This window comes from Streptomyces sp. NPDC048514, assembly GCF_043199955.1.
Classification (GTDB): Bacteria; Actinomycetota; Actinomycetes; order Streptomycetales; family Streptomycetaceae; genus Streptomyces.
In genome coordinates, this window is the sequence record NZ_JBICWT010000007.1 from 168,283 (window position 1) to 396,883 (window position 228,601).

Below are 228,601 nucleotides of genomic sequence, written 5' to 3' on the forward strand. Positions count from 1 at the left end.
CGTGGCCGAGTTCCCACCGAAGAGTGGGAACTCGGCCACGGCGCTTCCTTCTTGACACGGCACCAGCCCCACACAACCGCCCCCGCCCCACACCCGGTGACGGCCCGCCGCGCGGCCGCCCAGCCCACACCCCTCGGGCGCCTCGCCTCCCGCCACGCGACCCGCGCTGCCGTGCCGCCCGGGAGAACCCCGGACCCGCTACGCGCGCGTGCCGCCTGCGCGGACCCCGGCCCGTCGTACGCGCGCGCCGCCTGCGCGGACCCCGGCCCGTGGTACGGGCGTGCCGCCTGCGAAATCCCGGACCCCGCCGTTCCCCCGCACTGTGAGGTGTGGCACCATGCTGGCCATTCCCACCGGCACAGCCCTCACAGGAGACACTCCTAGTGCAGCACCCCGCCGTTCCGGAGCTGGCCCACACCCAGACCCGGCCCATCCACTGGGTCGCCACGGCCACCGCCGTCGCCGGCGTCGTGGCCCTCTCCTCCGTCGCGCAGCCCGGATCGGCCACGGCCGCCCAGTCCGCAACCGGAACCCGGACCGAGTCCGCCCCCGCCGCCGTCGCGCCGCCCGGCACGACGGGCGTCGACTTCCCACTGGACTGCGGACCCGTCAAAGCGGTCGTCGTGAAGAAGGCCACCGGTGACCTCGACGGCGACGGCAGGCCGGAAACCGTCGCCGTGGTGCACTGCGACGCCCCCATGGGCACCCCACCGGACGGCGTCTACGTCCTCACCCGCTCCGCCGCCGGCGGCAGCCCGCGACTGGTCGCCACCCTCGTGGACCCCAAGGACCGGCTCACCGTCACCGACTTCGCGATACACGCGCGCGCCGTCGACGCGACCCTGCTCGGCTACTCCACGCCCGACGTGCCCAGTTGCTGCCCCGACCTGAAGACCCCGGCCACCTGGCAGTGGAAGGACGGCGCGTTCGTCCGCTCCGGCCAGGCCGGGGCGCACGGCGTCTGACCGGGACTACTCGGCCCCGGGCCCGTACACCTCGGACCCGTCCGAAACCCGGCGCACATGGATGCACTCGCCGGGACACTCCTTCGCCGAGTCCACCACGTCCGTGAGCAGCGGCAGCGGCACCGGCGCAGTCGCCCCCGGATCCTGCAGCAGCACGTCGTCCGCGCCCTTCACATACGCCAGCCCGTCGATGTCCAGCTCGAACACCTCCGGGGCGTACTGGGCGCAGATCCCGTCGCCGGTACACAGGTCCTGGTCGATCCAGACCTCCAGTGCCTCGCCGCCCGGGGCCTCCTGCTGCACGGTCATCTCTCCTGCCGTCGGTTCGCCGTGCGGTCCCGGCGCCGCGAGGGCCAGCCAGGTCCGCGTCGGCGGCTGTTGAACACACCCGACCCTACCCCCGCGCCCCGCACCGGTTCCGGCCGCCTTCGCCCGGCCCCCGGTTTCGCCCGGACCGCCCCGGGTACGAGGGGGCGACCAGGAGAGGGGGCACCCCGGCCCCGGAGGCGACCACTTCGGGCCGGAACCCGCAATGACACCGCGCACCCGTGACATCGCTCTGCGTGATGATCGCACGAGCGCGGTTCGGGCTGCCCGCATACCGGCCCACCGGCTCGGAACGGACAACTCCGGCCAGGACTGGAGGGTTTTGGCCGCACCGCGCACGGAACAAGCTGCTTCCACATCACGTTGAGTGGGTATTCCCTGGGTGCGAGGAAGAGCGCACCGGGTGACCGACGACACACCTTGACAGTCTTTGTGATCTAGGGGTTTCAATCGACACCCACCCAGGTAGGGTCTGGAAGCGTCCAGCTCCCCTTGGAGGAGGTGAGGACCGTGGCAGCCCACGACGACGACATGAACCGCGGCATCCGCCCGGGACGAGGGTCCGACGACCCGGCCGGGCAGATCGCCTACCTTGAGCAGGAGATCGCCGTCCTGCGACGTAAGCTCGCCGACTCTCCGCGACACACGAGGATTCTCGAAGAGCGGATCGTCGAGCTGCAGACGAACCTGGCCGGCGTGTCCGCCCAGAACGAAAGACTGGCCAACACCCTCCGCGAGGCCCGCGACCAGATCGTGGCCCTCAAGGAAGAAGTCGACCGGCTCGCCCAGCCGCCGGCCGGCTTCGGAGTCTTCCTGCAGGCGATCGAGGACGGCACCGCCGACATCTTCACCGGCGGCCGCAAACTCCGGGTGAACGTGAGCCCCAGCGTCGAGCTCGACGAGCTGCGGCGTGGCCAGGAAGTCATGCTCAACGAAGCGCTCAACGTGGTCGAGGCCATGGAGTACGAGCGCGTCGGCGACATCGTCACCCTCAAGGAGATCCTCGAGGACGGCGAGCGCGCCCTCGTACTGGGGCACACCGACGAGGAACGAGTGGTCCGGCTCGCCGAACCGCTCCTGGACGTCACCATCCGCCCCGGCGACGCCCTCCTCCTCGAACCCCGCTCCGGGTACGTCTACGAGGTCGTCCCCAAGAGCGAGGTCGAAGAACTCGTCCTCGAAGAAGTCCCCGACATCGGCTACGAGCAGATCGGCGGCCTCGGCAACCAGATCGAAGCCATCCGCGACGCGGTCGAGCTGCCCTACCTCTACCCGGACCTGTTCCGGGAGCACGAGCTGCGCCCGCCCAAGGGCGTCCTGCTCTACGGCCCCCCCGGCTGCGGCAAGACACTCATCGCCAAGGCCGTCGCGAACTCGCTGGCCAAGAAGGTCGCCGAGGTCACCGGCCAGGCCGCCGGCAAGAGCTTCTTCCTCAACATCAAGGGCCCCGAGCTGCTCAACAAGTACGTCGGCGAGACCGAGCGGCAGATCCGCCTCGTCTTCCAGCGTGCCCGCGAGAAGGCCAGCGAGGGCACCCCGGTCATCGTCTTCTTCGACGAGATGGAGTCCCTCTTCCGCACCCGCGGCTCCGGCGTCAGCTCGGACGTGGAGAACACCATCGTCCCGCAGCTGCTCGCCGAGATCGACGGCGTGGAAGGCCTGCAGAACGTGGTCGTCATCGGCGCCTCGAACCGCGAGGACATGATCGACCCCGCCATCCTGCGCCCCGGCCGACTCGACGTGAAGATCAAGATCGAGCGTCCCGACGCCGAGGCCGCCAAGGACATCTTCGGCAAGTACCTCACCGAACGCCTCCCGCTGCACACCGACGACCTCGGCGAGCACGGCGGCGACAGGACCACCACCGTCCAGAGCATGATCCAGACGGCGGTCGAGCAGATGTACGCCGAGTCCGAGGAGAACCGCTTCCTGGAGGTCACCTACGCCAACGGCGACAAGGAAGTCCTCTACTTCAAGGACTTCAATTCCGGCGCCATGATCGAGAACATCGTCGGACGCGCCAAAAAGATGGCGATCAAGGACTTCCTGGAAAAGACCCAGAAGGGCCTCCGCGTCTCCCACCTCCTCCAGGCCTGCGTGGACGAGTTCAAGGAGAACGAAGACCTGCCCAACACCACCAACCCCGACGACTGGGCCCGCATCTCCGGAAAGAAGGGCGAACGGATCGTGTACATCCGCACCCTCATCACCGGAAAGCAGGGCGCGGACACCGGACGCTCCATCGACACGGTGGCGAACACCGGTCAGTACCTGTAAAAGCAGGGCGGCTGCGGGTGCCCTCACCGGGTACCCGCAGCCCTTGCGTTTTTCAGGCCACGACCGGAGCAGCCAATGACGCAAATGATCTCCCCACCAGCGCAAAGGCGTTCTAGGCTCGTTCCTACCGCCGAGTCGCGCAGTGCGGGGACGGGCACCGCACACGCACCGGAGCGCCAGCGGTACTTGAGCGGCGCCCACGACCGAGGGTGCCGCCGGGCAAGGAGGGCCGCATGACCGTACGGCGAGTAATGGGCATCGAGACGGAGTACGGGATCTCCGTCCCCGGTCACCCCAACGCCAATGCCATGCTCACCTCGTCCCAGATCGTCAACGCCTACGCGGCGGCGATGCACCGGGCCCGCCGGGCCCGCTGGGACTTCGAGGAGGAGAACCCGCTGCGGGACGCGCGAGGCTTCGACCTCGCCCGGGAGGCCGCCGACTCCAGCCAGCTCACCGACGAGGACATCGGCCTCGCCAACGTCATCCTCACCAACGGTGCACGGCTCTACGTCGACCACGCCCACCCCGAATACAGCGCGCCCGAGGTCACCAACCCGCGTGACGCCGTCCTCTGGGACAAGGCCGGCGAACGGATCATGGCCGAGGCCGCCGAACGGGCCGCCCAGCTGCCCGGCGCCCAGCCCATCCACCTCTACAAGAACAACACCGACAACAAGGGCGCCTCCTACGGCACGCACGAGAACTACCTGATGAAGCGGGAGACCCCCTTCTCGGACATCGTGCGCCACCTGACACCCTTCTTCGTCTCCCGCCAGGTCTTCGCCGGCGCCGGCCGCGTCGGCATCGGCCAGGACGGCCACGAACACGGCTTCCAGCTCAGCCAGCGCGCGGACTACTTCGAGGTCGAGGTCGGCCTGGAGACCACCCTCAAGCGGCCCATCATCAACACCCGCGACGAGCCGCACGCCGACGCCGAGAAGTACCGCCGCCTCCACGTGATCATCGGCGACGCGAACCTCTCCGAGATCTCCACCTACCTCAAGCTGGGCACGACCGCCCTGGTCCTTTCCATGATCGAGGACGGCTTCATCGCGGTCGACCTGGCCGTCGACCAGCCCGTGCGCACGCTCCACCAGGTCTCCCACGACCCCGGACTCAAGCGCCTGGTCACCCTGCGCAGCGGCCGCACACTCACCGCGGTCCAGCTGCAGATGGAGTACTACGAACTGGCCCGCAAATACGTCGAGGAGCGGTACGGCGCCGACGCCGACGACCAGACCAAGGACGTCCTCGGCCGGTGGGAGGACACCCTCACCCGGCTGGAGAACGACCCCATGAGCCTCGCCGGCGAACTGGACTGGGTCGCCAAGCGGGAGCTGATGGAGGGCTACCGCCGCCGGGACGACCTCGACTGGGACGCCGCCCGGCTGCACCTCGTAGACCTCCAGTACGCCGACGTACGGGCCGAGAAGGGCCTCTACAACCGCCTGGCGGCCCGCGGACGCATCAAGCGCCTGCTGGACGAGCAGGAGGTCGAGCGGGCCCGCACGAAGCCCCCGGAGGACACCCGGGCATACTTCCGCGGCCGCTGCCTGGAGCAGTACGCGGACGACGTCGCCGCGGCCAGCTGGGACTCGGTCATCTTCGACCTCCCCGGCCGGGATTCGCTGCAGCGCGTTCCAACCCTGGAACCGCTACGCGGAACGCGAAATCACGTCAAGGAACTGCTGGACCGCTGCCGCACCGCGGAAGACCTGGTCAGGGTCCTGTCCGGCAACTGAACGCGATCGGCGGGCGTACCAGCGGGTACTCGAACCGCCCCGGGCGGACAGGGTGGAAATCCCGCCGCCCGGGAATCATCGAGTTGGTCCCCGCAGGTTCTCCGAAACTGCGGGGCCGATGTCGGACCCGGCTTGTAGGGTCTGATCATCACCGATCGGCAGGCGAACTGAGCGGGGTGAGGGTTATGGCGACCAAGGACACCGGCGGCGGCCAGCAGAAGGCGACGCACTCGACCGAACAGGCCGAGGAGCAGACCCAGGACGCACAGGCCTCGGAGGACCTCAAGGAACGGCACGAGAAGCTGTCGGACGACGTGGATTCCGTCCTGGACGAAATCGATGACGTACTCGAGGAGAACGCCGAGGATTTCGTGAGGTCCTTCGTTCAAAAGGGTGGCGAGTAAAGGCGCAGCGGCGCTTTCTCCTTCACATTGAAGGAGTCGGGGGGCAGGAGTGGCCGGCGAGCCGAACGCGAAGCGCTGCGGGAGGTGCGGACGGGACGTGTCCCTCGCGGCATTCGCGCGGGACAGGAACCGGCGTGACGGCCTCCGGGCGCACCGCCGGGAGTGCGTGGCGGACAACAGCGCCGCGCACCACCGGCGGCGCCGGGAGGCCATGGGCAAGCCGGTTCGGGAGAAACCGGAGGTTCCCCCGGCCACAAGCTCTGTCGCACGTGTGGCCAGGTCGAACCGCACATCGAACGGCATCGCGACGCGACCGCTTCCGACGGCCTCTCCACCCGCTGCAAGGCCTTGCCGCGCCACGTGTGCGCGGCAGGACCGTCCGAAGCGTCGGTACGGCATCACCGAGGCCGAGCGTGAGGGGTCGGTGGCCTCTCAAGGTGGCGTCTGCTGCATGGGTCTTGCGGTCCCGGCCACACATGTGGATCACTGCCATGAGACGGGTAGGGTCCGTGGCGTACTGTGCTTCAGCTGCAACGCTGCACTGGGGCAGTTCAAGGATCAGCCCGAGGCCATAAGGCGGGCTGCTGCATACGTGGAAGGAAACGCGTGGAAGCCAACACTCGTAGCACCGGGCGTCTACCAGCTGCCTTCCTGACGCCAGGATCCTCCTCCTTCATGGACTTCCTCTCCGAGCACCAGCCGGAGATGCTGCCCGGGAACCGGCAGCTGCCGCGCACCCAGGGCGTCATCGAGGCGCCGCACGGGACGACGATCGTCGCCGTCACCTTCCCCGGGGGCGTGGTGCTCGCGGGTGACCGCCGGGCGACCATGGGCAACGTCATCGCCCAGCGGGACATCGAGAAGGTGTTCCCGGCGGACGAGTACTCGGCCGTGGGCATCGCCGGCACGGCCGGTCTCGCGGTGGAGATGGTCAAGCTCTTCCAGCTGGAGCTGGAGCACTTCGAGAAGGTCGAGGGTGCCCAGCTGTCGCTGGAGGGCAAGGCGAACCGGCTGTCGACGATGATCCGGTCCAACCTCGGCATGGCGATGCAGGGTCTGGCCGTCGTCCCGCTCTTCGCGGGGTACGACGTCGACCGGGAGAGGGGGCGCATCTTCTCCTACGACGTCACGGGCGGCCGCTCCGAGGAGCACAACTTCGCGTCCACGGGGTCGGGCTCGGTCTTCGCGCGTGGCGCCATGAAGAAGCTGTTCCGTGACGACCTGTCCGAGGAGCAGGCGGCCACACTGGTGGTGCAGGCCCTCTATGACGCGGCCGACGACGACTCGGCGACCGGTGGTCCCGATGTCGCCCGCCGGATCTACCCGATCATCACCGTGATCACCGAGGACGGTTTCCGCCGGCTCACCGAGGAGGAGACGTCCGAGCTGTCCCGTTCGGTGCTCCAGCGGCGCCTCGAGGAGCCCGACGGTCCGAAGGCCGCTCTGCTCTGAGCGTGCGGTTTCTCGTGCAAGGTGATCCAGTGACCATGACAGAAAGGGACGGATAACCGGTGTCGACGCCGTTCTATGTCTCACCTCAGCAGGCCATGGCCGACCGGGCGGAGTACGCCCGCAAGGGCATCGCCCGGGGCCGCAGCCTGGTCGTGCTGCAGTACGCCGACGGCATCGTGTTCGTCGGTGAGAACCCGTCCCGCGCGCTGCACAAGTTCAGCGAGATCTACGACCGGATCGGCTTCGCGGCCGCCGGTAAGTACAACGAGTACGAGAATCTGCGCATCGGCGGTGTGCGCTACGCCGACCTGCGTGGTTACACCTACGACCGGGATGACGTCACCGCGCGCGGTCTGGCGAACGTCTACGCCCAGACCCTCGGCACGATCTTCTCCTCCGCGGCCGAGAAGCCGTACGAGGTGGAGCTGGTGGTGGCCGAGGTGGGGGAGACCCCGGAGGGCGACCAGATCTACCGGCTGCCGCACGACGGGTCGATCGTGGACGAGCACGGTTCGGTCGCGGTGGGTGGCAACGCCGAGCAGATCAGCAGCTTCCTGGACCAGCAGCACCGGGACGGCATGAGTCTGGCGGAGGCGCTGAAGCTGGCCGTGCAGGCGCTGTCCCGGGACACCAACGGCAGTGAGCGGGAGATCCCCGCCGAGCGGCTGGAGGTGGCGGTGCTGGACCGTACGCGTCCGCAGAAGCGCAAGTTCAAGCGCATCGTCGGCCGTCAGTTGTCCCGTCTGCTGGCGGCGGAGGGTGCGGCGACCGAGGCGGAGAGCTCCGAGGAGGAGGGCTCCGAGGAGGAGTAGTCCGCCCGCTCGTTCCCGTGTGCGTGTGCCCCGGCCGGTGCTTCCGGCCGGGGCACACGCACGTTCGGGTGGGCTGGGGAGGGCGTCATGCGGTCCGTGGTGGCGCCGTGGAGCCTCGGACGACGAGGTGGACGGGGATGTCCGCGCGTTCGGGCCGGCGGTGCTCCAGGACGGCGAGGAGGGCTTGCATGCCGCGTTCGCCGAAGAGTTCGGCGTCGAGTCGCACGGTGGTGAGTTCGGGGTCGAGGGCGGTGGCGAGGGCGAGGTCGTCCAGGCCGGTGACGGAGACGTCGTCGGGGATGCGCAGGCCGAGGCGGCGCAGGGCCTTGTAGGCGCCGGCGGCGAGTTTGTCGTCGTCGCAGATCACGGCGGTCGGGCGGGGGCCGGGGGTGGTGAAGGCGGCTTCGGTGGCGGCGAGGGAGCCGTCGATCGAGATCGGGGCGGGGGCGGTGGTGATCCGGGTGCCCGGTACGGCGGCCATGCGGGCCGCGAGTTCGCGTGCGCGGACTTCGAAGGTCCAGGAGGGTACGTCCGCGGCGAGGTGGAGGACGTGGCGGTGGCCGAGGCCGAGGAGGTGGTCGGCGACCTGGCGGACGCCGTCGGCGATGTCCAGGTTGACGGTGGCGGCGCCGAGGCTGCCGTCGGGGTCGCTGTCGAGCATGACGAGGGGCAGCTGGTCTCCGCGGATGGCGGTGAGGGCGTCGGCGGCCATGGAGGAGGCGATGACGCCGTCCAGGGCGGCTTGTGCGGAGGCGAAGGGGTCGCGGGCGGGGCCGACGCCTTCGGGGGAGGGGTAGAGGACGACGCCGAAGCCGTGTTCGGCGGCCACGCGGGCGGCGCCGGTGTAGACGCCGGCGAAGAACTCCGTGGTCAGGGCGGGGACGACGAGGAGGACGGTGCGGGTGTGGCCGAGGCGGAGGTTGCGGGCGGCGAGGTTGGGGCGGTAGCCGAGGTCGCGGGCGGCTTCGCGGACGCGTTCGGCGGTGGCCGCGGAGACGCGGCCGCGCCATTTGTCGCCCAGGACGAGGGAGACGGCGGCCTGGGAGACTCCGGCCGCCTGGGCGACGTCACGGCTGGTCGGGCGCGTGTTGCTGGGTGCCACCGTGGGCGTGCTCCTCTTCGGTGGTCGTTCGCCTGCGGGGGTGCGGGCCGGTGCCGGGGCCGCGGTCGTGCTCAAGCCGGTGGGGCCTCGGCGCGCTCGCGTCCCGGTGCCGGTTCCGGCGAGCCCTCGGCTCACTCCCGGTCGTCTGGACGTGTGAACAGCGCACATGGTACGTATGGGAGAAGACGTTATACGTAAAACTCCGGGCCGTCGAGACGCCCGGGGCGGGTCGCGGGAGGGCGGCAGATGGCCACGGGATATCTGGAGATCCTGCGGGCGCGGCACGCGACGCGGCTGCTCACCGGCACGCTGGTGGGCCGGCTGCCCAACGCGACCGCGGCGATCGCGCTGGTGCTGTTCGTGCGCGCCGAGGGCGGTACCTACAGCCTGGCGGGCGCGCTGGCGGCCGTCTACGGCGTCGCCAACGCCGTCGGCCAGCCGGTGCTGGGCCGGCTGGTGGACCTGCACGGGCAGCCGCGGGTGCAGCTGCCGGCGGCGGTCCTCGCGGCGCTGGCCATGTCCGTCTTCGCGGTGTCCGGCACCGATCCGCTGCCGCTCGCCTATGCGGCCGTGGCGGCGGCCGGCCTGTTCGCCCCGCCGCTGGAGGGCGGTCTGCGGGCGTTGTGGCCGTCGGTGCTGCGCCGCGAGGAGCAGGTGCACACGGCGTACGCCATGGACGCGGTCGCGCAGGAGATCATGTTCACGGTCGGGCCGCTGCTGGTGACGCTGTGCGCGTCCCTGTGGGACGAGCGTGCCGCCCTGCTGGTGCTGAACCTGCTGGGGGTGCTGGGCGCGCTGTCGGTGGTCCTCTCGCCGCCCTCGCGTGCGTGGCGCTCGGCCCCGCGCGAGGCACACTGGCTGGGTGCCCTGCGTTCGCCGGGCCTGGTGGCGCTGCTCGCGGCCTTCCTGTTCGTCGGGATCGCGCTGGGTTCCATCACGGTCGCCTCGGTGTCGTACGCCGACGGGCACGGCGGTGACGCGGTCTACGGCTGGCTGATGGCCGGGCTGGGGCTGGGTGCGCTGGCCGGTGGCACCGTGTACGGGGCGCGGCGGTGGGCCGGTGTGCCCGAGCGGCGACTGCGTGTGCTGGTGGCACTCCTGGCGGTGTGTTACCTGCCGCTGATGCTGATGCCGGGCGCGGTCACCATGGTGTTGCTGAGTGTGGTCTCCGGGGTGTTCCTGGCGCCGTGCATCGCCTGTGCGTTCATCATCGTGGACCGGCACGCGCCGGTGGGGACGGTCACCGAGGCGTTCTCGTGGCTCGTGACGACGTTCACCGTGGGTGCCTCGGTGGGAACGGGCCTGGCGGGGCCGGTGGTCCAGGCCGGTGGCGCACTGTGGGGTTTCGCGCTGCCGGGTGCGGCGGGGGCCGTGTCCCTGCTGGTCCTGCTGGGTACCGGAAGGGTCCTCGCAGCTCCCGCGCGGGGCGCGGTCGTTGCGGCTTCATCGGAAACTGATCCAAATCGAGCTGCCGAACCCCGTTTCAGCTCAGGGGATCGGGCGTAATGTTCAGTCATGGACCGCCGCATTTTCGGGCTGGAGAACGAGTACGGCGTCACGTGCACGTTCAGGGGACAGCGCCGCCTGTCTCCTGACGAGGTGGCGCGGTACCTCTTCCGCCGTGTCGTGTCATGGGGCCGCAGCAGCAATGTCTTTCTGCGAAACGGCGCCCGGCTCTATCTCGACGTGGGCTCACATCCGGAATACGCGACACCCGAATGTGACAACGTGACCGAGTTGGTCACCCACGACAAGGCCGGCGAGCGCATTCTCGAAGGACTCCTGGTGGACGCGGAACGACGCCTGCACGAGGAGGGAATCGCGGGCGACGTCTACCTCTTCAAGAACAACACCGATTCGGCGGGCAACTCCTACGGCTGCCACGAGAACTATCTGGTGGCGCGGCACGGGGAGTTCTCCCGGCTCGCGGACATCCTCATTCCCTTCCTGGTGACCAGGCAGCTGCTGTGCGGCGCGGGCAAAGTGCTGCAGACGCCGCGCGGGGCGGTGTACTGCGTCAGCCAGCGTGCGGAGCACATCTGGGAGGGCGTCTCCTCGGCGACGACGCGTTCGAGGCCCATCATCAACACCCGGGACGAGCCGCACGCGGACGCCGAGCGCTACCGCCGGCTGCACGTCATCGTCGGCGACTCGAACATGTCGGAGACGACGATGCTGCTGAAGGTCGGTGCCACCGACCTGGTGCTGCGCATGATCGAGGCGGGCACGGTGATGCGTGACCTGACGCTGGAGAACCCGATCCGGGCGATCCGCGAGGTCAGCCACGACATCACGGGCCGGCGCAAGGTGCGTCTGGCCAGTGGCCGGGAGGCGTCGGCGCTGGAGGTGCAGCGCGAGTACTTCGACAAGGCCGTGGACTTCTGCGACCGCCGGGGGATCCGTACGGGGACGGTCGCGCAGGTCCTGGAGCTGTGGGGCCGCACGCTCGAGGCGATCGAGAACGAGGAGCTGGACCGGATCGCCACCGAGATCGACTGGGTCATGAAGTACAAGCTCATCGAGCGGTACCGGGCCAAGCACAACATGACGATGTCGCATCCGCGGGTCGCGCAGATAGACCTCGCCTACCACGACATCCACCGTCGTCGTGGCCTGTACTACCTGCTGGAGAAGAAGGGGCAAGCCGCCCGGATCTGCAACGACTTGAAGATCTTCGAGGGCAAGTCGGTTCCCCCGCAGACCACTCGCGCCCGGCTGCGCGGCGACTTCATCCGGCGGGCCCAGGAGCAGCGCCGGGACTTCACGGTCGACTGGGTGCATCTGAAGCTCAACGACCAGGCGCAGCGCACCGTGTTGTGCAAGGACCCGTTCCGTTCGGTGGACGACCGGGTGGAGAAGCTGATCGCCGGAATGTAGCGACATGTGCCGAGTCAAGCGTTCGGGCACCGAAACGCCGGAACGCCACACGGGCGCCGTACGTTTCCCGTACGGCGCCCGACTCACGCCGTAGAGTTGCGCGCACGCCATCCACAAGATCGACCGATTACGAGGCTCTTCCGTGCGCCGACGCTCACTTCTCCTCGCCGCTCTTCCCGCAGGTCTGGTCACCGTCGCCGGATGCGGCGACGACAAGTCCGCTTCCAGCAAGGCCAGCGCATCGTCGTCGCCGTCGAGTGCGCCGCCGCCGAAGATCGTGGACGGGCCGCTGCCGGCGGTCACGGCGGGTGTGAAGTTCGGTGAGAAGCCGACCATCGCCAAGGGGCCGGGGGAGCCGTCGAAGAACCTCGCGGTGAAGACGCTGATCGCGGGCAGTGGCCGGCCGGTCGCGGAGAACGAGTTCGTCGAGGCGAACTACCTGGGCCAGATCTGGAGCACGGGCAAGGTCTTCGACAACTCCTACGACCGTGGGCGGCCGCTGCTCATGCAGCTCGCGCAGGGCACCATCATCGACGGCTGGCGGTACGCGCTGGCGGGCAAGAAGATCGGCAGCCGGATCGAGATCGCCGTGCCGCCCGCCTACGGCTACGGCAAGTCGGGTCAGCCGCAGGCGGGTATCAAGGGCACCGACACGCTGGTGTTCGTGATCGACCTGGTCGAGTCCTTCAACTCCAAGAGTTCCGCCCAGGGCAAGCCGGTCGCGCAGAACGACGCCGCCCTGCCGAAGGTGGGCACGAACACCGACGGCAAGGTGCCGAAGGTCACCGTGCCGAAGACCTCCCCGCCGTCGAAGCTCGTGTCGGCCTATGTCCTGGAGGGTGACGGCGCGCCGGTGAAGGCCGACCAGACGGTGCTGTGCCAGTTCCAGGGCCTGGTCTGGGACGGCGGCAAGACGTTCCAGCAGACCTATGACTCGGGTCGGCTCAGCCAGTTCTCGGTCGAGCAGATGGAGCAGACGGTCAAGGGTCTGGCGCAGGGCCTGACCGGCAAGAAGGTCGGCAGCCGCGTCCTGATCGTGGTGCCGCCCGAGCTGGGCTACGGCGACAACCCGCCGAGCGGCGGGGTCATCAAGAAGGGCGCGACCCTGGTGTTCACGGTGGACATCCTGGCGGCGATGTAGGGCGCTGGCGCGCCCGTGGCGGGCGGGAGAGCCGCCGGGATGAAAGACTGTGCGCGTTTCGTGTCGTACACAAGCAGGAGCTTTTGACGTGAGCATCGAGAAGCCCGAGATCGACTTCCCGGGCGGCGAGCCCCCGGCTGACCTCGAGATCAAGGACATCTGGGAGGGCGACGGCGAGGAGGCCAAGGCCGGCGACTTCGTCAAGGTCCACTACGTGGGCGTCGCGTTCTCCACCGGCGAGGAGTTCGACGCCTCCTGGAACCGCGGCAGCGCGCTGGACTTCCAGCTCGGTGTCGGCCAGGTCATCGCGGGCTGGGACAAGGGTGTGCAGGGCATGAAGGTCGGCGGCCGCCGCCAGCTGGTCATCCCGGCGCGCCTCGCCTACGGCGACCGTGGCGCCGGTGCCCGTATCGCCCCGGGCGAGACGCTGATCTTCGTCTGTGACCTGGTGGGCGTGACCAAGCGCTGACCGGATCCGGTCGGAAGAGGGCCCGTGCCGTGTGCACGGGCCCTCTTCGCCGTCCTCCGCCGACCGGGCGGGACCGCCTTCCCGGCTCCGGCTTTGTCCCGCCGCTCGGGAGCGGTACGGTCATCGGTCGGAAGCACCATAGGGAAGGCGAAGGGCGTCGATGGCCATTGCCAAGGCCGAGCGGCTGATGAACCTCGCGCTGTGTCTGCTCGGGACGCGGCGGCCGCTCAGCAAGCGCGAGCTGCGCGAGTCCGTCGAGGCCTACCTCGAAGCCGGGAGTGACGACTCCTTCAACCGGATGTTCGAGCGGGACAAGGACGACCTGCGCGAGCTGGGTCTGGTGATCGAGACCGTGGAGAACCTCGACGGTGAGATCGGCTACCTCGCCCGCCGTGACAGCAACCGGCTGCCGGCCATCACCCTGGACGCCGAGGAGGCCGCCGCCCTGGGGCTGGCGGCCAAGGTCTGGCAGCAGGCCCGGCTGGCCGGCGCGGCCAGCGGTGCCCTGCAGAAGCTGCGCGCCGCGGGCCTGCCCGAGGACGTCGACCCGTACGGGGCGCACGGTGCTCTGGAGCCGCGCATCCCGGTGCACGAGGCGGCCTTCGAGCCGCTGATGCTGGCCTGCCGCGACCGCCGGCCGGTCCTCTTCGACTACCGCAAGGCGTCGGCGGCCCGTCCCGAGCCCCGGCACGTCGAGCCGTGGGCGCTGGAGTGCTGGCGCGGTCACTGGTACCTGGCCGGGTTCGACCGCGACCGGGGGGCCGAGCGCGTGTTCCGGCTGTCCCGGATCACCGGCAGGGTCCGTTCCCGGGGTACGGGTTTCACCGCGCCCGTGCCGGATGTCGTCACGGTGCGGGAGACCGTTGCGAGCTGGGCCGGTGAGATCGCCGACCGGTCGGCGCTGATCCGGCTGCGCTCCGGCGCCGGCTACCCCCTTCGGGCGAAGGCCGTCAAGGTCCGGGAACTCGGTGACGGCTGGGACGAGTTGGAGATTCCGTACGGGCACGGTCTGGACGCCTGGCTGGTGGAGTTCGGCCCGGACGTGGTGGTGCTCGAGCCGGCCGAGCTGCGCGCGGACGTGGTGGACCGGCTGCGTGCCGTGGCCAAGGGCTGAGGGGGAGCAGGACTGTGGCAGGCAAACCGGCCAGGCCCGTGAACGCCATCGACCAGACGCGGCGGATGCTGTCGCTGGTGACCTACCTCCGGGAGCGTCCCGGCGCCCGGATCGCGGATGTCGCGCGCGCCTTCGGCATCACCGAGGACGAGCTGGTCGGCGACCTCGATCTGCTGCCCATGTGCGGAACCAGCTTCCGGGGCGGCGATCTGCTGGACATCGACACCGACGGTGAGCGCATCTGGTGGCACAACCCGGCCGCGCTCGGCGAGGACGCGGCCGAACCGCTCCGGCTGGCCGCCGACGAGGCGACCGCGCTGCTGGTGGCGGCCCGCGCGGTGGCCACCCTGCCGGGCCTGCGGGAGGGGGACCGCCAGGCCCTGCTGCGGGCCACCGCCAAGGTGGAGACGGCGGCCGGTGAGGCGGCCGGCGCCAGTGCCCGCCTGTCGGTCACGTTCGAGTCCGAGGGCGGGGTCTTCGCCGACGTCGACCGGGCGATCTCCGAGCGCCGCCGGCTGTGGATCCGGTACTACTCGCCGGCCCGTGACGAGGTCACCGAGCGCGAGATCGACCCGATCCGCCTGGTCAGCGTCGGTCACACCTATGTCGAGGCCTGGTGCCGCCGCAGCGAGGCCCGGCGTACGTTCCGGCTCGACCGGGTCGCGGAGATCAGGATCCTCGACGAGCCGTCCGCGCCGCCCGAGATGGAGCTGCGCGACCTGTCCGAGGCCCTGGTGCAGCCGGCCGCCGAGGATCCCGAGGTCGTCGTCGAGGTGGGGCCCGGCGGCCGCTGGGTCGCCGAGTACTACCCGCACGACAGCGCCGATGAGCTTCCCGGCGGCGGGCTGCGTATCACCCTGCGTACGCCGGATCCGGCCTCGCTGCGCCGGCTGGCGCTGCGGCTCGGCCGTGACGGCAGGATCGTCTCCCCGCCCGAGCTGGCCGACAGCGCCCGCCGGGCGGCCCGCGAGGCCCTGTCGGCGTACGACGCGCCGCCGGGGGCGGAGCGGGCGGTCGCCGTGGGGCCGGGCGAGGGGCACGAAGGGCGCGAGTGAGCCGCGCCGGCTGCGGCGCGGCGAGGGCGGACGTTCGGAAAGCGAGGGGCGAGGGCTTTGAGCGAGTCTTTGGTGTCCGGTGCGGGAGAGATGACGGTGGCGGCCGCCTTCGCGGGGATGCGGAGAGTGGTTCCCGTGGTGTTCCGGGCCGGCTGCCCGGACTGCCGGGGCCGCTTCGAGCTCGGCGCGAGCGCCCTGCGCCTGGCCATCGGCGCCACCAGCCGTACGACGTTCTACTCCTTCACCTGCCCCGAGTGCGGCGCCGCGGTCCGCAAGCCGGCCGGTGAGCGCATCGTCGAGCTGCTCACCGGTGGCGGGGTGCGGACGCTGCGGCTGCACTCCACGGCGTAGCCGGCTGCGGCGCGCGGCGCGGGACGGTCTAGGCTCGGCGCCATGTTCTGGCCGATGTTCGCGGTAGCCGTGGGTTTCCTGGGTCTCGCCGTGCTGGGGGTGCTCGCCGTCCGGGTCTTCCTCGAGGCGCGCCGTCTCGGGCTGCAGGTCGCGGAATCCGGGCGCCGTATCAGCAGGGCGGCCGACGATCTGGAGCGGGCGGCCGTGAGCGCGGCCCGTTCGGCGGACGCCCTCTGAGCGTGGCGCGTACGTCCTGTGCGTACCGGTGCGGGTGCGCCGTCGGTCACTTCGCCCTGTCACCTCACCCACCCGGCCAGGTACGCTGCTGGTCGCGGCCCGGGACGAGGCGCGGTCCGCAGAGCAGGAGTACGCCCAGGGATTGTTCCGCGTTCATCCCCAGGCGTTACGATCGCTGCCAGCATGACGTTCGGACGAATGTCCGACCTGTCGGACGTGCCCGCCTCGATGAGAAGGTGAATTTTATGTTCCGCAATGGACTTGAGCCGTGGCACCTGCTGCTCCTCGTTGTGGTGATCGTCCTCGTGTTCGGCTCCAAGAAGCTTCCGGACATGGCGCGCTCGCTCGGCAAGTCCGCCCGCATCCTGAAGAGCGAGGCGAAGGCGATGAAGGACGACGGCAAGCAGCCCGCAGGCACCGCCCAGTCCACCGAGGAGCCCGCTCCGGCTCAGCGCACGATCCAGGCCTCTCCCGGCGACGTGACCAGCGCTCGTCCGGTCAACGAGCCGACGGACACGACCCAGCGCTGAGGCGAGGGCCGGGGGCATCCGGTCCGCTGCACGAGATGAGGATGTGGGTTGCTCAAGTCTGCCCGCAAGAAGGAGAGTGATCCCGAGGGGCGGATGCCGCTCGCGGATCACTTGCGTGAGCTGCGCAACCGGCTCGCGAAGGGTGTTCTCGCGATCCTGGTCGTCACGATCGTCGCGGCTTTCTTCTACCGAGACATCATCGATTTCATCACCCAGCCGGTGCTCGACGAGATCGGCTGTCACCAGTCCTTCGGGGAGCTGGCCAAGTCCAAGAACGTCCACTGCGCGCATCTCACCGTCAGTGGCCTGCTGGCGCCGTTCACCCTTGCCCTGAAGGTCGCGCTGATGGCCGGCGTGGTGCTCGCGTCGCCGGTCTGGCTCTACCAGCTGTGGGCCTTCGTCGCGCCGGGGCTGCACGGCAACGAGAAGAAGTACGCCTACGCCTTCGTCGCCTTCGGCTTCCCGCTGTTCCTCGGTGGCGGCTACCTCGCGTTCAACGTGCTGCCCACCACGGCGAAGTTCATGATCGACCTGACGCCCAGTGGTGCCGAGAACCTGCTGCCGCTGGACGACCTGCTGGACCTGGTCACCCGCATGGTGGTCGTCTTCGGCCTCGCGTTCGAGATGCCGTTGCTGCTGGTCATGCTGAACCTCACCGGTGTGCTGTCCGGCCGGCGCATGGCGGGCTGGTGGCGCGGCATGGTCGTCGGCATCACCGCCTTCGCGGCCGTGGCGACGCCGAGCCCCGATCCGATGACGATGCTGGCGCTGGCGGCGCCGATCTGGGCGCTCTACTTCATCGCCGTGGCCATCGCCGTGCTCAACGACCGGCGCCGGGCCCGCCGCGAGGCCACGGGCCCCGGTGACGACGAGGCGTCGGAGCTGGACCTCACGCCCGGGGACATCGGCGAGATCGAACCCGTTCCGGCCGCGCGTGCGCTACCGGAGCAGACGCGCACGGACCGGGTCAACGGCTACGACGACGTGACCTGATCCCGCGCCGATCCGCTGCCGCGTGCTGCCCTCGTCCCCCTCGGGACGAGGGCATGCGTGTTCTCTCGCTCCGTCCACGTTCCGTGCACGTTCCGGATAATGATCGTCCTGTTGTCGGTGTGGCCCGGTACGCTCGAAAGCACGATGACAGAGGACCTCTCACCGGCCGAGCGGTACGCGGCGGCCCGCAGGCGGGCAGCCGAGCAGGCCACCGCGCTCGCGTCCTTCCGCGAGATGTACGACTTCGGCCTCGACCCCTTCCAGATCGAGGCCTGCAAGGCACTCGAGGCCGGCAAGGGCGTGCTCGTGGCCGCCCCCACCGGTTCGGGCAAGACGATCGTGGGCGAGTTCGCCGTCCACCTCGCCCTCGCGCAGGGCAAGAAGTGTTTCTACACGACCCCCATCAAGGCGCTGTCGAACCAGAAGTACGCCGACCTGTGCCGCCGCTACGGCGCGGACAAGGTCGGGCTGCTCACCGGCGACAACAGCGTGAACTCGGACGCCCCGGTGGTCGTGATGACCACCGAGGTCCTGCGGAACATGCTGTACGCCGGCTCGCAGACCCTCCTCGGCCTCGGCCATGTGGTCATGGACGAGGTGCACTACCTCTCCGACCGCTTCCGCGGCGCGGTCTGGGAGGAAGTGATCATCCACCTGCCCGAGTCGGTGACGCTGGTGTCGCTGTCGGCGACCGTGTCCAACGCCGAGGAGTTCGGTGACTGGCTGGACACGGTCCGCGGCGACACCGAGGTGATCGTCTCCGAGCACCGGCCCGTGCCGCTGTTCCAGCACGTGCTCGCCGGGCGACGGATGTACGACCTGTTCGAGGAGGGCGAGGGCCACAAGAAGGCCGTCAACCCCGATCTCGCCCGGCTGGCCCGCATGGAGGCCACCCGGCCGTCGTACCAGGACCGGCGGCGCGGCCGGGCGATGCGCGAGGCCGACCGGGAGCGGGAGCGCAGGCAGCGCTCGCGCGTGTGGACGCCGGGCCGGCCGGAGGTCATCGAGCGGCTCGACGCCGAGGGGCTGCTGCCCGCCATCACCTTCATCTTCAGCCGCGCCGGCTGCGAGGCCGCCGTCCAGCAGTGCCTGTACGCGGGCCTGAGGCTCAACGACGAGGAGGCGCGGGAGGAGGTCCGGGCCCTGGTCGAGGAGCGCACCGCCTCCATCCCGACGGAGGATCTGCACGTCCTCGGCTACTACGAGTGGCTGGAGGGCCTGGAGCGGGGCATCGCCGCCCACCACGCCGGCATGCTGCCGACCTTCAAGGAGGTCGTCGAGGAGCTGTTCGTGCGCGGCCTGGTCAAGGCCGTGTTCGCGACCGAGACCCTCGCGCTCGGCATCAACATGCCCGCCCGTTCGGTGGTGCTGGAGAAGCTCGTCAAGTGGAACGGCGAGCAGCACGCCGACATCACGCCGGGCGAGTACACGCAGCTGACGGGCCGGGCCGGCCGGCGGGGCATCGACGTCGAGGGCCACGCCGTCGTGCTGTGGCAGCGCGGTATGAGCCCCGAGCACCTGGCCGGTCTCGCGGGCACGCGCACCTATCCGCTGCGCTCCAGCTTCAAGCCGTCGTACAACATGGCGGTCAACCTGGTCGAGCAGTTCGGCCGGCACCGCTCCCGCGAGCTGCTGGAGACCTCGTTCGCGCAGTTCCAGGCGGACAAGTCGGTCGTCGGGATCTCGCGCCAGGTGCAGCGCAACGAGGAGGGCCTGGAGGGCTACAAGGCCTCCATGACCTGCCACCTCGGCGACTTCGAGGAGTATGCGCGGCTGCGCCGCGAGCTGAAGGACCGCGAGACCGACCTGGCCCGGCAGGGCGCGAACGAGCGGCGAGCCGAGGCCGCCGTAGCGCTGGAGAAGCTGAAGCCGGGGGACGTCATCCACGTGCCGACGGGCAAGTACGCGGGGCTCGCGCTGGTCCTCGACCCCGGCATCCCGGCCGGCCGGTCCAACGGCCACCGCGGCCTCGACCATCACGACGGCCCGCGCCCACTGGTGCTGACCGCCGAACGGCAGGTCAAGCGGCTGGCGTCCATGGACTTCCCGGTGCCGGTGGAGCCGCTGGACCGGATGCGGATCCCGAAGAACTTCAACCCGCGTTCGCCGCAGTCCCGCCGGGACCTCGCCTCGGCGCTGCGCACCAAGGCCGGGCACATTCCTCCGGAGCGGGCGCGCAAGAAGCGGTCGCAGGCCGCGGACGACCGCGAGATCGCCCGGCTGCGCACCGCGATCCGGGCGCATCCGTGCCACGGGTGCGACGACCGTGAGGACCATGCCCGTTGGGCCGAGCGCTATCACCGGCTGCTGCGTGACACCTCCCAGCTGGAGCGCAGGATCGAGGGCCGCACGAACACCATCGCGCGGACGTTCGACCGGATCGTGGCGCTGCTGACCGAGATGGACTACCTGCGCGGTGACGAGGTCACCGAGCACGGCAAGCGGCTCGCCCGGCTCTACGGCGAACTCGACCTGCTGGCCAGCGAATGCCTGCGCGAGGGCGTCTGGGAGGGCCTCACCCCCGCCGAACTGGCCGGCTGCGTCTCGGCCCTGGTGTACGAGTCCCGGGTCGGTGACGACGCCATGGCGCCCAAGCTGCCCTCGGGCAAGGCGAAGGCCGCGCTCGGTGAGATGGTCCGGATCTGGGGCCGGCTCGATGCTCTGGAAGAGGACTTCCGGATCAACCAGACCGAGGGGGTCGGCCAGCGGGAGCCGGATCTCGGGTTCGCCTGGTCCGCGTACATGTGGGCTTCCGGGAAGGGCCTCGACGAGGTGCTGCGCGAGGCGGAGATGCCCGCGGGCGACTTCGTGCGCTGGTGCAAGCAGGTGATCGACGTGCTGGGGCAGATCTCGGCGGCGGCCCCGATCGAGGGGTCGACCGTGGCGAAGACCGCGCGCAAGGCCGTGGATCAGCTGCTGCGGGGTGTCGTCGCCTACTCGTCCGTGGGCTGACCGTCCTCAGGCGGGGCGCGGGCGCGTGGCGGATCCGCGGCGCGCCCCGCAACCCGCGTGTACCGCCGGGGAGTTCACCCGCGTCGTGATCGGCGCGGTGCGCGCGTCATCCGAGTCCGGGTCACTTTTCACCCTTCACGGTGAGTGACTTTCGCATGCCCGTGCATGGTGACCGAACGTGTGCGAATGACAGCCCAGCGTGCAAATGGAGCTGAGAGTACCGCAGTCGTGCGGGGGATTCAGGTGCTTGCCGAATATGACACGGCGATGATCCGGTCGGACTAAGCTCGCCCGCGGCGCACCGAGTTGAGGTGAATTCGTGCGCTTGTTCCCAGACATCCGGAAGATCCCGTCGTTCCATGAACCTTCCCCCCGAAAGCACCCCCGACACCCAGCCGATTCGTCCCAGAAGGCATCCATGGTGAGTGTTCAGAAGCCTCCCGGCGGCCGTGAACGTCCCTATGCGCGCGTGCTGTTGCCGCCGGCCATATTGATGGCCGCCGCCGGCGGAGCCGCCGTGGCCCTGGTACCGGCGGCGGCCCGGCTCGCCGTCGGCCTGTGCGGGGCGCTGGCCGTGCTGCTGGTCCTCGCCACCGGCGCGGAGGCCGCCCGCCGCGGCCGCCTGCTCCGCGAGGCGCGGGCCGAACATGCCCGTCACTGCGCGTACCTGGAGCACCGGCTCGCCGCCCAGGACGAGCTGATCACCCGCTTCGCCGTCGACGTCCTGCCCACCGGTCTGCTCCGGCTGCGCGCCGGGGAACCGCTCCGGGACGTGCTGCGCAACGTCTACGACGTGGACCCCGAGCTGCGCGGGCTGCACGAGTCGTACCGCGAGATGTTCCGGGTCGCGCTGCGCGGCGCCGACCACGAGATCTCGATGCGCGACGCCACCGAGCGCTCCTTCGTGAGCATCGCCCGCCGCGTGCAGGCCATCGTCCACCAGCAGGCCAAGGAGCTGCGGGAGATGGAGGAGGACCACGGCCGCAACCCCGAGGTCTTCGACGACCTGCTCCGGCTCGACCACGGCACCTCGCTGATCGGCCGGCTCGCCGACACCATCTCGGTCCTCGGCGGCGGCCGCCCCGGCCGCCAGTGGCCCCTGCCGGTCTCCCTGTACAGCGTGCTGCGGGGTGCCATGTCCCGCATCCTGGAGTACCGCCGTATCGAGCTGAGCTCCATCGTCAACATCAACATCAAGGGCACCGCCGTCGAGCCGGTCATCCACGCGGCCGCCGAACTCCTCGACAACGCCACCCGCTACTCGCCGCCCTCGAACAAGGTGCACGTCACCGCCTCCGAGGTGCAGGCAGGCATCGCCATCGAGATCGAGGACGCCGGCGTCAGCCTGAGCGAGGAGTCCCGCGCCCGCATCGAGCAGATGATCGAGGACGCGAAGAACGGCGACGACGCGCAGAACCTGGGCGAGAACCCGCGTCTCGGCCTCGCCGTCGTCGGCCGGCTCTGCAAGCACTTCGACATGGAGGTCTCGCTGCGCGCCTCGGCCTACGGCGGCGTCCGCGCGATCCTCATCGTCCCGCGCGTCATGACCACCACCGAGCCCGGCGTGGGCGCCGCGCACGGCATCGGTGCCACCGGCGTACCGCAGCCCGAACTCGGCGCCGTCGAGGGCCCGAAGCGCCCGCCCAAGAAGCGCCGCCCCACCAGCCCCAAGATTCCCGCCGGAATCTCCATGGAGGACGACGTCCCCGAGGTCACCGAGTGGACCGCGGGCGGCCTGCCGCAGCGCCGCAGCAGGGTGAAGACGCCCCTCAGCCAGCGGTACGCCGAACAGGCCGCCATCGAGCGCGCCGAACGTGAGGGCAGGCCGACGATCTGGTCCCAGACCAGGGCCGAGCCGGAATCCGAACCCGAGATCGACCCCGAGCGCAAGAAGCTCCTGGACCGGCCGCCGGGCATGTGGATGGAAGCGTTCTGGGACGGCCTGAGGAAGGGCATGCCCGCGGACGCCACCGCGTCCGAACTGACCGACTTCACGCTCAACCCGACCAAGTACCTGCACCTGCTCAACGATTCGGACGGCCCCGCCGAGGGCGACGACGAGGGGAACCTCCAGTGATCCAGCAGCGAGCGAACCTGGACTGGATGCTCAAGCAGCTGAACGACGGCGTGCCGGGCATCGAGATGATCGTGGTCCTGTCGGCCGACGGGCTGCGCATCGCCCGCTACGGCGGCGACCCCGACGCCGCGGACCGGGTGGCCGCCGCCTGCGCGGGCGTGCAGAGCCTGGCCGGTGCCATCATCCAGGAGATCCCCGGCGCCGGGGAGATGAAGGTCGTCGTCTTCGAGATCGAGGGCGGCTACTTCTACCTCATGAACGCCGGCGCCAACGCCTACCTCGCCGTGCTCGCCGACGTGACCTGCGAGCCGGGCCGGATGAGCGGCATGATGCGCGACCTCGTCGTCCGGATCGGCGCCCACCTCACCAGTCCGCCCCGGCGGAACGGGCAGACCGTATGACTCCTCCACGACGCAAACGGCGCGGCCCACGGCAGGAGCCGGCCCCTCCCGCGCCGCCCCCCAAGGCGGAGAACGGCGAGGCACCGCCCAGGAACCCCGAACGCCTGTACACCATCGCCGGGTCCGCCGAGGGCGGCCGGGCCGAACTCGACCTCGTGACCCTGATCGTGGCGCGCTCCACGCCGCCGCCGGCCGCCTCGCCCGAGCAGGCGGCAGTGCTCCGGCTCTCCACCGCCCCACTGTCCGTGGCCGAGCTGTCGGCCTATCTGCAACTGCCGTTCAGTGCGATGACCGTACTGATCACCGAGCTGATCGCGGCCGAACTGGTGCAGGCGCGCGCCTCGATCGCCCGCCAGGCGCTTCCCGACCGTTCACTCCTCGAAGCGGTGATGCATGGACTTCAACGGCTCTGAAACCCTCCCCGGCCCACGCACCGAGGACCATCTGCCGCTCACGGCCCAGGCGGCGGTGAAGATCGTGATCGTGGGCGGCTTCGGCGTCGGCAAGACCACCATGGTCGGTTCCGTCAGCGACATCCGCCCGCTGACCACCGAGGAGACCATGACCCAGGCCGGTATCGGCGTGGACGACGACTACGGGTCCGACTCCAAGACGGCCACCACCGTGGCCATGGACTTCGGCCGCATCGGCATCACGGACAAGCTGGTGCTCTACCTGTTCGGCACCCCCGGCCAGGAGCGCTTCTGGTTCCTGTGGAACGGCCTCTTCGAGGGCGCCCTCGGCGCGGTCGTCCTGGTCGACACCCGGCGCCTGGAGGTCAGCTTCGACGTCATGGGCCGGCTGGAGGAGCGCGGCGTGCCGTTCGTCGTCGCCGTCAACACCTTTCCCGACGCGCCCCGTTACCCGGTCGAGGAACTGCGCACCGCCCTGGACCTCGCCCCGGACATCCCGATCATGGACTGCGACGTGCGCCGCCGGGCCTCCAGCAAGGACGTGCTGATGACCCTCATGCGCTTCCTGCACTCCATCGCCCTGTCCGGCGCCCTCACCTGACCCCCACCCCACGACCCACCATCCGTTCCGGAGAGATCACCGTGACGCCTGAATCCTCGTCCCTCACCGGCACAGACCCCACCTCCGGCCCGCCGCCGGGCTGCCCGGCGCACGGCCTGGGCCCCGGGGGACTGCACCGGCTCTACGGCTCCGACGCCGAGGACCTCGGCGGCCTCTACGAGCGCCTGCGGGACCAGCACGGCTCAGTGGCCCCCGTCCTGCTGCACGACGACGTACCCATGTGGGTGGTGCTCGGGCACGCCGAGAACCTGCAGCTGGTGCGCAGTCCCTCGCAGTACACCCGCGACAGCCGCATCTGGTCCCCGCTGCTGGACGGCACGGTCAAGCCCGACCACCCGCTCATGCCGCACATCGCCTGGCAGCCCATCTGCTCCCATGCCGAGGGCGACGAGCACCAGCGGCTGCGTGCCGCGGTCACCGCGGCCATGTCGACCATCGACCACCGCAGCGTCCGCCGCCACATCGGCCGCTACACCCAGGGCCTGGTCAACGGCTTCTGCGAGCGGGGCGGGGCCGACCTGGTCTCCCAGTTCGCCGAGCACCTGCCGATGGCCGTCATGTGCGAGATCCTCGGCATGGCGGAGGAGTACAACGACCGGATGGTGCAGGCCGCCCGGGACGCCCTGAAGGGCACCGAGACCGCCATCCAGAGCCACACCTACGTCATGGACGCGCTGAGCCGGCTCACCACCCGGCGCCGCGCCCGGCCCGAGGACGACTTCACCAGTCACCTCATCACCCACCCGGCCGGGCTCTCCGACGACGAGGTCCGTGAACACCTGCGGCTCGTCCTCTTCGCGGCCTACGAGGCCACCGCCAACCTGCTCGCCAACGCGCTGCGCATGGTCCTCACGGAGCCGGGGTTCCGCGCCCAGCTCAACGGCGGCCAGATGACCGTGCCGGAGGCGATCGAGCAGTCCCTGTGGGACGAGCCGCCGTTCAGCACCGTCTTCGGCTACTACGCCAAGCAGGACACCGAACTGGGCGGCCGGCGCATCCGCAAGGGCGACGGGCTGCTGTTCGCCCCGGCGCCGGGCAACCTCGACCCGCGGATCCGCCCGGACCTGTCGGCCGGCATGCAGGGCAACCGCTCCCACCTGGCCTTCGGCGGCGGCCCGCACGAGTGCCCCGGCCAGGACATCGGCCGCGCCATCGCCGACGTCGGTGTCGACGCCCTGCTGACCCGGCTGCCCGACATCCGGCTCGACTGCCCGGAGGAGGAGCTGCGCTGGCGGGCGTCCATCGCCTCCCGGCAGCTGGTGGCCCTGCCGGTGCAGTTCGATCCCAAGCCGCAGCAGGACGTCGATCTGCCGCCCCGCGCCATGCCGTTGCCGCAGCAGCGCGCCAACTGGCAGGTGAGCACGGCGGTCGGCGAGCCGGCAACCGCGGCCGAACCGCGGCCGGTGCCGGCCGCCCCGGCCCCCGGCCCCGTCCTTCCGAGTCCGGAGCCGGCCGGGCCCCGGGGGGTCTGGCAGCGCCTGCTGCGCTGGTGGCGCGGCGAGTGAGCGGTGGCCTCAGTCCCCGCCGGCCCAGGTCTCGTACGACGTCCAGGCCCGCAGCGCGCGCCCGCTGACGAACGCGTGCTCCGCCCCGGTGACCGGATCGGTGAACCCCAGCCTCCGCGCGAGCAGTTGCAGCGGACGCCGGAAGTCACCGGCCGGCACCGGGCCGGTCACCTCCGGATACAGCGGGTCGCCGAGGATGGGCACGCCGAGCGCGTTCAGATGCACGCGCAGCTGATGGGTCTGCCCGGTCGCCGGGACGAGCCGGTAGTGGCCCAGTCCGTCCCGGTGCCCGGCGAGTTCCACGTATGTCTCGGCGTTCGGCTCGCCCTCGACCTCCCGCGCAGCCTGCACCCCGCGCTCCTTCAGGATCCTGCTGCGCACGGTCCGGGGGAGGGCGAGCGAGGGGTCGTACGGCGCGACCGCCTCGTACTCCTTGCGGACCAGCCGGTTGCCGAACAGCGTCTGGTACGCACCGCGTTCCCCGGGCCGCACGGTGAACAGCACGAGTCCCGCCGTCAGCCGGTCCAGCCGGTGCGCCGCCGTCAGAGCCGGGATGCCCAGCTCGCGCCGCAGCCGGGCCAGCGCGGTCTCGGTGACATGCGTGCCGCGCGGGGTCGTGGCCAGGAAGTGCGGTTTGTCGGCCACCACGATGTGCTCGTCCCGGTACACCACCTCGATCGGGAAGGGCACCGGCACCTCGGCCGGCAGTTCCCGGTGGAACCACACGAACATCCCCGGCTCGTACGGCGCGTCCGGCGCCACCGGCCGGCCGTCGGCCCCGACGATCAGGCCCGCGTCGAACATGCCCTCGATCGTCCCGGGACCGGCCCCCGTGAGCCGCCCCACCAGATGCTCCCGCACGGTGGCCCAGGCCTCGCCCATGGGCAGCCGCACCCGCACGGGGTCCACACCGTCGCGCTGGGGGAGCGGGGCGGGCGGGGGCGGGGTGCGGCGTCTCATCGAATCCAGGGTAGAGGCCGTAAACGGGTGGGTGCCGGCCGTGCACGCGGCAGTATGTGGATCATGCCGTTCCTGACCAGCCCGGTGCTGACCCCCGGAGCCCTCGCCCGCACCCCCCAGCCCGCCCTCCCCACCGGTGACGGCCTGCTCCTGCGCCCCTGGCGGGCCGAGGACGCGTCCGCCGTCCACGCCGCCTTCCAGGACCCGGTGCTGAACCAGTGGCACCTCAGGACCTGCGACTCCGAGGAGGAGGCCGCCGGCTGGATCGCGCAGTGGCGGACGGGGTGGGAGGGCGAACGAGAGGCCCAGTGGGCCGTGGTGGACGAGTCGGGCGGCGAACTGCAGGGCAGGGTCGCGCTGCGGCAGATACTGCTCGGCGACGGGGTCGCCGAGGTCGCCTACTGGACCGTGGCGCGGGCGCGCGGGCGGGGCGTCGCGGCCCGGGCCGCCACCAGGCTGAGCCGCTGGGCCTTCGACGAGATCGGCTTCCACCGCCTCGAACTCTTCCACGCCGCCGCCAACGAGGCGTCCTGCCGGGTCGCCGCCAAGGCCGGGTTCGCGATGGAGGGCACCAAGCGCAGCGCCCTCCTCCATCCGGACGGCTGGCACGACATGCACTTCCACGCCCGCGTACGCGGCGACTGAGCGGCACCACCGCGGCGGCCACCGCCACGAACCGGCGCCGCCACAGGCCGGGACCGTCACGAACCGGCACCACCGCGCGCGGCGCCCGTGACATGATGGCGGGCCGATTCCCGCCGTACCGAGGTGCCACCGCATGCCGGCCTTCGAGCTAGCCGACCGACTCGTCGTCGGAGTCGCCTCCAGCGCCCTGTTCGATCTGCGGGAGTCGGACGCGGTCTTCCGGGAACAGGGCGAAGAGGCCTACCGGGCCCACCAGGAGGAGCACGTGGACGACACGCTCCGTCCGGGGGTCGCCTTCGCCTTCCTGCGGCGGCTGCTGTCGCTGAACGAGCTGAGCGATCCGGACGACCCCCTCGTCGAGGTCATCATCCTCTCCCGCAACGACCCCGACACCGGCCTGCGGGTCATGCGGTCGATCCAGACCCACGGCCTGCCGATCAGCCGGGCCATCTTCCGGCAGGGGCGTTCGCCGTACCCGTTCATGACGGCGCTGAACATGTCCCTGTTCCTGTCCGCCGACGAGCGTGACGTGCGTGAGGCCGTCGCCGCCGGGCTGCCGGCCGGGCACGTGCTCGGTTCGGCGTACGCGGACGACCCCGCCGACCCGGAGCTGCGGATCGCCTTCGACTTCGACGGCGTGCTCGCCGGTGACGCCGCGGAACGGGTGTACCAGTCCGGCGGGCTGGAGGCGTTCCGCGCGCACGAGGCCCGGAACGCGGCGACCCCGCACGATCCCGGGCCGCTGCGCGACTTCCTCGCCGGCGTGAACCGCATACAGCGGCGGGAGGAGGAGCGGCGCAGGAGCGATCCCGGCTACGCGACGCGCGTCCACGTGTCCATCGTGACCGCGCGCAACGCGCCCGCGCACGAGCGTGCCGTGCGGAGCCTGAAGGAGTGGGGCGTGCGGGTCGACGACGCCTTCTTCCTCGGCGGCATAGACAAGGGCGCGGTCATGAAGGTGCTCAACCCGCACATCTTCTTCGACGACCAGGTGACCCACCTGGAGAGCACGTCGCGGACCACGCCCAGCGTGCACATCCCGTTCGGCAAGATCAACGAGGCGGCGACCTGAGGGTGGTGGCCCCCTGACGGCGACCTGAGGGTGGTGGCCCTCCGGGTGCTGCGGCCGCGGCGGATGCCGCGGCGGCGGGTTCAGGCCGCCTGCGCGCCGTTCTCCTGCTCGGCCTCGATGCGGGCGTTCCAGTCCCGCTTGGAGGCCTGCCAGCCGTCCTCGTTGTGGCCGAGGCGCCAGTAGCCGGAGATGGACAGGTCCTCGCGCGGGGTCTGCAGTTCGACGCGGAGCAGGCGGCGCAGTTCCTTCACGAAGGTCGCCTCGCCGTGCACGAACGCGTGCAGCCGTCCCTCGGGGAAGTCCAGCGCGTGCACGGCCTCCAGCAGGGCCTCGCCGACCGGCCGGTCCCCGCGGTGCAGCCAGGAGACCTGCACCTCGGAGTCGATCTTCTGCTCCTCCCCGGGACCCGGCACCTCGACGAAGGCGTGCGCACGGGCGCCGGCGGGCAGCGCCTCCAGGGCGCGGGCGATCGCGGGCAGCGCGCTCTCGTCACCGGCGAGCAGATGCCAGTCGGCCTCGGGGTCGGGTGCGTAGGCGCCACCGGGACCCATGAAGTGGATCTCCTCGCCGGGCTGTACGCGGACGGCCCACGGTCCGGCCAGGCCCGCGTCGCCGTGGATGACGAAGTCCAGGGTCAGCTCCCGGTGTTCCGGGTCCCAGGCGCGCACGGTGTAGGTCCGGGTCACCGGCCACTGCTCACGCGGGAACTCGGCCCGGATCCGCTCCAGGTCGAAGGGGACCGGGTAGGTCACGCCCTCGGGGCCGAACAGCAGCTTCACATAGTGGTCGGTGCAGGTGTCCGCCGTGAATCCCTCGAGACCGTCGCCGCCGAGCACCACGCGCTGCATGTGCGGGGTGAGCCGTTCGGTCCGCACCACCCGGGCGGTACGGGCCTTGCGCGGCTTTCGTCCAGGGCGCTCTGCCATCACGGCCTCCTGCAAATTGGTTAGGTTTACCTAAGTTAGCATCCCGCTCCGCTTCGGTACCTCTCTTCCGACTACCCGACGAGTGCCCTTTACCGGAAAATTCCCGTCAGTGCCGCTCGGCGAGCGTGCTCAGCAGCCGCTGCAGCGAGCCGCCCAGTCCCCAGCGCTTCGCCAGCTCCTCCAGGGCCGCGGGATCGCGCGGCCCGCGCGGTACGGCGGTGTCGACGTCCGGCAGCGGCACGTCTTCGGCCACCCGCACCACCTTCGGGGCGACCGCGAGGTACGGCCCGGCCTCGGTGAGCCGCCTCCGCTGCGCCGGCGTGAGTCTGGCCCGCGGATCGGCCGCCGCCGCGACGATCCCGGCCAGGTCGCCGAACTCGGCGAGCAGTTTGGCCGCCGTCTTCTCGCCGACCCCGGCCACGCCCGGCAGGCCGTCGCTCGGGTCGCCGCGCAGCAGCGCGAGATCCGCGTAGCCGCGCCCGCCGACCCCGTACTTCTCGCGCAGCACCGCCTCGTCGGTCAGCTGCAGGGTGCCGACCCCCTTGAGCGGGTACAGCACCCGGATCCCGCGGGCGTCGTCCACCAGCTGGTACAGGTCGCGGTCGCCGGTGACGATGTCCACCGGGCCGTCCGCGCGCGCGGTGAACGTGCCGATCACGTCGTCCGCCTCGTACCCGGCGACCCCTACGCGGGCGATCCCGAGCGCGTCCAGGACGTCCTCGATCACCGGCACCTGCGGGGAGAGCGTGTCCGGCACCTGCTCCTCGTCGGGGGCGCCCGTGTGCTCCTCGGCGACCCGGTGCGCCTTGTAGGTGGGGATGAGGTCCACCCGCCACTGCGGCCGCCAGTCGGCGTCCATGCAGGCCACCAGCTCGTCCGGCCGGTGGTCCTTGACCAGCCGGTCGACGAAGTCCAGCAGCCCGCGCACGGCGTTCACCGGGGTGCCGTCCGGTGCCTTCACGGAGTCCGGCACGCCGAAGTAGGCGCGGAAGTACAGCGAGGCGGTGTCGAGGAGCATCAGTCGTCCGGTCACGTTCGCATCATGCCGCACGGCACCGACAGCGACCCCATATGCCGGAACACGTTGCGCGATGCGCATCGCCGTGAGGCCGGCCACGCCGGGGTTTGCCCCGGCCCGACCTGGGGAGGCGCCGCCTCGGAACGAGGCCCGTCGCCCCGACCTGTCGGCCGGCCCTCGTCCTCTCTCCCTGTCCCCGAGACGTGAGGTACGCGTGCAAGCGAGGCTTGAGGCGGAGCACCTGTACAAGGTGTTCGGCAGACGACCGGACGAAGCAGTGGAACGACTGCGGCGAGGCGCCGACCGGGAGGAACTGCGCGCCGACGGGACCACCGCCGCCGTGATCGACGCCTCCTTCCGCGTCGACGAGGGCGAGATCTTCGTCGTCATGGGGCTCTCGGGCTCCGGCAAGTCCACCCTCCTGCGCACGCTCAACGGGCTGCTGGAGCCCACCGCGGGCACCGTGCGATTCGACGGCGAGGACCTGACCGCCCTCACCCACCGCGGCCTGCGCGAGCTGCGCGCGAAGAAGATCAGCATGGTCTTCCAGCACTTCGCGCTCTTCCCGCACCGCAGCGTCCGCGACAACGCCGCCTACGGTCTGGAAGTGCAGGGCGTGCCCCGCGCCGAGCGCGCACGCCGCGCCGACGAGGCGCTCGCCCTGTGCGGCCTGGCCGGGTGGGAGAAGTCCTGGCCCGACGAGCTCTCCGGCGGCATGCAGCAGCGCGTCGGCCTGGCCCGCGCCCTGGCCACCGACGCCGACCTGCTGCTGATGGACGAGTCCTTCAGCGCCCTGGACCCGCTGATCCGCCGGGACATGCAGGACCAGCTCCTGGAACTGCAGAAGACCCTGAAGAAGACCATCGTCTTCATCACCCACGATCTCAACGAGGCCATGCGGCTCGGCGACCGGATAGCCGTCATGCGCGACGGCCGGATCGTCCAGACCGGCACCGCCGAGGACATCCTGCTGCGCCCCGCGAACGACTACGTCGCCTCCTTCATCCAGGACGTCGACCGCTCCCGCGTGCTGACCGCCGCCGCCGTGATGGACACCGAACTGCGCGGTGACGAGGCGGACTGCGACTGCGAGACCGCGACGCCTGCGACGCCGTTCACCGAGCTGTGCGCGATCAGCGCCCGGCTGTCCCACCCGGTCGCCGTCCTCGACGCCGGCCGCACCCTCGTCGGGGTGGTGCCCCGGCAGCGCCTGGTCGGGTTCCTCGGCGACGAAGAGGACGGGCCCACGGCGTGCGGCACCGGCCCGAAGAAGGTGATCTCCCGTGCCTAGGCTGCCCCTCGGCGACTGGGTCGACTCCGGTGTGAACTGGCTGGTCGACCATCTCTCCTGGCTCTTCGACGCCATCAAGGCGGTCATGGAGGGCATGTACGACGGCATCGACGCCGTGCTCGCCGCCCCCCAGCCCCTGCTCATGGCCGGCATCCTCGCCGTCGTCGCCTGGTGGCTGCGCGGCCTGCTCGCCGGTGTCCTCGCCTTCGCCGGATTCGCGCTCGTCGACTCGCTGGAGCTGTGGGACCGGGCGATGTCCACCCTCGCCCTGGTGCTCGTGGCGACCGTGATCGCCCTGGTGATCTCCCTCCCGCTGGGCGTCTGGGCGGCCCGGTCCAGGGCGGTCAGCGCCGCCGTACGGCCCGTGCTGGACCTGCTGCAGACCATGCCGTCGATGGTCCTGCTGATCCCGGCCATGCTCTTCTTCGGCCTCGGCACGGCCGCCGGTGTGGTCGCCACCCTGATCTTCGCGCTCGCCCCCGGCGTCCGCATGACCGAGCTGGGCATCCGCCAGGTCGACGCCGAACTGGTGGAGGCCGCGGAGGCGTTCGGCACCACGCCGCGCGACGTCCTGTGGCGGGTCCAGCTGCCGCTCGCCCTGCCGACCATCATGGCCGGTGTCAACCAGGTGATCATGCTGGGTCTGTCCATGGTCGTGATCGCCGGCATGGTCGGCACCGGCGGCCTCGGCGGTGCCGTCAACGAGGCCATCGGCCAGCTCGACATCGGCTACGGCTTCGAGGCGGGCGTCGGCATCGTCGTCCTCGCGATCTACCTGGACCGCGTCACCGGCGCCCTCGGCACCCAGCTGTCCCCGCTGGGCCGCAGGGCCGCCGCGAAGGCCCCCACGCGCGCGTGGGCGTACCGTCCGCGCCCCGTGGTCGCCGTGGTGGGTGTGGTCGTCCTCGCCCTGGCCGCGGGCGGACTCGGGATCTTCGGCTCCTCCGCCGGCAGCTCCGAGGCCTCCGGCACGAACGTCGGCAAGGGCAAGGAGGTGAGCATCGGCTACATCCCCTGGGACGAGGGCATCGCCTCCACCTTCCTGTGGAAGGAGCTGCTGGAGCAGCGCGGCTTCAAGGTGACCACCAGCCAGTACGCCGCCGGCCCCCTCTACACCGGCCTCGCCACCGGCCAGCTGGACTTCGAGACCGACTCGTGGCTGCCCACCACGCACGCCGAGTACTGGAAGAAGTACGGCAAGCAGCTCGACGACCTGGGCTCGTGGTTCGGCCCCACGTCGCTGGAGCTGTCCGTGCCGTCCTACGTGAAGGACGTGAACTCCCTGGCGGACCTGAAGGCCCACGCCTCGGAGTTCGGCGGGAAGATCGTCGGCATCGAGCCCAGCGCGGGTGAGATGGGCCTGCTCAAGAGCAAGGTGCTCAAGGCGTACGGCCTCGAGGGCGATTACGACGTGGTCGACGGCTCCACCCCGGCCATGCTGGCCGAGCTCAAGCGCGCCTACGCCAGGAAGCAGCCGGTCGTCGTCACCCTGTGGTCGCCGCACTGGGCGTACAACGACTACGGCCTGAAGAAGCTCGAGGACCCCCAGGGTGCCTGGGGCAAGGGCGACGGGGTGCACACCCTGACCCGTAAGGGCTTCGCCGCCGACAACCCCGAGGTCGGCCGCTGGCTGAAGGACTTCTCCATGACCGAGAAGCAGCTCACCGGCCTGGAGGCGGAGATCCAGAAGGCCGGCAAGGGCAAGGAGCAGGACGCCGTGCGTGCCTGGCTGGGCCGCGACCCGGGGCTGGTCGACAAGTGGGCCCCGGTCGCGGGACAGCGGGCGCAGAGCCGGGCGGCCGGGTGACCTGACGGGCCCGGACGCCCGCCCGGGGGGCGGATCACACCGTACGACGATGGGTGTACGGTGCGGTCCGCCCCTTGTGGCGTGTGGGACACGGGAGCGATCCGGCCAATCACGGTGGGTGATGATCGTTGGCCTGCGGCAGGGCTCCAGGCCCAGCTGGTCGGCATATTCATCCTCTGGAGGGATGGTCCTCCGCGAGACTCCACACCCCCTGCGGACTGGCGTGAACCGTGAGGTGCGGGCCCGTGGCCATGCCGGGGATGCGACAGCCGCATGAAACGGTTTGCCGAACATGCGTAGGGTGCAGACAAGTCATCGGAAGAGGTGTGCCCCCTAGTGGGCACCCGGACAGCGGCACGACGAGCGAGGGAGGGAGCCGGAGCGATGGGCGACCACAAAGAGCAGCAGCCCGTGCGGGTGGGCGCGGCCGTCCGGCGACGCCGCCGTGCGCTGGAGCTGACCCTCGCGGTCGTGGCGGAGCGCACCGGCCTGTCGGTGCCCTTCCTCAGCCAGGTCGAGAACGACCGGGCCCGCCCCAGCAGCAGCTCCCTGGAGAAGCTGGCCGACGCCCTGCGCACGACGGCCGTCGAGCTCCTCGCCGCCGCCGACCCGGCGGCCAGCGTGGACGTCGTCCGCGCCGAGCCCCTCGCCGAAGCCGAAGGGGTCTTCGACCCTCGTACCCGCTCCCTGGTGCGCGGCCACCACCAGCTGCACGCCTCCGAGTTCACCGGCGATCACGACGCGGGCCGCGAGTTCCAGCACCGCAACGACGAGCTGATGTACGTCGCCGACGGTGCCGTGGAGATCGAGGCGGAGGGCCGCGCCTACCGTCTCGGCCGTGGCGACACCCTGTACCTGACCGGTGGCGTCCGGCACCGCTGGCGGGCCACCGTCCCGGACACCCGGGTCGTCGTGGTCGCGGTCGCCGAACACATCGAGGCCGTCCAGGACAGGTCCCGCTAGATGGGTGCCGGGGCGGCCCGACGGCCGTGCGCGGGTTCGCCGGGGCCGCTCGCGCGGTTCCCCGCGCCTCCTGGGGGCGCTGACCCCGCCGGGGCCGCGTAGTGCGGGTCGTCTCCCTGGTCCCGTCCCTCACCGAGGCCGTCGCGGTGACGCTTCCCGGGGCCCTCGCCGGCGCCACCGACTGGTGCTGCCGTCCCGAGGACCTGGACGTCGCCCGTGTAGGCGGTACGAAGAACCCGGCGCTGGACCGGATCGTCGCCCTGGCCCCCGACCTGGTGATCGCCAACGAGGAGGAGAACCGCGCCCCCGACCTCGACGCGCTGCGCGCGGCCGGCCTGCACGTGCTGGTCACGGAGGTGCGGAGCGTGCCACAGGCCTGCACGGAGCTGGACCGGGTGCTGACCGCGTGCGGCGCGCGGGGACGCCCGCGCTGGCTGGACGAGGCGGAGGAGGCCTGGACCGCGCTGCCGGAGCCGGCGGAGCGCAGGACGGCGGTCGTACCGGTCTGGCGCCGCCCCTGGATGGTCCTCGGCCGGGACACCTTCGCCGGTGACCTCCTGGCCCGCCTGGGCGTCGACCACGTCTACGCCGCGCACCCCGAGCGGTACCCCCGGGTACCCCTGGAGGAGCTGCGCGCGAAGGCCCCGGACCTGGTGGTCCTGCCCGACGAGCCCTACCGCTTCACCGCCGGCGACGGTCCGGAGGCCTTCCCCGGCCTGCCCTGCGCACTTGTCAGCGGACGGCACCTGACCTGGTACGGCCCGTCGCTGGCGCGGGCTCCACGGGTGCTGGCCGGGGCCCTTGGAGCAGCCGGCCGCTGAGCAGGCCGCGCAGCGTCCCGCCGGCGGCCGCGAGCCAGGCGGCGAGGAGAACGGCGTACAGCCCTACGGCCAGGGCCTCGTACCCGGCGAGTCCGGTGTGCCGGGCGAGTGCCGCGGCCCCGGTGACACAGGTGCCCACCGGGAAGGTGAACGCCCACCAGGTCATCGCGAACCCCATGCCCCGCCGCCGGGCCCGCACCACGTGCGCCGTCGCCAGTCCCAGCCACAGCAGCGCGAACCCCATGACCGGCACCCCGTACAGCACGGCGAACACCCCGAGGCCGCGGTCGTACGGGGCGGGTACGACACCGGGAGCGGCGTCCGCGATCAGCGCTGTCGCGGTGGTGGACTGCCCGAGCGGGCCCAGGACCAGGAACAGCGTCGGGGTGAGCGCGAGCGGCAGCGGACCCGAGGTGATCAGCCGGCCGAAGACCAGCGGCAGCATCAGCAGCGTGGCGAACAGGCTCAGCCCGAACAGCGCGAAGCAGCCGAGCAGCAGGCTCTCCCGGGGCTGGCCCGGCGGCAGCCGGGGCACCAGCAGGGGGCCGAGCGCGGCCGACACCATGGGCGCGACCAGCGGCAGCAGCCACACCGGGGTGGCCTGGGACGGCTCGACGCGATGGCGTACCGGCATCAGGTAGGGGACGGCGACGGCGGCCGCGAGCCCGATGGCCGTGCCGCTGGTGAACAGCACGGTGTCGAGGGCCACGGCCGGTCCGGTGCCGAGCAGGGGCCGCCCGGCCGTCATGGCGCCGCCGCCCACCGCCAGCAGGGCCATGGCCAGACAGCCGTAGAAGGGGGCCACGGCCGGGTCGAGGAGATGGGCGCGGGCCTGGTCGCCGTGGCGGCCCCAGTGCAGCGCCCGCGCCGCCAGCAGGACGATCAGCATGAGCAGCGACAGCACCCAGAACCCCGCGAAGACACCACGCAGCCCGCTCGGGTGTCCGGGCAGCGCGGCGCCGGCCGAACCGACGACGGCGGTTCCCATGACGGAGGCGTACCAGTTGGGGCCGAGGTGGCGGACCCGGGCGGCACGGGGCAGGACGGGGGCGGGCAGGGGCTGGGCTGCGGTGACCATGGTCCCACCGTCTCCCCGTTGCCCGCCCCTGACCAGGGAGTTCAATCCTATGAGGGCATAAGCTGGTCTTATGAGTGAGGCGGAGGGGCAGCGGGAGCGCACGGAGTCACTGGGCTACCGGGTACCGGATCTGGCCGCACTGGAGCTGTTGCTGGCGGTGGCGCGGCTGGGCAGTCTGGGTGCGGCCGCCCGGGAGGTCGGCATCACCCAGCCGGCCGCCAGCAGCCGGCTGCGCTCCATGGAGCGGCAGCTGGGCGTGGCCCTGGTGGACCGCTCGCCGCGCGGTTCCCGGCTCACCGACGCGGGCGCCCTGGTCACGGACTGGGCCCGCCGGGTGGTGGAGGCGGCGGCGGCCTTCGACGCGGGCGCGCGGGCACTGCGCGACCGGCGGGACTCGCGTCTGCGGGTCGCGGCGAGCATGACCATCGCCGAGTACCTGCTGCCGGGCTGGCTGCTCGCGCTGCACGCCGAGCGTCCCGACACCGCCGTCTCCCTGCTCGCGGGCAACTCGGCGAAGGTCGCGGAGCTGCTGCTGTCCGGCGAGGCGGACCTCGGGTTCGTGGAGGGCCTGTCGGTGCCGACCGGCCTGGACTCCGCCGTGATCGCCCACGACCGGCTGATCGTCGTCACCGCCCCCGGCCATCCGTGGGCCCGGCGCGGGCGGCCCGTGACGGCGGAGGAACTCGCGGCGACCCCGCTCATCCTGCGCGAGCGCGGCTCCGGCACCCGTCAGGTCCTGGACGCGGCCCTCGGCGGACTGGCCCGGCCCCTGATCGAGCTGTCCTCGACCACGGCGGTCAAGGCCTCCGCGGTCAGCGGCGCGGGCCCGTCCGTGCTGAGCGAGTTGGCGGTGGGGGAGGAGCTGGCCCTGCGGCGCCTGGTCGGCATTCCGGTGGAGGGCGTGCCGCTGCGCCGGGACCTGCGCGCGGTGTGGCCGACGGGCCACCGGCCGACCGGCCCGGCCCGGGAACTGCTGTCGCTGACCCGGGGGTGACGCGGGCGGGGGCCGAGGGCTGTGGCCGCCGGGGGATCGCGTCGGGGACGCCGCGCCGACCCACGAGCCCGTTCGGACTGTCGGCGTCGGCTGCGGCTGACGTGGGGTGATGCGGGCCGGGCCGGGAGCGGCTGTCCCCGACGCGCGGCGAAGTGGCCAGGGAGCCGCCGTCGGCGGGGGTGACGCGGCCCGGCGGGCGGCTCGCCCTTTCCCGACCGTGCCTCGTGTGACGCTCATCCTCTGGCCCGCCGCGGCCGTTCCGGTCCGGCTCAGGTGGCGGCTGTGACCAGGGCCCGCATCACCCGGAGGTCCTCGCCCATCTCCGGGTGCCACTGCACCCCGAGCACCCAGCCCCGGTCCGGTGGCAGTTCGACGGCTTCCACGGTCCCGTCCGCCGCGTAGGCCGACGGCAGCAGTCCCTCGCCGAGCCGCTCCACCGCCTGGTGGTGGTACGTCGGCACCGTCAGCTCCTCCGGGACGATCCCGGCGTACAGCGTGCCCGGCACCGGCTTCACCGGGTGCCCGCCGAAGACGCCGACCGCCTCCGCGTGCCCGTCCAGGTGCTGGACGAGGCTGCCGCCGAAAGCCACGTTCAGCATCTGCATGCCCCGGCAGACCCCCAGCAACGGCACGCCCGCGGCCAGGGCCGCGTCGATCAGGGCCAGCTCCCAGGCATCCCGCTCGGGTGCCGGAGGCCCGCAACGGGGGGAGCGTTCGGCGCCGTAGCGCGCGGGGTCGACGTCCGGTCCGCCCGCGATCACCAGCCCGTCGAGCCGGGCGACCGCGGCCGGCGCGTGCTCCGCCGCGTCCGGCGGCAGCATCGCGGCCAGGCCGCCGGCCCGCTGCACCATGCCGGGATACGCGGCCGGCAGCAGCGCCGCCGCCAGCTCCCACACGCCCCAGCGCGCGCCCGTCTCCAGATACGTGCTCACACCGATCAGCGGTCGTACGGTCATGCCGCCCTCCCTGGAAGTCAAAGGTGCACCCGCATACCTTTGCAGAAGCGTGCTACGCCAGGAAGCCCCGCAACAGGGCGGCCGTACCCGCGCAGTGCTCGCGCATCATCTCCCGCGCCCCGTCCGCGTCCCCGTCCAGCACCGCCTCCACCAGCGCGGTGTGCTGCCGCTGGGAGTGCTCCAGGTTGCGCACCAGCAGCGGGATGCAGTCGAGCAGGTCGTTGACCGTGGCCCGGACGGCGGCGTACTGCGCGGTCAGGGACGGCGAACCGCACAGCTCGGCGAGGGTCAGGTGCAGCAGCGTGTCCAGGCGCCGGTAGTCGGCGAGCGGGGCCTCGTGCGTGCGGTCCAGTGCCTGCCGCAGCCGCTCGGACTGCGCCTCGGTCAGCCCGTGTGCCGCGCACAGCCCGGCCGCCCCGACCTCCAGCACCTCCCGGAAGCGCAGCACGTCCTCGATGTCGACCTCGGCGATGCGCCGGCGCAGTTCGTCCTCGCCGCCCGCGTCCGCCCGGGGCCGTACGAAGGTGCCGCCGTACCGCCCGCGCCGCGCCTCCACCAGCCCCTGGTCCTGCAGCACCTTCAGCACCTCGCGCAGGGTCACCCGGCTGATCCCGAGCCGCTCCGCCAGGTCCCGCTCGGCCGGCAGCCGCTCGCCGCCCGGCACCAGACCGAGCCGCACGACCTGCAGGATCTGCTCCAGCGCCTCCTCGAAGCCGTTGCCCGCCCGCACCGGCCGCAGCACCGGTGCGAGCCGGTCGCCGGTCTCCTGGGCACGCGCCCCGTCCCACTCCGTCTCCCGCGACATCCGCCCCACCCCCTTCCCAAGCAATGGTTCAGAGCAATACCTTATGACTCCCGGCCCGGCCGAAGAAGCGCGAAGGCGCCCAAGGAGGCTTTCCCGTGGCACACCGCACCGCCCCGCTCAGCACCGAGGAACTGCATGCCCTCGTCGCGAGCGGTGAGATCGACACTGTCGTCCTGGCCTTCCCCGACATGCAAGGGCGTCTCCAGGGCAAGCGGTTCGCCGCCCGCTTCTTCCTCGACGAGGTCCTGCACCACGGCACCGAGGGCTGCAACTACCTCCTCGCCGTCGACACCGAGATGAACACGGTCGACGGCTACGCGATGTCCTCCTGGGACAGCGGCTACGGCGACTTCGCCATGCACCCCGACCTCACGACCCTGCGCCGCGTCCCCTGGCACCCCGGCACCGCCCTGCTCGTCGCCGACCTCGCCTGGAACGACGACACCCCGGTGGTCGCCGCGCCCCGCCAGATCCTGCGCCGCCAGCTGGACCGGCTCGCCGAACTCGGCTACACCGCCCAGGTCGGCACCGAGCTGGAGTTCATCGTCTTCAAGGACACCTACGAGCAGGCCTGGGACGCGAACTACCGGAACCTGACCCCGGCCAACCAGTACAACATCGACTACTCCGTCCTCGGCACCGGCCGCATCGAGCCCCTGCTGCGCCGCCTGCGCAACGACATGGCCGCCGCCGGCCTCACCGTGGAGTCCGCCAAGGGCGAGTGCAACCCCGGCCAGCACGAGATCGTATTCCGCTACGACGAGGCCCTACGCACCTGCGACCAGCACGCCCTGTACAAGACCGGAGCCAAGGAGATCGCCGCCCAGGAAGGCGTCTCGATCACCTTCATGGCCAAGTACAACGAGCGCGAGGGCAACTCCTGCCACATCCATCTCTCGCTGACGGACGCCGACGGAGCCAACGCGATGGCGGCCCCCGACGGGATGTCCGACGTGATGCGGTACTTCCTCGCCGGGCAACTGGCCGCCCTGCGCGACTTCTCGCTGCTCTACGCCCCGAACATCAACAGCTACAAGCGGTTCCAGCCCGGCTCCTTCGCCCCGACCGCCGTCGCCTGGGGTCACGACAACCGCACCTGCGCCCTGCGCGTGGTCGGCCACGGGCGCTCGATGCGCTTCGAGAACCGCCTGCCCGGCGGCGACGTCAACCCCTACCTGGCCGTGGCCGGGCTGATCGCGGCCGGTCTGCACGGCGTCGAGCACAAGCTCGAACTGCCCGACCCGTGTGCCGGCAACGCCTACACCGCCGGTTTCGACCAGGTGCCGACCACCCTGCGCGAGGCGGCCGAACTCTGGGAGCACAGCCCGATCGCCCGGGCCGCCTTCGGCGACGAGGTCGTGGCCCACTACCGGAACATGGCGCGCGTCGAGCTGGACGCCTACGACGCCGCGGTCACCGACTGGGAGCTGCGCCGCTCCTTCGAACGCCTGTGAGCGCCCCCGCGAACGCTCCCGATCCGCCTCCTGCCGGTCCGCCCTCGACACCCGTGTTCCGACGCCTGTGAAAGGTCACCCCGTGTCCGACCCCCACGAGCTGAAGGTCCTCAACCCCGCCACCGAGGAGGTCGTCGCCACCGTCCCCGCCGCCGGTGCCGAGGACGTGGACGCCGCCGTCGTACGCGCCGCACGCGCCCAGGCCGGCTGGGCCGCCCTCGCACCCGCCGACCGGGCCCGGCTGCTGCGCCGCTTCGCAGACGTCGTCGACGCCCACAACGAGGAACTCGCCCGGCTGGAGGTCAAGGAGGCCGGCCACACCGTCGGCAACGCCCGCTGGGAGGCCGGCAACGCACGCGACCTGCTGCTGTACGCGGCCGGCGGCGCCGAACGCGTCCTCGGCCGGCAGATCCCGGCCCCCGGCGGCTGGAACGTCACCTTCCACGAACCTCTCGGCGTCATCGGCGTGATCGCCCCCTGGAACTTCCCCATGCCGATCGCCGCCTGGGGCTCGTTCCCGGCACTCGCCGCGGGCAACGCGGTCGTCCTGAAGCCGGCCGAGACCACCCCGCTGACCGCGCTCCGCCTCGCCGAACTCGCCCTGGAGGCGGGCCTGCCCGAGCACCTCTTCCAGGTGCTGCCCGGCTACGGCCACACCGCCGGGCGCGCCCTGGTGGACCACCCCGGCGTCGCCAAGATCGTGTTCACCGGCTCCACCACCACCGGCCGCGAGGTCATGGAGCGCTGCGCCCGCCTGGTCAAGCCGGTCACCCTCGAACTCGGCGGCAAGAGCCCCAACGTCGTCTTCGCCGACGCCGACCTCGCCACGGCCCTGGACCCGTCCTCCTTCGTGGACAACTCCGGCCAGGACTGCTGCGCCCGCACCCGCATCCTCGTCCAGGAGTCGGTGTACGACGAGGCCCGCGCCTTCCTCGCCGACGCGCTCGCCGCCGTCGTCGTGGGCGACCCGGCCGACGAGAAGACCCAGATGGGCCCGCTGATCTCCGCCCGGCAGCTGGAGCGGGTCCGGTCGTACGTCCCCGCGGACACCCCGGCCCTGCGCGGCGCAGCCCCCGACGGACCCGGCTTCTGGTTCCCGCCGACCGTGCTCACCGGGGAGCGGCACGACAGCCCGGCGGCCCGTGAGGAGATCTTCGGCCCCGTCGCCGTCCTCCTGCCCTTCACCGACGAGCAGGACGCCGTCCGCCTCGCCAACGACACCCCCTACGGCCTCTCCGGCTCCATCTGGACCCGGGACATCGGCCGCGCCCTGCGCGTCTCCCAGGCCGTCCGCGCCGGCAACCTGTCCGTCAACTCCCACTCCAGCGTCCGCTACTGGACCCCGTTCGGCGGCTTCAAGCAGTCCGGCCTCGGCCGGGAGCTGGGCCCCGACGCCCTGACCGCATTCACCGAAACCAAGAACGTCTTCATCAGCACGGAGGGCCCCGCACAGTGACCGACACCAACGTTTGCCGCCGCCTGGTCGGCCGTACCGCCGTCGTCACCGGAGCCGGCAGCGGCATCGGCCTCGCCACCGCCCGCCGTCTCGCCGCCGAAGGCGCCCAGGTGGTCTGCGCGGACATCGACGAGACGGCGGGCAAGGCCGCCGCCGACGAGGTCGGCGGCCTCTTCGTCCGCGTCGACGTCACCGACCCCGAGCAGGTCGAGGCGCTGTTCAAGACGGCGTACGACACCTACGGCAGCGTCGACGTCGCCTTCAACAACGCCGGCATCTCCCCGCCCGACGACGACTCCATCCTGGAGACCGGCCTGGCGGCCTGGAGGCGGGTCCAGGAGGTCAACCTCACCTCCGTCTACCTGTGCTGCAAGGCCGCCATCCCCTACATGCGCCGCCAGGGCCGGGGCTCCATCATCAACACCGCGTCCTTCGTCGCCCGGATGGGCGCGGCCACCTCCCAGATCTCCTACACCGCGTCCAAGGGCGGCGTCCTCGCCATGTCCCGCGAGCTGGGCGTGCAGTTCGCCCGCGAGGGCATCCGGGTCAACGCCCTGTGCCCCGGCCCGGTCAACACCCCGCTGCTCCAGGAGCTGTTCGCGAAGGATCCGGAGCGGGCGGCCCGCCGACTCGTCCACATCCCGGTCGGCCGGTTCGCCGAGGCAGCGGAGATCGCCGCCGCCGTAGCCTTCCTGGCCAGCGACGACTCCTCCTTCGTCAACGCCACCGACTTCCTGGTGGACGGCGGGATCTCGGGCGCGTACGTCACGCCCCTGTAGGCCCGAGGTGTACGGTCCCCGTCGTATGCGACAGCTTTCCGCGTGGACCCTGGCAGCGGCCGCCGTCCTGGCGGCCGCGCCCACCGCAACCGCCGAAGCCGGCACCTTGTCCGCCAACTGCCCACGACTGCACGGTGATTGGTACGGCCACAACCGTGAGCGGCTGCAGCAGGTGATCGACGCCCGCGGCACCTGCTCCGGACACCGGGGCGCGGTGGCCGCGTTCGACTGGGACAACACGATCACCAAGAACGACGTCACCGACGCCACCCTCTCCTGGGCGCTGCGCCACGACCGGCTGCTGCGTCCCGCCCGCTGGAAGGACACCAGCGCCTGGCTGACGGACACCGCCGACCGGGCCCTCGCCACCGCCTGCGGCACCGGCGCCGGGGAGCCCCTGCGCACCTCCGACCGTCCGCACTGCACCGACGAGATCGTCGAGATCCGCGAGAACGGCACGACCACGAGCGGGGCCGCCGCCTTCGCGGGACGGTGGAACCACCGGCGCACCGTGCCGCAGTACGCCTGGGTGCCCCAGCTCTTCGCCGGCCGCACCCCCGCCGAGGTCGCCGCCTACACCCGCGCCGCCCGCTCCGAGGCCCTGGCCGCACCGATCGGCGCGACCCGCACCCTCGGCACCCACACGGTCCCGGCGTACATCCGCTACTACGACCAGCAGCGCGACCTCGTCCGCACCCTCCAGCGGGCCGGATTCCGCGTCTACGTCGTCTCCGCCGGCTCCGAACCCATCACGGAGGTCTGGTCCCGGGCCATCGGCGTGGACGCGGCCCACACCATCGCCATCCGCTCGGTCCTCGACCACCGGGGACGCATCACCACCCGCAACGAGGGCTGCGGAGACGTGCCCGCTTCCCGGGGCGCGGCCATCCCGTACATCGACGGCAAGCGCTGCTGGATCAACCAGGAGATCTACGGCGTCCGCGGCGTCCGGGCCTGGCAGAAGCAGCCCTGGAAGCGGCGGCCCGCCGTCGCGGGCGGCGACGCCGACACCGACGTCACCTTCGTGGACGACGCCACCGGCGCCCATGTCGTGCTCAACCGGAACAAGGCCGAGCTGATGTGCCGGGCCTACGACGACGCCGACGGCCGCTGGCTGATCAACCCCATGTTCCTCGAACCGCTGCCGCGCAGGCCCGATCCCTACCCCTGCTCCACCACGGCCCGCACGGCCCCCGACGGCACCCGCGGGCCGGTGCTCCGCCCCGACGGCTCGGTGGTGCCGGACCAGGCGGACACCGTCCACTGACGGGCGCCCGCGTGCAACCGGCGGGCGCTCAGAGGAACGTGTGGCCCTCGCCGCGGTAGGTGGGCACGGTCGCCGTCACCGTGTCCCCCTCGATCAGGTGCAGAGCGTCGAACCGCTCGCACAGTTCGCCCGCCTTGGCGTGCCGGAACCACACCTTGTCGCCGATGAGCAGGTCGTCGGCGGGCGCGCCCAGCAGCGGGGTCTGCACCTCGCCCGGCCCTTCCTGCGGGTCGTACGCCAGCCCCTCCGGCAGGTACGGCACCGGCAGCCGGTCGCGTCCGGCGACACCGGAGGCCGGGTAGCCGCCGCCGAGCACCGTGACGACACCGACACCGGGCCGCCGCACCACCGGAAGGGCGAACAGGGCGGCCGGACGGCCCGTGAAGGACGTGTAGTTGTCGAACAGACGCGGCACGTACAGCCCCGAACCGGCCGCTATCTCCGTCACCGCGTCCTCGGCGGCGGTGTACTGCACACTGCCCGTGCCACCGCCGTTGACGAACTCCAGGCCGGGGACGACCGCGCGCACCGCGCGCACCACGGCGGCCCGCCGCTCGGCCAGCTCCCGCCGGGCCGCGGCCTGCATCAGCCGGATCGCCCGGGACCGCAGCCGCCGCCCGGCCACCGCGTCCCCGACCCCGGCGACGTGCCCTTCGTACGCCATGATTCCCACCAGCCGGAAGCCCGGGCGCCGCGCCACCGACCGTGCCAGCTCGGCGAGTTGAGCGGGGGAGCGCAGCGGTGAGCGGCGTGCCCCGACCCGCACCCGGCCGCCGAGCAGCTGCAGCGAGGTGTCCAACTCCAGGCAGACCCGCACCACTTCACGCCCGCCGGCGCGGGCCGCGTCGATCAGGTCGAGCTGGGCCGGATCGTCCACCATGACGGTGACGGCGGCGGCGAGCTTGGGATCGGCGGCCAGCTCGGCGAACCCGGCGCGGTCGGCGGACGGGTAGGCGAGCAGGACGTCGTCGAACCCGGAGCGGGCGAGCCACAGCGACTCGGCCAGGGTGAACGACATGAGGCCCCGGAAGCCGTCTCGGGCCAGGACGCGTTCCAGCAGGGCGCGGCAGCGGACCGACTTGCTCGCGACCCGGACCGGCTTGCCGCCGGCCCGGCGCAGGAGATCGTCCGCGTTGGCGTCGAAGGCGTCCAGGTCCACGATCGCGAGGGGGGCGTCGAGATGGGCGGTGGCCCTGTCGTAACGGGCCCTGTCGGCGGCGAGCGCAGTCATGACGGAAGCCTGCCAGACAGGATTACCGCAGGGTAGGGGGACGTACCGGGCAGATGCCCCGGTGCCGCGCACTGGTTCCCGGTCACCGGCCGGCAACCCGTAGAGTGACGCGCACATACGGCGGAACACGCCCGGCGAAGACGCGCTCGGCGCGCCGGCTGAACCGGGATGCCCGTCCGGCCGTACGGGTATGCGTGCCCGGGAGAGAGCTTCCGCACCGGGCGCGGCCGGGGAGGAGCACGGCCCGCGTAGGCAAGACGGCCCGGGCACGAGGAAACGGGGGGTGCATGAGCTCGGAACCGCGCCACGCCCCCGTGCCGCCACGCCCCTCGACCCCGCCCACGGCCGAACCGCCCCGCCCCGCCCGAACACCCCGCGTCCCCCGCCCGCCCCTGCACCCCCCGAGCGCCCCCCACCGCTCCGGACCGGCCCCGTCGGCGGACGCCCCCGGGCCCTCCGAGCGGGGCGCGGTGTCGGGCGTCTCCGGGCTTTCCGAGCGCGGTCCGGTACCGGCTGCTCCCCAACTTCCCGGGCAGGGACCGGCGTCGGGTGCACCGGCATCGGCCTGGGGTTCGCGCCCGGACTCCCGGTCCGCCCACCCCGGTACCGGGCGCCCGGCCGGAGCGATGACGGACGACGATCCCGACGACGAGCCTTCCGTCTTCACCCCGCGTGATTCCCGGCCGCCCGCCAGCGCGGCCGAGCTGGGTGAACGGCCCCCTGCCGCGCGCTCCGGGCCGGTGACCGCTGCCGGTCGGCGACCAGGGCCGGCCTTCCGCACGTCCGCCGTGCCCGAAATCTCCGACCCGGTGAACCCGCCACCGCCGCCCGCCTCGGCCCGCTTCCCGGACGCCCCTCCGGAGACCCCCGAGGAGACGACGACCCGCCTCCGCCCGATCCCCCCGGCCCCCGGACCCCGGCACCCGGGACTCCGGCACCCCGGACCCACGGGGCCTACCGGACCCAGCGGACCCACGGGGCCTACCGGACCCACCGGGTCGGCTGGGCCCATCGGGCCGGCTAGGCCTGCCGGGCCTGCCGGGTTCACCGCGCCCTCCGGGGTCACCGGCGCTGCACGTGCCTTCGCGCAGGCCGGGGACGGCTCTCGCGTCGGCTCCGTGCCCGCGGCCGGCGGCGTGTCCGGCGCGTCGGCGGGTCGTCGCGCCGGTTCCGCGCCCGCTTCCGGAGGTTCCGTCGCCGGCCCGGCGGCCCCCGTGTCCGCCGCGGCCCCCGTGTCCGCGGCCCCCGGTTCCGCAGCCCCCGCGGAGGCGAGGCGTGGAGCGGATGGCTGGAGGTCCATGGCGGGCGCCCGGCAGCCCGCGAGCGCCCCGTCCGCGCCGGACCCGGCCCTGTCCTGGAGTGCCGTCCGCCCGGTGGTGTCGTTCGGGGAGCCCGAGGCCTTCGGGGCCCGGCCGCGTCCCCGGGTCCGGCCGCGCACCGCCGCTGCCGCCGCGTGTCTCGTGCTCGGCCTGGGTCTCATCGGCGGCGCGGTGACCGGGAGTTGGCTCACCGGGGAAGGGGAAGGACGCCCTCCCGGCAGTCAGTACGCCGCCGCCGCCACGCTCTGGCACAGCACGCCCGTCGACCAGCTGTTCCCGCCCACCGTCGAGGGCACCGGCGCGGGTCCCGGCGGCGCCGACCGCACCTGGACCCGGATCGCCGTGGCCCCGGACAGCGGCTGCGCCGACGCCTTCGACCCGCTGCTCCACAAGGCACTCGCCCCGGTCGGCTGCCGCCGGCTCCTGCGCGCCACCTACACCGACGCGACCCAGAGCCACGTCACCACCGTCGGCCTGCTGTTCGCCAAGGCCGACCCGGCCACCATGGCCGCACTGGCCCGGCGTTTCCGCGACGAGCGCCTGGACCGGCGCAGCGACCTGATGCCCCGGCCGTACGCGGCCCGGGGCACCGCGGCGGCCCGCTTCGGCGACGCGCAGCGCGCCACCTGGACCGTCTCGGTCCTCACCGACGCCCCCCTCGTCGCCTACGCCGTCTCCGGCTGGGCCGACGGCCGTACCGTCGACTCGCCCCAGCCCGCCGCGGACGCCGTCCGCTCCGGCGCCACCACGGCCACGGCCCAGGCCGGCCTCGGCAACGAGGCCCAGGGCCTGGCCGACCGCGTCGAACGGCGCCTGCGCCAGACCATCGGCTCGGCCACGGAGAACCCTGCATGAGGCCTTCGCCCCGCGGTCACCGCCGCCCGCGCCCCGCCGCCGCGGCGGTGAGTCTCGCGCTGGCCGGCTCCCTCGTCCTGCTGCCGTCCGCCGCCGCGCACGCCGACGGACTCCGCGGCCAGCAGTGGGGCCTGTCCGCGCTGCATCTGACCCAGGCCTGGCGGACCACCAAGGGCGGCGGCGTCACCGTCGCCGTCCTGGACACCGGCGTCGAGGCCGACCATCCCGACCTCACCGGCAACGTCCTGCCCACCAAGGACATGATCGGCTTCGGCGCCGGTCCGGGCGACCGCGGCTGGGCCCGGCACGGCACCGCCATGGCCGGCATCATCGCCGGTCACGGCCACGGAGCCGGGGACGGTGACGGCGTACTCGGCGTCGCCCCGGAAGCGAAGATCCTGCCGGTCCGCGTGATCCTGGAAGACGGCGACCCCGCCCGCTCCAAGGCCCGCACCACCCGCGGCAACGCGCTCGCCGACGGCATCCGCTGGGCCGCCGACCACGGTGCCGACGTCATCAACCTCTCCCTCGGCGACGACTCCGACTCCGCCCACCCCGAACCGAGCGAGGACGAGGCCGTGCAGTACGCCCTCAAGAAGGGCGTCGTCGTGGTGGCCTCGGCGGGCAACGGCGGGGACAAGGGCGACCACGTCTCCTACCCGGCCGCCTACCCGGGCGTCATCGCCGCCACGGCCGTGGACAAGTACGGCACCCGCGCCTCCTTCTCCACCCGCCGCTGGTACGCCGCGGTCAGCGCGCCCGGCGTGAACATCGTGATCGCCGACCCCGACCACAAGTACTACGAGGGCTGGGGCACGAGCGCGGCCTCCGCCTTCGTCTCCGGCGCGGCGGCCCTGATCAAGGCCGCCCACCCCGAGCTGTCCCCGGCCCAGGTCAAGAAGCTCCTGGAGGACACCGCCCGGGACGCCCCGGTGGGCGGCCGCGACGACTCCCGGGGCTTCGGCATGATCGACCCGGCGGCCGCGCTGCGGTCGGCGGCCCGCCTGAAGCCCCGGGGCCTGCGCTCGGCGTCCTACGGCGACGAGTACTTCGGCTCCGGCCCGGACGCCGCCGGCTCCACCGGCGGCGCGTCCGGCTGGGCGGGACCCCTGGCGGGCAGCGCCGGTGCGGTCCTGCTGGTGGCCGGGGTGATCCTGTGGAGAGGCCGCAGGGAGACCCCCTGAACGTCCACGGGGCCGCGCCGCCGGCGAACGCATGCGCCGCAGGGCGACCCCCGAAGGCTCACAGAGCCGCGGCGCCGTCCGCCGCCCGTCGCGCGGACGGCCGGTACGCGAGCCCGCGGCCCCCCACGAGCCCGGCCGCCTCCCCCCTATAGGCTCGGTGACCGTGGCGAACAAGAACATCCCCGACCCCGGCTTCTCCGACGACGACGGCTCCGCCGACCCCCGGCTGAGCGCCGCGCTCGCCGTCTGGGCCGGGGACCGCAGCGCCCTCGGGCCCGTCCTGGACGCGCTCAGGGGCGCCCGTCTGCTGGTACCCGTCGTCGCCGTGCTCGGCGAGGTCGAGGAGGACGGGAACGGGTTGCGCCGCGAGAAGACCAGCGACATGGCCGTACCCACCCTGAAGGCCGGCCACCGCACCGCCCTGCCCGCCTTCACCTCCACCGAGTCCCTCGCCCGCTGGGACCCCGGGGCCCGCCCGGTCGCCGTACCGCTGCACCAGGCCCTCGAGGCCGCCGCGCACGAGAAGGCCGACACGGTCGTGCTGGACCTCGCCGGACCCGTGCCCTTCGAGCTGACCGGCCCGGCGCTGCTCGCCCTCGCCGAGGGCCGCACCAGCACCGATCCGCTCACCGACCCGGCCGTCGTCGGCGCCGTCCGCGCGGCCGTGGCGGCGGAGCCCGCCGTGCTGCGCGCCCACCTCGGGCCGGGACGGGCCGACGGCACCCTCGCGCTCGTCCTCGACCCGGCCGCCGAGGCCGCCGAGGCCGCCCGGACGGTCGCCGAGCGCCTCGCGGCCGACGAGACGCTGAGGGCCCGCCTGGTGCGCGGCCTCGACCTGGCACTGCTGCCGGCCGGGACCACGCCTCCGGGCGAGCCCTTGTACGTGCGCGGATGAGCGGGGCGGACTAGCCGTAGACAGGCCCGGTGTACTTCTCACCGGGGCCCTGGCCCGGCTCGTCCGGGACGATCGACGCCTCACGGAACGCAAGCTGCAACGACTTCAGACCGTCGCGCAGCGGCGCCGCGTGGAAGGAGCTGACCTCGGTCGTGCTCGCGTCCAGCAGACCGGCGAGAGCGGTGATCAGCTTGCGGGCCTCGTCCAGGTCCTTGTACTTCTCGCCCTCCTCGCTGAGCCCGAGCTTCACGGCGGAGGCGCTCATCAGGTTCACGGCGACCGTCACGATCACCTCGACGGCGGGGACCTCGGCGATGTCCCGGGTCATCGCGTCGAAGTCGGGGGAGTCGGGAGGGGTGTCACTCATGCCCCACACGATAGGCGGTCCCGCCCGACGGCCCTCAATTAGCCCTTGTCAGGCGATCCTGCTAACGTGGACAACGACCGGCCGGTCATGTCATGTGTGAAAACAGGACGACCGGCCCACAAGTGGAGGCTCCGATCTCCCACCTGACCGTCCTCCGGGGCGGCGGGTCTCCGGTCAGGCGGCCACCATCGTTCCGTACGGACGATGGAGTCGCCCGAATGTGCGCCCCGCGGTCACCGCGGCGGTGCTCCGGTAGCCATTGGAGCCCGTCCGCCTGTGATCGTCCGGGGCATTTTTTGTGCTTCGGCGCGGTTAGGTCTAACGATCAGAGACGTTACGCGGCTGTCCGCCAGACCGTCGCGTGGTGCTACCGAGGAGGATCCATCAGCGCCGAGCCCCGCATCAACGACCGGATTCGCGTTCCCGAGGTGCGACTTGTCGGTCCCAGTGGCGAGCAGGTGGGCATTGTCCCGCTCGCTAAGGCACTGGAGCTTGCGCAGGAGTACGACCTGGACCTGGTCGAGGTCGCGGCGAACGCCCGTCCGCCCGTGTGCAAGCTCATGGACTACGGGAAGTTCAAGTACGAGTCGGCCATGAAGGCCCGTGAGGCGCGCAAGAACCAGGCGCACACGGTCATCAAGGAGATGAAGCTCCGGCCGAAGATCGACCCGCACGACTATGACACCAAGAAGGGTCACGTCGTCCGGTTCCTCAAGCAGGGCGACAAGGTCAAGATCACGATCATGTTCCGTGGTCGCGAGCAGTCCCGGCCCGAGCTGGGCTACCGACTGCTGCAGCGCCTCGCGGAGGACGTCCAGGACCTCGGTTTCGTCGAATCGAACCCGAAGCAGGACGGCCGAAACATGATCATGGTTCTCGGTCCGCACAAGAAGAAGACCGAGGCGATGGCCGAGGCCCGTCAGGCGCAGGAGGCCCGCAAGGCCGAGGCGAAGGCGAACCCCGGTAAGTCGCAGAACCCTGCCGAGGCAGAGGGATCGTCGGAGGAGCCCGTCGAGGCTCCGTTCGAGGAGCCCGCCGAGGCGTGATCCCGGGGGACACACCCGTCCCCGAGGATGTAACCGATACAAGAGCGACGCTCCATCGTGCCCGGTTTCACGACCGGGCACCGGAGCGCCACCGACGAGGAGAGAACGGCGCTATGCCGAAGAACAAGTCGCACAGCGGTGCCAGCAAGCGCTTCAAGATCACCGGCTCCGGCAAGGTGCTCCGCGAGCGCGCCGGCAAGCGCCACCTGCTCGAGCACAAGTCGTCCCGCGTCACGCGTCGCCTCACCGGCAACGCCGAGATGGCCCCGGGCGACGCCGCGAAGATCAAGAAGCTTCTCGGCAAGTGACGCACCGGCGCTCACCATTCGCCGAGCGCCGTACGTCAGGACCGGGACCCAGTCGTTTCCGGGTCGTGTGAGCACCCACCACGACCCCGCTACAAGGAGTTAACAAGTGGCACGCGTCAAGCGGGCAGTCAACGCCCACAAGAAGCGCCGGGCGATCCTCGAGCAGGCCTCCGGCTACCGCGGTCAGCGTTCGCGCCTGTACCGCAAGGCCAAGGAGCAGGTCACCCACTCGCTGGTCTACAACTACAACGACCGTAAGAAGCGCAAGGGCGACTTCCGTCAGCTGTGGATCCAGCGCATCAACGCCGCTGCCCGCGCCAACGGCATCACCTACAACCGCTTCATCCAGGGTCTGAAGGCCGCGAACATCGAGGTCGACCGCAAGATCCTGGCCGAGCTGGCCGTGAACGACGCGAACGCCTTCGCGGCGCTCGTCGAGGTGGCGCAGAAGGCGCTGCCGTCGGACGTCAACGCGCCGAAGGCCGCGTGACGCCGCGCTGGCTCTAGCCGACGCTCACTGGACCCGCAGGCTGTCATGGCTTGCGGGTCCTGTTGTTGGGGGCCCTCGGTGCGTTCTCCCGCCGCAGGTCCGTCGTGGTCGCTCGCGCAGTTCCCCGCGCCCCTTCGGGGGGCGCCACAAGTTTTCGAAAGTATGAGGATGCCCTCCGTCTCCCCTGAGCTGATCTCGCCCCGGTCCGCCCGCGTCTCCGCCGCGCGCCGGCTCGCCAAGCGGAACTTCCGGGGCAAGGACCGGCTGTTCCTCGCGGAGGGACCGCAGGCCGTACGGGAGGCCGCCGGGCACCGGGGTGCGGACGGGGCGCCCACGCTCGTCGAGCTGTTCGCCACCGTCGAGGCCGCCGAGCGGTACGCCGACATCATCGGAGCGGCCCGCGGCGCGGACGCCCGGGTGCACCTCGCGTCCGAAGAGGTCATCGCCGACATCTCCACCACCGTCACCCCGCAGGGCCTGGTCGGCGTCTGCCGGTTCCTGGACACCCCGTTCGAGGACGTCCTCGCCGCGCGCCCCCGGCTCGTCGCCGTCCTCGCGCACGTCCGCGACCCCGGGAACGCGGGCACGGTGCTGCGCTGCGCCGACGCGGCCGGAGCCGAGGCCGTGATCCTCACGGACGCCTCCGTCGACCTGTACAACCCCAAGGCCGTGCGGGCCTCCGTCGGCTCGCACTTCCATCTGCCCGTCGCCGTCGGCGTGCCCATCGAGCGTGCCGTCGAGGGGCTGCAGGAGGCCGGCGTGCGCATCCTCGCAGCCGACGGCGCCGGTGACCGCGACCTCGACGAGGAGCTGGACAAGGGCGCCATGGGCGGGCCGACCGCCTGGGTCTTCGGCAACGAGGCCTGGGGGCTGCCCGAGGAGACCCGCGCGCTCGCCGACGCCGTCGTGAGCGTCCCCATCCACGGAAGAGCCGAGAGCCTGAACCTCGCCACCGCCGCCGCCGTATGTCTCTACGCGTCGGCCCGGGCACAGCGCGCCTCCGGAGGGTGCCGCTCCGTAACCCAGAGCTAGTAGGGTGACCAGCTCGGGGCCCTGCGCCGTCTGAGAGGTGGGGTACGGGGATGAGTGTGGCCGGCACGAGCACCGCGCCGGAGGGCCGGGACGCGCGGCCTACGCGCGCGCCCCGGGACCGCGGGACCGGCCCGGGCGTCGATCCCGACCAGCTGCCCGACGGGCTCGTCGTCGCCGACGAGCACGGCCGGATCGTCGGCTTCAACGCCGCCGCCGCGCGCATCACCGCCGTACCGGCCGCCGACGCCCTCGGCCGGTCGCTGGAGAAGGCGCTGCCGCTGGAGGACCTGGAAGGACGGCGCTGGTGGCAGGTCACCGACCCCTACGGCGGACTGGCGATCCGGGTCCGGCAGCCCGAGCGCAACCTGCTGCTGCCCGGCGGCCGGGAAGTGCTGGTCTCCGCCCGGTACGTGCGCGACGAGCCGCTCGGACCCGTACGGCAGGTGGTCGTCTGCCTGCGGGACACCGAGGCCCGCCGCCGTACCGAACGCAGCCACGCCGAGCTGATCGCCACCGTCGCCCATGAGCTGCGCTCCCCGCTGACCTCCGTGAAGGGCTTCACCGCCACGCTCCTCGCCAAGTGGGAACGCTTCACCGACGACCAGAAGCGGCTGATGCTGGAGACCGTCGACGCCGACGCCGACCGCGTCACGCGCCTCATCGCCGAGCTGCTGGACATCTCCCGGATCGACAGCGGGCGGCTGGAGGTGCGCCGGCAGCCCGTCGACATAGGCGCCGCCGTCTCCCGGCACATCCAGGCCTACGTCGCCGCCGGCCAGCGCGCCGACCGCTTCCTGCTGCGCATCGAACAGCCGCTGCCCGACCTGTGGGCCGACCCCGACAAGGTCGACCAGGTGCTGAGCAACCTCATCGAAAATGCCGTGCGGCACGGCGAGGGAACCGTCACCATTGCCATCACGCCCTCGGCGTCCCCCCGCGAGGGCGAGGACGGCGAGCACGCAGCCACGTCGGTCACGGTGAGCGACGAGGGGCCCGGCATCCCGGAGGAGTCAATGAACCGCGTCTTCACCCGCTTCTGGCGGGGCAGCAAGCGCGGCGGCACCGGCCTCGGGCTCTACATCGTGAAGGGCATCGTCGAGGCCCACGGCGGCACCATCACGGTCGGCCGCGCCGCCGGCGGCGGGGCCGAGTTCCGATTTACGTTGCCCGTGGCGGCCCCGGCCTATCTGGCCTGAGCGCACCGCGGGCGCATTCGCGTTCCTTCACCCCGTTAGACTCGGCCTTTGGCACCTTTGTGTCCTTCACACGGCCCTCGCGAGTCGGTGACGGGGACCATCCGCCAGCCAATCGGAAGCACGGGAAGAGATGTCGGCACCGAATAAGTCGTACGACCCTGTAGAGGTCGAGGCCTTGAAACCGGAAGAGATCGAGCGCATGCGGGACGAGGCGCTCGCCGCCTTCGCCGCCGCGGGCTCCCTCGACGCGCTCCACGAGGCGAAGGTCGCCCACACCGGCCCGGCCTCCCCGCTGGCCCTCGCCAACCGCGAGATCGGCGCCCTGCCCCCGCACGCCAAGGCCGAGGCCGGCAAGCGCGTCGGCATGGCCCGCGGCGCCGTGAACAAGGCCCTCGCCGCCCGGCAGGCGGAACTGGAGGCCGAGCGCGACACGCGCGTGCTGGTCGAGGAGGACGTGGACGTCACGCTGCCGTACGACCGCGTCCCGGCCGGTGCACGGCACCCGCTGACCACACTGTCGGAGCGCATCGAGGACGTCTTCGTGGCCATGGGCTACGAGGTCGCCGAGGGCCCCGAGGTCGAGGCCGAGTGGTTCAACTTCGACGCCCTCAACATCGGCCCGGACCACCCGGCCCGCGGCGAGGCCGACACGTTCTTCGTGCGCGGGGAGGACGGCGGCAGCGAATCCGGTGTCGTGCTGCGCACCCACACCTCGCCCGTCCAGATCCGCTCGCTGCTCGACCGTGAGCTGCCGGTGTACGTGATCTGCCCGGGCCGGGTGTACCGCACCGACGAGCTGGACGCCACGCACACCCCGGTCTTCCACCAGGTCGAGCTGCTCGCCGTGGACGAGGGCCTCACCATGTCGGACCTCAAGGGCACCCTGGACCACATGGTCCAGTCGCTGTTCGGCGAGGGCATGAAGACCCGGCTGCGCCCGAACTTCTTCCCCTTCACCGAGCCGTCCGCCGAGATGGACATGCTCTGCTACGTCTGCAAGGGCGAGTCCGTCGGCAACCTCGACCGGCCCTGCCGCACCTGCTCCAGTGAGGGCTGGATCGAGCTGGGCGGCTGCGGCATGGTCAACCCCAAGGTGCTGGCCGCGTGCGGCGTCGACCCGGAGAGGTACAGCGGCTTCGCCTTCGGGTTCGGCATCGAGCGGATGCTGATGTTCCGCCACAACGTCGAAGACATGCGAGACATGGTCGAGGGTGACGTCCGGTTCACCCGGCCGTTCGGGATGGAGATCTGATGCGGGTCCCGCTTTCTTGGCTGCGGGAGTACGTCGACCTGCCGGCGACCGAAACCGGCCGTGACGTCCAGGCCAAGCTCATCTCGGCGGGTCTGGAGGTCGAGACCGTCGAGCAGCTCGGCGCCGACCTCAAGGGCCCGCTGGTCGTCGGCCAGGTGCTGACCATCGAGGAGCTGGAGGGCTTCAAGAAGCCCATCCGCTTCTGCACCGTCGACGTCGGCCGGGCCAACGGGACGGGCGAGCCCCAGGAGATCGTCTGCGGCGCCCGCAACTTCGCCGTCGGCGACAAGGTCGTCGTGGTCCTCCCGGGCGCCACGCTGCCCGGCGGCTTCTCCATCGCCGCCCGCAAGACCTACGGCAAGACCTCCCACGGCATGATCTGCTCCGGCGACGAGCTGGGCATGGGCGACGACGGCAGCCACGGCATCATCGTGCTGCCGCCGGAGACCGAGGTCGGCAAGGACGCCGTCGAGCTGCTGGAGCTGGTCGACGAGGTCCTTGACATCGCCGTCACCGCCAACCGCGGCGACTGCCTGTCCATCCGCGGTGTCGCCCGCGAGACCGCCATCGCCTACGGCCTGCCGCTGCGCGACCCGGCCCTGCTGGACGTGCCCGCGCCGAACGCCTACGGCTACCCGGTCCAGGTCACCGACCCCGCGGGCTGCGACCGCTTCACCGCCCGCACGGTGACCGGTCTGAGCCCCGAGGCGCGCTCCCCGATCTGGCTGCAGCGCCGGCTGCAGAAGGTCGGCATGCGCCCGATCTCGCTCGCCGTCGACGTCACCAACTACGTGATGATGGAGCTGGGCCAGCCCCTGCACGCCTACGACCGCACGCTGGTCCAGGGCACCATCGGCGTGCGCCGGGCCGAGGAGGGCGAGAAGCTCGTCACCCTCGACGGCGTCGAGCGGAAGCTGCACGCCGAGGACCTGGTCATCACCGACGAGCGCGGCCCGATCGGCCTGGCCGGCGTCATGGGCGGCGCCCACACCGAGATCGCCGACCACGACGACGTGGAGAACGCCACGAGCGACGTGGTCGTCGAGGCGGCCCACTTCGACGCCGTCTCGATCGCCCGTACGGCCCGCCGCCACAAGCTGTCCTCCGAGGCGTCCCGCCGCTTCGAGCGGGGCGTCGACCCGCAGGCGGCCGCGGCCGCAGCGCAGCGGACCGTGGACCTTCTGGTCCTGCTCGCCGGCGGCACGGCCGAGGCCGGCGTCACGGAGATCGTCGCGCCCTCCGGCCCGCACACGATCACCGTCCCGGCCGATCACCCGGACAAGGTCGCGGGCGTCGAGTACGGCCGCGAGACCGTCGTCCGCCGCCTGCAGGAGATCGGCTGTGACGTCTACGGGCAGGACGAACTGCTCGTCACCGTCCCGTCGTGGCGGCCCGACCTGCTCGAGGCGAACGACCTGGCGGAGGAGGTCATCCGCCTGGAGGGCTACGAGAACCTGCCCTCCACGCTGCCCAGGCCGGTCTCCGGTCACGGCCTGACCCACCGCCAGCGGCTGCACCGCCGGGTCGGCCGGGCACTGGCCGGCGCGGGCTACGTCGAGGCGCCGAACTACCCGTTCGTCGCCGAGCAGGTCTTCGACCAGCTCGGTCTGGAGGCGGGCGACCCGGCCCGCCGGGTCGTGAAGCTGGCCAACCCGCTGAGCGACGAGGAGCCCGCGCTCCGCACGACGCTGCTGCCCGGCCTGCTGGGCGCCCTGCGGCGCAACGACGGCCGGGGCTCGCACGACCTGGCGCTGTTCGAGACGGGCCTGGTCTTCCACCCCCGCGAGGACCGCCGCGCCGCCGCGCACCTGCCCGTCGACCGGCGCCCCACCGACGAGCAGCTGGCCGGGCTGGACGCCGTGCTGCCCGAGCAGCCGCGGCACGTCGCCGTCGTGCTCACCGGCTCCCGCGAGCAGGCCGGCTGGTGGGGCAAGGGCCGCCCGTCGGACTGGGCCGACGCCGTCGAGGCGGCGCGCACCGTCGCCCGTGAGGCCGGTGCCGACCTGGTCGTCCGCAAGGGGAGTTACGGTCCGTGGCATCCCGGCCGCTGCGCCGAGCTGGTGGTCGTCGCCGACGGCACGGAGCAGGTCGTGGGCCATGCGGGAGAACTGCACCCGCGGGTCCTCAAGGCCCTGGGCCTGCCCGAGCGCACCTGCGCGACGGAGCTGAACCTGGACGCCCTGGAGGCGGCGGGCGACGGCGTCCCGCAGGCGCCGGGCATCTCCACGTTCCCGGTGGCCACGCAGGACGTCGCCCTCGTCGTGGACCGCCCGGTCCCGGCCGCGGACGTCGAGGCCGCGCTGCGGGCGGGCGCGGGTGAGCTGCTGGAGTCCATCCGGCTGTTCGACGTGTACGAGAACGCGGAGCAGCTCGGCGACGGCCGCAAGTCGCTGGCGTACGCGCTGCGCTTCCGCGCGGCCGACCGGACGCTGACCGTGGACGAGGCCTCCGCGGCCCGGGACGCGGCCGTCGCCCTGGCGGGCGAGCGGACTGGGGCCGTGCTCCGCGGCTGACCGCCCACCCCCGTTCCGGCCTGCATAAATGCGGGCCGGAACGGGGTGTGCTCACTCGTTCGGGTGGGAATCGGAGGCGATCCGGCCCTTCCGGGTCATGCCGTCGACAGAATCGGACCGGCCTTTCGAGGCCGGTCCGTCCGCTGTCGGGGCCCATATGGGGGACCAGAGGCATGATCCGCATCAAGGCACGGGCGCCCACCGCGCGGGCAGCCGTACTGCCCACGGTCTGGGGAGCCGTCGCGGTCGGCTACAAGCTCGGCTGCCCGCTCGCCCAGCAGAACGGGCTCGGCGCCCGGATCGTCACCAGCGCCGTGTTCTTCGCCGTCGGCACGGGCCTGATATTCCAGGTCCGCCGCACGCTCCTGCGAGAGCTGAGGCTCGCCCGCCGGGCGGCACGGGCCGCGCAGAGCGTGGTCCTGCGCCCGCCGCCGCCACGCCTCGACGGGCTGAACGTGGCCGCCGCCCAGCTCTCCGCGGACCGGGGTGCGAGCGTCGGCGGCGACCTGTACGAGGCGATCGGCACCGAGCACGGGGTCCGGGTGGTGATGGGCGACGTGCGCGGGCACGGCCTGTCCGCGCTCGGTACCGCCGCCGCCGTCCTCGGCAGCTTCCGGGAGGCCGCCCACGACGAGCCGGATCTCGGCCGGGTCCTCGGCAGACTGGAGCGCGCCCTGGCCCGGCATCTGCGCGAACGGGCCCGCGCGGAACACCCCGCGCACGGCGGCCAGGACCCGGCCCATCCGGTCGCGGAGGAGTTCGTCACCCTCCTGCTCCTGGAGATCGGCAGGGACGGCGAGCTGCGCACCCTCAACTGCGGTCATCCATGGCCGTATCGCCTGAGCGGCACGGCCGTCGAGCCGCTGGCCCGTACCGACCCGCTGCCACCCCTCGGTCCCTTCCCGCTGCCGCCGGAACCGGAAATCCGGACCTGCGGCCGGCTGCTCCCCGGCGACTCCCTGATCCTCTTCACCGACGGCGCGGAGGACGCGCGGGACGCCAGGGGCCGGTTCTTCCCGCTGCGCGAGGTGCTGCGCACGGCGGTGCGCGATCAGCCGGCCCCTCCCCAGGCGGTCCTGGGCACGGTCTTCACGGCCCTCCTGCGCCACACCGCCGGCCGGCCGGCGGACGACGTGGCGGTGCTCGTCCTGCGCAACGACCGGGGCAGGGCCGGGCGGCCCCGCACGGGGGCGCGGGACGGTGACGCCTGCGGCTCGGCCGCGCGCGCGAGGCCGGCCTCCATGAACAGGCGGCCGACGACACATCTCTGACCTGGCCGGCATCCGACTCCGGCTCCCGGCCCACTGCCGACGCCGGGGACACCGGTCCCCGCGGCCGGCACCGCAACCGCCGTCGAAACCGCCGCCGGCCGGGCCGCCGCGATTCGAGGGGGAACCGGCGGCCCGGACGACCTCTTGCGAGGCACTTCAGTCAACCGAGCCCGACACGTTCCGCGACAGTGCGCGCACGCACCGGATGCGCGTGTTCCGTTCACACCCCGTGTGAAAGCGGACGCACTACGCTGATCGCACCAGGCCACCCAGGCCACTTGGGGGGGCATCCCATGCAGCCCAACACTCTGCTCGACGCCATCCTGGACGAGGCGGGGATCTCGCACGCCGGTCTCGCCGCCCACGTCAATCAGGCGGGCCGCCGGCGGGGCCTCGCGCTCCGCTACGAACACACCGCCGTGGCGCGCTGGTTGAAGGGCCAGCGGCCCCGCGGCCAGGTACCCGACCTGATCTGCGAGGTGCTGGCCGGGCGTCTGCACCGGCCGGTGACGCTGGACGACATCGGTCTCGGAGTGCCGGGCGAGCCGGGTGCCGCGCCGTCCGGCTCCCTGGGCGGGTTCGTGGAGCGGGCCACCGCGCTGTGGCGGTCCGACGAACAGCAGCGGCCCCATGTGCTGGGGGCTCCGGCCGTCACCGGGACACCCGCCGTGATGCCGGTGTGGGAGTGGGAGAACCCGCCGGAGGACGTCGACGTCTCGCGCGGCGGCAGACACCGGGTCACCACGGCCGACATCGAGATGCTGCGCGCCGCCCGTACGCACTACGAGCAGATGTACCGCAAGGCCGGTGGCATCGCGACCCGGACGCGGATCGTCGGTTTCCTCAACGCCGAGGCCGCGCCACTGCTGCGCGGCAGCTACACCGACGCCACGGGCCGTCAACTGCACCGGGCGACCGGCGGGTTGGTCGCGATCGCGGGTATCTGCGCCTACGACTCCGACGCGCACGGACTCGCCCAGCGCTACTTCCACCAGGCGCTCAGGCTGGCAAAGGCCAGCGGTGACCGGGGACTTGGCGCGTACGTGATAGCGCTGCTGGTCAACCAGGCCCTGTTCATGCGGGAGTACCGGCAGGCCGTCGCCTTCGCCGAGGCCGCGCTGCGCGCCGCCGGCAAGCACATCACCCCGGCGCTCGCCTCCGACCTGTACGCGATGCAGGCCAAGGCGTACGCCCACCTCGGCGACTCGGGCAGCGCCCTGTCCTGCATACGGCGCGCCGAGACCGCCGCCGACCGCATCCGGCGCGGGCACGAGCCCGACGAGACGGGGTACGTCCAGCCCGGGCTGGTCAACGTCCAGGTGGCCGAGGCGCTGCTCAGTCTCGGGGAACTGGCGGCCGCCCGGGACCACGCGGCCGCCGCCGTGGACAATCCGGCCCACGACCGGGGGCGGGTGCACCGCCTCGCCATGCTCAGCACCATCGAACTGCGCCAGGGCAATGCCGACAAGGCAGTGGTCACGGCCGTGCAGATGGCCGAGCAGGCGCGCGGGATGGAGTCCCAGCGGCTGCGCGACCGGCTGCGCGCGGTGCGCGAGCATCTGGTGCGCTGCGGCGCGGCCGGCACCGCCGAGGCCGCCGAACTCATCGACGGAGCGCTGCGCGTACCGCTGTAGGCCCACTGTGGGTCGAGCCGCCTCTGCTGCGATATTGCCACTTACTCGGCGGAAGGTGGCAGAACCGTGCAGTGGACGAAACAGAACGAACAAACTGTGTATGAAAACCGCTGGTTCAGCGTCAATCTCGCAGATGTCGAGCTGCCGGACGGCCGGCACCTCGACCACTTCCTGATCCGGCTGCGGCCGGTGGCCGTGGCCACGGTCGTCAACGAGGCCAACGAGGTCCTGCTCCTGTGGCGGCACCGTTTCATCACCGACAGCTGGGGGTGGGAGCTGGCCGCGGGCGTCGTCGAGGACGGCGAGGACGTCGCGGCGGCGGCCGCCAGGGAACTGGAGGAGGAGACCGGCTGGCGGCCGGGGCCCCTGCACCACCTCATGAGCGTGGAGCCGTCCAACGGCCTCACCGACGCCCGGCACCACATCTACTGGTCCGACCGGGGCGAGTACATCGGGCATCCCGTGGACGACTTCGAGTCGGACCGCCGGGAATGGGTCCCCCTCAAACTCGTTCCCGACCTGATCGCCCGTGGGGAGGTCCCGGCCGCCAACATGGCGGCCGCGTTACTCCTGCTGCACCATCTCAGGCTCGCGGAGGGCTAGTGGGCCGACAGCGCCTGCCAGACCGTGACGACGAGCGCGCCCAGCGCCGTGAGCGCGGCCAGTGAGGGCAGCGGCCAGCGGGTGTGCTCGAGGGACACCATGCGACTGTTCAGCTCGTCCAGCTCCTTCGCGGTCTCCTCGGTACGGTGGCTGAGCAGGGCCAGCCCTCCCTCGACGCGGGCGTAGGCCACGTCGAGGCGGCGCCGTAACTCTGCGAGTTCTCCATGGATCACGGGATGCTCCGGATCGGCGGTCACGTGTCCGCTCCCTTCGGTGGTGGTATGGGTGGTTCCGCATCCCTTGCATGCGCATGAAGAGTCAACTCGCCTGGTGGGCGCGTGGGGAGCGTGTGCGATGGGCATATGCGTGCCCGGGGCGCACACGGTGTGTGAAACAGACGGGCCCGGCACCAAGTCGGTGCCGGGCCCGCGAAGCGTCGCTCTTCGTAATCAGTAGCTGTAGAAGCCCGAGGCGGTCTTCCGGCCGAGCCGGCCGGCCTCCACCATGCGCTGCAGCAGCGGGGGAGCGGCGTACAGCGGCTCCTTGTACTCGGCGTACATCGAGTTGGCGATGGAGACGATGGTGTCCAGACCGATCAGGTCGGAGAGCTTGAGCGGACCCATCGGGTGGGCGCAGCCCATCTCCATGCCGTTGTCGATGTCCTCGCGGCTCGCGATGCCCGACTCGAACATCCGGATCGCGGACAGCAGGTAGGGCACGAGCAGCGCGTTGACGACGAAGCCGGAGCGGTCCTGGGCGCGGATGGCGTGCTTGCCGAGCACCTTCTCGGCGAAGACCTGGGCGCGGCTGAGGGTGCCCTCGGAGGTGGTGAGCGCCGGGATCAGCTCGACCAGCTGCTGCACCGGAGCGGGGTTGAAGAAGTGGATGCCGACCACGTGGTCCGGGCGGGAGGTCGTGACGGCCAGCTTCACCAGCGGGATCGAGGAGGTGTTGGAGGCGAGGATCGCGTCCGGGCGGGTCACCACCTGGTCCAGCACCTGGAAGATCTCCGTCTTGACCTGCTCGTTCTCCACGACGGCCTCGATCACGAGGTCACGGTCGGCGAACTCGCCCAGGTCGGTGGTGAAGCTCAGGCGCGCCTGGGTGGCCTCCTGCTCCTCTTCCGTGATCTTGCCGCGCTCCGCGGCCTTGGCCAGGGAGCTGAACAGCCGGGTACGGCCGATCTCCAGGGCCTCGCCGGTGGTCTCGGCGACCTTGACGTCCAGTCCCGCGCGGGCGCACACCTCGGCGATGCCCGCGCCCATCTGGCCGCAGCCCACGACTCCGACGCGCTCGATGTCGGTCACATCGTTCCCTTCGCTGGATTCTCCGGCTCGCTGGCAGACCTCCGGATTTCGGGCGCCTGCTCCGATCGTGCACGTTACCGCCAAGTATCGATGATCGATCGCCCGGGTCGGGGCATCCTTGGGCGCGAAACGATCCGTGATGGAGCGGATCCGGAGTGTGTGGGGACGTGCGGATGAGGCGGATGTCACGGCGGGCCTTCACGCTGGCGGCCCTGGCGGTGCCGGTCACGGCGGCCCGGGGCGCGGCGGCGGCCGGGCCCGCGCCCCGGGCGAGCGCCGAGATGCGGGGCATGTGGCTGGCCACCGTCGGCAACCGGGACTGGCCCTCGCGGCCGGGACTCACGGCGGCCGCGCAGCGCAAGGAGCTGATCGCCCACCTCGACAGGGCGGTGCGCGACCGGCTGAACACGGTGATCTTCCAGGTCCGGCCCACCGCGGACGCCCTGTGGCCGTCACCGTACGAGCCGTGGTCCGAGTACCTCACCGGTACCCAGGGCAGGAACCCCGGCTGGGACCCGCTCGGCACCGCCGTGAAAGAGGCCCACGCCCGCGGCCTGCGGCTGCACGCCTGGTTCAACCCGTACCGGATCGCCGATCACGCCGACCCGTCCCGGCTGGCCGCCTCCCACCCCGCGCGCAAGCACCCCGGCTGGGTGGTGCGCTACGGCGGGCGGCTCTACTACAACCCCGGGCTGCCGGAGGTCCGCTCCTTCGTGCAGCGGGCGATGCTCGACGCGGTCGCCCGGTACCCGGTCGACGCCGTCCACTTCGACGACTACTTCTACCCCTACCCGGTCGCCGGACAGACCTTCGACGACGACGACGCCTACGACCGCTACGGCGGCGCCTTCACCGGCCGGGCCGCCTGGCGGCGGGACAACATCGACAGGCTGGTGCGGGAGACGGCCGCCGGCATCCGGCGGGTCCGGCCCGGCACCCGGTTCGGGATCAGCCCCTTCGGGGTGTGGCGCAACGCCTCGACCGACTCCCGCGGCTCGGACACGCGGGCGGGCGTCCAGACGTACGACGACCTGCACGCGGACACCCGCAAGTGGGTGCGCAGCCACTGGATCGACTACGTCGTCCCGCAGCTGTACTGGCACATCGGCCACGCCACCGCCGACTACGCCGAACTGGCCGCCTGGTGGGCGGGGGTCGCCAAGGGCACCGGAACGCAGCTGTACCTCGGCGAGGCCCTGTACAAGGCGGGCGCGGCCGGTCAGCCTTCGGCCTGGCAGGACCCGGTCGAGCTGTCCCGGCACCTCACTCTCGCCGCCCGCCACCCCGAGGTGCGCGGACACGTCTTCTTCGCCGCCCGGGACGTGGCGGCCGACCCCATCGGGGCGATGGGACGCGTGGTCGCCGATCACTACGGGCGAACGGCGAAACCACCGTGCTGACCTGGGCGCGCTCGGGTCCGGGGCCGGTGCGGCGAGCCTGCGTGCAGGGCGTCGCGCGGCGGACGGGAACCGTTCGGACAGGCCCTACCGCGGCCGCTCCTCCTGGTGGTGCTCGACCTGGCAGTCGGGCCCGGGGGACATGATCGCCTCGTGTCCGTCCTGGAACCGCACGCGGTAGGGCGGATTGCCCTCGTGCCCCAGTACCTCGACGACTTCCGAGACCTGGTCGTGTTGGCCGACCACCCTGCCGTGCTGGACTAGCCGGTCGCCCTTGGATGCGCGCATCTCAGGCCCTCCTCACGATCACGACCGCTGGGTGACGGCGATGCACACGAGCACGGCGACGGCCGTCAGGGGAGCGGCGGCCGTGAAATGCTCGCCCAGCAGCAGCGCCGACCACACCAGTGTGAGCAGCGGCTGAGCCAACTGCAACTGGCTGGCCCTGGGTACGCCGATGGCCGCCATCCCCCGGTACCAGACGACCAGACCGAGGAACTGCGAGCCCAGCGCCACCCACAGCACACCCGCGAGGCCGTGCCCGGTGAGACGCACGGGCTCGTACGCCAGCGCCACCGCGGCGGCCGGCATGCTGAGCGGCAGGCACAGCACCAGCGCCCAGCCGATGACCTGCCAGCCCGGCATGACCCGGGCCAGCCGGCCGCCCTCGGTGTACCCGGCCGCGCACACCACCAGGGCCGCGAAGAGGAAGCCGTCGGCGGGGGTGAGCGCGCCGCCGCTCTGGGCCACCGTGAAGCCGAGCACGGCCACCGCCCCGGCCATGGCCGCCAGCCAGAACCGGCGGGAGGGCCGGCTGCCGGTGCGCAGGGCGGAGCAGGCGGCGGTGGTCAGGGGCAGCAGGCCCACCACCACGGCGGCGTGCGCGGTGGTGGAGGTCTGCAGGGCGAGCGTGGTCAGCATCGGGAAGCCCAGCACCACGCCGAGGGCCACGACGGCGAGCCCCGGCAGATGGCGCCGCTCCGGCAGCCGTACGCGCAGCACCAGGAGACAGCCGCCGGCGACGAGTGCGGCCAGAACGCTGCGCACGGCCACCAGGGACCAGGGCCCGAAGCTCTCCAGCCCCCAGGCCGTGGCGGGGAAGGTCAGGGAGAAGGAGGCGACTCCGAGGGCGGCCAGCCCGGTGCCGAGTGCCCGGTGCTCCCGGGGATGCTCCCGGGGAGTGGTGACCGCTATCGGGGTTTCGGCAGTAGCGCTACTCTGTGTCTCCATGAACCAGAGTAGCAGCGTGGGTGAACTGGCAGAACAGCTTCGAAGGGAACTCCACCGCTACTCACCTGGTGGAAAGCTGCCGTCCAGCCGGGCGTTGGTCGAGCGGTACCGGGTGAGCCCGGTGACCGTCTCGCGGGCCATCGCCCGGCTGGCCGCCGAGGGCCTGGTGGTCACCCGGCCCGGCGCGGGCGCGTTCCGGGCCCGGCCCTACGCGCCTCAGGCCCCGGCCGGGGACACCTCCTGGCAGGAGGTCGCGCTGAGCGCCGACGCCGCCGCCGAACTCGTACCGCGCACCGTGGACGCCGCCGGTGTCACGGTCTCGCTCGCCGCGCCGCCGCCCGGAGTGCTGGAGTTCAACGGCGGCTATCTGCATCCCTCCCTCCAGCCGGAGCGGGCCATGGCGGCGGCCCTGGCCCGGGCCGGGCGGCGGCCTGGCGCCTGGGGGAGACCTCCGCTGGAAGGGCTGGCGGAGCTGCGGGAGTGGTTCGCGCGCGGGATCGGCGGAGCCGTCACGGCGGCCGAGGTGCTGATCGCGGCCGGTGGCCAGGCCGCGCTGGCCACCGCCCTGCGCGCGCTCGCCCCGCCCGGTGCGCCGGTGCTCGTCGAGTCGCCGACCTACCCGGGCATGCTGGCCCTCGCCCGTGCGGCCGGCCTGCGCCCGGTCCCCGTGCCGGTGGACCCCGACGGGGTGCGCCCCGATCTGCTCGCCGACGCCTTCCGGGCCAGCGGCGCCCGGGTCTTCGTCTGTCAGCCGCTGTTCCAGAACCCGACCGGCGCCGTGCTCGCCCCCGGACGGCGGGCCGAGGTGCTGCGCATCGCGCGTGAGGCCGGCGCGTTCGTCGTCGAGGACGACTTCGTCCGGCGCCTGGTGCACGCCGACGCGGGCCCGCTGCCCCGGCCGCTGGCCGCCGACGACCCGGACGGCGTGGTCGTCCACGTCGGTTCGCTGACCAAGGCGACCTCGCCGAGCTTCCGGGTCAGCGCCCTCGCCGCGCACGGCCCGGTGCTGGAACGCCTGCGCGCCATCCAGGTCGTGGACAGCTTCTTCGTCCCCCGGCCGCTGCAGGAGGCCGCCCTGGAGCTGGTCGGCTCACCGGCCTGGCCGCGTCATCTGCGCGCGGTCTCCGCCGGGTTGAAGGAGCGCCGCGACGCCATGACGAGCGCGCTCGCCCGGCGGCTGCCGGAACTCGCCCTCCCGCACGTCCCGTCCGGCGGCTACCACCTCTGGCTGCGTCTCCCCGACGGCACCGACGAGTCCGCGCTGGCCGCCGCCGCCCTGCGCGCCGGCGTCGCCCTCACTCCGGGCCGCCCCTACTTCAGCGCGGAACCCCCGGCCGCCCACCTCCGGCTGAGCTTCGCGGCGGTCGCCGGCACGGGCGAGATCACGGAGGGTGTACGGCGGCTGCGCGCGGCCTGCGACGAGGTGCTGTAGCGCCGGGGGCGAACCGGCAGCCGGCGGCGACGTGCTGCAGCGCCGGTCCGCCTCGTGCAGTCGGCGGCCAGGTGCTGTAGTGCCGGGCCGCCTCGTGCAGCGGCGGCGACGTGCTGCAGCGCCGGTCCGCCTCGTGCGGCCGGGGCGAGGTGGTGCAGCCGGGGCATCCGACAGCCGTGTCGGCTCGGGGTGTACACGACCGCCCCGGCGAACGGTGGAGGCGGAGACCGCCGGGGATGATCGACCCCTTGGGTGACCGTGCGGTCACCACCGGTGACGCACCGGCGGCAGCTCTTGACCTGCGTACCGTCGCGGCTCACCATCACCGCATGCCACTGAGGGTGACGTTCGTCGCCGCCGCGCGCAGTTCCCCGCTGCTCGCCGAGCGTTTCGAGGACGACCGGCCGCTGGACCTGGCCGGCTGGGACGAGGTGCAGCGCGCCGCCGCGGAGCTGCTTCCGCTGGCCGCGGCCGAACTCCGCTACTGCTCGCCGACCCCGCGCAGCCGGGCCACCGGTGACGCGCTCGGATACGCCCCGCTGGTCCAGCTCGCCCTGCGGGACTGCGACATGGGCCGCTGGCGCGGGCTGACGCTGGGCGAGGCGATGGCCCGCGAGCCGGAGGCGGTGGACGCCTGGCTCGCCGACCCGCGTGCCACACCGCACGGCGGCGAGTCCCTGCTGGCCTTCATCTCCCGGGTGGGCGGCTGGCTCGACACCCGGCCGGTGGACGACGCCGGCCGCATCGTCGCGGTCGCCGAGCCGTCCGTCATCCGTGCTGCTCTCGTCTACGCCCTGAAGGCGCCGCCCGCGAGCTACTGGAACATCGACGTCCGCCCGTTGTCCACGACCACCGTGGCCGGCCGGTCGAGCCGCTGGAACCTCCGCCTCGACGGCGCCTGCACACAGCCGTCACGCGCCTAGCCGGTCCCGTCGCGCACCCGGACCTCATGTCCCCGCGTACGTGGCCGGTCCCCCGGAGCCGGCCTCGCGCACCCCGGCCGTCCGCGCCCGGCCGGTCCCGCCGCGCGCGTAGTCGGTGGTGAGGAGCAGGTCCTTCGCCGGGCCCCGGACCCGCCACACCGAGTGCCAGTGGCCGGCGTCGCGGACGGTGAACTCGCCCCGGTAGAGGTCGGCCGCGCAGGGATGGTCGGTCACGTGGTGCCCCGCCGTCAGGTCCAGCGTGTGGAAGGGGCGCCCGTCGGCGAACCGCACGTCCGCCGTTCCCGGCACCGGCCCCGGCAGGAAGCGCAGCGTCCGGGTCGCGGGCCGCGCCACGCCCTGCCAGGTGAAGACGCCGGACTCCTCGTGCAGCAGGCCGCCGCCCTCGAGCGGGCCGAACACGGTGGTCCCCTCGAAGTGCCCCTCGTCCCCGTTCGCCAGATCCCGCACGCTGCGGCGCACCCGCCAGCGCCCCGCCAGATGGGCCAGCACGTCGGCGACGGGCCAGAACCCCTCTCCCGCACGACGGCCGGCGGGCCGGGCAGGATCCGGGGACGGCGGCATCGCATTCATGGCGTCGAGCTTAAGGGGGGCGGCATCAGCCCCCGGTACGCAGGAGGCAGCGGCCGGCGTTCGCCCCCGGTACTCAGAACGCAGCGGCCGGCGTTCGCCACCGTCCTCAGGCAGTGGCCCGCGTTCGCCCCCGCTACTCAGGACGCAGCGGCCGGCGTTCGCCACCGTCCTCAGGCAGTGGCCCGCGTTCGCCCCCGCTACTCAGGACGCAGCGGCTGGCGTTCGCCACCCGTCCTCAGGAGGCCGCGGCCCCGGTCTGCGGCGCCGACTCCTGCGTGAGCGGCAGCAGTCCGCGCTCGGTGAAGACCTTCTTCGCGACGAAGGTGGCGTTGAGCGCCTTGGGGAAGCCGCAGTAACCGGCCGAGTGCAGCAGCGCCTCCACGATCTGCTCCGGGGTGAGACCCACGTTCAGCGCCGCGTTGACGTGCACCTCCAGCTGCGGTTCGCAGCCGCCCAGCGCGGTCAGCATGCCGAGGGTCACCAGCTGGCGGTCGCGGGGCTCGAGCTGCGGCCGGGCGTAGATCTCGCCGAAGCCCCAGGAGACGATCTGATGCCCCAGTTCGGGGCTGATGTCGGCGAGCGAGTCGATGACCCGCTGTCCCGCCTCGCCGTCGACGCGGCGCAGCACCTCCAGGCCATGTGCGAAGCGCTCCTCACGTGTGGTGCTCTCGTTCATGTCGGCTCGTCCGTCCTCGGGTGATCGGTCTCGTGGCCCGGCCGCTGTCCACCGGCCGTGACCTGAACCGTAGGAGTTGGAGTGCGCTCAAGGTCAAGCGCCCGGGCACACCGCCCGTGCGGGCGATTCACCTCGGCATCACCTTCCGGAAAACCTTGGTTTCCCCGAACACCGGGGAATTCATAATTCGTTTACCAAATTCGGAAGGATGCACCTCACTTTTCCGTGAGTGGACAACCATTCGGAATGTGCCCCCGTCTAAGACGGCGAAATCCATGAAGTGAATTCGCTGGGGGCCTGCCGATCAATGGAACGCTCGACCTCGTCCGGTGGGTCCCGCACGCGGGCCGCCGCGCTGCTCGCCGCGGCCGTCACGATCGCGGCGTTCTGCGCCGCCGACGTCCTCGCGCGCAGCTATCCCTTCGGCCCCCGCACCCGCAGCGTCAACGACCTGGGCAACCAGTACGTGCCCTTCCACGCGCACCTGTGGGACCTGCTGCACGGCAGGGCCGACGGGGGCCTCCTGGTCAACTGGCAGTCCGGCTACGGCTCCAGCTTCCTGCCCGACCTCGGCACCTATCTCGGCAGCCCGTTCGCCCTGCTCGTCGCCCTGTTCCCCAGGGACCGGATCGACCTCGCGGTGTACGCCGTCACCGCCCTGAAGACCGCGTCGGCCGCCGCCGCGATGGCCTGGCTGCTGCTCGGCCTGCGCCCCGGCCGCTGGTGGGCGGCGGGCCTGCTCGGCGCGTCGTACGCACTGTGCGGCTGGAGTGTCGCCGACGCCTCCTACAACCCGATGTGGCTCGACGGACTGATCGCCCTGCCGCTGCTGTGCCTGGTCGGCGAGTGGGCGCTCGCCGACCGCCGCCGGGTGCTCGGCGTCCTGATCGTCGCCCTCGCCTGGACCGCCAACTTCTACACCGCCTACATGGCCACCCTGGGCGCCGGGCTGGTGCTGCTGCTGCGCCTGGTGCTGGCCCGCCCGCCGCGCCGGCAGGCACTCGTCGCGGCCGGCCGCGCCGTCCTCACCGTCGCCCTGGGCGTGGGCCTGGCCGCCCCGCTCGTGACGGTCGTCTACTTCGGCACCAAGCACGCCTACCCGGGCCGCGTACGGCGGTTCGCGCCCGTGCCGGGCGAGGACGTGGCGGCACGGCTGCTGCCGGCGACGTACGGCTTCGGCTCCCCGGCGCTCTACGTCGGCGTCACCGCCCTGCTGCTCGCTCTCGCGCTGCCCTTCCACCGGGCCGTCCCCGTCCGCGTGCGCGCGGGCTGGACGGCACTGGTGCTCGCGGTCGCCCTGTCGCTGCAGTGGGCGCCCACCCACCTCGTCTGGCACGCCTTCGCCACCCCGCAGGGCAGCCCCTACCGGCAGGCCTTCGTGCTGTGCGGACTGCTGGTCATCGCGGCCTGGCACGCCCTCGCGTACGGCCCGCCCGACCGGCGCGCCCTCGGTGCCGCGACCGCGCTGCTCGCCCTGATCGCCGCCGTCGCCGCCCGCAGCGAGCTGATCGGGCCGTACACCTGGACCGTGTTCCTGCTCGCCCTCGCGGGAACGCTGGGCGGGCTCCTGCTGCTGGGCCGCACCGGCCGGCGCGGTGCGCTCGCCGGACTGGCCGTCGCCCTCCTGCTGGGCGCCCAGTTCGGGGAGACGGCGGCGACCTCCGCCGTGGCCACCCGGCTCCGGCTGGGGCACCTGGACGACTACGAGCCCTGGGGGCAGCGCCAGGACCGGCAGACGGCGGCGGTCGCCGAGGCCGACGGCTGGCCCGCGTACCGCACCGACCCCGGCCGTGAGCAGACCGTCGCCAACGACCCGATGCTGGTCGGCGGCCAGGGCGCCCAGTACTACAGCAGCCTGACCTCGGACGTCCTCAGCCGCACCCTCACCGCCCTCGGCGGCGGCTGGACCTCGCGCGGCCGCAGCGTGCAGAGCCTGGACAACGCCGTCACCGACGTCCTCTTCTCCGTCGGCGCCCGGGTGCACAACCCGCCGGACCCGCACCAGAAGTACCTGCCGCCAAACGGTGGGCCGGTGTCCGTGTCCCGGCAGGACGTGCCGCCCCTGGTGACGGTCCGGGCCTCGCCCGGCACCGCGTCCTTCGGCCCGTCGCCGTACCGCAACCAGGAACTGCTGCTCGGCAGCCGCGTCTACACCGTGCCCGGCCGGGTCGTGCGCGACGACGCCGGGCAGCCGGTCCCGGCGGGCCGGGTCGGCACCGGGAACGCGAAGGCCAGGCCGACGATCACGGCCCGCTGTCCGGCCGGGACCCAGGTGAACCTGTGGGCCCCGGACTACTCCGGCACCGCACGGCTCGCCGGCACCAGGGCCCCCGCCGCCCGGTTCCGCTTCGAGTTCCCGCGCAACCGCGCCGCCATGGAACCGCTCGGCATCACACCGGCCTCCGGGCTGCTGACCGTCGAGCTGTCCCCGGAGCGGCCCGGCCGGATCCCGGCCGGCGCCCTCGGCTGCCTGGACACCGGGCGGCTGCACGCCGCCGCCGCCCGCCTGAAGGCCACCGGCGCCACCCGGGTGAGCGTCTCCGACGGCACCGTTCGGGCCGAGCTGCCCGCCGGCAGCAAGGGGATCGCGGTCGTCGCCGCGCCCCGCATCGCCGGCTGGCGGTGCGCCGCCGGGGACGGCCCCGCCCGGCCCGCCGAGGACTACCACGGCCTGCTCGCCGTCCCCCTCGACGCCGGCTCGACCAGCCTGACCTGCACCTTCCATCCACCCGGCCTGCGGCTCGGCGGATACGCGGGGGCCGCCTCGCTCGCCGCCCTGGTGCTGCTCACCACCCTGACCGCCGTCCGCCGCAGACGCCGCGCCCCGGCGCCGCCCACCACCACGTCACCGCGCGAGCGCCGTGTGACCACCGCTTCCTGACCGCGCCCTGGGGGGACCCATCATGCTGATATCGATCGTCGCGCCCTGCTACAACGAGGAAGACGTCATAGACCGCTTCCACAAGGAGATCCAGAAGGTCGCCGACGAACTGCTGCCGCTCGGCCACGACATGGAGTTCGTGTACGTCGACGACGGCAGCCGCGACCGCACCCTCGCCGCCCTGAAGCACCTCGCCGACCTCGACCCGCGGGTGCGCTACGTCTCCTTCAGCCGCAACTTCGGCAAGGAGGCCGCCCTGCTCGCGGGCCTCCGGCACGCCTCGGGCGACTCGGTGATCGTGATGGACGCCGACCTGCAGCACCCGCCGGCCCTGATCAAGCGCATGGTGGCGCTGCGGGAGCAGGGCCACGACCAGGTCATCGCCCGGCGCAGCCGCACCGGCGACCGCTTCGCCCGGACCCTCACCGCCCGCCTGTACTACCGGGTCATCAACCGCCTCGTCGACGTCGAACTCGTGGACGGCGTGGGCGACTTCCGCCTGCTGTCCCGCCGTGTGGTGGACGCCGTCCTGAACCTCACGGAGTACAACCGCTTCTCCAAGGGCCTGTTCGCCTGGGTGGGCTTCCCGAGCACCACCTTCGAGTACGAGAACGTCACGCGTGAGGCCGGCCGCAGCTCCTGGTCCTTCCGCAGCCTGCTCAACTACGGCCTCGACGGCCTGCTCTCGTTCAACAACCGCCCGCTGCGCGCCGCTCTCTGGCTCGGCGTCAGCCTGCTGCTGTGCGCCGGGCTGTACACGGCCTGGATCGTGGGCGCGGCACTGGCCCACGGGGTCCAGACCCCCGGCTATGTGACCATCATCACCGCGGTCACCGCCCTCGCGGGCGTCCAGATGGTCATGCTGGGAGTCATCGGGGAGTACACCGGCCGCATCTACTACGAGGTGAAGGGGCGCCCGCACTTCCTGGTGAAGGCGACCAACGTGGAACGGACGAAGGACCTCATCCCCTGATGTCGAGACAGACGCGGCGAGAGACGCCGGGACAGATGCCGCGAGAGACGCCGAGGCGGATGCCGAGGCAGATCCTCACCTTCGCCGCGGTCGGCGCCGTCAACACGGGGACCTATTACGTTCTCTACCTGTTGTTCCTGACCCGGCTTCCCTATCTCGCCGCGCATACGACGGCATTCCTGCTCAGCATGATCGGATCCTTTTTCCTGAACGCGCGCTTCACCTACCGCACGCGGCCGACCTGGCGGAAATTCCTGCTGTTCCCGCTGACCAACGTCACCAATTTCCTGATCACCACGGTGGGTGTGTACGTGATCGTCGACGTCCTCCACGCCGGCAGCCGTTTCGCCCCGCTGATCGCCTCCGCGGCGGCGATCCCGGTGACCTTCGTGGTGTCCCGCTGGGTCATGCTGCCGACGGCGGACGCCGTACCGGAGGCCGCCATGCACCGGTGAGCGACCGGTCGGCCGCCCAGGGCGCGGCACTTCGCGACCCCCTGGGCGGTGATCCCGCGGACCCGCACCGAAGCGGCATCCGGGCGTCCGGCACAGGGCTCATTGCATAAAAGTGCAGCGAAACGTATAGTCATGCCATCCAGAGGAGGGTGGACATGGCGGTACGTGCGGCGGTGGCCGGAGCGAGCGGATACGCGGGCGGAGAACTCCTGCGCCTGCTCCTCGCGCATCCCGAGATCGAGATCGGTGCCCTGACCGGCAACTCCAACGCCGGGCAGCGGCTGGGCGCGCTCCAGCCCCATCTGCTGCCGCTGGCCGACCGCGTCCTGACCGCCACCACGGCTCAGGCCCTCGCCGGACACGACGTGGTCTTCCTGGCGCTGCCGCACGGGCAGTCCGCCGCCGTCGCCGAGCAGCTGGGCCCGGACGTCCTCGTGATCGACATGGGCGCCGACTTCCGGCTCGAGGACCCGGCCGACTGGCAGACCTTCTACGGCTCCCCGCACGCCGGCACCTGGCCCTACGGCCTCCCCGAGCTTCCGGGTGCCCGCGCCCGGCTCACGGGCGCCAAGCGCATCGCGGTGCCCGGTTGCTACCCGACCGCCGTCTCCCTCGCCCTGTTCCCGGCCTATGCGGCGCGGCTCGCCGAGCCCGAGGCGGTGATCGTCGCCGCGTCCGGCACCTCCGGCGCGGGCAAGGCGCCCAAGCCCCACCTGCTCGGCAGCGAGGTGATGGGCTCGATGTCGCCGTACGGCGTCGGCGGCGGCCACCGGCACACGCCCGAGATGATCCAGAACCTGAGCGCGGTGGCGGGGGAGCGGATCTCCGTCTCCTTCACGCCCACCCTGGCGCCGATGCCCCGCGGCATCCTCGCCACGTGCAGCGCCAAGGCCGCCGGCCCGGTGACGGGCGAGTCCCTGCGCGCCGCCTACGGCAAGGCCTACGCCGACGAGCCCTTCGTCCATCTGCTCCCCGAGGGGCAGTGGCCCGCCACCGCGTCCGTCCACGGTTCCAACGCCGTTCAGGTGCAGGTCGCGTACGACGCAGCCGCGGGCCGCATCATCGCGATCGGCGCCATCGACAACCTGACCAAGGGCACCGCCGGCGGTGCCGTCCAGAGCATGAACATCGCCCTGGGTCTCGACGAGACCACCGGGCTCTCCACGATCGGAGTCGCACCGTGAGCGTCACGGCAGCCAAGGGATTCACGGCGGCGGGCATCGCCGCCGGGATCAAGGACAACGGCAACCCCGACCTGGCCCTCGTGGTCAACGACGGGCCCCGCCGTGCCGCCGCGGGCGTCTTCACCTCCAACCGTGTGAAGGCCGCGCCGGTGCTCTGGTCCGAGCAGGTCCTGAAGGGCGGCCAGGTCTCGGCCGTCGTCCTGAACTCCGGCGGCGCCAACGCCTGTACCGGCCCCCAGGGCTTCCAGGACACCCACACGACCGCCGAACGCACGGCCGAGGTGCTCGGCCGGGGCGCCATCGAGGTCGCCGTCTGCTCCACCGGTCTCATCGGCGTCCTGCTCCCGATGGACAAGCTGCTCCAGGGGGTGGAGACGGCCGCGGCCCAGCTCTCCGAGCACGGCGGCGAGAAGGCCGCCATCGCCATCAAGACCACCGACACCGTCCACAAGACCGCCGTGGCGACCGGGGACGGCTGGACGGTCGGCGGCATGGCCAAGGGCGCGGGCATGCTCGCACCCGGCCTCGCCACCATGCTGGTCGTCCTCACCACCGACGCCGACCTCGGTGACGAGGTGCTGGACAAGGCCCTGCGCGCCGCCACCAGGGTCACCTTCGACCGCCTCGACTCCGACGGCTGCATGTCCACCAACGACACCGTGCTGCTGCTGGCCTCCGGCGCCTCCGGCGTCACCCCGGAGTACGACGCGTTCGCCGAGGCCGTGCGGAAGGTCTGCGACGACCTCGGCCGGCAGCTCATCGGTGACGCCGAGGGAGCCGGCAAGGACATCAAGATCGAGGTGATCAACGCGGCCGACGAGGACGACGCCGTCGAGGTGGGCCGCTCCATCGCCCGCAACAACCTCCTGAAGTGCGCGATCCACGGCGAGGACCCCAACTGGGGCCGCGTGCTGTCCGCGATCGGCACCACTCGGGCCGCCTTCGAGCCGGACCGGCTCAACGTCGCCATCAACGGTGTGTGGGTGTGCAAGAACGGTTCCGTCGGCGAGGACCGCGAGCTGGTCGACATGCGCTATCGCGAGGTCCACATCGTCGCCGACCTCGCCGCGGGCTCCGAGACCGCGACCATCTGGACCAACGATCTGACCGCCGACTACGTCCACGAGAACAGCGCCTACTCCTCATGAGCGACTCCAGCACCAGCGGCACCACACGGAAACACACGGCCCTGCCCAAGGCGCAGATCCTCATCGAGGCGCTGCCCTGGCTGACCCGGCACAACGGCAAGATCGTCGTCATCAAGTTCGGCGGCAACGCCATGGTGAACGAGGAACTGAAGAGCGCCTTCGCCCAGGACGTCGTCTTCCTGCGGCAGGCCGGCCTCAAGCCGGTCGTCGTGCACGGCGGAGGCCCCCAGATCAGCGCCGCCCTGGACCGGCACGGCATCGTCAGCGAGTTCAGGGCGGGCCTGCGCGTCACCACCGAGGACGCCATGGACGTCGTACGGATGGTCCTCGCCGGGCAGGTGCAACGCGAGCTGGTCGGCCTGCTCAACCGGCACGGCCCGCTCGCCGTCGGCCTGACCGGCGAGGACGCCCACACCATCACCGCCACCAGGCACCGGCCCGAGATCGACGGCGAACGTGTCGACATCGGGCGGGTCGGCGAGATCACCGCGATCGACACGGGAGCGATCGAGGCCCTGCTGGCCGACGGCCGCATCCCGGTCGTGTCGTCGATCGCCCGTTCCGAGGACGACGGACATGTCTACAACGTCAATGCTGATACGGCGGCTGCGGCACTCGCTGCGGCACTGGGCGCCGAAACCCTCATGGTCCTCACCGACGTCGAGGGCCTCTACGAGGACTGGCCGCACTCCGACGAGGTGATCAGCCGCCTCACCGCATCCCAGCTGGAGAAACTGCTGCCGGAGCTGTCCTCCGGCATGGTGCCGAAGATGGAGGGCTGCCTGCACGCCGTGCGCGGCGGGGTGACCACCGCCCGCGTCATCGACGGCCGGGTGCAGCACTCGATCCTGCTGGAGATCTTCACCGACGAGGGCATCGGCACCATGGTCGTGCCCGACGAAGCCGAGGGGGAGCCGTCATGACGGGTACCGCGACCAACGCAGAGCTGACCGCGCGGTGGCAGAGCGCGCTCATGGACAACTACGGCACCCCGCGCCTGCCCCTCGTGCGCGGTGCGGGCACGAAGGTGTGGGACGCCGAGGGGCGGGAGTACCTCGACCTCGTCGGCGGCATCGCGACCAACGCCCTCGGCCACGCCCACCCGGCGATCGTCGAGGCCGTCGGCGGGCAGATCGCCTCCCTCGGGCACATCTCCAACTTCTTCATGGCCGAGCCCACCGTCGCCCTCGCCGAACGGCTGCTGCGGCTGGCCGGCCGCGAGGGCAGGGTCTTCTTCTGCAACTCCGGCGCCGAGGCCAACGAGGCCGCGTTCAAGATCGGCCGGCTGACCGGGCGCACCCACATGGTCGCCACCGAAGGCGGCTTCCACGGCCGCACCATGGGCGCCCTCGCGCTCACCGGCCAGCCCGGCAAGCAGATCCCCTTCCAGCCGCTGCCCGGCGACGTCACCCACGTCCCCTACGGCGACGCCCAGGCGCTGGCCGCGGCCGTCACCGAGGAGACCGCACTCGTCGTCCTCGAACCGGTCCAGGGCGAGAACGGCGTGATCGTGCCGCCGGCCGGATACCTCAAGGCGGCTCGCGCCATCACCGCCGCGACCGGCGCCCTGCTGGTCCTCGACGAGGTGCAGACCGGCATCGGCCGCACCGGCAACTGGTTCGAGTACCAGGCGCACGAGGGCGTGCTGCCCGACGTCGTCACCCTCGCCAAGCAACTCGGCGGCGGACTGCCGCTCGGCGCCACCATGGCCTTCGGCCGCGCCGCCGAACTCCTGCGGCCCGGACAGCACGGCACGACCTTCGGCGGCAACCCGGTCGCCTGCGCCGCCGGACTCGCCGTACTGGACACCATCGACCGCGAAGGTCTGCTGGACAACGTCAAGCGGCAGAGCGCCGCGCTGCGCGACGGGATCGAGGCGCTGGGCCACCCGCTGATCGATCACGTCCGGGGCGCGGGCCTGCTCCTGGGTATGGTGCTCACCGGGCCGCACGCGTCACAGGTGCAGCAGGCGGCCCAGGAGGCCGGGTTCCTGGTGAACGCGCCCGCCCCCGACGTCGTACGGCTCATGCCGCCGCTGAACCTCCACGACGACGAGGTGGGTGCGCTGCTCCAGGCGCTGCCCGGCATCCTTGACGCGGCCGACGGGGACGGACGATCCGGGGAATGAGACGACGATGAGCCAGGCGCAGGACCATGAGCAGGCGGCGGGCGCCGGGCCCGCCGTGCCGCAGACCCGCACCGCGCGCCACCGCCGGATCGTGGACATCCTCAACCGGCAGCCGGTGCGCTCGCAGAGCCAGCTGGCGAAGCTGCTCGCCGACGACGGGCTGAGCGTTACCCAGGCGACGCTCTCCCGGGACCTCGACGAGCTGAACGCGGTGAAGATCCGCAACACCGACGGCGACCTGATCTACGCGGTACCGAGCGAGGGCGGCTTCCGCACCCCGCGCGCGCCGCTCGGCGGGTCGGCGAAGGAGGAGCGGATGCGGCGGCTGTCCCAGGAGCTGCTGATCTCCGCCGAGGCGTCGGCGAACCTGGTGGTCCTGCGTACGCCGCCGGGCGCGGCCCAGTTCCTCGCCTCGGCCATCGACCAGGCCGAGCTGCACGACATCCTCGGCACCATCGCCGGCGACGACACGCTCCTGCTGATCAGCCGGGACCCGACCGGGGGCCAGTCCCTGGCGGACCACCTGCTCCGCCTGGCCCAGAACGGCCACTGAACCCTCCGCCACGGGGCGGGGCAGGCGTCAGCCCAGCCTCGCCGCCAAGCCCCCCGTGCACCGCACCTCGTCGCCCGCCGTGATCAGCAGGGCCTCCACCTCCGGCAGCGACTCCAGCCAGGCGAGGCCCGCTCGTGACCCCATCGCGAAGGCCGCCGTCGCCCAGCAGTCCACCCAGGTCAGCCGAGGCCCCACCACGGTCACCGAGACGAGGTCGGTGACCGGGGGCCGCCCCGTGCGCGGATCCAGGATGTGGTCGCCGCGCTCCGCCGTCCCGGACGTCGCCACGGACAGCTCCGCCACGCCCGCCGACGAGACCACCGCCGCGAGGCCCCCGGGTCGGAGCGGATCGGCCACGCCCACCCGCCACGGCCGCTGCGGCTCCGGCGCGCCGAGCATCTGGACGTCCCCGCCCCCGTTGACGCTGACCCCGCGCACCCCGTCGACCGCCGCCAGCAGCCGCGCCGCCCGCTCGGCCGCCCAGCCCTTGACGATGCCCGTGGGGTCCACCGAGCCCCGGTACCGGGCGCTGAACCAGCCGTCGCTCAGCCGCTCGGCCTCGGCCGCCAGCGCCAGCACCTCGGCCACCTCGGGAGCGCACCGCGGCACGGTGAGTTCGCCCCGGGCCAGCCGCGCGACCTCGCTGTCCTCGCGGTAGGTGCTGAACAGCGCGTCCGTACGGTGCAGCCCGGCGACGGCGGTGGTGAGCGCGGCCCGCACCGCGCCCGGTTCCCCGCCGCGCACGTCGAAGGAGAAGACGGTCCCCATCACCTCCTCCGCATGACGTATCGCGGCGGGAGCCTCGGCCGGCCCGGTCACCGTCTCAGCCACCGGCCCGGTCCAGCGCCGACTGCAGTGACTGCTTGTAGCCGGTACTGGTGTAGGTGGCCCCGGACACCGCGTCGATCTGCGCGCTCTGCGCGGCCACGGCCTCCTGGTTGAGCTTCGGGACGGCGAGCCGGGTCTTCTGGTCGCTGGTACCGCCCTTGGGGGCCTGGACCGCCTCCGCCTTGGTGATCTTCCCGTCGCTGACCGTCAGCCGCACCTGCACGGCCCCGTACTGCGTCTGCGCCACGTCACCGGTCACCGTGCCGGAGCCGGTGGGCTTCTGCGCGCCGCCCTGCGGGGTCTCCTGCCCGGTCGCCGGCTGCTGCCGGGCCGAGCCCGCCGCCGACGCCGAGACCGGGTCGGACGCCGGCTTGAGCGACAGCAGCAGCACGACACCGGACACGGTCGCGGCGGTGGCCAGCACGACCCGCCGTATGGGGTGGCTCTTCCTCATGGGTGGGTAGCTCCCGCTCTCTCGTCGCTGCCGCTCACATCTCGAACGACTCGTGATGGATGCGGCGGGCGGGGACTCCCGCGCCGCGCAGTGCCTCGTACACCGACTGCGCGAACCCCGGCGGGCCGCACATGAAGACGTCGTGGTGGTCGATGTCCGGTATCTTCCGCTGGAGGTTCTCCGCGGAGATGTCCGGCCGCTCGCCCTCCGGGCTGTTGACGGCGTACATCAGCCGGGCGCCCCGCTCCTTGGCGATGGCCGCCAGTTCGTCCCACAGCGCCAGGTCCTGGGTGGTGTTGGCCCGGTAGAGCAGCGTGATGTCTCCGGCCGCCCCGGGCAACGTCTCGAACAGCGCCCGCATCGGCGTGATCCCCACACCCCCCGCGACCAGCAGCACCTTGCCCCGGCTGCGGCGCTGCGCGGTCAGCGCCCCGTACGGGCCCTCGGCCCACACCCTGGTGCCGGGCGTCAGCTCCCGCAGCCGGGCGCTGTGGTCGCCGATCGACTTCACGGTGATCCGCAGCAGACCGGGCCGGGGCGCCGCCGACAGCGAGTACGGGTGCGAGCTGAAGCGCATGCCGGGCGCCAGGAAGCGCCAGCGGAAGAACTGGCCCGCCTCCGCGCCGATCCGGTGCAGCCTGCGCCCGCTGATCAGCACCGACACGATGCCCGGGGTCTCCTCGACGACCGCCTCCACCCGCATCCGGTGCCGGAGGTTCAGCCGGACGGGGGTCAGCACCCGGTACCAGATCAGGAGCGCGGTGACCGCGCCGTACAGCGCGTACCAGAAGGTCTTGGCGGTGGGCTCGACCGCGAAGTCGTTGCCGGCGGCGATCTGGTGCCAGAACGTCAGGAACACCGCCGCGTAGGTGAGCAGGTGGACGTGGTACCAGGTGTCGTAGGGCAGGCGGCGGCGGATCCCGCCCACCGACGTCAGCCCGATCAGCACGAACAGGCCCGTGCCGATCGCGGCCTTGCCCATGTCCGGCAGCTGCTCGACGGAGTCGACGGTCTGCCGGACGATGTCGCCGAGCGACCTGCCCGCCTGGAGGGCGTACCCCCACATGGTGAGAAAGACGTGCGCGACGATCAGGCAGAGCGTGTACCGGCCGCTCATCGCGTGCCAGCGGGCCACCCGGTCGGAGCCGACGCGCCGTTCCAGCGCGGGTACGCGCGCCATCTGGAGTACGACCAGGGCCATCAGATAGCCGGCCAGCAGGCCGGTGATCCGGCCCGCGTTCAGGATCCTGCCGTCGTCGCCTGCGATCGAGGGTGTGTTGTGCCACCAGAGCCACAGCACGCCCGCGGCCCCCGCCCAGACCGCCAGCAGCAGCGGAACGGCCGGGGAGCGGCGCGGGCGGATGCGGCGCATCGTCTGGCGGCGGGCGGCACGTCCGCCTGCGAGCGTGGTGGTCACGGTTCCTCCGTCGGGACTTGACCCTTGGCCCACAGATACGTCGCAGGTCCGCCGAGTGTTCAGTGGCGGACGGTGCGGGGGCGAACTGGCGTGACCGGCGGTAACCCACTGGCCTCCCGGGTACGGCTAGTCCCCGGAGCCGCACGTCGGGACGGGGGTCACGGAGGTGACGGTGGGCGCGGGCAGCACGGCACGCCCGCCCCCGTCCGTGCGCAGCACCACTCCGTCCGGCCCGGACCCGAGGAACTCCCCGCAGCGCTCGCCGCTCGTCGTCCCGACCCGCACCAGATGGTCCGGGGAGGGACCGGTGGTCACCCAGGCCACCATCACGGCCGCCGCCGCCAGCGTCACTCCGGCCACACAGCACACGGCCGCGCACCGCAGCGCCCCGCTGACCCGGTCGACCTCCTGCCGGGTCCAGTCGCGCAGCGCCTGACCGGCCAGCAGCACCCGGGCGCCGGGAACGCCGTGAGCGGCGCGTACGGCGAGGACGGAGCCCAGCAGCAGGAGCAGGAACGCGAGGCCGAGCAGGACGCCCACGGCCTGCTGAGCGGCGGACGGGAGCCGGGTGAGGTCGTCGCGTCCCTTGAGCGTGACCAGGATCGCCAGCAGCGCGGTCAGCCCGGTCAGCCCGGTACGCCAGCCCTCGGCCTGCCGCCTCAGCTCCGGGAGCTGGGCGAATTCCAGTTCGCGCGCGAGCTGTGCCCAGCGCCGGTCGGAACCGGCGCTCATCCGGTCGCCCCGTCCTCGCTCAGGCCGGACAGCCGCCAGCTCGCTCCGCAGCCCACGAAGGGGGCGTCGGCCGGCAGGCCGCCGTGCGCGTACCCGCACTCGCAGAAGTGCACCTCCCGCAGCAGCGCCGAGTCCTGCTCCTGCGGGGCCGGAGCCCGGCGTACGGCTCGCAGCCGGTCCAGCAGTCCCTTCGTACCGGTGCCGGGCGTCCCGTAGCGGTACTCCGTGGCGGTGCCGCCCAGGCAGCGCGGGCAGGTCCCCGCGACCCGGACGCCCTGTCCGTCGGCGGTGGGGCTGCGCACGAACTCCTCCGGAGCCACGCCCACGTAGTCCTCGCTGTACGCCGTGGCGAAGTCGTGCCGTATGCCGCGGGGCTCACTCATCGCCGCCGCCTCCCCGCTCGTCCTCTGCGCCGTTGTCCTGCAACGCGTCGCCGGCCAGGCCGAACATCGTCGCGTACAGCCGCAGCCGTGCCCTGACCCACGCCTCGCTCTCACCGGTGGCCTGCGCGGCCAGCCGGACCTGCGCCGCGGTCACGGTGCCTTCGAGGGCGGGCAGCAGGCCGTTGCAGCCCTGGGTGAGCAGCGCCGCATCCTGCCAGAGCGGGATGACGTCGGGCACCTCGGGGAGCACGCCGGGGACGGGACACAGGGGCAGGTACGGGGCGATGCGGGCGACCGTGCGGGGGAGCGGTTCGCCGAGCCGGCCGGCGATGCTCACCAGGTCCAGGGGATGGTAGGGGTCCTGCCGGCGCGACACGCGGTGCCCGGTGCCCAGCGCGACGACGTCCCGGCCGTCGGGCACGCCGGCCGGCAGGGCCGCCACGTCGTCGTCGCGCAGCTCCGGAACGAGGGCGCCGATCGCCCGCAGCGGACGCAGCCGGAGGTAGGCGGTCGCCGCGTCGACCGCCGACTTCCGGGCGTACTGGGCCAGGGCGAGAGGCGTCAGGCGCACCCATGCCGCGGTGCCGAAGTCGAGGGCGGCACGGCCCGGTTGGTGGGCGACCGCGTCCTTCATCGAAGCGGTGGGGCGGATGTCGGCCAGCTCCTCGGGGAGCGGGGGGACGGTGAGCCCGAAGCGTCCGGCGTGCCCGGCCGCCAGCGACCAGACGTCCTTCAGCGGCTCGTTGAGCCGCTCCGCGGCGTGGAAGAGGGCGGCCGCGGTCAGCTCCGGAGCCGCGTAGTCCTCCTCCTCGTTGAAGGGTTCCTTGCCCGACAGGACGTAGCGATCACGCAGCGGGAGTTCGTCCCATGCGAAGAGGAGGGAGATGTCGTCCGGGACCCGGACACCCGAGGCCCGCAGGTCGTCGACGGCTGTCTCCAGGTCGAGATCGTCCGTCCGGACGACGGCCAGGTCCTCCAGACTCACTCCCGCTTCGAGGCCGATGTCGAAGTCGTTCAACCGCCTCACGAGCACGGCCGCGTCGGGCGAGGGGATGTGGGAAGGCGGGGCGCCGTCGGCGTACCTGCGCCGGTAACGCAGTCCGAGCTTCTCGGCCAGCGCCGCGAGCCGCTCGTCGGCCTCCGCGAGGTCGGTCTCGAGTGTGTCGGCGTAGTCCACGGTGGCCCCCCACTGCAGTACGCGCGAGCCGTCCTCGGCCTCGGACATGAACAGGCTCACGACGTCGTGCAGCTCCTGGTCGAGGTCCTGCCAGCGGACGATCTCCTCCGCGGCCGGCGCGCTCCAGCCCAGCCATGCGAAGTCACCGAGCCGTTGCGCCACCTCCTGGGCGGTCAGGTTCCCGCTCTCGCACAGCTGGCTCAGCTCCAGGGGGCCGTCCGGCAGCCGCCAGGTGACGGACTGGGCGGTGCGGTAGCGGAAGAAGAGCTCGTCGAGGTCGCTGTCGGCGCACACGTGGTGCTCGTGACGCGCCGGCACCTCGGGCGGAGCCACCGGAAGAAGGGCGGTGAACCGCGCCAGACGGCGCACCAGCTCGCCCAGGGGGAGGGAGAGCCGTGCCGAGGCCAGCACCAGACCACCCCAGTGCGGTGCACCGGAGCCGTTCACGACCATGCCCTGGCCCTTCCCGGCGTCGTGCAGACACTCCGCGAGGGCGAGGTCCTCCGCGTCGGGGACCCACTCCAGGTCGCCTTCACGGATGGGCAGTGGTGCGAAGTCGGGATCCACGATGCGCAGGCCGCGCTGCCGGCGCAGCACCTCTGCCAGGGGCAGCCGGTGTGTGGCCGCGTCGGCGACGATCCGCGGCCAGTGACGCGAACGGGACGTCGCGATCCTGGCGTCCCCGGGCGCCGGTACCGGATGTCCGGCGAGGCTCGTCGGCGGCTCGACGTTCCGTCTCGTCAGGCCCAGCGCGGCCGACCGCCACGGAAGGATCTCGTCGAACCCGCCCTGGCTCAGTCTCCCGGCGCTGTCGGCCACGACGCGGTCGAGGTGGAACCAGCCCACCCGGTCCAGCTCCACGCTCTCTCCGTGCCACCCCGGCACGCGGAGCCCCTTCCCCCGCCACTCCCCGTCCAGCACCCTGGCCAGGTCCGTGCTCTTCTCGTCCAGACGCGCCAGCCAGTCGACCGACAGGTGGGGCCAGTCGACCAGCGCCTTGGCCCCCTGCCGCCACAGGGACCCGACCCACTCCGCGTCGAAGGCCTGCAGTTCGTTCCGGCTGACGCTGAGCTTCCCGGCGTGCGGTCCGGTCAGGTTCACCACGTAGCCGAACGGCTTGTGGTCGGTCACGATGCCGTCACACAGGGTCGCGCCTTCCCCCAGCACCCACCACAGCGTGTCCGGTACGGCCACGAGCGCTCCGTCCGGGGTCTCGCCCGGCCCGGGTTGCAGCACCCCCGGGTCCCAGGCGTGCGACGGTCCCCCCTGCTCCGTGGCCTCCAGGGTGAACTCGCTCACCCTGACGAGTTCCCGCAGCACCGACACGCAGGAAAGCCGGTCGGTCGCCCGGCGCTCGCCCAGATACAGCCGCACCCGCGTGCCGCCCTCGGCGAGCCCGTCGTCCGACCCGTCGTGGCGCCGGATGCGGAAGAGGCTTCCGCTGCTGGGGATCTCCACCCGCAGGGCGTGCTCGGCCGGGATGCCCTCGGGGCTCACCTGCCGGGTGACGATCGTCATCTCGTCGGCGAGCATGAAGTAGCTGAACACCCCGATGCCGAAACGGCTGTTGGGGTACAGCCGCAGAGCGGGGTCGTGACGCAGCCACCGGGACTGCTCCTGGCGGAAGGACCGGGACCGCTCGAAGCGGCTGCCCGCGCGCGTGAAGGTCTGTTTGAGCTGCTCCGCGCTCATGCCCACGCCGTTGTCCCGGCACTCGACGTAGCGGCCGCGCTCGTCCCGCCCCTGGGTGAACACGATCCTGCCCGACCAGTCGGCGGGCGGGGACGCGATGCGGTTCAGGTACTCGCGGCGCATGGCCCGGTAGCGGCAGGCGTCCATGGCGTTCTGGTAGAGCTCCCGAAGCGCCAGTTCCGGCCGCCCGCCGTACAGTTGCTCTCCCATCAGCAGGTCCCGGACCTCGGTCTGGGCGAGGTGGAAGCGCAGCAGGGGTACCTCGTAGGCGGGTTGGCTGCCCAGCCGGAGCGGCCGCAGGTCGCGGTCGGTGACGCGGCCGGGCACGGCCGACAGCAGCGCCGCCTCCGCCTCGCGCAGATCACCGGCCAGGCGCTCGGTCTCCGCGGCCAGCCGGTCCGCCTCCTCCGCGACGTCCGCGAGGGCCGCGTGCATGGCCTGGTGCGGGCAGAGCGCGTCCAGGTGCAGGGCGTTGCCGTCCGGGTGCCAGCTCAGGCCGCGCGCCATCGCGACGGTCTGCTGGGGCAGCACGGGGTCCGTCACGGCCAGGTGCTCGGCCACGATGTCCGGCAGGGTGCGCACGTCCACGGCCAGCAGACCGGCGAGCCGGAGCAGCGCGGCCAGGGGGCGGATCCGCAGCGTCTGGTAACCGCCGGACAGGAGCACCTTGCGGGACGCCCAGTGGTGCGACTCGTCGAACGGCTCGTCCGCGGCCAGGGCGGATGCCATCGTGTGCAGCAGGTCCGAGAGTTCCTGCACCCTCTCGTCCGGCACCCCGAGCCGGGCGGCCAGCAGCTCGCCGGCCGGGGCCGGCACGCCCTCGTCGTCGGTCCGGAAGCGGTCGGCGATCCAGCGGTGCACCAGCCACATGACGATCGCGTTCGCGTCCTCGACGCGGTCGCGGTCCCGGCAGTGGGCCAGCTGGCGGGCGAGGCGCCCGTACTGGCCGACGATCTGCTCATAGTGCCGGCGGTGCGCGCTCCCGTGTCCGGGGCTCTCCAGGTCCCCGGGCGACACCTCCGCCGCCTGGCCGATCCGCTGCGCCCAGGCCACCTCGTGCAGGAACGGAGCCGCGACGAGCAGAGCCACCTCGATCGCCGCCAGCGGCTGGTCGGCGGGCAGCAACTGGGGCAGCCGCTCGCACAGCAGCCGGACGGGATACCCGTCGTCGGCCCACGGATCGGGGAAGGGCAGACGCTGCTGGGCGAGATGGACGGAGCGTGCGCACTCCTCGGTGAAGACGCCGAGGGCGTCCTGGAAGCCGGGCACGCTCGCCGCGTCCCCGGCCGTGACCCGCTGCCACAGCGGGGTCGACCGCGCCGCGTCCAGCCAGGCTTCGAGGAGGGGACGACCGCCGCAGATCTCGCGCTCCCTGGTCTCCGTCTCGGCGTGGGTGCCGTAGCGGATCAGGGGGGTCTGGGGCAGTCCGTGGCGCCGGGCGGCCTCCCGGGTCCTGGCCCGCGCGGTGGCGAACACGTCCTGGACCGTGCGGGCCGGCGTCAACGGACCGAGGGCGTCGGCGAGTCCACGGGTGAAGAAGCTCCCCTCACTCGTGCAGCCGCTGTGCTCGCCGGCCGAGCAGCCGGTCAGGACCGCGAAGCCGCCGGTGGGCGGGCCGTTGTCGATGCTGTTGCCGAACGCCTCGCCGGCACAGGCCGTGTCGGTCCGGCAGGCGTCGATGAGCCACAGCACGGTCCCGGCCCGGCAGTCCGCCAGCAGGGGACTGATGTTGGCCGGCAGCAGCAGATCCGTGTACGGTGCCCGCCAGTTGCCGTCGGCCGGCGGGACGGCGTCGGCCGGGACGAGATAGTCGGTGCGGCCGACGCGCAGGCCGTGGCCGGAGAAGTAGAGCAGGAGCGTCCCGCCCGCCGGGGTCGCCGCCGCGGCCTCGTAGATCTTCGACTTGATCAGGCTCAGCCCGGCGCCGGGCAGCGTCTCCACCTCGTAGCCGGAGGCCTGCAGCGCCGTACTCATCAGCCGCAGGTCCGCCTCGACCGGCTCGTCGATCGGCTCCAGCGTGTCGGCCACCGCCGGTGCCTGGCCGATGCCGATGAGCAGGGCCTTGCGTGCCTCGTCCATGTTCCCGGTTCCCCTCCCGCGCACAGGGGAACATGATGGCATCGCGCACGGCCGCGCAACGGCACTCGGCGGCGGGTGGGCGCCACGGGGCCGTCCACCGTGCTCAGTAGCGGGTGAGCGCCGTGGGGCCGTCCACCGTGCCGATCGCGATGTGCGGGTGGCTCGCCGGCCGCGCCCACTGCAGGATCCGCTGCATCGCCTCCTGCGGCACCGACACGCATCCGGCCGTCGCCGCCTGCCCGTTGACGTGCAGGAAGATGCCGGCGCCGCGGCCCTGGACCGGCCGCTCGTAGTTGAAGGCGATGACGACGGCGTGCGCGTACTGCGTGCCGTAGTCGATCAGGTGCTCCGACTCGGCGGCGCGGCAGTCGGCAGGCAGCGGCTCGGTCCAACGGTTGTACGAGTTCGAGTCGTTGTCCTGGCACCACCAGGAACTCGCCAGCACCGGCCGGTATTCGACGCTCGTGCCGGCCGGCGGCGCCTTGATGCCGAAGGCGAAGGGGAGGTCGTACAGGCCGGTCGGAGTGGTCTGGGTGCCCTGCTTGCGGGAGCCGCCCTCCACGAGCCCGTTCGCCCCGAACCGGGCCGGCGCGGTCCCGGTCCGCACCCACTGCCCGTCCCGCAGGTCCCACCAGGTGACCGTCCCCGTCGTCGAGTCGGTCGCGGGTGCCTCGGCGGTGATCAGCTGGGTGCCGCCGCCCGTGTCCGCCAGCCGTGCGGGCAGCGGTGCCGGCTCGGGGCCGGGCGCGAAGCCGGCCAGGGCCAGACAGGAGGCGGAGGCGAGGGCGAGGGCGAGACCGGGGCGCATGGCTCAGACGCTAGACGGGGGGAGCGGCAGCGGCAGCCCGGGCAGTCCGTCCGGGCTGGTCGCGACGTACTCCTTCCTGGTGACGCAGGCGCTCGGTGAGGCGTCGTCCTCGCGCGCGAACCGCTTGCCGTGCAGGTCCCGGTCCTCCTCGTACGCCAGGTGGGGCACGGCGTACCCGCAGCTGTCCCGTACCAGCCCGGCGTGGACGACGCTGATCGCCCGCAGTCCGTACGCCGGGGTCGGCGTCCGGCAACCGGGTGAGCAGCTCCCGAAGCGCGGGTCGTCGCGGAAGACCGGCTCGCCCCGGCCGTGCACCCGGACGATGTTCGGCGGCCCCTGGAGGGCGCACCGCATCAGGGTGATCCGCGCGTTCCCCCGAAAGGGGCGATTGACGAATCATGCAGACTGCTGCATACTCATGCATGTCAGCGAATGCACTGTGAGGAGAAAACCCGTGACCGAGCGCGTCGTACTCGCCTACTCAGGCGGTCTGGACACCTCCGTCGCCATCGGCTGGATCGCCGAGGAGACGGGCGCCGAGGTCATCGCCGTCGCGGTCGACGTCGGCCAGGGCGGCGAGGACCTGGACGTCATCCGCAAGCGCGCCCTCGCGTGCGGCGCGGTGGAGGCCGAGGTCGCCGACGCCAAGGACGAGTTCGCCGACGAGTACTGCCTCCCGGCGATCAAGGCCAACGCCCTCTACATGGACCGCTACCCGCTGGTCTCCGCCCTCTCCCGGCCGACGATCGTCAAGCACCTCGTCGCCGCCGCCCAGAAGCACGGCGCCACCACGGTCGCCCACGGCTGCACCGGCAAGGGCAACGACCAGGTCCGCTTCGAGGCCGGCATCGTCGCCCTCGCCCCCGACCTGAAGTGCATCGCCCCGGTCCGCGACTACGCGATGACCCGGGACAAGGCGATCGCCTTCTGCGAGGCCAAGCGGCTTCCGATCGCCACCACCAAGAAGTCCCCGTACTCCATCGACCAGAACGTCTTCGGGCGTGCCGTCGAGACGGGCTTCCTGGAGGACATCTGGAACGCCCCGATCGAGGACATCTACGAATACACCTCCAACCCGGCCCTCCCGCGCGAGGCCGACGAGGTGGTCATCGGCTTCGAGGCGGGCGTCCCGGTCGCGATCGACGGCAGGCCCGTCACCGTCCTGCAGGCCATCCAGCAGCTCAACGAGCGCGCCGGCGCCCAGGGCATCGGCCGGATCGACATGGTCGAGGACCGCCTCGTCGGCATCAAGTCCCGCGAGGTCTACGAGGCCCCCGGCGCGATCGCGCTGATCACGGCCCACCAGGAGCTGGAGAACGTCACCGTCGAGCGCGAGCTGGCCCGCTACAAGCGGCAGGTCGAGCAGCGCTGGGGCGAGCTGGTCTACGACGGCCAGTGGTTCTCCCCGCTGAAGCGGGCCCTGGACGGTTTCATCGACGAGGCCAGCCAGCACGTGACCGGCGAAGTCCGGATGACCCTGCAGGGCGGCCGCGCGGTCGTCACCGGCCGGCGCTCCCCGTCGTCCCTGTACGACTTCAACCTCGCCACCTACGACACCGGCGACACCTTCGACCAGGCGGCGGCCAAGGGCTTCATCGACATCTACAGCCTGTCCTCGAAGATCGCCGCACGGCGTGATCTGCAGGCCTAGCCCGGACGCGGACCCCGCGTAAGGCCTTCGGGTCACCTCGCACGCATCGCCTGACAGCCGCCTCCCCGCCTGCAAAGGTGGGGAGGCGTCCGCACACAGAGACCCGTGGCACGAACACACCTCCGAGGAGCAACGCAAGTGAGCAGCAACAGCGGTGACGTACGGCTCTGGGGCGGCCGTTTCGCCGACGGTCCCGCCGAGGCCCTGGCGAAGCTGTCCGCGTCCGTCCACTTCGACTGGCGGCTCGCGCCCTACGACATCGCCGGCTCGCGTGCCCACGCGCGCGTGCTGCACAAGGCGGGGCTGCTCACCGAGGACGAACTGACCCGGATGATCGCCGGCCTCGACCGGCTGGAGGCGGACGTCGCCGACGGCTCCTTCACCGGCACCATCGCCGACGAGGACGTCCACACCGCGCTGGAGCGCGGCCTGCTGGAGCGCCTCGGCCCGGACCTCGGCGGCAAGCTGCGCGCGGGCCGGTCGCGGAACGACCAGATCGCGACCCTCTTCCGGATGTACCTGCGGGACCACGCGCGGATCGTCGGCGGCCTGATCGCCGAGCTCCAGGACGCGCTGATCGGCCTGGCCGAGGCCCACCCGGACGTGGCGATGCCCGGCCGCACCCACCTCCAGCACGCCCAGCCGGTGCTCTTCGCCCACCATGTCCTCGCCCACGTGCAGTCCCTGTCCCGGGACGCGGAACGGCTGCGCCAGTGGGACGAGCGGACGGCCGTCTCGCCGTACGGCTCGGGGGCGCTCGCGGGCTCCTCGCTGGGCCTGGACCCGGAGGCGGTGGCCGCCGATCTCGGCTTCGAGCACGGCAGCGCCGGCAACTCCATCGACGGCACGGCCTCCCGCGACTTCGCCGCCGAGTTCGCCTTCATCACCGCGATGATCGGCGTGAACCTCAGCCGGATCGCCGAGGAGATCATCATCTGGAACACGAAGGAGTTCTCCTTCGTGACCCTGCACGACGCCTTCTCCACCGGCTCGTCGATCATGCCCCAGAAGAAGAACCCGGACATCGCGGAGCTGGCACGCGGCAAGTCGGGCCGCCTGATCGGCAACCTCACCGGACTGCTCGCCACCCTGAAGGCCCTGCCCCTCGCCTACAACCGCGACCTGCAGGAGGACAAGGAGCCGGTCTTCGACTCCTGCGATCAGCTGGAGGTGCTGCTTCCCGCCTTCACCGGCATGATCGCCACCCTCACGGTCAACCGCGAGCGCATGGAGGAACTGGCCCCGGCCGGCTTCTCGCTCGCCACCGACATCGCCGAGTGGCTGGTCAAGCGGGGCGTGCCGTTCCGCGTGGCGCACGAGGTCGCGGGGGAGTGCGTGAAGGCCGCCGAGGCCGAGGGCAAGGAGCTGGACGGTCTCACCGACGAGCAGTTCGCGAAGATCTCCGCTCACCTCACCCCCGAGGTCCGCACGGTCCTCAACGTGCCCGGCGCCCTGGCCTCCCGCAACGGCCGTGGCGGCACGGCGCCCAGCGCCGTCGCCGTCCAGCTCGCGGAGATCAGGACGGACGTGGCGGCCCAGCACGAATGGGCCGAGGCCAAGAGGGCGCGGTAGGGGAGCGCCCCGTCAGGGGCGCGGGGAACCGCGCGAAGAGCCCCAGCGGACGCGCACCGGCCGGCGGGCCCTGGCCCGGCATGCTTGGGCCGGGGTCAAGGGGGCGCGGCAGGGGAGCGCCCCGTCAGGGGCGCGGGGAACTGCGCGAAGAGCCCCCACGGACGCGCACCCGCCCGACGGGCCGGCACCACCGGGGCTCCCGGGCCCCCGGCTCCCGGCTCCCGGCTCCCGGAGCGGAGCGTCGTCGCGGGTTACGTTGGTCGCAAGCCGTACCGCAGCCGACCAACGGAGCCCGCGATGCCCTTCGCCCGTCTCGCGCACGCCACGACACCGACCTGCCACATCGGACTCGGTCTCGCCGCCGTCGGCCGCCCCGGTTACATCAACCTCGGCCGCGACACGGACCTGGGGGAGAACCGCAGCGTCGACGCGCTGCGCACCCGCACCCACGAACTCCTCGACGCCGCCTACGCCCAGGGCGTCCGCTACTTCGACGTGGCGCGTTCCTACGGCCGTTCCGAGGAGTTCCTCGCCGGCTGGCTGGACGCCCGCCCCGACGTCGAAGACGTCGTGATCGGCAGTAAGTGGGGCTACACCTACACCGCGGACTGGTCCACCGACGCCGAGCGGCACGAGGTCAAGGACCACGGTCCCGCCACCTATGAGCGGCAGCGGGCCGAGACCCGCGCCCTGCTCGGCGACCGGCTCGACCTCTACCAGATCCACTCGGTGACCCCGGACAGCCCCGCCCTCACCGACAAGGAACTCCACGCCACCCTGGCCCGGGCCGCCGCAGAGGGCCTCACCGTCGGCTTCTCCACCAGCGGGCCGGCCCAGTCCGACGCCATCCGCGCCGCCCTCGCCGTCACCGTCGACGGCGAGCCCCTCTTCCGTACCGTCCAGTCGACGTACAACGTCCTGGAGACGTCGGCGGGACCCGCCCTCGCCGAGGCGCACGACGCCGGACTCACCGTGATCGTCAAGGAGGGCATGGCCAACGGCCGGCTGGCGGCGCCGCACGCCCCGGACGCGCTGCGCGCCGTGGCCGAGGAGGCCTCCCTCGGCTGCGACGCCGTGGCCCTCGCGTGGATCCTGCGGCAGCCCTGGACCGGCGTCGTCCTGTCCGGCGCCGCGACGGTCCCGCAGCTCGTCTCCAACCTGCACGCTCCCGCCGTCGACCTCGACGTGGACCAGCTGACCCGCCTCGCCACGCTGGCGGAGGACCCGCACGCCTACTGGGAGCGGCGCGGACAGCTGCCCTGGCACTGACGAGACCCCGCGATGACCAGCACTTATGAGTCATCCGTGTCGTGAGTGAGACATTGGTGTCTCACATGGGTTATCCTTGTCTCATGGCCTTGGATCGTGACCACGTACTGCGCAGCGCCGCCGCCCTGCTGACCCGCAAGTCCACCGCGACCATGGACGAGGTGGCCAAGAGTGCCGGGATCAGCCGGGCCACGCTGCACCGCCACTTCGCCGGCCGCGACGCGCTCGTACGGGCGCTGGAGGCGCTCGGCATCGCCGAGTGCGAGGCGGCGCTGGACGCGGCCCGGCTGGACGAGGGCCCGGCGGGCGCGGCCGTGCACCGGCTGGTCGGCGCGATCGAACCCGCCGCCGGCCTGCTCGCCTTCCTGTACACCGAGAACCAGCTGTTCGAGGGCGAGCAGCAGAACGAGGGCTGGGCCCGGATGGACGAACGCCTCAACGCCCTGTTCCGGCGCGGTCAGGAGAGCGGCGAGTTCCGCATCGACCTCACCCCGGCCTGGCTCACCGAGGCGCTCTACGGCCTGCTGGCCTCCGGTGCCTGGGCCGTGAGCGAGGGCCGGGTCGCCGCCAAGGACTTCACCCACATGATCGTCGAACTGCTGCTCGGCGGCGCTCGACGCACCGACGCGTGACGAACACCCGCACACCGGCACCCGCAGCACGCCGGCACCCGCACACGAACGCGCGCGACGAAGACGCGCGACGAAGAGAGGAATCATGACCAGCACCCTGCAGCCGGCTCGCGCGGCGGAGATGGAGAAGCGCCCGGGCCGCTGGCTCGCGCTCTCCGTCCTCGTCCTGGCCGTGCTGCTGGTGGCCGTCGACGCCACCGTCCTCGGTCTGGCGACCCCCTACATCAGCGAAGACCTGAACCCCTCCGGCACCCAGCTGCTGTGGATCGGTGACGTCTACTCGTTCGTCATCGCCGGTCTGCTCGTCTCCATGGGCAGCCTCGGCGACCGCATCGGCCGCAAGCGGATCCTGCTCGGCGGCGCGACGGCGTTCGGCGCGATCTCCGTGCTCAACGCCTATGCGACGACACCCGAACTGATGATCCTGGCGCGGGCCCTGCTCGGCGTCGCGGGCGCGACCCTGATGCCCGCCACCCTCGCCCTCATCCGCAACCTCTTCCACGACTCCCGCGAGCGCAGCCTCGCCGTCGGCATCTGGGGCGCCACCGCCTCCGCCGGTACGGCGGTCGGGCCGATCGTGGGCGGGTTCCTCCTCGAGCACTTCTGGTGGGGCTCGGTCTTCCTGATCAACCTGCCGGTGATGGCGGTACTGGTGCTCGTCGGCATCCGCACGCTGCCCGAGTCCCGCAATCCCCGTCCGGGCCCCTGGGACCTGATCAGCGTCCTGCTCTCACTGGTCGGCATGATCGGCCTGGTCTACGCGGTCAAGGAGGCGGCCACCCACGGCTTCACCTGGACGACCGCCGGCACCGGCCTGCTGGGCGCGGCGGCCCTGTACGGCTTCGTCCGCCGCCAGCTCACCATGCCGATCCCGTTGCTGGACATGCGGCTGTTCAGGCGCCGCGGCTTCAGCGGCGCGGTCCTCGCCGACCTGCTGACCGTCCTCGGCATGTCCGGCCTGGTGTTCTTCCTCTCCCAGTACCTGCAACTCGTGCAGGGCAGACGCCCGTTCGAGGCAGGCCTCGCCGAACTGCCCGCCGCCGTCGGCGCGGTGGTGGCCGGGCTGATCGCGGGCCGCGCGGCCCGGCGCCTGTCGGTCCGCACCGTGGTCTCGGGAGGCCTCGCGGCCGTCGGACTGGCCCTGGCCGTGCTGACGATGCTCGGCCGGTCCACCGGTTACCCGGTCCTCGGCGCCGCCCTGCTGGTCGTGGGCGTCGGCGCGGGCTTCTCCTTCACGGTCACCGCCGACGTGATCCTCTCCAGCGTGCCCAAGGAGCAGGCGGGCGCCGCCTCGGCGGTCTCCGAGACGGCGTACGAACTGGGCGCGGCCCTGGGCATCGCCCTGCTGGGCTCGATCGTGACCGGTGTCTACCGCGACTTCGCGGGTCCGGCCGGCACCCCGGCCGGGGCCCACGAGTCCCTGGGCGCGGCGGCGCAGGCCGCGGCGAAGCTGCCCCCGCACCAGGCGGAGGCGCTGCTCGACGCGGCCCGCGAATCCTTCGTCCACGGCCTTCACCTGGCCTGCGGTGCGGGCGCGGCGGTCCTGCTCGCGGCCTCGGCGGTGGCCTGGTTCCTGCTGAAGGGCCAGAAACTGGACAGCGGCCCGAGCTGACCGGCCCGGGGGCGCGGAAACCGAACGGGCCGGCGCACGCTCACCCGCGCCCCGGGGCATCGCCGAGGTGCCCCGGGCGTCACCTCTTGTAGCCGAGCACCGTCATCATCCCGCTCTCCGAGTGGTACTGGTTGTGGCAGTGCAGCATCCACAGCCCCGGATTGTCGGCGTCGAAGTCGACCACCAGCTTGCGGTGCGGCAGCACCATCGCGGTGTCCTTGCGCGCACCCACGCCGTCCAGACCGGCCACCGCGAACGTGTGTCCGTGCAGGTGCATCGGATGCCACATGTCCGTGGCGTTGATGAGGGTGAGCCGCACCCGTTCGCCGGCCCGGACCGGGTGGCGCTGCTGCGGGGAATAGGCCTTGTGGTCGAATCCCCAGTCGAACTTCTTCATGCTGCCGGTGATCCTGATGCGCATCTCGCGGTCGGGTTCACGGCGGGCGAGAGCCACCGAGTCGTCGGGCAGCAGGCGGCGGGCGGGGACGGTCTTCCCGTCGAGTTCGTCCGGGCGGACGCCGGCCGGGGGCAGATTCCCCTTCCCCTTGTCGCTGCGCAGGACGGCGAGCGCCTTGCCCTTCTTGCCCTCGGGGAGCGCGACCAGCGGGAAGACGCCGTCCTTGACGGTGACCAGCACGTCGTAACGCTCCGCCATGCCGATGATGAGGGCGTCGGTCATCTTGTGCTTCACGGGATAGCCGTCGGTGTGCGTGATGGCCATCCGGTGGCCGCCCAGCGCGACCCGGAAGGCGGTCTCGGAACCGGCGTTGATGAAGCGCAGCCGGACGCGGTCGCCCGGACGGCAGCGGAACACCGGGGGACTGCCGGGCAGGTGCCCGTTGATCAGGTAGTGCGGATAGGCGACGCTGCCGCCCTCCCCGTGCAGGATGCGGCTGTGCGAGTCGTGCAGCACCCGGTTGGGGCCCGAGGGCTTCCTGGACGACGGGCGCGCGCTCGCCGACCGGCCGGGACCGGCGCTGCCGTGACCGGGACCCATGGCCATGTTCCCCATGTCCATACCGCCCATGTCCATGGGGCCGCCGGGCTTGAGCTGCTCCAGGACGTTCTCGGGGGTGGAGCCCTCCACGCCGTCCAGCCAGTCGTCCAGCACCACGACCCACTCCTTGTCGTAGGAGAGGGGTTCCCTGGGGTCGTCGACCACCAGCGGCGCGTACAGCGCCCGGTCGGGCTGCATCCCGACGTGGGAGTGCAGCAGATAGGTCCCGGGGTGCTTGATGGCGAAGCGGTAGCGGAAGTCGGTCCCGGGGTGGATGGCCCGCTGGGTCAGGTCGGGCACGCCGTCCATGTCGCAGCGCAGCCGCACCCCGTGCGAGTGCAGCGTGGTGTTGGCGGGCAGCCGGTTGGTGAGCGTCAGGTCGAGCGTGTCGCCGGCGGTCACCCGGACGAGCGGGCCCGGCACCTGCTCGTTGTACGCCCACGTCCGCACGGACCGTCCGCCCAGGTCCAGCTTGGCCTCGGATGCGGTGAGAGCGAACGTGCGCACGCGGCCGGACCCGCGTCTGCGCTCGGCGGCAAGAACCTCGGGATCCGACGGGTTGACGTACCCCTTGGGCCCGGCCGGGACGAACGTCCCCCCGCCGCTCGCCCTTTGGGGGCCGGAGCCGGGCTCGGAACCGGATCTGGTACAGGCTGCCAGGAATCCCGCGCCGACGACGGCGATCGGGGTACGGAGCAGAGTACGCCGAGAAGGTTTGCGCATGTCTGAATCAGACATGTTATGTGGTCATATAGGCGGTTCATACGGCCGAATGCCCGATGTGTCGGCGATAGATTCCACCTGCAGGCGGACGCGCACCGGCACCGCGCCGGTCCGCCGGAAGAGGCTAGGCGGCCTTGGCCTTCGTGGCGTACATGTCCACGTACTCCTGACCCGACAGCCGCATGACCTCGGCCATGACGGAGTCGGTCACGGCCCGCAGCACGTACCGGTCCCGGTCCATGCCCTCGTACCGCGAGAACTCCATCGCCTCACCGAACCGGACGGTGACCCGGCCCGGCCGCGGAATCCCGTTCCCGCCGGGCTGCAGCTTGTCGGTGCCGATCATCGCGAAGGGAACCACCGGCGCCCCGGTCATCAGCGTCAGCCGCGCGATACCGGTGCGCCCCCGGTACAGCCGCCCGTCGGGTGAGCGCGTGCCCTCGGGGTAGATCCCGAAGACCCTGCCCTCCTCCAGGATCCGACGCCCGGTCATCAGCGCGGCGACACCGCCGTTCGCCCCGTCCCGGTCCACCGGGATCATGCCGACGCCGGTGAAGAACCAGGCCATCAGCCGGCCCTTGAAGCCCTTGCCGGTGACGTACTCGTCCTTGCCGATGAAGCAGACCTGCCGCTTGGTGACGATCGGCAGCACGATCGAGTCGATGAACGTGAGGTGATTACCGGCCAGAATGACCGGTCCGTCCCCCGGGATGTGCTCCGCGCCCTCCACCTGTGGGCGGAACATCAGACGCATGATCGGTCCGAGCACTGCCTTGATGAGCGCGAAGCGGGACAACGGGTCCTCCGGCGTCGGGGGGAGCGATATGAGTCTGTGCAGGTGAGGACATTACTCGCGGCGCCCCGGCGAGCGCACATCGGGGAGGTCCGGTTCACCGAGGTCTTACCAAGTGTTGACACGGGTTTACCTGCGGCGGTGTGCCGCGAGCGGCCCGTCACGGCGGGGTGACGGTGTGACGGACGTCGCCCCGCGCCCTCGTGCCCCGGGTACCCGGTCCGCACCCGCCGATGCCGACGGGCCGTCATGTCCCGCCCTCTTCAGGACACACGGCGGCACCCGGGTGTTCGAGCCGACGACTCCCTCCCGTCATGCGCGCGCCCCTACGATCAGCGCGCACCGAAGGCGCGGAGCGCCGAAGACGGAACTCAGTGCGAGTGGCAGGAGGGCCCCGATGGGCGGCGACAGGGTGAACGAGCAGACACAGGGCATCACGGGACGGCGGGCGATCCTCGGCGCCGCGGTGCTCGGCGCGGGCGGAGCGGTCCTCGGGCTGCCCGGTGCGGCCGGAGCGGCCGAGGCGCGCGGGGCCGGGCACGGGGGGCGCGGGCTGAAGAGCCTTCCGGTGCCGACGATCATCGGTCACCGGGGTGCCAGCGGGTACCGCCCCGAGCACACGTTCGGCTCGTACAACCTGGCCCTGGACCTCGGCGCCGACGTCGTCGAGGCCGGTGACCTGGTCCCCACCAGGGACGGGCACCTGGTCTGCCGGCACGAGCCGGAGATCGGTGGCACCACGAACGTCGCGGACCACCCCGAGTTCGCCGGCCGCCGGACCACCAAGGTCCTCGACGGCGTGCCCACCACCGGCTGGTTCACCGAGGACTTCACGCTCGCCGAGCTGAAGACCCTGCGCGCGATCGAGCGCATCCCGGCCAACCGTCCGCACAACACCCTCTACGACGGCCGCTGGGCGATCCCCACGTTCGAAGAGGTCCTCGAGTGGCAGGACGAGCAGACCCGCAAGCGCGGCAGGCAGGTCTGGATCTACCCCGAGACCAAGCACCCCACCTACTTCCGGCGGCTCGGCCTGGCCTTGGAGGAGCGGGTCGCGAAGCTGCTGCGCAAGCACGGCAAGGACGGCCGGAACTCGCCTGTCATCCTGCAGTCCTTCGAGCCCACCAGCATCCAGAGGCTGAACCGGCTGGTCGACAACCCGCTCGTGGTGCTGCTGTCCACGGCCGACAGCCGCCCCTACGACTTCGTGGCGTCCGGCGACCCGCGCACGGTCGCCGACCTGATCACCCCCCGGGGCCTCCGGGAGATCGCCGGCTACGCGCAGGGCATCGGCCCGACCCTGGACCTGGTCATCCCGAAGAAGGCGGACGGCACCCTGGCGCAGCCGACCACGCTGGTCGCCGACGCGCACCGGGTGGGACTGGTCCTGCACCCCTACACCATGCGCAACGAGAACCCCTTCCTGCCGGCCGAGTACCGCAAGGGGGGCGCGGCCGACGCCTACGGGGATGCCTTCGGCGCCTTCAAGACCTACTTCGCGACCGGCATCGACGGCGTCTTCACCGACAACGCCGACACCGGCCTGCTCGCGCGCGCCGACTTCCTGAACGGCTGACCGCGTCAACCGGCGGCCCCGCCGGCACCCCCTTCGGATGACTGCGAGCCGCTCCGGCAACTCATCGCCGGGGCGGCTCGTCGTTCCGCATATGACGCACGACCTGGTGGCCACCCTGCGCCCGCTGCTCACCGCCGAGGCTTCCGCGGAGGCATATTCCTCCGGGGGCGAGCCGGGCGACCTCGAACAGGCCGTCTGGCTCCGGCTGCTGGAGCGGCTGGCGACCGACGGCCCGCCGCCGGACCCGCACGGCTGGCTGCGCAAGGCCGTCCGGGCCGAGGCGCGCCGCACCCGGCGCACCACCCGCCTCGAACGCCCGTACGGGGCGGAGCCGGCCGACGACATCCGCCCCGGCCCCGAGCAACTCGCCCTCACGGCCGCCCGGTACCGGACCCTGCGGGACGCGGTGCGCCGGCTGCCCGGCCGGTGCCCCCGGCTCATGGAGGCGCTGCTCTCGCCGAGAGACCTGACATACCGGGAGATCGCGGGGGAGTTGGGTATCTCACAGGGCAGTCTCGGGCCGGAACGCTCCAGATGTCTGGGATGTCTGCGTCGTTTGCTCGGCCCGGAGGTTGCTTCCCGCGAAGTGCGGGGATAGGAGTGAGGTACGACAGGTGATCAGGTGAGCGGGAGGCATGCGCACATGGGCATGAGCGTGACCATCTCGGTGGCGACCGAGCAGGACGCGGAGCAGATCTTCAGGCTCCAGTACCTCTGCTTCCAGGGCGAGGCGGCGCTCTACGGCAACTACCGCATCGACCCGCTCGTGCAGACCCTCGACTCGGTCCGTCAGGAGGTCGGCGCGGACTGCGTCTTCGTCGCCCGGCTCGGCGACGAAGTGGTCGGCTCGGTGCGTGGCAAGGTCACCGAGGACGGTGCCGCGGCCATCGGCAAGCTCTGCGTCCACCCGCGCCTGCAGGGGCACGGCATCGGCGCACGGCTGCTGCGCGCGGCCGAAGCGGCGCTCGCCGGGGAGCGCGGCGCCAAGAGGTTCCGCCTCCACACGGGCCACCGCAGCGAGAGCAACCTCCGCCTCTACCGCCGCTCCGGCTACGAGACGGTGGGCCGCTCCACGGGTGCGGACGGCGTCGAGCTGATCGTCCTGGAGAAGCAGGCGGGGACCTACGCGGCCACGGCGTGAGGGGCACCCGGGCAGGGGGCGCGGGACGGGGCGCGGGGAGCCGCGCCACGAGCCGCGGCGGACCGGCGGCCGCCGGTGTTCCTCAGGCGCCCGTGCGAGCCCGCGCCTTCCGCAACCAGTACATCGCGGAGAGCGGCAGCAGCACGGGAATGAAGACGTAGCCCATGCCGTAGTCGGACCACACGGTCGAGTCGGGGAAGGCGGACGGCTCGACCAGGGTCCAGGTCCCCACGATCAGCACGCCCGCCAGTTCGGCGGCGCAGCACACCAGTGCCGCCCGACGGGCCTTCTCCCCGCCCCGGACCAGCGTGTAGGTGATGAACCCGTACACCACGCCGGCCACCGCCGACAGGGAGTAGGCGAGCGGCGCCCGCTGGAAGTCCGTGGCGATCTGGTAGGCCGAACGCGACACCGCGCCGACCACCATCACGCCGTAGAACCAGACGAGCAGCATGCCCGGCCCGCTGATCAACCGGGCCGGCTTCTCCTGCGCCGTCGCCACCTCAGCCTCCCCAGATGTCGAAGAGCCGTACTTCCAGCACGGCCAGCACCACGCCGCCCGCCGCGGCCGTCACCGATCCCCAGCGGGACCGCTCGGACAGGGACATGAGCCCCGCCGCCGGAACGCAGGCGAAGGCGCCCAGCAGATACGCCACGAAGATCGTCGTGCCCTGCTCCGGCTTCTCGCCCCGCGCCAGCTGCACGATCCCGACCACCAGCTGGACGGCGGCCAGCAGCGACACCACGGCCATGCCGATGAAGTGCCAGTCCTTGGTCGGCTGGTCCCGGTAGGCCGCCCAGCCGCACCACGCGGCGAGCAGCAGCGCGGTGATCGCGGTCACCAGCGTCAGGGCATTGAGCATGCCGTGACCTTATTACGGCCGAAACGACCCACCGCCGCCGACCCCGTCGTACGCCCGTAGGGTCGGGAGCATGACGATCCACGCACACGCCCTCCTGTTCGACAACGACGGCACCCTGGTCTCCTCGCTCGACTCCGTCGACCGCTGCTGGTCCCGCTGGGCCCAGGAGTACGGGATCAGCGCGGCGCAGTTCGGGCGCGTGGAACTGCACGGGCGGACGGCGGTGGAGATAGTCGCCGACCTGCTGCCCGCCCACCTGGTGCCGGCGGCCGTCGCCCGGGTCGAGCAGCTGGAGGTCGAGGACGTACCGCGCGGCGGTGTGCGCCTGCTGCCCGGCACCCGGGACTTCCTGGACTCGCTGCCCGCCGACCGCTGGGCCGTGGTCACCTCCGCCACCCGGCGCCTGGCCGAGGCCCGCCTCGACGCCGTGGGCATCCGCCCCAAGTCCCTGATCTCCGCGGACGACGTCACCCACGGCAAGCCCGACCCCGAGCCCTACCTGCTCGCCGCCCGGCAGCTCGGCGTGGACCCGGCCCGGTGCGTGGTCTTCGAGGACGCCCCCGCCGGTCTTCGCGCGGGCCGCGCGGCCGGGATGACCACCGTGGCGTTGGCCACAACCCACCAGGCCGGAGAGCTGGACGCCGACCTCGTGGTGAAGGACCTGTCGGCCTTGTCCGCACTGGCCACCGACGGGGGAGTGGAGATCTCCGTCCGCGACTGAGCGCTGTCCGCCGCCGTCCACCATGCGGACAACGGCCGCGGCTCGGCACCGTACGTCTGGTTTACTGATCGCATGACCACGACGAGCAGCCGCATCCTTGCGACCGAGGCGACCAGCACGCCCGGTGTTCGTTGTATGTGTCCGTGCCGAATGTGCGCCTTCTAGAGGGCCCCCGCACCACCTGAGCCTCGCGCCCCGAAGCGAGAGCCGTGGCCCGCCCGGCATGCCGGCGTGCCGACCGAGGCCTCCCCACCGCCCGCGCGGCATGGGGATCCCCACCGCGCACACGACGTTCTCCCCGGTTCCACCGCCACCGCGAGAACCGTGCCGCCTCCCCGAACGAACGCACGAAATGCACCCGTGCCCGGGCACACCCACGCCCGCGCACTCGACAGTGACGGAAACCCACGTGATCACCACCTCGGGCCTGACCAAGGTCTACCGCTCCCGCGGCCGTGAGGTCACCGCCCTCGACGGCGTCGATCTCCACGTCCGCGAAGGCGAGGTCTACGGCGTCATCGGCCAGTCCGGTGCCGGCAAGTCCTCCCTGATCCGCTGCGTCAACCTGCTGGAACGCCCCACCACCGGCACGGTGACCGTCGCCGGGCAGGACCTCACCGCCCTGGCCGGCCGCGGACCGCGCGCCGGGCGGGAGCTGCGCCGGGCGCGCAGCCACATCGGCATGGTCTTCCAGCACTTCAACCTGCTGTCCTCGCGGACCGTCCGGGAGAACGTCGAGCTGCCGCTGGAGATCCTGGGCAAGTCCGGCAAGGAGCGCTCCCGCAAGGCCCTGGAGCTGCTGGACCTGGTCGGCCTCGCCGACAAGGCCGGGTCCTACCCGGCCCAGCTCTCCGGCGGCCAGAAGCAGCGCGTCGGCATCGCCCGCGCCCTCGCCGGCGACCCCGAGGTGCTGCTCTCGGACGAGGCCACCAGCGCCCTCGACCCCGAGACCACCCGGTCCATCCTCCAGCTGCTGCGCGACCTGAACCGGCAGCTGGGCCTGACCGTCCTGCTCATCACCCACGAGATGGACGTGGTGAAGTCGGTCTGCGACTCCGCCGCCCTGATGGAGAAGGGCCGGATCGTGGAGTCCGGCACCGTCAGCGAGCTGCTGGCCACCCCCGGCTCCACGCTCGCCGCGTCGCTGTTCCCGGTGAGCGGCGAGCGCACCGGAGCCGACCGGACCGTCCTCGACGTCACCTTCCACGGTGAGGCCGCGACCCAGCCGGTCGTCTCCCAGCTCTCGCGCACCTACAACATCGACATCTCGATCCTCGGCGCCGCCATCGACACCGTCGGCGGCCTGCAGATCGGCCGCATGCGCATCGAGCTGCCCGGCCGCTACGAGGACAACGTGGTGCCGATCGGGTTCCTGCGCGAACAGGGCCTGCAGATCGATGTCGTCGGTTCCCGGGACGAGGCGCCCGTGCTGGTCGAGGAGGGTGCGAAGTGACCTGGTCGGAGATGCAGCCGGTGCTGTCCCAGGCCTGTTGGGACACCCTCTACATGGTCGGCTGGTCCGCGCTGATCGCCGTCGTCGCCGGGCTGCCGCTCGGCATCCTGCTCGTCCTCACGGACCGGGACGGGCTGCTGCAGAACGTCGTCGTGAACAAGGTCATCGGACAGGTCGTGAACGTCGCCCGCTCGATGCCGTTCATCATCCTCATGGTCGCGCTGATGACCTTCACCCGCTGGATCACCGGCACCACCATCGGCCGCGAGGCCGCCATCGTGCCGCTCGCCATCGGCGCCATCCCGTTCTTCGCCCGCCTGGTGGAGATGTCCGTCCGCGAGGTGGACGGCGGACTCGTCGAGGCCGTCCAGTCCATGGGCGGCAGCACCTGGAAGGTCGTCCGCAGCGTCCTGGTGCCCGAGGCGCTCCCGTCGCTGATCTCGGGGGCCACCACGACGATCATCGCCCTCATCGGCTACTCCGCCATGGCGGGCACGGTCGGCGCCGGAGGCCTCGGCGACGTCGCCGTCCGCTACGGCTACCAGCGCTTCGAGACCGGCATGATGTGGATCACCGTCGCCGTCCTGGCCGTCGTGATCTCCCTGCTGCAGGTCGTCGGCGACTTCGCGGCCCGCTCCCTGCACCGCCGCAGCGGCGGGTCCGGCGGGCTGCTCCTGTTCAGGCCGCTGCGCGGCGTGTTCTCCGGCACCGTCGCCGCCGACGCCGTGAAGAAGAGCTGACCCGCTCCCCCCGAACCCCCCGTTCACCCGTACACGGGGTCGCACCACCCATAAGGAAAGGCACTTTTCGTGCGTAACACCGCCAAGCTCACCACCGCCGTCCTCGCCGCCGGAGCCCTCACCCTCGGGCTGACCGCCTGCGGCTCGGGCTCCGACTCCAAGGCCGGTGCCGGCGACACGCTGACCGTCGCCGCCACGCCCAGCCCCCAGGGCCAGATCCTCACCTACGTCAAGGATCACCTGGCGAAGCAGGCCGGCCTCAAGCTGGAGGTCAAGGAGTTCACCGACTACGTGACCCCCAACACGGCCGTCCAGCAGGGCGAGGTCGACGCCAACTACTTCCAGCACCAGCCGTACCTCACCGACTTCAACAAGAAGAACGGCACCGACATCGTGGCCGTGCCCGGCGCGACCGTGCACCTGGAGCCGCTCGGCGTCTACTCCAAGAGCGTCAAGAAGCTCACGGCGCTGGCGAAGGGCGCCACCGTCGCCCTGCCGAACGACACCACCAACGAGGCACGCGCACTGAAGCTGCTGGCGGCCAACGGCGTCATCGGGCTGAAGTCCGGCGCGGGCTTCGACGCGACCCCGAAGGACGTGACCTCCAACCCCAAGGGCCTGAAGTTCAAGGAGCTGGAGGCCGCTCAGCTGCCCCGGTCCCTCGGTGACGTCGACGCCGCCGTGATCAACGGCAACTACGCGCTGGAGGCCGACCTGAGCCCCGCCAAGGACGCCCTCGCCGCCGAGTCCGCCAAGGGCAACCCCTACAGCAACTTCCTCGCCGTGAAGAAGGGCGACGAGAAGGACCCGCGGGTGAAGAAGCTCGCGAAGCTCCTCACCTCTCCCGAGGTCAAGAAGTTCATCGAGGACAAGTACCAGGGCGCGGTCGTCCCGTCGTTCTGATCCGGTCCGGCTGAACGACGCCCGCCACGAGGCCTGGACCGCGCCACGGTCCAGCCGTCCACGGCGCTCGGCGACGCACGGGGTCCACTCCCTCACGAGGAGTGGACCCCGTCGTGCGGTTCAGTGGTTTCATGCTGCATGCTGGGCAGTTCAGCGGGCCGGCCCCGTCCGGTCCTGATGGCCCATCAGCCCATCCACGTTTTCCGAAGGTTACGGAGCGGCGCATGACTAGCACCTTCCCCAACATCTCCATCAGCACGGAGCGGTTGGTGCTGCGTCCCCTCGACGAGGACGACGTGCCCGCCCTGGCCGCCATGATGAACGACGAGCAGATCGCCGCCTGGACCGACGTGCCCCAGCCGTTCACCGAGGGCGGCGCCCGGCACTGGATCACCGAGTACACCGCCGCCGAGCGCACCGCCGGCCGCGGCCTGGACCTCGCCGTCACCGAGTTCCTCACCCAGCGCCTGGTCGGCATCGTCCAGCTCACCAAGACCAACTGGCGCATCCGCTCGACGGAACTGTCGTACATCGTCGCCCCCTGGGCCCGCGGGGAGGGCTACGCCTCCGAGGCCGCGCTCGCCACCGCCCAGTGGCTCTTCGGCGATCAGAAGTTCGAGCGCATCGAGATCCGCACCGCCGCCGACAACACCGCCTCCCAGCAGGTCGCCCAGAAGATCGGCTGCATCAGCGAGGGCGTGCTGCGCAACGCCTGCATAGTCCACGTGCGTACCGAGGACGGCACCTGGATCGACATGCGCACCGACTTCATCGTGTGGAGCCTGCTCCCGGAGGACCTCGAAGGCACCGAAGGGCAGCTCGCCGACACCAGCGGTTTCGCGTCGTACTCCGACTGGAACTGACCCCCACGGGGAAAGCGGCCCTCGGCCCCGCCGCGCGGCCGACCGCCCCACCGGGTAGTCTCACGGAGCCCGCCCCCGGGCCCTCCCCCTGACGACCTGCGGAAACCAGGAGACACACGACGATGGCCGACCGGGTCACGGTGATCGGCTGGGACGGTTCGCCGCCGACCGACGCGGCACGCTCCGCCCTCGCCGCCGCCACGCTCGTGGCGGGCGCCGCCCACCACCTGGCGCTGCCCGAGGTCCCACCCGCCGCCGAACGCATCCGCCTCGGCAGCGTCGCCCTGGCCGCCCGCCGGATCGCCGCCCACCGCGGCACCGCGGTCGTGCTGGCCGACGGCGACCCCGGCTTCTTCGGCGTCGTACGCACCCTGCGCGCACCCGAGTTCGGCCTGGAGGTCGAGGTCGTGCCCGCCGTCTCCTCCGTCGCCACCGCCTTCGCCCGCGCCGGCATGCCCTGGGACGACGCCCAGGTGGTCGTCGCGCACCCGCGCACCCTGCGCCGTGCCGTCAACGTCTGCCGCGCCCACACCAAGGTCGCCGTCCTCACCGCGCCGGGCGCCGGCCCCGCCGAACTGGGCCTCCTGCTGGAGGGCGTCCACCGCACCTTCGTCATCTGCGAGGAGCTGGGCACCGAACGCGAGCAGGTCACCGTCGTCACCTCCGACAAGGCCGCCGACCACAGCTGGCGCGACCCGAACGTCGTCATCGTCATCGGCGGCCCGATGGAGGCCGCAGAGGGCGGTGGCTGGATCGCCGGGCGCGACCCCGGCACCGGGCCGCGCGGCTGGGTGCAGCCCGCCCACGCCTACGGCGGCGGCCTCGGCGAGGGAGAGACCGAACTGCTCCGCGCCGCCCAACTCGCCCGCCTCGGCCCCCGGGTCGGCGACCTCGTCTGGGACATCGGCTGCGGCAGCGGTGCGTTCGCCGTCGAGGCCGCGCGCGCCGGAGCGGCCGTCATCGCGGTCGACCTGGACGGGCAGGCCTGCGCCCGGGCCGAGGGCGCCGCACGCCGGTTCGGCGTACAGCTGCAGCTGGTGCACGGCACCGCCCCGCACGTCCTGGAGAACCTGCCCGAACCGGACGTCGTACGGGTCGGCGGCGGGGGAGCGGCCGTCGTCTCCGCGGTCGCCGACCGGCGCCCGCAGCGCATCGTCACGCACGCCGCCACCCGCGACGCGGCCGAGCTGATCGGCCGCGACCTGACCGAGCACGGATACCGGGTCGAGTGCGCCCTGCTCCAGTCCGTCGAACTGGACACCCGCGCCTGGACCGAGACCGAGCGGAGCGTCGCGTTCCTGCTCAGCGGGGTTCTGCCGGATCGCGCCCCGTGATCCTGTTGTCGTACCGCGCGCGGTAGGCTGGCCGATCGTTGTACCGCACCGAGCCCGGAGCTTCGTTCGCCAATGTCCGGAACGCACGCCCCGTTTGAGGTGGGTGTGGTACGGCGGACCGGAGGACGCGCAACGTGGCGCAGTCCACAGCGGGCTGTCGCGGATCATGCTGTCGCGACGGCGGAACGGCCGGGACAATGCCACTGAATGGCTTTGTCGTCTTTTGCGGGCGGGTCGTTCGTGCCGCTGGGCATGGACGCTCGTTCTTCACTGCGGGGCGGTCGGTGCGCCGTTCCGGGTGAGCTGGTCGTGGAAGCACTAACCGATGGGCGAGGGGTACGCATGACGGACACCGGCCAGATCCCGGGCGAGGGGCAGCCGGAGAGCGCAGGCATGGTGGAACAGCCGGGCGTCCCCGCGCACGCTGCGTACACCTACCTCTCCGAAGCGCCCGCCGGCGACGAAGACCTGCTGCTCCCGGGTGCCCAGGGCGCGTGGGGCAACGAGGTCCCGCCACCGGCCCCGGAGCCGGTGGTCGAGGCCGTCCACGAGCCGGGCCCGCACGAGACGTCCGGCCGCGACAGCGGCTCGGTCGACCTCAGCGGCGTCCGCCTGCCCGCCTCCGGCCCGGCTTCCGTGCCGCCGTCGCCCATCCTCTCGGCCCCGCACGACCCGGCGGCCGCTCCGCAGCCGGTGCGCCGTCCGCTGCACCTCGGCCCGCCGATCCCGGACACCTCCGCCAGCCCGGTCCGCTCCCTCGCCGACCGCGGCCCCGCCGGGGCGCCGGTACGGCAGCCGGGCCCGCCCGCGACCGGCCCCGAATACCTCGACGCCCAACCTCTGCATGACATGGCCCCGCAGAGCGCGAGCCCCTGGGGCGCGGCACCGGCCGCCGTGGCCGACGCCGCCGCGGCGCCGCAGGCCGATGTGCCGGCACCGGCCGCCGAACCGGTGGATCCGCTCGCCGGTCCCGCGGCGGACGCCACCACCGACCCCTCCGGCGCCGCCCAGGCCACGCTGGCCCGCCTGGCGACCCAGGCGGTCGCGCAGACACCTGCCCCGGCCCAGGTCGTGCACGGCCACGACGGCGTCCAGCCGGCCCACGGACACGACGGGCTGGACACGGCCGCGGTGGAGCAGGGAGCCGAGGAGGCTCAGCGGGGCGCGCAGCCGGCCGCCGGCCGGACCGACGTGACGGGCGATCTCGCAGCGGCCGGCGGGCCGGCCGTCGAGACCTCTCAGATGACCGGGGCCCCCGCCCCGACCTCGGCCGCACAGCCGGTCGACGGCACCCCGCCGGCCCCGGAGGCCGGCGCCCCCGGCCGGTCCGCCGACGCACCGACCGCGGTGCAGGAGACGGAGGCGGGGTCGGAGACCGAAGCGGTCGAGCCGGGATCCGTCCGCCAGGCGGAGGCCGTCGAGCCGGGTTCCGTTCCGGACGGGATCGCGCCGGGTGCCGTCCAGGGCGCGGTGGAGCCGGGCTCCGGCCAGGACGCGGGGCACGAGGTGCCCGTCGAGGGTACGGCGGCCGGGGTGCCGCTCAGCGGTCCGGTCGCGGACGGCGCCGAGACGGCCGAGGCTGTTCAGCCGTCGGCAGCGGCGCCGGGAGAAGCACCGGAAGCGGCGCCCGAAGGGGCGGTCGAGGTGGCGCCCGAAGGGGCGGTCGAGGCCGAAGGAGCGGCCGAGGTGGCCCGGCCGGCCCCGCAGCAGGGTGGGAGCGTGCCGGAGGGCGCGGACGCGGAGAGCACCGCCGTGGCTCCCGTTCCCGCGGTCGCCGAGAGCGAGGTCAGGAGCCGGGACGCGGTCGGGGGCGATGCCACCGGCTCCGGCCGGGAGGCCGAGGACACCACCCCCGCGCAGGCCGTGACGGAGGCTGAAGCCGTCGTCTCCGGCCACGATGCGGCGGAAGCCGAAGCCGTTCTTCCCGCCCCGTCCGGGAACGAGGCTGAAGCCGCCGTCGCCGCCCAGGGCGTGGGCGAGGCGGCCGCCGAGCCCCATGGGCCGCAGGCCGACCCGCACATGGAAGGCATCGCGCAGGTCCAGCCCGGCGGCGTGGAAACCGAGTCCGGGGCGGAGGTCCGTCCGGCGACCGTCCAGTCGCAGGGCAGCGCCGTGGAGACTCAGGCCGGCACCCCGCAGGACCCGCACGTCGACCGAGCCGCGCAGGCACCCGGGTCGGCGGAGACGTCCGGGTCGGCACAGGCGCCCGAGCCCGTCGCACCCGATGCCGTGGCGGGCGCGGTGTCAGCCGAGGTCCCCGTCGCACCCGATGCCGTGGCGGGCGCGGTGTCAGCCGAGGTCCCCGTCGCACCCGATGCCGTGGCCAACGTGGTGTCAGCCGAGGTCCCCGTGGCACTCGACGCCGTGGCCGGCGCGGTGGCAGCCGAGGTCCCCGTCGCACCCGACGCCGTGGCCGGCGTGGTGTCAGCCGAGGTCCCCGTCGCACCCGACGCCGTGGCGGGCGCGGACGCCGCCGGGGCCGACGGCATGCCCGAGCCGCATCCTCTTCCGGCGCAGCTTCCGCAGCCCGCCGAACCCGCCCTGCCCGCGGCCGAGTTCCCGGCCGGCGTGACGCGGTCCGGGCCGTCGGACCCGTCCGGTGACGAGTCCCCGGCCGGCGTGACGCAGGCCCAGCCCTCGGCACAGGCGGAGCAGCAGGGTGAGGTCCAGGCGGAGCAGCAGGCCGGGGTCCAGCCCGAGCAGCAGACCGCGCAGCAGGCCGGGGTCCAGCCCGAGCCGTCGGTGCGGGACTCCCTCGCCCCCGGCGCCCTCGCCCCCGACGCCTTCACCCAGGCCGCCTTCGCCCCGGACCCGGCGCACACCCCGGTCGCCGGCCTCGGCGTACCCGCGGGCCCGCAGAACCCGCCCGCCGAGCCCGCCCCCGTCGCGGCCGGCGCCGCAGTCGCGGCGGACCTGCCCGCCGAGTCCCTCCCGGTCGCGGCCGGTGCCGAGGCCGCCGCTCCGCATCCGCAGGCCGCGCAGTCCGACGTAACCACCGGTCACGCCGGTGTCCCCGGGTGGCCGGACCCCGCAGGCGGTGCCGACGCGTTGCCGTCCGGCGTCCCGCTGGGGCCGCAACCAGAGCAGCCGCTCGGCCAGTTCGTGCCGGTGGAGGGCCAGGTGCCGACCACTCCGCACCTGGCTCCGACCCCGCCGCACCCGCTGGTACCGCCCACACAGGACACGGACGGCACACAGGACACGGACGGCGCGCGGGCACCCGAGGCCCCCCATGGCCGACAGGCGCCGGAAGCCCCGCAGGACGCCCAGGCCCCGCAAGCTGCCGACGACGCGCAGGATGCCCAGGCCCCGCACGCGCCGAACGGTTCTCAGGAACCCCAGGCGCCGGAAGCCCCGCAGGATCCCCAGGCCTCGCACGCGTCAAACGGTTCTCAGGAACCCCAGGCGCCGGAAGCCCCGCAGGATGCCCAGGCCCCGCACGCGCCGAACGGCCCGCAGGACCCCCAGGACCCCCAGGGTCCGCAGGTGCCCGAGGTCGCCCGGCCCGCGCAGCCCCTGGCGGCCGCCGGTCCGGCAGCCCACGCCCCGCAGGGCCCACAGGCCGCCGCCCAGGAGCAGCCGCAGGCGTCCGGGGAGTACCCGGAGCCCGTGGCCATGGTGCCCGCGCCGCGCGAGGCGGAGCCGGACGGTGTGCCGGCCGCGCCGGACGCCGGGCACGCACCCGATGTCGTACAGCACGCGGAGGACCTGCAGACCAGGGCCGCCGACCAGGAAGAGAGCACGGCCGACGTGGCAGAAGCACAGCAGTCCACCGGTCCCGCCGCCCCCGGCTACGCCGACGCCGAACGGGAAGCCGTCCTGAAGGTCATGCGCGAGCGCCGCGACATCCGCAACGGCTTCCGCAGCGACCCGATCCCGCACGAGGTGCTGCTGCGTGTCCTGGAGGCGGCCCACACGGCGCCCTCCGTGGGCCACTCGCAGCCCTGGGACTTCGTCGTCATCCGGTCCGCCGAGACCCGGCGGACCATGCACGAACTGGCGATGCGTCAGCGCGAGGCGTACGCCAAGTCGCTGCCCAAGGGCCGGGCGAAGCAGTTCAAGGAACTGAAGATCGAGGCCATCCTCGACACCCCGGTCAACATCGTCGTCACCGCGGACCCCACCCGCGGCGGCCGGCACACCCTCGGCCGTCACACCCAGCCGCAGATGGCGCCCTACTCCTCGGCGCTCGCGGTGGAGAACCTCTGGCTCGCCGCCCGCGCCGAAGGCCTCGGCGTCGGCTGGGTCAGCTTCTTCGACGAGCGGGAGATGGTCCGCGAGCTCGGCCTGCCCGAGCATCTGGAGGTCGTCGCGTACTTGTGCGTAGGGTACGTGGACGAGTTCCCGGACGAGCCCGAGCTGATGCAGGCCGGCTGGTCCAAGCGACGCCCCCTGTCCTGGGTGGTGCACGAGGAGACGTACGGCCGCCGCGCCCTGCCCGGAGAGGACCCCCACGACCTGCTTGCCGAGACCGTCGCACAGATCCGCCCGCTCGACGCCAAGGCGCTCGGCGAGGCATGGGAACGCCAGAAGCGCATGACCAAGCCGGCCGGCGCGCTCGGCATGCTGGAGATCATCTCCGCGCAGCTGTCCGGGCTGTCCCGGCAGTGCCCGCCGCCGATCCCGGAGCCCGCCGCCGTCGCGATCTTCGCGGGCGACCACGGCGTGCACGCCCAGGGCGTCACCCCCTGGCCGCAGGAGGTCACCGCCCAGATGGTGGCCAACTTCCTGGGCGGGGGCGCGGTCTGCAACGCGTTCGCCACCCAGGTCGGCGCCGAGGTGTGCGTCGTGGACGTCGGTGTCGCCGCCGACCTGCCGGCCACCCCCGGGCTGCTGCCCCGCAAGATCCGCGGCGGCACGTCCGACATGACCACGGGCCCCGCGATGACCCGCGAGGAGGCCAGGGCCGCCATCGAGGTCGGCATCGAGACCGCCCGCGACCTGGTGGCGGCCGGGAACAAGGCCCTTCTCACCGGAGAGATGGGCATCGCGAACACGACCGCGTCCGCCGCGCTGATCTCCGTCTTCACCGGGGCCGACCCGGCCGAGGTGACCGGTCGCGGCACGGGGATCAACGACGAGACCCTGGCCCGCAAGACCGACGTGGTCCGGCGCGCCCTGGAGTTCCACCAGCCGGACCCGGCCGACCCCATCGGGGTCCTCGCGGCCATCGGCGGTTTCGAGCACGCGGCCATCGTCGGCCTGCTCCTCGGCGGCGCCTCGCTGCGTACGCCGGTGATCCTGGACGGCGTCAGCGCCGGCGCCGCGGCCCTGGTCGCCCGCGCGATCGCCCCCGAGGTCCTCGCGGCCTGCATCGCGGGCCACCGCAGCGCCGAGCCCGGCCACGTGGCCGCCCTCAACAAGCTGGGCCTGCGCCCCCTGGTCGACCTCGACCTCCGGCTGGGCGAGGGCACCGGAGCGCTGCTGGCGCTGCCCCTGGTGCAGAGCACGGCGAGGGCGATGCACGAGGTGGCCACGTTCGACTCGGCGGGAGTCACGGAGAAGTAGGCGCCGACGACGCACGGGCGGTCCGGTGCCCGGCTGTCGGACCACCCGTGCGGGCCGCCCTGTCCACAGCATAAAATCCGCACGTCAGGGCCGCTTCGGAGTTGCAGCGCGCCCACCTCACCGCTGCACGAGGGAGCCGATTCCATGGCCGAACACCCTGCCTACCCCGTAGGCCTCCGCCTCTCCGGCCGCCGCGTGGTCGTCCTCGGTGGCGGCCAGGTGGCCCAGCGGCGGTTGCCGGCGCTCATCGCCGCGGGTGCGGACGTCGTGCTCGTCTCGCCCTCGGCGACCCCCTCGGTCGAGGCCATGGTGGACGCGGGCGAGATCGGCTGGGAGCGGCGCCGTTACACCGAGGGCGACCTCGCCGAGGCCTGGTACGCGCTCATCGCCACCAGCGACCCCGAGGCCAACGAGCGGGCCTCCGCCGAGGCCGAGCGGCGCCGCGTATGGTGCGTGCGCGCCGACGACGCCGACCGAGCCACCGCCTGGACCCCGGCGACCGGCCACAGCGAGGGCGTCACCGTCGCGGTGCTCACCACGGACGCGCGCGGTCGCGACCCTCGGCACACCGCCGCCATCCGGGACGCGGTCGTCGAGGGCCTGCGCGACGGCACCCTGGTGGCCCCGCACCACCGCACCCGTACCGCGGGCGTCGCCCTGGTCGGCGGCGGTCCCGGCGACCCGGACCTGATCACCGTCCGCGGCCGCCGGCTGCTCGCCGAGGCGGACGTCGTCGTCGCGGACCGGCTCGGCCCGCGCGATCTGCTCGCCGAACTCCCGCCGCACGTCGAGGTCATCGACGCGGCGAAGATCCCGTACGGCCGGTTCATGGCCCAGGAGGCCATCAACAACGCGCTGATCGAGCATGCCAGGCAGGGCAAGTCGGTCGTCCGGCTCAAGGGCGGCGACCCGTACGTCTTCGGCCGGGGGATGGAGGAGGTGCAGGCGCTCGCCGAGGCCGGCATCCCGTGCACGGTGGTACCCGGCATCTCCAGCTCGGTCTCGGTCCCGGGCGCGGCGGGCATCCCGGTCACCCACCGGGGTGTCGCCCATGAGTTCACGGTGGTCAGCGGCCATGTCGCCCCCGACGACGAGCGCTCCCTGGTCGACTGGCCGTCGCTGGCCAGGCTCACCGGCACGCTCGTCGTCCTGATGGGCGTCGACAAGATCGGGAAGATCGCCGAGGCGCTCGTCGCGCACGGCCGGTCTCCGAAGACCCCGGTCGCCCTGATCCAGGAGGGCACCACGGCCGCGCAGCGCCGGGTGGACGCCACCCTGGCCACGGTCGCCGAGACCGTCCGGGCGAAGGACGTGCGGCCCCCGGCGGTCATCGTGATCGGAGAGGTCGTGAACGTCGGTCCCGAGCCCACCTCCTGATCGCACGTAACCCGGGGTAACGCACCCGTACCCAGCCGTTGGCACCACACCCAGGACAAGGCAGTATCACCCTGTGGCCGATCTCATCACCATCGAGGATCCCGACGACCCCCGCCTGACCGACTACACGGGCCTGACCGACGTCGAGCTGCGCCGCAAACGCGAGCCCGCCGAGGGCCTGTTCATCGCCGAGGGCGAGAAGGTCATCCGCAGGGCCAAGGACGCGGGCTACGAGATGCGCTCCATGCTGCTCTCGGCCAAGTGGATCGACGTCATGCGCGACGTCATCGACGAGCTGCCGGCCCCGGTGTACGCCGTCAGCCCGGAACTCGCCGAGCGGGTCACCGGCTACCACGTGCACCGCGGCGCCCTCGCCTCGATGCAGCGCAAGCCGCTGCCGACGGCCGCCGAACTGCTGCGCTCCGCCCGCCGGGTCGTGGTCATGGAGTCGGTCAACGACCACACCAACATCGGCGCGATCTTCCGCTCCGCCGCGGCCCTCGGCATGGACGCGGTCCTGCTGTCACCGGACTGCGCCGACCCCCTGTACCGGCGCAGCGTCAAGGTCTCCATGGGCGCGGTGTTCTCGGTGCCCTACGCGCGACTCGAGACCTGGCCCAAGGGCCTGGAGTCGGTCCGCGAGGCCGGCTTCACCCTCCTCGCGCTCACCCCGGACGACAAGGCCCGCTCGCTCGACGAGGCCGCCGCGCACAAGATGGACCGGGTCGCGCTCATGCTCGGCGCCGAGGGCGACGGGCTGTCCACGCAGGCCCTGGTCGCCGCCGACGAGTGGGTCCGCATCCCGATGTCCCACGGAGTCGACTCGCTCAACGTGGGCGCCGCCGCTGCGGTGGCCTTCTACGCCGTGGCCACCGGCCGGCCGGAGTCCTGACGCGGTCCGGCCGCCGCTCCACGGAAGCCACCGGCCGGCCGGAGCCCTGCGGCGGTCCGGCCGCCGCTCACTTCCCGAAATCCGGGTCCAGCGTCGCTGTGCGCCGGCCGGACACCTGCCCGCTCCCGTCGAGCGGCAAGGAGCCGGGCTGTGCCTGCCGCTGCCGCTGGACGCCGTCCTCGCCGCCGAGCCCGCGCGCCGGGCCCTGGCAGCCCTGCGCCACCGCGATGCCGAGGGCCACGAGCAGCGTCACCACCACGAACACGAACAGCCGCTGCCGCAGCAGCCGCGGGTTGGCCGGCCGGCGACCGGTTCCCGTCGTGCGCTGTCCGGGCCGCCCGGAACCGCCGCGCGGAGCGGGCCGGCTCCCACTGCCCGAGCGCGGTGCGCCGCCGCGTGGCACCGGGGTCGGGCGTGCCGCACCGGGCCGGGAGGCGGTACCCCCGGCGCGCGAGCCGCTGCCGCCCCGCGAGGGCACCGCGCCCCGCGAGGGCATCCCGCCACGGGCGGGCGCGGCGCCGCGCGGGGCCGGTGTGCCGGGAGCGGTGCGCCGCTGGGCGCGCTGCTGCTCGGGATAGGTGTCCACGAGCCGTCCGGTGGGCCGGTCCGCCTCGGCGGAGCGCTGCGCCGGCGGCCGTACGTCGGGCAGTCCCTGCGCCTCGCGGGCCGCGATCTCCTTGAGCCGCAGCGACAGCTGCAGCGTGCTGGGCCGGTCCTCGGGGTCCTTGGCCAGACAGGCCCGGACCAGCGGGGCGAGCGCGTCGGGCACGCCGTACAGGTGCGGCTCCTCGTGCACCACCCGGTACAGCATCACCTCGGAACTGCCCTGCCCGAAGGGTGAGTCACCGGTCGAGGCGTACGCCAGGGTCGCGCCCAGCGAGAAGACGTCCGTCGCCGGGGTGACCGCCGCGCCGCGCACCTGCTCCGGGGCGAGGAAGCCGGGGGAGCCGACCGCGGTGCCCACATGGGTGAGGGTGGAGGCGCCGGTGGCCCAGGCGATGCCGAAATCGATGATCCGCGGCCCCTTGGGGGACAGCAGGATGTTGGAGGGCTTCAGGTCCCGGTGCACGACACCGGCCTCGTGCACGGCGACCAGCCCCTCGGACAGGGCCGCGCCGACCGCGGCCGTGTCCGCCGCGCCGAGCGGTCCCCCGTCGGCGACCTTGTCGTGCAGGGAGGGGCCGGGAACGTACTGGGTGGCGAACCAGGGTCGCTCGGCCTCCAGGTCCGCTGCGACCAGCCGGGCCGTGCAGCCGCCCCTGATGCGCCGGGCCGCCGAGACCTCGCGCGCGAACCGGGACCGGAACTCCTGGTCCTCCGCGAGATCGGGCCGGATCACCTTGAGCGCGACCCGCTGCCCCTTCTTGTCGGAGCCGAGATAGACCACGCCCATCCCGCCCGCGCCGAGCCGTCGGTGAAGCCTGAACGAGCCGACGACACGCGGGTCCTCGCGCCTCAGGCGCATCATCGCCATGTTCATCCCCGCTGCCCGGTCCCTGTGACGTGGCACAGCTTACGTTTCCGCGGCCGCCTGCGCGCAGAGGCCGCGCCCTCCGGGCCGATCGGATTGTGCGGGCCGCCCGTACGAGGTGAAACGTGGTCAGGAACCCGCCGGCCACGGCACCTTTGGCGTGGCGGGGTCTTCAACCTGACCGCATGGAAGGGGCGTTGGACTCGTGAAGGGGGCGTGCAGGTGGTGGGCCGGGCCGGTCGCGCCGTCGCCCCGAACGGCTCACGGGGGCGGGTGCGGAGCCGATGGCTCGATGCCCGCCGGGCCCCTGCCACCCCCTGGTGGAGTGAGAGAAGTCACTCTTCCCGACCCATCGGACTCTTCCGGCATGACCGGACACAGCGGGCACCCCCTCCGGGAAGACCCCGAGACCCGGGACCGCGTCTCCACCCAGGGGAGTACTCCGCAGGTCATGGCTCATCCTCCGGGAGGCCCGGCAATCGGTACGAAGGCATGACGCCCGTCGCCGGCCCCGCGCCTAGATTTGAGGTCAAGCGGCGGGTGCAGCACTCGTCCCCCGAGGTCAGACACCCGCCGCTGCACAACGACAACCGAAACGGTCAGGAGAGGGACCATGGCCCACACGGCACCGCGACGCACGACGTTCGCCCCTCGCCGCACGGGCCGTCGTCACCCCTTGGTGGCGACGCTCATGGCCCTTCCCCTGGCGGCCCTGCTCCTGCTCGTCTTCGACGGCTGGGAGACGGTGGCCACACAGGCGTCGTCCGTGGGTGTGATGCTGGGGCGCTGAGCGGCGTCCCCAGGCCCGGAAGAGCGGTCCGGGCGGGGACATCCATCCATGAAACCCCGTGGGGACGGGGGTGCGGCGGACGGCACAAATGCCGGCGCAGCTGGGGAGCTGCGCCGGCATTGCGCCGTTTCCGGCCGGGCGGGCCGCGCGCCGGCCGCTGCCCCGCCTGCCGGGGAGACCGAGCGAAGTGCCGGTGGCCCGGCGGGCCCGGGAGGGATGCCGGGTACGCTCACCCCGCACACCCGATCCCAGAGGCGTCCGTGAACCTGCTGACCGCACTCGCCGCGAAGGCGAGGGCCGCCGCCCACCCGCACGCCGCCGGAGCCGGATGCGCGTGCGGCGCCGCCGCTCCGCTCGCCGACCGGCCCGACGCCACCGTCGTACGCCACGGCGGCACCGTCGCGAAGGCCCACGCCCCCGGCACCGACCCCGCCGAGCTGAGCCTCCGCCTGGCCACGGCCGCCCGCCTGCCCGACGTCCTGCTCGCCCCGCTCACTCCCGAACCCGCCCCGCTGCACGACCGCCTGGTGACGTTCTGGCCGTACGGCACGCCCGTGGACCCGGACGATCCGGACGCGGCTCCCTGGGAGGCCGCCGCCACACTCCTGGCCCGGCTCCACCGCGCGCCCCCGTCCGGCGCGCTGCCTCCCATGCGCGGCCCCGCCAAGGCCGCCCGGGCCGTCGACCGGCTGCACGCGGCCCTGCGCACGGCACCGCACGCCGCCGCCCGCCCCGTCCTGCGGGCCTGGGCGACACTGCCCGCCTGGGCCCGGGGGCAGGGCCCGATGCCCCGGCCGACGGCGCTCTGCCACGGTGATCTGCATCTCGGCCAGCTCGTGCGGCACCCGGCGCCGGACGGCTCCTGGCGGCTGATAGACGTCGACGACCTCGGCACCGGCGTCCCGGCCTGGGACCTCGCCCGCCCCGCCGCCTGGTACGCCTGCGGACTCCTCCCGCCCGACGAGTGGACCCGCTTCCTGACCGCCTACCGGGACGCCGACGGCCCGGGGGTCCCGCCGGACGGCGATCCCTGGACCGTCCTGGACGTCCCGGCCCGCGCGCTCACCGTGCAGACGGCCGCGCTGGCGATCGCGAAGGCGCTCGCGGCCCGTCGGCCACTGGACGAGGTGCAACAGGCCCTGATCGACGCCTGCGCCCGAATGACGTCCACCCCCAGCCGGTTGACCGCCGGATTCCCGGACTAGGCTGCAACCGCCCGGGGCCGGACGGAGTCTGTCCTGGGGAAACACGAAGCAGGACCGACCGGCGAGGAGTTGAGCCGACCATGCAGTGTCCGAAGTGCCATGCGCCGATGCACACCTACAACCGCAACGGCGTTCAGATCGAGCAGTGCAGCGGCTGCCGCGGTATCTTCCTCGACTACGGCGAGCTGGAGTCGCTGACCCGCCTGGAATCCCAGTGGTCCCAGCCCGCGCCGCCACCCCCGCCCGCTCCGCAGTCGTACCCGGCTCCGCCCGCGCCCGCCTGGGGTGCCCCGCACGGCGGCCACCACGGCGGTCACGGTCACCACGGTCACCAGCGCCACAAGAGCTTCGGCCACATGCTGTTCTCCAGCTGACGGCGGGCCCACGAGAAAGCCCCCGGCCGTCGAGACGGCCGGGGGCTTTCCGGTGTGTGGACGATACTGGGATTGAACCAGTGACCTCTTCCGTGTCAGGGAAGCGCTCTCCCGCTGAGCTAATCGTCCGCGGGCTGTGACATGGGACTCACAGTCTGTGCGCGATACTGGGATTGAACCAGTGACCTCTTCCGTGTCAGGGAAGCGCTCTCCCGCTGAGCTAATCGCGCGGGTGTGGATCTCCGAGGAGGCCCGTGGATCTTTCATCAAGATCCAGTGGACGATACTGGGATTGAACCAGTGACCTCTTCCGTGTCAGGGAAGCGCTCTCCCGCTGAGCTAATCGTCCTTGGAGGTGGAGACGGGATTTGAACCCGTGTAGACGGCTTTGCAGGCCGTTGCCTCGCCTCTCGGCCACTCCACCAGGAGTGTAGGGGATCGGGATGACCCCTTCTTCCTTCGAGCGGACGACGAGGCTCGAACTCGCGACCTCAACCTTGGCAAGGTTGCGCTCTACCAACTGAGCTACGTCCGCTTGTCGTTTCGATCCGCTTCCGCGTCCCGGCGACGTGTTGAACTCTAGCGGATTCCCGGGCCAGCACAAAAACGCGTTTGCGCAGCGTGCTGCGGTGCACCCGGCGGACCCGGTGGCCGGGGCCACCTCCGGGTCGTCCCCGGGTCACGGCTCCGACACCCGTCCTAGACTCGACCATGTGTTCTCGCACTCATCCGGCCCCTCTCCTCTGGCCCGCTTCGGCGACCGCGTCGCCACCGGCCTGCGCGACGTGACCAGCGATCCGGCCGCCCTGGACTCCGCCGGCTTCTGGGCCGTCTGCGCGGACTTCGACGGCGGGCTGACCTGCGCCCGCTTCGCCGACGTACGCGAGAGTCCGGTGCCCGCGCCGGTGCCGGGCGGCTGGCGCGGCCCGGCGGCGGGGGAGTGGGCCTCCTCCCTGGACCGTGCCGCGTACACGGCGGCCGTCCGCCGGATCCGTGAGCACATAGCGGCCGGAGAGGTCTACCAGGTCAACGTCTGCCGGGTGCTCAGCGCGCCCGTCGCCCCCGGCGCCGACGTGGACGCCCTGACGGCGCTGCTGGCCCGCGGCAATCCGGCGCCCTACGCCGGGACGATCCGGCTGCCGGAGCACGGCGTGGAGATCGCCACCGCCTCGCCCGAGCTGTTCCTGCGTCGGGTCGGCCGGACCGTCGAGTCCGGGCCGATCAAGGGCACCGGCCGCACCGAGGCGGAGTTGCTGGAGAAGGACCGGGCCGAGAACGTGATGATCGTGGACCTCGTGCGCAACGACCTCGGGCGGGTCTGCGCGACCGGCAGCGTCACGGTCCCCGACCTGTGCGCCGTGGAGAAGCACCCCGGCCTGGTGCACCTGGTGTCGACGGTCCGCGGCGAGCTGACCGCCGGGGCGGGGTGGCCCGAGCTGCTCGCCGCCGCCTTCCCGCCCGGGTCGGTGACCGGCGCCCCGAAGTCGAGCGCCCTGCGGATCATCGACGCTCTCGAGCCGTCCCCGCGCGGGCCGTACTGCGGCGGCATCGGCTGGGTGGACGCCGACCGGGGGGTCGGTGAGCTGGCGGTGGGCATCCGCACCTTCTGGATCGACCGCGCCGAGGGCGTCCTGCGGTTCGGCACCGGGGCCGGCATCACCTGGGGGTCCGATCCCGAGGACGAGTGGCGGGAGACCGAGCTGAAGGCGGCCCGGCTGCTCGCGGTAGCGTCGGGGGCGTACGAGGAGAGTGGAAGGGCGTTCGCATGAGGATCTGGCTGGACGGTGGGCTGCGGGACCCGGAATCCGCCCACGTCTCCGTCTTCGACCACGGGCTGACGGTCGGCGACGGCGTCTTCGAGACGGTGAAGGCGGTGGACGGCAGGCCCTTCGCGCTCACCCGCCACCTCGACCGGCTGACCCGCTCGGCCCGGGGCCTGGGCCTGCCCGACCCCGACCACGACGAGGTCCGCCGCGCCTGCACGGCCGTGCTGGAGGCTGATCCGATGCCGCTCGGCCGGCTGCGGATCACCTACACCGGCGGCCACGGCCCGCTCGGCTCCGACCGTGGCGAACACGGTCCCACCCTGATCGTCGCCGTCGGCGGGACCAGCCGCCGCCCGGACTCCACCGCGGTGATCACCGTGCCCTGGACCCGCAACGAGCGCGGTGCTCTCACCGGCCTGAAGACCACCTCGTACGCCGAGAACGTCGTCGCCCTGGCCCGCGCCCGTCAACACGGCGCCTCCGAGGCCCTGTTCGGCAACACGGTCGGACAGCTCTGCGAAGGCACGGGCTCGAACGTCTTCGTCGTCCTGGACGGCGAGATCCACACTCCGCCCGTCGCCTCCGGCTGTCTTCCCGGCATCACCCGCGCCCTGACCGTCGAGTGGGCGGGCGCCGAGGAGACCGAGCTGCCGCTGGACGTCCTGGAGCGGGCCGACGAGGTCTTCCTGACCTCGACGCTGCGGGACGTGCAGGCGGTGCACCGGATCGGCGACCGGGAACTGCCGGGCGCCCCGGGGCCCGTGACCGCCAAGGCGATGCGGATCTTCGACGAGCGGTCAGGGCAGGACCTGGACCCCTGATCCCGGCGAACCGGCCGACACCGGCGACGAGCCCTCGGCACCCGGGGCGAACCCCGGCAGGTGGCGGCCGGCCCCCGCCATCCGGTGGCGGACATACGGCGCCCCGGGGGCGAATCGGCGGGCCCGGGGCGGAAAAACAAACTGACACGACCGGGCGCGCTGGGTAGAACAGCTGTGATGACCACGACCCTGCGGCCGGCCGAGCCGCTCCGGCACCACCCCGACGGGACCCGATCGCGCCGCTACCAGGTGTGCGTGAACAGCCGCCCCGTCGGCGACATCCACCTGGGCACCTCGCCGTCCCTCGGCGCCTCGGTGGCCCGCCTCCTGGAACTGCGGATCGCCGAGCCCGACCGGCGGCGCGGCCGGGGCACGGTGGCCGCGCTCGCCGCCGAGGAGGTCGCCCGCGGCTGGGGCTGCCGGCAGATCGAGACGCTCGTCCCCGCCGCGGCGGACTCAGCCCTGCGGCTGTTCGGCGCCCTCGGCTACACCGTGCGCAACCGCGGCATGGAGAAACGCCTCGGCGCCACCCCGCCCGAACTGCCGCCGGGCAGTCGGGCGCGGCCCATGACCGACGCCGAGTTCGCCGCCTGGCAGGAGCGCGAGAGCGAACGGTACGCGCGGGAGTGGACCGAGCGGGGCCTGCCCGAAGCCGATGCCCGCGCCAAGGCGCACAACGATCACGACCGGCTGCTGCCGCGGGGACCGGCCACCGACGGCATGGTCTTCAGCGTCCTGGAGCACGACGGGGCCCGCGTGGGCACGCTCTGGGTGGCGCTGGAGGCCACCAAGGCCTTCGTCTTCGACGTCGAGACCGATGAGGCCCACCGCGGCCACGGGCACGGCCGTACGCTCATGCTGCTCGCGGAACGCCAGGCGGCCGGGGCCGGCCTGCCGGTCCTCGGCCTCAACGTGTTCGCGGGCAACGCCCCGGCCGAGCGGCTGTACGCGTCGCTCGGCTACGAGACGGTGACCCACTCCCTCGCCAAGCCCCTGCTGTAGGACGTGCCGCCCGGCTCAGGCGTCCCGCTCGGCCAGCAGCCGGTCGGCGATCTCCTCGATCCGCTCGCGCAGCCCCTCCTGGCTCTTGCCACCGTCGAGGCGCTCACCGCCGATGACGTACGTCGGCGTGCCGGTCACGCCGATGGCCTTGCCCTCGGCCTGGTCGGCGTCGACGATCAGGATGTGCCGGCCGTCGATCAGCGCGGTGTCGAACTCCTCGGCGTCCAGGCCGAGTTCGCGGGCCACCTCGATCAGGAAGGCCTCCCCCGCACGGTCCAGCTCCGCCACCCGCTCCAGCACGGCCTCCGCGTACGGCCAGCCCTTGCCCTGTTCCAGCGCCTCTTCGGCGGCCTGGGCCGCGGCGAAGGCATGCTTGTGCTTCTCCAGGGGGAAGTGCCGCAGACGCAGCTCCAGCCGGTCGCCGTAGCGGGCGCGCAGGGCGCGGACGTCGTCCAGGGCGGTGCGGCAGTCGGGGCACTGCAGCTCGCACCAGACGTCGAGAACCGGGGCTTCGGTGCGTGCGGGGGAGGAGTCGCTCATGAGCCCCAGTCTTCCAGGCCGGACGCGGGCGACCCAATCGGGACGGCCTCGACCGCGGGGCAGCCCGGTTACCGCCCGGCCGGGTCGCCGGCGGGCGGTCCTCCGGTGGTTCCGTGTGCTCCGGGGGCGGTCCGCGGTACTCCAGTAGGAGGTGACCCGGAGATGTCCCTGAGGTCCGCCGGGAGCATGGCGTCACCAGGACCGGGCGGTGCAGGATGGAAGGGACGAAGCGCACCTCGCCCACAGCGGGGCGCGTGTCGCCGCCCTTCCGCCCGACCGAACCCGCCCAGGAGGACCGGATGATTGCAGAGACCGTCTGTTCCGCCGTGTCCGCGGCGGGCCTGGGCATCGCGGCGGTCACGGCCTACCGCAGACGCTTCCTGGCGGCGGCCCGCGTCGCGGCCTACTCGCTCGTGCCGGTCGGCCTCGTGATGACCGGGGTCGTCGGCTGGCTCGCCGACACCGCCTTCAGCCCCGTTGCCTGGGCGGGTTTCGCGGTGCTGGGCGCCGCCTGGCTGCTGTTCGCCGGCACCCGTGCCGTGGAGCGCCGGCGCGGCGGCGCCGGATCCGGGCGCAGGGCGGCCGAGGGCGCGGGTCGCGGGGCGGTGGCACCGGCGGCCTCGGCTCCGGCCCCGGGCCAGGGGAACCGCCCCGCCGCGCGTCCGGCCCCGGCGCCCCGCTCGTCCGGTTCGGCCGACGACTTCAGCGACATCGAGGCCATCCTCAAGAAGCACGGGATATGACAGTCACATGACTGACTGAAACGACACAGTGGGTCCCGGGACGTCCGGAATCGGTCGCCAGGCGAAACAGAGATCATGGCATTCGGCGAAGACCCGCAAGATCTTCGTGTGTTGATCGCGTCCGTGCCGCGGGGTGGTCCATCATCGGCCGCGAGATGCTGGACACGAGACAGAGCGAGGCCGTGCCGCCGAAGGACGAGCCGCGCGGGTGCCTTTTCGCCCTATCCCAGCCACCGCTGATGATCTTCCTTGCGGTGATCGGGTTTCTGCTCCTCATGGCTGCGCTGCACGACCTGCTGTTGCTGTGAGCCGTACGCGTCCGTCCCGGCGCCACCCGCCGGGACCGACGTCGCCACGACCGCGGGGTCCGGACGGGCCGCGGCGCCGGCCGTGTCAGCCCGTCGCTTCCTTGCGCCGGGCGCGGTAGGCGGCGACGTGCAGCCGGTTCCCGCAGGTGCGGCTGTCGCAGTAGCGTCGCGAGCGGTTGCGGGAGAGATCGACGAAGGCGCGCCGGCAGTCCGGGGCCTCGCAGCGCCGCAGCCGCTCCTCCTCTCCGGCCACCACGAAGAAGGCGAGAGCCATCCCGCAGTCGGCGGCGAGATGGTCGGCCACGGAGGCGCCGGGCGCGAAGTAGTGCACATGCCAGTCGTAACCGTCGTGGTCCGTCAGGCGGGGGGTGGTCCCCGCCGCGGCCACCAGCTCGTTGATCAGCGCGGCCGCGGACCGCGCGTCCGGTGCGGCGAAGATCGCCGCGAAGCGCGCCCGGACCCTGCGCACCGCCGAGAGGTCGAAGTCCGACAGCACACCCACGTCACTGATCTCGTGCCTTCGTACGAAATCGGCGAGAGCCGCGACGTCGGGCAGTCCGTCCGCCGCCGCGTCGTCCTCCGGCACGGTGTTCACCAGATCCACCACGGTGTCGAGGGCACACCGGGTGTCGTGGGTGATCAGCACGTTTCGCTCCCTGGCCTGAGGGGCGGGCGGACGCCCGCCGATGGTGGCCGATGGTAGCGACAACCGCGCCCACCGCACCGGGCTCGGCCCGACCGCGATTGCCGGTAGAACGCCTCGGTGCCGCACAGGGTTCCCGAACGGTCCGCGGCGCGTGCCGGAGGCCGGCGCGGAGCGTGCGGACACCGGAGCAGAGCGTGCGGAGGCCGACGCCGTCCTGCGAACACTCACAGTGACGGCGCCGGCCCTGCCCTATGCGGTTGTCTTGGCCCGAGCCGTCTCCCCGAGTGGACGGCGCCGGGCTGCTCGGAAGGGCCGCTACCTAGCTCTCCGCCAGGATGTGCGAGAGCTCCTGATCCAGGTCGAAGTGCCGGTGCTCCGTGCCGGGCGGCACGGCGGCGTCGGTTCGCTTCAGGAAGGACTCCAGAGCCCGCGCAGGGGCCTCCAGAAGGGCCTCCCCCTCCGGGGAGCTGAGGGCGATGCACACGACGCCCTGACCATGACTGCGCGATGGCCAGACGCGGACGTCGCCGGTACCGGTGGGCCGGTGCAGCCCCTCGGCGAGGAGGTCACGGGCGAACACCCACTCGACGGTCTCCTCGGCTCCGGTGTGGAAGGTGGCGTGCACGGCGTAGGGGTCGGCCGTGTCGTACCGCAGGCCTGCGGGGACAGGCAGGGAGGACTCGCTCGACACAACGAGGCGCAGGTGCAGCTCGCAGCTGACCGTGGTGTTCATAAGCGCCAGGGCCTTTCGCTCAGTGTGCGCTCGGGGATTCGCACGTCGGCGAAATCGACATGCCACCTACGGTGCCGTTGTAAACCCCTCTGAGGGTTTTGCGTGCCTTTACGTAACTCTTCCGGCCGAGAACTCGTACCAGACCTACGACCATTCCGGTGACCGGATTCACTCGGGTAGGGTTTGTCTGTATGAATACGGGGAGTGACCAGCCGGGCGAGATCGCAGCGATGCACGAGACCGACGAGGCGAAGGCGGACGGGCGAGTGGGCGAGGACGGTGCCGGGCAGGGGCTCGGCTCCCGCGCGCCGGAATTCGTCAAGGCCCGCCGCGCGCTGCACCTGAGCTGGCAGGTCGGCGTCTTCGTGGTCGGCCTCGCGGTCGTCGCCGCGGGCATCGTCATGCTGCCGCTGCCCGGACCCGGCTGGGTGGTGATCTTCGGTGGCATGGCGATCTGGGCGACCGAGTTCGTCTGGGCCCAGCTCGTGCTGCGCTGGACCAAGCGCAAGGTGACCGAGGCCGCCCAGCGCGCCCTCGATCCCAAGGTGCGCCGCCGCAACATCACCCTCACGGTGATCGGGCTGGTGATCGTGGCCGCGCTCGCCGGGTTCTACCTGTGGAAGTTCGGTTTCGTCATGCCGTGGGAGATCAAGGACCAGTGACCGGTTCCCGGGGGCCGGCCGCCCGCCGGCCCGGTCCCTGGTCGGAGGCACCCCCTGACATGGGGTAATGTTCTTCCTGCGTCCGGGCGATTAGCTCAGTGGGAGAGCGCTTCGTTCACACCGAAGAGGTCACTGGTTCGAACCCAGTATCGCCCACCCGGACCGACGGCCCACCTGCCCGGCAGGTGGGCCGTCGGCGTTTCGGCACCTGCAGCGCCGAGCCAAGTCCCCCGGGTCGGAGGACGTCCGGGCGAAATGGTGACGATCAGTCACTTCACGTCAAGGTCAAGACGCGCTTCCGGACGTGCGGGTCCTCCCGGGAGAAGCCCCGGAGGCGAGCCACCGGCGGAAATTCACCGAACGCTTTACGGAATGCGTGAGTTTTCTCCGGAAGTACGACAAGACCGGAATTCCGCTTGGCCTGGAGCCCGGTGGCGCACAGGCAATCTGACGCGCAATCACTTTCGCGGAGGCCGCCCGGAGGCCGGCGACGCCGACGGTGAGCGGCCGGGAATTCCGCGCGGTTCGAACACCATGGCGCCCGGCGTCCACGCCTTCGTGGCGGAGAAGCAGGAGGACGGGAGAAGCAGGAGCGCGGGAGAAGGGGGGAGCGCCGTCGCACGGGCGGCGGCGCTCCCCCCCCCCCGAGTGTCGTGGGCCCTGCGGTACGGCACATGAGTACGCGTACTCGGATCCGGGGCGCCCGTCCGGGGCAGACTCGGCTCATGGACAGCGATGCCCGGAACCATTACCGCTTCCGCAGCCTGTGGGCCCTGCCGGCCGCGCCGCCCGCCGTCTTCGCGGCGCTGGAGCGGCCCGAGGACTACCCACGCTGGTGGCCGCAGGTGCGCTCCGTGAGCCGCCTCGACGAGAACACCGGCGTGATCACCATCCGGTCCGTGCTGCCGTACGGCATCACCTCCACCATGCGCCAGACGCGCCGGGACCGGGCCGCCGGCGTCCTCGAGGTCGCGCTGACCGGCGACATCGACGGCTGGGCCCGCTGGACGGTCACCGCCGACGGCCCCGGCACGCTCGCCCGCTACGACCAGGAAGTCGACGTCCGCAAGGCGCTGCTCCGGCGGCTCGCCGTACCCGGACGGCCCCTCTTCCGCCTCAACCACCGCCTGATGATGAGGGCGGGACGGCGGGGGCTGCTGCGCCATCTGCAAGCGGTTTGAACTGACGGCGCCCGGACCTGTATTGTTCAGTGCGTTCCCGGGCGATTAGCTCAGTGGGAGAGCGCTTCGTTCACACCGAAGAGGTCACTGGTTCGAACCCAGTATCGCCCACCGGGAAAAGCCGGTCCGCACAGGCGGACCGGCTTTCTGCTGTTCGGCCGTAAGCCGCGAGACACCGCCCCCGGCGCCCGGCGCCCGGCGTCGCCGCCCCGCCCCGCCCCGCCGCGCCCTGCGCCTCCCGCACCGCCATGCCGCCGCGGATCCCCGGCACGCTCACGCCGCGGCCGGCAGCTCCGGGCGCAGCGGCCACTCCGTGCTGACGATCTCCGCCGAGCCGCTCCGGGCGAACCACGCCTGCAGCCCCCGGGCCTGGGCCGCGTGCCAGTTGGCCTGGAGGGTGTGCAGCTCGGCGGGGGACAGTCGCTCCAGCCGGGTCGCGAAACGGCGTCCCAGGGCCCGTACGACGTCCAGCGCCGCCAGCGCGTCGGCCGCCGCGTCGTGTGCGCCCTCCAGCGGCACGTCGTAGTGCGCGCACAGATCGGTCAGCGTGCGGCGGCCCTTGCGGTAGCGGTCCAGATGCTTGTCCAGCACGCGCGGGTCCAGCACCCGCAGCGGCATCGACTCGAACCAGCGGTCCAGCGACGACGCCCGGTGCCGGCGCAACTCCCTGTCCAGGAGCGTCAGATCGAACGGCGCATTCATGATCACCAGCGGCCGGCCCATCGCCGTGTGCTCCGCCAGCTGCTCGGCTATCTCGTACATCACCGGAGCCGGCCAGCGGCCGTTGTGCTGCAGGTGCTCATCCGTCAGCCCGTGCACCGCGGTCGCCGACTCGGGCACCGGCACACCGGGATTCACCAGCCAGCGGGTGATCCGTGGCCGGGTGCCCGGGGCATCCTGGACGACGACGGCGGCCGACACGATCCGGTCGGTCTCGACGTCCACGCCCGTCGTCTCCGTGTCGAAGGCGGCCATCGGCCCCTCGTACCAGGTCGTCATCCTCACACAACTCCTCGTTCCACCACCGCAGATGACAGTCCGTCTTCTGCCTGTTTGGTGATACCCGGGCCGTTTGCGGCGTACGCCGGAAGGAGACAACAGGAGTGCGGGTCTTTGCAGTTCAGCGGCTCGTAGTGGGGAAACCCCTGGTTCGGAAGGCTGTTGGGTCATGGCCATAGCGCAGCCCGAGCGGGGCGGGCTGCTGCCCGACCGCACGGGCACCCTCCGCGGCACACTCGCCACCACCGCCTGCATGGAGACACTGCAGGTCGGCTATCTGCACGCGGTCGCCGCCGCGGCCGGCTGCTCGCTGTCCCAGCCCTTTCCCGACAACGGCATCGACTGGCACGTCAGCCACAGCGCCCCCGGACACACCGTCGACGACGAGGTCACCGTCAAGGTGCAGCTCAAGTGCACCTACCAGATCGCGCCGAACCCACCGGGCCGCACTTTCTCCTTCACCCTCGACAACGACCATCTGCGCAAGCTCGCCCGCACACCCGTCTCGGTGCACAAGATCCTGGTCGTCATGCTGGTCCCGCGCTCCCAGGACGACTGGCTGCGCGCCGGCCACGACCGGCTCGACCTGCGGCACTGCTGCTACTGGGTCAACCTCGCCGGCCACCCCGTCACCGGCCGGCACCGGACCACCGTGCGGATACCGACCTCGCGCATCTTCGACGACCGGGCGCTGTGCGAGATCATGACGCGGGTCGGGACGGGAGGCAGGCCATGAGAAGCCGTCCGTACGACGGGCCGGTCCGGCAGGTCCGGCCACACCCCGACGATCTCCCCTGGAGCCGTACCCCGGCGCCCGCGGAGGTCGACCCGGCGGTGCTCGGTGCCCTGCTGCACCGGCACGGCTGGCAACGGCGCGGCGGAGCGGCCGGACGGTACGGCCGGTGGACCCCGCCGGGGCCAGCCGGCGGCGGGACCAGCCTGCTCGTCCCCGAGGGCCGGGCCTTCCCCGACAGCGACGAGCTGCTCGGCGAGGCCCTTGACGCCCTCGCCCGCAGCGAGACGCCCTCCGCCCGCGAGGTGCTGATCTCCCTCGCCGTGCCCAGCGACGAGATCCGCTGGTGGCGGGAGACCCCGAGCGGGCCCGCCGGGGCCACGCCCTGGACGGCGGACGAGCAACTGCGCACCGCCGCCCGGCAGATGCTGCTCGCCGCCGCGCTCGCCACGCGGGCGCGTGCCGGTTACCACGGGGCCCGGCACCGCCGCCCGGCAGCCGCTCTCCTGGCGGACGTCCTCGTCGGTCCGGGCGCCGAGGGCCGCACCCTCACCGCCTTCGCGCCGGTGCCCACCGCCCGTCCCCTCGCCGTCCGCTTCCACCAGGCCCTGTACGCGGTCCGGGAGGCCATCGACTACCGGCGGGCGACCGGCGGCATGGACGCCTTCGACGGTGCCGTCGAGGCCGGCGTCAGCCGCGAACTGACCGAGGCGCTCAGCGTGCTCGTCCGGGGCACCGAGGGCGCCCGTGTCGCCGTCGCCTGGGCCCCGGGCGCCGGCGTCCCGGAAGGCTGCGCCCCCGCCGCCGAGCCCGTCGAGTTCTCGCCCGGCGACCTGCCCGTGCTCCGCGAGGCCGCCGCCCGCTATCTGACCGAGGAGCCCTCCGTCCCGGTCCGCGTCACCGGCGCCGTCGTCCGCATGCGCCGCACCGGGAACGGCGGCGAGGGCACCGTACGACTGCGTGTCCTCGCCGGCGCCGAGGTCCCCCACATACGCGTGACCCTGGACGAGGAGGACTACCGCATCGCCGGTCACGCCCACCTCGTCGGGCTGCCCGTACGCGTGCACGGCCGGCTGGAGCGGCGCGGCGGCTTCCGCCGGCTCACCGGCGCCTCCGGGGTGGTACCCGTACAGGTGGACGACGCCGAGCGGGACCGGCTGATGAAGTCCCTCCAGGAGAACCTCGACTGCTTCGAGGAGGCCTGCGGGGAGGGGGAGGCGGGAGCGTACGGGGACGGGGACGGAGGGTGACCGTTTCGCGGTCGGTGCCGTCGGGTCGGTACGATCGCCTCTGCGCGCGCTCCGGGTATGGCGCCGCACCCCACCTTCAGTCAGGAGAGACCGGTGTCAGACGTCCGTGTGATCATCCAACGCGATTCCGAGCGGGAAGAACGCGTGGTGACGACGGGCACTACGGCCGCCGACCTCTTCGCGGGCGAGCGCTCGATCATCGCCGCGCGCGTGGCCGGCGAGCTGAAGGACCTCAGCCACGAGCTGTCCGACGGCGACGAGGTCGAGGGCGTCGAGATCTCGTCCGAGGACGGCCTGAACATCCTGCGCCACTCCACCGCGCACGTCATGGCGCAGGCCGTGCAGGAGCTGTTCCCCGAGGCCAAGCTGGGCATCGGCCCGCCCGTCAAGGACGGCTTCTACTACGACTTCGACGTCGAGAAGCCGTTCCACCCCGATGACCTCAAGGCCATCGAGAAGAAGATGCAGGAGATCCAGAAGCGCGGGCAGAAGTTCTCGCGCCGCGTCGTCTCCGACGAGGCCGCCCGCGAGGAGCTCGCGGACGAGCCGTACAAGCTGGAGCTGATCGGCCTCAAGGGCTCTGCCTCGCACGACGACGGCGCGGACGTCGAGGTCGGCGCCGGCGAGCTGACGATCTACGACAACCTGGACGCCAAGACCGGCGAGCTGTGCTGGAAGGACCTCTGCCGCGGTCCGCACCTGCCCTCCACCCGGCTGATCCCGGCGTTCAAGCTGATGCGCAACGCGGCCGCCTACTGGCGCGGCAGCGAGAAGAACCCGATGCTGCAGCGCATCTACGGCACCGCCTGGCCGTCCAAGGACGAGCTGAAGGCGCACCTGGACTTCCTCGCCGAGGCCGAGAAGCGCGACCACCGCAAGCTCGGCTCCGAGCTGGACCTCTTCTCCATCCCCGAGCAGATCGGCTCCGGCCTGGCCGTCTTCCACCCCCGGGGCGGCATCGTCCGCCGCGTGATGGAGGACTACTCGCGCCGCCGCCACGAGGAAGAGGGCTACGAGTTCGTCTACACCCCGCACGCGACGAAGGGGAAGCTCTTCGAGACCTCGGGCCACCTGGACTGGTACGCCGACGGCATGTACCCGCCCATGCAGCTCGACGAGGGCGTGGACTACTACCTCAAGCCCATGAACTGCCCGATGCACAACCTGATCTTCGATGCGCGCGGCCGCTCCTACCGCGAACTGCCGCTGCGCCTCTTCGAGTTCGGCACCGTGTACCGGTACGAGAAGTCGGGCGTCGTGCACGGCCTGACCCGGGCCCGCGGCTTCACCCAGGACGACGCGCACATCTACTGCACCCGTGAGCAGATGTCCGAGGAACTGGACACGACCCTCACCTTCGTCCTCGGCCTGCTGCGGGACTACGGCCTTACCGACTTCTATCTCGAGCTGTCCACGAAGGACCCGGAGAAGTTCGTCGGCTCGGACGAGGCCTGGGAGGAGGCGACCGAGACGCTGCGCCAGGTCGCCGAGAAGCAGGGCCTGCCCCTGGTTCCCGACCCGGGCGGCGCCGCGTTCTACGGCCCGAAGATCTCCGTGCAGGCCAAGGACGCCATCGGCCGCACCTGGCAGATGTCGACCATCCAGCTCGACTTCAACCTGCCCGAGCGGTTCGACCTCGAGTACACCGGCCCGGACGGCTCCAAGCAGCGTCCGGTCATGATCCACCGCGCGCTGTTCGGCTCCATCGAGCGGTTCTTCGCCGTCCTCCTGGAGCACTACGCGGGCGCCTTCCCGGCCTGGCTCGCCCCGGTCCAGGCGATCGGCATCCCGATCGGCGACGCGCACGTGGAGTACCTGGAGAAGTTCGCCGCCGCGGCCAGGAAGCAGGGCCTGCGCGTGGAGGTGGACTCCTCCTCGGACCGCATGCAGAAGAAGATCCGCAACGCCCAGAAGCAGAAGGTGCCCTTCATGGTCATCGCGGGTGACGAGGACATGTCGGGCGGCTCGGTGTCCTTCCGCTACCGCGACGGCTCCCAGGAGAACGGCATCCCGTTCGACGAGGCCATCGCGAAGATCGCGAAGGTCGTGGAGGAGCGGACCCAGGTCTGAACCGCCGGCTCCTGAAGGCCCCCGGGATCACGGTCGCGGGGGCCTTCGCTCGTCCCCCTGGCGGGAGAAGGTCTGCATCAGCCAGGACGAGAACGAACCCGTCACCGCGCCCAGCAGGCCCAGCCCGCAGGCCATCATCCCGGTGGCGATCACACGGCCCGTCGGGGTGACCGGGGTGATGTCGCCGTAGCCGACCGTGGTGAGCGTCGAGGCGGCCCACCACACGGCGTCCCCGAAGGTGTGCATGGTGGCGCCGGGCGCCCCGCGCTCCTGCTGGTAGACCGCGAGCGCGCCGGCGAAGCCCAGCAGCAGGGTGGACAGGCTCGCGTAGGTGATCACGCGCGCGTACAGGGAGAGCAGGGGCGCGCCCTGCCGGCGCTGGATCGCGTCGTAGAGCGGGACGATCCGCAGCGGGCGCAGCAGCGGCAGGACGACCACGACCGTGTGCAGGAAGTGCGAGGCGGCAAAGCGCAGGAAGCGCTGCCCGCCGAGACGCCAGCGCACCACGTAGTCCACGACGAACAGGGCCCAGAGGCCGAGCATCGCGAACCAGCACAGCGCACGCCAGCCGGACGGCATGTGCACGGCCAGGACCAGGGTGGCATAGGCGGCGATGAAGGCCAGCGACGCCATGAAGAGCGGGATCTCGGTGCGCTGCTCCCAGCGGGCGTTGGGCTTGTCGTCGTCCACCGGCCAAGCTTGGCCGGAGACCGTCGCCGGGGCGCCCCGGCGACACGCCGCGAACGGGCGAAGCAATATGCTGCCTAGCATGACGAGAGAGCCGGAGCAGCAGATCGGGGTGGGGACGCAGGACGCGTTCCAGCGCTTGTGGACGCCCCACCGGATGGCCTACATCCAGGGCGAGAACAAGCCGACCGGCCCGGGGGCCGACGACGGGTGCCCCTTCTGCGTGATCCCGGCCAAGTCCGACGAGGACGGGCTGATCGTGCGCCGCGGCGAGCATGTGTACGCGGTCCTGAACCTCTACCCGTACAACGGCGGGCACCTCATGACCGTGCCCTACCGGCACGTGGCCGACTACACCGACCTGACCCTGCCGGAGACGGCCGAGCTGGCCGAGCTGACCAAGCAGGCGATGAGCGCCCTGCGCACCGCCTCCGGCGCGCACGGCTTCAACATCGGCATGAACCAGGGCACGGTGGCGGGCGCCGGCATCGCCGCCCATCTGCACCAGCACATCGTCCCGCGCTGGGGCGGCGACACGAACTTCATGCCCGTGGTCGGCCACACCAAGGTGCTGCCCCAGCTGCTGGGCGACACCAGGAAGATGCTGGCGGAGGCGTGGCCCGCCTAGCCGCGCACGTCCACACCCCCGCCCGTTCAGCACGTCCAGCGCGTCGGCGAGCCCGCGCGGCATGCCCGCCGACGCCGCACGGGGTGCCCTCCGCCCAGGGCACCGCTCACGCGTCGTACAGGTCGGCCTTCCTGGGCGTCGGGTCCTGGACGTTGCCGCTGAGGAACGCCGAGCGGGCACCGAACTTCTCCGTGTCCACGCCGTTCTCCTCCAGGACCTTGATGGCCGCGGAGTGCACCACGCGCAGCACCGGGGTGGCCGCGCGCAGGGCGTCGTCGGCCATGAAGCGGTGCCGCCACGGCTGGTCGGCCCAGGCGTGCCGCAGGCCGAACGGCTCGGGCAGGCCGAGCGAGCCGCCCAGCCACTTCAGCAGCGGTGGGTACCACGTCAGCGGGGCGCGCGCGGCGAGCCGCACCACCTCGTCGGTGCCGACCAGCGGCAGGTTGACCGTCCGGTTCTCCCAGGGCTTGAAGGACTTGGCGACCTCCTTGGTCGGAGCCGCCGGCTTGGTGGTGAACAGCGGGTTCACCGGTCCCAGGGCATGCCCGGTGACCTCGATGCGCAGCGTCTCGTGCAGCACGGTCACCGTGATCAGCATGGTGATGACCAGCTGACCGTCCCACAGCGTCCACTGCACGCCCAGGTAGTGCCGGTCACCGCTGCCGAACTGCTGCTTGTTGCAGATTTCCTGTATGGCGTGCGGCTTGACCCGGAAGGCCTCCACGTCCGTGCCCTCGGGCCTGGACACCGAACCGGCCTTCTCGCCGATCGGCGTGACGATCCAGTCCCGTATCGACGGCTTGGGGAAGCCGCCGGTGTTCAGCGGGCCGCGCTCCAGCAGGGACAGCTGGTCGCGGATCGAGCGTATGACGTCCCAGCTGCGGAAGGGGTGGATCTCCCGGGTGGGGTCGGCGGGCACCAGGTCCTCGGCGAGCTGCCAGGCGCCCCACCGGGTGCCCATGCCGAGTATGCCCTTGGGACCGGCGTAGAAGACCGAGTTGGACTGCTGCTCGGCGCTCAGCCGGGCCAGCGACTGGCGCAGCTCCTCGGCCGCGGTCTGGCCGGGGCCGCGCGGCACGGCCTCCGGGACCTTGGCCCCGACGCTGGTGCCCGAGAGCAGACCCTCCCAGCGGGCCCGCAGGTCCTTGGCGGTGCTCTCGCAGATCTGCTTGGCCCAGAACCAGCCGAGCACGGGCAGGACCACGCAGGCCCGGGCATACCAAGCCCAGAATCCGCCGAACGGCATCTTGACCAGGAACAGCGCGGCGAGCAGGCCTACTCCGGCCAGCAGCGTGGTGGCCAGCGGCCCGGCACGCTTGTCGTCGCGCTTGGCGACGAAGGCGCGCAGCTGGAAGACGAGCAGCCAGACCAGCAGCCCGGGCAGGAAGAGCAGACCGCACACGACCGTGACGGCGCTGAGCCGGTTGTCCCGTTCCCTGCGGATGTTGTTGGCCGCCAGGCAGTGCTCCACGACGAACTGCGGCTCGGAGCCGAAGGACTGGATCAGCGGCGCACGGCCCGGGGCGAGCATGCGGTCGACCACGGCCCGCGAGAACGCCTCGCCGAGATTGGGCCGGAACAGCTTGAGCCGGCCGGCCTTCACGGCCGACTGGTGCCACTCGTTGTCGGCCTTCTTGATCTCCTCGACCAGGCTGTCCCGATAGGCCGCGGAGGCCAGCGCGGACGTCGCCGCCTGCCCCTCGTCGCCCGAGACGGGCACCTGGGGCCCGTCCCACTCCGTTCCAAACGACATTCCCGCCCCCATCACCGCCGGCGTCGCTCCTGCGGCCTTCCCGACTTCCCTGCCCCGCACACCTGTTGAACCGGCCGCCGGACCGAAACCACACCACTACCGGACGGCTGCGGCACCACGTGATCAGGTGATCAGCGTATCCGCCGCCACCGACAACCCGTGGGCGGACGGCGGAAGCCGCCCGCCCACGGGTGCCGGGCACGGCCGGACTACGCGCCGTCCCCGGCCTGTTCGCGGATCCGCTCGGCGATCTGCGGCGGCATCGGCTCGTGCCGGGCGTACGACCGGTCGAAGCGGGCCGTGCCGTGTGACACCGAGCGCAGGTCCACGGCGTACCGGCCGATCTCGAACTCGGGCACCTCGGCCCGGATCAGGGTCCGTCCGGAGCCCACCTGTTCGGTGCCGAGCAGCCGGCCGCGCCGGCTCGACAGGTCGCTCATCACGGCGCCCACGTAGTCGTCGCCGACCAGGACGGTCACCTCGGCCACCGGCTCCAGCAGGTGGATCTTCGCCTCGGTGGCCGCCTCGCGCAGCGCCAGCGCGCCCGCGGTCTGGAAGGCCGCGTCGGAGGAGTCCACCGAGTGCGCCTTGCCGTCCACCAGCGTGACCCGGACGTCGATGAGCGGATAGCCGGCGGCCACGCCCTTGGCGGCCTGCGCCCGTACGCCCTTCTCCACGGACGGGATGAACTGCCGGGGCACCGAGCCGCCGACCACCTTGTCCACGAACTCGATGCCCGAGCCGCCCGGCAGCGGTTCCACCTCGATCTCGCAGATCGCGTACTGCCCGTGCCCGCCCGACTGCTTCACGTGCCGGCCCCGCCCGGCGGCCTTGTGCGCGAACGTCTCGCGCAGGGAGACCCGGTGCGGGACGACGTCGACCTGGACGCCGTAGCGGTTGCGCAGCCGTTCCAGGGCGACGTCGGCGTGGGCCTCGCCCAGGCACCACAGGACCACCTGGTGGGTGTCCTGGTTCTGCTCCAGGCGCATGGTGGGGTCCTCCGCCACCAGCCGGCTCAGGCCCTGGGAGAGCTTGTCCTCGTCGGCCTTGCTGTGTGCCTCGATGGCGAGCGGCAGCAGCGGGTCGGGCATCTTCCAGGGCTCCATCAGGAGCGGGTCGTCCTTCGCGGAGAGCGTGTCGCCGGTCTCGGCCCGGCCCAGCTTGGCCACGCACACCAGATCGCCGGCGACGGCCTGCGGCACCGGCCGCTGCTGCTTGCCGAAGGGCATGGACAGGGTGCCGATCTTCTCGTCGACGTCGTGGTCCTCGTGCCCGCGATCGGCCAGACCGTGCCCGGAGACGTGCACCGTACGGTCGGGGCGCAGGGTGCCGGAGAAGACACGGACGAGGGAGATGCGGCCCACGTACGGGTCGGAGGAGGTCTTGACGATCTCGGCGACCAGCGGGCCGTCGGTGTCGCACGGTTTCAGCTCGCGCGGTGTGCCGTCGATCGTGGTGACCCCGGGCAGCGGATGCTCGAACGGGGTGGGGAACCCCCCGGTGATCAGCTCCAGCAGCTCGATCGTGCCGAGGCCCTGCCTGGCGCCCTCGGCGGCCGGCGCCGCGGCCAGGACGGGGAAGAAGCTGCCGCGGGCGACGGCCCGCTCCAGGTCGTCTACGAGCGTCGAGACGTCGACCTGCTCGCCGCCCAGGTAGCGGTCCATGAGGGTCTCGTCCTCGCTCTCGGCGATGATCCCCTCGATGAGCCGGTTGCGGGCCAGCTCGATGGCCGGCAGCTGGTCCTCGCCGGGCTCGGACTCCTTGCGCTCACCGGACGAGTAGTCGAACAGCTTCTGCGACAGCAGCCCGATCAGCCCGGTCGCGGACGCGTGCCCGTCGGGGCCCTCGGGGCCGCGCAGCGGCAGGTACAGGGGCAGGACGGCGTCGGGGTCGTCGCCGCCGAAGGCCTCCGCGCAGACGCGGGTCATCTCCTCGAAGTCCGCGCGCGCGGCCTCCAGGTGCGTGACCACGATCGCGCGGGGCATGCCGACGGCCGCGCACTCCTCCCACACCATCCTGGTCGAGCCGTCCACCCCGTCCGAGGCCGAGACGACGAACAGGGCCGCGTCCGCGGCACGCAGACCGGCCCTGAGTTCCCCGACGAAGTCGGCGTACCCGGGGGTGTCGAGGATGTTGACCTTGATGCCGTTCCATTCCACCGGCACCAGGGAGAGCTGTACGGAACGCTGCTGGCGGTGCTCGATGTCGTCGTAGTCGGAGACGGTGCCGCCGTCCTCCACGCGGCCCGCCCGGTTCACCGCCCCGGCGGTCAGCGCGAGGGCCTCCACCAGGGTCGTCTTGCCCGATCCGCTGTGGCCGACCAGCACCACGTTCCGTACGGACGTGGGTCGGTCGGCCGCCAGAGCCCTGCCGGCGGCTCCGGGGTGTGTCTGTGTCTTGTCGCCCATGATCCTGCCTCCCGTGCACGGTGAGGTCACTGTGGGCGCGGACACGCGGGACCCGCGTGCACTGGCGGCTCCGGCGACGCCCGCGGTTATTCGAGCTTTCCACTCCCGTCACGCCGCGTCCATACGAACGACGGGCGCCCGCCGGCCACCGGCACCGATCACGCCGGACCGGCCCCGTGGGCGGCCGAGCGCACCGGCTCCCGGGGCGAGGTGCGGGTGCCCGCCCGTCACGCACGCGTGCGCGTGGCTACGATGGGCCAGCCGGCGGCCACCAGGGCCGCGGCGACACCGACCGTCGGGAAGGCCATGCTGAACAAGTACGCGCGTGCATTCTTCACGCGTGTCCTCACGCCGTTCGCCGCGTTTCTCATCCGCCGGGGCGTGAGCCCGGACACGGTCACGCTGATCGGCACGGCCGGGGTGGTCGCGGGAGCGCTGGTCTTCTACCCCATGGGCGAGTTCTTCTGGGGCACGGTCGTGATCACCCTGTTCGTCTTCTCCGACCTTGTCGACGGCAACATGGCCCGCCAGCTGGGCCGCTCCAGCCGCTGGGGCGCCTTCCTGGACTCCACCCTCGACCGGGTCGCCGACGGCGCGATCTTCGGCGGCTTCGCCCTCTGGTACGCGGGCAACGGGAACGACAACGCCCTGTGCGCCGTCTCGATCTTCTGCCTCGCCAGCGGCCAGGTGGTCTCGTACACCAAGGCGCGCGGAGAGGCGATCGGGCTGCCGGTGGCCGTCAACGGACTCGTCGAGCGCGCCGAGCGGCTGGTGATCTCGCTCGTCGCGGCCGGCTTCGCGGGCCTGCACAAGTTCGGCGTGCCGGGCATCCAGTGGCTGCTGCCGATCGCCCTGTGGATCGTCGCCGTGGGCAGCCTCGTCACGCTGGTCCAGCGGGTCGTCACCGTCCGCCGTGAGTCCGCCGAGGCCGAGGCGGCCGCGGCCGGGGAGAACGCGTCCCAGGGGAGGGAGGCGGCGAAGTGACCACCGCCGAACGGCTCACCGACACGCTGTACGGCCTCGGCTGGGCCACGGTCAAGAGGCTCCCCGAGCCCGCCGCGGTCCGCCTGGGCCGGGGCATCGCCGACCTCGCCTGGAAGCAGCGCGGCAAGGGCGTGCGGCGGCTGGAGGCGAACTACGCGCGCGTGGTGCCCGGCGCGGGACCCGAGCGCCTGGCCGAACTCTCCCGCGCGGGCATGCGGTCGTACCTGCGCTACTGGATGGAGTCCTTCCGGTTGCCCGCCTGGAGCGCCGAGCGCGTGCGGTCGGGCTTCTCGGCCAAGGACCTCCACCATTTGACGGACGGCCTCGCCTCCGGCCGGGGCGTGATCCTCGCCCTGCCGCACCTGGCCAACTGGGACCTGGCCGGGGCCTGGGTCACCACCGCCCTGGAGACGCCCTTCACGACGGTCGCCGAGCGCCTGAAGCCCGAGACGCTGTACGACCGCTTCGTCGCCTACCGCGAGGGTCTCGGCATGGAGGTGCTCCCGCACAGCGGCGGCTCCGCCTTCGGCACCCTGGCCCGGCGGCTGCGCGACGGCGGCCTGGTCTGCCTGGTCGCCGACCGCGACCTGTCCTCCTCCGGCGTCGAGGTCGACTTTTTCGGCGACCGCGCGCGGATGCCCGCGGGCCCGGCCCTGCTGGCCCAGCAGACCGGCGCCCTGCTGCTCCCCGTCACGCTCTGGTACGACGACTCGCCCGTCATGAAGGGCCAGGTGCACGCGCCGGTCGAGGTGCCGGTGTCAGGCACGCGCGCGGAGAAGACGTCCGTCATGACACAGGCCGTGGCCGACGCCTTCGCCTCCGGCATCGCCGACCACCCGGAGGACTGGCACATGCTCCAGCGGCTGTGGCTCGCCGACCTCGACCCCGCGAAGGGACCCGCGTGAGAATCGGGATCGTCTGCCCGTACTCCTGGGACGTGCCCGGTGGCGTCCAGTTCCACATCCGCGACCTCGCCGAGTACTTCGTCCGGCTCGGCCACGAGGTGTCCGTCCTGGCCCCGGCCGACGACGACACACCGCTGCCGTCCTACGTCGTCTCGGCCGGCCGCGCCGTCCCGGTGCCGTACAACGGCTCGGTGGCCCGGCTGAACTTCGGCTTCCTGTCCGCCGCGCGGGTGCGGCGCTGGCTGCACGACGGCGCCTTCGACGTGGTCCACATCCACGAGCCGACCTCGCCCTCGCTGGGCCTGCTGACCTGCTGGGCGGCCTCCGGCCCGATCGTGGCCACCTTCCACACCTCCAACCCGCGCTCCCGCGCGATGATCGCCGCGTACGCGATCCTGCAGGCCGCGCTGGAGAAGATCAGCGCGCGGATCGCGGTCAGCGAGTACGCACGGCGCACCCTGGTCGAGCACCTCGGCGGGGACGCCGTCGTCATTCCCAACGGTGTCGACGTGGACTTCTTCGCCAAGGCCGACCCCAAGCCGGAGTGGCAGGGCGGCACCATCGGCTTCGTCGGCCGCATCGACGAGCCCCGCAAGGGCCTGCCCGTCCTGATGAAGGCGCTGCCGCAGATCCTCGCCGCCCGCCCGGGCACGCGCCTGCTGGTCGCGGGGCGGGGCGACGAGGAGGCGGCCGTCGAGGAGCTGCCGGCGGAGCTGCGCTCGCGCGTGGAGTTCCTCGGCATGGTCAGCGACTTGGACAAGGCGCGTTTCCTGCGCAGTGTCGACCTGTACATCGCGCCCAACACCGGCGGCGAGAGCTTCGGCATCATCCTGGTCGAGGCGATGTCGGCGGGCGCCCCCGTCCTCGCCTCCGACCTGGACGCCTTCGTGCAGGTCCTCGACCAGGGGGCGGCCGGCGAGGTGTTCGCCAACGAGGACGCCGACGCGCTGGCCGAGGCGGCCGTACGGCTGCTGCAGAACCCGGAGCGGCGGGCCGAACTGAGCGAGCGCGGCAGCGCCCACGTGCGGCGCTTCGACTGGTCGACGGTGGGCGCGGACATCCTGTCCGTCTACGAGACGGTCACGGCCGGCGCGGCGGCGGTCGGGGCGGACGAGCGGACCACGGGACTGCGGGCGCGGTTCGGACTGGCCCGGGACTGACCGCGGGGACGCGGGGGTGGGGCGGCGGGCCCGGTTCGGACTGGCCCGGGACTGACCGCGGGGGCGCGGGCGGTGGGGCGGCCGGCCCCTTCTCGGGCGGCCCGGGGACTGCCGGCAGGGACGCCGGCCGGGGGCCGATAGCCTTCGGCCGTGACCGCAACCCTCATCTGGATCCTTGTCGCGCTCCTGGCGATCGGCGTGTACCTGAGCTGGACGGCCGGCCGGCTGGACCGCCTGCACGTACGGATGGACGCGGCCCGGGCCGCGCTCGACGCCCAGCTGCTGCGGCGCGCCTCCGTGGCGCAGGAACTGGCGACCTCGGGCGTGCTGGACCCGGCCGCCTCGATCGTGCTGTACGAGGCCGCGCACGCGGCCCGGCAGGCCGAGGAGGAGCAGCGGGAGGTGGCGGAGAGCGAACTGAGCCAGGCCCTGCGGGCGGTCTTCGCGGAGCCGCAGCAGGTCGAGGCCGTACGGGCCGCCCCCGGGGGCGAGGAGGCGGCCCACGAGCTGGCCGAGGCCGTCCGCCGGGTCCCGATGGCCCGGCGCTTCCACAACGACGCCGTGGGCGCCGCCCGCAGGCTCCGCGAGCACCGCAAGGTCCGCTGGTTCCGGCTGGCCGGCCACGCCCCGTTCCCGCTGGCCGTCGAGATGGACGACGAACCGCCGACGGCCCTGGTGGAACGCGTCGCCTGACCTGTACGGCCGGCCCGGGGGGCTCGGACGCCCTGGTCCGCCCGGGCCGGCCCAGGCGGACCAGGGCGGCCCGGGCGGACCGGGGCGGCGTCGACCCGCTCGGCCGGCTCGGGGCCCCCGCGGTCAAAAGGATCCACCGGCTTTCCATTGGCACTTGCTGTGGCCTGGTCCGCTCGCGTTTCCTCGGTGAAGCAGAAACCCTCTTTCCCACCAGTGAGGTCACCCGTGTCCACCATCGACAACCAGGCTCCCGAGACCGGCACCGCCCGCGTGAAGCGCGGCATGGCCGAGCAGCTCAAGGGCGGCGTGATCATGGACGTCGTCACGCCGGAGCAGGCGAAGATCGCCGAGGACGCGGGCGCCGTCGCGGTGATGGCCCTGGAGCGGGTCCCGGCCGACATCCGCAAGGACGGCGGCGTGGCCCGTATGTCCGACCCGGACATGATCGAGGGCATCATCGACGCCGTCTCGATCCCCGTCATGGCCAAGTCCCGCATCGGCCACTTCGTCGAGGCCCAGGTGCTGCAGTCCCTCGGCGTCGACTACATCGACGAGTCCGAGGTCCTCACCCCGGCCGACGAGGTCAACCACTCCGACAAGTGGGCCTTCACCACCCCCTTCGTCTGCGGTGCCACCAACCTGGGCGAGGCCCTGCGCCGCATCGCCGAGGGCGCCGCGATGATCCGCTCCAAGGGCGAGGCCGGCACCGGCAACGTCGTCGAGGCCGTCCGCCACCTGCGCCAGATCAAGAACGAGATCGCCAAGCTGCGCGGGTTCGACAACCACGAGCTGTACGCCGCCGCCAAGGAGCTGCGCGCCCCGTACGAGATCGTCAAGGAGGTCGCCGAGCTGGGCAAGCTCCCGGTGGTCCTCTTCTCCGCCGGTGGCGTCGCCACCCCGGCCGACGCGGCCCTGATGCGCCAGCTCGGCGCCGAGGGCGTGTTCGTCGGCTCCGGCATCTTCAAGTCCGGCGACCCGGCCAAGCGCGCCGCCGCCATCGTCAAGGCCACCACCTTCTACGACGACCCGAAGATCATCGCGGAGGCGTCCCGCAACCTCGGCGAGGCCATGGTCGGCATCAACTGCGACACCCTCCCCGAGACCGAGCGCTACGCCAACCGCGGCTGGTAACCACCCCATGCCGAACGAAGCCCCTGTCATCGGCGTCCTGGCACTCCAGGGCGACGTACGGGAGCACCTCATCGCCCTGGCCGCGGCCGACGCCGTGGCCAGGCCGGTGCGGCGCCCCGAGGAACTCGCCGAGGTCGACGGCCTCGTCATACCCGGCGGCGAGTCCACCACCATCTCCAAGCTGGCCGCGCTCTTCGGTGTGCTGGAGCCCCTCCGCGCGCGCGTGCGCGACGGGATGCCGGTCTACGGCACCTGCGCCGGCATGATCATGCTCGCCGACAAGATCCTCGACCCGCGCTCGGGCCAGGAGACCATCGGCGGCATCGACATGATCGTGCGCCGCAACGCCTTCGGACGGCAGAACGAGTCGTTCGAGGCCGCGGTCGACGTCAAGGGCGTTCCGGGCGATCCTGTGGAGGGCGTCTTCATCCGGGCCCCGTGGGTCGAGTCCGTGGGCGCCGGCGCCGAGGTGCTCGCCGAGCACGACGGTCACATCGTCGCAGTCCGCCAGGGCAACGCCCTCGCCACGTCGTTCCACCCGGAACTGACCGGCGACCACCGCGTGCACTCCTTGTTCGTCGACATGGTGTACGCGAACCGGGCGACCGAGTCCTAGTAGGATCTCTGGCGTTCGTTACAGAGATGGGTTACGCGAAGGAGACAGGCAGATGTCCGGCCACTCTAAATGGGCCACGACGAAGCACAAGAAGGCCGTGATCGACGCCAAGCGCGGCAAGCTCTTCGCGAAGCTGATCAAGAACATCGAGGTCGCGGCGCGGATGGGCGGCGTCGACCTCGATGGCAACCCGACCTTGTACGACGCCGTGCAGAAGGCCAAGAAGTCGTCGGTCCCGAACAAGAACATCGACTCGGCGATCAAGCGCGGCGGTGGTCTCGAGGCCGGTGGCGCCGACTACGAGACCATCATGTACGAGGGTTACGGCCCGAGCGGTGTCGCGGTGCTCATCGAGTGCCTCACGGACAACCGCAACCGCGCCGCCTCCGACGTCCGCGTCGCCATGACCCGCAACGGCGGCTCCATGGCCGACCCCGGTTCGGTGTCGTACCTGTTCAACCGCAAGGGCGTCGTCATCGTCCCCAAGGGCGAGCTGTCCGAGGACGACGTGCTCGGTGCCGTCCTCGACGCCGGTGCCGAGGAGGTCAACGACCTCGGCGAGTCCTTCGAGGTGCTCAGCGAGGCGACCGACCTGGTCGCGGTCCGCACCGCCCTGCAGGACGCCGGCATCGACTACGACTCCGCCGAGGCCAACTTCGTCCCGACCATGCAGGTCGAACTGGACGAGGAGGGTGCCAGGAAGATCTTCAAGCTGATCGACGCCCTCGAGGACAGCGACGACGTGCAGAACGTCTTCGCCAACTTCGACGTGAGCGACGAGGTCATGGAGAAGGTCGACGCGTAACGCGTCAGGCCGACCACGGGCCGACGGGACGTCTCCCGTCGGCCCGTCGCGTTGCCGGGCGTTGGTGAGAGGCGTTGTCGGTGGCACCCGATAGCCTGCACGGACAGGCGATCGATGGGAGGGGCCCGATGCGGGTGTTGGGGGTGGACCCCGGGCTGACCCGGTGCGGTGTGGGCGTGGTCGAGGGGGTCGCCGGGCGCCCGCTCACCATGATCGGGGTGGGAGTCGTGCGCACGCCCCCCGACGCCGACCTCAGCCACCGCCTGCTCGCCGTCGAGCAGGGCATCGAGCAGTGGCTGGAGGAGCACCGGCCCGAATCCGTCGCCGTGGAGCGCGTGTTCAGCCAGCACAACGTCCGCACGGTCATGGGCACCGCCCAGGCCAGCGCCGTCGCCATGCTGTGCGCCGCCCGGCGCGGCATCCCCGTGGCCCTGCACACCCCCAGCGAGGTCAAGGCCGCCGTCACCGGCAGCGGACGCGCCGACAAGGCGCAGGTGGGAGCGATGGTCACCCGTCTCCTGCGGCTCAGCTCCCCGCCCAAGCCGGCCGACGCCGCCGACGCCCTCGCGCTCGCCATCTGCCACATCTGGCGGGCCCCGGCCCAGAACCGGCTCCAGCAGGCCGTGGCCCTGCACACCGCTCACGCAACGAAAGGCCGTACGGCATGATCGCCTTCGTCAGCGGCACGGTCGCCGCACTCGCCCCCGACGCCGCGGTGATCGAGGTCGGCGGCGTCGGCATGGCCGTCCAGTGCACGCCGAACACCCTGTCCACGCTGCGCACGGGCCGGCCGGCCAAACTGCACACCTCCCTCGTCGTCCGCGAGGACTCGCTCACCCTGTACGGCTTCGCCGACGACGACGAACGCCAGACCTTCGAGCTGCTGCAGACCGCGAGCGGCGTCGGACCGCGCCTGGCCCAGGCCATGCTCGCCGTGCACGGCCCGGACGCGCTGCGCCGGGCCGTCGCCACCGCCGACGAGAAGGCCCTCACCGCCGTACCGGGCATCGGCAAGAAGGGCGCCCAGAAGCTGCTGCTGGAGCTGAAGGACCGGCTCGGCGAGCCCGTCGGCGCCCCGGCGGTCGGCGCCCCGGTCAGCCAGGGCTGGCGCGACCAGCTGCACGCCGCCCTGATCGGCCTCGGCTACGCAACCCGCGAGGCCGACGAGGCCGTGAACGCCGTGGCCCCCCAGGCGGAGGCCGCCGGCGGCACGCCTCAGGTGGGCGCGCTCCTGAAGGCCGCCCTGCAGACGCTCAACCGAGCCCGCTGACCCCGACCCCTGACGAGGCACATTCATGAACTGGGACGACACCGGCGGAACCGCCGGTGAGGAGCGGCTCGCCGACCCCGCCGGGGAGCGGCTGGTGGACTCCGTCGCCGACGGGGAGGACCAGGCCGTCGAGGCCGCCCTGCGCCCCAAGGACCTCGGCGAGTTCATCGGCCAGGAGAAGGTCCGCGAACAGCTCGACCTGGTCCTGCGCGCCGCACGTGCGCGCGGCGCCACCGCCGACCACGTGCTGCTCTCCGGCGCCCCCGGCCTCGGCAAGACCACCCTGTCGATGATCATCGCGGCCGAGATGGGCGCCCCCATCCGCATCACCTCGGGTCCCGCCATCCAGCACGCCGGCGACCTCGCCGCTATCCTCTCCTCCCTCCAGGAGGGCGAGGTCCTCTTCCTGGACGAGATCCACCGCATGTCCCGGCCCGCCGAGGAGATGCTGTACATGGCGATGGAGGACTTCCGCGTCGACGTCATCGTCGGCAAGGGGCCCGGTGCCACCGCCATCCCGCTGGAGCTGCCCCCGTTCACCCTGGTCGGCGCCACCACCCGGGCGGGCCTGCTGCCGCCCCCGCTGCGCGACCGTTTCGGCTTCACCGCGCACATGGAGTTCTACGAGCCGCACGAGCTGGAGCGCGTGGTGCACCGCTCGGCGAGCCTGCTGGACGTCGAGATCGAGCCGGACGGCGCCGCGGAGATCGCCGGCCGCTCCCGCGGCACGCCCCGCATCGCCAACCGCCTGCTGCGCCGGGTCCGGGACTACGCGCAGGTCAAGGCGGACGGCGTGATCACCCGGGACATCGCGGCCGCCGCCCTCGCCGTGTACGAGGTCGACGCCCGCGGCCTCGACCGGCTCGACCGGGCCGTGCTGGAGGCCCTGCTGAAGCTGTTCGGCGGCGGTCCGGTCGGCCTGTCCACGCTCGCCGTCGCGGTGGGGGAGGAGCGGGAGACCGTGGAGGAGGTGGCCGAACCGTTCCTCGTCCGCGAGGGACTGCTGGCCCGCACCCCGCGCGGACGGGTCGGCACCCCCGCCGCCTGGGCGCATCTCGGGCTCACCCCGCCCGGCTCGGCCCCCGGAGCAGGCGCCGGAAACGGACAACAGGACCTGTTCGGCACGTGACGGGGAGGTGACGGCCTCCCGACGGCGCGGGCATTGGCGGGGCCAGGAACCCAGGTGCCATGCTGAGCGTTGTTCCATGCACGCGGACTCGCTTAGACTCCGCCGATGCCGCCCTTGCGGGTGGCGCCGACCACACCCCCATCCAAAGGCCGCTCTCCGTCGCGGTCGCGCGAAGGAAACCCCGTCCCGTGAATGCCTTTACCCTTCTCCCTTTCATCGTGCTCATCGCGGCCATGTTCCTGATGACACGTTCGGCCAAGAAGAAGCAGCATCAGGCCGCCCAGATGCGCAATGAGATGCAGCCTGGCTCCGGCGTCCGCACGATCGGGGGGATGTACGCGACGGTCAAGGAGGTCAACGAGGACACGGTCCTCCTCGACGCCGGTCCCGGTGTGGACCTCCTTTTCGCGAAGAACTCGATCGGCGCCGTACTCACCGACGACGAGTACAACCGCATCGTGCACGGCATCGAGCACGACCTGAAGTCCGACGCCGACGTCGTTCCGGACGACGCCTCCTCCCTCACCGCGACCGACGAGATCGACGAGCCTGCCGCCGCTGCCGCCGCCTCCGACGACAAGATCGACCTCGGTAAGAAGGACGCCGCCGAGCGCGCGGACGACGCGATCCAGGCCGCCGAGGACAAGGCCGACGCGGCCGAGGCCAAGGCGGCGGAAGAGTCGAAGAAGACCGACGGCGAAACCGGCGCGAAGTAGTCACGCCCCGGGGCGCGCGGCGGCGGCATGATGACGCGCCGCGCCTCCCGGGCGCGTCTGTTTCCCGCAGGGGAACCCGACACCATGTCATGGCCGACCGCGCCGACCGGGCGCGGGGCGGCCCGAGAGGGAGTACGAGAAGGTGGCAGCACCTAAGAGGGGCCGAAGCGCGAGCGCCCAGAGCAAGCCAGGGCGCTCGCTGGTCCTCATCCTGATCGCCATCGTGGCGCTCGCCGGGGGGATGTTCGCCTCCGGGCACACCACTCCGCGTCTCGGCATCGACCTCGCCGGTGGTACGAGCATCACGCTCAAGGCGAAGGCCGACCAGGGGTCCGCGATCAACAAGGCCAACATGGACACCGCGGTCGATATCATGAACCGCCGTGTCAACGGCCTGGGTGTCTCCGAGGCGGAGGTGCAGACCCAGGGGACCGACAACATCATCGTCAACATCCCCAAGGGCACCAACTCCAAGGAGGCCCAGCAGCAGGTCGGCACCACCGCCAAGCTGTACTTCCGCCCGGTCCTGGCCAGCGAGCCCAGCGGCCCCGCCGGGCAGAGCCCCTCGCCGGGCGCGTCCTCCAGCGGCGGCTCCTCGCCGAAGCCGAGCGCCAGCCCCTCGCCGAGCGGCTCCTCGAAGCCGGAGGCGTCCTCGGGCTCCACGTCCCCCACGGCCGGCGCGACCTCCCAGGGCCGGGCCGTCACCGACGCGCTGAAGGCCGACGCGACCCCCTCGCCGAACAGCTCCTCCTCCGCCGGCTCCAAGCCGTCGGGCTCCCCCTCGGCCTCCGCCAGCGGCGACGCCGGCACCTCCAAGATCCAGGCCCAGTACGCGGCCCTGGACTGCACCAAGGCCACCGACCGCGCCAACGCCGGCAAGAAGGCCAAGCCCGGTGAGACCACCGTGGCCTGCGGCGAGATCAACAAGACCTGGTACAAGTACGTGCTCGGCCCGGCCGCCGTGGACGGCACCGAGGTGAAGAAGGCGCAGGCCGTCTTCGACACCCAGGGCGCCTCCGGCTGGCAGGTCCAGATGACCTTCACCGGCGGCGGTTCGAAGAAGTTCGCGGACATCACCGGCGAGCTGGCCAAGAACCAGCAGCCGCAGAACGAGTTCGGCATCGTCCTCGACGGCGAGGTCGTCTCCAGCCCGTTCGTGCAGCAGGCCATCACCGGCGGCCAGGCGGAGATCTCCGGCAGCTTCAAGCAGGAGGAGGCGCAGAGCCTCGCCAACGTGCTGTCGTACGGTGCCCTGCCGCTCTCCTTCCAGGAGCAGTCCGTCACCACCGTCACCGCCGCGCTCGGCGGTGAGCAGCTGCACGCCGGGCTGCTCGCCGGCGCCATCGGCCTCGCGCTGGTCGTGCTCTACCTGGTGATCTACTACCGCGGCCTGTCGCTCGTCGCCATGGCCTCCCTGCTGATCTCCGCCATCCTCACCTACGTGATCATGACGCTGCTCGGCCCGGCCATCAACTTCGCGCTGAACCTGCCGGCCGTGTGCGGTGCCATCGTCGCCATCGGCATCACCGCGGACTCGTTCATCGTGTACTTCGAACGCATAAGGGACGAGATCCGTGAGGGCCGCACGCTGCGCCCCGCCGTCGAGCGGGCCTGGCCGCGCGCCCGGCGCACCATCCTGGTGTCCGACTTCGTCTCCTTCCTCGCCGCCGCGGTGCTGTTCATCGTCACCGTCGGCAAGGTCCAGGGCTTCGCGTTCACGCTGGGCCTGACCACCCTGCTCGACGTGGTGGTGGTCTTCCTCTTCACCAAGCCGCTGATGACGCTCCTCGCGCGCCGCAAGTTCTTCGCCGACGGCCACAAGTGGTCCGGACTCGACCCGAAGGGCCTGGGTGCCAAGCCCCCGCTGCGCCGCACCCGCCGTCCCGCCGGTCCCACCTCCGGCCCCGTCGACCCGAAGGAGGCCTGAGCGATGTCGAAACTCGGCAACCTGGGCGCCCGGCTGCACCGCGGCGAGATCTCTTACGACTTCATCGGCAAGCGCAAGATCTGGTACGGCGTCTCGATCCTGATCACCATCACGGCCATCATCGGCCTGGCGGTGCGCGGCCTGAACATGGGCATCGAGTTCCAGGGCGGCGCGGTCTTCACGACGCCCACCAAGATGAGCGCGTCGGTGGGGCAAGCGGAGCGGTACGCCACGGACGCCTCCGGCCATGAGGCGATCGTGCAGAAGCTGGGCAACGGCAGCCTGCGCATCCAGATCGCCGGCATCGAGACCGACCAGTCCGACAGGATCAAGCAGCAGCTGGCCAAGGACCTGAACCTCGACCCCGAGAAGCTCGCCGCCGACCTGGTCGGCCCGAGCTGGGGCGAGCAGGTCGCCAACAAGGCCTGGGAGGGCCTGGCGATCTTCATGGTCCTCGTCGTGATCTACCTGGCGATCGCCTTCGAGTGGCGGATGGCCGTAGCGGCGCTGGTCGCGCTGATCCACGACATCACCATCACGACCGGTATCTACGCCCTCGTCGGCTTCGAGGTCACCCCCGGTACGGTCATCGGTCTGCTGACCATCCTCGGCTACTCGCTCTACGACACGGTCGTCGTCTTCGACAGCCTGAAGGAGCAGACGAAGGACATCACCAAGCAGACCCGCTTCACCTACAGCGACATCGCCAACCGGTCGATCAACGGCACGCTGGTCCGCTCGATCAACACCACGGTCGTCGCCCTGCTGCCGGTGGCCGGTCTGCTGTTCATCGGTGGCGGCTTCCTCGGGGCCGGCACGCTGAACGACATCTCGCTGTCGCTGTTCGTCGGCCTCGCGGCCGGTGCGTACTCCTCGATCTTCATCGCCACGCCGCTCGTCGCCGACCTCAAGGAGCGCGAGCCGGCGATGAAGGCACTCCGCAAGCGGGTCCTGGCCAAGCGTGCCCAGGCCACCGCCGGGGAGGGCCCGGCGGAGGCCCGGCCCGCCGCCGGTGACGACGGCGACGACGCCGCCACCGCCGTCGTGGGCCCGCGCAACCAGCCCGCGTCCCGCACGCGGGGCCGCGGCCGACCCTCGGGGAAGCGCCGATGACCGGCATACAGGAGCTGCTGCTCAGCCGCATCCGCGACGTCGCCGACTATCCGGAGCCGGGCGTGATGTTCAAGGACATCACCCCGCTCCTGGCGGACCCGGCCGCGTTCACGGCCCTGACCGACGGGCTGGCCGACATCGCGGCGGGCACCCGCGCGACCAAGGTCGTCGGCCTGGAGGCCCGCGGCTTCATCCTCGGTGCCCCGGTCGCCGTCCGCGCCGGCCTGGGCTTCATCCCGGTCCGCAAGGCCGGCAAGCTGCCCGGCGCCACTCTGCGGCAGGCCTACGACCTCGAGTACGGCTCGGCCGAGATCGAGGTGCACGCGGAGGACCTGACCTCCGGCGACCGCGTCCTGATCGTGGACGACGTCCTGGCCACGGGCGGCACGGCCGAGGCCGCGATCCAGCTCATCCAGCGCGCGGGGGCGGAGGTCTGCGGTGTCGCGGTGCTGATGGAACTGGGCTTCCTGGGCGGCCGCGGCCGGCTGGAGCCGGTGCTCGGCGAGGCCCCGCTGGAGGCGCTGCTCCGGCTCTGAGCAGGCACGACCGACGTACGAAGCGGCCCACGGCTCAAGCCGTGGGCCGCTTCACGCCGTCCGACCCGCAGCCCGCCGGTGCCGGTGGTGGCCGGACCGCTCCGGCCACCACCGGGACACCTTCCGCACGGCCCCCCGGCACCCGCGATCCACCCTCCCGGAATCCGGCGGGGGCCTTCCCGCGTTGCAGGGGTACACGGTCCTCACACCCGCCTGCAGGCGATGACCGGCCGCAGGATCGCTACCATGGGGTCTCCGGAGCCTGACCGGGGGACCCGGATCGCGCACGAGGAGCCCTCTTGCCAGACGAGGCCCAGCCACTGACCGCCGCAAAGCCCGAGCCCGCCTCGGCGCCCGCGGCCAAGCCCGCGCCGAGCGCGTCGCACGCGAAGAACGCGAAGAACGACGCCCGCGGGCCGGTCGAGCACGCCCAGTCCGCGCCCGTCGAGAAGAGCGCCGAGGCCTCGCGCCCCAAGCCCGCCCCCGCCGAGCAGCCCACCCCCGCCGAGCGTCCGGCACAGCCCCCGGTGGTGCGCCAGCCCGCCGCCCCGCCGACCCGCAGCGGCTCCTCCAACCGCGTCCGCGCCCGCCTCGCCCGCCTCGGCGTGCAGCGCGCGAATCCCTACAACCCGGTCCTGGAGCCCTTGCTGCGCATAGTCCGCAGCAACGACCCCAAGATCGAGAGTTCCACACTGCGCCAGATCGAGCGGGCCTACCAGGTCGCCGAGCGCTGGCACCGCGGCCAGAAACGCAAGAGCGGCGACCCGTACATCACGCATCCGCTCGCCGTCACCACCATCCTCGCCGAACTGGGCATGGACCCGGCCACCCTCATGGCGGGGCTGCTGCACGACACCGTCGAGGACACCGAGTACGGCCTGGAGGACCTGCGCCGGGACTTCGGCGACGTCGTCGCCCTGCTCGTCGACGGCGTGACCAAGCTGGACAAGGTCAAGTTCGGCGAGGCCGCGCAGGCCGAGACCGTGCGCAAGATGGTCGTCGCCATGGCGAAGGACCCCCGCGTCCTGGTCATCAAGCTCGCCGACCGCCTGCACAACATGCGCACCATGCGCTACCTGAAGCGCGAGAAGCAGGAGAAGAAGGCGCGCGAGACGCTGGAGATCTACGCGCCGCTCGCCCACCGCCTCGGCATGAACACCATCAAGTGGGAGCTGGAGGACCTCGCCTTCGCGATCCTCTACCCCAAGATGTACGACGAGATCGTACGGCTGGTGGCCGAGCGGGCGCCCAAGCGCGACGAGTACCTGGCCATAGTGACCGACGAGGTCCAGGCCGATCTGCGTGCCGCCCGCATCAAGGCGACCGTCACCGGCCGCCCCAAGCACTACTACAGCGTCTACCAGAAGATGATCGTCCGCGGTCGTGACTTCGCGGAGATCTACGACCTGGTGGGCATCCGCGTCCTCGTCGACACGGTCCGCGACTGCTACGCCGCCCTCGGCACCGTGCACGCGCGATGGAACCCGGTCCCCGGCCGGTTCAAGGACTACATCGCGATGCCCAAGTTCAACATGTACCAGTCGCTGCACACGACGGTCATCGGACCCAACGGCAAGCCGGTCGAGCTGCAGATCCGCACCTTCGACATGCACCGCCGCGCCGAGTACGGCATCGCCGCGCACTGGAAGTACAAGCAGGAGGCCGTCGCGGGCGCCTCCAAGGTGCGCTCGGACGCGCCGAAGAGCACCGGCAAGGACGACCACCTCAACGACATGGCGTGGCTGCGCCAGCTCCTCGACTGGCAGAAGGAGACCGAGGACCCCGGCGAGTTCCTGGAGTCCCTGCGCTTCGACCTGTCGCGCAACGAGGTCTTCGTCTTCACGCCGAAGGGCGACGTGATAGCGCTGCCGGCCGGCGCCACGCCCGTGGACTTCTCGTACGCGGTGCACACCGAGGTGGGCCACCGCACCATAGGAGCCCGCGTCAACGGCCGCCTCGTGCCGCTCGAGTCCACCCTGGACAACGGCGACCTGGTCGAGGTGTTCACCTCCAAGGCGGTCGGGGCCGGCCCCTCCCGCGACTGGCTCGGCTTCGTCAAGTCGCCACGGGCGCGCAACAAGATCCGGGCATGGTTCTCCAAGGAGCGCCGGGACGAGGCGATCGAGCACGGCAAGGACGCCATCGTCCGGGCGATGCGCAAGCAGAACCTGCCGATCCAGCGCATCCTCACCGGCGACTCACTCGTCACGCTCGCGCACGAGATGCGCTACTCGGACATCTCCGCGCTGTACGCGGCGATCGGCGAGGGCCACGTCTCCGCGCCGAACATCGTGCAGAAGCTCGTCCAGGCCCTCGGCGGCGAGGAGGCCGCCACCGAGGAGATCGACGAGTCCGTGCCGCCGTCGCGCGGCCGCAGCCGCAAGCGGCGCTCCAGCGCCGACCCCGGAGTCGTCGTCAAGGGCGTCGACGACGTGTGGGTCAAGCTGGCCCGCTGCTGTACGCCCGTACCCGGTGACCCGATCATCGGCTTCGTCACGCGGGGCAGCGGCGTATCGGTTCACCGCAGCGACTGCGTCAACGTCGACTCACTGTCGCGTGAGCCGGAGCGCATCCTCGAGGTCGAGTGGGCGCCCACCCAGTCCTCGGTCTTCCTGGTCGCCATCCAGGTCGAGGCACTGGACCGCTCCCGGCTGCTGTCGGACGTCACGCGCGTCCTGTCCGACCAGCACGTCAACATCCTCTCGGCGGCCGTCCAGACCTCCCGCGACCGGGTGGCCACCTCACGGTTCACCTTCGAGATGGGCGACCCCAAGCACCTCGGCCACGTCCTGAAGGCCGTACGGGGTGTGGAGGGCGTGTACGACGTCTACCGCGTGACCTCCGGCCGCAGCCGGTCGTAACCCGCACCGGCGCGCACCCGCGCGCACGCGAAAGGGCCCCGTACGCGTGTACGGGGCCCTTTCGCACTACCGGCGGGGGATCAGCCGCCGAACTCGTGCAATCCCTTCAGAGCCTGCTCCAGAAGCGCCTGGCGGCCCTCCAGCTCACGCTCCAGCTTGTCGGCCTTCGCGTTGTTGCCCTGGGCGCGCGCCTGCTCGATCTGCGCCCGCAGCTTGTCCACGGCGGCCTGCAGCTGACCGGTCAGGCCCTCGGCACGCGCGCGTGCCTCCGGGTTCGTCCGGCGCCACTCGGCCTCCTCGGCCTCCTGGATCGCCCGCTCGACGGTGTGCATCCGGCCCTCGACCTTGGGCCGCGCGTCCCGCGGGACGTGACCGATGGCCTCCCAGCGCTCGTTGATCGAGCGGAAGGCGGCCCGCGAGGCCTTCAGTTCCGTGATCGGCAGGAGCTTCTCGGCCTCCTCGGCCAGCTCCTCCTTCAGCTTCAGGTTCTCCGACTGCTCCGCGTCGCGTTCGGCGAACACCCCGCTCCGGGCGGCGAAGAAGACGTCCTGGGCGCCGCGGAAGCGGTTCCACAGGTCGTCCTCGTGCTCGCGCTGGGCGCGGCCCGCGGCCTTCCACTGCGCCATCAGATCGCGGTAGCTGGCCGCCGTCGGGCCCCAGTCGGTCGAACCGGACAGCGCCTCGGCCTCCGCGACCAGCCGCTCCTTGGTCTTGCGGGCCTCCTCGCGCTGCGCGTCCAGCTGCGCGAAGTGCGCCTTGCGGCGCTTGGAGAACGCCGACCGGGCGTGCGAGAAGCGGTGCCACAGGTCGTCGTCGGACTTGCGGTCCAGACGCGGCAGCCCCTTCCAGGTGTCCACCAGCGCCCGCAGCCGCTCACCGGCGGCCCGCCACTGGTCGGACTGCGCCAGCTGCTCCGCCTCCGCGACCAGGGCCTCCTTGGACTTGCGGGCCTCGTCGGACTGCTTGGCCCGCTGCTGCTTGCGCTCCTCGCGCCGGGCCTCGACGGTCCCCACGAGCTTGTCCAGCCGCTCGCGCAGCGCGGCCAGGTCACCGACCGCGTGGTGTGCGTCGACCTGCTCCCGCAGGTGACCGATCGCGGCCTGGGCGTCCTTCGCCGACAGGTCCGTGGTCTGCACGCGCTTCTCGAGGAGGCCGATCTCGACGACCAGGCCCTCGTACTTGCGCTCGAAGTAGGCAAGCGCCTCCTCGGGGGAGCCGGCCGCCCAGGAACCGACGACCTGCTCGCCGTCGGCCGTACGCACGTACACGGTCCCCGTCTCGTCGACGCGGCCCCACGGGTCGCTGCTCACAGCGCCTCCTCCACATGATGCCTGCGGGGGGCCTCGGCGCCCCCTGGCATCGTCCACAGTTTCGTCACGGCCAACATAGGCGACCAGCGGGTTGCCTGTCCGCATCCAGCGCGACCGAAATTCCGTAGTCGGCCGTTCTCGGGTTTACGCCCGGTTCAGGACTTGGTGACGGTCGCCCTGTCGATCACCACGGTCGCGTTGGGAGCGGTGTTCCCCGAGGTGGGATCGGCCGGCTGGGCGCCGGCGGCGGCGATCTTCTTCAGCACCTTCATGCCCGCCGCGTCGATCGTGCCGAACGGGGTGAACTGGGGCGGCAGCGGGCTGTCCTTGTAGACGAGGAAGAACTGGCTGCCGCCGGTGTGCTTCTGGCCCGTGTTGGCCATCGCCACCGTGCCCGCCGGATACGAGTGGCCCTTCAGGCTCTTGTCCTTGAGGTTCTCGTCCGGAATCGTGTAGCCGGGCCCGCCCATGCCGCTGGCCTGCGGGTCGCCGCACTGCAGCACGAAGATCCCCTCGACGGTGAGGCGGTGGCACTTCGTGTGGTCGAAGTAGCCCTTGCCCGCGAGGAAGTCGAACGAGTTCACCGTGTGCGGCGCCGCCGACGTCTTGAGCGCGACGCCGATGTCGCCGCAGGTCGTCTCGAGCTTCATCGCGTACTTCGCCGACGTGTCGATCGTCATCGCCGGCTCCTTCTTCCAGCTCAGCTTCTTCACCGAGCCCGCCGCCGGCTTGCCGCACGGGTCCGGGGCCTTGCTGGTGGGCGCGGCGCTCGGCGTCGACCCGGCGTTCGCGCCGGTCTTCTTGCCGTCGTCCTTGAGCACCCCGGTGGTGTACAGCGCGACACTGCCGATCACGACCACGCCCAGCACCGACGCGATGACGGAGTTGCGCAGACGGGACCTGCGCCGCGCCTCGGTGCGGCGCTGCTGCTGCCGCAAGAACTTCTCCCGGGCGAGCTGACGCCGCCGCTGCTCCTGGCTGACCACCGGGTTCTCTCCTCATGCGATTCGTGTGTCGAGCGGTACGCGTGCGTCCTGACGGGCCCACCGCTGCGTGTAGCCCCGTACCGTATATGGGTTCGCTGAGGAATCGGCAGCGCCGGTAGGCTCTGACTGCTGCTGAAGCCGCCCGTAACCGACACAACGAAGGACGATCGTGCTCATTGCCGGGTTCCCCGCCGGGGCCTGGGGGACGAACTGTTATCTCGTCGCCCCCGCCGCCGGTGAGGAGTGCGTGATCATCGACCCGGGCCATCAGGCCGCCGAAGGCGTCGAGGAAGCACTGAAGAAGCATCGGCTCAAGCCCGTCGCCGTCGTCCTCACCCACGGCCACATCGACCACGTGGCCTCGGTCGTCCCCGTCTGCGGGGCGCACGACGTACCGGCGTGGATCCACCCCGAGGACCGCTACATGATGAGCGACCCCGAGAAGGCGCTGGGCCGGTCCATCGGCATGCCGCTGATGGGCGAGCTGACCGTGGGGGAGCCCGACGACGTCAGGGAGCTGACCGACGGCGCCGCGCTGGAGCTGGCCGGCCTCACCCTCTCCGTCGCGCACGCGCCGGGCCATACGAAGGGGTCGGTGACCTTCCGGATGCCCGAGACGGCCGACATCCCGCCGGTCTTCTTCTCCGGGGACCTGCTGTTCGCCGGCTCCGTCGGACGCACCGATCTGCCGGGCGGATCCATGGAGGACATGCTCGAGTCGCTGGGCCGCGTGTGCCTGCCGCTCGACGACTCCACCGTGGTGCTGTCCGGCCACGGCCCCCAGACGACCATCGGCCGGGAGCGCGCCACCAATTCCTATCTACGGCAGGTGGCGGCCGGCCAGGGAGCCTTCGACGCTCCCCGACGAGGAATGTGACGAGAGAGCTTCCGTGAGCACCTTCAAGGCCCCCAAGGGCACCTACGACCTGATTCCGCCGGACTCGGCGAAGTACCTCGCGGTCCGCGAGGCGATCGCCGCCCCGCTGCGCAATTCCGGCTACGGCTACATCGAGACCCCCGGCTTCGAGAACGTCGAACTCTTCGCGCGCGGTGTCGGCGAGTCCACCGACATCGTGACCAAGGAGATGTACGCCTTCGAGACCAAGGGCGGCGACCGGCTCGCCCTGCGCCCGGAGGGCACCGCGTCCGTACTGCGCGCGGCCCTGGAGGCCAACCTGCACAAGGCGGGCAACCTCCCGGTCAAGCTCTGGTACTCCGGCTCGTACTACCGCTACGAGCGCCCTCAGAAGGGCCGTTACCGCCACTTCTCCCAGGTCGGTGCCGAGGCGATCGGCGCGGAGGACCCGGCGCTGGACGCCGAACTGATCATCCTGGCCGACCAGGCGTACCGCTCGCTGGGCCTCAGGAACTTCCGCATCCTGCTCAACAGCCTGGGGGACCAGGAGTGCCGTCCGGTGTACCGGGCCGCGCTCCAGGACTTCCTGCGCGGCCTGGACCTGGACGAGGACACGCTGCGCCGCTCGGAGATCAACCCGCTGCGCGTCCTGGACGACAAGCGCGAGTCGGTCCAGAAGCAGCTGACGGGCGCCCCGCTGCTGCGGGACTACCTCTGCGACGGCTGCAAGGCCTACCACGAGGAGGTCCGCGAGCTGATCACGGCGGCGGGCGTCTCCTTCGAGGACGACCCGAAGCTGGTGCGCGGCCTGGACTACTACACCCGCACCACCTTCGAGTTCGTGCACGACGGGCTGGGCTCCCAGTCCGCGGTGGGCGGCGGCGGCCGCTACGACGGCCTGTCCGAGATGATCGGCGGCCCCGCGCTGCCGTCGGTGGGCTGGGCGCTGGGCGTCGACCGCACGGTGCTGGCGCTGGAGGCCGAGGGGGTCGAGCTGGACATCCCCGCCGTCACCAGTGTCTTCGCGGTCCCGCTCGGCGAAGAGGCCCGCCGCGTGCTGTTCGCGAAGGTCACCGAGCTGCGCAAGGTCGGTGTCGCGACGGACTTCTCCTACGGCGCCAAGGGTCTGAAGGGCGCCATGAAGAACGCCAACCGCAGCGGCGCGCGCTTCACGATCGTCGCCGGCGAACGCGACCTCGCCGAGGGCGTCGTCCAGCTCAAGGACATGGAGTCCGGCGAGCAGACGGCGATCGGCGTGAACGAGATCGTGGCGGAGCTGGAGTCACGACTCGGCTGACGCGGAGCGGACCAGAGGGGGCGCCGGGTTCTCCCGGCGCCCTTCCGCGTGCTGAGCGGCGAGCGGCGGCCGCGGTGCCGTGCCGCCTCCCGGCCCGTCAACCCGGCGGGCGTGGATTCGTCCTGCCGGACGGTTCCCGTACCGGACGGTTCGCGTGGGTGTCACGCCCCCGGACATCGGCCGGAACCGAGCGATCCGGGTCCCGCGTGCGTACCTCCTTATGTCCACCGAACGGTGGACGGACAGCTCTGTGCGGCACAATGGCCCCTGCCCGAAGATGGTCCAACTCTCAAGTGACGGAATCGGCGTGATGAGCAAGACGACACTGAACGACGTCTCCACGGTGCCCGGTCCCGACCGTTCCGCCGACGCCCCGCGCGTGGAGGGCGGCAGCCGTGCCTTCGCCCTGCTGCTGGTGATCACCGGCGCGGCCGGACTGCTGGCCGCCTGGGTCATCACGATCGACAAGTTCAAGCTCCTGGAAGCCAAGGTCGCGGGCAAGACCTTCACGCCGGGGTGCAGCCTCAACCCGGTGGTCTCCTGCGGCAGCGTCATGGAGAGCAAGCAGGCCGCCGCCTTCGGCTTCCCGAACCCGATGCTCGGCCTGGTCTGCTACGGCATCGTGATCTGCGTCGGCATGAGCCTGCTGGCCCGCGCCCGCTTCCCGCGCTGGTACTGGCTGACCTTCAACTTCGGCACGCTCTTCGGCGTCGGATTCTGCACCTGGCTGCAGTTCCAGTCGCTGTACCGGATCAACGCGCTGTGCCTGTGGTGCTCGCTGGCCTGGGTGGCCACGATCATCATGTTCTGGTACGCCACCTCGTTCAACGTCCGCAACGGCTTCCTGCCGGCCCCGCGCCCGCTGAAGACCTTCCTCGGCGAGTTCACCTGGGTCCTGCCGGTGCTCCACATCGGCGTCATCGGCATGCTCGTGCTGACCCGCTGGTGGGACTTCTGGACCAGCTGACGGCTCCGCGGAGGCGGCGGCCGGCGGCCCCGAGGGGCCCGGCCGACCGCCCGGCGCCGATTGTCGGTGGCGTGTTCTAGGGTTTCAGCGTGGAACCCGACCTCTTCACCGCCGCGGCGGAAGAACGCCAGGAGAAGGACCCGGCAGCCAGTCCTCTGGCGGTGCGGATGCGCCCGCGCACGCTCGACGAGGTCGTGGGCCAGCAGCACCTGCTCAAGCCCGGCTCACCCTTGCGGCGACTGGTCGGCGAGGGCAGCGGCGGCCCCGCCGGACCGTCCTCGGTGATCCTCTGGGGCCCGCCGGGGACCGGCAAGACGACCCTGGCGTACGTCGTGTCCAAGGCCACCGACAAGCGCTTCGTGGAGCTGTCCGCGATCACCGCCGGGGTCAAGGAGGTCCGCGCGGTCATCGACGGCGCCCGCCGCGCCACCGGCGGCTTCGGCAAGGAGACCGTCCTCTTCCTGGACGAGATCCACCGCTTCAGCAAGGCCCAGCAGGACTCCCTCCTCCCGGCCGTGGAGAACCGCTGGGTCACCCTGATCGCGGCCACCACGGAGAACCCGTACTTCTCGGTGATCTCACCGCTGCTCTCCCGCTCCCTGCTGCTCACCCTCGAATCGCTCACCGACGACGACGTCCGGGGCCTGCTGCGGCGGGCGCTGAGCGACGAGCGCGGCCTGAAGGACGCCGTCGGCCTCCCGGAGGCCACCGAGGAGCATCTGCTGCGGATCGCCGGCGGCGACGCCCGCCGCGCACTGACGGCCCTGGAGGCCGCCGCCGGGGCCGCCCTGGACCAGGGCGAGGCCGAGATCAGCCTCGCGACGCTGGAGCAGACCGTCGACCGGGCCGCGGTGAAGTACGACCGCGACGGCGACCAGCACTACGACGTCGCCAGCGCGCTCATCAAGTCCATCCGCGGCTCCGACGTCGACGCGGCCCTGCACTACCTGGCCCGCATGATCGAGGCCGGCGAGGACCCGCGCTTCATCGCGCGCCGCCTGATGATCTCCGCCAGCGAGGACATCGGCCTGGCCGATCCGAACGCGCTGCCCACCGCGGTCGCCGCCGCCCAGGCCGTCGCGATGATCGGCTTCCCGGAGGCCGCGCTCACCCTCAGCCACGCCACCATCGCCCTCGCGCTCGCCCCCAAGTCGAACGCCGCGACGACGGCCATCGGCGCCGCGATGGAGGACGTCCGCAAGGGCCTGGCCGGCCCGGTTCCCGCGCATCTGCGCGACGGGCACTACAAGGGCGCCGCCAAGCTCGGCCACGCGCAGGGATACGTGTATCCGCACGACCTGTCGGAAGGCATCGCCGAGCAGCAGTACGCCCCGGACGCCCTCAAGGACCGCGAGTACTACACCCCCACCCGGCACGGCGCCGAGGCCCGGTACGCCGACGCGGTCGAATGGACCCGTCAGCGCCTCGGTCGCAAGCGCTCCTGAGCACCCTGTAGAATCCTGCGAAGTGCTGAGTCCCGTGCCCGGACCTCCGCAAGGAGAACCGGCACCACCAGAGCGGGACATCCAGCCGGAACGTCACGGCCGAAAGGACGCGAGGTTCCAGGAGCGTCGCGCACCGTCGAAGGTGTCGCGGGCAGCCCACCACCACCCGGAGTCCCGGGACAGGTCGGTGGGCCACTCGCGTGCTGCACGTATGTGCCCAGACCAGGGAGCGGCTGCCCGGCTCGTCCCACGGGACGAGGAGGGTTTCCCCGGCTGCGGATGCGACCTCCCCTAACCCTGGTGAAGCCGTATTCGTACTGAAAAAACGAGGTGTCGGTTCCATGGCGAACCAGTCCCGCCCCAAGGTCAAGAAGTCGCGTGCCCTCGGCATCGCGCTGACCCCGAAGGCCGTCAAGTACTTCGAGGCCCGCCCCTACCCGCCGGGTGAGCACGGCCGCGGCCGCAAGCAGAACTCGGACTACAAGGTCCGTCTGCTCGAGAAGCAGCGTCTGCGCGCGCAGTACGACGTCTCCGAGCGTCAGCTCGTCCGCGCCTACGAGCGCGCCTCCAAGGTGCAGGGCAAGACCGGTGAGGCCCTGATCATCGAGCTCGAGCGCCGTCTCGACGCGCTGGTCCTGCGTTCGGGCATCGCCCGCACGATCTACCAGGCCCGCCAGATGGTCGTCCACGGCCACATCGCGGTCAACGGCCAGAAGGTCGACAAGCCGTCCTTCCGTGTCCGCCCGGACGACGTCGTGCAGGTCCGCGACCGCTCCAAGGACAAGACGCTCTTCCAGGTCGCCCGCGAGGGTGGCTTCGCCCCCGACGGTGAGATCCCGCGCTACCTGCAGGTGAACCTCAAGGCCCTGGCGTTCCGCCTGGACCGCGAGCCGAACCGCAAGGAGATCCCGGTGATCTGCGACGAGCAGCTCGTCGTCGAGTACTACGCCCGCTGATCCCAGCCCCGGCGCAGCACCTCAGCCCGCCGTCTCGCCGCCCTTCCGGGTGGGCGAGGCGGCGGGTTCGCGTTTTCCGGCCTCCGCGTGGTCCTGCGGTGCCCGGCCGCGCGGAGCCGGCAGCGCGTGCAGCGGCCGTACACCGCCGCGTCCGAGCGCCCGGGTCACGGCCGCCGCCCGGTCCAGCAGCGCCCCCTCGCGCAGGCACTCCTCGTACCGGGCGTCGCCCAGCGCGCGCCGCGCGGTCGCCTCGCACTGCTCGTGCGGGGCGTTGTAGTACGCCGAGCCGAACAGCGGCAGCCCCACCGACGACCACATCCGGCCCGCAGCGCCCTGCAGCACCGCCGCCTCGGCCGGGTCGCCCTGGGTCGCCGTCACCAGTGCCAGCAGCTCGATCGCCAGCACCGAGCCCAGCAGGTCGTGGAAGGCGTGCGCAGCGCCCAGACAGTCCGCCAGCAGCTCCCGGGCCCGCTCCGCGCCGCCCTCCAGCCAGGCCGCGTAAGCGAGCACATACAGAGCGTAGGACCGTGCCCAGCGCTCCCCGTGGTCCTCGCACACCCGGCGCACGTCCTCGCACAGCCGCACCGCGCCCGGCAGGTCCCCCTGGAAGGCCAGCGTCATCGCCAGCTCCACCTGGCCCATCAGCACGTTGCTGTTGAGTTCGCCGATCTCCTGATAGCGCTCCAGCGCCGACCGCAGCAGCGTCTCCGCACGGGCCATGTCGTCCGTGACCAGCGCCAGGCAGCCCGCGCGGTGCTCCGCGTACGCCACCGCAGTCGGGTCGGCCGACCGTTCCGCCCGGTCGCGGCACTCGCGCAGCGCCTTCAGCGCGGGCACGGTGTCGCCCTGCAGGACGGCCACGTAACCGAGCACCCACAGCGCCTTCAGCCGGGACCGCTCGTACTGCGACTCCAGCTCCGCGCTGCGCTCCAGCCAGCGCCGCCCCTCGGCCAGCCGCCCGCAGCCGACCCAGCAGAACCACAGCGAGCCCGCCAGATACTGGCCGAGGTGGGCCTCCTCCGGCTCGCTCAGGCAGTACTCCAGCGCGGCCCGCAGATTCGGCAGCTCCGCCTCCACCCGGTCGGCCACCTCCCGCTGCCGGGGCGAGAACCAGTCCAGCTCGCACCAGGTCGCCAGGCCCAGGTACCAGTCACGGTGCCGCCGGCGCAGCCGGTCCGCGTCCCCGGTCGCCGCCAGCCAGTCGGCGCCGTAGGCGCGCACGGTGTCCAGCATCCGGTAGCGGGGGCCCGTCGCGGTCTCCTCGAGGGAGACGACCGACTGGGCGAGCAGCTCCGACAGGACGTCCAGCACGTCCTCGGCGGCCAGCCCGTCCCCGCTGCACACGTATTCGGCCGCCTCCAGGTCGAAGGTCTGCGCGAACACCGACAGCCGCGCCCACAGCAGCCGTTCGCCGGGCGTGCACAGCTCGTGGCTCCAGCCGATCGCCGTGCGCAACGCCTGGTGCCGGGGCAGACCGTCCCGGCCGCCGCCGGTCAGCAGCCGGAACCGGTCGTCGAGACGCTGCAGCAGTTGCGCGGGGGACAGGGCCCGCAGCCGGCCCGCGGCCAGTTCGAGCGCCAGCGGAATCCCCTCCAGGTGACGGCACACCTCTCGTACCTCGGGGCCGTCGGCCACCCGCAGGCCCTGCGCCAGCGCCCGGTCCGTGAACAGCTCCACCGCCTCGTCCTCGGCGAGTGGCGCCAGCGGGAAGAGCCGCTCACCGGCCAGCCCCAGCGGCCGCCGGCCCACGGCCAGCACGCGCAGCTCCGGCAACCGCCGCAGCAGCTGAGCGGTCAGCTCGGCACAGGCCTCCACCAGGTGCTCGAACCCGTCCAGCACCAGCAGGGCCGGCCGCCCGGCCAGGTGCTCGAGCAACATCTCCCGGGGCGTGCGGGCGGTGTGGTCGGTCAGCCCCAGCGCCTCCAGGACCGCGTACTCCACGAACTGCGGATCACGCACCGGCGCCAGTTCCACCCGCCCCCGCAGGACGCCGTCCGCCGGGTCGGCGGACGGCCCGCACCGCACCGCCCGCGCGGCGAGCCGGGACTTGCCGACGCCGCCGACCCCCGTCACGGTCACCAGCCGGAACCGGTCCAGCGCCGACGCCAGTTCGGCGAGCTCGGCCGAGCGCCCGACGAATGCGGTCAGTTCGAGGGGCGGATCGGCGTCCGCCCGGGGGCCGGGGCTCTGAGGACCTCGCATGGGACACGGAGCGTACTGAAGTGTGTTCATTCCGTACAATCGCTTCCCATGGCTCCGTCCCCGGCACCGGGGTATCCGGTACGGAGCCGCGGCCCCGGCGCGATAGGCTCGGGGCACTGCTTTTTTCATGGTTCCGATGTTCAGAGCACGTTTCAGGGAGCGGGTGCGCACAGTGTCCGGTGGAGAGGTGGCCGGGATCCTGGTGGCCGTCTTCTGGGCGATCCTGGTCTCCTTCCTCGCCGTCGCACTGGCGAGGCTGGCCCAGACGCTCAGGGCGACCACGAAGCTCGTGGCGGACGTGACCGATCAGGCGGTCCCGCTGCTCGCCGACGCCTCCACGGCCGTGCGCTCCGCGCAGACCCAGATCGACCGGGTCGACGCGATCGCCAGCGACGTCCAGGAGGTCACGTCGAACGCCTCGGCGCTGTCGACCACCGTCGCCTCCACCTTCGGCGGTCCGCTGGTCAAGGTCGCGGCCTTCGGCTACGGCGTGCGCCGGGCGCTCGGGGGCCGCAAGGAGGACGTGCCGGCGAAGGCCGCCCGGCGCACCGTGATCGTGGGCCGCACCGTGCCCGCCGCACGACGCAAGCGAGACCGCGGGAAGAGGGACTGACCGAGCGATGTTCCGCCGTACGTTCTGGTTCAGCACGGGCGTTGCCGCCGGTGTGTGGGCCACCACCAAGGTCAACCGCAAGCTCAGGCAGCTGACACCGGAGAGCCTGGCCGCCACCGCGGCGAACAAGGCCCTGGAGACCGGTCAGCGGCTGAAGGACCGCGCGGTCGGGTTCGCGCTCGACGTCCGCGACAACATGGCCCAGCGGGAGGCCGAGCTGGGAGAGGCGCTGGGCATCGACGCCGGCCCCGAACTCCCCGCGCCCCGGCGGTACCCCGCCATCGGGAACGACCGCAGCAACCCGAAGTACATCGAGAACACGACGTACTCGTACAACCGGAATGAGGACCACTGATGGAGTCGGCTGAGATCCGCCGCCGCTGGCTGAGCTTCTACGAGGAGCGCGGGCACACCGTCGTGCCTTCGGCGTCGCTCATCGCGGACGATCCGACTCTGCTCCTCGTCCCCGCCGGCATGGTGCCCTTCAAGCCCTACTTCCTGGGTGAGGTCAAGCCGCCCTTCGCGCGCGCCACCAGCGTGCAGAAGTGCGTGCGCACGCCCGACATCGAAGAGGTCGGCAAGACCACGCGCCATGGCACCTTCTTCCAGATGTGCGGCAACTTCTCCTTCGGCGACTACTTCAAGGAAGGCGCCATCAAGTACGCCTGGGAGCTGCTCACCACGCCCCAGGACAAGGGCGGTTACGGCCTGGAGCCGGAGAAGCTCTGGATCACCGTCTACCAGGACGACGACGAGGCCGAGCGCATCTGGCACGAGGTCGTCGGTGTGCCGAAGGAGCGCATCCAGCGCCTCGGCATGAAGGACAACTACTGGTCCATGGGCGTCCCGGGCCCGTGCGGCCCCTGCTCCGAGATCAACTACGACCGCGGCCCCGATTTCGGCGCCGAGGGCGGTCCCGCCGTCAACGACGAGCGGTACGTGGAGATCTGGAACCTCGTCTTCATGCAGTACGAGCGCGGCGAGGGCATCGGCAAGGACAACTTCGAGATCCTCGGCGAGCTGCCGAGCAAGAACATCGACACGGGCCTCGGCCTGGAGCGCCTCGCCATGATTCTGCAGGGCGTGCAGAACATGTACGAGATCGACACCTCCATGGCCGTCATCAAGAAGGCCACCGAGCTGACCGGTGTCGCCTACGGGGACGCCCACCCCTCGGACGTCTCGCTGCGTGTGGTCACCGACCACATGCGCACCTCCGTGATGCTCATCGGGGACGGCGTCACCCCCGGCAACGAGGGCCGTGGCTACGTCCTGCGCCGCATCATGCGCCGCGCCATCCGCAACATGCGCCTGCTCGGCGCCACCGGTCCGGTGGTCAAGGACCTCGTCGACACCGTCATCGAGATGATGGGCCGGCAGTACCCGGAGCTGGTCACCGACCGCGAGCGGATCGAGAAGGTCGCCCTCGCCGAGGAGAACGCCTTCCTGAAGACGCTGAAGGCCGGCACCAACATCCTCGACACCGCCGTCACCGAGACCAAGCAGTCCGGTGGCACGGTCCTCTCCGGCGACAAGGCGTTCCTGCTCCACGACACCTGGGGCTTCCCGATCGACCTCACCCTGGAGATGGCCGCCGAGCAGGGCCTGTCCGTGGACGAGGACGGCTTCCGCCGCCTGATGAAGGAGCAGCGGGAGCGCGCCAAGGCCGACGCCCAGGCCAAGAAGACCGGCCACGCCGACATGGGCGCCTACCGCGAGATCGCGGACGCCGCCGGCGAGACCGACTTCATCGGCTACACCGACACCGAGGGCGACTCCACCATCGTCGGCATCCTGGTCGACGGCGTCTCCTCCCCGGCCGCCACCGAGGGCGACGAGGTCGAGGTCGTCCTGGACCGCACCCCGTTCTACGCGGAGGGCGGCGGCCAGATCGGCGACACCGGGCGGATCAAGGTCGACTCCGGTGCCGTCATCGAGATCCGTGACTGCCAGAAGCCGGTCCCGGGCGTGTACGTCCACAAGGGTGTCGTGCAGGTCGGCGAGGTGACCGTCGGTGCCAAGGCGCACGCCTCCATCGACCGCCGCCGCCGCACGGCCATCGCCCGCGCCCACTCGGCGACCCACCTGACCCACCAGGCCCTGCGCGACGCCCTCGGCCCGACGGCCGCCCAGGCCGGTTCCGAGAACCAGCCCGGCCGCTTCCGCTTCGACTTCGGCTCCCCGTCCGCCGTGCCGACGGCCGTGATGACCGACGTCGAGCAGAAGATCAACGAGGTGCTCACCCGCGACCTCGACGTGCACGCCGAGGTCATGGGCATCGACGACGCCAAGAAGCAGGGCGCCATCGCCGAGTTCGGCGAGAAGTACGGCGAGCGGGTCCGCGTGGTCACCATCGGCGACTTCTCCAAGGAGCTGTGCGGCGGCACCCACGTGCACAACACCTCCCAGCTGGGCCTGGTGAAGCTGCTCGGCGAGTCCTCCATCGGCTCGGGTGTCCGCCGTATCGAGGCCCTGGTCGGCGTGGACGCCTACAACTTCCTCGCCCGGGAGCACACGGTCGTCGCCCAGCTCCAGGAGCTGATCAAGGGCCGTCCGGAGGAGCTGCCGGAAAAGGTCTCCGCGATGCTCGGCAAGCTGAAGGACGCCGAGAAGGAGATCGAGAGGTTCCGCGCCGAGAAGGTGCTGCAGGCGGCCGCCGGTCTCGCCGGGTCCGCCAAGGACGTCAGGGGTGTCGCACTCGTCACCGGACAGGTGCCGGACGGCACCACGGCGGACGACCTGCGCAAGCTGGTCCTCGACGTGCGCGGCCGCATCCAGGGCGGCCGGGCCGCCGTGGTCGCCCTGTTCGCGGTCGGCAACGGCAAGCCGCTGACGGTCATCGCCACCAACGAGGCCGCCCGTGAGCGCGGCCTGAAGGCCGGTGACCTGGTCCGTGCCGCCGCCAAGACCCTCGGCGGTGGCGGTGGCGGCAAGCCGGACGTCGCCCAGGGCGGTGGCCAGAACCCGGCCGCCGTCGGCGAGGCCGTCGAGGCCGTCGAGCGTCTCGTCGCCGAGACCGCCAAGTAGGGAGCGGTCTCGAACATGCGCAGAGGACGTCGACTCGCGATCGATGTCGGGGACGCCCGGATCGGGGTCGCCTCGTGCGACCCCGACGGGATCCTCGCCACCCCGGTGGAGACCGTCCCCGGCCGGGACGTCCCCGCCGCCCACCGCCGGTTGCGTCAACTGGTGGAGGAGTACGAACCGATCGAGGTCGTCGTCGGCCTCCCTCGTTCCCTCAAGGGGGGCGAGGGCCCGGCCGCGGTCAAGGTCCGCGCCTTCACGCAGGAGCTGGCCAAGGGCATCGCGCCGGTGCCGGTCCGGCTGGTCGACGAGCGGATGACGACGGTGTCGGCGACCCAGGGCCTGCGGGCCTCGGGGGTGAAAGCGAAGAAGGGCCGCTCGGTCATCGACCAGGCGGCGGCCGTCATCATTCTGCAGCAGGCCCTGGAATCCGAACGGGTGTCAGACGAGCCACCCGGCGAGGGCGTCGAAGTGGTCATCTGATCGCGATACGGTAACGTTCCGCGCGATGCGGCGGTGTTCGAACAGCCGCCGCACAGCAAGAGGCGGAAGGGGAGCCGGCCCGCCGGCCGGGCGACCCGTCGGCCTCGCGGCTCTAGGGGATCGATGACTGAGTATGGCGGGAGCCCGGGCTCCGAACCGTGGCATCCGCAGGACCCGTTGTACGGGGACGGCGGATGGGAAGGGCAGCAGGCGCACGTCGGCCAGCAGTCTGCCTACGGCGGCCAGCCGCAGCAGCAGCACCCGCAGCCGCAGTACGGCGACTGGAGCCAGGAGCAGCAGCCCGGACACGGCGGCCAGCAGCACCCGTACCACGAGGGACAGGGGCATCCCCCCTACGAGCAGCAGTTCGCCGGGCACGGCACGCAGCCCCTCCACCAGGACGAGTGGGACGCGACCGGCAGCCACGGCCATGTGCCCTACGCCGCCGATCCGGGCGATCCCCACAACCAGCAGCCCGTGGCCTACGGCGGACAGCAGCCCGACCTCTACGGCACCGAGGACGCCTATCCGCCTCCGCAGCCGCCCGGCCGCAGGCGCCCCGAGCAGGAACCGCGGCCGGAGCCCGCGGCCGACGAGGAGGAGCACGCCTTCTTCGCGGGGGGCGGCGACGACGCGGACGGCGAGGAGCACGAGCTCCAGAGCCGGCGCGAGCGGCGCAAGGGCCGCAAGCCCGTCAAGGGGAAGAAGGGCCGCACCGGCTGCGCCTGCATGGTGGTCGTGCTGGTCTTCGGCGGCGGCCTCGGCGGAGTCGGATACTTCGGCTACAAGTTCTACCAAAATCGTTTCGGCGCGGCCGCGGACTACGCGGGCAGCGGCAACGGCGAGCAGGTCACGGTCGAGATCCCCAAGGGCGCCGGCGGCTGGGCGATCGGCCAGAAGCTGAAGGAGTCGGGCGTCGTGGAGAGCGCGGCCGCGTTCGTCTCCGCGCTGCAGGCGAACCCCGACGGAAAGTCGCTCCAGGACGGTGTCTACACCCTGGAGAAGGAGATGTCCGCCGCGAGCGCGGTGGAACTCATGCTCAGCCCGAAGAGCCGCAGCAACCTGATCATCGCCGAGGGCCTGCGCAACACGGCGGTCTACGGCCTGATCGACAAACGCCTCGGGGTCGCGGCGGGCACCACGGCCCGTACCGCCGTGAAGGAGTACAAGCACCTGGGCCTGCCCGCCTGGGCGCTGGGCCACGCGAGCCTGAAGGACCCGCTGGAAGGATTCCTCTACCCGTCCAGCTATGCCGTCACCAAGGGACAGAAGCCCGAAGCCGTCCTGAAGAACATGGTGTCCCAGGCCACGGCCAAGTACCAGGAACTGGGCGTGGAGAAGAAGGCCAGGGCACTCGGCCTCGACGGCCCCTGGCAGCTGCTCACCGTGGCGAGCCTGGCGCAGGCCGAGGGCACGAGCCACGACGACTTCCGCAAGATGGCCGAGGTCGTCTACAACCGCCTCGAGCCGGACAACCCGCAGACCTACGGGCGGCTGGAGTTCGACTCCACGTACAACTACGTGAAGAACCAGAGCAAGATCGACCTGAGCATCGCCGAGCTGCGCAGGTACGACAACCCCTACAACACCTACTTCTCCAAGGGCCTGCCGCCGGGTCCGATCGACAACCCCGGCGAGGAGGCGCTCAGGGGCGCTCTCGACCCGTCCCACGACGGCTGGTACTACTTCATCTCGACGGACGGCAAGACCAGCAAGTTCACCAAGACGCTCGAGGAACACGAGAAGCTGGTCGACGACTGGAACGCGTCGAGGAACAAGAACCGATGACAGTGACACACCGGGCGGCCGTGCTCGGCTCGCCCATCGCCCACTCCCTCTCCCCGGTGCTGCACCGGGCCGCCTACGACGAACTCGGGCTCACCGGCTGGACGTACGACCGCTTCGAGGTCGACGAGGCCGCCCTGCCCGGGTTCCTCGACGGGCTGGGGCCGGAGTGGAGAGGGCTGTCGCTGACCATGCCGCTGAAGCGGGCGGTCATCCCGCTCCTGGACGAGATCAGCGACACGGCCGCCTCCGTCGACGCGGTCAACACGGTCGTCCTGGGCGAGGACGGCCGCCGGCTCGGCGACAACACCGACATCCCGGGCATGGTGGCCGCCCTGCGCGCCCACGGCATCGAGGAGGTCGGCTCCGCCGCGATCCTCGGCGCCGGCGCCACCGCCTCCTCCGCGCTCGCCGCACTGGCGCGGATCTGCACCGGTGAGATCGTCGCCTACGTCCGCAGCGAGACCCGCGCCGCCGAGATGCGCGCATGGGGCGAGCGGCTGGATGTCGACGTGCGCACGGCCGCCTGGACGGACGCGGCCGAGGCCCTGCGGGCCCCGCTGGTCGTCGCCACCACGCCGGCCGGTGCGTCCGACGCCCTCGCGGCAGCCGTACCCGAACGCCCCGCCACCCTCTTCGACGTGCTGTACGACCCCTGGCCCACCGAGCTGGCCGCCCGCTGGTCCATGACCGGCGGCGCCGTGGTAAGCGGCCTCGACCTGCTGGTCCACCAGGCCGTCCTGCAGGTCGAGCAGATGACCGGCCGCTCCCCGGCCCCGCTGGACGTCATGCGCCACGCGGGCGAGCGGGCACTCGCCGCCCGCTGAGCCGCCGTCGCGCCGTCCGCCTGCTGGACCGGCGGCCGGACACCGGCCCCGGACGTGGGAGGATCGGAGGTGGCGTACCGGGGTCGCGCACCCGGTCACGCCGTCGCCGTACGCGGAACACGCGTACACGGGGCAGTACCGGGCGCGAACACTGAGGAGCACCGTTGAGCAGGCTGCGTTGGCTGACCGCGGGGGAGTCCCACGGTCCGGCACTGGTCGCGACGCTGGAGGGCCTTCCCGCCGGCGTGCCGATCACCACGGAGATGGTTGCGGACCACCTGGCACGGCGACGGCTCGGCTATGGCCGCGGTGCGCGTATGAAGTTCGAGCGCGACGAGGTCACCTTCCTGGGCGGCGTGCGGCACGGACTCACGCTCGGCTCCCCGATCGCCATCATGGTGGGCAACACCGAGTGGCCCAAGTGGGAGCAGGTCATGGCCGGTGACCCGGTCGACCCCGAGGTGCTGGCCAACCTCGCCCGCAACGCCCCGCTGACCCGGCCGCGCCCCGGCCACGCCGACCTGGCGGGGATGCAGAAGTACGGCTTCGACGAGGCCCGCCCCATCCTGGAGCGCGCCTCCGCCCGGGAGACCGCGGCCCGCGTGGCCCTCGGCGCCGTCGCCCGCTCCTACCTGAAGGAGACGGCCGGCATCGAGATCGTCTCCCACGTCGTGGAGCTGGCCGCCGCCAAGGCGCCCTACGGCGTCCACCCCACTCCGGCCGACGTCGGCAGGCTGGACGCGGACCCCGTGCGCTGTCTCGACGAGGACGCGTCGAAGGCGATGGTCGCCGAGATCGACCAGGCCCACAAGGACGGCGACACCCTCGGTGGCGTGGTGGAGGTCCTGGCCTACGGCGTTCCGGTCGGCCTGGGCTCGCACGTGCACTGGGACCGACGCCTGGACGCCCGCCTGGCCGCCGCCCTGATGGGCATCCAGGCCATCAAGGGCGTGGAGGTCGGCGACGGATTCGAGCTGGCCAGGGTGCCGGGCTCGAAGGCGCACGACGAGATCCTGACCACCGCCGACGGCATCAGGCGGGCCACCGGCCGCTCCGGCGGCACCGAGGGCGGGCTCACCACGGGCGAGCTGCTGCGCGTCCGCGCCGCGATGAAGCCGATCGCGACCGTGCCGCGGGCCCTGCGGACGGTGGACGTCTCCACCGGCGAGGAGGCCCAGGCCCACCACCAGCGCTCGGACGTCTGCGCGGTCCCGGCCGCCGGGATCGTCGCCGAGGCCATGGTCGCGCTCGTGCTGGCGGACGCGGTCGCGGAGAAGTTCGGCGGCGACTCGGTACCCGAGACCCGCCGCAACGTGCGGTCGTACCTCGACAACCTCCGGATCCGGTGAGCGCCGTGCCCGCGGTAGTCCTCGTCGGCCCGATGGGCGTCGGCAAGTCCACCGTCGGCCGGCTGCTGGCCGAGCGGCTCGGGACCGGCTTCCGGGACACCGACGAGGACATCGTCGCCGCCGAGGGCCGCGCCATCGCCGACATCTTCGTGGACGAGGGTGAGCCCGCCTTCCGGGCGATCGAGAAACGTGCGGTGCACACCGCGCTCGCCGAGCACGAGGGCGTCCTCGCGCTCGGCGGCGGCGCGGTCCTCGACGCCGACACCCGTGCACTGCTCGCCGGGCACCCGGTGGTCTACCTCTCCATGGACGTCGAGGAGGCCGTCAGGCGCACCGGCCTGAACGTGGCCCGCCCGCTGCTCGCGGTCAATCCGCGCAAGCAGTGGCGCGAGTTGATGGAGGCCCGGCGCCACCTGTACGAGGAGGTCGCCGCCGCCGTCGTACCGACCGACGGGCGTACCCCGGAAGAGGTCACCCGAGCAGCGCTGGACGCACTGGAGTTGAAGGAAGCATGAGCGAGGCAGTCACCCGGATCCAGGTCGCCGGCACCGCGGGCACCGACCCGTACGAGGTGCTCGTCGGCCGGCAGCTCCTGGGCGAGCTGGCCGGGCTGATCGGGCCGAGGGCCAAGCGGGTCGCGGTGATCCACCCCGAGGCCCTCGCGGAGACCGGCGACGCGCTGCGCGCCGATCTCGCCGAGCAGGGCTACGAGGCCGTGGCGATCCAGGTGCCGAACGCGGAGGAGGCCAAGACCGCCGAGGTCGCCGCCTACTGCTGGAAGGCGCTCGGGCAGTCCGGCTTCACCCGCACCGACGTCATCGTCGGCGTCGGCGGCGGCGCGAGCACGGACCTGGCCGGATTCGTCGCCGCGACCTGGCTGCGCGGGGTGCGCTGGATCGCCGTCCCGACCACCGTGCTCGCCATGGTGGACGCGGCGGTCGGCGGCAAGACCGGCATCAACACCGCCGAGGGCAAGAACCTGGTGGGCGCCTTCCATCCGCCGGCCGGTGTGCTGTGCGACCTGGCGGCGCTGGACTCCCTGCCGGTCAACGACTACGTCTCCGGGCTCGCCGAGGTCATCAAGGCCGGCTTCATCGCCGACCCGGCGATCCTGGACCTCATCGAGTCCGACCCCGAGGCGGCCCGGACCCCGGCGGGTCCGCACACCGCCGAGCTGATCGAGCGGTCGATCCGGGTGAAGGCCGAGGTGGTCTCCTCGGACCTGAAGGAGTCCGGTCTGCGGGAGATCCTCAACTACGGCCACACCCTGGGCCATGCGATCGAGAAGAACGAGCGCTACAAGTGGCGGCACGGCGCGGCCGTCGCGGTCGGCATGCACTTCGCCGCCGAACTGGGCCGTCTGGCCGGCCGGTTGGACGACGCGACCGCGGACCGGCACCGGACGGTCCTGGAGTCCGTGGGCCTGCCGCTGCACTACCGGCACGACCAGTGGCCCAAGCTGCTGGAGGCCATGAGGGTCGACAAGAAGTCCCGCGGCGACCTGCTGCGGTTCATCGTCCTCGACGGCCTGGCCAAGCCGACCGTGCTCGAAGGCCCCGACCCCGCCGTCCTCCTCGCCGCCTACGGAGAAGTGGGCCAGTAGGTCCGGTACCGCCCCGTACGTCCTCTTCTGCGCCGTCGATCCGCCGAGCGGAACGGGCACTTCGGGCCGCCCCCGGCCGTTTCACCAACGACGGCCGGGGACGGTACCGTTCGGTAGGGAGCAGGGCTCGCCCCCGCTGCCGGCGCCCGTCGCCTGCCGCGAGTGAGCCGGCGGGGCGTGTCGGAGACGGCAGACCATGGGGTGCCCTCGCCCGGGCGGAGCCGGGAGCGAGGACGGCACAGGCCCGAAGGGCCGTGCCCGGCCCGGCTGTCGGCCCCGACCCGGACGCCCCGAGGCGGACGAGCCGAAGACGACGAGACGGAGTGGCAACGGATGCAGCACGCAGTGGGGTCGCCGCTGCCGCCTCCCCACCAGCCGGGGCAGGGGCCGCAGTCCGGCTGGGCACAGGCGGGACACCACCCGGGCCCGCACCCGGGAGCCGCCCGTCCGGCCGGGCACCATCCCGGCCCGCTCCCGGGAGCCGCCCAGGGCCCCGCCCCCGTCCCCCCGCCACCCGCGGCCCCGGGCTTCCCGGCTCCGCCCGGTGCCGTGCCCCCGCCGCCGGCCGCGCAGCACCCTCCCGCCCAGCCGGCCCCCGATACCACCGGTCACGTGCCGCTGCCACCCGGCGGTCCCGTCGGAGTCCCCATGGCACCGCCCGCCGTGGCCATGGTCCCCGACCCGACCTCCACCACGCTGGCGGTCCTGCTGATCGGCCCGGCGGGCGCGGGCAAGACGAGCGTCGCCAAGTACTGGGCGGACCACCGGCGCGTGCCCACGGCCCACATCAGCCTGGACGACGTCCGCGAGTGGGTCCGCTCGGGCTTCGCCGACCCGCAGTCCGGCTGGAACGACAGTTCCGAGGCCCAGTACCGCCTCGCCCGCCGCACCTGCGGCTTCGCCGCCCGGAACTTCCTGGCGAACGGCATCTCCTGCATCCTGGACGACGCGGTCTTCCCGGACCGCCCGGTCGTGGGCCTCGGCGGCTGGAAGCGCCATGTGGGCCCCGGCCTGCTCCCGGTCGTCCTGCTGCCGGGCCTTGACATCGTCCTGGAGCGCAACGCCGAACGGACCGGCAACCGCCGCCTCACCGACGAGGAGGTGGCCCGCATCCACGGCCGCATGGCCGGCTGGTACGGCTCGGGGCTGCCGATCATCGACAACTCCCAGCTGGACGTCCCGGGGACGGCACGGGTGCTGGACGAGGTCCTGGCGAGGGCGATAGCCAGCCCGCCGAGCTGGTGAGCACGTGAAGCCCGCGGGCCGGTGAACACCCGAGCCGGCGAGCGCGCGGGCCGGTGAACACCCGAGCCGGCGAGCGCGCGGGCCCGTGAACGCGCGGGCCGGTGCGGCGGGTGGGCAGGGGGTGAGCGGAGCGGGCGCGGGGGACCGGGCGGGCGACTGCCGCTCGGCTGTGCCCGGAGCGCCTCCGTGCCCGGAGCGCCTCCGTGCCCTCACGGACCCCACTCGGCCCCCACCAAACGGCACGAATCGCTCAAAACTCCTACGCTCATCTCATGTCAGAGGTGTACGCGAACCGCCGATCCCGGCTGAGGGAACACTTCAACGCGGCCGGTGCCGCGGCAGCGCTCGTCACCCGTCCCGCCAATGTGCGCTACCTCGCCGCCGCGGCCCCGCAGGGCTCCGTCCTGCTCCTCGGCAGAGCTGAGGACGTGCTCGTCTGCGCCGGCCCGCCCGAGGACCGCCCCCACGAAGGCAGGCCGGACGAGAACCTGCGGTTGCACGTCCTGCCCGCACCCGACGGCGATCCCCCCGTCGCCGCGACCGGCCTCGCGGTGGCCCAGGGTGCCGACGCGCTGGCGGTGGAGGAGCACCACCTCACCGTGGCGCTGCACCGCGCCCTCGCCTCGGTCGCCCCCGGACTCCGCCTCACCGATCTCGGCGCGGCCGTAGAACAGCTCAGGGTCGTCAAGGACGAGGAGGAGATCTCCTGCCTGCGCATCGGCGCGGAGATCGCCGACCAGGCCCTCGGCGAGCTGCTGGAGTCCATCCTGGTCGGCCGCACCGAACGGCACCTGGCGCTGGAGCTGGAACGGCGCCTGGTCGACCACGGCGCCGACGGGCCCGCCTTCCCCACCTCCGTGGCCACCGGCCCGCACTCCGGGCGCCGCGGCCACCGCCCCACCGACCGGCGTGTGGAGGAGGGCGACTTCCTCTCCGTGTGCCTCGGCGCCACCTACCGCGGTTACCGCTGCGAGATCGGCCGTACCTTCGTCATCGGCACCTCGCCGGCCGACTGGCAGATCGAGCTGTACGACCTCGTCTTCGCCGCCCAGCGCGCCGGGCGGGAGTCCCTCGCGCCGGGGACCGCCTACCGTGACGTCGACCGTGCGGCACGCCAGGTCCTGGACTCCGCGGGGTACGCGGAAGCGCTCTCACCGCTGACCGGACACGGTGTCGGACTCGAAATCGACGAGGACCCGCAGCTGGCCCCCGCGGCCATGGGTAAACTGGACGCTTGCGTGCCGGTCACCGTCGAACCGGGGGTCCACCTCCCGGGCCGGGGCGGTGTCCGGATCGATGACACGCTCGTCGTGCGCCCCGAGGCGGACGGCGGACCCGAGCTACTCACCATCACGACCAAGGAGCTGCTCGCGCTGTAGCGCGTGACCCGGGGTCGTACGTCAGTCCAGGAGATTCCGCAACCGTGGCTTCCACGAACGACCTCAAGAACGGCCTGGTGCTCAAGCTCGAAGGCGGCCAGCTCTGGTCCGTCGTCGAGTTCCAGCACGTCAAGCCCGGCAAGGGCCCCGCCTTCGTGCGCACCAAGCTCAAGAACGTGCTCTCCGGCAAGGTGGTCGACAAGACCTTCAACGCCGGTGTCAAGGTCGAGACGGCCACTGTCGACAAGCGCGACATGCAGTTCTCGTACATGGACGGCGAGTACTTCGTCTTCATGGACATGGAGACGTACGACCAGCTGATGGTCGACCGCAAGGCCGTCGGCGACGCCGCCAACTTCCTCATCGAGGGCTTCACGGCCACCGTGGCGCAGCACGAGGGCGAGGTGCTCTTCGTCGAGCTGCCCGCCGCCGTCGAGCTGGTCGTCCAGGAGACCGAGCCGGGCGTCCAGGGAGACCGCTCCACCGGTGGCACCAAGCCCGCCACCCTGGAGACCGGCCACCAGATCCAGGTCCCGCTCTTCATCACCACCGGTGAGAAGATCAAGGTCGACACCCGCACCAGCGACTACCTCGGCCGGGTGAACAGCTAACCGTGGCTGCCCGCAACACGGCCCGCAAGCGCGCCTTCCAGATCCTCTTCGAGGGCGACCAGCGCGGCGCCGACGTCCTGACGGTCCTCGCGGACTGGATCCGGCTCTCCCGGTCCGACTCGCGACAGCCGCCGGTCAGCGAGTACACGATGCAGCTCGTCGAGGGGTACGCGGAGCACGCGACCCGCATCGAGGAGCTGATCGCGCAGTACGCGGTGGGCTGGACGCTCGACCGGATGCCGGTCGTCGACCGCAACATCCTGCGGCTGGGCGCGTACGAGCTGATCTGGGTCGACGAGACCCCGGACGCCGTCGTCCTGGACGAGATGGTGCAGCTGGCGAAGGAGTTCTCGACCGACGAGTCGCCCTCGTTCGTCAACGGTCTGCTGGGCCGGCTGAAGGAGCTCAAGCCGACGCTGCGGCGGAGCTAGCCGCCGGAACAACAGGGGCGCCGTGGGACTGCGGCAGCAGGGCGGCCGAGAGCCGTTTGTGGCTGCTCGCGCAGTTCCCCGCGCCCCTTCGGCGTGCGCGCCCCTCCCAGTGCCCGGAAGCGGCACGTGCGCGCCCCTCCCAGTGCCCAGAAGCGGCACGTGCGCGCCCCTCCCGGTGCCCGGAAGCGGCGCGGAAGCGGCGCGGAAGCGGCGCAGAAAGCCGCCGGGGCGGCCGGAACCACACGGTTCCGGCCGCCCCGGCGGCACGTTTCTGCTGAGTCCCTGGGCGGCTACGCCTCTTCGTGGGAGGCCACGGCGCGGCGCGCGTCCGCGTCCAGGACGCCCCAGCCGATCAGCTGCTCGGTGAGGACCGAGGGGGACTGGTCGTAGATGACGGCGAGCGTGCGCAGGTCGTCCTGGCGGATCGACAGCACCTTGCCGTTGTAGTCACCGCGCTGGGACTGGATCGTCGCGGCGTAGCGCTGCAGGGGGCCCGCCTTCTCGGCCGGCACGGTCGCCAGCCGCTCCAGGTCCAGGACCAGCTTCGGCGGCGGCTCGGCGGCGCCGCCCGGCGTGGTGCCCGGCAGCAGCTCCTGCACGGGAACGCCATAGAAATCGGCCAGCTCGGCAAGACGCTGCACGGTCACGGCGCGGTCACCGCGCTCGTACGAACCGACCACCACGGCCTTCCAGCGCCCCTGGGACTTCTCCTCGACACCGTGGAGGGAAAGGCCCTGCTGGGTGCGGATGGCCCGGAGCTTGGCCCCGAGCTGTTTGGCGTATTCGCTGGACATATGGCTCCCCGGACACTGTGTCGACGCGGCCGGTCTGTCTTCCCGCCGCGCGGCTGGTAACTCACTGTGAGGTTACGCAGCGTGACTCTCATGCGTCAAGCCGAATGGTCCACACCGACTCTTCCGTGGTAGTGGCCGCGCACTGCGCCAGGGGGGTGATCCGGGGGCCCCCGGCGACCTGCTAACGTGGTTGGCGCAAATCCGACGTCCTTTAAGGTCCGTCCCGTGAGGCGGAGAAGGAGGTCCGTTTCGTATGGACACGCACGCGAACCCGCAGGCGACCGATGCCCGGCCCGTTCTCGAGGGCCCCGACATCGCGCGCATGCTGACCCGTATCGCCCACGAGATCGTCGAGTGCGCCAAGGGCGCCGACGACGTGGTGCTCCTCGGCATTCCGACCCGGGGCGTCTTCCTCGCCCAGCGGCTCGCCGCCAAGCTGGAGCAGATCACCGACCGCAAGGTCCCCGTCGGCTCGCTCGACATCACCATGTACCGCGACGACCTGCGCATGCACCCGCCGCGTGCGCTGGCCCGCACGGAGATTCCCGGCGACGGCATCGACGGCAAGCTGGTCGTCCTCGTCGACGACGTGCTCTTCTCCGGGCGCACCATCCGCGCCGCCCTCGACGCCCTGAACGACATCGGGCGCCCGCGCGCGGTGCAGCTCGCGGTCCTGGTCGACCGCGGCCACCGCGAACTGCCCATCCGCGCCGACTACGTCGGCAAGAACCTCCCCACGTCGCTGCGGGAGACGGTCCGGGTCCAGCTCGCCGAGGAGGACGGTCGCGACACCGTGCTGCTCGGTGCGAAGCCGGCCGGCCAGTAGCAAGTCGGCGCGTACGGCCGCTTCGGCGTGCCGGCACGCGCTCCGGTTTGCCCTCATCCTCCCGAATGAACTGCCTTACGGAGCCTGACAGATGCAGCGTCATCTCATCTCGGCCGCCGACCTCACCCGCGACGACGCCGTCCTGATCCTCGACACCGCGGAGGAGATGGCCCGGGTCGCCGACCGGCCGATCAAGAAGCTGCCGACCCTGCGCGGCCGCACGATCGTCAACCTCTTCTTCGAGGACTCCACCCGCACCAGGATCTCCTTCGAGGCCGCCGAGAAGCGGCTGTCCGCGGACGTCATCAACTTCTCCGCCAAGGGCTCCAGCGTCTCCAAGGGCGAGTCCCTGAAGGACACCGCCCAGACCCTGGAGGCCATGGGCGTGGACGCCGTGGTGATCCGGCACGGCGCCTCCGGAGCGCCGTACCGCCTCGCCAACTCGGGCTGGATCGAAGCCGCCGTCGTCAACGCCGGCGACGGCACCCACCAGCACCCCACCCAGGCCCTGCTGGACGCCTTCACCATGCGCCGCCGGCTGGTCGGCAGGGACGCCGGCCTCGGCCAGGACCTGTCCGGCAGGCGGATCACCGTCGTCGGCGACGTCCTGCACAGCCGGGTCGCCCGCTCCAACGTCGACCTGCTGCACACGCTGGGCGCCGAGGTCACCCTGGTCGCCCCGCCCACCCTGGTGCCGGTCGGCGTCGAGAGCTGGCCCTGCGAGGTGTCCTACGACCTCGACAGCACGCTGCCCAAGTGCGACGCCGTGATGATGCTCCGGGTCCAGCGCGAGCGCATGAACGCCGCCTTCTTCCCGACCGAGCGCGAGTACTCACGGCGCTACGGCCTCGACGGCGACCGCATGGCCAGGCTGCCCGAGCACGCCATCGTGATGCACCCCGGCCCGATGGTCCGCGGCATGGAGATCACCGCCGAGGTCGCCGACTCCGACCGCTGCACCGCCATCGAACAGGTCGCCAACGGCGTCTCCATCCGGATGGCCGTCCTGTACCTGCTGCTCGGCGGAAACGAACCCGCACACGCCCGCCCACCCGTCTCCCACCGCCACCCTTCCGACGAGCGCTTCGCGCACCCCTCCGGTCCCGAGGAGAAGTAAGACCCATGAGCAAGATCCTGATCCGCGGTGCGAAGGTGCTCGGCGGCGAGCCGCAGGACGTGCTGATCGACGGCGAGAGCGTCGCCGAGGTGGGCACCGGTCTGAGCGCCGAGGGCGCAGAGGTGGTCGAGGCCGAGGGCAAGGTGCTGCTGCCGGGCCTGGTCGACCTGCACACCCATCTGCGCGAGCCGGGCCGCGAGGACTCCGAGACCGTGCTCACCGGCACGCGGGCGGCCGCGGGCGGCGGCTTCACCGCCGTGTTCGCCATGGCCAACACCTTCCCGGTCGCCGACACCGCCGGCGTCGTCGAGCAGGTCTGGCGGCTCGGCCGGGAGCACGGCTACTGCGACGTGCAGCCCATCGGAGCCGTCACCGTCGGCCTGGAGGGCAGGAAGCTCGCCGAGCTGGGCGCCATGCACGAGTCGGCCGCCGGCGTCACCGTCTTCTCCGACGACGGCAAGTGCGTGGACGACGCCGTGATCATGCGGCGTGCCCTGGAGTACGTGAAGGCCTTCGGCGGCGTCGTCGCCCAGCACGCCCAGGAGCCGCGGCTCACCGAGGGCGCGCAGATGAACGAGGGCGTCGTCTCCGCCCAGCTGGGCCTGGGCGGCTGGCCTGCCGTCGCCGAGGAGTCGATCATCGCGCGGGACGTGCTGCTCGCCGAGCACGTCGGCTCCCGGGTGCACATCTGCCACCTGTCCACCGCGGGCAGCGTCGAGATCGTCCGCTGGGCCAAGTCCCGCGGCATCCAGGTCACCGCCGAGGTCACGCCGCACCACCTCCTGCTCACCGACGAGCTGGTGCGCACCTACAACCCGGTCTACAAGGTCAACCCCCCGCTGCGCACCGAGCGCGACGTGCACGCCCTGCGCGAGGCCCTGGCCGACGGCACGATCGACATCGTCGCCACCGACCACGCCCCGCACCCGCACGAGGACAAGGACTGCGAGTGGGCCGCCGCCGCCATGGGCATGGTCGGGCTGGAGACCGCGCTGTCGGTGGTCCAGGAGACCATGGTCGAGACGGGTCTGCTCGACTGGGCCGGCGTCGCCGACCGGATGTCCTTCAAACCCGCGCAGATCGGACAGGCCACCGGGCACGGCCGTCCCGTCTCGGCTGGTGAGCCCGCCAACCTCACCCTCGTCGACACGGCATACCGTGGCCAGGTGGACCCCGCGGGCTTCGCCTCGCGCAGCCGCAACACCCCCTACGAGGGGCGCACGCTGCCGGGCCGTGTGACGCACACGTGGCTGCGGGGCAAGGCCACGCTCGTCGACGGGAAGCTCACGTGACACCTGTAATCCTGCTGGCCGAGGCCAAGAAGTCGGCCGAGGTCACCGACTGGGGAGCCCGCATCGGCTGGCTCGTCGGACTCGTCCTGTTCATCGCGCTCGTCTACTGGCTGATGCGCGAGGGCTGGAAGTGGCGCGGCACGCTCCAGAGCGACCTGCCCGCGCTGCCCGGCGCGCCGGAGGAGACCGGCCCGGCGAAACTGGGCATGAGCGGCCGCTACCACGGCTCGACCACCGCCGGGCAGTGGCTGGACCGGATCGTGGCCCACGGTCTGGGCACCCGCAGCCGGGTCGAGCTGACCCTGACGGACCAGGGCCTGGAGGTCGAGCGCCCCGGAGCGACCGACTTCTTCATCCCCACCGCCGCGCTGCGCGAGGCCCGGCTCGACAAGGGCATCGCGGGCAAGGTCCTCACCGAGGGCGGGCTGCTCGTGGTGACCTGGGCGCACGGCGACAAGCTGATCGACTCCGGCTTCCGCTCCGACCACGCCGCCGAGCACACCGAATGGGTCGACACCCTGAACCAGATGATCAACGACACGGAAGGCGCACGATGACGACCTCCACCAGGGGAAGCTCCTCCCAGAGGAACAGGGCGCTTCCCGCCGTACTCGTCCTGGAGGACGGCCGCACCTTCCGCGGCCGCGCCTACGGGGCCGTGGGGGATACCTTCGGCGAGGCCGTGTTCTCCACCGGCATGACCGGCTACCAGGAGACCCTGACCGACCCGTCGTACGACCGCCAGATCGTCGTCGCCACCGCCCCGCAGATCGGCAACACCGGCTGGAACGACGAGGACGACGAGTCGGGCCGCATCTGGGTCTCCGGCTACGTCGTGCGCGACCCCGCGCGCGTGCCGTCGAACTGGCGGGCCAAGCGCTCCCTGGACGACGAGCTGGCGCGCCAGGACGTGGTCGGCATCTCCGGCATCGACACCCGGGCCCTCACCCGCCACCTGCGCGAGCGCGGCTCGATGCGCGCCGGCATCTTCTCCGGCGACACCCTCGCCCCCGAGCCGGAGCTGCTGGAGCGGGTGCAGGCCCAGCCGCACATGAAGGGCGCGAGCCTCTACGAGGAGGTCGCGACCAAGGAGGCGTACGTCGTCCCGGCGATCGGCGAGAAGCGCTTCACGGTCGCCGCCATCGACCTCGGCATCAAGGGCATGACCCCGCACCGCATGGCCGAGCGCGGCATCGAGGTGCACGTGCTGCCCGCCACGGCCACCGCCGACGAGGTCTACGCCGTCGGCCCGGACGGGGTGTTCTTCTCCAACGGTCCCGGCGACCCGGCGACCGCCGACGGCCCCGTGGCGCTGATGCGGGCCGTCCTGGAGCGCCGGACGCCCCTGTTCGGCATCTGCTTCGGCAACCAGATCCTCGGCCGCGCCCTCGGCTTCGGCACCTACAAGCTCAAGTACGGCCACCGGGGCATCAACCAGCCCGTCCAGGACCGTACGACCGGCAAGGTCGAGGTCACCGCGCACAACCACGGCTTCGCCGTGGACGCGCCGCTCGACAGGGTGAGCGAGACGAAGTTCGGCCGCGCCGAGGTCTCCCACGTCTGCCTGAACGACGACGTCGTGGAGGGGCTGCAGCTGCTCGACCAGCCGGCCTTCTCCGTCCAGTACCACCCCGAAGCGGCAGCGGGCCCGCACGACGCCGCCTACCTCTTCGACCGCTTCGTCTCCCTGATGGAGGGCCAGCGTGCCTAAGCGCACCGATATCCAGTCCGTCCTGGTCATCGGCTCCGGCCCGATCGTCATCGGTCAGGCCGCCGAGTTCGACTACTCCGGCACCCAGGCGTGCCGTGTGCTCCGGGCCGAGGGCCTCCGGGTGATCCTCGTCAACTCCAACCCGGCGACGATCATGACCGACCCGGAGATCGCCGACGCCACCTACGTCGAGCCGATCACCCCCGAGTTCGTCGAGAAGATCATCGCCAAGGAGCGCCCCGACGCCCTGCTGCCCACCCTGGGCGGCCAGACGGCCCTGAACACCGCCATCTCGCTGCACGACAACGGCGTCCTGGCCAAGTACGGCGTCGAGCTGATCGGCGCCAAGCCCGAGGCGATCCACAAGGGCGAGGACCGCGACCTGTTCAAGGGCGTCGTGGAGGCCGTCCGCGCGAAGATCGGGCACGGCGAGTCCGCCCGCTCGGTCATCTGCCACTCCATGGACGACGTCCTCCAGGGCGTCGAGACCCTCGGCGGCTACCCGGTCGTCGTCCGCCCGTCCTTCACCATGGGCGGCGCCGGCTCCGGCTTCGCCCACGACGAGGAGGAGCTGCGCCGCATCGCCGGCCAGGGCCTCACCCTCTCGCCGACCACCGAGGTGCTCCTGGAGGAGTCCATTCTCGGCTGGAAGGAGTACGAGCTGGAGCTGATGCGCGACAAGCACGACAACGTCGTGGTCGTCTGCTCCATCGAGAACTTCGACCCGATGGGCGTGCACACCGGTGACTCGATCACCGTCGCGCCCGCGATGACGCTGACCGACCGCGAGTACCAGATCCTGCGCGACGTCGGCATCGCCGTGATCCGCGAGGTCGGCGTCGACACCGGCGGCTGCAACATCCAGTTCGCGGTGAACCCCGAGGACGGGCGGGTGATCGTCATCGAGATGAACCCGCGCGTGTCGCGGTCCTCGGCGCTCGCCTCCAAGGCGACCGGATTCCCGATCGCGAAGATCGCCGCCAAGCTGGCTGTCGGCTACACCCTGGACGAGATCCCGAACGACATCACGCAGGAGACCCCGGCCTCCTTCGAGCCCACGCTCGACTACGTGGTCGTCAAGGCCCCGCGCTTCGCATTCGAGAAGTTCCCGCAGGCCGATTCCACGCTGACCACCACCATGAAGTCGGTCGGCGAGGCCATGGCCATCGGCCGGAACTTCACCGAGGCCTTCCAGAAGGCGCTGCGCTCGCTGGAGAAGAAGGGCAGCCAGTTCACCTTCGTCGGCGAGACCGGCGGCGACAAGGACGCGCTGCTGCGCGAGGCCGTACGGCCCACCGACGGCCGGATCAACACGGTCATGCAGGCCATCCGCGCGGGCGCCACCCCCGAGGAGGTCTTCGAGTACACGAAGATCGACCCGTGGTTCGTGGACCAGCTCTTCCTGATCAAGGAGATCGCGGACGAGCTGGCCGAGGCGCCCGAGCTGACCGCCGGCCTGCTCGCCGAGGCCAAGCGGCACGGCTTCTCCGACCAGCAGATCGGCGAGATCCGCGGTCTGCGCGAGGACGTCGTCCGCGAGGTCCGGCACGCCCTCGGCATCCGGCCGGTCTACAAGACGGTCGACACCTGCGCCGCCGAGTTCGCCGCGAAGACGCCGTACTTCTACTCCTCCTACGACGAGGAGAACGAGGTCGCCTCCCGCGAGAAGCCCGCAGTGATCATCCTGGGCTCCGGCCCGAACCGCATCGGCCAGGGCATCGAGTTCGACTACTCCTGCGTCCACGCCTCCTTCGCGCTGTCCGACGCCGGGTACGAGACCGTGATGGTCAACTGCAACCCGGAGACCGTCTCCACGGACTACGACACCTCCGACCGCCTGTACTTCGAGCCGCTGACGCTGGAAGACGTGCTGGAGATCGTCCACGCGGAGTCCCTCGCCGGCCCGATCGCCGGTGTGATCGTCCAGCTGGGCGGCCAGACCCCGCTCGGCCTGGCGCAGGCCCTGAAGGACAACGGCGTGCCGGTCGTCGGCACCTCCCCGGAGGCGATCCACGCCGCCGAGGACCGCGGTGCCTTCGGCCGGGTCCTCGCCGAGGCGGGCCTGCCGGCCCCCAAGCACGGCACGGCCACCACCTTCGGCGAGGCCAAGGCCATCGCCGACGAGATCGGCTACCCGGTCCTCGTGCGCCCGTCGTACGTGCTCGGCGGGCGCGGCATGGAGATCGTCTACGACGAGACCCGCCTCGCCGCCTACATCGCCGAGTCCACCGAGATCAGCCCCTCCCGGCCGGTCCTCGTCGACCGCTTCCTGGACGACGCCATCGAGATCGACGTGGACGCGCTCTACGACGGCGAGGAGCTGTACCTGGGCGGCGTCATGGAGCACATCGAGGAGGCCGGCATCCACTCCGGCGACTCGGCGTGCGCCCTGCCCCCGATCACCCTCGGCGGCTTCGACATCAAGCGGCTGCGCGCCTCCACCGAGGCCATCGCCAAGGGCGTCGGCGTGCGCGGCCTGATCAACATCCAGTTCGCCATGGCTGGCGACATCCTCTACGTCCTGGAGGCCAACCCGCGCGCCTCCCGCACGGTGCCCTTCACCTCCAAGGCCACCGCGGTACCGCTCGCGAAGGCCGCCGCCCGCATCTCGCTGGGCGCGACCGTCACCGAGCTGCGGGCGGAGGGGCTGCTGCCGAAGAACGGCGACGGCGGTGAGCTGCCGCTGGACGCGCCGATCTCCGTCAAGGAGGCCGTCATGCCCTGGTCGCGGTTCCGCGACATCCAGGGCCGCGGCGTCGACACCGTGCTCGGCCCGGAGATGCGCTCCACCGGCGAGGTCATGGGCATCGACTCCGTCTTCGGCACGGCGTACGCGAAGTCCCAGGCGGGTGCCTACGGCCCGCTGCCCACCAAGGGCCGCGCGTTCATCTCGGTGGCCAACCGGGACAAGCGCTCGATGATCTTCCCGGCGCGCGAGCTGGTCGCCCACGGCTTCGAGCTGCTCGCCACCTCCGGCACCGCCGAGGTCCTCAAGCGCAACGGCATCAACGCCACGGTCGTGCGCAAGCAGTCCGAGGGCACCGGCCCCAACGGCGAGAAGACCATCGTCCAGCTCATCCACGACGGCGAGGTCGACCTCATCGTCAACACCCCGTACGGCACCGGTGGCCGCCTCGACGGCTACGACATCCGTACGGCCGCCGTGGCCCGGTCCGTGCCCTGCCTGACGACCGTCCAGGCGCTCGCCGCGGCCGTCCAGGGCATCGACGCCCTCAACCACGGTGACGTGGGCGTCCGCTCGCTCCAGGAACACGCGCAGCACCTGACCGCGGCCCGCGACTAGCAGCCGGAGAGGGGGACACCGGAAACGGTGTCCCCCTCTTCACGAGGACACCATGTACCAGAACTTCTTCCGCCTCGTCTTCTCCCGCATGGACCCGGAGAAGGCCCACCACCTCGCCTTCCGCTGGATCCGGCTCGCCGTGCGCGTCCCCGTACTGCGCACGTTCCTCGCGGCCGTGCTCGCGCCCCGCTACAAGGAGCTGCGCACCGAGGCCTTCGGGCTGCGCATGCACGGCCCCTTCGGGCTCGCCGCCGGCTTCGACAAGAACGCCGTCGCCATCGACGGGATGTCGATGCTGGGCTTCGACCACGTCGAGATCGGCACGGTGACGGGCGAGCCGCAGCCCGGCAACCCCGGGAAACGGCTCTTCCGGCTCGTCGCCGACCGGGCGCTGATCAACCGCATGGGATTCAACAACGACGGCTCGCTGGCGGTGGCGGCGCGTCTCGCCACCCGGGAGCCGGTCTTCCGGACCGTCGTCGGGGTCAACATCGGCAAGACCAAGGTCGTCCCCGAGGCGGAGGCCGTCGGCGACTACGTGAAGTCGGCCGGGCGGCTCGCCCCCTACGCCGACTACCTGGTCGTGAACGTCTCCTCGCCGAACACGCCCGGCCTGCGCAACCTGCAGGCCACCGAGGCGCTCCGCCCGCTGCTGAGCGCCGTGCGCGAGGCCGCCGACCGCACGGTCGCGCACCGGCGCGTCCCGCTGCTGGTGAAGATCGCCCCCGATCTCGCCGACGAGGACGTGGACGCCGTCGCCGATCTCGCCGTGGAGCTGGGCCTGGACGGCATCATCGCCACCAACACCACCATCGCGCGCGAGGACCTCGGGCTGCGGTCCGGCCCCGCGCTCGTGCAGGAGACCGGCGGCCTGTCCGGCGCGCCCCTCAAGGAACGGTCCCTGGAGGTCCTCCGGCGCCTGTACGCGCGCGTGGGCGACCGGATCACCCTCGTGGGCGTCGGCGGCGTCGAGACCGCCGAGGACGCCTGGCAGCGCATCCTGGCCGGTGCCACGCTGGTCCAGGGCTACAGCGCGTTCGTCTACCAGGGACCCTTCTGGTCCCGTGCGATCCACAAGGGCCTCGCCGCGCGTCTGCGCACCAGCCCCTACGCCACGCTCGCCGACGCGGTCGGCGCCGACGTGAGGAAGCCCGCATGACTGTTCTGGAGCCCTTCGGCGCCCGGCTGCGCCGGGCCATGGACGAGCGCGGCCCGCTGTGCGTGGGCATCGACCCGCACGCCTCCCTGCTCGCCGAGTGGGGACTGAACGACGACGTCGCCGGCCTCGAGCGGTTCAGCCGCACGGTCGTCGAGGCGGTGGCCGACCGGGTCGCGGTCATGAAGCCGCAGATCGCCTTCTTCGAGCGGTTCGGCTCGCGCGGCATCGCCGTCCTGGAGAGCACGGTCCGTGAGGCACGCGCGGCCGGCACGCTGGTCGTGATGGACGCCAAGCGCGGCGACATCGGCTCGACCATGGCCGGGTACGCCGAGGCCTACCTGCACAAGGACGCCCCGCTGTTCTCCGACGCCCTCACCGTCTCGCCCTACCTCGGCTACGGCTCGCTCAGCCCGGCCGTGGCGCTGGCCCGGGAGAGCGGCGCCGGTCTGTTCGTGCTGGCCCTGACCTCGAACCCGGAGGGCCCCGAGGTCCAGCACGCGGTCCGCGCGGACGGCCGTGGCGTGGGCGCGACCATGCTGGCCCACCTGGCGGCCGAGAACGCGGGAGAGGAGCCGCTGGGCTCCTTCGGGGCGGTCGTCGGCGCGACGGTGGGCGACCTGTCGTCGTACGGCCTCGACATCAACGGCCCGCTCCTCGCGCCCGGCGTCGGCGCGCAGGGCGCGACGGCGGCGGACCTTCCCCGGGTCTTCGGATCGGCGGTGCGCAACGTCGTGCCGAACGTCAGCCGGGGTGTTCTGCGTCACGGTCCCGACGTCGGGGCGCTGCGGACGGTCACCGCGCGCTTCGCGGAGGAGATCCGCACCGCCGTCGGCGCCGCCTGAGCCGTCCGAGAAGTGCCCGGCCGGGCGGCGCCGGGACGACTTGAGCGTGAATACATGCTCAAATCGGGGGCATTATGTCTGAAATGTCCGACCTGACGGAGGCTGACCAGGACTTTTCCGCTGTTCTCGCTGACTCCGGCGGACTTGCCCGCTAGTCTCCGAGCAGAGTGAACGGGCGAAGCGTGTTGCTCGTAGCTCCCCAGGTGTGGGGCGACTAGGTTCCTCACCGGTCCGTATCCGACAGTTCGACATCCGAGGTGACGTAGGCGTGGCTCTTCCGCCCCTTACCCCTGAACAGCGCGCAGCCGCGCTCGAAAAGGCCGCCGCGGCTCGCCGGGAGCGGGCCGAGGTCAAGAATCGACTCAAGCACTCCGGCGCCTCCCTGCACGAGGTCATCAAGCAGGGCCAGGAGAACGACGTCATCGGCAAGATGAAGGTCTCCGCGCTGCTCGAGTCGCTGCCCGGCGTGGGCAAGGTCCGCGCCAAGCAGATCATGGAGCGTCTGGGCATCTCCGAGAGCCGCCGTGTGCGCGGGCTCGGTTCGAACCAGATCGCGTCCCTGGAGCGTGAGTTCGGCAGCACCGGCTCCTGACTCCGGCTTCGGCCGGACCGGGAGTCCCGGGCACTCCGGGATTGCTGGAATAATCGCCACATGGCAGTAACACTCCGGGGGACGACCCCCGAGCCCCCGGACGCACGTCCGCGGCTGACCGTGCTCTCCGGCCCCTCGGGGGTCGGCAAGAGCACGGTCGTCGCCCATATGCGCAAGGAACACGCCGAGGTCTGGCTCTCGGTGTCGGCGACGACCCGCAAGCCACGCCCCGGTGAGCAGCACGGAGTCCACTACTTCTTCGTCACCGACGACGAGATGGACAAGCTGATCGCCAACGGCGAGCTGCTGGAGTGGGCCGAGTTCGCCGGCAACCGCTACGGCACGCCCCGCGCGGCCGTGCTGGAGCGGCTGGAGAACGGCGAGCCCGTCCTGCTGGAGATCGACCTCCAGGGCGCACGGCAGGTCCGCGAGTCGATGTCCGACGCCCAGCTGGTCTTCCTGGCTCCGCCCTCCTGGGAGGAGCTGGTGCGCAGGCTCACCGGGCGGGGCACCGAGCCGCCCGAGGTCATCGAGCGCCGCCTGGAGGCCGCCAGGACGGAGCTTGCGGCCGAGCCCGAGTTCGACCAGACCCTGGTCAACACCTCCGTCGAGGACGTGGCCCGTGAGCTGCTAGCCTTGATGAACGTTGTGTGACTGATTCTTTTCCATCCATCGGAAGGTAGAGCGTGTCCTCTTCCATCACCGCGCCCGAGGGCATCATCAACCCGCCGATCGACGAGCTGCTCGAGGCAACCGACTCGAAGTACAGCCTCGTGATCTACGCGGCCAAGCGGGCCCGCCAGATCAACGCGTACTACTCGCAGCTCGGCGAGGGCCTCCTCGAGTACGTCGGTCCGCTCGTCGACACCCACGTCCACGAGAAGCCGCTCTCGATCGCCCTGCGCGAGATCAACGCCGGTCTGCTGACCTCCGAGGCCATCGAGGGCCCGGCGCAGTAGTACTTTCAGATCGCAGTTGCTTCATCCACAGGCCCGGCAGTCATGCTGCCGGGCCTGTGGTGTGTGATGGTCTCGTACGGCGCCGCACACGGTGGCTCGTACGTTGCCTCGTTGCCGAGCCGGGGAGAGATGGCGGAGATGGCGGACAAGCCGAGGGTCGTTCTGGGCGTCAGCGGCGGCATCGCCGCGTACAAGGCCTGTGAGCTGCTGAGAAGGTTCACCGAGTCGGGACACGACGTGCGCGTGGTGCCCACCGCCTCCGCGCTGCACTTCGTCGGGGCCGCCACCTGGTCCGCCCTGTCCGGCAACGCCGTCTCCACCGAGGTCTGGGACGACGTCCACGAGGTGCCGCACGTCCGCATCGGCCAGCACGCCGACCTGGTCGTCGTGGCCCCGGCCACGGCCGACATGCTCGCCAAGGCCGCCCACGGCATCGCCGACGACCTGCTGACCAACACGCTCCTCACCGCCCGCTGCCCGGTCGTCTTCGCGCCCGCCATGCACACCGAGATGTGGGAGCACCCCGCCACCCAGGAGAACGTGGCCACGCTGCGCCGCCGCGGCGCCGTGGTCGTCGAGCCCGCCGTCGGCCGCCTCACGGGCGTCGACACCGGCAAGGGCCGGCTGCCCGACCCGGGGGAGATCTTCGAGGTCTGCCGCCGGGTGCTGGCCCGCGGCGTCGCGGAGCCCGACCTGCGAGGACGTCATGTCGTCGTCTCGGCCGGCGGCACGCGTGAGCCCCTCGACCCGGTCCGCTTCCTCGGCAACCGTTCCTCCGGCAAGCAGGGCTACGCCCTCGCCCGCACCGCCGCCGCGCGCGGCGCCCGTGTGACATTGGTCGCGGCCAACGCCGGCCTGCCCGATCCGGCGGGCGTCGACGTCGTCCGCGTGGGCACGGCCGGCCAGCTGCGCGAGGCCGTCCTGAAGGCGGCGGCGGACGCCGACGCGGTGGTCATGGCCGCCGCCGTCGCCGACTTCCGCCCCGCGGCCTACGCCACCGGGAAGATCAAGAAGAAGGACGGTCAGGACCCCGAGCCGATCGTCCTGGTGCGCAATCCGGACATCCTCGCGGAGATCTCCGCCGGCCGTGCCCACCCCGGACAGGTGATCGTCGGTTTCGCCGCCGAGACCGACGACGTCCTCGCCAACGGCCGCGCCAAACTCGCCCGCAAGGGCTGTGACCTGCTCGTCGTCAACGAGGTGGGGGAGCGCAAGACGTTCGGCTCCGAGGAGAACGAGGCGGTCGTGCTGGGCGCCGACGGGAGCGACACGCCGGTGCCGCACGGACCCAAGGAGGCCCTCGCGGACACCGTCTGGGACCTCGTGGCCGCCCGGATGGGCTGACCCGCTCCGCCATCCGTGAGGGGCCCGGTTCGGCCGACCGGGCCCTTTTGTTTCGGCCGTACGACATCACTTTTGCGCCGGACAATGGCGCGTGGCGGCTCTGGCCAAGGCCGCTCGCCATTGTGCAGAATGCCCGTGCCGCAGGTCACAGCGCTCCCGAGAGGCGAGACGGTGGCTCATCGGCGGAGTGCGACCGATAAACTGTTCACGGTCGACGGCGGGCGCAGCCCTCGCGTCGACCGCAAATGATCAGCCAGCAGCCGCTGCAACCACAGGGAGCGTTGTGTCCCGTCGCCTGTTCACCTCGGAGTCCGTGACCGAGGGTCACCCCGACAAGATCGCTGACCAGATCAGCGACACCATTCTCGACGCGCTTCTGCGCGAGGACCCGACCTCCCGGGTCGCCGTCGAGACGCTGATCACCACCGGCCTGGTGCACGTGGCCGGCGAGGTGACGACGAAGGCGTACGCGGACATCGCGACCCTCGTCCGCAGCAAGGTCCTCGAGATCGGCTACGACTCCTCCAAGAAGGGCTTCGACGGCGCCTCCTGCGGCGTGTCGGTGTCCATCGGTGCCCAGTCGCCCGACATCGCGCAGGGCGTGGACACCGCCTACGAGAACCGCGTCGAGGGCGACGACGACGAACTGGACAAGCAGGGCGCCGGCGACCAGGGCCTGATGTTCGGCTACGCGTCCGACGAGACGCCGACCCTCATGCCGCTGCCGATCTTCCTGGCGCACCGCCTGTCCAAGCGACTGTCCGAGGTCCGCAAGAACGGCACCATCCCCTACCTGCGCCCGGACGGCAAGACGCAGGTCACCATCGAGTACGACGGCGACAAGGCCGTCCGCCTCGACACGGTGGTCGTCTCCTCCCAGCACGCCTCCGACATCGACCTCGAGTCGCTGCTGGCCCCCGACATCCGCGAGTTCGTCGTGGAGCCGGAGCTGAAGGCGCTCCTGGACGAGGGCATCAAGCTCGACACCGAGGGCTACCGCCTGCTGGTCAACCCGACCGGCCGCTTCGAGATCGGCGGTCCGATGGGTGACGCCGGCCTGACCGGCCGCAAGATCATCATCGACACCTACGGCGGCATGGCCCGGCACGGCGGCGGCGCCTTCTCCGGCAAGGACCCGTCCAAGGTGGACCGCTCCGCCGCCTACGCCATGCGCTGGGTCGCCAAGAACGTCGTGGCGGCGGGCCTGGCCTCCCGCTGCGAGGTCCAGGTCGCCTACGCCATCGGCAAGGCCGAGCCCGTCGGCCTCTTCGTGGAGACCTTCGGCACCGCAAAGATCGACGTCGAGAAGATCGAGAAGGCGATCGACGAGGTCTTCGACCTGCGTCCGGCCGCGATCATCCGCGACCTCGACCTGCTGCGCCCGATCTACTCCCAGACCGCCGCCTACGGCCACTTCGGCCGTGAGCTGCCCGACTTCACCTGGGAGCGCACCGACCGGGTGGACGCCCTGCGCGCGGCCGTGGGCCAGTAGGACCCGCAGCCGACCCACAGCTCCTGCCGCCGAGGCCCGGTCCCTTTCGAGGGGCCGGGCCTCGGCGCGTCCGCCGGTCCGAAGCCATGCCGGTCGGGGTGCCTGACGTTCGGGATCATGACGTTCGGGATCCAGGCCGGTCCGGGGCCATGCCGGTCGTGGATCGGTATGGCCCCGGACCTGTGCGGCGGTCCCGGCGCACGTCGGGGGCCCGGTGCCTCGGCCGACGGGCGCCGATGTCGGTGCCGTTTGGTAAGAATGCAAGCGTGAGCAGCGAGAACGGAGCGGGGGACGGCGGGGCCGACGGCGCGCCGCCGGAGCAGCTCGCGCTCATCCGGGAGAGCGTGCGTCAGGCGAAGGCGCCGCGCGCCAAGCCGCGGACCTGGCGGGGAGCCGCGCTCGCGGAGGAGCTGCCCGTCGCGCGGGTGCTGGTCGACAAGGGTGTGCTGCACCTCGACCGGTACTTCGACTACGCGGTGCCCGAGGAGCTGGACGCGCAGGCGCAGCCCGGGGTGCGGGTGCGGGTGCGGTTCGGCGCGGGGCGGGGCCGCGTGCGCGAGGGGCGCCGGGAGGGCGGCGGGCTCATCGACGGCTTCCTCGTCGAGCGCCGGGCCGATTCCGACTACTCCGGGCCGCTGGCCGCACTGGCTCAGGTCGTCTCGCCCGAGCCGGTGCTGAGCGAGGAGCTGCTCGGCCTCGCCCGGGCCGTCGCCGACCGCTACGCGGGAAGCCTCGCCGACGTCCTCCAGCTGGCCGTGCCGCCGCGCAACGCGCGTGCCGAGCAGCGGTCGTCCCCCGCGCCGCTGCCACCCCCGCCGGCCCCGGACCCGGGGTCCTGGACGCGGTACGAGCACGGGGGCGCGTTCCTCGACGCGCTGGCCTCCGGAGGAGCGCCCAGAGCCGTGTGGAACGCGCTGCCCGGCCCGCTGTGGAGCGAGGAACTGGCCCGCGCCGTCGCCGCCGCCCTGGCCTCGGGACGCGGCGCCCTCGTCGTCGTACCCGACGGGCGGGCCGCCGCACGGGTCGACGCCGCGCTCACCGCACTGCTCGGCCCCGGCCGGCACGCGCTCCTCACCGCCGACGCCGGGCCCGAGAAGCGGTACGGGCAGTGGCTCGCGGTGCGGCGCGGAGCCGTGCGGGCCGTCGTGGGCACGCGCGCGGCCATGTTCGCTCCCGTGCGGGACCTGGGGCTGGTCGCCATCTGGGACGACGGCGACGACAGCCACAGCGAGCAGCACGCGCCGCAGCCGCACGCGCGGGACGTACTGCTGCTGCGCGCCGCGCTGGACAAGTGCGCCTTCCTGCTCGGCGGGTTCGGCTGCACCGTGGAGGCCGCCCAGCTCGTCGAGAGCGGCTGGGCCCGGCCGCTGGTCGCCGGGCGGGAGCAGGTACGGCGGGCCGCGCCGCTGGTGCGGACCGTCGGGGACGGCGACCTCGCACGCGACGAGGCCGCCCGCGCCGCGCGCCTGCCCTCGCTCGCCTGGCAGGTGGCCCGTGAGGGGCTGCGGCACGGCCCGGTGCTGGTGCAGGTGCCCCGGCGGGGCTACGCACCCCGTATGGCCTGCGACCGGTGCCGGGCGCCCGCGCGGTGCCGGCACTGTTCCGGGCCGCTCGAAGGGCAGGACGGGGGTGTTCTGCGCTGCGGGTGGTGCGGGCGAGCGGAGGAGGCCTGGCACTGTCCCGAGTGCGGCGGCTTCCGGCTCCGCGCCCAGGTGGTGGGTGCGCGGCGGACCGCCGAGGAGCTGGGGCGGGCGTTTCCCGCCGTACCGGTGCGCACCTCGGGGCGAGAGCACGTGCTGGACACCGTGCCGGGGACGCCCGCGCTGGTCGTGAGTACCCCGGGGGCCGAACCGGTGGCCGAGGGCGGCTACGCGGCGGCTCTGCTGCTGGACGGCTGGGCCATGCTCGTACGGCCTGATCTGCGGGCCGGCGAGGACGCGCTGCGCCGGTGGATCGAGGCGGGGGCGCTGGTCCGGCCGCAGGGAGAGGGCGGGACGGTGGTCGTGGTGGCCGAGCCGACCCTGCGGCCCGTGCAGGCGCTCGTGCGGTGGGACCCCGTGGGGCACGCGGTGCGGGAGCTGGCGGAGCGGGCCGAGCTGGGGTTCCCGCCGGTGTCGCGGATGGCGGCGGTGACCGGGACGACCGCGGCCGTGACCGGGTTCCTGGCGGCGGTCGAACTGCCGCCGGACGCGGAGGTGCTCGGGCCCGTCCCGGTGCCGCCCACGCCGCCCGGCCGGCCACGCAGGCCCGGCGCGCCTCCGCCGGGCGAGGACTGGGAGCGGGCGCTCGTGCGCGTACGGCCGGGCAGCGGCGCCGCGCTGGCAGCCGCCCTCAAGGCCGCCCAGGCCGCTCGCATGGCCCGGGGGAGCGAGGAGCCGGTGCGGGTCCGGATCGATCCGCCGGACATCGGCTGACACCGTCCTGCCGGCGGCGGAGCCGGCCGGCGACCTGCTCGCGGTCTGGCCGCGCCGACGGGGCGGCCAGGAGGGCGGCTGACAGGCCTGCCGCGAGGGGCGAGGGCTCCGGGGGCGGTGAGGTGCGAAGCGCGCGGTATGACGGCGCGCGGTATGCCGGCGGAGGGGGACGGCGGGGTTCAAGGCAGTGGGAGCTGCGGGGACGGCGGGCTCTGGTGCAGGTGGTCCTGCGAACGGCGGCCCCTGGCGCAGTTGGTCCTGGGGGCGGTGGGCTCTGGTGCAAGTGGTGCAAGTGGTGCCGCGGGGCCGGTGCCGGGGCCGGTTCCGGTCCGGGGGCTGCCCTCCCAGAGGACGACAGGGGGCCTCCGGAAGGGCAGGACGGGGGGCGTCACCCGTTGCGCGGGCCCGGGAACGCCGTCGGCCGGGTGTCTTCGCGCAGGGCCGGGCTGCCCGCGGTCGGCTGGGTGGGCATGGAGCGGGCGGCGGGGACCGTCGGCATCGTGGGCAGGCCGGTGTTCACGTTGATCGAGCGGCCGCCGGACGGGTCGGTGGCCAGCTCCGGCTCGGTGGCCGCCGGGGCCGCGGCGCGGCGGGCACCGTAACGGCGGTGGACCGCCTGCTTGGTGACGCCGAGCGCCGAACCCACCGCGTCCCACGAGAAGCCCAGCGAACGGTCGAAGTCCACGGCGGCCGTGACCAGCGTTTCGACACTGTCCCGCAGTTCCTGGGCGAGGCGCACCGTCGGGGCGGGGGCACGTCCGTAGACGACGAAGCCCGTGGACGGGCCGGAGCGGCGCGGTCGGTACACGTTGCCCAACTGGGCGGTGAGCGTGCGCAGTGCGTCCACCTGCCGGCGGACTCGTTCGATGTCCCGCACCAGCAAGTGCAGGCTGGCCCGGGCCTGGGCGTCGTGGGTTGCGTGGTCGGCCATGAACAAGCCTCTCGAACCGGCGTTGAAAGGAATTGGGCCGCGAAGGCGGCCCGATGTGGTCAACTCTTCCTTGACCAACGCGTCTGCGCTCCGCTGGTCACGGGGTGGGGGCGTACAGGCATATGCGTACGCCGGTCCGCCCGGACGCGCGCCGTCCGCGGTGGGGGTTCCGCGTCGCTCCGCCGCTCCAGCTCGTCCGGCCGCTCGTCAGACGGCCCTTGGTCATAGACTGGTGCGCTGCCCGTCCGACCCCCGCCCGAGAGGCCCGATCCCGCCCATGAAGCTTGTCTTCGCCGGCACCCCCGAGGTCGCCGTTCCCGCCCTGGACGCCCTGATCGCCTCCGGGCGGCACGAGGTGGCCGCCGTCGTCACGCGACCGGACGCGCCGGCCGGACGCGGGCGCAGGCTGGTCGCGTCGCCCGTGGCCGAGCGGGCCGAGGAGGCCGGCATCGAGGTGCTCAAGCCGGCCCGGCCGCGGGATCCCGGCTTCCTGGAACGGCTCGCGGAGATCGCGCCCGACTGCTGTCCCGTCGTCGCCTACGGTGCCCTGCTGCCCAGGGTGGCTCTGGACATCCCCGCCCACGGCTGGGTCAACCTGCACTTCTCGCTGCTGCCCGCCTGGCGCGGCGCGGCGCCGGTGCAGCACGCCGTCATGGCGGGCGACGAGATCACCGGTGCCTCCACCTTCCTCATCGAGGAGGGCCTGGACTCCGGGCCCGTCTACGGGACCGTGACCGAGGAGGTACGGCCCACCGACACCAGCGGCGACCTGCTCACCCGGCTCGCCTTCGCCGGTGCCGGGCTGCTCGCCGCCACCATGGACGGCATAGAGGACGGGACCCTCAGGGCGGTGCCGCAGCCGGCGGAGGGCATCACGACGGCGCCGAAGATCACCGTCGAGGACGCCCAGGTGCACTGGTCCGCGCCCGCGCTGCGCGTGGACCGGGTCGTGCGCGGCTGCACCCCGGCACCGGGCGCCTGGACCGTGTTCCGCGGGGAGCGGCTCAAGCTGGTCCAGGTGACGCCGGTGCCCGAGCGGACCGATCTCGCCCCGGGACAGCTCGCGGTGGGCAAGAACAGCGTGCACGTGGGCACCGGCTCGTACGCCGTCGAACTGCTCTGGGTGCAGGCCCAGGGCAAGAAGCCGATGCGCGCGGCCGACTGGGCGCGCGGCGTCCGGATCGCGGAGGGCGAGACGCTCGGGGCCTGAGCCCCGGACCGCGGGGGCGGGCGCGCGCCGACGTAGGCTGGAGGCCGCACCCCACCTTCACATCCGGAGCACCTTTTTCGTGAGCGAGCAGTCCGGGCGGCCGCGCAGGCCCGCCAAGCCCTACCGCCGTCCCCAGAAGGACCCCGTCCGCATCCTGGCCTTCGAGGCGCTGCGCGCGGTCGACGAGCGGGACGCGTACGCCAACCTCGTGCTGCCGCCCCTGCTCAAGAAGGCGCGGGAGAAGGCGGACTTCGACGCCCGGGACGCCGCTCTCGCCACCGAGCTGGTGTACGGCACACTGCGCCGGCAGGGCACGTACGACGCCGTCGTCGCCGCCTGCGTCGACCGGCCGCTGCGCGAGGTCGATCCGCCGGTGCTCGATGTGCTCAGCCTCGGCGTGCACCAGCTGCTGGGGACCCGGATCCCGACGCACGCGGCCGTCTCGGCCTCCGTCGAGCTGGCGCGGGTGGTGCTCGGGGACGGACGGGCCAAGTTCGTCAACGCCGTGCTGCGCAAGGTCGCGTCGGACGACCTGCAGGGCTGGATCGCGAAGGTGGCACCGCCCTACGAGGACGATCCCGAGGAACACCTCGCCGTCGTGCACTCGCACCCCCGCTGGGTCGTCTCCGCCCTCTGGGACTCCCTCGGCGGCGGGCGCGCCGGTATCGAGGACCTGCTGGCGGCCGACAACGAGCGGCCCGAGGTGACGCTCGTCGCGCGTCCGGGCCGGTCCACCGCCGAGGAACTGCTGCGCGAGGAGTCCGCCGTGCCGGGGCGGTGGTCGCCGTACGCGGTGCGGCTCGCCGAGGGCGGGGAGCCGGGCGCGGTCGAGGCGGTGCGCGAGGGGCGCGCCGGAGTGCAGGACGAGGGCAGCCAGCTGGTGGCCCTCGCACTCGCGAACGCCCCTGTCGAAGGGGCCGACGAGAAGTGGCTGGACGGCTGTGCCGGACCGGGTGGCAAGGCCGCACTGCTGGCCGCCCTCGCCGCCGAGCGCGGGGCCGCGCTGCTGGCCTCGGAGAAGCAGCCGCACCGGGCCGGCCTGGTGGCCAGGGCACTGGCCGGGAATCCGGGGCCGTACCAGGTCATCGCCGCCGACGGGACCCGGCCGCCGTGGCGGCCGGGCACGTTCGACCGCGTGCTCATGGACGTGCCGTGCACGGGGCTCGGCGCGCTGCGCCGGCGTCCCGAGGCCCGCTGGCGGCGGCGCCCCGAGGACCTGGAGGACTTCGCGCCGCTCCAGCGTTCCCTGCTGCGCACCGCGCTCGACTCCGTGCGGGTCGGCGGGGTCGTCGGCTATGCCACCTGCTCGCCGCACCTCGCCGAGACCCGGGCGGTCGTCGCCGACGTGCTCAAGCAGTACCCGGACACCGAGCTGATCGACGCCCGCCCGCTGCTGCCCGGCCTCACCGAGCTGGGAGAGGGTCCGGACGTGCAGCTGTGGCCGCATCTGCACGGCACCGACGCGATGTACCTCGCGCTCGTCCGCCGCACGGGCTGACCTCCACGGCCCGGTCGCCGGGCGGCGCGGACGCCGGGCCGGGTACGCCCATGGTTGTCCACAGGCACCATCTTCCGGTCGTACAAGTAGGATGAACGCTCTCGCCTGTGGACGGGCGCGAACATCAGTGCCCCGGACATGGCAGTCTTGGGTCATGGCCGTGCAGATCAACCCCAGCATCCTGTCCGCCGACTTCGCGCGCCTCGCGGAGGAGGCCAAGGCGGTCCAGGGCGCCGACTGGCTCCATGTCGACGTCATGGACAACCACTTCGTACCGAACCTCACGCTCGGCGTACCGGTCGTGGAGTCCCTGGCCCGCGCGACGGACACTCCGCTGGACTGCCACCTGATGATCGAGGACCCCGACCGCTGGGCTCCCCGGTACGTCGAGGCGGGCGCCTCGTCCGTCACCTTCCACGTGGAGGCCGCCGCCGCCCCCGTGCGGCTCGCCCGGGAGATCCGCGCCAAGGGCGCCCGCGCCTCGATGGCGCTCAAGCCGGCGACGCCGATCGAGCCGTACGAGGACCTGCTGCCGGAGCTCGACATGTTGCTGATCATGACGGTCGAGCCGGGCTTCGGCGGCCAGGCCTTCCTCGACATCATGCTGCCGAAGATCCGCCGCACCCGGGAGCTGGTCAGGAAGCACGGCCTCCAGCTCTGGCTCCAGGTCGACGGCGGTGTCTCGGCCTCGACGATCGAGCGGTGCGCGGAAGCGGGAGCGGACGTGTTCGTCGCCGGCTCGGCGGTGTACGGGGCGCAGGACCCTTCCGAGGCGGTGCGGGCCCTGCGCGGCCAGGCGGAGGCGGCCACGGCCGCAGCGTCCTGGGCATGCGACCACTGAGCCACAGGTAAATGAACGCTTAAGTGAACGGCGCCCATCAGGGCAAGTCAGTTGCGCCGGATCTGCAAGGATGAACGGCGAATCCAGAGTGTGAACAGCAGTGAGGAGATCGCCGTGTCGGGTATGTCGGCGGGCCGGTCAGCCATGCGGATGGGACCCGCTGAGCTGGTGCAGGCGGCGGCCATGGCCCGCCGCTTCTACCTCGAGGGCAAGTCCAAGATCCAGATCGCCGAGGAGTTCGGCGTCAGCCGCTTCAAGGTGGCCCGGGTCCTGGAGACGGCTCTCGAACGGGACCTCGTACGCATCGAGATCCGTGTGCCGGCCGAGCTGGACGCCGAGCGCTCCGACGCGCTCCGCGCCCGCTACGGCCTGAGGCACGCCGTCGTGGTCGAGTCCCCGGCCGAGGCGGAGGAGACCCCCGACCCGGAGAACCTCGGCGAGGTCGCCGCCGACCTGCTCGGCGAACTCGTCAACGAGGGGGACGTGCTCGGGCTGGCCTGGGGCCGGTCCACCATCCACATGGCGGCGGCGCTCGACCGGCTGCCGCCGTGCACGGTGGTGCAGCTGACCGGCGTGTACGACGCCGGTACGGCCGAGCGCGGTTCCGTGGAGGCGGTGCGCCGTGCCGCCCAGGTGTCGGGCGGCGACGCCCACCCCATCTACGCGCCGATGCTGCTGCCGGACGCGGCCACCGCGGCGGCGCTGCGCAACCAGACCGGGATCGCCCGGGCCTTCGAGTACTTCGACAAGGTCACGGTCGCCTGCGTCTCCATCGGCTCCTGGGAGCCGGGCATCTCCACCGTGCACGACATGCTCAGCGACGAGGAGCGCGCGCACTACGCCTCGCTCGGTGTCGCCGCCGAGATGTCCGCGCACCTCTTCGACGCCGAGGGGCGGCGGATCGGGCGCGACCTGGGGGAGCGGTGCATCACGGTGAAGACCGACCAGCTGCGCCGTATCCCGGAGGTCGTGGCGATCGCCGGCGGACAGCGCAAGGCGCCCGCCATCGACGCGGTGCTGCGCTCGGGGCTGGTCACCAGCCTGGTGACCGACACGTCCGCCGCGGACTTCCTGATGACGGCGGGACCGACGCCCAAGCCCGCGCTCAGCCGCGCGGACCCGGACGGCGTCTGACGGCTCGCCGGCGGTCCCGGACGGCGTCCGACGCCGGCCACGGGACGCCGGGCCACGGGACGCCGGGCCACGGGACGCCGGGCCACGGGTGCGTGCGGCGGTCCGGCCGGCGCCTCGGGATCCGTCCGGCGGGTCGCGGCCTCGTCGTGACGGGACGGCCGTGGCAGCATCGTCCGCATGCTGCCGCGGTTCGTCCCCCGTGCCGCTCCCCGAGTGCTCGCGGGAGTGCTGCTCTGCCTCGTCGCCCTGCTCGCCGGATGCTCGTCCCACCCGGCGGGCACCGCCACCGCCCCGGGGGTGTCCACCCCGGCGTGGGCGCGGGGCACGGACACCGTCGAGGAGTCCCGGCTCCCCGCCGAGGCCCGCGGCACGCTCGCCCTCATCGACAAGGGCGGCCCCTACCCCTACGCCAGGGACGGCGTCGTCTTCGGGAACGTCGAGGGACGCCTGCCCCGGCACCAGCGCGGCTACTACCGCGAGTACACCGTGCCGACGCCCGGCTCGCCCGACCGCGGGGCCCGGCGCATCGTCACCGGACGGGGCGGGGAGATCTACTACACCGATGATCACTACGAGTCGTTCCGGGCGGTGCTGAGATGAGCGAAGACCTGGCGGGCCGGTTCACGGTCGCGCTGGACCTGGACGGCGTCGGGGACAAGGCCGGCCTGATGGACCGCGTCGCGCGGGCCCTGGCACTGCCCGACTGGTTCGGCCGCAACTGGGACGCGCTGGCCGATTCCCTCTCCGACCACACCGTCTGGCCCGAGGGAGCCGTCGAACAGGGGCTGCTGATCGTCGTGCGCGGCTGGCGGCCGTACGCCGAGGCGCACCCGGGGGAGTGGCGGACGGCGCAGGACGTGTTCGGCGAGGCCGTGGACCGTACCGCCGCCCTGGCCGTCGTCCTGGCCCTTGGAGGTTCCTCCTAGGTGATCCGGGCGGACCCTGGACGTTCCGTCGGGGCGGTTCACCGGTCACGACATGGGAGAATGAGGTACGTGCTCTTTCCCCCTGGCACACCTGTCCGGGGGCCACCTCTGATCGACCGGGATGTGCAGCACGTGCGTTTCCTCAATGACATCCAGCCCGCGTACGACCTGACGTACGACGACGTGTTCATGGTGCCGAGCCGCTCCGCGGTGGGCTCGCGTCAGGGCGTGGACCTCAGCTCGCCGGACGGCACGGGTACCACCATCCCGCTCGTCGTCGCCAACATGACCGCCATCGCCGGCCGCCGCATGGCCGAGACGGTGGCCCGCCGCGGCGGCCTCGTGGTCATCCCGCAGGACATCCCGATCGATGTCGTCACCGACGTCATCTCCTGGGTGAAGAGCCGCCACCTGGTGCTGGACACCCCGATCGTGCTGGCCCCGCACCAGACCGTGGCCGACGCCCTGGCGCTGCTGCCCAAGCGGGCGCACAACGCCGGTGTGGTCGTGGACGAGGACCTGCGGCCCGTCGGCGTCGTCACCGACGCGGACCTGACCGGCGTCGACCGCTTCACCCAGCTCGAAGTGGTCATGTCCAAGGACCTGCTGCTCCTCGACGCGGGCATCGACCCGCGCGAGGCCTTCAACCGCCTGGACGCGGCCAACCGCCGCTACGCCCCGGCCGTGGACGCCGAAGGCAAGCTCGCCGGCATCCTCACCCGCAAGGGCGCCCTGCGCGCCACGCTGTACACCCCGGCCGTCGACGCGCAGGGCAGGCTGCGCATCGCCGCGGCCGTCGGCATCAACGGCGACGTCGCCGGCAAGGCCAAGCAGCTGCTCGACGCGGGCGTGGACACGCTCGTCATCGACACCGCGCACGGCCACCAGGAGTCGATGATCAGCGCCATCAAGGTGGTGCGCGCCCTCGACCCGCAGGTGCCGATCGTCGCGGGCAACATCGTCTCCGCCGAGGGCGTCAAGGACCTGATCGACGCGGGTGCGGACGTCATCAAGGTCGGTGTGGGCCCCGGCGCCATGTGCACCACCCGCATGATGACCGGCGTGGGCCGACCGCAGTTCTCCGCCGTCCTGGAGTGCGCCGCCGAGGCGAAGAAGTACGGCAAGCACGTGTGGGCCGACGGCGGCGTCCGGCACCCGCGCGACGTGGCCATGGCGCTCGCGGCCGGCGCGGCCAACGTGATGGTCGGCTCCTGGTTCGCGGGCACCTACGAGTCCCCGGGCGACCTCCAGCAGGACGCGGGCGGCCGGGAGTACAAGGAGTCGTTCGGCATGGCCTCCGCGCGCGCCGTCGCCAACCGCACCTCGGACGAGTCGGCGTACGACCGCGCCCGCAAGGCGCTCTTCGAGGAGGGCATCTCCACCTCGCGCATGTTCCTCGACCCGGCCCGCCCGGGCGTCGAGGACCTGATCGACTCGATCATCGCGGGCGTCCGCTCCTCCTGCACCTACGCCGGTGCCGGCTCCCTGGAGGAGTTCGCCGAGAAGTCCATCGTCGGCATCCAGAGCGCGGCCGGCTACGCCGAGGGCAAGCCGCTGCACGCCAGCTGGAGCTGACCCCCGGTCTCCAGTTCGCCGGCCCCCGTCCACCCCGCGCCCGGGAGGATCGGGGGCCGACGGCGTCTTCGGGCGTCCGCGGCCGGCGTGCCGTGCAACGCCGGGCACCCCGCGCGCAACGAACCGTCACACCGGCCCGATGAACGCAATGATCATGCGGAGACGCGCAAGGTTGCTGCATTACGCCCGTGAAGGCCCGCCTCGTAGGGTGCTCAGCTGTACGTGGCGTGGCGGGGCCCGCTCGGTGGTCCCTGCCGTCGCAGGGCCGCGGCCGGTCCCCGCCCGTACCGACCGGCAGCGATAAGGAGCCACCGCGTGCTCGATCAAGGCGCACCCCCGCCCAACCCCACAACGACCGCCCCCGCGTCCCCGGGCGTCGCCGCGCGCCTCATGCGCCGCAAGCCGGTGGACCGCCTGGTCTCGGAGGTGGGTCAGGGCGAGGGAGGGCAGCTGCGGCGCTCCCTCGGGCTGTGGCAGCTGACCATGATCAGCATCGGCGCCACCCTCGGCACCGGCATCTTCGTGGTCCTCGGCGAGGCCGTGCCCAAGGCGGGCCCGGCCGTCACCGTCTCCTTCGTGATCGCCGGACTCACCGCGCTGTTCTCGGCCCTTTCCTACGCCGAGCTGGCCGGCACCATCCCGGTCTCCGGCTCCTCGTACTCGTACGCGTACGCAACGATGGGTGAGCTGATCGCCTGGGTCTGCGGCTGGTGCCTGCTGCTGGAGTACGGCGTCTCGGTCGCCGCCGTGGCCGTCGGCTGGGGCGAGTACCTGAACGAGCTGCTCGACGGCACCATCGGCGTGACCCTGCCGAACGCCCTGGCCAACCCGCCCGGCGTCGACGGCGGCGTGTTCAACCTGCCGGCCCTGGTCGTGGTGCTCCTCGCCATGGTGTTCCTGCTCGGCGGCGCCAGGGAGTCCGCGCGGGCCAACACCGTCATGGTGTGTGTGAAGATCGCCGCGCTGGTGCTGTTCTGCGCGATCGGCTTCATGGGCTTCAAGTCCGGCAACTACGCGCACTTCATGCCGCTCGGCATGGACGGCGTCAGCGCCGCCGCCGCCACGCTGTTCTTCTCCTACATCGGGTTCGACGCCGCCTCGACCGCCGGCGAGGAGGCGACGAACGCCCAGCGCGACCTGCCGCGCGCCATCATGCTGTCCCTGGTCATCGTGACTGCCCTGTACGTGCTGGTGGCCGCCGTGGCGGTCGGTGCCAGGCCGTGGCGGACGTTCGAGGACTCCGAGGCCGCCCTCGCCCAGATCATGACGGACGTCACCGGGCAGAGCTTCTGGGGCACCCTGCTGGCCTTCTGCGCCGTCGTCGCCATCGCCAGCGTCGTGCTGACCGTGCTCTACGGCCAGACCCGCATCCTCTTCGCGATGTCCCGCGACGGACTGGTGCCCAAGGTCTTCGCCAAGGTCCACGCGAAGAGCGGCGCGCCGCGTGCCAACACGGTCATCGTGTCCCTGTTCTGCGGTGTCCTCGCCGCCGCGATCCCGCTGGGCCAGCTGGCCGACGCCACCAGCATCGGCACGCTGTTCGCCTTCGCTCTGGTCAACGTGGCCGTGGTGGTACTGCGCCGGACCCGCCCGGAGATGAAGCGCACCTTCCGTGTCCCGCTGTACTGGGTCCTGCCCGCGCTGGGCTTCGTCTGCTGCGCGTGGATGATGGCCAGCCTGTCCGCCGTGACCTGGACCGTGTTCGGTGTCTGGATGGCCGTCGGGCTCGTGTTCTACTTCGTGTACGGCTATCGCCGTTCCCGTCTCGCGACCGACCAGGGTCCCGCGGTGACGGAAGAGAAGTGACCGGACCGAAGAAGTGAACGACCCCCTGTGCTGAACGATCTCGACGAACGCATCGTGCACGCCCTCGCCGAGGACGCCCGCCGCTCCTACGCGGACATCGGGCAGATGGTCGGCCTGTCCGCACCCGCGGTGAAGCGGCGCGTGGACCGGCTGCGGGCCACCGGAGCCATCACCGGCTTCACCGTCCGGGTGGACCCGGCGGCGCTCGGCTGGGAGACCGAGGGGTTCATCGAGATCCACTGCCGGCGCAACACGTCGCCGGAGACCATCCAGCGGGGTCTGGAGCGCTATCAGGAGGTCGTGGCCGCGTCGACCGTCACCGGCGACGCGGACGCCATCGCCCAGGTCTTCGCCTCCGACATGCGCCACTTCGAGCGGGTGCTGGAGCGGATCGCCGGTGAGCCGTTCGTGGAGCGCACCAAGTCCGTGCTGGTGCTGTCGCCGTTGCTCCGGCGCTTCTCCTCCGGGGCGCCGGGGTAAGGCGGCCGACGGCTCGGGGCGCCTTTCGCCGTCGCCGGGTGCGGGTCCGTCGCGGGTTCTCGCGCAGTTCCCCGCGCCCCTTTCGGGGCGCTGCGGCCGAGCGCCCCGAAAGGGGCGCGGGGGAAGCGCGCGGCCGGCCACGGACTGCCCGCACCCGGCGACGGCGCCCCCGTCCTATTCCGCCGTCTTCGCGCCAGCGCGTTGTTGCCGATCGAGTTGTACACGCTGAAGCTCACCGCGTCCGAGCGGTACCGGTCGTCCGACCACTCCACCGGCCGGCCCTCGCGCGTGGTCGTCACCCGGCGCACCCGCAGCAGCGGACTCGTGCGGCGGACGCCGAGCAGCTCCGCGTCCTGCGCGCCCGCCGCCACTGCGTCGATGACGTGCTCGCCGTAGGCGAAGACCAGGCCGGTGGCGTCGTACAGCCGCTGCCCCCCAGGTGGCCCGGGTCCCGCCCCCGAGGTGGCCGGCGGCCCCTGCCCCCCAGATGACCCGGGCCCCTTGCCCCCGCGATGACCTGGGGCCTTGCCCCCGAGGTGGCCCGGGTCCCGCCCCCGAGGTGGCCGGCGGCCCCTGCCCCCCAGATGACCGGGGTCCGTGCCCCCGACGTGGCCGGGGACCCTCCCGCAGGGGTGGCCGGGAGTGCGGGGGCGGGCGGCCGGGCCGTCGGCACGGGTGCTGCCGCGGCCGGCCGAAACCTGCTCCCGGGGGACGCGCAACGAATCGCCGTTCGGTGCTAGTGGCACGCAATGATTCGCGCACCGGCGCGCAACGGCTCCTCCTTGTCCCGCCGTGCGCGCCGACCGTACCGTCTTTCCTGACCCCAGACTCCCGTTCCGGTGAGGACCACCATGCGCACCGCCCTGCTCCAGAGCTCCGGCCGCCCCGGCTCCGTCGCCGAGAACCTCCGGGTCCTCGACGAGGCCGCGGGCCGGGCCGCGGCCGCGGGCGCCGCGCTGCTGGCCGCCCCCGAGCTGTTCCTGACCGGTTACGCGATCGGCGACGGCATCGGCCGCCTGGCCGAGCCCGCCGACGGCGACTCCGCCGACGCGATCGCCGAGACGGCCACCCGGCACGGCATCGCCGTCGCCTACGGCTACCCGGAGCGGGACGGCGAGACCGTCTACAACTCCGTCCAGCTGATCTCCGCCGACGGCACCCGGCTCGCGAACTACCGCAAGACCCACCTCTTCGGGTGCTTCGAGCGCGACCACTTCACGCCGGGCGATCAGGCGGTCGTCCAGGCCGAGCTGAACGGCCTCACCGTGGGCCTGATGATCTGCTACGACGTGGAGTTCCCGGAGAACGTCCGCGCCCACGCCCTGGCCGGCACCGACCTCCTCGTCGTCCCGACCGCGCAGATGCACCCCTTCCAGTTCGTCGCCGAGTCGATGATCCCGGTGCGCGCCTTCGAGAACCAGATGTACGTCGCCTACGTCAACCGGGTCGGTCAGGAGGGGGAGTTCGAGTTCGTCGGCCTCTCCACGCTCGCCGGCCCCGACGGCGTCGCCCGCACCCGCGCCGGCCGCGCCGAGCAGCTGGTGCTCGCCGACGCCGACCCCGCCTTCCTGGCCGCCTCCCGCGAGGCCAACCCGTACCTGAAGGACCGCCGCCCCGGCCTGTACGGGCCCCTGGTCTGAGCCCCCGAGCCCTCCCCCGAGTCACCCCCGCGCAAGGAGTCCGTACCCCATGACGTCCACGGTGCCCAACGCCGTCGAGCACGCCGACGAGCAGCAGCCGCCGATCACCATGTTCGGCCCGGACTTCCCCTACGCCTACGACGACTTCCTCGCCCACCCGGCGGGCCTCGGCCAGATACCGGCGACCGAGCACGGCACCGAGGTGGCGGTCATCGGCGGCGGTCTGTCCGGCATCGTGGCCGCGTACGAGCTGATGAAGATGGGGCTCAAGCCCGTCGTCTACGAGGCCGACCAGATCGGCGGCCGGCTGCGCACGGTCGGTTTCGAGGGCTGCGACGAGTCGCTGACCGCCGAGATGGGCGCGATGCGGTTCCCGCCCTCCTCCACCGCCCTCCAGCACTACATCGACCTGGTCGGTCTGCGCACGAGCCCCTTCCCGAACCCGCTGGCCGAGGCGACCCCCTCCACCGTCGTCGACCTCAAGGGCGAGTCGCACTACGCCGAGACCGTCGACGACCTGCCCCAGGTGTACCGGGACGTCGCCACCGCCTGGAACAGGTGCCTCGAGGAGGGCGCCGACTTCTCCGACATGAACCGCGCCATGCGCGAGCGCGACGTGCCGCGCATCCGCGAGATCTGGGCGAAGCTGGTCGAGAAGCTCGACAACCAGACCTTCTACGGCTTCCTCTGCGACTCCGAGGCCTTCAAGTCCTTCCGCCACCGCGAGATCTTCGGCCAGGTCGGCTTCGGCACCGGCGGCTGGGACACCGATTTCCCCAACTCCATCCTGGAGATCCTGCGGGTCGTCTACACCGAGGCCGACGACCACCACCGCGGCATCGTCGGCGGCTCCCAGCAGCTGCCGCTGCGCCTGTGGGAGCGCGAGCCGGAGAAGGTCGTCCACTGGCCGTACGGCACCTCGCTGAAGTCCCTGCACCTCGACGGCGAGCCCCGCCCGGCGGTGACCCGGCTGCACCGCACCGCGGGCAACCAGATCACGGTGACCGACGCGAACGGCGACATCCGCACCTACCAGGCGGCGATCTTCACCGCCCAGTCCTGGATGCTGCTGTCCAAGATCGCCTGTGACGACTCGCTCTTCCCGATCGACCACTGGACCGCGATCGAGCGCACCCACTACATGGAGTCCTCGAAGCTCTTCGTCCCGGTGGACCGGCCGTTCTGGCTCGACAAGGCCGTCGACGAGCGGGGGAACCCCACCGGCCGGGACGTCATGTCGATGACGCTCACCGACCGCATGACCCGCGGCACCTACCTGCTGGACGACGGCCCGGACAAGCCCGCCGTCATCTGTCTCTCCTACACCTGGTGCGACGACAGCCTGAAGTGGCTGCCGCTGTCCGCGAACGAGCGGATGGAGGTCATGCTGAAGTCGCTCGGCGAGATCTATCCGAACGTCGACATCCGCAAGCACATCATCGGCAACCCGGTGACCGTCTCCTGGGAGAACGAGCCCTACTTCATGGGCGCGTTCAAGGCCAACCTCCCGGGCCACTACCGCTACCAGCGGCGCCTGTTCACGCACTTCATGCAGGACCGGCTGCCCGCGGACAAGCGGGGCATCTTCCTCGCCGGCGACGACATCTCCTGGACGGCCGGCTGGGCCGAGGGCGCCGTCCAGACCGCGCTGAACGCGGTCTGGGGCGTCATGCACCACTTCGGTGGCCGGACCGACGCGGCCAACCCGGGCCCGGGCGACCTCTACGACGAGGTCGCGCCGGTGGAACTGCCCGAGGACTGACCGGGAGCGGGACCGAAGGCGCGCGCGGCCGGCCTCAGACTCCGGCCGCCCGCGCCTTTTCGTACACCTGCGCCGCGATGTCCTTCAGCTCCTCCGCGTCCCGTGCCAGGCCCTGGAGGTCGACCATGATCTCCTCGAAGCCGAGCTGCGCGTGTGCGATCAGGTCGTCGATGGTCTCCTCCACCGTCGCCTTGTGGAGCCGGCCGGTGGCCTCCTGCGCCCTCGGCAGCCGGTAGCTGTTCACCCGCAGGACCGTCCGGATGGGCTCCGTGCGGCCTCGCTCCTCCGCCAGTTCCCGCAGCCGGCGCCACTCCTCGGCGACCACCTCCGGCTTGCCGATGTTCACCGGCAGCCAGCCGTCGGCGTGGTCCACGAGCCGCCGCCAGGCCCGTTTGTTGCCCGCCGCCAGCATGATCGGGATCCGCCGGGCGGGCTTGGGCCCGACGACCGCGGAGGGGATCGTGGAGAACGGCCCGTCGTGAATGACCGGATCCGGACCCCACACCTTGCGGCACACCTCGATGACCTCGTCCAGCACCGCCCCGCGCTCCTCGAACGGCCGGACGCCCGAGGCCGCGTACTCGGCCAGGGACCAGCCAGTGCCGAAGCCCGCGATCACCCGGCCGCCGCTCGCCGCGTCCAGCGAGGCCAGGGCCTTGGCGAGCTGGAACGGCACGTGCAGCGGCGCCACCAGGACGCTCGCGCCGAGCCTCGCCCGCTCCGTGGCCGCCGCCGCCAGGGTCAGCGTGACCAAAGGATCCGCCGTGTTGCGGTACTCGTCGGGCCAGGCCATGCCCTCGATGCCGTACAGGCCCTGGGTGGCGGGCTCGGCGAACAGGGCCCGTTCGAAAACCCACAGGCTTTCGTAGCCGATCTGCTCGGCCGCGCGTGCCACGTCCGGCACGTCCTTGCCGAGGGCGTACTGCTGCATCTGGGGAAGACCGAGACCGAGCCTGGTCGCCATACCACTGCTCCTCTGCAATCGGATACCGCGGCCTCAACGTGCCGTCCGCCGCGGGTAGTTCCGCGGTCCGCGCAGGGCGACGAGAACCGGCCATCTCAGTCGGGCAGAGGGGTCAGCAGCATCCGGCCGGCGAAGCCGACGGCCGCGTCCAGCCGCTCGGTGAACTCCTCGGCGACGTCCTCGAAGCGGCGCAGTGTCCACAGTGCGCGCGCCGCCGACCAGGTCGCGTCCCGGGCCCGCTCCAGGCTCCACGAGCCCAGCAGATGGGTGAGCGGGTCGGCGATCTGCAGCAGGTCGGGGCCCGGCATCAGCTCGTCGCGGATGCGCTCCTCGAGGGCCACGAGGAGGTCGCCCACTCGGTCGAACTCGTCCTCCAGCTCGGCGGGTTCGCAGTCCAGCTCACGGCAGGTGTCGACCACGGCGAGCGCCAGATCGTGTCCGATGTGGGCGTTGATGCCCGCCAGCGCGAACTGCAGTGGCCGTACACCGGGGTGCCGGCGCAGCTGGAACAGCGGCCGCCAGCAGGCGGGGGGACGGCGGTCGGCGCCCGCCGCGTCGACCGCCGCCAGATAGCGCCCGGCGAACCGCACGTCCAGCGCGATCGCGGCCCGCGGGTCGGTGAACAGCCCGCTGTCCAGGCACCGGTCGACCTCCTCGGTGACGGCGAGGTAGACGCGGTTGAACACGGCGACCCCGTCCCGCTCGGGCAGGGCCGCGTCGAGCGCGCGCATCCGGGAGACGACCGCGTCGACGGGAGTGGTGAGGTATTCCGACCGCGCCATGGGGGAAGGGTCCCAGCCCCGGACCGGCCGGCGCACCGACCGGCCCGGCGCTTCGCCGGAACGGGGGAACATCGGACGCCGCGAGGCATCGCCGGGCCCGTGCGGACAGCCCCCTCGTGCCGGTTACGGCTCGGCGCGCGGTGTCTCGTCGTTGTAGCTGGAGGTGCCCTCGTCCAGCAGGGGCTCCTGCTTCTTCAGGTGGGCCGGGGCGAACGCGCGCAGCGCGTGGTAGCCGGTGATGACGACCAGGGTGCCCAGGGCGATACCGCTGAGCGAGAAGTTGTCGGAGAACTTCATGCTGACGTTGCCGACGCCGATGATGATGCCCGCGGCGGCCGGCACCAGGTTCAGCGGGTTGCGCAGGTCGACCTTGGCGTTGAGCCAGATCTGGGCGCCGAGCAGGCCGATCATGCCGTAGAGGATCACGGTGATGCCGCCCAGCACACCGCCCGGGATCGCGGCCACGACCGCGCCGAACTTCGGGCAGACGCCGAACAGCAGGGCGAAGCCGGCCGCGGCCCAGTAGGCGGCGGTGGAGTAGACGCGGGTCGCGGCCATCACGCCGATGTTCTCGGAGTAGGTGGTGTTCGGCGGGCCGCCCACCGCGGTCGACAGCACGGAGGCGACGCCGTCCGCCGAGATCGCCGTACCGAGCTTGTCGTCCAGCGAGTCGCCGGTCATCTCGCCGACCGCCTTGACGTGCCCCGCGTTCTCCGCGACCAGCGCGATCACGACGGGCAGCGCGACCAGGATCGCCGACCACTGGAAGCTCGGCCCGTGGAAGGAGGGCAGGCCGACCCAGTCGGCCTTGGACACACCGGAGAGGTCCAGGCGCCAGTGGTCGGTGACCTTGCCGTCCGGGCTCATCGAGTGGATCTTGCCGAAGATCCGGTCGAAGGCCCAGGAGACGCCGTACCCGAAGACCAGGCCGAGGAAGATCGCGATGCGTGACCAGAAGCCGCGCAGGCAGACCACGGAGAGTCCCGTGAACAGCATGACGAGCAGGGCCGTCCACTGGTCCTGCGGCCAGTAGGTGGACGCGGTCACCGGGGCGAGGTTGAAGCCGATCAGCATGACCACCGCGCCGGTGACGATCGGCGGCATCGCCGCATGGATGATCCGCGCACCGAAGCGCTGCACCGCCAGACCGATCAGGAACAGCACGGCGCCGACGACCAGGACCGCGCCGGTCACGGTGGCGCTCGTGCCGCCCTGCGCCCGGATGACGGCGGCCACACCCACGAACGACAGCGAGCAGCCGAGGTAGCTAGGCACCCGGCCGCGGGTGGCGAGCAGGAAGATCACGGTCGCCACGCCCGACATCATGATCGCCAGGTTCGGGTCCAGACCCATGAGTACGGGAGCGACGAAGGAGGCGCCGAACATCGCGACCACGTGCTGGGCGCCCAGGCCCACCGTGCGCGGCCAGGAGAGCCGTTCGTCGGGGCGTACCACCGCTCCGGGTGCGGGCGTGCGCCCGTCACCGTGCAGTTTCCAGCGCACGCCGAGGTCCATGGTGGTTTTCGCTTTCTTACGTACGTGATGACGGTCCGGACCATTGTCAGGGGTACCTGGCGGCTCTACGCTCGCACGGTCCTCCTCGTGAACGGTGTTCATATAGCTGAATCAGATCGGAGAGTGCAGATGAGTGGAAGACCCCGTGCGGCCGCGCTCCTCGCCGCCGTGGTGACCTTCGGCGCCCTGCTCGTGCCCTCCGCGCACGCGGCGCCGCAGGTCCCGAGGACCGCCGTCCTCGACGGCGCCCGTCTCCAGCAGACCCGGGCCCGCCTCGAGCACGACCCCGGACTGCGGCGCACCCTGCGGGACCTGACGGCCCGCGCGGACGCCTGGCTGGACCAGGGACCCTGGACGGTCGTCGACAAGCCGAAGCCCGCCCCCGGCGGCGACGTCCACGACTATCTGAGCCAGGCCCCCTACTGGTGGCCCACGACCGCCCCCACCGCCGACAACCCGTGGGGCTGCCCGTACGTCCAGCGTGACGGCGAGCGCAATCCGGAGGTCGACAGCGGCACGGACCGGCAGGACGTCGAGAAGGTCTTCGACTCCGCGTACGACCTCTCGCTCGCCTGGTACTACACGGGCAGGCGGAGCTACGCCGAGAAGGCCGGGCTGATCCTGCGCACCTGGTTCCTGGACCCCGCGACCCGGATGAACCCCGACCTGGACCATGCCCAGTTCATCCCCTGCAAGTACGACGGCCGGGCCATCGGGATCATCGACTTCTCGCAGTCGTACACCAGCGTCCTCGACGCCCAGGCGATCCTCGCCACGGGCGCGCCCGGCTGGACCGCCCGGGACCGCGCCGCCATGGGCGGATGGAACTCCGGCCTTCTCGGCTGGCTGAGGGACGGCGACTTCGGCAAGCAGGAGTGTGCCGCGGCCAACAACCACGGCACCTTCTACGACCTGCAGCTCGCCGCGCTCGCCTACGCCACCGGGGACACGGCTCTGGCCCGGCGGACCGTGCTCGGCGCGCGTGCCGGGCGGATCGACCCGCAGATCGCGGGGGACGGCGGCCAGCCGCAGGAGCTGGCCCGCACCCGCAGCTGGCACTACTCGACCTTCGATCTGGTCGCCTACACCCGGCTCGCCGCCATCGGCCGGCACGTCGGCGTGAACCTCTGGAGCCACCGGGGCCCGGACGGGCAGAGCGTGCTGAAGGCGGTCGACTATCTGCTGCCGGCCGCGACCGGCGCCGCCGCCTGGCCGCATCCGGAGCTGGAGTTCCACCGCTACGCGGCGAGCGACGTCGTGCACGCGGCGGCGGACGCCGGGGACGCGGCGGCGAAGCGGGCCGTACCGATGCTCCAGGCGCCGCCCGGCGGCGACCTGTGGGCACTGCGCCCCGCCGCCGAACAACTGGACTCGATCGCGGGCTGACCGGCCGCCTTCCCCGGGCACGGGGCCGGCGGGCCGCTGACCAGCGGTCCGTCCGGACGGGGATCCTGAGCGGTCGCTTAGTATGGATGGGCCCGGGGGTGTGCACGTCCCGTTCGTCCGGGGTGTGCACGCCTCGTTCGCCAAGGGCGGCCGCTCCGTCCGTCCGGGGTGTGCGGCCCCGATCCCCATCGCTCAGGAGCCCCGCCCGTGACCACCGAAGCCCCGGCCGCGTCCGCCGTCTCGCACGGCCGGCTGATCCCCGTCACCGTCCACTTCGACGACCTCGACGCGCTCGGGCTCCTGCACAACGCCCGCTACCCGCTGATGGTCGAGCGAGCCTGGACCGAGCTGTGGCACGGGCACGGCATCCGATTCGACGGCGACTGGGCCGCGGCCGGCGACGCCTGCAACGCCGTCAAGGAACTGCGGATCGGCTACGACGCTCCGGTGACCCGGCCGGGCACCTACGCCGTCCACCTCTGGCTGGAGCGGCTCGGCACCACCGGCCTGACCTACGGTTTCCGCTTCTGCTCGGCCGACGGCTCGCAGACCTACGCCCACGGCACCCGGGTGCTGGTCCGGCTGGACGCGGCGACCCTGCGGCCCGCGCCGTGGACCGCGGCCTTCAGGGCCGCGGGTCGGGAACTGCTGCGGCCTGCGGACTGATCTCCCTGCGGCCACCGCGCTCCGCGGTGCGCAGCACCCCGGCGAACACCGCGAGCCCGCACGCCAGCGCCGTCACCACGCAGAACGACACCACCAGGCTGCTCGCCTGCGCCACCCCGCCGATCAGGCTCGGAGCGATCAGCCCCGACGTGTAGGTGATGGTCGCGACGCCCGCGATGGCCTGGCTCGGGTTGGGCCCGGAGTGCCCGGCCGCCGCGAAGCACAGCGGTACGACGACCGCGATGCCGAGGCCCGTCAGCGCGAACCCGCCCATCGCCACGGCCGGATGCCCGGCGAGGACGATCAGCAGCCCGCCCAGCACGGCCAGGACCCCGCCCGCCCGGACCGTGTGTACCGCGCCGAAACGGTTCACCACGGCGTCTCCGGCGATCCGGGCCACCGCCATGGTCAGCATGAAGCCGGTCGTGGAGGCCGCCGCGAGGCCGGCCGAACCGTCCAGCCGGTCCCGCAGGAACACCGCCGACCAGTCCAGGCTCGCGCCCTCGGCGAACACCGCACAGAAACCGACCGTGCCGATCAGCAGCGCGGAGCGGGGCGGGAGGGCGAAGCGCGGCGGCGGTTCCTCGTCCCCGGCCGGCTGCACGTCGAGCACCCAGCCGCAGGCCAGCAGGCCCAGGAGGGTGAGCGTGGCCGCGGCGAGCGCGTGGTGCAGGCGGGCGTCGGCGCCGAGGTGTGCGGCGAGCGTGCCCGCCGCCGAGCCGATCAGCGCCCCCGCGCTCCACATGCCGTGCAGGCCCGACATGATCGACTTGTCCAGCCGCCGCTCGATCTCGACCCCCAGCGCGTTCATGGCGACGTCGGCCATGCCCGCGGTGGCGCCGTAGACGAACATCGCCAGGCACAACGTGTACAGGTTCGTCGCCAGGGACGGCAGGGTCAGCGACAGGGTCCACAGCGCGAGCAGTCCGCGCAGGGCCGTACGGCTGCCGAGGCGGTGGCTGATCCGGCCCGCGAGCGGCATCGCGCACGAGGCGCCGAGCGCCGTGAAGGCCAGCGCGAACCCCAACCGGCCCGCGCTGAGCGAGGCGTGGTCCTGGATCCACGGCACGCGGGTCGCGAACGAGCCGGTCACGGCGCCGTGCACGGCGAACACGGCCGCCACGGCGTACCGGGCGTGCCGCACCTCGTCATGTGCGCAGCCGACGTCACTCATCTCCCCGCCCCTCCCCGGGGGTTCCCCGGACACACCTCCGATGCACGCGCCGTAAACTATCAGGGACCCTGCCTGATAGATAGATGCCTTCACGGCCGCGGGCGCCCCCGGGTGGTCGCGGCGATCTGGGAGGATTCCCGCCATGCCCGCATCACCCAGCACCGCCCGGGCCATCAACGACCGGCTCGCCCTGCGGCTGCTGCAGCAGGAGGGCCCGCTGACGGCGGGGCAGTTGAAGCAGCTGACCGGACTGTCCCGGCCGACGGTCGCCGACCTCGTCGAACGCCTCACGGACGCCGGGCTGATCACGGTGGTCGGCGAGTCCGGGGAACAGCGCCGCGGCCCCAACGCCCGGCTGTACGGCATCGTCGCCGGGCGCGCCCACCTCGCCGCCCTCGACGTCCGCACCGAGGGTGTCTTCGTGCTCGTCTCCGACCTGGTCGGGCGGGTGCTCGCGGAGGCGTCGGTGCCGATCGGCGGCGACGCCGGCACCGGACCGGCCGTGGAGCGGGCGGTCGCCGCGGTGGAGCGGACCGCCAAGGAGGCCGGGGCGGACCGGCTGCACACCGTCGGCATCGGCGCACCCGGTCTCATCGACCCGGCCACCGGCGACCTGCGCGACTCCGCAGGCCTGCCCGCCTGGCACCGCAGCCTGGCCGCGGCCCTGCAGGAACGCCTGCCGGGGGCCCGGGTCACGGTGGAGAACGAGACCAACCTGGCCGCCCTGGCCGAGCAGCGCGAGGGGGCCGCGCGCGACCGGGACACCTTCGTCCTGCTGTGGCTCGGCCACGGCGTCGGCGCCGCGGTCGTCCTCGACGGAACGCTGCGCCGCGGTTCCTCGGGAGGTACGGGCGAGATCGGCTTCCTGCCGGTCCCGGGGACCGGCTCACTGCCTTCGGCCACCGACTGCGACGGCGGCTTCCACTCCCTGACGGGGGCGGCGGCGATCGTCTCCCTGGCGGCGCGGTGCGGCCTGCCGGTGCCGTCCGCGCCGGACGGACCGGGAGCGGCCGGCGCGGTGCGGAAAGCGGCGGCGGAAGTGTCCCCGGAGCCGGCGTCGGCCGTGCCGGCGGCGGCTTCCCCCGCCCACCGCTTCCTCCACACCCTGGCCGACCGGGTCGCCGTCGGCATCGCCTCCGTCGTGGCCGTCCTGGACCCCGGATGCGTGGTGCTCGGCGGGGAGGTGGGCCGGGCCGGGGGAGCGGTCCTCGCCGGGCTCGTGGCGGAGCGGCTGCGCCGTATGTCGCCCCTGCCCACCGAGGTGCGGCCGAGCGCGCTCGGCGGGACGGCCGTGCTGCGCGGCGCGCTCCTGACGGCCCGGGAGCGAGCGCAGGACGAACTGTTCGCACCCCCCGAGCGCTGACCCGGGCATCGCGACCGCCGGCCCGGCGGTGCGCGCTGCCCGGGGCCGGCCCGCGCCCCGAACTCCACGCCGGACGGGGCGGACTTCGCGCGCCCGACCCGCCGGAGACTCCCCGCCCGCCCCGCCGCGGACTCCGCGCCCGCCCCGCCGCAGACTCACCGGGCGGCGGTTCGGCCCGCTGACGGCCCGGCGGCGGGCAAGGGCCGTCGTCACCGCCGCCGGACCCGCCCGAACCCTAAAAGGACTAGACCAGTGTGGTCAATGGGTCCGGACCAAGGTCAAGGCTCCCGGCGGGTGCGGCAGTTGGCCGGGGTGACTGCGCGGCGCAAGTCCAGCGACACGGGCTGTGAGCGAGCCCACATCCGCCGCCCGCCTGGCCGGGCGGCGGGCGTGGCACACTGGCCCTGTACCAGAAGCAGCGCACTCCGGGGTCGGTGAAAGTCCGAACCGGCGGTTATAGTCCGCGACCCGGCCGCTTCCAGCGGCCGGTTGACCAGGTGGAATTCCTGGACCGACGGTTAAAGTCCGGATGGGAGGCAGTGCGCGGCGGGCGGGCACGCATGTGCGCGCCGCCGTATCTGGGCTCGTCCGTATTCCGGACGGGTCCTCTTCGGCGTCGCCCCCGATGTGCTCACCCGTACATGCTGTCGTCATCGACAGGCCCCGGAGTCCGTGCCCAACGAGGCAGGAGGACCCGGGAAGTGTTCACCGGAATCGTCGAAGAACTGGGTGAGATCACCGCCGTCGAGAATCTCGGCGACGCCTCGCGTTTCCGGCTCCGCGGCCCCGTCGTCACCGAGGGCGCGCAGCACGGCGACTCCATCGCCGTGAACGGGGTCTGTCTGACCGTGGTCGACCACGAGGGCGACGAGTTCACCGCCGACGTCATGGCCGAGACACTGAACCGCTCCAGCCTGGGCGCGCTCACCGTCGGCTCCCGAGTCAACCTGGAGCGCCCCACCGCCGTGGGCGCACGCCTCGGCGGGCACATCGTGCAGGGGCACGTCGACGGCACCGGACAGGTGCTGGGGCGCACGCCCTCCGAGAACTGGGAGATCGTCAAGATCTCGCTCCCCGCGGACCTCGCCCGCTATGTCGTCGAGAAGGGCTCCATCACGGTCGACGGCATCAGCCTCACCGTCGTCGAAGCCGGCGCCGACCACTTCACCGTCAGCCTCATCCCGACCACCCTCGCCCTGACCACGCTCGGCGTGAAGCAGCCCGGCGACCCGGTCAACCTCGAGGTCGACGTCATCGCCAAGTACGTCGAGCGGCTGCTCGCGACCGGACAGGGGGGCGACCGGTGAACTGGCTGAACACCGACGCGTTCACCCTCTTCGACCAGCACATCATCTGGTCGGACATGGTCGGCAACATCCTCGGCCTGATCACCCTGGCCCTCGGCTGGCGCCGCTCCCTGCTGACCTGGCCCGTGCAGTTCCTGTCCGGCCTCGTCCTCTTCGCCGCCTTCTACGGCCACCTCACCGGCAGCGCCGGCAAGCAGGCCGTCGTCATGGCCGTCGCGCTGTACGGCTGGTGGCAGTGGCGGCGCGACAGGGACCGCTCCGCCGACGGGCACATCACCCCCCGCTTCGCCACCTGGCGGGAGCGGGCCGCCATGCTCGCCGCGGCCGCCGTCGGCACGGTCGCCGTCGCCCTGCTCTTCACGGCGTACCCGAAGCTGTCCTGGGACCCCTGGCCGGACGCCTACATCTTCGTCGGCACCGTCGTCGCCATGTACGCCCAGGCCAAGGGCATGGTCGAGTTCTGGTTCGCCTGGCTGCTCGTCGACCTCGTCGGCGTCCCCCTCAACTTCGCCAACGGCTACGCCTTCTCCGGTTTCGTCTACGTCATCTACGGCGCACTCGTCCTGTGGGGCATGCGCGACTGGTGGCTGCGCTCCCGCAGGAGCCCGCGGCCCGTCCTGGAAGGAGCCCCGGCATGACCTCGGCACCGCCGCTGTACGGCACGGACACCATCGAGAGCTTCGGGCTCGACCCCGTCGAACAGGCCATCGCCGACATCGCGGCCGGTCGCCCGATCGTCGTCGTGGACGACGAGGACCGGGAGAACGAGGGCGACCTCGTCATCGCCGCCGAGAAGGCGACCCCCGAGATCATCGCGTTCATGATGAGCGAGTGCCGGGGCCTGATCTGCGCCCCCATGGAGGGCGAGGAGCTGGACCGGCTCCGGCTGCCGCAGATGGTCGAGGACAACACCGAGTCGATGAAGACCGCGTTCACCGTCTCCGTCGACGCCTCGGCCGCGCACGGCGTGAGCACCGGCATCTCGGCCGCCGACCGCGCGACGACCCTCCAGCTGCTCGCGAGCGGCACGGCCGAGCCGGTGGACTTCGTCCGGCCCGGTCACGTCTTCCCGCTGCGCGCCAGGCCCGGCGGGGTGCTGGTCCGCGACGGCCACACCGAGGCCGCCGTCGACCTCGCCCGGCTCGCCGGCCTCCGCCCGGCCGGCGCCATCGTGGAGATCGCCGGCGAGGACGGCCGGATGCTCCGGCTGCCCGAGCTGATCCCGTTCGCCCGCAAGCACGGCCTGACGATCATCTCCATCGAGGACCTGATCGCCTACCGCCGCGGCAGCGAGCCCACCGTCCGCCGCGAGGCCGAGACCCGCCTGCCCACCGCGCAGGGCACCTTCACCGCCTACGGCTACCGGTCCGCCGCCGACGGCGTCGAGCACGTCGCCCTCGTCCACGGCGACATCGGCGACGGCCGGGACGTCCTGGTGCGCGTCCACTCCGAGTGCCTGACCGGCGACGTCTTCGGCTCCCTGCGCTGCGACTGCGGCCCCCAGCTGAACGCCGCCCTGGGCCGGATCCAGGAGGAGGGCCGCGGAGTCGTCGTCTACCTGCGCGGACACGAGGGGCGCGGTATCGGCCTGCTGTCCAAGCTGCGCGCCTACGAGCTCCAGGAGCAGGGCCACGACACCCTCGACGCCAACATCGAACTCGGGCTGCCGGCCGACGCCCGCGACTACGGCGCCGGCGCGCAGATCCTCGCCGACCTCGGGGTGCGCGGCGTCCGGCTCATGACCAACAACCCCGACAAGACCGAAGCGCTGCTGCGCCACGGCCTGGAGGTCACCGGCCGGGTGCCGATGCCGATCCAGGCCGGCGAGCACAATCTGCGGTACCTGCGCACCAAGCGGGACCGGATGGGCCACGACCTGCCCTGGCTGGACACCCCCGCGGTGACGGTCTCGGCGGCCACCTGTGGCAATCAGTGAGCACGAAGGCATTTAGGAGAGACGTGAGCGGCAAGGGTGCACCGGAACTGTCCGTACGCAACGTGAGCGACCTGCGGGTCTCCGTCATCGCGGCGCAGTGGCACGACAAGGTGATGGACGGTCTGGTGAACGGCGCCCTGCGCGCCCTGCACGACCTGGGGATCGACGAGCCGACCCTGATCAGGGTTCCGGGCAGCTTCGAGCTGCCGGTCGCCGCCAAGGTCCTCGCGGGCCGCGGCTACGACGCGGTGGTGGCCCTCGGCGTCGTCATCCGGGGCGGCACCCCGCACTTCGAGTACGTGTGCCAGGGCGTCACCCAGGGCCTGACCCAGGTCTCCGTCGAGACCGGCGTCCCCGTCGGCTTCGGCGTGCTCACCTGCGACACCGAGGAGCAGGCCCTGGACCGGGCCGGCATCGAGGGCTCCACCGAGGACAAGGGGCACGAGGCGGTGACGGCCGCGGTGGCGACCGCCGCCACCCTGCGCTCAGTATCCGAACCCTGGCACTAGGCCGGCCACCACAACGGCTAGGGTGGGGCTCACCATGTCCAAGAAGACGTTCGAGGAGCTCTTCACCGAGCTCCAGCACAAGGCAGCCCAGGGCGATCCCGCCACCTCCCGCACCGCCGAGCTGGTCGGCAAGGGCGTCCATGCCATCGGCAAGAAGGTCGTCGAGGAGGCCGCCGAGGTCTGGATGGCCGCCGAGTACGAGGGCAGGGAAGCGGCCGCCGAGGAGATCTCGCAGCTGCTCTACCACGTCCAGGTGATGATGGTCGCCCGCGGGATCTCCCTGGACGACGTCTACGCCCACCTGTGAACCGCGCCGGTTCACGAGCCACTCTCTCAAAACGCGAAGGAAGCCGACCTCATGCTGCGCATCGCCGTCCCCAACAAGGGTTCCCTGTCCGGCCCTGCGGCGGAGATGCTGCATGAGGCCGGCTACCTGCAGCGCCGCGAGTCCAAGGAACTGCGGATCGTCGACCCGGAGAACGAGGTCGAGTTCTTCTACCTCCGCCCCCGCGACATCGCGATCTACGTCTCCTCCGGCCGCCTCGACATCGGCATCACCGGCCGTGACCTGCTGATCGACTCCGGCGCCGACGCCGAGGAGATCCTGCCGCTCGGCTTCGCCCGCTCCACCTTCCGCTTCGCCGCCAAGCCGGGCACGGCGGACGGCATCGCGGACCTCAAGGGCCGCACGGTCGCCACCTCCTACGAGGGGATCGTCGCCAGGCACCTCGACGACAGCGGCATCGAGGCCTCCGTCGTCCACCTCGACGGCGCCGTGGAGACCGCGATCGAGCTGGGCGTGGCCGAGGTCATCGCCGACGTCGTGGAGACCGGCACCAGCCTGCGCAACGCGGGCCTGGAGGTCTTCGGCGAGCCGATCATGAAGTCCGAGGCCATCGTCGTCCGCCGCACCGGCGCCGGCGCCGGCGCCGACGAGGCCGCCGAGCCGAAGGTCCAGCAGTTCCTGCGCCGCCTCCAGGGCGTCCTGGTCGCGCGGACGTACGTGATGATGGACTACGACTGCCGCGTCGAGCAGCTGGAGAAGGCCGTCGCGCTCACCCCCGGCCTGGAGTCCCCGACCGTCTCCCCGCTGCACAACGAGGGCTGGGTCGCGGTCCGCGCCATGGTTCCCGCCAAGGAGGCGCAGCGGATCATGGACGACCTCTACGCCATCGGCGCCCGCGCCATCCTGACCACGGCCATCCACGCCTGCCGCCTGTAAGGGACACGCACCGAGATGCCCGACCTTCCCACCCTCCCCGTCACCTTCCGGCCCGGCCGCACCCGGGCCGTCCTGCTCGGCGCCGGCGTCGCGATACTGCTGGTGCTCTCCGCGATCGCGATGCTGCTGGAGCTCGGCCCGGGGGAGCGGCTCACCTTCATCCTCACCGGGGCGCTCATCTTCTGGGTGCTGGCGCGCCTCGCCCGGGTGAAGGTCGTCGCCGACGACTCCGGCGTCACCGTCGTGAACATCGCCGGCACGCGCCGCCTGGACTGGGCGGAGATCGTCCAGGTCAACCTCCGTCCGGGCGACCCCTGGGTGTTCATCGACCTCAGCGACGGCACCAGCCTGCCCGCGCTCGGCATCCAGCCGGGCATCGCCAAGCAGCGGGCCGTCGCCGACGCGCGGGCCCTGCGGGCGCTGGCCGAAGCCCGCTCGACGGTCCACGGCACCCAAGATCAGGGCTGACTCGGGGGCCTCCGCCCTGCCCTACCGCCCCATGTCTTGATTAATCTGGTGAGTGGAGGCGTTTCGCTGCGCCTCCGCCCCTGTGCGCCGCCCGGCACCCAGGGATTCCTGCTACCCGAGGAGTGACCCTCTCCGGCGATGGACGGATCGTCCTGTAGTACCTGCGCCGCCCCGACCCGACATACCGGGAAGGCGGTGGCCTCGTGACCATCTCCCTGCTGCTCCTCGGAGCGGCGTTCCTGCTCATCCTGGCCAACGGTTTCTTCGTGGCCGCCGAGTTCGGCCTGGTGACGGTCGAGCGCCCGGACGCCGAGAAGGCCGCCGCCGACGGCGACCGACGCGCCCGTACGGTCGTGGAGTCGCTGAAGGAGCTTTCCTTCCAGCTCTCCGGCACCCAGCTCGGCATCACCATCACCTCCCTGGTCGTCGGCATGCTCGCCGAACCGGCTCTGGCCGGGCTGCTGCACGGCCCCTTCGCCGCGCTCGGCCTGCCCGAGGGCGTCGTCTCCGGGATCGCCGTGATCGTCGGCATGCTGCTGGCCTCCGCGATCCAGATGGTGATCGGCGAACTCGTGCCCAAGAACTGGGCGGTGTCCAAGCCCCTGCAGGTCGCGCGCTTCGTGGCCGGCCCGCAGCACCACTTCTCCCGCCTGTTCCGGCCGGTGATCGCCGCGCTCAACACGGTCGCCAACCGGCTGGTGCGCGCCCTCGGCGTCGAACCCGCGGACGAGCTGGCCTCCGCCCGCACCCCGGGCGAACTGGTGTCCTTGGCCCGGCACTCCGCGCAGGCCGGCGCGCTGGAGCAGGACACGGCCGACCTGTTCGTCCGCACCCTCTCCCTGGGCGAGCTGACCGCGCAGCACGTCATGACCCCCCGCGTGAAGGTCAGCGCCCTGCAGGCCTCGGCCACCGCCGAGGACGTGGTCAACCTCACCCGGGCCACCGGCCTGTCCCGCTTCCCCGTCTACCGGGAGAAGATCGACGAGATCGTCGGGATGGCGCACCTGAAGGACGCGCTGGCGATCCCCGCCCACGACCGGCTGCGCACCCCGGTCGGCCGTATCGCCCGCAAGGCGCTCCTCGTCCCCGAGACCCTGCCCGTCCAGCCGCTCCTCGCGCGGCTGCGCAGCGAGCAGCCCATCGCGGTCGTCGTGGACGAGTACGGCGGCACGGCCGGCGTGGTCACCCTGGAGGACATCGTCGAGGAACTCGTCGGCGAGGTCCGCGACGAGCACGACGCCAAGGACATGCCCGAGCTGGCCGCCGCCCCGCCCGAGGAGGGCAGGCCGGCCTGGGACGTCGACGGCAGCTGCCGTGTCGACATCCTGCAGCGGATAGGCCTCGACGTGCCCGAGGGGCCGTACGAGACCGTGGCCGGCCTGGTCGCCGACCTGCTCGGCCGCATCCCGGCCGCCGGCGACCGGGCCGAACTGCCCGGCTGGCGGCTGTCCGTCCGCCAGGTCGGCCACTATCGCGCCGAGCGGGTCCGCCTGGTCAAGACCGTTTCGTCGGTCAACGTGATGGAGGCCGTCCGATGAGCGTCCTCCAACTGGTCTTCGCCGCGCTGCTCGTGCTCACCAACGGCTTCTTCGTCGGCGCCGAGTTCGCGCTCGTCTCCGTCCGCCGCAGCCAGATCGAGCCCCTCGGCACCACCCGGGCCCGCCAGGTGCTCTACGGCCTGGAGCGGCTGCCGCAGATGATGGCCGCCGCGCAGTTCGGCATCACCGTCTGCTCGCTGACGCTCGGCGCGGTCGCCGAGCCGACGGTGGCACATCTGCTGGAGCCGCTGTTCGAGGCGATCCACATCCCGCACGGCATGATCCATCCCCTCGGCTACATCATCGCCCTGGCGGTGGTGGTCTTCTTCCACCTGGTCATCGGCGAGATGGTGCCGAAGAACCTCGCCATGGCGGCGCCCGAGAAGGCGGCCCTGTGGCTCAGCCCGGGCCTGGTCTGGTTCGCCCGCCTGTGCAAGCCGATCACCGTGGCCCTGGGCGCCTGCGCGCAGAGCATCCTGCGGCTCTTCCGCGTCGAGCCGAGGGACGAGGTGGAGGCCGTGGTCACCAGTGAGCAGCTCAACCGGCTGCTGGAGGACTCCGGCCAGGCGGGACTCCTGGGCCCCGAGGAGCAGGAGCGGCTGGAGGACGCCCTGGAGCTGGGCTCCCGTCCGGTGACGGACGTCCTGCTGCGCCGGGAGTCCCTGGTGACGGTGACGCCGTCGGTCACGCCGGGCGAGATCGTGCGGCTGACCGCCCGGACGGGCTACTCCCGGTTCCCGGTCGCTGCGGCGGAGAAGGGGCCCTTCATGGGGTACGTCCACGTGAAGGACGTCCTGGACCTGGAGGAGTCCGAGCGCGCGGTACCGCAGCACGTGTGGCGTCCCATGACCACCCTCCGCGCCGAGCTGCCGCTGGACGACGCGCTCACGGTGATGCGCCGAGCGGCCACGCACCTGGCCCAGGTGGCGGACTCCTCCGGACGGGTGCTGGGGCTGGTGGCCCTGGAGGATGTCCTGGAGATGCTGGTGGGTGAGGTACGGGACCCGGCGCACCGCCAGCCGGCCGACGTCAGGCTGACGGAACCGAGGGTCAGCGGCGAGCCGGAGCAGGCGTTGGCGACGTAGCGCACGAACGGCCCCGCCCACCGGTCCGGCCCCTCGCGGGGACCGTCCGGTGGCGGGTGCCGTCCGGCCGCGGGCGCGTGGTGGCTGGTCGCGCGGTTCCCCGCGCCCCCGGGGGGTGCGGCGCGGTGGGTCGCGTGGCCGGCGCTGCCGCGGGCGGTCGTGCCGCTGGTGTGGCACGGGTGGGCGCGGCGGCACCCCGCCGGGCGGCCGAGTGGCGTCCACGGCCGCGGCGGCGGCTCAGGTGGCTAGACAGCCGACGGGTCCTGTGGGCCGCGGCCCGAGAGCACCTCGCCGTAGGCCTGCATCAGGTCGGGCAGGCGTAAGGTCGCCAGGTCCTCGCGGGACAGCGACCCGGGATACGTCGACAGCCGCAGATCCCGGTACGCGCAGCTCTTCTCGTACAGCGTCCGCAGGAACCGTCCGTTGCCCAGCTCGTCGATCCACTCCTGATCGACGACGTGCCCGGCGATCGACCGCAGCTCGTCCAGCGCCTCCTCGTCCCACGTGTCCCCGTTGTCCCCGGCCAGCACCTTCCCGATCTCGGTGAGTTCCCCCGGCCGGTACGACGGGAAGTCGACGCGGGTGGTGAAGCGGGAGGAGAGCCCGGGGTTCGCCGCGAGCAGCCGGTCCATGCCCTCCGGATAGCCGGCCAGGATCACCACCAGGTGGTCCCGGTTGTCCTCGGCCCGCTTGAGCAGCACCTGCAGCGCCTCGTCGCCGTACGCGTCCCCCTTGCCGTACCCGGAGTTGGACAGCGAGTACGCCTCGTCCACGAACAGCACCCCGCCGATCGCGGAGTCGATCAGCTCGTTGGCCTTCACGGCCGTCTGCCCGAGGTACTCGCCCACCAGGTCGGCCCGCTGGGCCTCCACCAGGTGATCCCCGCCGAGCAGGCCCAACGCGTAGAACACCCGCCCGAGAATCCGCGCGACCGTGGTCTTGCCGGTGCCGGACGGCCCGGAGAAGACGAAGTGACGCTTCGGCGGCTGTACCGGCAGTCCCTGCCCGGTGCGCAGCCGGGCCATGTTCAGCTGCGCGGACAACGCCTTGACCTGGCGTTTGACCGGCTCCAGCCCGACCATGCGCTCCAGCTCCGCGAGCGCCTCCTCCAGCAGCGCCGGGTCGGTCGGACCGGCCGGAACGGTGGACGAGGTGAGCCCCGTCCTCACGCGTACCGCCGGATCGCCCACCGACGGCAGCGGGCCGGTCGGCAGATCCGGTTCCGGCAGCCGCAGATCACGGCCCTCCATGCCGAAGAGCGGATCGAACCCGTCCGGTCCGTCCACGCTGTCCTGCCCGGCACCGGTCAGCGTGATCGCGGCGAGGTCGGCGGCGTCGTCGTAGCCGTCGCCCTCGGCGATCGCGGCGAGCCGTGCCGAGGTGTCCATGAAGGCTGGGTCGACCCGGTGCACCGCGCGGTACAGCGGGAGCGCCGCGGCCGAGCGGCCGGTGCCCTCGTGGGCGCGGGCCAGCCAGTACCGCAGTTCCTTGCGCTGCGGCTGCTCGCTGCGGCAGCGCATCAGCGCCGCCGACAGCAGCGGCTCGGCCTGCCCGTACATCTCCAGCCGCACCCGGGCCATGCCGCCGAACAGGCCCGCCTCGATGCCGAGCAGGGGATCGTTCAGCAGCGGATCGGTGTGCCGGACGAGCTGCTCCCAGTCCTTGACCAGGTAGGCGCGGCAGGCGTGCAGGAAGCGGACCTGCGGATCGGTGTCGACCGGGGGCAGCCCGGCCAGCGCCCGGTCCAGCTCGGGCACGTGCCGGCCGTCCAGCCAGTGCGAGGCGTGCGCCAGCAGCAGATCCCGCGGGCTCTCCAGCACCGGCTGCACCCACCAGCCCAGCCAGTACCAGGAGTTGAGGGATCTGCGGTGCCGGGCGCGCTGTTCGCCGAAGCGCTCGCGGTGCCGGAACATCCTCAGCAGCGCGGTCGTCGTGTCGACCCGCAGCGCGTGCAGCCCGAGCCAGGCGTCGGCCATGCCCGGGTCCATCCGCACCGCGGTGCGGAACTCCTCCTCGGCCTGCGGATAGGCGCCCATCGTGTAGGCGTCCACACCCCGCAGCCAGACCAGATCGGCCGGGGCCTCAGGGCCCTGCGTGCCGAAGTCCATCCGTCCCCCCACAGACCGTGTCCCCGTGGTTCACCACCGGGCAGTCGCCCGGTGGCCGCCGCGGTCGAACCGCTGTGCCGCGGACCGGAGTTGCAGGTGCGCGAGGCAACCGCTCGAAGGTCGCACCGAGGGCATCGTACCCGTGGGGCGACCGCGTGCCGAAGGGGTGCCGCACATGCCGTTCGACGAGGTGGCAGCAGACGGGGCGCACACGGCTCGGTGACCGAGGGTGAGCGAATCGGTGCGCGCGGCGCCGGGGGAAGCGGGCCGAAGGCAGAACGAAGCCCCCGATCACGGGGGAACAACCGGGGGCTTCGCGTCTGAGGGCGGCTCCGAAAGGCCGCACATTCAGAACGTAAGTCCTGTACGGGCCCCCGGTCAAGCACAGTTGAGCACCTGGAGAAGTTCGCCCGGCAAGGCTCTTCACGCCTTCACCACATTGCAGACGGTCCTTCACTGTGGGTAGCGATTTGGTCCGGTCCAGGGGACTTCCCCGGCCCCGGCAGCATCTCGTACCCCTCATCTGTCTGCAGCACCAGGAGATCGGCATGGGGGCGCGAAGGGTCGGCGGCGAAGTGCGCGCGCTCCGCCGTGACCCAGCCGTCCCAGAACTCCCGCAGCTGCGCCCCGTCCCGCGACCGCCCGCGCGCCCAGGACTCGTCCGCCGGCAGCTCCATCCACAGCAGCCGCGCCAGATGCGGCCGCAGCGCCCGGCGGCCGGCCCCGACGCCCTCGATCAGTACGACGGGTGCGGGCGGCAGCGGGCGCGGGGCGCCGAACGCGCGGGCGTGCCAGTCGTAGGGGGCGTAGTGCGCGCTCTCGCCCCGGGACAGCGGTTCGATCACCTGGGCCAGGAGCCGGCCGGTCCACGCGAAGAGCTGCTCGTGGCCGGAGACGTCGTCGAGGTGGAGCACGGGAGCCCCGCCCAGCGCGGCGGCCAACAGCCCCGCGAAGGTGGACTTTCCGGAACCGGCGTGCCCGTCGACGCCGACGAGCCGGACCGGCCCCACGGAGGGAGGGAGCCCGCGCAGCCGGGCGGCGAGGTCGCGAATGGTGATTCCCGAGGTGTGGTGCGGTGTGGGGGTGTTTTCCGGAAACAGTCTAGTAGCGGCCCATAGCGACGGGCCCGCCCGTGGCCGCCCGGGCCGGAAGCCGTCGCAAATTGAACCATCTGCCGGCCGCCGGTCCATCCTGCCGATAAACGATTCGAATCACGTGACCGATATGTCGAATTCGGCGTTCCCGGGGGTGCCCGTCGCTGAGTAAGGTGCCTCCTGCGCAACTGTGATGCGTCGAACGGGGACGGGCGGGTGGACATGGCCGCGGAGTTATTCGAAGGGCACTATGTATGGCATCCGGCGGCCGACGACCGTGTCCTGGCAAGCGTTTGCGTCGACGTGCGCGCCGGACGTTATCGATACGCGAACGAGGCACTGGCCGAGACGCGTACCGACTTCGCCCTGCGCGCCCATCGCTCACTGGTGCTCGCCTCCGAGGCGGCCGGCACCGATCTGGTGGAGCGCTGGCTGGACGAGGAGCCGACGCCCGAGGCGGCGCTGATGTGGGCCCGCGTCGCGGTGCAGCGCGCGCTGCGGGCCGCCGACGCCCGGGACGAGCGCGCCGAGGCGCTGGAGCGGATCGCGCTGACGGCGTGCAAGCGCGCCGCCGCCCTGGCCCCCGGCGACCCCACCCCCTGGGTCGCCAAACTGTCGATGGCCCGGCTGCACCGGCTGCGCGACCCGGCCCCGCAGGGGCTGCTCACCGCCCCGCCGGGCCCCTGGCGGCTGTTCGCGCACGTCCTGTCCCTGGACCCGTGGCACCGCGAGGCCCATCACCGCTTCCTGTCCTGCTTCTTCACCCGCCACGGCGGCTCGGTCAACGCGGCCTGGGACGTGGCCGCCTTCCTGAGCCAGCGGGCGCCCACCGACTCCGCCCTGCGGCTGCTGCCCCTGGTGGCCCTGGTGGAGAGCTACAACCCGACCCAGCTGCTCGCCGACCAGGTCTGGGAACAACCCCAGTGGCGCTCCACCGCACTGGCGATCTACCACAACTGGCTGCCCACGATGGCCGGTTACCGCTTCACCCCGGTGCTCGACCTGGCCTACCTCGCGCACGCGCTGGTCATGGCCCAGTGCGAGTTCGAGGCCCGGGCGGTGTTCACGGCGATGGGCCGGTACGCCTCGCGCATGCCCTGGAGCGCCTTCGGCGACCCCGCCGAACAGCTCTCCCGGGCCCGGCGCGCCTGCGGACTGCCCGTCCCGGGACCCGCCTGATTCCGCTCGTCCGCCCCTTTTCCCCATCGAGAGAAAGGCCGATCTGTGTCGGAACGGACATCGTCGTCACGCGTCAAGGCTCGCGCAGGCGAAGACCCGGTCGTGCTCGACGACGACGCGACCCTGCACGCGATGGGCTATCCGCGAAAACTCACCCGGCGCTTCAAGGCGTTCGACAATTTCGCTATCTCCTTCACCATCATCAATGTCCTCTCGGGAATTTTCTCGTCCTTCGGATTCGGTATGAGCGCGGGTGGCCCGCGCATTCTCGTATTCGGCTGGGCCGGTGTCTCC

The 228,601-nt window shown here is 72.2% G+C and carries 206 protein-coding genes, 7 tRNA genes, 3 pseudogenes and 1 riboswitch (1 of these 217 cut by a window edge); of the genes and pseudogenes, 163 read left to right on the plus strand and 53 right to left on the minus strand.

The features are described from left to right. Positions 1-383: 383 nt before the first annotated feature. Complete coding sequence (locus tag ACGFT2_RS17260) at positions 384-965, plus strand: hypothetical protein (protein ID WP_393278709.1); 582 nt, start codon at positions 384-386, stop codon at positions 963-965. Positions 966-971: 6 nt separating this feature from the next. Here the strand turns inward: ACGFT2_RS17260 and ACGFT2_RS17265 are convergent, their stop codons facing one another. After that, a complete protein-coding gene (locus tag ACGFT2_RS17265) occupies positions 972-1,274 on the minus strand; it encodes a ferredoxin (protein ID WP_393278711.1) in 303 nt (100 codons plus the stop codon). Between the two features lie 528 nt (positions 1,275-1,802). On the opposite strand from ACGFT2_RS17265, the gene arc reads away from it, so the two are divergent. The 6 genes from arc (at position 1,803) to prcA (ending at position 7,982) form a co-directional block, all read left to right on the plus strand. Next, a complete protein-coding gene (gene arc, locus ACGFT2_RS17270; protein WP_393278713.1) occupies positions 1,803-3,569 on the plus strand; it encodes a proteasome ATPase in 1,767 nt (588 codons plus the stop codon). A 233-nt stretch (positions 3,570-3,802) separates the two neighbouring features. Then, positions 3,803-5,314, plus strand: coding sequence for a depupylase/deamidase Dop (gene dop / locus ACGFT2_RS17275; RefSeq protein ID WP_393278714.1), 1,512 nt, complete (start codon positions 3,803-3,805; stop codon positions 5,312-5,314). Between the two features lie 185 nt (positions 5,315-5,499). Further along, on the plus strand, positions 5,500-5,718 hold the full coding sequence (locus ACGFT2_RS17280; protein ID WP_161336727.1) for a ubiquitin-like protein Pup: 219 nt from the start codon (positions 5,500-5,502) through the stop codon (positions 5,716-5,718). A gap of 211 nt (positions 5,719-5,929) precedes the next feature. Then, positions 5,930-6,373 (plus strand): endonuclease VII domain-containing protein, encoded by a 444-nt coding sequence (locus ACGFT2_RS17285; RefSeq protein WP_393279206.1) that lies wholly within the window; start codon positions 5,930-5,932, stop codon positions 6,371-6,373. Then, positions 6,325-7,170: a proteasome subunit beta gene (gene prcB / locus ACGFT2_RS17290; protein WP_393278717.1), complete on the plus strand. Its 846-nt coding sequence runs from the start codon at positions 6,325-6,327 to the stop codon at positions 7,168-7,170. The genes ACGFT2_RS17285 and prcB overlap by 49 nt, the downstream gene beginning before the upstream one ends. Before the next feature lie 59 nt (positions 7,171-7,229). Next, positions 7,230-7,982, plus strand: coding sequence for a proteasome subunit alpha (prcA, locus tag ACGFT2_RS17295; protein WP_393278719.1), 753 nt, complete (start codon positions 7,230-7,232; stop codon positions 7,980-7,982). An 85-nt stretch (positions 7,983-8,067) separates the two neighbouring features. On the opposite strand, the gene ACGFT2_RS17300 is transcribed toward prcA, so the two are convergent. Further along, a complete protein-coding gene (locus tag ACGFT2_RS17300) occupies positions 8,068-9,084 on the minus strand; it encodes a LacI family DNA-binding transcriptional regulator (RefSeq protein WP_393278721.1) in 1,017 nt (338 codons plus the stop codon). Between the two features lie 246 nt (positions 9,085-9,330). Between ACGFT2_RS17300 and ACGFT2_RS17305 the strand changes: the two genes are divergently transcribed. From ACGFT2_RS17305 to ACGFT2_RS17380, 16 genes are all read left to right on the plus strand, one after another. Beyond that, positions 9,331-10,590: an MFS transporter gene (locus ACGFT2_RS17305; protein WP_393278723.1), complete on the plus strand. Its 1,260-nt coding sequence runs from the start codon at positions 9,331-9,333 to the stop codon at positions 10,588-10,590. 9 nt (positions 10,591-10,599) lie between these two features. After that, complete coding sequence (gene pafA / locus ACGFT2_RS17310; protein ID WP_393278725.1) at positions 10,600-11,961, plus strand: Pup--protein ligase; 1,362 nt, start codon at positions 10,600-10,602, stop codon at positions 11,959-11,961. A gap of 142 nt (positions 11,962-12,103) precedes the next feature. Next, a complete protein-coding gene (locus ACGFT2_RS17315; protein ID WP_393278727.1) occupies positions 12,104-13,102 on the plus strand; it encodes an FKBP-type peptidyl-prolyl cis-trans isomerase in 999 nt (332 codons plus the stop codon). A gap of 88 nt (positions 13,103-13,190) precedes the next feature. After that, the gene (locus tag ACGFT2_RS17320; RefSeq protein ID WP_393278729.1) at positions 13,191-13,571 is read left to right on the plus strand and encodes an FKBP-type peptidyl-prolyl cis-trans isomerase; all 381 of its coding nucleotides are present in this window, start codon (positions 13,191-13,193) and stop codon (positions 13,569-13,571) included. A gap of 160 nt (positions 13,572-13,731) precedes the next feature. Continuing rightward, a complete protein-coding gene (locus ACGFT2_RS17325) occupies positions 13,732-14,685 on the plus strand; it encodes a helix-turn-helix transcriptional regulator (protein WP_393278731.1) in 954 nt (317 codons plus the stop codon). A 14-nt stretch (positions 14,686-14,699) separates the two neighbouring features. Next, positions 14,700-15,740, plus strand: a complete 1,041-nt coding sequence (locus ACGFT2_RS17330; RefSeq protein WP_393278733.1) for a helix-turn-helix transcriptional regulator — start codon at positions 14,700-14,702, stop codon at positions 15,738-15,740. A gap of 57 nt (positions 15,741-15,797) precedes the next feature. Continuing rightward, complete coding sequence (locus tag ACGFT2_RS17335; protein WP_393278735.1) at positions 15,798-16,091, plus strand: hypothetical protein; 294 nt, start codon at positions 15,798-15,800, stop codon at positions 16,089-16,091. Between the two features lie 42 nt (positions 16,092-16,133). Continuing rightward, entirely contained in the window at positions 16,134-16,328 is a 195-nt protein-coding gene (locus tag ACGFT2_RS17340) for a hypothetical protein (protein WP_393278737.1), read from the plus strand. Positions 16,329-16,573: 245 nt separating this feature from the next. Next, positions 16,574-16,858, plus strand: a complete 285-nt coding sequence (gene tatA, locus ACGFT2_RS17345; protein WP_393278739.1) for a Sec-independent protein translocase subunit TatA — start codon at positions 16,574-16,576, stop codon at positions 16,856-16,858. Positions 16,859-16,906: 48 nt separating this feature from the next. After that, a complete protein-coding gene (gene tatC, locus ACGFT2_RS17350; RefSeq protein ID WP_393278741.1) occupies positions 16,907-17,851 on the plus strand; it encodes a twin-arginine translocase subunit TatC in 945 nt (314 codons plus the stop codon). A 99-nt stretch (positions 17,852-17,950) separates the two neighbouring features. After that, complete coding sequence (locus ACGFT2_RS17355) at positions 17,951-20,803, plus strand: DEAD/DEAH box helicase (RefSeq protein ID WP_393278743.1); 2,853 nt, start codon at positions 17,951-17,953, stop codon at positions 20,801-20,803. Positions 20,804-21,221: 418 nt separating this feature from the next. After that, complete coding sequence (locus ACGFT2_RS17360; RefSeq protein WP_393278745.1) at positions 21,222-22,880, plus strand: sensor histidine kinase; 1,659 nt, start codon at positions 21,222-21,224, stop codon at positions 22,878-22,880. After that, on the plus strand, positions 22,877-23,281 hold the full coding sequence (locus ACGFT2_RS17365; RefSeq protein ID WP_393278747.1) for a roadblock/LC7 domain-containing protein: 405 nt from the start codon (positions 22,877-22,879) through the stop codon (positions 23,279-23,281). Before ACGFT2_RS17360 ends, ACGFT2_RS17365 begins: the two co-directional genes overlap by 4 nt. Then, complete coding sequence (locus tag ACGFT2_RS17370) at positions 23,278-23,694, plus strand: DUF742 domain-containing protein (RefSeq protein ID WP_393278749.1); 417 nt, start codon at positions 23,278-23,280, stop codon at positions 23,692-23,694. The genes ACGFT2_RS17365 and ACGFT2_RS17370 overlap by 4 nt, the downstream gene beginning before the upstream one ends. Beyond that, complete coding sequence (locus ACGFT2_RS17375) at positions 23,675-24,295, plus strand: ATP/GTP-binding protein (RefSeq protein ID WP_393278751.1); 621 nt, start codon at positions 23,675-23,677, stop codon at positions 24,293-24,295. The genes ACGFT2_RS17370 and ACGFT2_RS17375 overlap by 20 nt, the downstream gene beginning before the upstream one ends. A gap of 41 nt (positions 24,296-24,336) precedes the next feature. Next, positions 24,337-25,821, plus strand: a complete 1,485-nt coding sequence (locus ACGFT2_RS17380) for a cytochrome P450 (RefSeq protein ID WP_393278753.1) — start codon at positions 24,337-24,339, stop codon at positions 25,819-25,821. Between the two features lie 9 nt (positions 25,822-25,830). Here the strand turns inward: ACGFT2_RS17380 and ACGFT2_RS17385 are convergent, their stop codons facing one another. Continuing rightward, positions 25,831-26,781 carry an RluA family pseudouridine synthase gene (locus tag ACGFT2_RS17385; RefSeq protein WP_393278755.1) on the minus strand — a complete coding sequence of 317 codons (951 nt, stop codon included), beginning with the start codon at positions 26,779-26,781 and terminating at the stop codon, positions 25,831-25,833. A gap of 63 nt (positions 26,782-26,844) precedes the next feature. Between ACGFT2_RS17385 and ACGFT2_RS17390 the strand changes: the two genes are divergently transcribed. Beyond that, positions 26,845-27,426, plus strand: coding sequence for a GNAT family N-acetyltransferase (locus tag ACGFT2_RS17390; protein ID WP_393278757.1), 582 nt, complete (start codon positions 26,845-26,847; stop codon positions 27,424-27,426). Positions 27,427-27,559: 133 nt separating this feature from the next. Continuing rightward, positions 27,560-28,498: a 5'-nucleotidase gene (locus ACGFT2_RS17395; protein WP_393278759.1), complete on the plus strand. Its 939-nt coding sequence runs from the start codon at positions 27,560-27,562 to the stop codon at positions 28,496-28,498. Positions 28,499-28,578: 80 nt separating this feature from the next. Here ACGFT2_RS17395 and ACGFT2_RS17400 read toward each other — a convergent pair whose 3' ends face one another. Together ACGFT2_RS17400 and ACGFT2_RS17405 are read right to left on the minus strand one after the other, a co-directional pair. Further along, positions 28,579-29,424, minus strand: a complete 846-nt coding sequence (locus tag ACGFT2_RS17400) for a siderophore-interacting protein (protein WP_393278761.1) — start codon at positions 29,422-29,424, stop codon at positions 28,579-28,581. A 106-nt stretch (positions 29,425-29,530) separates the two neighbouring features. Further along, a complete protein-coding gene (locus ACGFT2_RS17405) occupies positions 29,531-30,457 on the minus strand; it encodes a 5'-3' exonuclease H3TH domain-containing protein (protein ID WP_393278763.1) in 927 nt (308 codons plus the stop codon). 199 nt (positions 30,458-30,656) lie between these two features. Here ACGFT2_RS17405 and ACGFT2_RS17410 point away from each other — a divergent pair, with 199 nt between their 5' ends. From ACGFT2_RS17410 to ACGFT2_RS17425, 4 genes are all read left to right on the plus strand, one after another. Next, entirely contained in the window at positions 30,657-31,733 is a 1,077-nt protein-coding gene (locus ACGFT2_RS17410) for a glycine betaine/L-proline ABC transporter ATP-binding protein (RefSeq protein WP_393278765.1), read from the plus strand. Then, entirely contained in the window at positions 31,726-33,540 is a 1,815-nt protein-coding gene (locus ACGFT2_RS17415) for an ABC transporter permease/substrate binding protein (RefSeq protein ID WP_393278767.1), read from the plus strand. Before ACGFT2_RS17410 ends, ACGFT2_RS17415 begins: the two co-directional genes overlap by 8 nt. Before the next feature lie 384 nt (positions 33,541-33,924). Then, complete coding sequence (locus ACGFT2_RS17420; RefSeq protein WP_393278769.1) at positions 33,925-34,503, plus strand: helix-turn-helix domain-containing protein; 579 nt, start codon at positions 33,925-33,927, stop codon at positions 34,501-34,503. 101 nt (positions 34,504-34,604) lie between these two features. Further along, entirely contained in the window at positions 34,605-35,324 is a 720-nt protein-coding gene (locus tag ACGFT2_RS17425) for a helical backbone metal receptor (protein WP_393278771.1), read from the plus strand. Here ACGFT2_RS17425 and ACGFT2_RS17430 read toward each other — a convergent pair. After that, complete coding sequence (locus ACGFT2_RS17430; RefSeq protein ID WP_393278773.1) at positions 35,236-36,402, minus strand: TDT family transporter; 1,167 nt, start codon at positions 36,400-36,402, stop codon at positions 35,236-35,238. The two genes, ACGFT2_RS17425 and ACGFT2_RS17430, sit on opposite strands and share 89 nt — an antisense overlap. A gap of 70 nt (positions 36,403-36,472) precedes the next feature. Here ACGFT2_RS17430 and ACGFT2_RS17435 point away from each other — a divergent pair, with 70 nt between their 5' ends. Continuing rightward, positions 36,473-37,396 carry a LysR family transcriptional regulator gene (locus ACGFT2_RS17435; RefSeq protein WP_393278775.1) on the plus strand — a complete coding sequence of 308 codons (924 nt, stop codon included), beginning with the start codon at positions 36,473-36,475 and terminating at the stop codon, positions 37,394-37,396. Positions 37,397-37,665: 269 nt separating this feature from the next. Here the strand turns inward: ACGFT2_RS17435 and ACGFT2_RS17440 are convergent, their stop codons facing one another. Together ACGFT2_RS17440 and ACGFT2_RS17445 are read right to left on the minus strand one after the other, a co-directional pair. Further along, complete coding sequence (locus ACGFT2_RS17440; protein WP_393278777.1) at positions 37,666-38,352, minus strand: gamma-glutamyl-gamma-aminobutyrate hydrolase family protein; 687 nt, start codon at positions 38,350-38,352, stop codon at positions 37,666-37,668. A 52-nt stretch (positions 38,353-38,404) separates the two neighbouring features. Then, on the minus strand, positions 38,405-39,157 hold the full coding sequence (locus ACGFT2_RS17445; protein ID WP_393278779.1) for a FadR/GntR family transcriptional regulator: 753 nt from the start codon (positions 39,155-39,157) through the stop codon (positions 38,405-38,407). Between the two features lie 95 nt (positions 39,158-39,252). Between ACGFT2_RS17445 and ACGFT2_RS17450 the strand changes: the two genes are divergently transcribed. The 4 genes from ACGFT2_RS17450 (at position 39,253) to ACGFT2_RS17465 (ending at position 44,113) form a co-directional block, all read left to right on the plus strand. Then, positions 39,253-40,611 (plus strand): glutamine synthetase family protein, encoded by a 1,359-nt coding sequence (locus ACGFT2_RS17450; RefSeq protein WP_393278781.1) that lies wholly within the window; start codon positions 39,253-39,255, stop codon positions 40,609-40,611. A gap of 82 nt (positions 40,612-40,693) precedes the next feature. Further along, positions 40,694-42,067: an aldehyde dehydrogenase family protein gene (locus ACGFT2_RS17455; protein ID WP_393278783.1), complete on the plus strand. Its 1,374-nt coding sequence runs from the start codon at positions 40,694-40,696 to the stop codon at positions 42,065-42,067. After that, on the plus strand, positions 42,064-42,846 hold the full coding sequence (locus ACGFT2_RS17460; RefSeq protein WP_393278785.1) for a 3-oxoacyl-ACP reductase: 783 nt from the start codon (positions 42,064-42,066) through the stop codon (positions 42,844-42,846). Before ACGFT2_RS17455 ends, ACGFT2_RS17460 begins: the two co-directional genes overlap by 4 nt. A 25-nt stretch (positions 42,847-42,871) precedes the next feature. Next, entirely contained in the window at positions 42,872-44,113 is a 1,242-nt protein-coding gene (locus tag ACGFT2_RS17465) for a haloacid dehalogenase-like hydrolase (RefSeq protein ID WP_393278787.1), read from the plus strand. Between the two features lie 28 nt (positions 44,114-44,141). Here the strand turns inward: ACGFT2_RS17465 and ACGFT2_RS17470 are convergent, their stop codons facing one another. Next, entirely contained in the window at positions 44,142-45,344 is a 1,203-nt protein-coding gene (locus ACGFT2_RS17470; RefSeq protein WP_393278789.1) for an amino acid deaminase/aldolase, read from the minus strand. 1,460 nt (positions 45,345-46,804) lie between these two features. On the opposite strand from ACGFT2_RS17470, the gene ACGFT2_RS17475 reads away from it, so the two are divergent. The 3 genes from ACGFT2_RS17475 to ACGFT2_RS17485 all read left to right on the plus strand — a co-directional run bounded on the left by ACGFT2_RS17475 (position 46,805) and on the right by ACGFT2_RS17485 (position 49,597). Continuing rightward, entirely contained in the window at positions 46,805-47,518 is a 714-nt protein-coding gene (locus tag ACGFT2_RS17475) for a hypothetical protein (RefSeq protein ID WP_393279208.1), read from the plus strand. Continuing rightward, positions 47,515-48,702, plus strand: a complete 1,188-nt coding sequence (gene mycP, locus ACGFT2_RS17480) for a type VII secretion-associated serine protease mycosin (RefSeq protein ID WP_393278791.1) — start codon at positions 47,515-47,517, stop codon at positions 48,700-48,702. Before ACGFT2_RS17475 ends, mycP begins: the two co-directional genes overlap by 4 nt. Positions 48,703-48,865: 163 nt before the next feature. Beyond that, complete coding sequence (locus tag ACGFT2_RS17485; RefSeq protein ID WP_393278793.1) at positions 48,866-49,597, plus strand: SseB family protein; 732 nt, start codon at positions 48,866-48,868, stop codon at positions 49,595-49,597. Between the two features lie 10 nt (positions 49,598-49,607). On the opposite strand, the gene ACGFT2_RS17490 is transcribed toward ACGFT2_RS17485, so the two are convergent. Then, a complete protein-coding gene (locus ACGFT2_RS17490) occupies positions 49,608-49,964 on the minus strand; it encodes a DUF1844 domain-containing protein (RefSeq protein ID WP_393278795.1) in 357 nt (118 codons plus the stop codon). A 383-nt stretch (positions 49,965-50,347) separates the two neighbouring features. Between ACGFT2_RS17490 and infC the strand changes: the two genes are divergently transcribed. The 10 genes from infC to ACGFT2_RS17540 all read left to right on the plus strand — a co-directional run bounded on the left by infC (position 50,348) and on the right by ACGFT2_RS17540 (position 61,309). Further along, positions 50,348-51,010 carry a translation initiation factor IF-3 gene (gene infC, locus ACGFT2_RS17495; protein ID WP_353604970.1) on the plus strand — a complete coding sequence of 221 codons (663 nt, stop codon included), beginning with the start codon at positions 50,348-50,350 and terminating at the stop codon, positions 51,008-51,010. 113 nt (positions 51,011-51,123) lie between these two features. Then, a complete protein-coding gene (gene rpmI / locus ACGFT2_RS17500) occupies positions 51,124-51,318 on the plus strand; it encodes a 50S ribosomal protein L35 (protein WP_003977225.1) in 195 nt (64 codons plus the stop codon). A 106-nt stretch (positions 51,319-51,424) separates the two neighbouring features. After that, positions 51,425-51,808 carry a 50S ribosomal protein L20 gene (rplT, locus tag ACGFT2_RS17505; RefSeq protein ID WP_016642495.1) on the plus strand — a complete coding sequence of 128 codons (384 nt, stop codon included), beginning with the start codon at positions 51,425-51,427 and terminating at the stop codon, positions 51,806-51,808. A 168-nt stretch (positions 51,809-51,976) separates the two neighbouring features. After that, positions 51,977-52,840, plus strand: coding sequence for a TrmH family RNA methyltransferase (locus tag ACGFT2_RS17510; RefSeq protein ID WP_393278797.1), 864 nt, complete (start codon positions 51,977-51,979; stop codon positions 52,838-52,840). A 50-nt stretch (positions 52,841-52,890) separates the two neighbouring features. Further along, on the plus strand, positions 52,891-54,036 hold the full coding sequence (locus ACGFT2_RS17515; RefSeq protein ID WP_393278799.1) for an ATP-binding protein: 1,146 nt from the start codon (positions 52,891-52,893) through the stop codon (positions 54,034-54,036). A gap of 130 nt (positions 54,037-54,166) precedes the next feature. Next, positions 54,167-55,288 carry a phenylalanine--tRNA ligase subunit alpha gene (pheS, locus tag ACGFT2_RS17520; protein ID WP_393278801.1) on the plus strand — a complete coding sequence of 374 codons (1,122 nt, stop codon included), beginning with the start codon at positions 54,167-54,169 and terminating at the stop codon, positions 55,286-55,288. Beyond that, entirely contained in the window at positions 55,288-57,801 is a 2,514-nt protein-coding gene (gene pheT, locus ACGFT2_RS17525; RefSeq protein WP_393278803.1) for a phenylalanine--tRNA ligase subunit beta, read from the plus strand. Before pheS ends, pheT begins: the two co-directional genes overlap by 1 nt. A 173-nt stretch (positions 57,802-57,974) precedes the next feature. Further along, positions 57,975-59,072, plus strand: a complete 1,098-nt coding sequence (locus ACGFT2_RS17530) for a PP2C family protein-serine/threonine phosphatase (protein ID WP_393278805.1) — start codon at positions 57,975-57,977, stop codon at positions 59,070-59,072. Positions 59,073-59,365: 293 nt separating this feature from the next. Next, a complete protein-coding gene (locus ACGFT2_RS17535) occupies positions 59,366-60,706 on the plus strand; it encodes a transcriptional regulator (protein ID WP_393278807.1) in 1,341 nt (446 codons plus the stop codon). 66 nt (positions 60,707-60,772) lie between these two features. Next, positions 60,773-61,309: an NUDIX domain-containing protein gene (locus ACGFT2_RS17540; RefSeq protein ID WP_393278809.1), complete on the plus strand. Its 537-nt coding sequence runs from the start codon at positions 60,773-60,775 to the stop codon at positions 61,307-61,309. On the opposite strand, the gene ACGFT2_RS17545 is transcribed toward ACGFT2_RS17540, so the two are convergent. Next, complete coding sequence (locus tag ACGFT2_RS17545; RefSeq protein ID WP_393278811.1) at positions 61,306-61,566, minus strand: hypothetical protein; 261 nt, start codon at positions 61,564-61,566, stop codon at positions 61,306-61,308. The two genes, ACGFT2_RS17540 and ACGFT2_RS17545, sit on opposite strands and share 4 nt — an antisense overlap. Positions 61,567-61,758: 192 nt before the next feature. Beyond that, positions 61,759-62,616, minus strand: a complete 858-nt coding sequence (locus ACGFT2_RS17550) for a 3-hydroxybutyryl-CoA dehydrogenase (protein WP_393278813.1) — start codon at positions 62,614-62,616, stop codon at positions 61,759-61,761. A gap of 173 nt (positions 62,617-62,789) precedes the next feature. On the opposite strand from ACGFT2_RS17550, the gene ACGFT2_RS17555 reads away from it, so the two are divergent. Then, complete coding sequence (locus tag ACGFT2_RS17555) at positions 62,790-64,016, plus strand: glycoside hydrolase family 10 protein (RefSeq protein ID WP_393278815.1); 1,227 nt, start codon at positions 62,790-62,792, stop codon at positions 64,014-64,016. 84 nt (positions 64,017-64,100) lie between these two features. Here the strand turns inward: ACGFT2_RS17555 and ACGFT2_RS17560 are convergent, their stop codons facing one another. Further along, positions 64,101-64,301, minus strand: coding sequence for a DUF1918 domain-containing protein (locus ACGFT2_RS17560; RefSeq protein ID WP_393278817.1), 201 nt, complete (start codon positions 64,299-64,301; stop codon positions 64,101-64,103). A gap of 18 nt (positions 64,302-64,319) precedes the next feature. Continuing rightward, positions 64,320-65,243, minus strand: coding sequence for a DMT family transporter (locus ACGFT2_RS17565; RefSeq protein WP_393278819.1), 924 nt, complete (start codon positions 65,241-65,243; stop codon positions 64,320-64,322). On the opposite strand from ACGFT2_RS17565, the gene ACGFT2_RS17570 reads away from it, so the two are divergent. Then, positions 65,242-66,675: a PLP-dependent aminotransferase family protein gene (locus ACGFT2_RS17570; RefSeq protein WP_393278821.1), complete on the plus strand. Its 1,434-nt coding sequence runs from the start codon at positions 65,242-65,244 to the stop codon at positions 66,673-66,675. The two genes, ACGFT2_RS17565 and ACGFT2_RS17570, sit on opposite strands and share 2 nt — an antisense overlap. A 329-nt stretch (positions 66,676-67,004) precedes the next feature. Further along, positions 67,005-67,598: a histidine phosphatase family protein gene (locus ACGFT2_RS17575; RefSeq protein WP_393278823.1), complete on the plus strand. Its 594-nt coding sequence runs from the start codon at positions 67,005-67,007 to the stop codon at positions 67,596-67,598. Between the two features lie 24 nt (positions 67,599-67,622). Here the strand turns inward: ACGFT2_RS17575 and ACGFT2_RS17580 are convergent, their stop codons facing one another. Further along, a complete protein-coding gene (locus ACGFT2_RS17580) occupies positions 67,623-68,180 on the minus strand; it encodes a DUF6314 family protein (RefSeq protein ID WP_393279211.1) in 558 nt (185 codons plus the stop codon). A 244-nt stretch (positions 68,181-68,424) separates the two neighbouring features. Beyond that, on the minus strand, positions 68,425-68,865 hold the full coding sequence (locus ACGFT2_RS17585; RefSeq protein WP_393278825.1) for a carboxymuconolactone decarboxylase family protein: 441 nt from the start codon (positions 68,863-68,865) through the stop codon (positions 68,425-68,427). A gap of 307 nt (positions 68,866-69,172) precedes the next feature. Here ACGFT2_RS17585 and ACGFT2_RS17590 point away from each other — a divergent pair, with 307 nt between their 5' ends. From ACGFT2_RS17590 to ACGFT2_RS17625, 8 genes are all read left to right on the plus strand, one after another. Further along, positions 69,173-71,746 (plus strand): YfhO family protein, encoded by a 2,574-nt coding sequence (locus ACGFT2_RS17590; protein ID WP_393278827.1) that lies wholly within the window; start codon positions 69,173-69,175, stop codon positions 71,744-71,746. Positions 71,747-71,768: 22 nt separating this feature from the next. Beyond that, positions 71,769-72,719: a glycosyltransferase family 2 protein gene (locus ACGFT2_RS17595; protein ID WP_393278829.1), complete on the plus strand. Its 951-nt coding sequence runs from the start codon at positions 71,769-71,771 to the stop codon at positions 72,717-72,719. Between the two features lie 59 nt (positions 72,720-72,778). Then, the gene (locus ACGFT2_RS17600; RefSeq protein ID WP_393278831.1) at positions 72,779-73,174 is read left to right on the plus strand and encodes a GtrA family protein; all 396 of its coding nucleotides are present in this window, start codon (positions 72,779-72,781) and stop codon (positions 73,172-73,174) included. 155 nt (positions 73,175-73,329) lie between these two features. Beyond that, the gene (gene argC / locus ACGFT2_RS17605; RefSeq protein ID WP_393278833.1) at positions 73,330-74,358 is read left to right on the plus strand and encodes an N-acetyl-gamma-glutamyl-phosphate reductase; all 1,029 of its coding nucleotides are present in this window, start codon (positions 73,330-73,332) and stop codon (positions 74,356-74,358) included. Then, positions 74,355-75,506 carry a bifunctional glutamate N-acetyltransferase/amino-acid acetyltransferase ArgJ gene (gene argJ / locus ACGFT2_RS17610; protein ID WP_393278835.1) on the plus strand — a complete coding sequence of 384 codons (1,152 nt, stop codon included), beginning with the start codon at positions 74,355-74,357 and terminating at the stop codon, positions 75,504-75,506. The genes argC and argJ overlap by 4 nt, the downstream gene beginning before the upstream one ends. Further along, complete coding sequence (argB, locus tag ACGFT2_RS17615) at positions 75,503-76,429, plus strand: acetylglutamate kinase (protein ID WP_393278837.1); 927 nt, start codon at positions 75,503-75,505, stop codon at positions 76,427-76,429. Before argJ ends, argB begins: the two co-directional genes overlap by 4 nt. Further along, positions 76,426-77,634 carry an acetylornithine transaminase gene (locus tag ACGFT2_RS17620; RefSeq protein WP_393278839.1) on the plus strand — a complete coding sequence of 403 codons (1,209 nt, stop codon included), beginning with the start codon at positions 76,426-76,428 and terminating at the stop codon, positions 77,632-77,634. The genes argB and ACGFT2_RS17620 overlap by 4 nt, the downstream gene beginning before the upstream one ends. 7 nt (positions 77,635-77,641) lie before the next feature. Further along, on the plus strand, positions 77,642-78,187 hold the full coding sequence (locus ACGFT2_RS17625) for an arginine repressor (RefSeq protein WP_393278841.1): 546 nt from the start codon (positions 77,642-77,644) through the stop codon (positions 78,185-78,187). Between the two features lie 27 nt (positions 78,188-78,214). Here the strand turns inward: ACGFT2_RS17625 and ACGFT2_RS17630 are convergent, their stop codons facing one another. The 8 genes and pseudogenes from ACGFT2_RS17630 to ACGFT2_RS17665 form a co-directional block, all read right to left on the minus strand. Continuing rightward, complete coding sequence (locus ACGFT2_RS17630; protein WP_393278843.1) at positions 78,215-79,018, minus strand: FAD:protein FMN transferase; 804 nt, start codon at positions 79,016-79,018, stop codon at positions 78,215-78,217. 1 nt (position 79,019) lies between these two features. Beyond that, positions 79,020-79,469, minus strand: a pseudogene (locus tag ACGFT2_RS17635) (FMN-binding protein); the annotation flags it as partial. Positions 79,470-79,503: 34 nt separating this feature from the next. Further along, entirely contained in the window at positions 79,504-80,886 is a 1,383-nt protein-coding gene (locus ACGFT2_RS17640) for a ferric reductase-like transmembrane domain-containing protein (protein ID WP_393278845.1), read from the minus strand. A gap of 126 nt (positions 80,887-81,012) precedes the next feature. Beyond that, the gene (locus tag ACGFT2_RS17645) at positions 81,013-81,618 is read right to left on the minus strand and encodes a hypothetical protein (RefSeq protein ID WP_393278846.1); all 606 of its coding nucleotides are present in this window, start codon (positions 81,616-81,618) and stop codon (positions 81,013-81,015) included. Then, positions 81,615-82,001 carry a hypothetical protein gene (locus ACGFT2_RS17650; RefSeq protein WP_393278848.1) on the minus strand — a complete coding sequence of 129 codons (387 nt, stop codon included), beginning with the start codon at positions 81,999-82,001 and terminating at the stop codon, positions 81,615-81,617. The genes ACGFT2_RS17645 and ACGFT2_RS17650 overlap by 4 nt, the downstream gene beginning before the upstream one ends. After that, positions 81,994-86,949, minus strand: coding sequence for a caspase family protein (locus ACGFT2_RS17655; protein WP_393278850.1), 4,956 nt, complete (start codon positions 86,947-86,949; stop codon positions 81,994-81,996). Before ACGFT2_RS17655 ends, ACGFT2_RS17650 begins: the two co-directional genes overlap by 8 nt. Positions 86,950-87,052: 103 nt before the next feature. Next, complete coding sequence (locus ACGFT2_RS17660; RefSeq protein WP_393278852.1) at positions 87,053-87,757, minus strand: L,D-transpeptidase; 705 nt, start codon at positions 87,755-87,757, stop codon at positions 87,053-87,055. Between the two features lie 3 nt (positions 87,758-87,760). Further along, positions 87,761-88,135, minus strand: a pseudogene (locus ACGFT2_RS17665) (pyridoxamine 5'-phosphate oxidase family protein); the annotation flags it as partial. A gap of 76 nt (positions 88,136-88,211) precedes the next feature. Here ACGFT2_RS17665 and ACGFT2_RS17670 point away from each other — a divergent pair. The 5 genes from ACGFT2_RS17670 (at position 88,212) to ACGFT2_RS17690 (ending at position 94,493) form a co-directional block, all read left to right on the plus strand. Beyond that, positions 88,212-89,408 carry an argininosuccinate synthase gene (locus ACGFT2_RS17670; RefSeq protein WP_393278854.1) on the plus strand — a complete coding sequence of 399 codons (1,197 nt, stop codon included), beginning with the start codon at positions 88,212-88,214 and terminating at the stop codon, positions 89,406-89,408. Between the two features lie 138 nt (positions 89,409-89,546). After that, positions 89,547-90,980, plus strand: coding sequence for an argininosuccinate lyase (gene argH / locus ACGFT2_RS17675; protein ID WP_393278856.1), 1,434 nt, complete (start codon positions 89,547-89,549; stop codon positions 90,978-90,980). A gap of 297 nt (positions 90,981-91,277) precedes the next feature. After that, positions 91,278-92,249, plus strand: coding sequence for an aldo/keto reductase (locus ACGFT2_RS17680; protein WP_393278858.1), 972 nt, complete (start codon positions 91,278-91,280; stop codon positions 92,247-92,249). Between the two features lie 83 nt (positions 92,250-92,332). After that, positions 92,333-92,881, plus strand: coding sequence for a TetR/AcrR family transcriptional regulator (locus ACGFT2_RS17685; RefSeq protein WP_393278860.1), 549 nt, complete (start codon positions 92,333-92,335; stop codon positions 92,879-92,881). 85 nt (positions 92,882-92,966) lie between these two features. Next, positions 92,967-94,493 (plus strand): MFS transporter, encoded by a 1,527-nt coding sequence (locus ACGFT2_RS17690; protein ID WP_393278862.1) that lies wholly within the window; start codon positions 92,967-92,969, stop codon positions 94,491-94,493. 79 nt (positions 94,494-94,572) lie between these two features. Here ACGFT2_RS17690 and ACGFT2_RS17695 read toward each other — a convergent pair whose 3' ends face one another. Continuing rightward, complete coding sequence (locus ACGFT2_RS17695; RefSeq protein WP_393278864.1) at positions 94,573-96,213, minus strand: multicopper oxidase family protein; 1,641 nt, start codon at positions 96,211-96,213, stop codon at positions 94,573-94,575. Positions 96,214-96,337: 124 nt separating this feature from the next. Beyond that, entirely contained in the window at positions 96,338-97,009 is a 672-nt protein-coding gene (locus ACGFT2_RS17700; RefSeq protein WP_393278866.1) for a lysophospholipid acyltransferase family protein, read from the minus strand. A gap of 394 nt (positions 97,010-97,403) precedes the next feature. Here ACGFT2_RS17700 and ACGFT2_RS17705 point away from each other — a divergent pair, with 394 nt between their 5' ends. The 3 genes from ACGFT2_RS17705 to ACGFT2_RS17715 all read left to right on the plus strand — a co-directional run bounded on the left by ACGFT2_RS17705 (position 97,404) and on the right by ACGFT2_RS17715 (position 99,723). After that, positions 97,404-98,582, plus strand: coding sequence for a glycerophosphodiester phosphodiesterase (locus tag ACGFT2_RS17705; protein WP_393278868.1), 1,179 nt, complete (start codon positions 97,404-97,406; stop codon positions 98,580-98,582). A 91-nt stretch (positions 98,583-98,673) separates the two neighbouring features. Next, the gene (locus ACGFT2_RS17710) at positions 98,674-99,180 is read left to right on the plus strand and encodes a sigma-70 family RNA polymerase sigma factor (RefSeq protein WP_393278870.1); all 507 of its coding nucleotides are present in this window, start codon (positions 98,674-98,676) and stop codon (positions 99,178-99,180) included. 45 nt (positions 99,181-99,225) lie between these two features. Next, entirely contained in the window at positions 99,226-99,723 is a 498-nt protein-coding gene (locus tag ACGFT2_RS17715) for a GNAT family N-acetyltransferase (protein WP_393279213.1), read from the plus strand. 82 nt (positions 99,724-99,805) lie between these two features. Here the strand turns inward: ACGFT2_RS17715 and ACGFT2_RS17720 are convergent, their stop codons facing one another. Together ACGFT2_RS17720 and ACGFT2_RS17725 are read right to left on the minus strand one after the other, a co-directional pair. Continuing rightward, positions 99,806-100,225 (minus strand): hypothetical protein, encoded by a 420-nt coding sequence (locus ACGFT2_RS17720; RefSeq protein ID WP_393278872.1) that lies wholly within the window; start codon positions 100,223-100,225, stop codon positions 99,806-99,808. Between the two features lies 1 nt (position 100,226). Continuing rightward, entirely contained in the window at positions 100,227-100,586 is a 360-nt protein-coding gene (locus ACGFT2_RS17725) for a hypothetical protein (protein WP_393278874.1), read from the minus strand. Positions 100,587-100,656: 70 nt separating this feature from the next. Between ACGFT2_RS17725 and ACGFT2_RS17730 the strand changes: the two genes are divergently transcribed. From ACGFT2_RS17730 to ACGFT2_RS17770, 9 genes are all read left to right on the plus strand, one after another. Next, on the plus strand, positions 100,657-101,307 hold the full coding sequence (locus ACGFT2_RS17730; RefSeq protein WP_393278876.1) for an HAD family hydrolase: 651 nt from the start codon (positions 100,657-100,659) through the stop codon (positions 101,305-101,307). 409 nt (positions 101,308-101,716) lie between these two features. Then, on the plus strand, positions 101,717-102,760 hold the full coding sequence (locus ACGFT2_RS17735; protein WP_393278878.1) for a methionine ABC transporter ATP-binding protein: 1,044 nt from the start codon (positions 101,717-101,719) through the stop codon (positions 102,758-102,760). Continuing rightward, complete coding sequence (locus ACGFT2_RS17740; RefSeq protein ID WP_393278880.1) at positions 102,757-103,500, plus strand: methionine ABC transporter permease; 744 nt, start codon at positions 102,757-102,759, stop codon at positions 103,498-103,500. Before ACGFT2_RS17735 ends, ACGFT2_RS17740 begins: the two co-directional genes overlap by 4 nt. A 69-nt stretch (positions 103,501-103,569) precedes the next feature. Continuing rightward, on the plus strand, positions 103,570-104,403 hold the full coding sequence (locus ACGFT2_RS17745; protein WP_393278882.1) for a MetQ/NlpA family ABC transporter substrate-binding protein: 834 nt from the start codon (positions 103,570-103,572) through the stop codon (positions 104,401-104,403). Positions 104,404-104,627: 224 nt separating this feature from the next. Beyond that, the gene (locus ACGFT2_RS17750; protein WP_393278884.1) at positions 104,628-105,266 is read left to right on the plus strand and encodes a GNAT family N-acetyltransferase; all 639 of its coding nucleotides are present in this window, start codon (positions 104,628-104,630) and stop codon (positions 105,264-105,266) included. 122 nt (positions 105,267-105,388) lie between these two features. Beyond that, complete coding sequence (gene cbiE / locus ACGFT2_RS17755; RefSeq protein WP_393278886.1) at positions 105,389-106,600, plus strand: precorrin-6y C5,15-methyltransferase (decarboxylating) subunit CbiE; 1,212 nt, start codon at positions 105,389-105,391, stop codon at positions 106,598-106,600. Positions 106,601-108,571: 1,971 nt separating this feature from the next. Continuing rightward, positions 108,572-112,108, plus strand: a complete 3,537-nt coding sequence (cobT, locus tag ACGFT2_RS17760; RefSeq protein WP_393279215.1) for a nicotinate-nucleotide--dimethylbenzimidazole phosphoribosyltransferase — start codon at positions 108,572-108,574, stop codon at positions 112,106-112,108. A gap of 144 nt (positions 112,109-112,252) precedes the next feature. Next, positions 112,253-113,485 carry a uroporphyrinogen-III C-methyltransferase gene (gene cobA / locus ACGFT2_RS17765; RefSeq protein WP_393278888.1) on the plus strand — a complete coding sequence of 411 codons (1,233 nt, stop codon included), beginning with the start codon at positions 112,253-112,255 and terminating at the stop codon, positions 113,483-113,485. Positions 113,486-113,558: 73 nt separating this feature from the next. Continuing rightward, positions 113,559-114,377 carry a TrmH family RNA methyltransferase gene (locus tag ACGFT2_RS17770; RefSeq protein WP_393278890.1) on the plus strand — a complete coding sequence of 273 codons (819 nt, stop codon included), beginning with the start codon at positions 113,559-113,561 and terminating at the stop codon, positions 114,375-114,377. A 67-nt stretch (positions 114,378-114,444) separates the two neighbouring features. Here ACGFT2_RS17770 and ACGFT2_RS17775 read toward each other — a convergent pair whose 3' ends face one another. Then, positions 114,445-115,857 carry a protein kinase gene (locus tag ACGFT2_RS17775; protein ID WP_393278892.1) on the minus strand — a complete coding sequence of 471 codons (1,413 nt, stop codon included), beginning with the start codon at positions 115,855-115,857 and terminating at the stop codon, positions 114,445-114,447. Between the two features lie 604 nt (positions 115,858-116,461). On the opposite strand from ACGFT2_RS17775, the gene ACGFT2_RS17780 reads away from it, so the two are divergent. From ACGFT2_RS17780 to ACGFT2_RS17790, 3 genes are all read left to right on the plus strand, one after another. Then, positions 116,462-116,638 carry a hypothetical protein gene (locus tag ACGFT2_RS17780; RefSeq protein WP_185091440.1) on the plus strand — a complete coding sequence of 59 codons (177 nt, stop codon included), beginning with the start codon at positions 116,462-116,464 and terminating at the stop codon, positions 116,636-116,638. Between the two features lie 260 nt (positions 116,639-116,898). Beyond that, the gene (locus ACGFT2_RS17785) at positions 116,899-117,843 is read left to right on the plus strand and encodes a phosphotransferase family protein (RefSeq protein ID WP_393278895.1); all 945 of its coding nucleotides are present in this window, start codon (positions 116,899-116,901) and stop codon (positions 117,841-117,843) included. 80 nt (positions 117,844-117,923) lie between these two features. Beyond that, positions 117,924-118,217 carry a zf-TFIIB domain-containing protein gene (locus tag ACGFT2_RS17790; protein WP_393278897.1) on the plus strand — a complete coding sequence of 98 codons (294 nt, stop codon included), beginning with the start codon at positions 117,924-117,926 and terminating at the stop codon, positions 118,215-118,217. Positions 118,218-118,274: 57 nt separating this feature from the next. On the opposite strand, the gene ACGFT2_RS17795 is transcribed toward ACGFT2_RS17790, so the two are convergent. From ACGFT2_RS17795 to ACGFT2_RS17815, 5 genes are all read right to left on the minus strand, one after another. Then, positions 118,275-118,346, minus strand: a tRNA-Val gene (locus tag ACGFT2_RS17795). Between the two features lie 29 nt (positions 118,347-118,375). Next, a tRNA-Val gene (locus ACGFT2_RS17800) sits at positions 118,376-118,447 on the minus strand. Between the two features lie 47 nt (positions 118,448-118,494). Then, positions 118,495-118,566, minus strand: a tRNA-Val gene (locus ACGFT2_RS17805). A gap of 1 nt (position 118,567) precedes the next feature. After that, positions 118,568-118,641 (minus strand) — tRNA-Cys (locus ACGFT2_RS17810). A gap of 38 nt (positions 118,642-118,679) precedes the next feature. Beyond that, a tRNA-Gly gene (locus ACGFT2_RS17815) sits at positions 118,680-118,752 on the minus strand. Positions 118,753-118,930: 178 nt separating this feature from the next. Here ACGFT2_RS17815 and ACGFT2_RS17820 point away from each other — a divergent pair. From ACGFT2_RS17820 to ACGFT2_RS17830, 3 genes are all read left to right on the plus strand, one after another. Further along, entirely contained in the window at positions 118,931-119,986 is a 1,056-nt protein-coding gene (locus tag ACGFT2_RS17820; RefSeq protein ID WP_393278899.1) for a chorismate-binding protein, read from the plus strand. Continuing rightward, entirely contained in the window at positions 119,983-120,804 is an 822-nt protein-coding gene (locus tag ACGFT2_RS17825; protein ID WP_393278901.1) for an aminotransferase class IV, read from the plus strand. Before ACGFT2_RS17820 ends, ACGFT2_RS17825 begins: the two co-directional genes overlap by 4 nt. A gap of 177 nt (positions 120,805-120,981) precedes the next feature. Beyond that, complete coding sequence (locus ACGFT2_RS17830) at positions 120,982-121,806, plus strand: GNAT family N-acetyltransferase (protein WP_393278903.1); 825 nt, start codon at positions 120,982-120,984, stop codon at positions 121,804-121,806. Between the two features lie 15 nt (positions 121,807-121,821). On the opposite strand, the gene ACGFT2_RS17835 is transcribed toward ACGFT2_RS17830, so the two are convergent. Then, positions 121,822-122,346, minus strand: a complete 525-nt coding sequence (locus ACGFT2_RS17835; RefSeq protein WP_393278905.1) for a DsbA family protein — start codon at positions 122,344-122,346, stop codon at positions 121,822-121,824. Positions 122,347-122,645: 299 nt separating this feature from the next. Here ACGFT2_RS17835 and ACGFT2_RS17840 point away from each other — a divergent pair, with 299 nt between their 5' ends. Both ACGFT2_RS17840 and ACGFT2_RS17845 read left to right on the plus strand, forming a co-directional pair. Continuing rightward, the gene (locus ACGFT2_RS17840; RefSeq protein ID WP_393278907.1) at positions 122,646-123,089 is read left to right on the plus strand and encodes a hypothetical protein; all 444 of its coding nucleotides are present in this window, start codon (positions 122,646-122,648) and stop codon (positions 123,087-123,089) included. 155 nt (positions 123,090-123,244) lie between these two features. After that, positions 123,245-123,397 carry a hypothetical protein gene (locus tag ACGFT2_RS17845; protein WP_393278909.1) on the plus strand — a complete coding sequence of 51 codons (153 nt, stop codon included), beginning with the start codon at positions 123,245-123,247 and terminating at the stop codon, positions 123,395-123,397. 85 nt (positions 123,398-123,482) lie between these two features. Here the strand turns inward: ACGFT2_RS17845 and ACGFT2_RS17850 are convergent, their stop codons facing one another. After that, the gene (locus ACGFT2_RS17850) at positions 123,483-124,043 is read right to left on the minus strand and encodes a CGNR zinc finger domain-containing protein (protein WP_393278911.1); all 561 of its coding nucleotides are present in this window, start codon (positions 124,041-124,043) and stop codon (positions 123,483-123,485) included. Between the two features lie 319 nt (positions 124,044-124,362). Continuing rightward, complete coding sequence (locus ACGFT2_RS17855; RefSeq protein WP_004002642.1) at positions 124,363-124,776, minus strand: SsgA family sporulation/cell division regulator; 414 nt, start codon at positions 124,774-124,776, stop codon at positions 124,363-124,365. 191 nt (positions 124,777-124,967) lie between these two features. Here ACGFT2_RS17855 and ACGFT2_RS17860 point away from each other — a divergent pair, with 191 nt between their 5' ends. From ACGFT2_RS17860 to ACGFT2_RS17875, 4 genes are all read left to right on the plus strand, one after another. Then, entirely contained in the window at positions 124,968-125,438 is a 471-nt protein-coding gene (locus tag ACGFT2_RS17860) for a TIGR02611 family protein (RefSeq protein WP_393278913.1), read from the plus strand. 84 nt (positions 125,439-125,522) lie between these two features. After that, positions 125,523-125,594, plus strand: a tRNA-Val gene (locus tag ACGFT2_RS17865). Positions 125,595-126,163: 569 nt separating this feature from the next. Beyond that, on the plus strand, positions 126,164-126,619 hold the full coding sequence (locus tag ACGFT2_RS17870; protein WP_393278915.1) for an SRPBCC family protein: 456 nt from the start codon (positions 126,164-126,166) through the stop codon (positions 126,617-126,619). A gap of 39 nt (positions 126,620-126,658) precedes the next feature. Further along, positions 126,659-126,730 (plus strand) — tRNA-Val (locus ACGFT2_RS17875). Positions 126,731-126,892: 162 nt separating this feature from the next. Here ACGFT2_RS17875 and ACGFT2_RS17880 read toward each other — a convergent pair. After that, entirely contained in the window at positions 126,893-127,618 is a 726-nt protein-coding gene (locus ACGFT2_RS17880) for a 3'-5' exonuclease (RefSeq protein WP_393278917.1), read from the minus strand. Between the two features lie 169 nt (positions 127,619-127,787). On the opposite strand from ACGFT2_RS17880, the gene ACGFT2_RS17885 reads away from it, so the two are divergent. The 3 genes from ACGFT2_RS17885 to thrS all read left to right on the plus strand — a co-directional run bounded on the left by ACGFT2_RS17885 (position 127,788) and on the right by thrS (position 131,671). Then, a complete protein-coding gene (locus tag ACGFT2_RS17885; protein ID WP_393278919.1) occupies positions 127,788-128,354 on the plus strand; it encodes a DUF4365 domain-containing protein in 567 nt (188 codons plus the stop codon). Next, the gene (locus ACGFT2_RS17890) at positions 128,351-129,601 is read left to right on the plus strand and encodes a hypothetical protein (RefSeq protein ID WP_393278921.1); all 1,251 of its coding nucleotides are present in this window, start codon (positions 128,351-128,353) and stop codon (positions 129,599-129,601) included. Before ACGFT2_RS17885 ends, ACGFT2_RS17890 begins: the two co-directional genes overlap by 4 nt. Positions 129,602-129,694: 93 nt before the next feature. Beyond that, positions 129,695-131,671, plus strand: a complete 1,977-nt coding sequence (gene thrS, locus ACGFT2_RS17895) for a threonine--tRNA ligase (RefSeq protein ID WP_393278923.1) — start codon at positions 129,695-129,697, stop codon at positions 131,669-131,671. A 27-nt stretch (positions 131,672-131,698) separates the two neighbouring features. On the opposite strand, the gene ACGFT2_RS17900 is transcribed toward thrS, so the two are convergent. Next, positions 131,699-132,361 carry a potassium channel family protein gene (locus ACGFT2_RS17900; RefSeq protein ID WP_393278925.1) on the minus strand — a complete coding sequence of 221 codons (663 nt, stop codon included), beginning with the start codon at positions 132,359-132,361 and terminating at the stop codon, positions 131,699-131,701. A 67-nt stretch (positions 132,362-132,428) separates the two neighbouring features. On the opposite strand from ACGFT2_RS17900, the gene ACGFT2_RS17905 reads away from it, so the two are divergent. Beyond that, complete coding sequence (locus ACGFT2_RS17905) at positions 132,429-132,986, plus strand: HIT family protein (RefSeq protein ID WP_393278927.1); 558 nt, start codon at positions 132,429-132,431, stop codon at positions 132,984-132,986. Between the two features lie 106 nt (positions 132,987-133,092). Here the strand turns inward: ACGFT2_RS17905 and ACGFT2_RS17910 are convergent, their stop codons facing one another. After that, positions 133,093-134,739 carry a hypothetical protein gene (locus ACGFT2_RS17910; RefSeq protein WP_393278928.1) on the minus strand — a complete coding sequence of 549 codons (1,647 nt, stop codon included), beginning with the start codon at positions 134,737-134,739 and terminating at the stop codon, positions 133,093-133,095. Between the two features lie 209 nt (positions 134,740-134,948). After that, entirely contained in the window at positions 134,949-137,147 is a 2,199-nt protein-coding gene (locus ACGFT2_RS17915) for an elongation factor G-like protein EF-G2 (RefSeq protein WP_393278930.1), read from the minus strand. 252 nt (positions 137,148-137,399) lie between these two features. Between ACGFT2_RS17915 and pgsA the strand changes: the two genes are divergently transcribed. The 15 genes from pgsA to ACGFT2_RS17990 all read left to right on the plus strand — a co-directional run bounded on the left by pgsA (position 137,400) and on the right by ACGFT2_RS17990 (position 152,993). Then, positions 137,400-138,131, plus strand: coding sequence for a phosphatidylinositol phosphate synthase (gene pgsA / locus ACGFT2_RS17920; RefSeq protein ID WP_393279217.1), 732 nt, complete (start codon positions 137,400-137,402; stop codon positions 138,129-138,131). Further along, a complete protein-coding gene (locus ACGFT2_RS17925; protein WP_393278932.1) occupies positions 138,128-139,036 on the plus strand; it encodes a phosphatidylinositol mannoside acyltransferase in 909 nt (302 codons plus the stop codon). The genes pgsA and ACGFT2_RS17925 overlap by 4 nt, the downstream gene beginning before the upstream one ends. Next, complete coding sequence (locus tag ACGFT2_RS17930) at positions 139,033-140,196, plus strand: glycosyltransferase family 4 protein (RefSeq protein WP_393278934.1); 1,164 nt, start codon at positions 139,033-139,035, stop codon at positions 140,194-140,196. Before ACGFT2_RS17925 ends, ACGFT2_RS17930 begins: the two co-directional genes overlap by 4 nt. Positions 140,197-140,346: 150 nt before the next feature. Then, positions 140,347-140,889 carry a hypothetical protein gene (locus ACGFT2_RS17935; protein ID WP_393278937.1) on the plus strand — a complete coding sequence of 181 codons (543 nt, stop codon included), beginning with the start codon at positions 140,347-140,349 and terminating at the stop codon, positions 140,887-140,889. Positions 140,890-141,114: 225 nt separating this feature from the next. Continuing rightward, positions 141,115-142,020 (plus strand): pyridoxal 5'-phosphate synthase lyase subunit PdxS, encoded by a 906-nt coding sequence (pdxS, locus tag ACGFT2_RS17940; RefSeq protein ID WP_393278939.1) that lies wholly within the window; start codon positions 141,115-141,117, stop codon positions 142,018-142,020. A gap of 7 nt (positions 142,021-142,027) precedes the next feature. Continuing rightward, positions 142,028-142,636 carry a pyridoxal 5'-phosphate synthase glutaminase subunit PdxT gene (pdxT, locus tag ACGFT2_RS17945; protein ID WP_393278941.1) on the plus strand — a complete coding sequence of 203 codons (609 nt, stop codon included), beginning with the start codon at positions 142,028-142,030 and terminating at the stop codon, positions 142,634-142,636. 52 nt (positions 142,637-142,688) lie between these two features. After that, positions 142,689-143,441: a YebC/PmpR family DNA-binding transcriptional regulator gene (locus ACGFT2_RS17950; RefSeq protein WP_393278943.1), complete on the plus strand. Its 753-nt coding sequence runs from the start codon at positions 142,689-142,691 to the stop codon at positions 143,439-143,441. Between the two features lie 128 nt (positions 143,442-143,569). Further along, a complete protein-coding gene (gene ruvC, locus ACGFT2_RS17955) occupies positions 143,570-144,109 on the plus strand; it encodes a crossover junction endodeoxyribonuclease RuvC (protein WP_393278945.1) in 540 nt (179 codons plus the stop codon). Further along, positions 144,106-144,711, plus strand: a complete 606-nt coding sequence (gene ruvA / locus ACGFT2_RS17960; RefSeq protein ID WP_393278947.1) for a Holliday junction branch migration protein RuvA — start codon at positions 144,106-144,108, stop codon at positions 144,709-144,711. Before ruvC ends, ruvA begins: the two co-directional genes overlap by 4 nt. 25 nt (positions 144,712-144,736) lie before the next feature. Next, the gene (ruvB, locus tag ACGFT2_RS17965) at positions 144,737-145,840 is read left to right on the plus strand and encodes a Holliday junction branch migration DNA helicase RuvB (RefSeq protein ID WP_393278949.1); all 1,104 of its coding nucleotides are present in this window, start codon (positions 144,737-144,739) and stop codon (positions 145,838-145,840) included. A gap of 188 nt (positions 145,841-146,028) precedes the next feature. Continuing rightward, complete coding sequence (gene yajC, locus ACGFT2_RS17970) at positions 146,029-146,556, plus strand: preprotein translocase subunit YajC (RefSeq protein WP_393278951.1); 528 nt, start codon at positions 146,029-146,031, stop codon at positions 146,554-146,556. A 142-nt stretch (positions 146,557-146,698) separates the two neighbouring features. After that, a complete protein-coding gene (secD, locus tag ACGFT2_RS17975) occupies positions 146,699-148,483 on the plus strand; it encodes a protein translocase subunit SecD (RefSeq protein ID WP_393278953.1) in 1,785 nt (594 codons plus the stop codon). A gap of 3 nt (positions 148,484-148,486) precedes the next feature. Then, positions 148,487-149,596 carry a protein translocase subunit SecF gene (gene secF / locus ACGFT2_RS17980; protein ID WP_393278955.1) on the plus strand — a complete coding sequence of 370 codons (1,110 nt, stop codon included), beginning with the start codon at positions 148,487-148,489 and terminating at the stop codon, positions 149,594-149,596. Beyond that, entirely contained in the window at positions 149,593-150,132 is a 540-nt protein-coding gene (locus tag ACGFT2_RS17985; RefSeq protein WP_393278957.1) for an adenine phosphoribosyltransferase, read from the plus strand. The genes secF and ACGFT2_RS17985 overlap by 4 nt, the downstream gene beginning before the upstream one ends. Before the next feature lie 299 nt (positions 150,133-150,431). Then, a complete protein-coding gene (locus ACGFT2_RS17990; protein WP_393278959.1) occupies positions 150,432-152,993 on the plus strand; it encodes a RelA/SpoT family protein in 2,562 nt (853 codons plus the stop codon). Positions 152,994-153,073: 80 nt separating this feature from the next. Here ACGFT2_RS17990 and ACGFT2_RS17995 read toward each other — a convergent pair whose 3' ends face one another. After that, positions 153,074-154,303, minus strand: a complete 1,230-nt coding sequence (locus ACGFT2_RS17995; protein WP_393278961.1) for a DUF349 domain-containing protein — start codon at positions 154,301-154,303, stop codon at positions 153,074-153,076. Between the two features lie 155 nt (positions 154,304-154,458). Next, positions 154,459-155,289 carry a peptidylprolyl isomerase gene (locus ACGFT2_RS18000; RefSeq protein ID WP_393278963.1) on the minus strand — a complete coding sequence of 277 codons (831 nt, stop codon included), beginning with the start codon at positions 155,287-155,289 and terminating at the stop codon, positions 154,459-154,461. Between the two features lie 169 nt (positions 155,290-155,458). On the opposite strand from ACGFT2_RS18000, the gene ACGFT2_RS18005 reads away from it, so the two are divergent. The 5 genes from ACGFT2_RS18005 (at position 155,459) to rpsD (ending at position 160,810) form a co-directional block, all read left to right on the plus strand. Then, positions 155,459-156,166, plus strand: coding sequence for an MBL fold metallo-hydrolase (locus tag ACGFT2_RS18005; RefSeq protein WP_393278964.1), 708 nt, complete (start codon positions 155,459-155,461; stop codon positions 156,164-156,166). 13 nt (positions 156,167-156,179) lie between these two features. After that, positions 156,180-157,442 (plus strand): histidine--tRNA ligase, encoded by a 1,263-nt coding sequence (hisS, locus tag ACGFT2_RS18010; RefSeq protein ID WP_393278966.1) that lies wholly within the window; start codon positions 156,180-156,182, stop codon positions 157,440-157,442. Between the two features lie 310 nt (positions 157,443-157,752). Then, positions 157,753-158,409, plus strand: a complete 657-nt coding sequence (locus tag ACGFT2_RS18015) for a vitamin K epoxide reductase family protein (protein ID WP_393278968.1) — start codon at positions 157,753-157,755, stop codon at positions 158,407-158,409. 89 nt (positions 158,410-158,498) lie between these two features. After that, positions 158,499-159,854 carry a replication-associated recombination protein A gene (locus ACGFT2_RS18020; protein WP_393278970.1) on the plus strand — a complete coding sequence of 452 codons (1,356 nt, stop codon included), beginning with the start codon at positions 158,499-158,501 and terminating at the stop codon, positions 159,852-159,854. Between the two features lie 341 nt (positions 159,855-160,195). After that, positions 160,196-160,810, plus strand: a complete 615-nt coding sequence (gene rpsD / locus ACGFT2_RS18025) for a 30S ribosomal protein S4 (RefSeq protein ID WP_393278972.1) — start codon at positions 160,196-160,198, stop codon at positions 160,808-160,810. A 21-nt stretch (positions 160,811-160,831) separates the two neighbouring features. Here the strand turns inward: rpsD and ACGFT2_RS18030 are convergent, their stop codons facing one another. After that, positions 160,832-163,012 (minus strand): ATP-binding protein, encoded by a 2,181-nt coding sequence (locus ACGFT2_RS18030; RefSeq protein ID WP_393278974.1) that lies wholly within the window; start codon positions 163,010-163,012, stop codon positions 160,832-160,834. A gap of 136 nt (positions 163,013-163,148) precedes the next feature. On the opposite strand from ACGFT2_RS18030, the gene ACGFT2_RS18035 reads away from it, so the two are divergent. From ACGFT2_RS18035 to nusB, 13 genes are all read left to right on the plus strand, one after another. Beyond that, positions 163,149-163,625, plus strand: a complete 477-nt coding sequence (locus ACGFT2_RS18035; RefSeq protein ID WP_393278976.1) for a DUF948 domain-containing protein — start codon at positions 163,149-163,151, stop codon at positions 163,623-163,625. Between the two features lie 7 nt (positions 163,626-163,632). After that, positions 163,633-163,980, plus strand: a complete 348-nt coding sequence (locus ACGFT2_RS18040) for a hypothetical protein (RefSeq protein WP_393278978.1) — start codon at positions 163,633-163,635, stop codon at positions 163,978-163,980. Next, positions 163,980-166,652, plus strand: coding sequence for an alanine--tRNA ligase (gene alaS, locus ACGFT2_RS18045; RefSeq protein WP_393278980.1), 2,673 nt, complete (start codon positions 163,980-163,982; stop codon positions 166,650-166,652). The genes ACGFT2_RS18040 and alaS overlap by 1 nt, the downstream gene beginning before the upstream one ends. Before the next feature lie 15 nt (positions 166,653-166,667). Further along, the gene (gene ruvX, locus ACGFT2_RS18050; protein WP_393278982.1) at positions 166,668-167,132 is read left to right on the plus strand and encodes a Holliday junction resolvase RuvX; all 465 of its coding nucleotides are present in this window, start codon (positions 166,668-166,670) and stop codon (positions 167,130-167,132) included. A gap of 123 nt (positions 167,133-167,255) precedes the next feature. After that, positions 167,256-168,920 carry an endolytic transglycosylase MltG gene (mltG, locus tag ACGFT2_RS18055; protein ID WP_393278984.1) on the plus strand — a complete coding sequence of 555 codons (1,665 nt, stop codon included), beginning with the start codon at positions 167,256-167,258 and terminating at the stop codon, positions 168,918-168,920. After that, positions 168,917-169,744, plus strand: coding sequence for a shikimate dehydrogenase (locus ACGFT2_RS18060; protein WP_393278986.1), 828 nt, complete (start codon positions 168,917-168,919; stop codon positions 169,742-169,744). The genes mltG and ACGFT2_RS18060 overlap by 4 nt, the downstream gene beginning before the upstream one ends. A gap of 164 nt (positions 169,745-169,908) precedes the next feature. After that, positions 169,909-171,093 (plus strand): chorismate synthase, encoded by a 1,185-nt coding sequence (gene aroC, locus ACGFT2_RS18065; protein WP_393278988.1) that lies wholly within the window; start codon positions 169,909-169,911, stop codon positions 171,091-171,093. Between the two features lie 32 nt (positions 171,094-171,125). Then, a complete protein-coding gene (locus ACGFT2_RS18070) occupies positions 171,126-171,608 on the plus strand; it encodes a shikimate kinase (RefSeq protein ID WP_393279219.1) in 483 nt (160 codons plus the stop codon). Continuing rightward, positions 171,605-172,696: a 3-dehydroquinate synthase gene (gene aroB / locus ACGFT2_RS18075; RefSeq protein ID WP_393278990.1), complete on the plus strand. Its 1,092-nt coding sequence runs from the start codon at positions 171,605-171,607 to the stop codon at positions 172,694-172,696. Before ACGFT2_RS18070 ends, aroB begins: the two co-directional genes overlap by 4 nt. Positions 172,697-173,029: 333 nt before the next feature. Then, entirely contained in the window at positions 173,030-173,941 is a 912-nt protein-coding gene (locus ACGFT2_RS18080) for a Pro-rich N-terminal domain-containing protein (protein WP_393278992.1), read from the plus strand. A gap of 272 nt (positions 173,942-174,213) precedes the next feature. After that, a complete protein-coding gene (locus tag ACGFT2_RS18085) occupies positions 174,214-175,320 on the plus strand; it encodes an aminopeptidase P family protein (RefSeq protein WP_393278994.1) in 1,107 nt (368 codons plus the stop codon). Between the two features lie 44 nt (positions 175,321-175,364). After that, positions 175,365-175,931: an elongation factor P gene (gene efp / locus ACGFT2_RS18090; RefSeq protein ID WP_037742222.1), complete on the plus strand. Its 567-nt coding sequence runs from the start codon at positions 175,365-175,367 to the stop codon at positions 175,929-175,931. Positions 175,932-175,933: 2 nt separating this feature from the next. Continuing rightward, positions 175,934-176,362, plus strand: a complete 429-nt coding sequence (gene nusB, locus ACGFT2_RS18095) for a transcription antitermination factor NusB (protein ID WP_393278997.1) — start codon at positions 175,934-175,936, stop codon at positions 176,360-176,362. Between the two features lie 290 nt (positions 176,363-176,652). Here nusB and bldD read toward each other — a convergent pair whose 3' ends face one another. After that, complete coding sequence (gene bldD / locus ACGFT2_RS18100) at positions 176,653-177,156, minus strand: transcriptional regulator BldD (protein ID WP_037859999.1); 504 nt, start codon at positions 177,154-177,156, stop codon at positions 176,653-176,655. A 253-nt stretch (positions 177,157-177,409) separates the two neighbouring features. Here bldD and pyrR point away from each other — a divergent pair, with 253 nt between their 5' ends. The 14 genes from pyrR to ACGFT2_RS18170 all read left to right on the plus strand — a co-directional run bounded on the left by pyrR (position 177,410) and on the right by ACGFT2_RS18170 (position 194,208). After that, on the plus strand, positions 177,410-177,982 hold the full coding sequence (gene pyrR, locus ACGFT2_RS18105; protein WP_393278999.1) for a bifunctional pyr operon transcriptional regulator/uracil phosphoribosyltransferase PyrR: 573 nt from the start codon (positions 177,410-177,412) through the stop codon (positions 177,980-177,982). 91 nt (positions 177,983-178,073) lie between these two features. Further along, a complete protein-coding gene (locus tag ACGFT2_RS18110; protein WP_393279001.1) occupies positions 178,074-179,099 on the plus strand; it encodes an aspartate carbamoyltransferase catalytic subunit in 1,026 nt (341 codons plus the stop codon). A gap of 5 nt (positions 179,100-179,104) precedes the next feature. Next, on the plus strand, positions 179,105-180,391 hold the full coding sequence (locus tag ACGFT2_RS18115) for a dihydroorotase (RefSeq protein WP_393279003.1): 1,287 nt from the start codon (positions 179,105-179,107) through the stop codon (positions 180,389-180,391). Next, the gene (locus ACGFT2_RS18120; RefSeq protein ID WP_393279005.1) at positions 180,388-180,948 is read left to right on the plus strand and encodes a hypothetical protein; all 561 of its coding nucleotides are present in this window, start codon (positions 180,388-180,390) and stop codon (positions 180,946-180,948) included. Before ACGFT2_RS18115 ends, ACGFT2_RS18120 begins: the two co-directional genes overlap by 4 nt. Continuing rightward, a complete protein-coding gene (carA, locus tag ACGFT2_RS18125) occupies positions 180,945-182,102 on the plus strand; it encodes a glutamine-hydrolyzing carbamoyl-phosphate synthase small subunit (protein WP_393279007.1) in 1,158 nt (385 codons plus the stop codon). The genes ACGFT2_RS18120 and carA overlap by 4 nt, the downstream gene beginning before the upstream one ends. Further along, positions 182,095-185,406: a carbamoyl-phosphate synthase large subunit gene (gene carB, locus ACGFT2_RS18130; protein ID WP_393279010.1), complete on the plus strand. Its 3,312-nt coding sequence runs from the start codon at positions 182,095-182,097 to the stop codon at positions 185,404-185,406. The genes carA and carB overlap by 8 nt, the downstream gene beginning before the upstream one ends. Positions 185,407-185,458: 52 nt before the next feature. Further along, on the plus strand, positions 185,459-186,565 hold the full coding sequence (locus ACGFT2_RS18135) for a quinone-dependent dihydroorotate dehydrogenase (RefSeq protein WP_393279012.1): 1,107 nt from the start codon (positions 185,459-185,461) through the stop codon (positions 186,563-186,565). Further along, complete coding sequence (gene pyrF, locus ACGFT2_RS18140; protein ID WP_393279014.1) at positions 186,562-187,407, plus strand: orotidine-5'-phosphate decarboxylase; 846 nt, start codon at positions 186,562-186,564, stop codon at positions 187,405-187,407. Before ACGFT2_RS18135 ends, pyrF begins: the two co-directional genes overlap by 4 nt. A gap of 268 nt (positions 187,408-187,675) precedes the next feature. Then, on the plus strand, positions 187,676-187,999 hold the full coding sequence (locus ACGFT2_RS18145) for an integration host factor (protein ID WP_003977346.1): 324 nt from the start codon (positions 187,676-187,678) through the stop codon (positions 187,997-187,999). Positions 188,000-188,059: 60 nt separating this feature from the next. Beyond that, the gene (gene gmk / locus ACGFT2_RS18150; protein WP_393279016.1) at positions 188,060-188,653 is read left to right on the plus strand and encodes a guanylate kinase; all 594 of its coding nucleotides are present in this window, start codon (positions 188,060-188,062) and stop codon (positions 188,651-188,653) included. Between the two features lie 32 nt (positions 188,654-188,685). Then, positions 188,686-188,958, plus strand: a complete 273-nt coding sequence (gene rpoZ / locus ACGFT2_RS18155) for a DNA-directed RNA polymerase subunit omega (RefSeq protein WP_005319902.1) — start codon at positions 188,686-188,688, stop codon at positions 188,956-188,958. 129 nt (positions 188,959-189,087) lie between these two features. Next, entirely contained in the window at positions 189,088-190,302 is a 1,215-nt protein-coding gene (gene coaBC, locus ACGFT2_RS18160) for a bifunctional phosphopantothenoylcysteine decarboxylase/phosphopantothenate--cysteine ligase CoaBC (RefSeq protein WP_393279017.1), read from the plus strand. Between the two features lie 283 nt (positions 190,303-190,585). After that, positions 190,586-191,794, plus strand: a complete 1,209-nt coding sequence (gene metK / locus ACGFT2_RS18165) for a methionine adenosyltransferase (protein ID WP_393279020.1) — start codon at positions 190,586-190,588, stop codon at positions 191,792-191,794. 266 nt (positions 191,795-192,060) lie between these two features. Further along, positions 192,061-194,208, plus strand: coding sequence for a primosomal protein N' (locus tag ACGFT2_RS18170; RefSeq protein ID WP_393279022.1), 2,148 nt, complete (start codon positions 192,061-192,063; stop codon positions 194,206-194,208). A gap of 388 nt (positions 194,209-194,596) precedes the next feature. Here ACGFT2_RS18170 and ACGFT2_RS18175 read toward each other — a convergent pair whose 3' ends face one another. Further along, the gene (locus ACGFT2_RS18175) at positions 194,597-195,139 is read right to left on the minus strand and encodes a hypothetical protein (protein ID WP_393279024.1); all 543 of its coding nucleotides are present in this window, start codon (positions 195,137-195,139) and stop codon (positions 194,597-194,599) included. Between the two features lie 277 nt (positions 195,140-195,416). On the opposite strand from ACGFT2_RS18175, the gene fmt reads away from it, so the two are divergent. From fmt to ACGFT2_RS18220, 9 genes are all read left to right on the plus strand, one after another. Then, positions 195,417-196,349 (plus strand): methionyl-tRNA formyltransferase, encoded by a 933-nt coding sequence (gene fmt, locus ACGFT2_RS18180; protein ID WP_393279026.1) that lies wholly within the window; start codon positions 195,417-195,419, stop codon positions 196,347-196,349. Between the two features lie 79 nt (positions 196,350-196,428). After that, positions 196,429-197,847: an RsmB/NOP family class I SAM-dependent RNA methyltransferase gene (locus tag ACGFT2_RS18185; RefSeq protein WP_393279028.1), complete on the plus strand. Its 1,419-nt coding sequence runs from the start codon at positions 196,429-196,431 to the stop codon at positions 197,845-197,847. A 154-nt stretch (positions 197,848-198,001) separates the two neighbouring features. Next, positions 198,002-198,688, plus strand: coding sequence for a ribulose-phosphate 3-epimerase (rpe, locus tag ACGFT2_RS18190; protein ID WP_393279030.1), 687 nt, complete (start codon positions 198,002-198,004; stop codon positions 198,686-198,688). 90 nt (positions 198,689-198,778) lie between these two features. Then, positions 198,779-199,822, plus strand: coding sequence for a sugar-binding transcriptional regulator (locus tag ACGFT2_RS18195; protein ID WP_393279032.1), 1,044 nt, complete (start codon positions 198,779-198,781; stop codon positions 199,820-199,822). Between the two features lie 177 nt (positions 199,823-199,999). Next, on the plus strand, positions 200,000-200,422 hold the full coding sequence (locus ACGFT2_RS18200; protein WP_393279034.1) for a ribonuclease domain-containing protein: 423 nt from the start codon (positions 200,000-200,002) through the stop codon (positions 200,420-200,422). Next, positions 200,419-200,748: a barstar family protein gene (locus ACGFT2_RS18205; RefSeq protein WP_393279036.1), complete on the plus strand. Its 330-nt coding sequence runs from the start codon at positions 200,419-200,421 to the stop codon at positions 200,746-200,748. Before ACGFT2_RS18200 ends, ACGFT2_RS18205 begins: the two co-directional genes overlap by 4 nt. Positions 200,749-200,880: 132 nt before the next feature. Beyond that, positions 200,881-202,323, plus strand: a complete 1,443-nt coding sequence (locus tag ACGFT2_RS18210) for a GuaB1 family IMP dehydrogenase-related protein (RefSeq protein WP_393279038.1) — start codon at positions 200,881-200,883, stop codon at positions 202,321-202,323. Between the two features lie 315 nt (positions 202,324-202,638). Next, the gene (locus ACGFT2_RS18215; RefSeq protein WP_393279040.1) at positions 202,639-204,129 is read left to right on the plus strand and encodes an amino acid permease; all 1,491 of its coding nucleotides are present in this window, start codon (positions 202,639-202,641) and stop codon (positions 204,127-204,129) included. Between the two features lie 27 nt (positions 204,130-204,156). Further along, positions 204,157-204,609, plus strand: a complete 453-nt coding sequence (locus tag ACGFT2_RS18220) for an Lrp/AsnC family transcriptional regulator (RefSeq protein WP_073899367.1) — start codon at positions 204,157-204,159, stop codon at positions 204,607-204,609. Positions 204,610-204,794: 185 nt separating this feature from the next. Here ACGFT2_RS18220 and ACGFT2_RS18225 read toward each other — a convergent pair. Beyond that, positions 204,795-205,052, minus strand: a pseudogene (locus tag ACGFT2_RS18225) (UTRA domain-containing protein); the annotation flags it as partial. 408 nt (positions 205,053-205,460) lie between these two features. Here ACGFT2_RS18225 and ACGFT2_RS18230 point away from each other — a divergent pair. After that, entirely contained in the window at positions 205,461-206,249 is a 789-nt protein-coding gene (locus tag ACGFT2_RS18230) for a carbon-nitrogen hydrolase family protein (RefSeq protein ID WP_393279221.1), read from the plus strand. Positions 206,250-206,298: 49 nt separating this feature from the next. Next, positions 206,299-208,011, plus strand: a complete 1,713-nt coding sequence (locus ACGFT2_RS18235) for a flavin monoamine oxidase family protein (protein WP_393279043.1) — start codon at positions 206,299-206,301, stop codon at positions 208,009-208,011. Positions 208,012-208,045: 34 nt separating this feature from the next. Here ACGFT2_RS18235 and ACGFT2_RS18240 read toward each other — a convergent pair whose 3' ends face one another. From ACGFT2_RS18240 to ACGFT2_RS18250, 3 genes are all read right to left on the minus strand, one after another. Further along, on the minus strand, positions 208,046-208,975 hold the full coding sequence (locus ACGFT2_RS18240; protein WP_393279045.1) for a TIGR03619 family F420-dependent LLM class oxidoreductase: 930 nt from the start codon (positions 208,973-208,975) through the stop codon (positions 208,046-208,048). A 95-nt stretch (positions 208,976-209,070) separates the two neighbouring features. Beyond that, positions 209,071-209,757: a DUF5995 family protein gene (locus tag ACGFT2_RS18245; RefSeq protein WP_393279048.1), complete on the minus strand. Its 687-nt coding sequence runs from the start codon at positions 209,755-209,757 to the stop codon at positions 209,071-209,073. Between the two features lie 123 nt (positions 209,758-209,880). Further along, positions 209,881-211,272: a uracil-xanthine permease family protein gene (locus ACGFT2_RS18250; RefSeq protein ID WP_393279050.1), complete on the minus strand. Its 1,392-nt coding sequence runs from the start codon at positions 211,270-211,272 to the stop codon at positions 209,881-209,883. Between the two features lie 129 nt (positions 211,273-211,401). On the opposite strand from ACGFT2_RS18250, the gene ACGFT2_RS18255 reads away from it, so the two are divergent. Then, complete coding sequence (locus tag ACGFT2_RS18255) at positions 211,402-212,658, plus strand: alginate lyase family protein (protein WP_393279052.1); 1,257 nt, start codon at positions 211,402-211,404, stop codon at positions 212,656-212,658. Between the two features lie 207 nt (positions 212,659-212,865). Further along, positions 212,866-213,324, plus strand: a complete 459-nt coding sequence (locus ACGFT2_RS18260; RefSeq protein ID WP_393279054.1) for an acyl-CoA thioesterase — start codon at positions 212,866-212,868, stop codon at positions 213,322-213,324. Here ACGFT2_RS18260 and ACGFT2_RS18265 read toward each other — a convergent pair. Further along, a complete protein-coding gene (locus ACGFT2_RS18265) occupies positions 213,284-214,498 on the minus strand; it encodes an MFS transporter (RefSeq protein WP_393279056.1) in 1,215 nt (404 codons plus the stop codon). The genes ACGFT2_RS18260 and ACGFT2_RS18265 overlap by 41 nt on opposite strands. Positions 214,499-214,640: 142 nt before the next feature. Between ACGFT2_RS18265 and ACGFT2_RS18270 the strand changes: the two genes are divergently transcribed. From ACGFT2_RS18270 to ACGFT2_RS18315, 10 genes are all read left to right on the plus strand, one after another. After that, on the plus strand, positions 214,641-215,861 hold the full coding sequence (locus ACGFT2_RS18270; RefSeq protein ID WP_393279058.1) for an ROK family transcriptional regulator: 1,221 nt from the start codon (positions 214,641-214,643) through the stop codon (positions 215,859-215,861). 416 nt (positions 215,862-216,277) lie between these two features. Continuing rightward, a riboswitch (FMN riboswitch) is annotated at positions 216,278-216,408 on the plus strand. Between the two features lie 154 nt (positions 216,409-216,562). Further along, a complete protein-coding gene (locus ACGFT2_RS18275; protein ID WP_393279060.1) occupies positions 216,563-217,168 on the plus strand; it encodes a riboflavin synthase in 606 nt (201 codons plus the stop codon). Further along, entirely contained in the window at positions 217,165-217,806 is a 642-nt protein-coding gene (locus ACGFT2_RS18280; RefSeq protein WP_393279062.1) for a nicotinamide riboside transporter PnuC, read from the plus strand. Before ACGFT2_RS18275 ends, ACGFT2_RS18280 begins: the two co-directional genes overlap by 4 nt. Then, positions 217,803-219,104, plus strand: coding sequence for a bifunctional 3,4-dihydroxy-2-butanone-4-phosphate synthase/GTP cyclohydrolase II (locus ACGFT2_RS18285; protein ID WP_393279064.1), 1,302 nt, complete (start codon positions 217,803-217,805; stop codon positions 219,102-219,104). Before ACGFT2_RS18280 ends, ACGFT2_RS18285 begins: the two co-directional genes overlap by 4 nt. A gap of 23 nt (positions 219,105-219,127) precedes the next feature. Beyond that, positions 219,128-219,613 carry a 6,7-dimethyl-8-ribityllumazine synthase gene (gene ribH, locus ACGFT2_RS18290; protein WP_393279066.1) on the plus strand — a complete coding sequence of 162 codons (486 nt, stop codon included), beginning with the start codon at positions 219,128-219,130 and terminating at the stop codon, positions 219,611-219,613. 34 nt (positions 219,614-219,647) lie between these two features. Beyond that, positions 219,648-219,920, plus strand: coding sequence for a phosphoribosyl-ATP diphosphatase (locus ACGFT2_RS18295; RefSeq protein ID WP_353604826.1), 273 nt, complete (start codon positions 219,648-219,650; stop codon positions 219,918-219,920). Positions 219,921-219,971: 51 nt separating this feature from the next. Next, on the plus strand, positions 219,972-220,835 hold the full coding sequence (gene hisG, locus ACGFT2_RS18300) for an ATP phosphoribosyltransferase (protein WP_393279068.1): 864 nt from the start codon (positions 219,972-219,974) through the stop codon (positions 220,833-220,835). Positions 220,836-220,850: 15 nt separating this feature from the next. Next, entirely contained in the window at positions 220,851-221,303 is a 453-nt protein-coding gene (locus tag ACGFT2_RS18305; RefSeq protein WP_393279070.1) for a PH domain-containing protein, read from the plus strand. A gap of 203 nt (positions 221,304-221,506) precedes the next feature. Further along, positions 221,507-222,841 (plus strand): hemolysin family protein, encoded by a 1,335-nt coding sequence (locus tag ACGFT2_RS18310; protein WP_393279072.1) that lies wholly within the window; start codon positions 221,507-221,509, stop codon positions 222,839-222,841. Further along, complete coding sequence (locus tag ACGFT2_RS18315) at positions 222,838-223,926, plus strand: hemolysin family protein (RefSeq protein WP_393279074.1); 1,089 nt, start codon at positions 222,838-222,840, stop codon at positions 223,924-223,926. Before ACGFT2_RS18310 ends, ACGFT2_RS18315 begins: the two co-directional genes overlap by 4 nt. Positions 223,927-224,171: 245 nt before the next feature. On the opposite strand, the gene ACGFT2_RS18320 is transcribed toward ACGFT2_RS18315, so the two are convergent. After that, positions 224,172-226,034 (minus strand): AAA family ATPase, encoded by a 1,863-nt coding sequence (locus ACGFT2_RS18320; protein ID WP_393279076.1) that lies wholly within the window; start codon positions 226,032-226,034, stop codon positions 224,172-224,174. A gap of 431 nt (positions 226,035-226,465) precedes the next feature. Further along, on the minus strand, positions 226,466-227,086 hold the full coding sequence (locus ACGFT2_RS18325) for a uridine kinase (protein WP_393279222.1): 621 nt from the start codon (positions 227,084-227,086) through the stop codon (positions 226,466-226,468). A gap of 264 nt (positions 227,087-227,350) precedes the next feature. On the opposite strand from ACGFT2_RS18325, the gene ACGFT2_RS18330 reads away from it, so the two are divergent. Both ACGFT2_RS18330 and ACGFT2_RS18335 read left to right on the plus strand, forming a co-directional pair. Further along, the gene (locus ACGFT2_RS18330) at positions 227,351-228,307 is read left to right on the plus strand and encodes a hypothetical protein (RefSeq protein WP_393279078.1); all 957 of its coding nucleotides are present in this window, start codon (positions 227,351-227,353) and stop codon (positions 228,305-228,307) included. A 45-nt stretch (positions 228,308-228,352) separates the two neighbouring features. Next, positions 228,353-228,601: the 5' portion of an amino acid permease gene (locus ACGFT2_RS18335; protein WP_393279080.1), read on the plus strand. 1,293 nt of this gene lie beyond the right edge of the window; the window shows 249 of its 1,542 coding nt (coding positions 1-249); it begins with the start codon at positions 228,353-228,355; its stop codon lies beyond the right edge, outside the window.

What these genes read in the sequence shown, in the direction of transcription:
- ACGFT2_RS17515 (WP_393278799.1), top strand. Translation starts at nt 52,891, where the DNA reads ATGAGTGTGGCCGGCACGAGCACCGCGCCGGAGGGCCGGGACGCGCGG.
- ACGFT2_RS17775 (WP_393278892.1), bottom strand. Translation starts at nt 115,857, where the DNA reads ATGAACATGGCGATGATGCGCCTGAGGCGCGAGGACCCGCGTGTCGTC.
- ACGFT2_RS17340 (WP_393278737.1), top strand. Translation starts at nt 16,134, where the DNA reads ATGTTCTGGCCGATGTTCGCGGTAGCCGTGGGTTTCCTGGGTCTCGCC.
- ACGFT2_RS17510 (WP_393278797.1), top strand. Translation starts at nt 51,977, where the DNA reads ATGCCCTCCGTCTCCCCTGAGCTGATCTCGCCCCGGTCCGCCCGCGTC.
- ACGFT2_RS17490 (WP_393278795.1), bottom strand. Translation starts at nt 49,964, where the DNA reads ATGAGTGACACCCCTCCCGACTCCCCCGACTTCGACGCGATGACCCGG.
- ACGFT2_RS18245 (WP_393279048.1), bottom strand. Translation starts at nt 209,757, where the DNA reads ATGGCGCGGTCGGAATACCTCACCACTCCCGTCGACGCGGTCGTCTCC.
- ACGFT2_RS17870 (WP_393278915.1), top strand. Translation starts at nt 126,164, where the DNA reads ATGGACAGCGATGCCCGGAACCATTACCGCTTCCGCAGCCTGTGGGCC.
- ACGFT2_RS17950 (WP_393278943.1), top strand. Translation starts at nt 142,689, where the DNA reads ATGTCCGGCCACTCTAAATGGGCCACGACGAAGCACAAGAAGGCCGTG.
- ACGFT2_RS17430 (WP_393278773.1), bottom strand. Translation starts at nt 36,402, where the DNA reads ATGGTCACCGCAGCCCAGCCCCTGCCCGCCCCCGTCCTGCCCCGTGCC.
- ACGFT2_RS17915 (WP_393278930.1), bottom strand. Translation starts at nt 137,147, where the DNA reads ATGGGCGACAAGACACAGACACACCCCGGAGCCGCCGGCAGGGCTCTG.
- ACGFT2_RS17375 (WP_393278751.1), top strand. Translation starts at nt 23,675, where the DNA reads ATGGACTTCAACGGCTCTGAAACCCTCCCCGGCCCACGCACCGAGGAC.
- dop (WP_393278714.1), top strand. Translation starts at nt 3,803, where the DNA reads ATGACCGTACGGCGAGTAATGGGCATCGAGACGGAGTACGGGATCTCC.
- ACGFT2_RS17845 (WP_393278909.1), top strand. Translation starts at nt 123,245, where the DNA reads ATGCTGGACACGAGACAGAGCGAGGCCGTGCCGCCGAAGGACGAGCCG.
- ACGFT2_RS18285 (WP_393279064.1), top strand. Translation starts at nt 217,803, where the DNA reads ATGACCTCGGCACCGCCGCTGTACGGCACGGACACCATCGAGAGCTTC.
- ACGFT2_RS17835 (WP_393278905.1), bottom strand. Translation starts at nt 122,346, where the DNA reads ATGAGCGACTCCTCCCCCGCACGCACCGAAGCCCCGGTTCTCGACGTC.
- ACGFT2_RS17395 (WP_393278759.1), top strand. Translation starts at nt 27,560, where the DNA reads ATGCCGGCCTTCGAGCTAGCCGACCGACTCGTCGTCGGAGTCGCCTCC.
- ACGFT2_RS18015 (WP_393278968.1), top strand. Translation starts at nt 157,753, where the DNA reads ATGAGCAAGACGACACTGAACGACGTCTCCACGGTGCCCGGTCCCGAC.
- ACGFT2_RS17690 (WP_393278862.1), top strand. Translation starts at nt 92,967, where the DNA reads ATGACCAGCACCCTGCAGCCGGCTCGCGCGGCGGAGATGGAGAAGCGC.
- ruvB (WP_393278949.1), top strand. Translation starts at nt 144,737, where the DNA reads ATGAACTGGGACGACACCGGCGGAACCGCCGGTGAGGAGCGGCTCGCC.
- alaS (WP_393278980.1), top strand. Translation starts at nt 163,980, where the DNA reads ATGGAGTCGGCTGAGATCCGCCGCCGCTGGCTGAGCTTCTACGAGGAG.
- ACGFT2_RS17910 (WP_393278928.1), bottom strand. Translation starts at nt 134,739, where the DNA reads ATGTCGTTTGGAACGGAGTGGGACGGGCCCCAGGTGCCCGTCTCGGGC.
- ACGFT2_RS18240 (WP_393279045.1), bottom strand. Translation starts at nt 208,975, where the DNA reads ATGGCGACCAGGCTCGGTCTCGGTCTTCCCCAGATGCAGCAGTACGCC.
- ACGFT2_RS17830 (WP_393278903.1), top strand. Translation starts at nt 120,982, where the DNA reads ATGACCACGACCCTGCGGCCGGCCGAGCCGCTCCGGCACCACCCCGAC.
- ACGFT2_RS18255 (WP_393279052.1), top strand. Translation starts at nt 211,402, where the DNA reads ATGAGTGGAAGACCCCGTGCGGCCGCGCTCCTCGCCGCCGTGGTGACC.
- ACGFT2_RS17265 (WP_393278711.1), bottom strand. Translation starts at nt 1,274, where the DNA reads ATGACCGTGCAGCAGGAGGCCCCGGGCGGCGAGGCACTGGAGGTCTGG.
- ACGFT2_RS17650 (WP_393278848.1), bottom strand. Translation starts at nt 82,001, where the DNA reads ATGAGTGAGCCCCGCGGCATACGGCACGACTTCGCCACGGCGTACAGC.
- ruvC (WP_393278945.1), top strand. Translation starts at nt 143,570, where the DNA reads ATGCGGGTGTTGGGGGTGGACCCCGGGCTGACCCGGTGCGGTGTGGGC.
- ACGFT2_RS17390 (WP_393278757.1), top strand. Translation starts at nt 26,845, where the DNA reads ATGCCGTTCCTGACCAGCCCGGTGCTGACCCCCGGAGCCCTCGCCCGC.
- ACGFT2_RS17435 (WP_393278775.1), top strand. Translation starts at nt 36,473, where the DNA reads ATGAGTGAGGCGGAGGGGCAGCGGGAGCGCACGGAGTCACTGGGCTAC.
- coaBC (WP_393279017.1), top strand. Translation starts at nt 189,088, where the DNA reads ATGGCGGAGATGGCGGACAAGCCGAGGGTCGTTCTGGGCGTCAGCGGC.
- ACGFT2_RS17730 (WP_393278876.1), top strand. Translation starts at nt 100,657, where the DNA reads ATGACGATCCACGCACACGCCCTCCTGTTCGACAACGACGGCACCCTG.
- ACGFT2_RS17355 (WP_393278743.1), top strand. Translation starts at nt 17,951, where the DNA reads ATGATCGTCCTGTTGTCGGTGTGGCCCGGTACGCTCGAAAGCACGATG.
- cobA (WP_393278888.1), top strand. Translation starts at nt 112,253, where the DNA reads ATGGCCGAACACCCTGCCTACCCCGTAGGCCTCCGCCTCTCCGGCCGC.
- rpe (WP_393279030.1), top strand. Translation starts at nt 198,002, where the DNA reads ATGGCCGTGCAGATCAACCCCAGCATCCTGTCCGCCGACTTCGCGCGC.
- ACGFT2_RS17645 (WP_393278846.1), bottom strand. Translation starts at nt 81,618, where the DNA reads ATGAGCGCCGGTTCCGACCGGCGCTGGGCACAGCTCGCGCGCGAACTG.
- ACGFT2_RS17695 (WP_393278864.1), bottom strand. Translation starts at nt 96,213, where the DNA reads ATGCGCAAACCTTCTCGGCGTACTCTGCTCCGTACCCCGATCGCCGTC.
- ACGFT2_RS17585 (WP_393278825.1), bottom strand. Translation starts at nt 68,865, where the DNA reads ATGAACGAGAGCACCACACGTGAGGAGCGCTTCGCACATGGCCTGGAG.
- bldD (WP_037859999.1), bottom strand. Translation starts at nt 177,156, where the DNA reads ATGTCCAGCGAATACGCCAAACAGCTCGGGGCCAAGCTCCGGGCCATC.
- rpsD (WP_393278972.1), top strand. Translation starts at nt 160,196, where the DNA reads ATGGCGAACCAGTCCCGCCCCAAGGTCAAGAAGTCGCGTGCCCTCGGC.
- ACGFT2_RS17560 (WP_393278817.1), bottom strand. Translation starts at nt 64,301, where the DNA reads ATGCGCGCATCCAAGGGCGACCGGCTAGTCCAGCACGGCAGGGTGGTC.
- ACGFT2_RS17750 (WP_393278884.1), top strand. Translation starts at nt 104,628, where the DNA reads ATGACTAGCACCTTCCCCAACATCTCCATCAGCACGGAGCGGTTGGTG.
- ACGFT2_RS17555 (WP_393278815.1), top strand. Translation starts at nt 62,790, where the DNA reads ATGAGGCGGATGTCACGGCGGGCCTTCACGCTGGCGGCCCTGGCGGTG.
- ruvX (WP_393278982.1), top strand. Translation starts at nt 166,668, where the DNA reads ATGCGCAGAGGACGTCGACTCGCGATCGATGTCGGGGACGCCCGGATC.
- ACGFT2_RS17620 (WP_393278839.1), top strand. Translation starts at nt 76,426, where the DNA reads ATGACGGGTACCGCGACCAACGCAGAGCTGACCGCGCGGTGGCAGAGC.
- ACGFT2_RS18315 (WP_393279074.1), top strand. Translation starts at nt 222,838, where the DNA reads ATGAGCGTCCTCCAACTGGTCTTCGCCGCGCTGCTCGTGCTCACCAAC.
- ACGFT2_RS17385 (WP_393278755.1), bottom strand. Translation starts at nt 26,781, where the DNA reads ATGAGACGCCGCACCCCGCCCCCGCCCGCCCCGCTCCCCCAGCGCGAC.
- ACGFT2_RS18085 (WP_393278994.1), top strand. Translation starts at nt 174,214, where the DNA reads ATGTCAGAGGTGTACGCGAACCGCCGATCCCGGCTGAGGGAACACTTC.
- ACGFT2_RS18230 (WP_393279221.1), top strand. Translation starts at nt 205,461, where the DNA reads ATGCGCACCGCCCTGCTCCAGAGCTCCGGCCGCCCCGGCTCCGTCGCC.
- ACGFT2_RS17715 (WP_393279213.1), top strand. Translation starts at nt 99,226, where the DNA reads ATGGGCATGAGCGTGACCATCTCGGTGGCGACCGAGCAGGACGCGGAG.
- ACGFT2_RS17600 (WP_393278831.1), top strand. Translation starts at nt 72,779, where the DNA reads ATGCCGAGGCAGATCCTCACCTTCGCCGCGGTCGGCGCCGTCAACACG.
- ACGFT2_RS17655 (WP_393278850.1), bottom strand. Translation starts at nt 86,949, where the DNA reads ATGGACGAGGCACGCAAGGCCCTGCTCATCGGCATCGGCCAGGCACCG.
- ACGFT2_RS17780 (WP_185091440.1), top strand. Translation starts at nt 116,462, where the DNA reads ATGGCCCACACGGCACCGCGACGCACGACGTTCGCCCCTCGCCGCACG.
- ACGFT2_RS17985 (WP_393278957.1), top strand. Translation starts at nt 149,593, where the DNA reads ATGACCGGCATACAGGAGCTGCTGCTCAGCCGCATCCGCGACGTCGCC.
- ACGFT2_RS18295 (WP_353604826.1), top strand. Translation starts at nt 219,648, where the DNA reads ATGTCCAAGAAGACGTTCGAGGAGCTCTTCACCGAGCTCCAGCACAAG.
- ACGFT2_RS17885 (WP_393278919.1), top strand. Translation starts at nt 127,788, where the DNA reads ATGGCCATAGCGCAGCCCGAGCGGGGCGGGCTGCTGCCCGACCGCACG.
- ACGFT2_RS17400 (WP_393278761.1), bottom strand. Translation starts at nt 29,424, where the DNA reads ATGGCAGAGCGCCCTGGACGAAAGCCGCGCAAGGCCCGTACCGCCCGG.
- ACGFT2_RS18250 (WP_393279050.1), bottom strand. Translation starts at nt 211,272, where the DNA reads ATGGACCTCGGCGTGCGCTGGAAACTGCACGGTGACGGGCGCACGCCC.
- ACGFT2_RS17370 (WP_393278749.1), top strand. Translation starts at nt 23,278, where the DNA reads ATGACTCCTCCACGACGCAAACGGCGCGGCCCACGGCAGGAGCCGGCC.
- ACGFT2_RS18265 (WP_393279056.1), bottom strand. Translation starts at nt 214,498, where the DNA reads ATGAGTGACGTCGGCTGCGCACATGACGAGGTGCGGCACGCCCGGTAC.
- ACGFT2_RS17595 (WP_393278829.1), top strand. Translation starts at nt 71,769, where the DNA reads ATGCTGATATCGATCGTCGCGCCCTGCTACAACGAGGAAGACGTCATA.
- ACGFT2_RS17285 (WP_393279206.1), top strand. Translation starts at nt 5,930, where the DNA reads ATGGGCAAGCCGGTTCGGGAGAAACCGGAGGTTCCCCCGGCCACAAGC.
- ACGFT2_RS17325 (WP_393278731.1), top strand. Translation starts at nt 13,732, where the DNA reads ATGGCCATTGCCAAGGCCGAGCGGCTGATGAACCTCGCGCTGTGTCTG.
- ACGFT2_RS18040 (WP_393278978.1), top strand. Translation starts at nt 163,633, where the DNA reads ATGTTCCGCCGTACGTTCTGGTTCAGCACGGGCGTTGCCGCCGGTGTG.
- ACGFT2_RS17440 (WP_393278777.1), bottom strand. Translation starts at nt 38,352, where the DNA reads ATGACCGTACGACCGCTGATCGGTGTGAGCACGTATCTGGAGACGGGC.
- aroB (WP_393278990.1), top strand. Translation starts at nt 171,605, where the DNA reads ATGAGCGAGGCAGTCACCCGGATCCAGGTCGCCGGCACCGCGGGCACC.
- ACGFT2_RS18080 (WP_393278992.1), top strand. Translation starts at nt 173,030, where the DNA reads ATGCAGCACGCAGTGGGGTCGCCGCTGCCGCCTCCCCACCAGCCGGGG.
- tatA (WP_393278739.1), top strand. Translation starts at nt 16,574, where the DNA reads ATGTTCCGCAATGGACTTGAGCCGTGGCACCTGCTGCTCCTCGTTGTG.
- pyrR (WP_393278999.1), top strand. Translation starts at nt 177,410, where the DNA reads ATGGACACGCACGCGAACCCGCAGGCGACCGATGCCCGGCCCGTTCTC.
- ACGFT2_RS17705 (WP_393278868.1), top strand. Translation starts at nt 97,404, where the DNA reads ATGGGCGGCGACAGGGTGAACGAGCAGACACAGGGCATCACGGGACGG.
- ACGFT2_RS18135 (WP_393279012.1), top strand. Translation starts at nt 185,459, where the DNA reads ATGTACCAGAACTTCTTCCGCCTCGTCTTCTCCCGCATGGACCCGGAG.
- ACGFT2_RS18235 (WP_393279043.1), top strand. Translation starts at nt 206,299, where the DNA reads ATGACGTCCACGGTGCCCAACGCCGTCGAGCACGCCGACGAGCAGCAG.
- ACGFT2_RS17880 (WP_393278917.1), bottom strand. Translation starts at nt 127,618, where the DNA reads ATGACGACCTGGTACGAGGGGCCGATGGCCGCCTTCGACACGGAGACG.
- ACGFT2_RS17445 (WP_393278779.1), bottom strand. Translation starts at nt 39,157, where the DNA reads ATGTCGCGGGAGACGGAGTGGGACGGGGCGCGTGCCCAGGAGACCGGC.
- pdxT (WP_393278941.1), top strand. Translation starts at nt 142,028, where the DNA reads ATGCCGAACGAAGCCCCTGTCATCGGCGTCCTGGCACTCCAGGGCGAC.
- ACGFT2_RS17570 (WP_393278821.1), top strand. Translation starts at nt 65,242, where the DNA reads ATGAACCAGAGTAGCAGCGTGGGTGAACTGGCAGAACAGCTTCGAAGG.
- carA (WP_393279007.1), top strand. Translation starts at nt 180,945, where the DNA reads ATGACGACCTCCACCAGGGGAAGCTCCTCCCAGAGGAACAGGGCGCTT.
- ACGFT2_RS17685 (WP_393278860.1), top strand. Translation starts at nt 92,333, where the DNA reads ATGGCCTTGGATCGTGACCACGTACTGCGCAGCGCCGCCGCCCTGCTG.
- pheT (WP_393278803.1), top strand. Translation starts at nt 55,288, where the DNA reads ATGCGGGTCCCGCTTTCTTGGCTGCGGGAGTACGTCGACCTGCCGGCG.
- pafA (WP_393278725.1), top strand. Translation starts at nt 10,600, where the DNA reads ATGGACCGCCGCATTTTCGGGCTGGAGAACGAGTACGGCGTCACGTGC.
- ACGFT2_RS18060 (WP_393278986.1), top strand. Translation starts at nt 168,917, where the DNA reads ATGACAGTGACACACCGGGCGGCCGTGCTCGGCTCGCCCATCGCCCAC.
- ACGFT2_RS17280 (WP_161336727.1), top strand. Translation starts at nt 5,500, where the DNA reads ATGGCGACCAAGGACACCGGCGGCGGCCAGCAGAAGGCGACGCACTCG.
- ACGFT2_RS17575 (WP_393278823.1), top strand. Translation starts at nt 67,005, where the DNA reads ATGCCACTGAGGGTGACGTTCGTCGCCGCCGCGCGCAGTTCCCCGCTG.
- ACGFT2_RS17840 (WP_393278907.1), top strand. Translation starts at nt 122,646, where the DNA reads ATGATTGCAGAGACCGTCTGTTCCGCCGTGTCCGCGGCGGGCCTGGGC.
- argC (WP_393278833.1), top strand. Translation starts at nt 73,330, where the DNA reads ATGGCGGTACGTGCGGCGGTGGCCGGAGCGAGCGGATACGCGGGCGGA.
- ACGFT2_RS18305 (WP_393279070.1), top strand. Translation starts at nt 220,851, where the DNA reads ATGCCCGACCTTCCCACCCTCCCCGTCACCTTCCGGCCCGGCCGCACC.
- pheS (WP_393278801.1), top strand. Translation starts at nt 54,167, where the DNA reads ATGTCGGCACCGAATAAGTCGTACGACCCTGTAGAGGTCGAGGCCTTG.
- ACGFT2_RS18115 (WP_393279003.1), top strand. Translation starts at nt 179,105, where the DNA reads ATGAGCAAGATCCTGATCCGCGGTGCGAAGGTGCTCGGCGGCGAGCCG.
- ACGFT2_RS17360 (WP_393278745.1), top strand. Translation starts at nt 21,222, where the DNA reads ATGGTGAGTGTTCAGAAGCCTCCCGGCGGCCGTGAACGTCCCTATGCG.
- ACGFT2_RS17905 (WP_393278927.1), top strand. Translation starts at nt 132,429, where the DNA reads ATGCTGCCTAGCATGACGAGAGAGCCGGAGCAGCAGATCGGGGTGGGG.
- secF (WP_393278955.1), top strand. Translation starts at nt 148,487, where the DNA reads ATGTCGAAACTCGGCAACCTGGGCGCCCGGCTGCACCGCGGCGAGATC.
- ACGFT2_RS18320 (WP_393279076.1), bottom strand. Translation starts at nt 226,034, where the DNA reads ATGGACTTCGGCACGCAGGGCCCTGAGGCCCCGGCCGATCTGGTCTGG.
- cbiE (WP_393278886.1), top strand. Translation starts at nt 105,389, where the DNA reads ATGGCCGACCGGGTCACGGTGATCGGCTGGGACGGTTCGCCGCCGACC.
- ACGFT2_RS18070 (WP_393279219.1), top strand. Translation starts at nt 171,126, where the DNA reads ATGGGCGTCGGCAAGTCCACCGTCGGCCGGCTGCTGGCCGAGCGGCTC.
- ruvA (WP_393278947.1), top strand. Translation starts at nt 144,106, where the DNA reads ATGATCGCCTTCGTCAGCGGCACGGTCGCCGCACTCGCCCCCGACGCC.
- ACGFT2_RS17855 (WP_004002642.1), bottom strand. Translation starts at nt 124,776, where the DNA reads ATGAACACCACGGTCAGCTGCGAGCTGCACCTGCGCCTCGTTGTGTCG.
- ACGFT2_RS17580 (WP_393279211.1), bottom strand. Translation starts at nt 68,180, where the DNA reads ATGCCGCCGTCCCCGGATCCTGCCCGGCCCGCCGGCCGTCGTGCGGGA.
- mycP (WP_393278791.1), top strand. Translation starts at nt 47,515, where the DNA reads ATGAGGCCTTCGCCCCGCGGTCACCGCCGCCCGCGCCCCGCCGCCGCG.
- pyrF (WP_393279014.1), top strand. Translation starts at nt 186,562, where the DNA reads ATGACTGTTCTGGAGCCCTTCGGCGCCCGGCTGCGCCGGGCCATGGAC.
- ACGFT2_RS17465 (WP_393278787.1), top strand. Translation starts at nt 42,872, where the DNA reads ATGCGACAGCTTTCCGCGTGGACCCTGGCAGCGGCCGCCGTCCTGGCG.
- ACGFT2_RS17725 (WP_393278874.1), bottom strand. Translation starts at nt 100,586, where the DNA reads ATGCTCAATGCCCTGACGCTGGTGACCGCGATCACCGCGCTGCTGCTC.
- fmt (WP_393279026.1), top strand. Translation starts at nt 195,417, where the DNA reads ATGAAGCTTGTCTTCGCCGGCACCCCCGAGGTCGCCGTTCCCGCCCTG.
- ACGFT2_RS17625 (WP_393278841.1), top strand. Translation starts at nt 77,642, where the DNA reads ATGAGCCAGGCGCAGGACCATGAGCAGGCGGCGGGCGCCGGGCCCGCC.
- ACGFT2_RS17535 (WP_393278807.1), top strand. Translation starts at nt 59,366, where the DNA reads ATGCAGCCCAACACTCTGCTCGACGCCATCCTGGACGAGGCGGGGATC.
- ACGFT2_RS17680 (WP_393278858.1), top strand. Translation starts at nt 91,278, where the DNA reads ATGCCCTTCGCCCGTCTCGCGCACGCCACGACACCGACCTGCCACATC.
- ACGFT2_RS17860 (WP_393278913.1), top strand. Translation starts at nt 124,968, where the DNA reads ATGAATACGGGGAGTGACCAGCCGGGCGAGATCGCAGCGATGCACGAG.
- argB (WP_393278837.1), top strand. Translation starts at nt 75,503, where the DNA reads ATGAGCGACTCCAGCACCAGCGGCACCACACGGAAACACACGGCCCTG.
- ACGFT2_RS18110 (WP_393279001.1), top strand. Translation starts at nt 178,074, where the DNA reads ATGCAGCGTCATCTCATCTCGGCCGCCGACCTCACCCGCGACGACGCC.
- ACGFT2_RS17890 (WP_393278921.1), top strand. Translation starts at nt 128,351, where the DNA reads ATGAGAAGCCGTCCGTACGACGGGCCGGTCCGGCAGGTCCGGCCACAC.
- ACGFT2_RS17420 (WP_393278769.1), top strand. Translation starts at nt 33,925, where the DNA reads ATGGGCGACCACAAAGAGCAGCAGCCCGTGCGGGTGGGCGCGGCCGTC.
- ACGFT2_RS18205 (WP_393279036.1), top strand. Translation starts at nt 200,419, where the DNA reads ATGAGCGAAGACCTGGCGGGCCGGTTCACGGTCGCGCTGGACCTGGAC.
- ACGFT2_RS18175 (WP_393279024.1), bottom strand. Translation starts at nt 195,139, where the DNA reads ATGGCCGACCACGCAACCCACGACGCCCAGGCCCGGGCCAGCCTGCAC.
- rpmI (WP_003977225.1), top strand. Translation starts at nt 51,124, where the DNA reads ATGCCGAAGAACAAGTCGCACAGCGGTGCCAGCAAGCGCTTCAAGATC.
- ACGFT2_RS17470 (WP_393278789.1), bottom strand. Translation starts at nt 45,344, where the DNA reads ATGACTGCGCTCGCCGCCGACAGGGCCCGTTACGACAGGGCCACCGCC.
- ACGFT2_RS18270 (WP_393279058.1), top strand. Translation starts at nt 214,641, where the DNA reads ATGCCCGCATCACCCAGCACCGCCCGGGCCATCAACGACCGGCTCGCC.
- ACGFT2_RS17530 (WP_393278805.1), top strand. Translation starts at nt 57,975, where the DNA reads ATGATCCGCATCAAGGCACGGGCGCCCACCGCGCGGGCAGCCGTACTG.
- ACGFT2_RS17825 (WP_393278901.1), top strand. Translation starts at nt 119,983, where the DNA reads ATGAGGATCTGGCTGGACGGTGGGCTGCGGGACCCGGAATCCGCCCAC.
- gmk (WP_393279016.1), top strand. Translation starts at nt 188,060, where the DNA reads ATGGCAGTAACACTCCGGGGGACGACCCCCGAGCCCCCGGACGCACGT.
- ACGFT2_RS18035 (WP_393278976.1), top strand. Translation starts at nt 163,149, where the DNA reads ATGTTCAGAGCACGTTTCAGGGAGCGGGTGCGCACAGTGTCCGGTGGA.
- ACGFT2_RS17710 (WP_393278870.1), top strand. Translation starts at nt 98,674, where the DNA reads ATGACGCACGACCTGGTGGCCACCCTGCGCCCGCTGCTCACCGCCGAG.
- ACGFT2_RS17305 (WP_393278723.1), top strand. Translation starts at nt 9,331, where the DNA reads ATGGCCACGGGATATCTGGAGATCCTGCGGGCGCGGCACGCGACGCGG.
- ACGFT2_RS17590 (WP_393278827.1), top strand. Translation starts at nt 69,173, where the DNA reads ATGGAACGCTCGACCTCGTCCGGTGGGTCCCGCACGCGGGCCGCCGCG.
- hisG (WP_393279068.1), top strand. Translation starts at nt 219,972, where the DNA reads ATGCTGCGCATCGCCGTCCCCAACAAGGGTTCCCTGTCCGGCCCTGCG.
- ACGFT2_RS18030 (WP_393278974.1), bottom strand. Translation starts at nt 163,012, where the DNA reads ATGCGAGGTCCTCAGAGCCCCGGCCCCCGGGCGGACGCCGATCCGCCC.
- ACGFT2_RS18200 (WP_393279034.1), top strand. Translation starts at nt 200,000, where the DNA reads ATGCTGCCGCGGTTCGTCCCCCGTGCCGCTCCCCGAGTGCTCGCGGGA.
- ACGFT2_RS17790 (WP_393278897.1), top strand. Translation starts at nt 117,924, where the DNA reads ATGCAGTGTCCGAAGTGCCATGCGCCGATGCACACCTACAACCGCAAC.
- ACGFT2_RS17660 (WP_393278852.1), bottom strand. Translation starts at nt 87,757, where the DNA reads ATGCGCCCCGGTCTCGCCCTCGCCCTCGCCTCCGCCTCCTGTCTGGCC.
- pgsA (WP_393279217.1), top strand. Translation starts at nt 137,400, where the DNA reads ATGGGCCAGCCGGCGGCCACCAGGGCCGCGGCGACACCGACCGTCGGG.
- ACGFT2_RS17565 (WP_393278819.1), bottom strand. Translation starts at nt 65,243, where the DNA reads ATGGAGACACAGAGTAGCGCTACTGCCGAAACCCCGATAGCGGTCACC.
- mltG (WP_393278984.1), top strand. Translation starts at nt 167,256, where the DNA reads ATGACTGAGTATGGCGGGAGCCCGGGCTCCGAACCGTGGCATCCGCAG.
- ACGFT2_RS18330 (WP_393279078.1), top strand. Translation starts at nt 227,351, where the DNA reads ATGGCCGCGGAGTTATTCGAAGGGCACTATGTATGGCATCCGGCGGCC.